The following is a 228,186-nucleotide window of genomic DNA, read 5'->3' as shown; positions in this document are numbered from 1 at the left end:
GCAGATCGTCGAGCGCTACTACGGCGGCCGAGTCGAGACGTCGGCCTTCACGGTCGCCGACACCGCGATCGCAGGGCGTTACGGTGAGGCGCTGATCTCGCTGCGCCATGCTCTCGCTTCCGGCGCCGACCCGGTGCCGCTCGTCGCCGCCATCGCCTCGAAGCTGCGCACCATGGCCCGGGTGGCCGGCAACCGCGAATCCTCCGGGGCGCTCGCCGCGCGCCTCGGGTTGAAGGACTGGCAGGTCGATCGTGCCCGGCGCGACCTCACAGGATGGTCGGAATCCACCCTCGGGATGGCCATCCAGGCCGCCGCGCGGGCGGATGCCGAGGTCAAGGGCGCATCCCGTGATCCCGTCTTCGCCCTCGAGCGCCTCGTCACCGTCATCGCAACCAGGGCGCCCTTCGCGCCCTGACCCGGCGTCGCGCAGACGCCGTCGGCGCCGCGCCGCTTCGCGAGAAGTCACCTCAACGACGAAGGCCCGTCCCCTTGCGGGGACGGGCCTTCGGACGCTTCGCCGAGTTCAGCGAGGAGCGCTGCTCAGAGTGCGGCGACCTGCTGGGCGATGGCCGACTTGCGGTTCGCCGCCTGGTTCTGGTGGATGATGCCCTTGCTCACGGCCTTGTCGAGCTTCTTGGTCGCCGTGCCGAGAGCCTTCTCAGCGGCGGCCTTGTCGCCGGCGGTGATGGCCTCGCGCGTACGACGCACGGCGGTCTTCAGCTCGCTCTTGACGGCCTTGTTGCGCTCGTGCGCCTTCTCGTTGGTCTTGTTGCGCTTGATCTGCGACTTGATGTTCGCCACGTGTCGACGTCTTTCGTTCGGAGTGAATCGGTTGAGTGCCGGGCGTCGGGAGAGGGCCTTCGCGTCGGCGGTCGTGAGGGCAGAACCCACACGCAAGCCAATCAAAGAGTCTACCAGGTCAGGTGCCTGTCCCCAGACAGCGGACGGGCGAGCGAAGAAGCCCCATCGATGATGCATGATCGAGCGTGCGTGTGCTCACCCGAAGCGCGCCACACGTGTGTACGACGAAGGAGTCTGCGTGCCCGAACATCCCTCGCCCGACCTCTCGGCGTTCCCGCCCGGCTTCCGGTGGTCGGCGGCGACGGCAGCCTTCCAGGTCGAAGGCTCGCGTACGGCCGATGGCCGTGGCCGCTCCATCTGGGACGACTTCGTCGACACTGTCGGATCCGTGAGGGACGGCTCGACGGCCGACCCCGGCGCCGACAGCTATCGTCGCTCGTCGGAGGACGTCGCACTGATCAGGGAGCTCGGCGTCGATCGGTATCGATTCTCCATCTCGTGGGTGCGCGTCCAGCCCGTCGCGGGGGCTGCGCCCCTGCAGGCCGGACTCGACTACTACCGGCGACTCGCGGATGATCTCCTGGAGGCAGGAGTCACACCGTTCGCGACGCTGTACCACTGGGATCTCCCGAGCGCCGTGGAGGCGCGGGGTGGCTGGCTCGACCGAGACACGGCGTTCCGCTTCGGCGAGTATGCGGCCATCGTCGCCGAGGCGCTGGGTGACCGCATCCATCACTGGTACACAATCAACGAACCGGTCTCGACGTCGCTCCAGGGCTATGCGGTGGGGGCTCTCGCCCCCGGCCGCCAGCTGCTGTTCGGCTCGCTGCCCACCGTGCACCACCAGCTGCTCGCCCACGGCCTCGCCGTGCAGGCCGTCCGCGCACACGGCGCCGAGGAGGTCGGGATCGTCAACAACCACACGCTCGTCGTGCCCGCCTCGGATTCTGCGGAGGATGCCGGGGCCGCCGCTGTGTACGACCTGCTGCACAATCGCATCTTCGCCGACCCCGTCCTTCAGGGGATCTACCCCGACCTCGAAGCCTTCGGCATTCCGCCGATGCCCGTCCAGGACGGCGACCTTGCGCTGATCTCCGCTCCGACCGACTTCTACGGGATGAACTTCTACAACCCGACGACGATCGGCGCGGCGGCTGCCGAGAGCCCGGTCCCGTTCGAGATCGTGCCCACTCCCGGCGCCCCGTTCACCGGATTCGGTCCCGGGTGGCCGATCGTCCCTGCCGCGCTGACCGAGCTGCTCGTCGACTTCCGGGATCGCTACGGCGATCGGCTCCCTCCTGTCGTGATCGGCGAGAACGGAGCATCGTTCCCTGAGTCCGACCATCCCGACGGGCCGATCGACGACGTGGAGCGCATCTCGTACCTCTCGACGCACATCGACGCCGTCGGTGCTGCGATCCGCGCGGGCGTCGATGTGCGGGAGTACACCGTGTGGTCGCTCCTCGACAACTTCGAGTGGGCCGACGGCTACACCCAGAGGTTCGGGCTCGTGCACGTCGACTTCGACTCGGCGGCGCGCACCCCCAAGGAATCCTTCACGTGGTACCGCTCGCTCATCTCGGAGGCTCGTCGATGAATCGCACATCCGGTCGTGTGGGCGCGTCCTGGTTCGTCCTGTTCACGCTGGCGTGGCTCGCGCTGTGGACCGTCCAGCTCACGCCGCTGCAGCTTCTCATCCCGCTCCAGCTCAACACCCCCGACGACGCCGACGGCTGGGTGTCGGGCGTGGTGTCGTCGGGCCTCGTGCTCGCGGCCGGCGGGGTGGCCGGCGTCATCGCAGGCCCCCTCGCCGGTGGACTGTCCGACCGCACGCGCGGCGCTTTCGGACGCCGCCGCCCCTGGGCGATCACCGGCGTGGCGCTGGCAACCGCGTCGCTCGTCGCGATCGCGTTCGCGGAGGGTCCGTGGGGCGTCGGCCTGGCCTGGATCGGCGTATCGGTGGGCACCGCGGTGGCCTCCGCCGCGTTCACCGCGCTCATCGCCGACCAGCTCAGCACACAGCGGGGGGCCGCCTCGGCAGCCGTCTCTTCCTCGCAGGCCCTCGGCATCATCGTCGGCGTCGGCGTGATCGTGCTGCTGGAACTCGGCACGGTGACGGGCTATCTCGTGCTCGCCGGATTCCTGGCCGTGGTCGGAGTGGGAGCAGCCCTCCTCCTTCCGGACCCGCCCGCACCGGCTCAGTCGGCCGTGGCGCGCGAGCAGCGCGCCCTGTCGGCCCGTCTGGCGGCCCTGCGCGACCGGGACTTCGCCTGGATGCTGGGCGGACGCCTCATCGTCAACATCGGCAACGCACTGGGAACGGGGCTGCTGCTGTTCTTCCTGCTGTACGGCCTGCACCGCGACCCGAGCACGGCCGAGGACGACCTGCTGCTCCTGATCCTCATCTACACCGTGTTCGTCGTGGCATCCTCGGTGGTCTCCGGAGCCGTCTCGGACCGCACCGGCCGTCGGGTGGGGATCGTCGTGTGGTCAGCCGTGGTCCAGGGGGTCGCCGCGGTGTTCATCGCGCTCTTCCCGTCGTACGAGTCCACGATGATCGGGGCCGCCCTCCTCGGTCTGGGCTACGGCGCCTACATGTCGGTCGGACTCGCCCTAGGCACCGACCTGCTGCCATATCCAGAGGACCACGCGCGCGATCTCGGCTTCGTCAACGTCTCGGCCAGCCTCGGGCAGCTGCTCGGGCCGCTGATCGGTGCCGGCCTCGTGGCCGTGGTCGGAGGGTTCTCGCTGATGTTCGTCGTGGGCGGCGCGCTCTCGATCGTGGGCGGGCTCATGACGCTCGCGATCCGCAAGCGGACTCCTGCTCCGTCAGTCGTCTGAGCGCTCGAGGGTCGCGCTCGCCAGATCGAGCATCGCGTTGAAGACACGCGGTCGCATGACCGTGACGTGGTGGGTCGTGCGGGGGACGACGATCAGTTCGGCGTGCTGTGCGACCCGCATGAAGAGACGCTCGTTGATGCGCAGCTGGTCGTACTGGCCGTTGATGAACCAGAGCGGAACGTCGATGCGATGCAGCGCCGCGAGCAGATCGAGCACCGACAGGCTCCGCAGGGCGATGTCCTGCGTGTCCAGGGCGTAGCCGCCCGCGCCGAAGTCGGCTCGTGTCTCATCCGGCAGGATGCGGTCGAGCAGACGGTTCGTCAGCCACATTCCGCGGTCGGGCAGGGCGTCGAACCCGCGCGCCATTGCCCGGTACGCCGTGAGCCCCACGCCGCGCGGAATCGCTGTGCACGATGCGGCGATGAGTCCCGCGACGGGCGGCCGGTCCTCCCGTCCGGTGTACTCGACGCACAGGAGCCCGCCCATCGAATGACCCACGAGCAGAACGGGACCACGGGTCGCAGCATCCCGAACCGCGTCATCGATCGTGGCGAGCGCCGAGTCCAGTGTGAACTCCTCCGCCATGCGACTGCCGTGTCCCGGCAGGTCGAGGGCGTGTACCGGAATGCCGCGCTGGGTCAGGTGCTCAACCTGCGCTCGCCACATGGTGGCAGAGGTGCGGATGCCGTGCACGAGCACCACCTGGACGGTCATGGTGCCAGCGTACGAGGCCCGGGACGCAACGGCGCCGAAGCCGCACGGAAGCCGCAGGGCGCCGCCTTAGGCTGTCGGCATGCCTCGGCTCGCGGATCACATCCTCGGCATGCCCGCCTCGGGTGTCCGGCACATCCTGGAGCAGGCGCTGCGCCTCGAGGACGTGATCATCCTTGCGGTGGGGGAGCCGGGCGAAGCCGCCGCCCCGGCCATCCGCGATGCGGGCGCTCAGGCGTGGCGCGATGGTCTGCTCCGCTACTCGCCGAATGGCGGCATCCCGTCCCTCCGGGAGGCGATCGTCGACAAGCTCGCCGCCGTCAATGACATCCGGGTCGACCGCGAGCAGGTGTGGGTGACGGTCGGCGCCACTCAGGCGCTGCACCAGGCGATGTCGCTCACGCTCGCTCCGGGCGACGAAGTGCTCGTGCCCGACCCGGGCTATACGACGTTCACGATGAACGCGCACATGCTCTCCGCCGTGCCCGTGCCGTATGTGCTGAGTCCCGCGAGGGGATTCGAGCCCGACCTCGCGCAGCTCGAGGCGCTGGTGACCGATCGCACGCGGCTGCTGATCCTGAACTCCCCGTCCAATCCGCTGGGCTCGACGTTCTCGCGAGAGACCATCACCGAGCTTCTCGAGTTCGCAGCGCGGCATGACCTCTGGGTGCTCAGCGACGAGTGCTACGAGGCATTCACCTACGGCATCCCTCACGTCAGTCCGGCGTCGCTCGATCAGGACGACCGCGTCTTCTCGGTGTTCTCGACCTCCAAGACCTACGCCATGACCGGCGCCCGGGTGGGATGGCTCGTGACGCCGAAGGGATTCACCGCAACGATGCTGCGGGTGCAGGAATCGGCGATCTCGTGCGTGGATATGCCGGCGCAGCACGCCGCCGTCGAGGCCATCTCGGGTCCGCAGGATCACGTCCGGACAGCGGCCGCGCATTACCGCCGCAATCTCGATGCCGCGACCGCGCTGCTAGACGAGCGAGGACTCCGCTACCTCACGCCGACGGGCGCCTTCTACCTGTGGATCGACATGTCGCATGCCACCGGGGGAGACGTCGCCGGCTGGGCCGAGCGCTTCCTCCACTCCGAACGGGTCGCCGTCGCGCCCGGCTCGGCCTTCGGACGCACGGGGGAGGGCTGGATCCGCGTGTGCTGCGCCGCGCGGGAGGACGAGCTGCTCGCGGGACTCAGGCGACTCCCGGTTCCTGGCACCCTCGGGGCACAGGTTCGGCTGTGACCCGCCGGTAGACTGGGCCGGATATGTCCCCCCGCGCCCTGAAGCCCCTCGAGCCGTCCGTCACCGCTCCTGAGGCGATCCGCAACTTCTGCATCATCGCCCACATCGACCACGGCAAGTCGACGCTGGCCGACCGCATGCTGCAGATCACCGGCGTCGTGTCCGACCGCGACATGCGCGCCCAGTACCTCGACCGGATGGACATCGAGCGCGAGCGCGGCATCACGATCAAATCGCAGGCGGTCCGGATGCCGTGGGCGGGCGAAGGCCAGACCTACGCGCTCAACATGATCGACACCCCCGGCCACGTGGACTTCACCTACGAGGTGAGCCGCTCGCTCGCCGCGTGCGAAGGCGCGATCCTCCTCGTCGACGCCGCACAGGGCATCGAGGCGCAGACGCTGGCGAACCTCTACCTCGCCCTCGAGAACGACCTGCACATCATCCCGGTGCTCAACAAGATCGACCTTCCGGCGGCCGACCCCGACAAGTTCGCCCTCGAGCTGGCGAACCTCATCGGCGGCGACCCGAACGACGTGCTGCGCGTGAGCGGCAAGACCGGGCAGGGCGTCGAGGAGCTCCTCGATCGCATCGTGCGCGACATCCCGGCACCCCAGGGTGATGCGCATGCCCCGGCCCGGGCCATGATCTTCGACTCGGTCTACGACGCCTACCGCGGTGTCGTGACTTATGTCCGCATGATCGACGGCCATCTCGAACCGCGCGAGCGCATCCAGATGATGTCGACCAAGGCGACGCACGAGCTGCTCGAGATCGGCGTCTCCAGTCCCGAGCCCGTCCCGTCGAAGGGCCTCGGCGTCGGCGAGGTCGGCTACCTGATCACGGGCGTCAAGGATGTGCGGCAGTCCAAGGTCGGCGACACGGTCACCACGCTGCGCAAGCCCGCGACCCAGGCGCTGCCGGGCTACACCGACCCGAAGCCGATGGTCTTCTCGGGCATCTACCCCATCGACGGCAGCGACTATCCGGACCTCCGCGAGGCCCTCGACAAGCTCAAGCTGTCGGATGCCGCGCTGCAGTACGAGCCCGAGACCTCCGTCGCGCTGGGCTTCGGGTTCCGCTGCGGCTTCCTCGGTCTCCTCCACCTCGAGATCATCACCGAGCGGCTCTCGCGCGAGTTCGACCTCGACCTCATCACGACGGCGCCGAGCGTGATCTACGAGGTCATGACCGACACGGGCAAGCAGATCACGGTCACGAACCCGAGCGAGTACCCCGATGGCAAGGTCGCCTCGGTGTCCGAGCCCATGGTGAAGGCGGCGATCCTCACGCCGAAGGACTACACCGGCACGGTCATGGAGCTGTGCCAGACCCGGCGCGGAACGCTGCTCGGCATGGAGTACTTCAGCGAGGAGCGCGTCGAGCTCCGCTACAACATGCCCCTCGGCGAGATCGTCTTCGACTTCTTCGACCAGCTGAAGTCCCGGACGCAGGGGTACGCCAGCCTCGACTACGAGCCGAGCGGCCAGCAGGAGGCGGATCTCGTCAAGGTCGACATCCTGCTCCAGGGCGACAAAGTCGACGCGTTCTCGTCGATCGTCCACCGCGACAAGGCGTACGCGTACGGCACGATGATGACTGAGCGCCTGCGCAAGCTCATCCCTCGTCAGCAGTTCGAGGTTCCCATCCAGGCCGCGATCGGCGCCCGGATCATCGCGCGCGAATCGATCCGCGCGATGCGCAAGGACGTCCTCGCGAAGTGCTACGGCGGTGACATCAGCCGCAAGCGCAAGCTCCTCGAGAAGCAGAAGGAGGGCAAGAAGCGCATGAAGATGGTGGGCCGTGTCGAGGTTCCCCAGGAGGCGTTCATCGCCGCCCTGTCTGGGGATGTCGAGGGCAAGCAGAAGTAGGCTGGAATCCATGCGCCGCGGGACGTTCAAGGACGAGACGGTCGACTACGCCGCCGTCGGGGCGACGCAGGCGCGTGATCTGATGCAGTATCCGCCGGAGCGCAGCATCCCGGCCGAGGAGTCGTGGCGCATCGGGAGCGGCGAGGGGCGCTTCGCGTCCGCGAGCGAGGCGCTGCTGTCCTGGGCGGCGCTGCGCGGCGCGGATCTCACCATCAAGGATGTGCGACCGGCATCGGGTCCGATGTATCTCGGGGTGAGCTTCGATGCCGAGGGCAATCCCGTCGCGCCCAGCCGTTCCGAGACCGAGCAGCGGTTCGACTCGGACGGCACGCCGTACGTTGCGGCAGGCACGACGATCACCGTCGAGGGGCGTGTGCGCGGCCTGAGCGCCGACGGCGAGCTGCGCGTGATCTTCGCGATCGAAGAGCCGCGGCGGGTGGGCTTCGCGCTCGGCACCGTGGACGGCTCGAAGGTGAGCGGCGAGGAGTCGTTCATGCTCGACTGGAACGACAGCGACGAGGTGTGGTTCACCGTGCGCGCCTTCGATCGGCCCGTCGCGCTGCTGTACCGGATGCTGCCGGCCCTCACGCGCCGCCGCCGCCGCGAGCTGTTCACGCGCTACCTGCGGGCGATCTCGCCCCTGTACACGACCCCCGCCTGATGGGCTCCGCGCTTCCGCTCGGCGATCCTGCGCCGGCGGATGGGGCACTTCCGGCGGATGCCCCGATCGATCCCGCCACGCCGTTCGGCGTGTACCTGCACGTGCCCTTCTGCCGGGTGCGCTGCGGCTATTGCGACTTCAACACGTACACCTCCAGCGAGCTGCGGGGTTCCCGCCAGGACGAGTACGCCGACACGCTGCTGCACGAGGTAGGTCTCGCGGCCGGAGTCCTCGCGCAGGCCGGCGGCGTGCGGCCGGCGAGCACCGTCTTCTTCGGCGGGGGGACGCCCACCCTGCTTCCTCCCGGCGATCTCGGACGCATGCTCGACGGCGTCCGGACCGCCTTCGGCATCGCCGACGGTGCCGAGATCACGGTCGAGGCCAATCCAGACACCGTGACGGATGCTGTCGCCGCCGAGCTCGCCGCGTCCGGCGTCACCCGGCTCTCGCTCGGCATGCAGTCGGCGGTTCCCCACGTCCTCGCGGCACTCGACCGCACGCACGACCCGGTGAACGTCGCCTCCGCCGTGGCATCGGCGCGACGCGCCGGCCTGGGCGTGAGCCTCGACCTCATCTACGGCGCTCCGGGCGAGTCTCTCGACGATTGGCGGCAGTCGGTCGAGACCGCGGTCGCGCTCGCACCCGACCATGTCTCGGCATACGCCTTGATCATCGAGGACGGCACGAAGCTCGCGCGCCAGATCCGACGCGGCGAAGTGGCCTCGCCGGACGACGACCTGCAGGCCGACATGTACGAGCTCGCCGACGATCTGCTCGCGGCAGACGGCTACGAGTGGTACGAGATCTCCAATTGGGCGCGCGGCGATCAGCACCGCTCACGTCACAACCTCGCCTACTGGCTCGGCTATGACTGGTGGGGCTTCGGACCCGGGGCGCACAGCCACGTGGCCGGCGTGCGGTTCTGGAACGTCAAGCACCCTGCGGCCTATGCCCAGCGGCTGGCGGGCGGTGAATCTCCGGCAGCCGGAAGAGAGCGACCGGATGCCGCAGCACGCACCCTCGAGAACGTGCTGCTGCGCTCGCGCATCCGCGAGGGGCTGCCGATCGACGAGGTGCCGGGGGAGGCGCGACAGGGTGTCGCCGCCCTCATCGCGGACGGTCTCATCGACGGCACCGCAGCCGTCCGCGGGCGCATCGTCCTGACGAGGCGGGGACGACTGCTCGCCGACGCGGTCGTGCGTGCGCTCACGGACTGAACCGCCCTGCGGGCGCGTCCGGGATCGCGGCGCGCCCATCCGCTAGAATTGGCACTCGGCTCGGGCGAGTGCCAGTGGAGCGATGACGGCGTGAGGAGGGCAGATGGTCACCGATCGAGGACTCGAAGTTCTCCGGGCCATCGTGCAGGACTACGTCGACACCCACGAGCCCGTCGGCAGCAAGTCGATCGTCGAGCGCCATTCCTTCGGGGTGTCCGCCGCGACCATCCGCAATGACATGGCCCTCCTCGAGGACGAGGAGCTGATCGCCGCCCCGCACACGTCGTCCGGCCGCATCCCCACCGACAAGGGCTACCGCGTCTTCGTCGACCACCTCGCGGCGATCCGGCCCCTGACTCCGGCTCAGCGTCACGCGATCTCGTCGTTCCTCGACGGGCCGGCAGATCTGGACGATCTGCTCGTGCGCACCGTGCGGGGGCTGACGCAGCTGACCGGGCAGGTCGCGATCGTCCAGTACCCGTCGTTCGCACGAGCGAGCGTGTCGCACGTCGAACTGGTCTCCCTCGAGGGAGGCCGTCTGATCGTGATCCTCGTCACTGACACGGGCCGGGTCTCGCAGCGCCTCGTCGCCTCGCGCCTCGAACTCGACGAAGCCGCGATGACGCGCGCGCGCACCGTCGTCGCCGACCTCATCGTGGGACGCTCCGTGCGTGAGGGCGCGCAGCGGGTCGACGAGTTCCTCGCGGCGGCCACGGACGAGCCGGGCGCCGCCGCCACCGCGGTCGCGATCGTCCGCATCGTCGCGGAGGAGCTCGAGGAGTTCCGTCAGGACCGCCTGGTGATGGCAGGCGCGGCGAACCTCGCACGACGGGAGTCGGACTTCAGGGGGAGCATCTACCCCCTCCTCGAGGCCATCGAAGAGCAGGTGACGCTCCTGAGGCTCATGAGTGAGATGGTCGCCGACGAGCATGGCCTGGCGACGAGCATCGGACGCGAGAACGAGCCCTTCGGCCTCGGCGAGGCATCGGTTGTCGCCAGCGACTACGACGCGACCGGCGCCCAGGCGCGCGTGGGACTCCTCGGCCCCACGCGGATGGACTACCCGAGCAATCTCGCAGCGGTGCGGGCAGTGGCCCGCTACCTCAGCCGGATGCTCGACGACGACGAGAACGCCCGCTGAGGCGTACGACACGATCCGCGCGCGCGCGGCGGGAAGGCGATTGTGGCTGACCACTACGAGGTCCTCGGGGTTTCGCGAGAGGCGACTCTCGATGAGATCAAGAAGGCGTACCGCAAGCTGGCGCGGGAGCTCCACCCGGACGTCAACCCCGGTGCGGATGCGTCCGAGCGCTTCAAGCTCGTGACGCACGCCTATGACGTCCTGAGCGACCCCGAGCAGCGGGCGCGCTACGACATGGGCGGGAATGACTCGCCGTTCGGCGGCGGCGGCCAGAACTTCAGCGGCTTCGGCGACATCTTCGAGACGTTCTTCGGCGCGGGGGCGGGCGGCAGGCCCGGACGCCCCCGGTCCCGCCGCGAGCGGGGCCAGGACGCGCTTGTGCGGGTCACGCTCGAACTCGGCGACGTCATCTTCGGCGCGCACCGCGAACTGGACGTCGACACCGCGGTCCTCTGTGAGACCTGCAAGGGGTCGTGCTGCCAGCCCGGCACTGCCCCGGTGACCTGCGAGATCTGCCACGGGTCGGGCAACATCCAGCGCCAGGTGCGGAGTCTTCTCGGCAACGTCGTGACGAGCCAGCCGTGCAACGTCTGCCAGGGCTACGGCACGACCATCCCCTACCCGTGCGCGACGTGCCAGGGTCAGGGTCGTGTCCGCGCCCGCCGTACTGTATCGATCGACATCCCGGCGGGCGTCGAGACGGGCCTCCGTCTGCAGCTCCCCGGCTCGGGCGAGGTGGGCCCCGCGGGCGGCCCGAACGGCGATCTCTACATCGAGGTCAATGTCCAGGCACACGAGGTGTTCAGCCGCGACGGCGACGACATCCTCGCGACGCTCGAGGTCTCGATGCCCGACGCGATCCTGGGGACCACGGCGAAGATCGAGGGGCTCGACGGCCCCGTTGAGCTCGAGATCCGCCCCGGCGTGCAGGCGGGCGACATCCTGACCATCAAGGGCCGTGGCATCACCCCGCTGCGGGGCACTCAGCGCGGCGACCTCCGTGTCGGCGTGCACGTCGTGACTCCGACGAGGCTCGACCACAAGGAGCGCGCCCTCATCGAGGACTTCGCGCGGCGCACCAAGCCGCCGGCACCGCGTCTCGCCGAGTTCCACCAGGGCCTGTTCGCCAAGCTCCGCGATCGCTTCCGGAACGCGTGACGGATGCCGCTGCACTTCCTCGTCGAGCAGCCGGACGCGGCGGCGATCAGTCGCGAGCCCCCTGGGTCCGGGGAGGCGGCAGAAGCGGCGCTCCGCTCCACGATCGCTGAGGCCGCAGTCGGCGACGAGGTCGTGCTGGGCGGTGCCGAGGCCCACCATGCTGCGGTCGTCCGACGCGTGCGCGTCGGCGAGGAGGTCACCGTCGGCGACGGGCGCGGAGTCTGGCTCACCGGGCAGTGCGAAGCGGTGTCGCCGAAGCAGGTCGTCGTCCGCGTGACTGCGCGAGCCGATGTGCCGCGGCCTTCGCCGCGCATCGCGCTCGTCCAGGCGCTCGCCAAGGGCGACCGCGACGAGCTCGCCGTGCAGTCGGCGACCGAGCTCGGAATCGACGAGATCGTGCCTTGGCAGCCGTCGCGCAGCGTCTCGCGCTGGGACGCCAAAGCCGAGAAGGGTCGCGCCCGGTGGGCGACGATCGCGCGTGAAGCGGCGAAGCAGGCGCACCGCGCGTGGCTGCCCGAGGTGTCGGCCCTCACGACCACGGCGGGCCTGGCCGCCAGAGCTGCGGCATCCCGTCTCCTGATCCTCGAGCCCACGGCCACGCAGACCCTGGCGAGTCTCGATCTCGACCGCGAAGACGAGCGCGACATCGTGCTCGTCGTCGGACCCGAGGGCGGTTTCGCGGCCGACGAGCTCGAGCTCCTCGAGCAGTCGGGCGCCCTGCTCGTCCGGCTGGGTGACACGGTGCTGCGCACCTCGACCGCGGGCCCCGCGGCGATCGCGGTGGTCAGCGCGATCCTCGGCCGCTGGTGAACCCTCGCTTGTAGACTGAAAACATGAGCGAACCGTCGATCTTCTCGCGCATCCTCGCGAAGGAGATCCCGTCCGAGATCATTGCCGAGACCGAGAACGCGTTCGCCATCCGCGACATCCACCCGCAGGCGCCCGTCCACTTCCTGGTGATCCCCAAGACCGAGGACTACCGCAACGTGGTCGAGCTCGCGGCGGGCGACCCCGCGCTCCTCTCCGAGCTCGTCGGCCTCGCGAACTCGCTTGCCAGCGAGCACGCCGACGGCGACTTCCGCCTCATCTTCAACACCGGGCCGCACGCCGGTCAGACGGTGTTCCACGTCCACGCGCATGTCCTCGCCGGAGGACTGGAGGAGAAGACACTCGGTGCCTGACGATACGCCCACGGTCGAGCGCTTCTATGCGGACGGCGTCGCGATGGTCCAGCTGCTCGGGCCGCAGGACCGCCTCCTGCGTGTGGTCGAGCGGGAGCACCCCGACGTCGACGTGCACGTGCGCGGCAATGAGATCACCCTGACAGGGGGTGCCTCGGCGGTTGCGGCCGCGAAGATCCTGGTGGACGAGCTGCTCGCCATGACGAAGGCCGGCCACGACCTGGGGCCGGCGGACGTGTCGTCGTCCAACCGCATTCTGCAGACCGAGGGCGGTCCGCGGCCGTCCGAAGTGCTCGGCGAGGCGATCCTGTCGTCCCGTGGCAAGGTGATCCGTCCGAAGACCCTGGGTCAGAAGGCCTACGTCGACGCCATCGACGAGAACACGATCGTGTTCGGCATCGGGCCGGCCGGCACCGGCAAGACCTACCTCGCGATGGCGAAGGCCGTGCAGGCGCTGCAGCGCAAAGAGGTCAGCCGGATCATCCTCACCCGCCCCGCCGTCGAAGCCGGCGAGCGTCTGGGGTTCCTTCCCGGCACGCTCAACGACAAGATCGACCCGTATCTGCGGCCGCTCTACGACGCGCTGAACGAGATGATGGACCCTGAGCTCGTGCCCAAGCTCATGGCCTCCGGCACGATCGAGGTCGCGCCGCTGGCGTACATGCGCGGCCGCACGCTGAACGATTCGTTCGTCGTGCTCGACGAAGCGCAGAACACCACACCCGAGCAGATGAAGATGTTCCTCACTCGCCTGGGCTTCGGCACCCGCATGGTGGTCACCGGCGACATCACCCAGGTCGATCTTCCGCAGGGGGCGTCCGGGCTTCGGCTGGTCACTCGGGTCCTCAGCGAGATCGACGACATCCATTTCTCCTATCTCACGAGCGCCGACGTCGTCCGCCACACCCTGGTGGGCCGCATCGTCGACGCGTACACCGAGTACGACGAGCGCCGTCTCGCCGCCCGCCGCGAGCGGGACGAGGCATCCGAGTTCGCCAACCGCGCGGAGCGACGCACGTCGACGCGCGCCGCCGGTCCCCGCGACCATCTCCCCAAGCGAGGCCGCACATGACGATCGAGATCAACAACGAGTCCGGCATCCCGGTCGATGAGACGGTGCTGCTGCGTCTGACCGAGCACAACCTCGCCGAACTGCACGTCAGCCCCGATGCCGACGTGGCGATCGTGCTGGTCGACGAGGGGGCCATGGAGGCGCTGCACGTCCAGTGGATGGACGAGCCCGGGCCCACAGACGTGCTGAGCTTCCCCATGGATGAGCTCCGGCCCGGCACCGACGAGGCCCCCACCCCCGCGGGTCTGCTCGGCGACATCGTGCTGTGCCCTCAGGTCGCCGAGACGCAGGCGGTCACCGCCAAGCACTCGACGATGGACGAGCTCATCCTGCTCACCACGCACGGCCTGCTGCACCTTCTCGGCTTCGATCACGCCGAGCCGGAGGAGGAGCGCGAGATGTTCGGCCTGCAGAAGGACCTCATCGTGGGGTTCCAGCATGCCGAACGTCGACGCAGCCGCGCATGACGCCTGTCCTGCTTCTGCTGGCGTCGGTCGTTCTCGTCGCGTTCGGCGGTCTCATGGCCGCGCTCGATGCCGCGCTCGGCGTCATCTCCCGGCAGGGTCTCGTCGAGCTCGCCCAGGCGGGCCGGAGCGCGAGTGCGCTCCGCCGGATCGCCGACGACCCCGACGCCCACTCCAACGCGGTCGTCTTCATGCGCATCCTCGCCGAGACGACCGCCGCCGTCCTGGTGACCGTCGCGCTCACGCTGCTGTTCGACAGCATCTGGTGGGCCATGCTCGCCGCCGCCGTCATCATGACGGGCATCTCCTTCGTGCTCGTGGGTGCGAGTCCGCGTTCATGGGGGCGACAGCATTCGAAGCAGCTCCTGAGCGTCGCGGCGCCCGTGGTCCGCGGCGTCCGGATCCTCCTCGGCCCGCTCGCGCACGCGCTCGTCGCACTCGGCAACCGCGTGACGCCCGGGGTCGCCCGAGGCGCGTCCTTCGCGTCCGAAGAGCAGCTCCTCGACATGGTCGACGAGGCCGCCTCTCAGGACCTGATCGAAGAGGACGACCGCGAGCTCATCCACTCCGTGTTCGAGTTCACCGACACGATCGTGCGGGAGGTGATGGTCCCGCGCACCGACATGGTGACGGTGGATGCCGGCGCCTCGACGCGCGAGGCGATGCGGGTGTTCCTCGACAAAGGGATCTCGCGCGTGCCGATCGTGGACGACGACGTCGACGACGTGGTCGGGATGCTGTACCTCAAGGACCTGGTCCAGTTCGGATTCCGCGATGAGGCGGGGTGGCGGGACGCCCCGGTCTCGCGCATCTCGCGCCGAGCGGTCTTCGTGCCCGAGTCGATGAAGGCAGAATCGCTGCTGCAGCAGATGAAGCGCGACGCCGTCCACGTGTGTCTCGTCATCGACGAGTACGGCGGCGTAGCGGGCCTCGTGACCCTCGAGGACCTCATCGAGGAGCTCGTGGGCGAGATCGCCGACGAATACGACCCGCGCTCGGAGGAGGCGGTCGAGCTCGAGCCCGGCCGCTACCGTGTGAGCGCGAGGCTGGGGCTGGATGAGGTGGGCGACCTCTTCGGTCTGGAACTCGATGATGAGGACGTGGACTCCATCGGCGGGCTGCTCGGCAAGGTCCTGGGCCGCGTCCCCCAGCCCGGTGCGACGGCCGAATTCGGCGGCCTGCTCCTGACCGGCGGTGCGTCGCGGGGCCGCGGGCGGGGCCTCGCCTCCGTGTTCGTCGAGCGCGTCGAAGCCTCGGTGCCGGCGGAGGACGCCCCCTCCGGTCGCCCGAGAACCGGTGAGATCCGCGTCGCGCATCCGCGCACCGAGCCCATTGCGATCACGCCGTCACCCGGTGAGACCGCCAAGGTGAAGACGTCGAAGTCCAAGAAGGAGCGAAATGGCTGACGAGACGATTGCAGGCGACACCGCCCAGGCGGCGGAGGGACGATCAGGCTTCGTCACGTTCGTCGGGCGCCCCAACGTCGGGAAGTCGACGCTCACGAATGCGCTGGTCGGCGAGAAGGTCGCCATCACGAGCGACAAGCCCCAGACCACTCGACGGGCCATTCGCGGGATCCTGAATCGCCCGGCGGGTCAGCTCGTCATCGTGGACACGCCGGGACTCCACAAGCCGCGCACGCTGCTCGGCGAACGTCTCAACCATCTGGTCGAGCAGGTGCTGGGCGATGTCGACGTGATCGGGTTCCTCGTCCCCGCAAACGAGAAGGTCGGCCCCGGTGACCGGCGGATCGCGGAGTCGCTGTCGGGCTATCCCCGGGCGAAGAAGGTGGCGATCGTGACGAAGACGGATGCCGCGACCCGTGAGCAGATCACCGAGCGTCTCCTGGAGGTCGACAGCCTTCGCGAGGACTGGTCCGCGGTGATCCCGCTCTCGGCACTGACCCACGAGCAGCTCGACGTCCTGACCGACGAGCTTCTTCCGCTCATGCCCGAAGGGCCTCCCCTCTACGCTGCCGGTGTGGTCACGGACGAGGCGATCGATGACCGCATCGCCGAGATCATCCGCGAAGCGGCCCTCGACGGTGTGCGGGATGAGCTGCCCCACTCGATCGCCGTCATGGTGCAGGAGATCCGCAAGCGGGAGGACTCCGAACTCATCGACGTGTTCGCCGACATCGTCGTCGAGCGCGACAGCCAGAAGGCCATCATCATCGGCCGCAAGGGATCTCGCCTGCGTGACGTGGGCGCGAAGGCGCGGGCGGACATCGAACCGCTGATCGGGTCGCGCGTGTACCTCTCGCTGCACGTCCGGGTCGCCAAGGAGTGGCAGCGCGACCCCAAGCAGCTGGGTCGCCTCGGGTTCTGACGTTGGGGTCGCGCCGCGGATCCATGACACATCGCGATCGCTGCTCGCGACCGGTGACCGCCTCGCCCACTTCGCATCCCTCCCACCGCGCCTTCCGCGGCGAGACTTGAGTCCTGGGCACAAGAACCAAGGGTCAACGCCGCAGGACGGCATCCTGAAGTCGCGTCTTCGAGCTCGTTACAGGTCGCCATCGCAGTGTCGCGTCGCACCAACCGGGTGCGCGCACCTCGGGCACTCCGCGGTTCATCCGGATCTTCCAGCCGACGAAGTCGATGAATCGATGGTGGAACCAGCAGAGCAGCACTCCGTTGTCGGTGTGGGTCGGCCCACCCTTGACATGCTCGAGAACGTGGTGGATCTCGCACCATCCGGCAGGGATGCCGCATCCGGGGACGATGCAGCCGCCGTCTCGCAGGGCGATTGCGCGCCGCTGGTGGCGGTTGAACACGCGCTCCTCGGTGCCGATCCGCAGGATGCGCCCGTTGTCGCCGAGTGTGACGCGCTGGATGACGCCGGCACACCCGACGTGCAGGGCCGCCGCCATTCCGAGCGGCATGTCGCAGCCCTGCGCGTGGGCGTACCCCCTGCCACTCTTGAGATCCTCATCACGCACCGATACGACGAGGGTCGGTGCGGCGCCGCCGATCGTCGGAAGCAGACCACTGGATGCCGCGACCGACAGAGCGCTCGCGAGGGCATCGTGCGCCTTCTGCGCTCGGGTGCGCGTGTCGATCGGGATGACTCCCTCGTCGGGGTCGCTGCGCTCAGCGAACGGGTCGACGAAACCGACACCCTTGCCATGCGGGTTCTCGTGCGCATCGATGATCTGCTGCCATTGAGCCGCCACCTCCGGCATCAGCATCCCGCGCACCGGCACGCCCCACTCGGTCGGCGCCCGGAACGTCACGCCGCGCTTATGCGCGGTCATTCGGTCACGCGGCTCGGCGCCATCCTGGTCGAGCGCAATCGACCAAGCCTGTGCCTGCAGACGAAGAAGGTCGGCGCACGGTGCGGGAGCGGAATCCGGGCCCTCGCCCCGCGCCTCGGCGCCCAGGGCGGCATCGGCGGTGAGCAGAGCCTCGCGGGAGATTCGCGAACCGGCCGACAGCAGCGGCCCGGCGACGGCGAGCACACCATCCAGGCCGGCAAGGCCGTCGCACATCGCCTGGCGCACGGCCGGCAGTGCCGGCTCGAGCAGCTCGCCGGTGGTGAGCGACACTTGGCGGTGCACAGCACTCGACGCCCGGCGTAGGCGCCCGACCGTCGTTCGAGAGCAGAGCGTCGCGCGCTCGACCAGCTCGATGACATCGTGGCAGCCGAAGCGGCTGGTCATCCGATCGTCTCGATCGCCCGCCGAAGATCGCGTCTCAACCTCGCCGACGGTTTCTACCAGCACGGTGTCCAGCCGTCGCCCGAGGCGCCCCGCAGTCGAGAGCACGTGCACGAGTGTCTGCTCGTCGGCCATCCGCAGCGTGCCCTCGGCCAGAGCCTCGGCGACCACCTCAGCCACCATCGCGTCGAGTGCTTCGAGGCGATCGAGGAGGTCTTGCATACCTCTATTCTGACGAGGGCCACCGACATTGCGGACCTGTTTTAGACCCGGTCAGGAGAACTTTCGGCCACCTTTTTCGCGTACCGTGACGGCTCGTCAATCGATGCTCTTCAGGAAAGCGCATCGACCTTGTCGACCGATACGAGCGGCACGATGGCGCCCGCGGATCCGACGTTCGCCATTCGCGTAGCGCGGCGGCGCGCTCCGTCATTCGCGCAGCGCGCCGGCGCGCGTCAGCCCTCGAGCTCGCTCAGGGCCGGCTTGCTGCCGCACTCAACGCGCTCCTACGCGCGAGGCATTCCACGCCAGCCACGACAGCTCGGGATGCCCGATGTCGTTGTGTGCGCCGGAGGCGCCATCCAGGTGCGAGATGACGCCGCTCGCGTCGATGTTGTACAGGGTTCCGGGCTCGAGGCCCGGGTCGCGCAGCGCGCCCGTCCGGAGGGCGGGCAGCTCGACGGCCCCGGTGACGCCGTGGATGCCGAATGAGCCGATTCCGCCGTACTTGGGCGACTCGTCGTCGCCCAGCAGATACTGCCCCGCGATGCGCACCGCCAGCGGGTAGAACTTGCCCACTGCGTAGTCCCAGGATGAGCGGGTCGCGATGACCGGTCCCGACACGAACGCCGGCGTGACGACGTCCGCGAAGTATCCGCGCCCGCCCCCGATGTCATCCGGAACCTTCTCCGCGTAGGCCCAGAGCGACACGGCGCCCTGAACGAGGAGAAGGGAGTCCACCGGCCGGGGTGGGGGAGTGGCCTTCTTGCCGGGGCCGCGTACCGCACCCGACACGACGATCGTTCCGAAGCTGTGTCCCATGAGGTGCACCCGGACGTCGGCCGCCCCCATGACTGCGCGGACGAGATCGGCTCCCGCCCCCTCTCCGAACTCGCGGGCGTGATTCTTGCCGCTCCAGAACGTGAGTTGCCGAAGCGGCGTCAGCACCGCTTCGCGCAGCCTGCTGAACCAGCCGTCGCCCAGCAGCCCGTCGTCGGCGGCGCCGGTGAGGGACGCTGCGAAGACAGCATCCGGGTCCCAGCCGCCACCGAGCAGTCCTCCGTCGTCGCTGCCCGCACCGAGGCTGCCGACCAGCGCGCGGTAGGCGTCGGCGACGTCGGCCGGAAGCTCGTCCGAGTTGGAGGCCTCGGCATCGACCGGCACCGAGGCGGCGTGAGTGAGGACGGTCCGAAGCGCCTCGCGGGTCTCGGGGTCATCCCCCAGCTGCGCGGCGTACTCCTCGACGGCGTCATCGACAGTGACCCCGTCGCCGGTGGGCTCGTCACCCAGCAGACCGGTGGGCGCATCCTTCAGCTCGCGGTCGCTCCACGCTTTGCTCGGCCAGTGCACGCCGATCACGACCGGCCGCACACCGTCGGCGTCCGTGTCCGGGTCGGCGGCACCGACCCACCGGTCGTACTGCGAGATCGCGTCGGCATGATCGCCCTGCCACCCGTGGCTGAGGATGAAGACATCCGTGACGCCGGGAGCCGAGACCGCCTCCAATGCGGCCTCGCTGGCGATCCCGCCGTCCTCGTCGCGCTGCTCCCGACCCTTCCCGTCGTAGCTGATCAGGTGGTAGGTCTGCGATTTCCCCGCGATGCGGCGAAGTGCCATGTCCATGCTCCTGTCGGTCGTGCTCAGCTGATCGCCGCGGCGAGCGCAGGATCGACACGCGTGTCGGTGTCGCAGTGCACGCCATAGAGCAGTCCGAGCGGGTTGCCATGCTTCTCGAGGAAGTCCTGCCGGAGTCCGAGGACGGCGTCTCCGAGCCGCTCGCCTGCGAAGAACCTGTCGAAGAATGCGATCGCCCATTCGCTCGCGAAGCGCCCGGGGGTCTTGCACTCCGTGCCGATGACGCCCCGGGCGCCCTTCGCGAGGAAATACGGGACGAACCCGTCATAGAACGTCGGGGAGAGGTCGCCCGACTCGCACGCGTTGATGATGACGAGCGGGTGCGTCGGCAGCTGGTCTTCGATGGGCGCATAGACGGCGAGCTGCCCCAGAGAGATCCGCTCCTCGTTGCTCAGCACCAGATACGAGTCGTCGGAGTCCTTGTCGGAGGCGACGGCGTGGCAGTAGAGGTAGAGCACCTTGTCGGTGGCAGACGGCACGAGAGCGCTCTTGACCAGGTCGTTCACGAGGGTTCCCTCGCCGAGCGCGACACCGCGGTGAGACCAGTACGCCCGCTGCGCGCTGATCGGACGCGAGGGCATCTGCGCTTCGATGCCCTCGTTGAACAGCACCCTGACGCTGAGATCGGGAGTGGAGGTGATCGTCGTCGCCGGCGGCATCGCCGAGATCTCGCGCAGGGGAATCTGCTCCACGACGTGGCGCATCCCGATGAAGTCGTGCCAGTCGAGCTTGTCGTCCTCGAACCGGTCGGTGAGATACATCAGCGCCCACGGCACCGGAAATCCGCGGGAGACGACCTGGAGCGTCGTGAAGTCCTCGGCCAGGCTCTCCCGGAGCCAGCGGCCGACCTTCCGGAGCTCCTCAGACGCGAACGAGCCCGCGAAGATCGACTGGTACAGCCGGAATCCGGCGAAGGCGAGCTCCTTGAGCGCAGGCGCGCGAAGCTCGTCGGGGATGTCTATCTCCAGCGCGAACGCCGGCTGCTTGACGATCGCGAGGAGCGCCTCGCGCACGCCCTCGATCCGCGCGGCGAGCTCGTCGTCCGTGATCTGGATGAACACCGGCTGATCGGTGATCCCCTTGACGAAGAGCTCGTAGCCTCCGGTGGCGGGCATGAACTGCATCGAGGCGGTCCGCGGCTCCATCACGAGAGCAGCACCCGCAGGGCGACCGAAATTCGTCGTATCGACGGGTGCCGTCGTCCCGATCTCGAAGGTGAGCTCGAGCCGCTGGAGGAAGTTGCCCTCCACATCGACCAGCACGCTCAGTGTCGAGGGGCCGTCGTGCAGCGGCGTCACGGCGAACAGTGCACGACCCTGAGAGGCGCCGTCGCGCCCGACGCGCAGCTGCTGGGGGAACGGCGGCACGGTGAAGTCGGTGCTGACGAGCTGCACCGTGAGATCGACCCACTCCTGCCGCGCGGCGAAGGCGATGGCGGTGGGCGCGGCGCCGGCGGCTGTCTCCTTCTTCTCACCGAAGAACACCGCGAGGATGTACTCGGTCTGGGCGGCGAGAGCCTCCGGATGGCCCTGGACTTCGGCATTGAGCCAGGTCTGCACCGTCGCGGCCGGCGCTTCACCAGTCTCGGGATCCGTTCGGTCATCGGGAGGCGGCTCGCCCGGAGGCGGGGGTCCCTCAGCGATCGACCCGTCGCTCGGGGGCTCGCCCATCGCGTCGTCGCTCGGCGGCGGCGGTCCCTCAGCCATCGACCCGTCGCTCGGGGGCTCGCCCATGGCGTCGTCGCTCGGCGGCGGCGGTCCCTCAGCGATCGACCCGTCGCCCGGCGGCTCAGCCATCGCGTCGTCGCTCGGGGGCGGCGGAGCCATGGGCGGGAGCGGCGGAGCCATGGGCGGGAGCGGCGACCAGGACTCCGACGGTCCGCCGCCGAGCAGTCCATCGTCCGGTCCCGCGGATTCGGCCATCGTTCCGCCGAGCGCATCCAGCACTTCGCCGATCGCGGTGTCGACCCTCTCGTCGTCGCCCGCTCCGAACCCGAGCAGGCCCGCTTCTGCATCGGCGCGGTAGCGCGCCGCGAGGTCCGCGTCGGCTTCGAATGCAGCGATCACCGCGAACGCACGCTCCGTGAGCGTCGCCGCGGACTGCCACTCGGCGCTCGTCACCACGGCGTCGTACAGGTCGACCACCGACGGGGGGAAGAATTCGACGACGAACGGGCGTCCCCGCGGGTCGAGGAACGTGTTCGCGAGGATGACCGCCTCGAATGCGCGCTCGTCATTGGAACCCATCGCCGCCCACCCATGCGCTCCGTGGCGCCGCTGACCGGCGCTCGTGGCTCAGATTAGACCCCGGCCCCCGACGGCACCAGAGTGCCGCGGCTACTCCAGTGCCCGAAGGGCCGAGCGCACGATCACGGTGTCTGAGCCGAACTCTGCATCCGCGGCATCCTGCAGCGTGCCGTCATCCCACACCATGTCCACCCACAGGTATCCGTTCTCGGCCGAGGAAGACAGGTACTCATCCCCCAGCCGGTCCGGGAGGTCCTCCTGGACCGCGAGAAGGCTCTCCGCGTCACCCTGCCCAGGCTCACCGCCGGTGGGATCGGGGAGGGGCATCGGGTCGTAGAGCGCCAGCATGATGGGCGCCGTGACGGTCACACTTTCACCGTCGTAGGTTCCCTGCACGGCATACGTTCCCCAGCGCACATCGCCCGACGTCTCGCTCCCGTCGATGCCCTCCCACGACCAGCCGACGAGCGGGACTCCCGAGCACTGCGGTGGGTCCGACTCGGCAACCGGCCCGAGGCACAGCTCGGCGTGACCCGCGGCTTCGATGACGGTGCCCTGCCCCACGACCTGCCCGTCCGGAGGCTGCGGGTATGCCTCGCCGAACCGTGCGCCGCCTGTTCCTGCCGACCCGCCGCACGCCGTCAGCAAGATGAGGGATGCCGCCACGACGGGCGCCGCGACGGCTCGACGAATATGCTCCATGCTCTTCACGTGTCGACGGAAGCCTGATCGTCTCGGAGCAGCATCCCGCGACTTACGGGTCCGCAGTGCGCTCTGTCGCCGACCGAGCATCTTGTTCGCGTCGATAAGCGGCTCGCTCGGCGAGAGAGTGCACTGTCCACGCGAAGAGCGGGGCGGCGGCAGCAGCCGTTCGACGGGGGGTTCGCTCGTCACTGCGCCCGGGTGTACCCTGGTTCGCATGCGTGCAGGCTCGCTTCTCCTTCTTAGCTGCCGCGGCGAGTCCTCGATCTAGGGCCTTCCTCGCCGCGGAGCTTGCTGTTCGGCCCGCACCATCCCAGGCGAGAGTAGAAGCGACAGATCATGGACAACACCCAGAAGCCTTCGGGCATGCCGATCCACAAGTATCGGCCGTACCACGAGCAGATCGCGGTCGATCTGCCCGATCGCACGTGGCCGGCGAAGCGGATCACTCAGGCGCCCCGCTGGTGCGCCGTCGATCTGCGCGACGGAAACCAGGCGCTCATCGACCCGATGAGCCCCGAGCGCAAGCGCATCATGTTCGAGCTGCTCGTCGGCATGGGCTACAAGGAGATCGAGGTCGGCTTCCCGAGCGCCAGCCAGACCGACTTCGACTTCGTGCGCCAGCTCATCGAAGAGGGCCTCATCCCGGATGACGTCACGATCCAGGTCCTGACCCAGGCGCGCGAGCACCTCATCGAGCGCACGTACGAGTCGATCGCCGGCGCGAAGCAGGCCATCGTGCACCTCTACAACTCGACGAGCGTGCTGCAGCGCGAGGTCGTCTTCCGCACCGACAAGCAGGGCATCATCGACATCGCGCTCGAGGGCGCGCGTCTGTGCCGCGAGTTCGAGAAGCGCATCCCCGAGACGAAGGTCTTCTACGAGTACTCGCCCGAGAGCTACACGGGCACCGAGCTCGAGTTCGCGCTCGACGTCTGCAACCAGGTCATCGAGGTCTTCGAGCCGACTCCCGAGCGCAAGGTGATCATCAACCTGCCGGCCACGGTGGAGATGGCGACGCCGAACGTCTACGCCGACTCGATCGAGTGGATGAGCCGTCGCCTGGTGCACCGTGAGAACGTCCTCCTCTCGCTGCACCCGCACAACGACCGGGGCACCGCGATCGCCGCCGCGGAGCTCGGGTACATGGCCGGTGCGGACCGGATCGAAGGATGCCTGTTCGGCAACGGCGAGCGCACGGGCAACGTCGATCTCGTGGCACTGGGCATCAACCTGTTCACGCAGGGCATCGATCCTCAGATCGACTTCAGCGACATCGACCAGGTCAAGCGCACGGCCGAGTACTGCAACCAGCTCCCTGTGCCCGAGCGCAGCCCGTGGGCGGGCGACCTCGTCTTCACCGCCTTCAGCGGCTCGCACCAGGACGCCATCAAGAAGGGCCTCGAGGCGATGGACGTGCGCGCGGCGGCCGAGGGCGTCTCCGTCGACGAGCTCGAATGGGCCGTCCCGTACCTCCCCATCGACCCGAAGGACCTCGGTCGCTCGTATGAAGCGGTCATCCGCGTCAACTCGCAGTCCGGCAAGGGCGGCGTGGCGTACCTCCTGAAGACCGATCACGCCCTGGACCTGCCGCGCAGGCTGCAGATCGAGTTCTCCGGAGTCGTTCAGGCGAAGACGGATGCCGAGGGCGGCGAAGTCACGAGCGACCAGATCTGGGCCATCTTCCAGGACGAGTACCTCCCCTCCACCGTCCACGACGAGCGCTGGGGTCGCTTCGAGCTGCTCTCGACCAAGACGCAGAGCGACATGACGGGTGACGTCATGCTTGATGTGACCCTCCGCGACGGCGCCGACAGCATCCAGGAGTCCGGCCATGGAAATGGCCCCGTGGCGGCATTCCTGGAGGTCGTGCGCGCGCATGGCTTCGACGTCACGCTGTACGACTACGTCGAGCACGCGCTGAGTGCCGGCGGCGACGCCCAGGCGGCCGCATACGTCGAGCTGCAGGTCGACGGCGAGCGCCTGTGGGGTGTCGGCATCGACGGTGACATCTCGACAGCCTCGCTCAAGGCGATCGTCTCGGGGGTCAACCGGGCGATCCGCACCCGCCGTCGTTCGGGCGCGCTCGCGGGAGTCTGAGGCGCTCACAGGAGCGCAGACCGAGGGGGTCGGCAGGTGACTGTCAACCCCCTCGGTCTCTCGGCGCCCGGGCGCCTAGCTTCGCCGCATGACAACCTCGGATGCGCTCCAGCGTGCCAAGCGGCCCCGCACGCCCTTCGCGGGCCCCTATGGGCACCCCTTCCACCCGATCGCGGTCACCATTCCGATCGGGTCATGGGCCGCGAGCATCGTCTTCGACATCATCGGCTTCTTCGCCGAGGATCCGACGCCGTATGCCCTCGGAGCCCAGGTGCTCATCGCCATCGGCGTCGTCGGCGCCCTGATCGCCGCCATCTTCGGGTTCATGGACTACCTGGTCATCCCGGCCGGCACGGCCGCCAAGCGCACGGCGGTCACCCATATGAGCATCAACCTGGCCGTGACCGCCCTCTTCGTCGTGAACTGGTTCGTGCGAGCGGCCTCCGACCACGACGACGTCAGCATCATCGGGTTCGTCCTCAGCCTGATCGGCTTCGCGGCACTCGGAGTGTCAGGCTGGCTCGGCGGAAAGCTGGCCTACCACTACGGCGTTCGGGTGGCGGGGGAGTCCACCCAGCGCGAAGGCTTCCGCTGACGGTGTCGGGCTACGGCTTGACGATCGGGATCGCGGTCGTCTCCACCGCCACCTTGTTGCGGTAGAGCGCGCGCTGCTCCGGCAGTGAGATGTCGAAGATCACGGCGAGCAGCCGGATGATCGTCGTCACCACGATGGCGATGGCGGCGGCCAGGATCAGTTCGACGCCGAGTGCATCGAGCGACGCCAGTACGAAGCATCCGGCGGCCGCCGCCACGGCGTACAGCGAGCCGACGTGCATGATCGCGACCGGCAGCCCCATGATCATGTCTCGCAGGATCCCGCCGCCCACCGCCGAGCACACTCCGACGAAGACGGCGGGAACGGGCGGGATGCCGAGCGCCAGCGCCTTGCTCGTCCCGAACGCGCCGAACAGCCCGATGACGAGCGCGTCCAGCCCCACGATCGCGGCGTTGAGGCGCCGGAAGAGGTTCGCGAGCAGCATCCCTATCAGGGCGGCGCCTGTCGCCGTCAGCAGGTACCAGTTGCTCTGCAGGGTGGAAGGGGTGACGTTGAGGAGAAGGTCGCGGATGAGCCCTCCGCCCATGCCCATCACGACGCCGATGATCGCAACGCCCAGCAGATCCAGTCGGCGCTGACCGCGGAATCCTGAGGCGAAAAGGGCGCCCTGCACACCGCCGAGCCCGACGGCGATGAGATCTGCCCACAGCGGGATGACGAAGAGCGGCTCGTTCACACGTCCATTGTGGTGGCACCCCGGGATAATCGAGGTGTGCCCACCTATCGCGACGAAGTCGTGATCCTGCGCACCCACAAGCTGGGTGAAGCCGACAGGATCCTCACGATGCTCAGCCGTCGCCACGGCAAAATCCGCGCGGTGGCCAAAGGGGTGCGGCGCACGTCGTCCCGCTTCGGTGCGCGGCTCGAGCCGTTCATGGTGGCGGACGTGCAGCTCTACCAGGGACGCTCGCTCGACATCGTCCAGCAGGCCGAGTCGCTCGGCTCGTACGGCGCCGACATCGCCGTGCACTACGACCGCTACACCTCGGCGAGCGCGATGGTCGAGACCGCGGACCGGCTGAACGAGGCCGAGGCCACCCCGCAGCAGTACCTCCTCCTCGTCGGGGGCCTGCGCGCGCTCTCGCGCGGCGAGCACGCATCGCGCAGCATCCTGGACTCCTATCTGCTCCGAGCGATGGCACTGTCGGGCTGGGCCCCCGGACTCGGCGAGTGCGCACGGTGCGGCCGGCCCGGACCCCACGACACGTTCGTCGCCCAGCTCGGCGGCATGATCTGCCGGGACTGCGCGCCTGCCGGGGCGGCACGCGTCTCCGCGGACGCGGTCGATCTTCTCCAGTCCCTGATGGAGGGGGAGTGGGATGCTGTCGACGACGCCTCGCCGCGTGCCACGGCCACGGCCTCCGGCCTCATCGCCGCGTACGCGCAATGGCACCTCGAGCGCGGCATCCGCTCGCTCTCGCACGTCGAATCCTCGCCACGGGAGGCTGCTCGGTGACGCCGAAGCCCTACACGCATCGCGACGCGGTGCCCTATCGCCCGATCGACTGGACAGGCATCCATCCGCCGACGTTCCCCCAGGGCTCGGTGCCCGAGCACGTCGCCATCGTGATGGACGGCAACGGCCGGTGGGCGAACAAGCGGGGCCTGACCAGGGTCGAGGGGCACAAGGCGGGCGAGGCGGCCCTGCTCGACGTGGCGGCAGGGGCGATCCAGGCCGGCGTCAAGCACCTCTCGGTGTACGCCTTCTCGACCGAGAACTGGTCGCGTTCTCCCGACGAGGTCCGCTTCCTCATGGGGTTCAACCGCGACGTGCTGCACCGGCGCCGTGATCAGCTCAACGAGTGGGGCGTCCGCGTGCGCTGGGCCGGGCGCAAGCCGCGCCTCTGGGGATCGGTCATCAAGGAGCTTCAGTACGCTGAGCAGCTGACGGCGGGCAATGACGTGCTGACCCTCACGATGTGCGTCAACTACGGCGGCCGGGTCGAACTGGTCGATGCGGTCCGGTCGATCGCCGATGATGTCGCTGCCGGCCGGCTGCGCGCGAGCGCGGTGTCCGAGAAGCTCATCCAGCGGCGGCTCTATGTCCCCGACATGCCGGACGTCGATCTCTTCGTGCGCTCGAGCGGAGAGCAGCGGACCTCCAACTTCCTCCTGTGGGAGTCGGCCTACGCCGAATTCGTCTTCCTCGACACCCTCTGGCCCGATTTCACGCGCGTCGATCTCTGGCGGGCGATCGAGCTCTACCTCGATCGCGATCGCCGCTTCGGAGGCGCCGTGGATGTGCCCGACGCGCCCGGGCTGTGAGCTCACCCTCCGACATCACCCCGGATGTTTCATTGACAGGTGCCTTCGACCGGCGATAGGCATGGTCAGTACCGTCGCCGACGAACCTCGCCAAAAGGTCCAGCCGTCGACTCACCTGGACCGGGGGGTCCTCGACTGCGAGGGGTTTCACTTGCTGCACAAGAAGGACGACGTCAGGGACGAGCTGATGGATGAGGTCTTCTCCTCGGGAGACCTCTCCGTGGCCTTGCCGAAGTATCAGATGCCGCTGAAGGAGCACCTCGCTTCGCACGCCTACCAGGTGGTCATCGACGAGCTGATGCTGGACGGCAACTCGCGCCAGAACCTCGCGACGTTCTGCCAGACATGGGTCGAGCCCGAGGTGCGGGCGATCATGGCCGAGACGCTCGACAAGAACATGGTCGACAAGGACGAGTATCCGCAGACGGCCGAGATCGAGGCACGCTGCGTGCACATCCTCGCGGACCTGTGGAACTCGCCGGACGCCGCGAACACGCTCGGCACGTCGACGACCGGCTCGAGCGAGGCGGCGATGCTCGGCGGCATGGCGCTGCTGTGGAACTGGCGGGCGCGGCGGCGCGAGGCCGGCAAGCCCACCGACAAGCCCAACCTGATCTGCGGACCCGTCCAGGTCTGCTGGCACAAATTCGCCCGGTACTGGGATGTCGAGCTCCGCGAGATCCCGATGGAGGGCGACCGGCTCATCATGACGCCCGAAGAGGTCATCACGCGCGTCGATGAGAACACCATCGGCGTGGTGCCCACCCTCGGTGTGACCTTCACCGGCCAGTACGAGCCGGTGCATGACGTCAGTGACGCGCTCGACAAGCTGCAGGAAGAGACCGGGCTCGACATCCCGATCCACGTCGACGGCGCCAGCGGCGGATTCCTGGCACCCTTCACTGTGCCTGAGCTGGTGTGGGACTTCCGGCTCCCGCGCGTCAAGTCGATCAACACGTCCGGCCACAAATTCGGGCTCGCACCGCTCGGGGTCGGCTGGATCGTGTGGCGGGATGCGGCGGAGCTGCCGGAGGAGCTGATCTTCAACGTGAACTACCTCGGGGGCAACATGCCGACGTTCGCGCTGAACTTCTCACGGCCCGGCGGTCAGATCGTCGCCCAGTACTACAACTTCATCCGGCTCGGTCGCGAGGGGTACCGCAAGGTGCACCAGTCCTGTCATGACACGGCGATGTACCTTGCCGAGGAGATCAAGAAGCTGGGGCACTTCGACATCATCAACGACGGCAGCGCCGCGGTCGGCATCCCCGCCGTGTCCTGGAAGCTCACCGAGGGGGTCGAGCACCCCTTCACGCTGTTCGACCTCGCCGATCGCCTGCGAACGCGCGGCTGGCAGGTGCCCGCCTACACGATGCCGGCGGACCGCCAGGATCTCGCGGTGCAGCGGATCCTCGTCCGCCAGGGCTTCGGCCGAGACGAGGCTGCGCTCCTGATGGACGACTACCGAGCGGCGATCGAGCACTTCGACAGGCACCCGATCGTCAACTCGATGACCGAGGAGGAAGCCGGCAGCTTCCACCACTGAGTCCGTCGGCGCCCGCCTGCCCCGGCCGATACGATCAAATCGATGCCTCGCACTCCGACCTCGGTCTCGCTGCGTCTTCGCCGTGAGGCGTGGGGTTTCGCAGTCGGGTCGGTGTTCTTCGCGGTTGGTGCGGTTCCCGCCTATGCCGATGCGGTGGGACCGGTGTGGGATGCCGCAACCTTCGCGGCCGGCTCGGTCTTCTTCACGCTGGCCGGCTTCATCCAGCTCGCGCTGAGCGGGCGGCGCCCACCCCGCCGCCCTGCGACAACCGGGCAGCTGGCCGACTGGTGGGCTGCCGCCATCCAGTTCATCGGCACCCTCCTCTTCAACGTCAGCACCTTCGCCGTGCTGTTCGGCGCGCGGAGCGGCACCGGAGAGCTCACCACCGGATGGGTGCCGGATGCCTGGGGTTCGGTCTGCTTCCTGGTCGCCAGCGCACTCGCGCTGGTGGCGGCATCCCGTCGTCATGAGCTGTGGGACCGCCACGCCCGCACGTGGCGGGGCACCTGGCTCAACATGGCCGGGTCTGTCGCGTTCGGCGCCGCCGCGGTCGGGGCCTATGTGCTGCCGCTCACCGGCGAGTTCGTCGACGTGCGCTGGGTGAACCTCGGCACGTTCCTGGGCGCGGTGTGCTTCTTCACCGCCGCCCTTCTCTCCCGGCGAGGGATCCCCGGGCCGGAAGCCGCTGCCCCGAGCGCGGAATAGCCAGGCGCCTCGAAGCGGTTGTCCCTGATATGACTGACGCCATAACCATCGACGTCTGGAGCGACATCGCCTGCCCGTGGTGCTACATCGGCAAGCGCAACCTCGAGACCGGCCTCGCAGAGGCATCCCGAGACGAAGACGCCCCCGAAGTGCTCGTGACCTACCACTCGTTCGAGCTGTCTCCCGACACTCCCCTCGACTTCGACGGGGGCGAGGCCGACTATCTCGCGACGCACAAGGGCATCTCCCGCGATCAGGCTCAGCAGATGCTCGACCGCGTCACCGGTGTGGCCGCCGCTGCCGGTCTCGAGTACCGCTTCGACCTGCTCAAGCACACCAACACCGTCAAGGCCCACGAGCTGCTGCACTTCGCGAAGGAGCAGGGCCGCCAGCTCGAGCTCGCCGAGCGGCTGATGTCGGCCTATTTCACCGAGGGCCGCAACCTCGGCATCGAGGACGAGCTGGTGGATCTCGCCGCGGATTCGGGACTGGATCGGGATGCCGCGCGCGACGCTCTGCAGAGCGGGCGCTATCTCTCAGCCGTCCGGGCCGACCAGGCCCAGGCGTCCGCGTACGGCATCAACGGGGTGCCGTTCTTCGTCATCGACGGCAAGTACGGCGTCTCAGGAGCGCAGCCGGCCGAGGCGTTCGCACAGGTCGTGCGCCAGGTGTGGTCCGAGCGCGGCGAAGACGGCGAAGAGGCCGCCTGACGGTCAGGCCGGCAGGTTCCGCTCGATGACCGCGATGATCGCCGGGTCGTCGGGCTTCACGTTCGGGCGGAACCGGTGCAGCTGCCCGTCAGGTGTGAGCACGAACTTCTCGAAGTTCCAGATGACGGGACCGCGCTTGCCCTCGGCATCCCGCGTCTTCTTCAGCGCCTTGTAGAGGGGCGCCGCCTTGCCGCCGTTGACCTTGACCTTGTCGAGCACCGGGAAGCTGACCCCCCACGTCATGGCGCAGTAGTCGAGGATCTCGTCCATCGAACCGGGCTCCTGACCCGCGAACTGGTTGCACGGAAAGCCGAGCACGGTGAATCCGCGTTCGCCGTAGGACTTCTGCAGCTGCTCGAGCTGCTCGTACTGCGGGGTGAGCCCGCACTTCGAGGCGACGTTCACCACGAGCAGCACCTTGTCGCCGTAATCGGCGAGGGTCTGCGGCTGCACATCGGCCGTGAGGAACGGGACGTCGCGCAGAGAGGTCTCGGTCAGCTGTGTCATACCTCAAGGCTAAAGCGCGTTCAGCGAGTGGAAGGCATTCGTCTGGGAGAATGGACGGATGACGACCGCCCTCGCTCCGGCCCGCGCCCTGCGCATCGGGCCCATCGAGCTCGATGCGCCCGTCGTCCTGGCTCCCATGGCGGGCATCACCAACACCGCCTTCCGGAGACTGTGCCGCGAGTACGGCGCGGGTCTGTACGTGAGCGAGATGATCACCTCACGTGCTCTCGTCGAGCGGAACGCCACGACGATGCGCCTCATCACGCACCACGAGTCCGAGACGCTGCGCTCCATTCAGCTGTACGGCGTCGACCCCGCGACGGTCGCCGAGGCCGTGCGCGTGCTGGTGGCCGAGGACCGCGCCGACCACATCGACCTCAACTTCGGCTGCCCGGTGCCCAAGGTCACGCGCAAGGGCGGGGGAGCGGCGCTGCCCTGGAAGCAGGAGCTCTTCCGCGACATCGTGACCCGAGCGGTTCGCGCCGCGGGCGACATCCCCCTCACGATCAAGATGCGCAAGGGCATCGATGTCGACCACCTCACCTATCTCGAGGCCGGGCGCATGGCCGAGGATGCCGGGGTCGCCGCCATCGCGCTCCACGCCCGCACGGCCGCCGAGTTCTACTCCGGACATGCCGACTGGTCGGCGATCGCGAAGCTCAAAGAGACGGTCACCAGAGTCCCGGTCCTCGGCAACGGCGACATCTGGTCGGCCGCCGACGCCGCTCGCATGATGGATGAGACCGGGTGCGACGGCGTCGTCGTCGGGCGCGGCTGCCTCGGCCGGCCCTGGCTCTTCGGCGACCTCGCCCGCGCGCTCGGGGCGCCCGGCGCTGCGACGGGCGAGCCGGTCGATGCCACGCTCGGCTTCGTCGCCGCCGCGTTCCGCCGTCATGCCGAGCTGCTGGTCGAGTTCCTGGAAGACGAGGACCGCGGATGCCGTGACATCCGCAAGCACGTCGCCTGGTACTTCAAGGGGTACCCGGTCGGGGGCGACATCCGTGCTCGCCTGGCCACCGTGTCGAGCCTCGCCGAGATCGACGAGCTCCTGGCGACCCTCGAGCTGGACGCGCCGTACCCGGGCGCCGCTGCCGAGGGCCAGCGCGGACGCGCAGGAACCCCCAAGCGTCCTGCCCTCCCGGACGGCTGGCTGGACTCGCGGCTGCTCGGGGCCGAGGCATCCTGTGCCCTCGCCGAAGCGGAACTCGACCACAGTGGCGGCTGACGCCGCCGTCGGCGTCTCTTCGGGCCGGCCTGCCGGCTATGGGGAGCACGACGCCGAGAGATTCCACAACGAGCAGCACCGCTCGAGGCGCGATGCGTTCGCCCGCGACCGGGCCAGGGTGCTGCACTCGGCAGCTCTGCGGCGGCTCGCGGCCAAGACGCAGGTCCTGAGCCCGGCCAGCCCCGCCGACTTCGCGCGCAACCGCCTCACGCACTCCCTCGAGGTCGCTCAGGTGGGCCGCGAGCTCGCGACGGAGCTTCGCCTCTCGCCGGACGTCGTCGACACGGCCTGCCTCAGCCACGACCTGGGCCACCCGCCCTTCGGCCACAACGGCGAGCGTGCGCTGAACGAATGGGCCGCCGAGATCGGCGGCTTCGAGGGCAACGCGCAGACCCTGCGGATCCTCTCGCGGCTCGAGCCCAAGGTCGTCGACCCGGACGGCGCCAGCTTCGGCCTCAACCTGACTCGCGCGAGCCTCGACGCGACCTGCAAGTACCCCTGGACGGCCGCCCACCCCGTTCCCGACCCCGGCGGACGGCTCAAGTTCGGCGTGTACCCCGAAGACGAGGCGGTGTTCGAGTGGCTGCGCGACGGCGCGCCCCCGCGAGTCCGCTGCATCGAAGCCGAGGTGATGGACCTCTCCGACGACATCGCCTACTCCGTCCACGACTTCGAGGATGCCGTCGTCAACGGCTACATCGACCCCGCGCGCCTGTCGGATGTCCGTGAGCGGGAAGCCCTGCTGACGGCGATCCAGGCCTGGGTCGGATATGACTTCCCGCGCGATGAACTCGACGACGCTCTCTACCGCCTGATGCGGATCCCGGTGTGGATCACGTCGTTCGACGGGTCGCGGGCATCCCACGCGCGATTGAAGAACCTCACCTCCGACCTGATCGGGCGGTTCGCGCGGGCTGCCACGGCAGCGACCCGCGAGCACTACGACGCGCCGGCACTCACGCGGTACCGCGGCCATGTGGTGGTGCCCCGCGTCATCGAGGCCGAGATGGCCGTGCTGAAGGGCACCATCGGCGCCTTCATCGTCTCGGTTGAGGGTCGCAAGGGCCTCTACAAGGAGCAGCGCCGCATCCTGAAGCGCCTTTCGAACGCGCTGTGGGAGCACCCCGAGCACCTCGATCGCCTGCACGCCGAGGACTTCGCCCGAGCGGAGACGGATGCCGCCCGCCGCCGTGTCATCGTCGACCAGGTCGCGAGCCTCACCGATCGCTTCGCCATCTCGTGGCACTCGCGCCTGGTCGGCTCGGTCGACCTCGAGAGCATCGGCATCTGGGTTCCGGGAAGCAAGATCGTCGCCTCCACGGCGTATGCGCTGCCCGAGCCGCTCGAGGGTCTGTGATGGCGGGGCGGATCCTCCAGGCCGACGTCGACGAGGTGAAGTCGCGCACCAACATCGCCGACATCATCGGCGAGCGCGTCGCGCTGAAGACGGCGGGCGTCGGGGCGTTGAAGGGGCTGTGTCCCTTCCACGACGAGCGGAGCCCGAGCTTCAACGTGCGCCCGCAGGCCGGCTTCTACCACTGCTTCGGCTGCGGTGAATCCGGCGACGTCTACTCGTTCCTCCGCAACCTCGATCACCTCTCGTTCACCGAAGCCGTCGAACGGCTTGCCGGCCGGATCGGCTATCCGCTCCACTACGAAGAGGGGGGTTCGCTCCCGGAGACCTCCGGCCGCACGCGGCTGTATGCGGCGAATGCCGCGGCCGCCGAGTACTTCCGCGGTCGTCTCGCGTCTCCTGAGGCCGACATCGCGCGGCGGTTCCTGGGCGAGCGCGGCTTCGACGCCGGTGCCGCCGCGCACTTCGGGGTCGGGTACGCCCCCAAAGGCTGGTCGAACATGCTCGATGCCCTCACCGCACAGGGCTTCTCCACCGACGAACTCAGCTCCGCCGGCCTCGTGTCGCAGGGTCAGCGGGGCGTGTATGACCGCTTCCGCGGCCGTGTCGTCTGGCCGATCCGAGATGTGACGGGCCAGGTGCTGGGCTTCGGCGCGCGACGGCTCTTCGAGGATGACAACGGGCCCAAATACCTCAACACTCCCGAGACGACGGTCTACAAGAAGGCTCAGGTCCTCTACGGCCTCGACCTTGCCAAGCGCGACGTGGCCCGCAGCCACCAGGTGGTGGTGGTCGAGGGATACACCGACGTCATGGCGTGCCATCTCGCCGGAGTGACGACGGCGATCGCCACCTGCGGCACAGCGTTCGGCGGTGACCACATCTCGGTGCTGCGCCGTGTGATGGGCGATGACTCCGCGGCGGGGGAGGTCGTCTTCACCTTCGACCCGGATGCCGCCGGCCAGAAGGCCGCGCTCCGTGCCTTCGCCGACGCCAAGCGCTTCAACGCGCAGACCTATGTCGCCGTGGGACCGGACGGCCTGGATCCGTGCGATCTCCGGCTGACGCGCGGCGACGGCGCCGTGCGCTCGCTCCTCGACACGAAGAGCCCCATGGTGGAGTTCGTCCTCGATCAGCGCATGAAGGGCTTCGGCCTCTCGACTGTCGAAGGGCGGGTCGGCGCGCTTCGGGCGGCAGCCCCCGTGGTCGCCGATCTCCGCGACCCCCTTCTGCAGCCGGAGTACGTCCGCGTCCTCGCGCGCCGTCTGGGGATGGACACCGAAGACGTCCGCCGCGAGGTGGAGCGTGCCGCCCGCGGTGAGCAGTCCTCCCGGTCGAGCGCGTCCGCCTCCGCCGAGCAGCCGGATCCTGAAGCCGCCGTCCGGCTGAGCCTCACCTCGCTTCCGCGCACCGCAGATGTGGCGCTCGAACGTGATGCCCTCATGGGCGTCCTGCAGTTCGGCCATCGCCTCGACCCGGCACTGCGCGCACAGGCGATGGCGCTCCCGTTCCGGCATCCCGCGCTCGATGCCGTGCGGACGGGCGTCGCCGCCGTCGCGGATTTCGACAGGATCGGATGGGCGGCGGATGCTGTCGGCAGCGTCCGCGAGCCGTTCCGCTCGCTGGCAGCCGAGCTCCTGACCGCGGATTTCCCGGCCCAGACCGACGATGTGGCCCTCGCGTCGGCATCCTCGCTCTGTCGCCGGCTCATCCTCCGGGCCCTGGACCGTGAGAAGGCCGAGCTCCTCGGAGCGATCCAGCGGGTGCCCCCGGACTCCGAGGAGGGGCGGCGCATCCGCCTCGGACTGCGCGAGCTCGACCTCCGGCGCGCGGCAGTCACCGACCCCTGAGGGCGCCGCAGTGGCGGAGCGGCGTGCGAGGCGGCAGGATGTCGTCATGCCACATCGTCGTGACGCCGACGTGGCGATCCGTGCATCAGACCTCTCGATCCTCCGTTCTTCACGAGGGGGCGACGTGCGCGTCGTCGATGGCGTCTCCTTCGTCCTGCCGCACGCCGGCACGCTCGCGCTCATGGGCCCGACCGGTGCGGGGAAGTCGAGCCTCGCCGCCCTGCTCTCCGGGTCGGACACGCCGGGTCTGGCCGTGGTCGGAGGAGCGGCGTGGGTGCACGGCATCCCGGTCCGCAATCCGGGCAGGGCGCGACGTGAGCTGACGTATCTCACCGGTTTCCTGGAGCAGCGGGCCGGCGCCAACCTCCCCGCCCGGCTCACGGTCGGCGAGGTGATCGGCGCGCCCATCACGAGCAGGGACCGCCGAGTCAACCAGCGGGCGCTGGCAGTGCGGATCGCCTCACTGCTGGACGAGCTGATGCTGCCCCTCGGTGCGGTGGCGAAGTACCCCTATGAACTGAGCGCCGGCATGCGTCAGCGGGTCGCGCTCGCCCGCACCCTGGTCCTCGAGCCCAAGCTGCTGATCGCTGATGACCCGTTCGCGAATCTCGATGTCGAGGTGCGCCGGGCCGCGCGAGATGCCATCCTCCGACGCCGCGGGCGTGGGATGTCGGCCCTCATCGTGACGAACGAGGCGGAGGTGACCCGGGAGCTCGACGCGGACGTCCTCGTGATGCGTTCCGGGCACGCCGTCGCCTATGGGCGGGGCACGGAGCATCTGCTCTGGACACCCAGTGCGCAGGCCGATGATCGGCTCATCGCGTCGTGAGCACCCCTTGAGCTTTGCTAATATGGTGTGGTTGCCCGCGCGAGAGCGAAGGGTGATCCTCCATAGCTCAATTGGCAGAGCAATCGGCTGTTAACCGATAGGTTCTTGGTTCGAGTCCAAGTGGGGGAGCGAGAAGTCCGCGCATCTACGCGGCTCTCACATTGGGTCCGGGCTTCCACCCCGGGCCCTTCTCTTTTGCGCCGACGGGTGCGGATCGCCGCATCGGCGCCCGCGATCGTCACGCCTCGATGTCGTCGATTCCCGGAGTCCAGGAGCTTCCCGGCCGGCCCCACCCGCGCTTGCGGGCGATCTTCTGCGTGGTCTTCCAGTCGGCATCGCTCAGCCGATCGATGTACAGGATGCCGTCGAGGTGATCGAACTCGTGCTGCATGATCCGCGCCCGCCATCCGCCGACCTCGATCCGCACCGCGGCGCCCTCGAGGTCGACACCGGTCACGAGCACGCGCTCGGATCGGCGCAATGGGAACCGCTCGCCGGGGAACGAGAGGCAGCCTTCCGACTCCTCATCGGGGTCCGGCGCGCCAGGCTCGAGCGGATGCATCCACAGGACGGGATTGATGATCACACCTCGCCACGGCTCGCCGTCGTCGTCCTGATACGAGTAGGTGTAGATCCGCAGTGAGACGCCGACCTGCGGAGCAGCGAGGCCCACTCCGGGCGCCGCGTCCATCGTCTCGAACATGTCGGCGACGAGCGTGCGGATCTCTTCGGTGATCTCGTCGACGTGCGCGGCGGGCGCGTGGAGGGCGGGGTCACCCATGATGCGAATCGGCAGAACGGCCACGCCTTGAGCCTATCGAGGCATCCCGACGGTTAGTGTCGGAGGGTGGTGTGGGCCGGGATGTCGATCGACGAGATGACCAACGAGGTCATCGGATTCTTCCGCGATCCGGCCATCCTCATCGGCATCCCGCTGGCGCTGATGGGCGCGGTGTTCATGTCTTTCGGCGCCCAGTACCAGTACCGCGGTGTCACCAAGGTCGAGCGACTGAGCGGCTCATCGGGCAAGGCCGGGCTCAGCGGCAGCCAGCTCCTCAGCCTGCTGAAGCGGCCGTCCTGGGTCGCGGGCACCGTGATGCTGGGCCTCGCCATCACCTGTCAGCTGAGCGCACTGGCATTCGCCCCCCTCATCATCGTGCAGCCGATCGGGGCGATCTCGCTCGTCATCACCACGCTGCTGAACGCGCGCGTATCCGGGCACAAGCCCACCAAGCAGTCCGGCATCGCCATCGCGGAATGCCTCGGCGGCATCCTCATCTTCGTCACGATCGCCGCGTTCTACGCGACCGAGAACCCGGTCACCCAGCGCGAGACGCTGATCATCCTGTCGCTTCTCGGCGTTGTGCTCCTCATCCTCGCGGGCCTCTGGATCTGGCTCCGCAAGCGCGGTCAGGCCCTCTTCTACATCGTCGCGTCCGGCGTCATCTACGGCTTCGTGGCCACCCTGGCCAAGGTCGTCATCGAACGCATCAAGGCCAACGACTTCGACTGGCTGACGATCCTCTGCATCGTGGCGCTGCTCGCCGCCGTCGCCATCGGCGCCTACTTCGTCCAGACGGCGTACGCAGTGGGTCCTCCCGACCTCGTGATCGCCGGGCTCACGGTCATCGACCCGATCGTCGCGGTCATCATCGGCCTCACGATCCTGCAGGAGGCGGCGAACGCCCCCGTGTGGGCGTTCTTCGGTTTCGCCGTAGCGGGTGCCATCGCCGTCACCGGGGTGATCACGCTCGCCCGGTTCCACCCGCAGCTGGTCGCCGACAGCCTCGAGCTGCCGATCCAGCGCGGGAGCGAGCCGGGTCCTGAGTCGGACGACGCCGCGAACGACTGACCAGCGGGCCTGCGGCACTGGGCGTGATCGCGGAGTCCGCGGACGGTCCTCTGCTTCAGGAAACCGGCGGAACGACGATGACGAGACGCCCGTCCTCGAGGCGGCCACCGTCTCCCGGTGTCGGCGCCGGAGCGGGAAGCTCGATCTGCGCCTCCCACTCGGCGTGCGCGTCCTCGGCCGTCGGGCGCCAGACCGCATCCATGCCGGAGCCGATTCCCCCCGACGTGCCTCTGCCTTCCCGCTGGCGGCGCCGCTGATCACGCTTCAAGACGGGTGCGCACGCGACGAGGATGACGGTCGCCGCGAGTGCGGCGGCCAGCAGAAGGCACGCGAGAAGGTCCATCGGGCGTTCAGCTTACGCGCCGGAGCAGCTCATTCTCCTCGACTGCCTGGAGTGCGAGCACCTTGTACCCCCGGTCTTCGAAGAACACGGTTACGCGGTCGCTCTCTACGTCGACCACGCTCCCGCGCCCCCACTCGACATGATCGACGGCAGTGCCCGTCGGGTAGGGGACAAGCGACTCATCGGGGGCCTCTTCCGGCGTCGCACCGGCACGACACCGGTCGCATCGGCCGCACGCCTGAGGAAGGTCCTCGCCGAAATAGCCGAGGAGCAGGCGCCGGCGGCAGTCCCGTGTCTCGGCGTAGCGCCGCATGATCTCCACGCGCGACTCCTCGATCCGCTCACGCCGTTCCGACGCCTCTTCAGCGGCATCCGCCGCCTCGGTGCTCGTGAGCCTCCCTCGGGCAGCGGCCCCACGGCGGGTGAGGCGGATGGCACCGCCCTCGGCGAGCTGGTTGAGCAGTGCGGTCGCCGTGCGCGGCGAGATGTCGAGAGAGGAGGCGAGCTCCTTCGCTCGCAACGGCGAATCGGACGAGGCGACCGCTTCGTAGGCCGCCACCACGCGATCGCGATCGACAGAGCGCGCGGCGAAGTACTTGCGAAGGCCTAGGTCTTCCGACCGGTAGAAGAGCGTGGCACCTGCCGGCTCGCCGTCCCTGCCCGCACGTCCGACCTCCTGGTAGTAGGCGTCGAGCGAATCCGGGACGGAGGCGTGGACGACGAACCGGACATTCGGCTTGTCGATGCCCATGCCGAACGCATTGGTCGCGACGACGACGTCGAGCTGATCGTCCAGGAACGCGTCGTGCACGCCGGATCGCTCTCGCGCACCCAGTCCGGCGTGGTACGCGGCGGCTCGCAGTCCCCGTGCTCCCAGCTCTGCGGCGTATGTCTCGGCCTCCCGGCGGGTGGCCGTATAGAGCAGCCCCGGACCCGGAAGCTCGACGACGGTATCGAGAACGGCGTCCTGCTTGTCGCGCTCCGAGACCTCGCGCCGCACGGACAGATCGATGTTGGGACGATCCACGCCCCGGACGACGATCGCAGGGTCGACGAGCCGCAGCCGCGCCGAGATCTCATCGCGTACCGGTTCTGCGGCTGTCGCTGTCAGCGCCACCGTGACCGGTCGTCCGAGACGCGCGCGGACGTCGCCCAACCGCAGATAGTCCGGCCGGAAGTCGTGCCCCCAGCTGGCCACGCAGTGCGCCTCGTCGACCGCGAGCAGACCGACGCCCAGGTCGTGAAGTCGGCTGACGATCTCGTCCTTCGCCAGCTGCTCGGGGGCGACGAAGACGAAACGTGCGTCTCCGCTCGCGAGCCGGCTCCACGCCTCGTCGGTCGCCCGCTCGCCGAGAGTCGAGTTGATCGCAACCCCTCCGGGAGCTCCCGCAGCCTCTTCGAGCTGGTTCAGCTGGTCGCGCTGCAGGGCGATCAGAGGCGACACGACGACCGTGATGCCCTCGAGGATGGTTCCGGCCAGCTGGTAGATCGCGGACTTGCCGGCGCCCGTCGGCAGCACGGTGATGACGTCCCGCCCTCTGAGCAGTGCCGACACCGCCTCTTCCTGCCCGTCGCGAAGGCCGCTCCAGCCGAAGACCTCGTGCGCGACCTTCGCGATGGAGGGCATCGATCCCTGTGTCATGACGGTTCCTTTCCGGCGCCGGGATCATCCTTCCAGGACGGAGGGGACGGATGCCGACGATCGACGAGTGCTGTGGAGAGCCGACGTCTGCGCGACGGCCCGCCATGTTCAGACGGTGACGACGGCCGCCGCCAGCTCCGCCGCCAGCTCCCTGGCGAGGAACCCGAGGCCCAGCCGCTCGGTGAGGCGATCGCCGGCGGTCGCATGCGCCCACGCGCCCCAGACCGCCGCCTCGGCCGGTTCCAGTCCTCGTGAGGCGAAGCCCGCGATCGCACCGGCGAGGACGTCGCCGCTCCCGGACGTGCCCAGTCCGGGTCCACCCGCCTCGATCCGCCAGGAGCGACCGTCCGGGTGGACGACGAGCCCGTAGCAGTTGACGACGGCGTCGAAGCGCCGGGCGATCTCGCGCAGATCGGTCAGCGCATCATCCGCGAGATCGCGTCCGAGCAGGATGCCCGCCTCCTCCTTGTTGGGATTGAGGATGAGACCGGCGGGCAGCGCCGAGCGATCGACGTCGGGCAGCACGCCCAGCGCGAAGGCATCCAGCACCAGCAGCGGCGGCTCCGTGTCGGCGACGGCGAGGAGGGTCGCGCGCGTCTCGTCGCCATCGTCGAAGCCGGGACCCACCAGAACCGCGTCGGCCGAGCCCAGGTGCCGGCGCAGGCGACCCTCGAAGGGTTCGGTCGCGTCATCCGGGAGTGCGTAGATGCCCGCCTCGGGAATCGCGATGCCGATCTGCGCGTCGATGGACCCGGGGACGGCCAGGGCCACTCGTCCTGCACCGACCCGCAGCGCCGCTTCGCCGGCGAGGAGTGCGCCGCCGGGGGAGCTGCGGGAGCCGCCGACCACGACTGCCTCGCCACGGGCCTTCTTCGAGTCGCCCGGGTCGGGCAGCCCCCACTCGCGCAGAAGCTCGGCGGTGACGATCTCACTGGGGCTCGACATCGGGGCTCCCTGGATGCGCGGTGACGTCGGCGCCCTCGCGCCGGAGATGATCGACGCTCGAGAACGCGACGAGCTTCCAGCCGTCGCCCTCTCTCACGAGGTGCGTGACGGAGGCGTTCAGGACCGTGTTCGCCGCTGCGAAGTCCAGCAGCTCAGGTTCGGCGAGTCCCAGGAGCAGATACAGGAAGAGCATGACCACGGCATCGTGCGCGACCAGGAGCACGGTGTCGCCGTCGGCCGCCATCGCATCGCCGAGGAACGACCGCAGCCGGAGGGCGACATCCGCCCAGGATTCCCCGCCGGGCGGCCGGTGGTAGAACTTGCCGAGATGATGCCGGCGATCGGTCTCCTCCGGGTGCAGGCGGGCCACGCCCCGCCTCGTGAGCAGGTCCAGGATGCCGAGCTCACGGTCACGCAGGCGCTCGTCGATGGCGACGCGAGTGGATGCCGCGTCGTCGCCGAGCGCAATCTCCAGTGTCTGGCGAGCCCGGAGGTAGGGCGACACCCAGTACAGATCGATCGCCGAGCGCTGCTCCGCGAGCCAATCCGAGAGCGCCCGGGCCTGCTCCTCGCCCGTCGGGGACAAGGGCACATCGGCGTCGCGGATGTCGATCGGGATCGCGTCGAGCTGGTCGACCTCGGCCTGAGTGGCGGCGACATTGCCGATGCTCTCGCCGTGCCGCACCAGGTAGAGCTCATTCACTGGCATGCCGCCAGGCTATGAGCAGCGCGCTCCCCGCGCGCACGGGTTGACACAGCTGGGCATGTTGCTTGTCAGGGCGGGTGGGACTTGTCCCTACCGCCCCTCCACGCACCGCTTCGCGGCGCGCGGAGCCTCTGCGGCAGGGGCCCGCCCACGAGTGCGGTCTCGCCGACACCCGCTTAACGAGCGATCGCGCCGACCTTCGGCCGGCGCGATCGCTCGTAGGGCGGGTGGGACTTGTCCCTACCGCCCCTCCACGCACCGCTTCGCGGCGCGCGGAGCCTCTGTGGCAGGGGCCCGCCCACAAGTGCGCTCTCGCCGACACCCGGCCCTACGAGGCAGCGCCCCCGACCTTCGGCCAGGGGCGCTGCCTCGTAGGGCGGGTGGGACTTGAACCCACGATCGTCGGGTTATGAGCCCGCTGCCTTGACCAGCTTGGCCACCGCCCCTTACGCCAGAAGGCGCCCAACGAGCCTACAACGCGCCCGAATCACATTCTTGTCATTCGGGGGCTGGCTGGGCGATAATGGCCCCAGCACAACTGAACAGCCGAGGCATCCGTTCATAGGTCGTTGGGGAAGACGTACCTGCAGAACGGAGAGACCATGGCGTCATCACAAGCGCGTGGAGTGATCTACATTCACTCGGCGCCACGTGCGTTGTGCCCCCACCTCGAGTGGTCGGTCGGGCGCGCTCTGGGGCGTGCCGTCAGCTTCGACTGGAACGAGCAGCCGATCCTCTCGGGGAGCCGTCGCGCCGAGTTCTACTGGGAGGGCGCTGCCGGAACAGGAGCCGCGCTGGCGACCGCCATGCGCGGCTGGGAGCATCTTCGGTTCGAGGTCAGCGAAGACCCGACACCTCGCAGTGACGGGGGCCGGTGGATGCACACCCCGGGCCTCGGCATCCATTACGCCCAGACCGATACCGCGGGCAACGTCGTCATCGGGGAAGACCGAGTCCGGTACGCGCTCGAGGTGGCCGCCGGCGACCCGGTCGAGCTCCAGCGCGAGCTCGAGGTCGCCCTTGGTGCGGCGTGGGACGAAGAGCTCGAGCCGTTCCGCCACGCCAGCGACGATGCCCCCGTCGTATGGCTCCACAAGGTCGGCTGACCGCAGGCAACTTCACAGCGATTTCCGCCGGTTGCCGATCGGCGGAAGAGGCAGGCGACAAGGCGCTGGTAACGGTGGTCGGAGACGAAATCCCGGAGGCCGAGAACGCGAATCGCCGCCTGACGGCAGACGCCCCCGAACTCCCTTGAACAGGGAGCCGGGGGCGTCTTCGTCCGCGGAGTGCGACGTGCCGCTCAGACCGAGCGGAACGCGACGACCGCGTTGTGGCCGCCGAAGCCGAACGAGTTGCTGATCGCGAGCTGCGGGCCTGCGGCGAGCGGGATCGGCGATCCCGAGATGCGCAGGGGGATGTTCGGGTCCTGGGTCGACAGGTTGATCGTCGGGGCCGCCTGGCGCTCCTTGAGCGCGAGGAGGGTGAAGATCGCCTCGAGCGCGCCTGTGCCGCCGAGAAGATGACCAGTGGAGGCCTTGGTGGCGGAGACCGGGATCTCGTGGATGCGATCGCCGAACACCGAGCGCAGCGCCTTGTATTCGGCGATGTCGCCGGTCGGCGTCGACGTCGCGTGCGCGTTGATGTGGGTCACGTCGTCGGGTGTCGCATCGGCCTGCTCGAGCGCTTGACGCACGGCGCGAGACGCGCCGAGGCCCTCGGGCTCGGGAGCGGTGATGTGGTACGAGTCGGCGGTGACGCCGCCTCCCACGATCTCGCCGTAGATCTTGGCCCCGCGGGCCTTGGCGTGCTCTTCGGTTTCGAGCACGAGACACGCGGCGCCCTCGCCCATGACGAAGCCGTCACGATCGGTGCTGTACGGGCGCGAGGCCGTCTCGGGGGAGTCATTGCGCTTCGAGAGCGCCTGCATCGCGGCGAACGCGGCGATCGCGAGCGGGTGGATGGTCGCTTCGCATCCGCCCGTCAGCACGACATCCGCGCGACCCATGCGAAGGGTCTCGAACGCGTTGACCAGCGCCTCCGTGCTCGAGGCGCACGCCGAAGCGACGGTCCGCGCATACGCACGGGCGTTCAGGTGCATCGAGATCGCCGCGGCAGGGGCATTGGGCATGAGCATGGGGATGCTCATCGGCATGATGCGGCGCGGCCCCTTCTCCTTGAGGGTGTCCCAGCCGTTCAGCGTCGTCTGCAGCCCGCCGATGCCGGTGGCGAAATCGACGGCGAACCGCTCGGGATCGACGTCGGGAACTCCGGCGTCTTCCCACGCCTCTCTCGCCGCGACGAGGGCGAACTGAGCCGACGGGTCGAGCCGATTGGCTACCGGGCGCTCCAGCACAGTGTTGGGCTGAACGACGGCCTCCGCGGCGAAGGTGACGGGAAGCTGGTACTTCTCGACCCAGTCATGCTCGAGGGCGTGGGCGCCCGAAGCGCCCTGCAGCAGGGCCGACCAGGTCTCGGGGGCTGTCCCCCCGATGGGGGTGGTGGCGCCGATGCCTGTCACGACGATGCGCGGTGTGCTCATGTGATGGAGTCCTTGAGTAATGCCGGTGGGGGCTCAGCACCCCCACCGGTGGGGGTTTGGGGCCGAGCCCCAACGGGTGCGGCTCAGGCCTGGTTCGACGTGATGTAGGTGACGGCGTCGCCGACGGTCTTGAGGTTCTTGACCTCGTCGTCCGGGATCGTCACGCCGAACTTCTCCTCCGCGTTGACGACGATCGTCATCATCGAGATGGAGTCGATGTCGAGGTCGTCCGTGAACGACTTCTCGAGGGCGACCTCGTCGGCCGAGATGCCGGTCTCATCGGTGATGAGCTCGGCGAGCCCTGCGAGGACCTCGTCGGTGGTGAATGCCATGGGTTTCTCCTGTTTGTTGGGGGTTCGCCGGCCCGGTGCGGGCCGCTGTTCAGTTTAGGGTCGGGGCCTGCCGGACTAGGGGAGGACGACGACCTGGGCCGCGAAGACGAGTCCTGCGCCGAAGCCGATCTGCAGAGCGAGTCCGCCGCTCAGATCGGGATGCTCCTGGAGCAGGCGGTGCGCCGCGAGCGGGATCGAGGCGGCGGAGGTGTTGCCCGTCGTCTCGATGTCGCGTCCGATGCGGACGGACTCGGGAAGGCCGAGCTGCTTCGCGAACTCGTCGATGATGCGCATGTTCGCCTGATGGGGGATGAAGGCGGCCAGATCGGATGCCTCCACACCGGCGGCCGCCAGCGCCTGTCGTGCGACCTTCACCATCTCCCAGACCGCCCAGCGGAAGACGGTCGGTCCTTCCTGGCGGAGGGTGGGCCACGGGGCGAGGCCGTCCCGGAACTCGGTGAGCGTGTGGTTCATTCCGACGGCCTCGAACTTCGAGCCGTCGGAGCCCCAGACCGTGGGGCCGATGCCCGGCGTCTCGCTCGGCCCCACGACGACAGCGCCCGCGCCGTCGCCGAGGAGGAACGAGATGCTGCGATCGGTGGGGTCGATGATGTCGCTGAGCTTCTCAGCACCGACGACGACGACGTAGTTCGCGATTCCACCCCGGATGAGTGCGTCGGCCTGGGTGACACCGTAGGCGAAGCCTGCGCACGCCGCATTCAGGTCGTAGGCGGCAGCCGGATTCGACCCGACGCGGTCAGCGACGATGGCAGAGACCGAAGGCGACTGCTTGGGGTTGCTGATGGTGGCGACGATGACGGCATCGATGTCGGATGCCGCGACTCCCGAGCGCTCGATGGCCTCGCGTGCGGCATCCGTTGCCAGATCGATCACCGTCGTGTCGGGAACCGCGCGCGCCCGCGTCACGATCCCGGTGCGCTGGCGGATCCACTCGTCGCTCGAGTCGATCGGTCCGATGATGTCGGCGTTGGGGACGGCGACCTCGCCGCGAGCCGCGCCGTAGGCGTAGATGCGGGTGTAGGCCGGGCCGGTGGGCTGCGCGAGCAGAGGGCTCATGCGGACGCTCCGTTCAGAAGCGCAGCTGCGGCTTCGAGATCATCGGGTGTTTTGAGTGCGACGGACGGCACGCCCCGCAGTGCTCGCTTGGCCAGCCCGGTGAGCGTCCCTGCCGGGCTCAGCTCGACGATGCCCGAGACGCCCGCCTCGGAGAACGACGCCATGCAGAGATCCCAGCGCACCGGAGACGCGACCTGGTCGACGAGCAGATCGCGGAACGCTGTTCCTGAAGTCACCGAAGAGCCGTCGCGGTTCGTCCAGACGCGGATCGACGGCTCGTTCGCGGGAACATCGGATGCCGCGACCCGCAGGGCCTCGACAGCGGGGCCCATGAAGCGCGTGTGGAATGCCCCCGCCACCTGCAGCGGGATCACGCGGGTCCCGGCGGGCGGCTCTGCCGAGAGCTGCTGCAGCGCTTCGCGCGCACCCGCGGCAACGAGCTGCCCGCCGCCGTTGTAGTTCGCGGGAGTCAGATCGAGCTCCTGCAGTCGCGTGACGACTGCAGCTTCGTCTCCGCCGATCACGGCGCTCATTCCCGTGTCGGCAGCAGCCGCCGCCTCGGCCATCGCCCGCCCTCGGAGGCCGACCAGTCGAAGGGCGTCCTCTTCGCTCAGGATGCCGGCCGCGGCCGCGGCGGCGAACTCGCCCACGGAGTGCCCGGCCACGCCGGCCACAGCATCCCGCGTCTGCAGTTCGTTCCAGGACAGAAGGCTCGCCGCGACGATCAGCGGCTGAGCCACCTTCGTGTCGCGGATCCGGTCGGCGTCCCACTCGGTCCCGGCGGCGATGAGATCGACACCCGACCAGTCCGAATAGGCGGCGAGGCGCTCGCGCGCACCGTCCCTTTCGAGCCAGGGGGTGAGGAACCCGGGGGACTGGGATCCCTGACCGGGGAAGACCGCAATGATCACTTTTCCATCCTTCCAAGGATTGTCGCGGGTCCTCTGGCGATCAGCGCACAGATATAGCCGAAACGTTTGTCGTTCCTGTACAGCGTCATGCCGACGGGCGACGCGAAGACGCCAGCCGGCGACGGGTCGTATCCGTCCCGATCGATCCGAGCACGAGCGCGGTCTGCAGGATGAGCGCTTCGCGGGGACCGGTGGCATCCCAGCCGATGACCTCCGACACGCGCTTGAGGCGATAGCGCACGGTGTTCGGGTGCACGAAGAGCTCGCGAGCCGTTGCCTCGAGCGAGCGTCCGTTGTCGAGGTAGGCCCACAGCGTCGAGACGAGGTCGGTGCTGTGCGCCTGCAGTGGACGGTAGATCCGATCGACGAGGGTCTGCTTGGCGAGCGGGTCGCCCGCGAGCGCCCGCTCCGGCAGGAGGTCGTCCGCCTCCACCGGCCGCGGGGCGTGGCGCCAGGCGCGGGCGACGGCGAAGCCTGCGAGCGCAGCCCGGGCGCTCTGGCTCGCGTCGACGAGGGCCGGAACGGCGGGGCCGAGCACGAGATGGCCCGTGCCGAAGCCTGGTTCGAGCCGGCGCGCGATCTCGGGGAACGGCAGCTCCGAGGGCAGCTCGTCGCTTCGCGGAGGCAGATCGGCCCGGCCGAGCACGAGCACGAGCCGCGAGCCCTGCACGCCGATGAGCACATCGACGCCCAGCTTTCGCGCCGTGCGGCGGAGCTGGTCGACGTCCAGGAGCGGGGGAGTCGTTCCCACGAGCACCGCGACTTCACCGTGCCCGTGCCACCCGAGGGCCGCGATTCGGCTCGGAAGCTCCTCATCGGCCTCGCCCGACAGGATCGAGTCGACCACGAGCGCCTCGAGGCGCGCATCCCACAGCCCCCGCGTCTCCGCGGCCCTGGCGTAGACATCCGCCGCCGCGAAGGCCACCTCCCGCGAGTAGAGGAGGATCGCCTCCCGGAGATGCTCGCCCTTGTGGGCGATGCGCTCCTCCGTCACCTCGACGGTGACTCGCACGAGCTGGAGCGTCTGCTGCAGGCTCACACTGCGCAGGAGCTCCCGTGGCGCGACCGCGAAGATGTCCGCCGCGATCGCCGGGGTCGACTTCGGGTCGTCGTACCACTGGATGAACGAGGAGATGCCGGCCTGCGCCACCAGACCCACCGCAGACCGCCTCGCCGGGGGCATGTCGGAGTACCACGTGAGCGACTCTTCCAGCCGCTGGATGGTCGCCGAGGCGAGGTCACCCGAGATGCGCCGCAGCCACGCGAGCGTCTCGGTCTTGTCCATGGGGGCGCGGCCTTCGCCGATCAGCTCTCGCCGCCCGCGTTGCCGCTCGTGCCGGCAGTCACATCGTGCAGGCGGTACTTCTCGATCGCCTGAGCGGAGAGGCTCCGGTCGACGACGCCGTCTTCGGCCAGGGCCTGCAGCGTCCGCACCACCACCGACGGTCCGTCGATCTTGAAGAAGCGGCGTGCGGCGGGACGCGTGTCCGAGAAGCCGAAGCCATCGGCGCCGAGCGTCGCGTAGCGGGCCGGGACCCACTGGCGGATCTGGTCCTGGACAGCATGCATCCAGTCGCTCACGGCCACGACCGGTCCTCCGGCATCCCGGAGCTTCTCGGTCACGTACGCGGTGCGCGGCTCGTCGGTGGGATGCAGGAAGTTGTGCTCGTCCGCGGCGAGGCCGTCACGGCGGAGCTCCGACCACGAGGTCACCGACCACACGTCGGCCTGCACGCCCCAGTCGTCGCGGAGCAGCTGCTGGGCTTCACGTGCCCAGAGCACGCCGACACCGGAGGCGAGGATCTGAGCGCGGGGCCCGTCGCCTTCGGCCTTCGAGATGCGGTGGATGCCGCGCACGATGCCATCGACGTCGACGCCTTCCGGCTCGGCCGGCTGCACGAGCGGCTCGTTGTAGACCGTCATGTAGTACATGACGTTGGGGTCGGGGTGGTTGCCGCCGTACATGCGCTCGAGCCCCGAGCGGACGATGTGCGCGATCTCATAGCCATAGGCCGGGTCGTACGAGATGGTTGCGGGGTTCGTCGAGGCGAGGAGCTGGGAGTGCCCGTCGGCGTGCTGCAGGCCCTCACCCGTCAGGGTCGTCCGACCGGCTGTCGCGCCGATGATGAAGCCGCGAGCCATCTGGTCGCCGGCCGCCCACTGGGCGTCACCGGTGCGCTGGAACCCGAACATCGAGTAGAAGACGTAGACCGGGATGAGCGGCTCGCCGTGCGTCGAGTACGAGGTGCCGGTCGCGGTGAACGCCGCGACCGCGCCCGCCTCGTTGATGCCGACGTGGATGATCTGGCCCTGGGGGCTCTCCTTGTAGGCGAGGAGCAGCTCGCGGTCGACCGAGGTGTAGTTCTGCCCGTTCGGGTTGTAGATCTTCGCCGTCGGGAAGTACGCGTCCATCCCGAACGTGCGGGCCTCGTCCGGGATGATCGGCACGATGCGGTGGCCGAAGTCCTTGGCGCGCAGCAGGTCCTTCAGAAGGCGGACGAACGCCATGGTCGTCGCGATCTCCTGCGTTCCCGAGCCCTTCTTGGGCAGGGCGTAGGACTCGTCGCCGGGAAGCGAGATCGGCACGTGGTGCGTGCGGCGCTCCGGAAGGAAGCCGCCGAGCGCACGACGGCGCTCGAGCATGTACTGGATCGTCTCGTCGTTCTGCCCGGGGTTGTAGTACGGGGGTGCGTACGGGTTCTCCTCGAGCTGGGCATCCGTGATCGGCACTCGCATGGAGTCGCGGAAGTGCTTGAGGTCGTCGAGGGTCATCTTCTTCATCTGGTGGGTCGCGTTGCGGCCCTCGAAGTGGTGACCGAGACCGTAGCCCTTGATCGTCTTGGCGAGGATGACCGTCGGCTGGCCCTTGTGCTCGGTCGCCGCCTTGTAGGCCGCGTACACCTTCGTGTAGTCGAGTCCGCCGCGGCGCAGCTTGCCCCAGATGTCGTCATCCGACCAGTCGTCGACCATCGCGGCCGTGCGCTCGTCACGCCGGAAGAAGTGGTCGCGGATGAACTTGCCGTCCTCGGCCCGGTAGGTCTGGAAGTCGCCGTCGGGGGTCGTGTTCATGAGGTGCACGAGCGCGCCCTGGTCGTCCTTCGACAGCAGCTCGTCCCAGCCGCGGCCCCAGACGACCTTGATGACGTTCCAGCCGGCGCCGCGGAAGTAGCTCTCGAGCTCCTGGATGATCTTTCCGTTGCCGCGCACCGGGCCGTCGAGGCGCTGGAGGTTGCAGTTGACGACGAACACGAGGTTGTCCAGGCCCTCGTTCGCGGCCACCTGGAGCTGTCCGCGGCTCTCGACCTCGTCCATCTCGCCGTCGCCGAGGAACGCCCACACCTTGGAGTCCGAGAGGTCTTTGACCCCTCGGTTGGTGAGGTACTTGTTGGTCATCGCCTGGTAGATGGCGTTGATCGGGCCGAGGCCCATGGACACTGTCGGGAACTGCCAGTACTCGGGCATCAGCCGGGGGTGAGGATACGACGGGATGCCGTGGGGCGCCTTCGACTTCTCCTGGCGGAACCCGTCGAGCTGGTCCTCCGAGAGACGTCCCTCGAGGAACGAGCGGGCGTAGATGCCGGGGGAGGCGTGCCCCTGGATGAAGACCTGGTCGCCGCCGCTCGGGTCGTCGAGACCGCGGAAGAAGTGGTTGAAGCCGACTTCGTACAGCGAAGCCGACGAGGCGTACGTCGAGATGTGGCCGCCGACGCCGATGCCTGGGCGCTGTGCGCGGTGAACAGTGAGCGCCGCGTTCCAGCGGATCCAGCGGCGATACCGGCGCTCGAGCTCCTCGTCACCGGGGAACTCGGGCTCGTTCTCGGGCGCGATGGTGTTGATGTAGTCCGTGGTGGGAACCTGCGGGACGTTGAGCTGCAGCTCGTGGGACTTCTGCAGGAGGCTGAGCATGATCTCGCGGCCTCGCCCGGACCCCTTCGCCTGCACGAGCTGCAGGAGGGATTCCTGCCACTCGGAGGTCTCTTCGGGGTCGCTGTCGAGCGGTCCCTGCGAATACGGATCCTGATCGTTGACAGTCACAAGAGACCTTTCGTCATCTGGCAGGTCATGCCAGGAATTCGGCATCGGATGCTGTCTGCTTTGTTCAGCGTGGACAACGCACCGCCGACAAGCCTAGCGAGTCCGCGGGGCATGATCTTCGACAGCGCCGGCCACGGCGGCACGGCGCAGTCCGGCGCCCGACAGTCGGGTGCTTCGCCGGCGTTCGCGAGGAGCCGTCGGCGCTCGTAGACTGGCCCCGAGGGCCTTTAGCTCAGCTGGTAGAGCGCCACGTTTACACCGTGGATGTCGTCGGTTCGATCCCGGCAGGGCCCACTTCGCCTTACCGTCCACGCGTGCTTCAGCTGGGGACGTCCCCGTCGCTGTCGTCACGCTCGTGGGAGACGACGTGCGGCAGCACGAAGTCCTGATAGCCCGGCTGGCCCATTTTGGAATGGCGCCGTGAGTACGTGAAGTAGATCACGAACCCGATCAGGAGCCAGATCAGGAACCGGAGCCAGGTCTCCACGGTGAGGTTGAGCATCAGGTAGATGCAGATCAGCGCGGACAGCCCAGGGACCCAGGGGCTGAACGGCACCGTGAACGACCGCTTGAGATCCGGCCGCTTCCGGCGCAGCACGATCACGCCGACGGATACGAGCACGAACGCGGAGAGGGTGCCGATGTTGACCATCTCCTCCAGGAGCCCGACCGGGGTGAAGCCGGCCACCACGGCCACGATGATCGTGACGATCACCGAGATGAGCCATGGCGTGCGGAACCGCGGGTGCACCTTCGCAAGACCGGCGGGCAGGAGCGCGTCCCGCGACATGGCGAAGATGATGCGCGTGGCACCGATCAGCAGCGTCAGCACGACGGTGGTGAGCCCGGCCACGGCGCCCGCCGAGATGAGCGTCGCCATCCAGTCGGCGCCGTGGAACACGAAGGCGTTCGCGAGAGCCGCCGCGGGGTCGAGTTCCTGGTACGGCACCATCCCCGTGACGACGAGTGCCACCGCGCAGTAGAGCACCGTGCAGATCGCGAGCGACGCCAGGATGCCGATCGGCATGTCGCGCTGGGGGTTCTTCGTCTCCTCCGCCGTTGTCGCGACGACATCGAAGCCGATGTAGGCGAAGAAGACCAGTGCGGCACCCGCGAAGATCCCGCCGACCCCGAAGGCTGTCGGCTCGACGCCCGACAGGAACTGCAGGAGCGGCTGGGTCAGCCCCGACGCCGCTTCGCGGGGCTCGGCGGGTGGGATGAAGGGCGTCCAGTTCGCCGGATCCACGAACAGCAGGCCCGCGACGATGACGAACAGGACGATGAAGATCTTCACCGCGACGAGCACCATGTTGACCCGCAGCGACTCCTTGATGCCGAAGGTCATGAGTCCGCCCAGCACCAGGACGAGCACGATCGCCATGACGTCGACGGTCCCGCCGTATCCGATGGCCTCCGGTATCGGTGCCCCCAGCTGCGCCATGAGGGTCCCGAGGTACGCGCTCCAGCCCTGCGCCACGACGCTGGCGCCGAGGAACATCTCCAGGATCAGATCCCACCCGATGATCCACGCGAAGAGCTCGCCGAGGGATGAGTACGAGAAGGTGTAGGCGGAGCCGGCGACCGGCACTGTCGAGGCGAATTCGGCGTAGCAGAGGGCTGCCAGCGCACACGCGATGGCAGCCACCACGAAGCTGATCACGATCGCGGGTCCGGCCACCTCGTGCGCAGCACGTCCCGTCAGCGTGAAGATGCCGGCGCCGATGACGACGCCGACTCCGAACACCGTGAGGTCGAGCGCGGTCAGCGACTTCTTGAGGCGGAACTCCGGCTCATCCGTGTCGGCGATGGACTGCTCGACCGACTTCGTGCGCAGAACGGACATCTTCACACCTCTCCTGAGATGGGCAGGTCGTTGAATGCTAGTGCGCGGGGTTGCCGCCGTCGACGCCCCGGTAGGTTGGGAGAGTGAACGCCAGCCCTGCAGACCAGCGCCGACTCCTCGAGATCGCCGAGCTGGACGCACGTATCGCTCAGGCCGACCGCGCGCGGAAGAACCCGCCGCAGACGGCACGCGTGCAGGCGCTGCTGGTGCGTCGGCAGGAGCTCTCCCGCGACCTCAGCGCTCGGCAGGGCGCCCGAGACGATCTGCGGATCGAGCTGTCTCGCATCGAGTCGGACGTCGCCGTCGTGGACGCGAGGTCGGCGCGCGACGCGCAGCGTCTCACCTCCTCGTCGAATTCGAAGGAGGCGCAGGGGCTCGAGAGCGAGCTCGCCTCGCTCGCGCGCCGCAAGAGCGACCTCGAGGATGCTGAACTCGAGGTGATGGAGCGCCTCGAGCAGGCGGACGCCGCTGTCACGGAGCAGGAGGCCCTCATCGCCGAGACGAATGAGGAGGGCGGACGCCTGAGCGCAGAGGGCAAGCAGGCGGTGGCGGACGCCACAACGACCTTCGAGCAGGCGTCACGCGACCGTGCTGCCGTGGCCGCCGACATCGCAGCCGACCTCCTGGCCCTCTACGACAGGATCTCGCTCCGCGGTCCGGGGGCAGGACTGCTCCGCCGCAACACGTGCGAAGCGTGCAACATGGTGCTGTCCGGGACCGACCTCCAGGCGATCCGCCAAGCCCCGGACGAAGCGGTCCTGACCTGTCCCGAGTGCGGCGCGATCCTCGTGCGCACGGAGGAGTCCGGGTTGTGACCCGCCGGCCGCTCGGGCCGTGATGTCGCCGACTCGGGCTGCAGGCCCGGGCTGGATCGTCCTCGGCCGCCAGTCCGGTGACGTGTGTGGGATGGTGCTCGACGCCGACGGCGGCGAACTGGAGCGCGTCGTGCTCACCCGAGCGGAAACGCCGGACTGGATCGGCGAGCGCGAAAGAGCCGACGCCCCCCGCTGGGTGTGGAACGATGCGAGCGCGTGGTACCCCGAGCTGCTCGCGAGCGGGGTCCGTATCGCTCGCTGCCATGACCTCCGCCTCTGCCATGCCATCCTGCGAGATTCCGCTCTCGTGTCGACGGCCCCTGACCTTCGCTCCGCGAAGGCGTGGGACGCAGCGTCGGCGCAGGCTGCCGCGCAGGCGAGCACCCTCTTCGATCTCGACGAGGACGGTGCGACGGCAGGGCCGCCCTCATCGCTCGACGAGGCTCTCGCTGAGTTCTCGCGTCAGCGGTCAGCCCTCGCTGACGCACTGGATCCGGGTCGCCTGAGGCTCCTGCTGGCTGCCGAATCCGCCGGCGCGCTCGTCGCCGAGGAGCTGCGCGCGGCAGGTCTGCCGTGGGATGCCGCCACCCACGACGCCATACTCACCGCGACGCTCGGCATCCGCTCCCCTGGTGGAGGGCCGCCCGCGCGTCTTCGCGAGCTCGCCGAAGAGGTGCGCCGGGAGCTGAACGATCCCTCGGCCAGCCTGGACTCGCAGCCCAAGCTGCTCCGGTCACTCCACCGCGCCGGCATCCTCGTCGAATCGACGAGTCGCTGGGAGCTCGCGGAGCAGGATCATCCGGTGATCGCCCCGCTGATCCAATACAAGAAGCTCTCAAGATTGCTGACCGCCAACGGCTGGACGTGGCTGGATGAATGGGTGGCGGACGGCCGCTTCCGTCCGGTGTACATCCCTGGCGGAGTCGTGACAGGGCGATGGGCGTCGTCCGGTGGAGGTGCACTGCAGCTGCCCCGGCAGCTGCGCCCTGCCGTGCGTGCCGACCCCGGATGGACTTTGATCGTCGCCGATGTGGCGCAGCTCGAGCCCCGTGTGCTCGCGGCCATGGCGAGGGACGATCGGCTTGCGGCCGCGGCGAAGGGGCGCGACCTCTACGAAGGCATCGTCGATTCGGGAGCAGTGCCCTCGAGGGCTCAAGCGAAGGTCGCGATCCTCGGTGCCATGTACGGCGCGACGACCGGGGAGAGCGGGCGGCTGGTGCCGCGGCTGCGGCGCGCATATCCGCGTGCGATGGCGCTCGTCGACGATGCCGCCCGAGTCGGAGAGGAAGGCGGCGTCGTCACGACGTGGCTGGGCCGCAGCTCCCCGCCTCCAGCTCCTGAGTGGCGCGACATGCAGCTGCGATCGACGGAAGCCGGGACATCCGGAGCGGACGTCGCCGGCGCCCGGCGATGGGCTCGCGACCGAGGCAGGTTCACCCGCAACTTCATCGTGCAGGGGACGGCAGCGGAATGGGCGCTGGCATGGCTCGCCGACCTCAGGACGCGTCTGGCGGACTTGCCCGAGGTTCTGCCGATGGATGCCGCACCCCGGTCAGGCCCGGTTTTCGGGCAGTCGGCGCACTTGGCCTTCTTCCTGCATGACGAGATCATCGTCCATACGCCACTCCGACTCGTGAACGAGGTCTCCGAAGCGGTCCGGGAGTCGGCTGCCTTCGCCGGGCGTCTGCTGTTCGGCGATTTTCCGCTGGATTTTCCCCTCGATCTCAAAGTCGCTCAGACGGCGGAGAAATAGCGGCGTCATCCCCGACCGGCGCGGACGGCTAAAATCGACACGCGAATGGGTCGGCTGGACGGTCGCGTCGCTGCGGGTGACTGCAGTGCCGAGGAACGTCCGGGCTCCACAGGGCAGGGCGGTGGGTAACACCCACCCGGAGTGATCCGCGAGACAGTGCCACAGAGAACAGACCGCCGCGACTTCGGTCGCGGTAAGGGTGAAACGGCGGTGTAAGAGACCACCGGGGTCGTGGTGACACGACTCGCAAGGTAAACCTCGCCCGGAGCAAGGCCAGACAGAGGATGCTGACGCGGCTCGCCGAGTCCTCGGGTAGGCCGCTGGAGCGGCACGGCAACGTGTCGCCGAGAGAGATGACCGTCCACGGGGCTTCCGCCCCCGGACAGAACCCGGCGTACAGGCCGGCCCATTCGCCCTCTCGGTCAGCCGAGCGCCAGCGCGGCGGCCCCGATGATCCCCGCGTTGTTGCGATGCACCGCGGGCACGATCGGTGTCTGGATGTCGAGCAGCGGCAGGAACTTCGCCGAGTGCTTCGAGACGCCGCCGCCGACGATGAACAGGTCGGGGCTGAACAGGAACTCGACGTAGCGGTAGTACCACTCGAGGCGCTCGGACCATGCCTCCCAGCTCAGGTCTTCGCGCTCCATCGCGGAGTACGCCGCATAGGACTCGGCATCCCCCTTCTCCTTGGCACGCTGGAGGTGGCCCAGCTCGCTGTTGGGCACCAGCACTCCGTCGTAGATCATCGCCGAGCCGATCCCGGTGCCGAGCGTCGTGAGGATCACGAGGCCGCTCTGGTCCTTGGCCGCCCCGTAGCGAAGTTCGGCCACGCCCGCGACATCCGCATCATTGGCGAAGTGGATGCCGCGTCCCAAGCCGTCCTCGAAGAACTTCTCCGCCTCGAACCCGATCCACTTGTCCGAGACGTTCGCGGCTGAAAGCGTCCGGCCGCCCTTGACGATCGCAGGAAACGCCACACCGAGATGCACGTCGTGATCATCCGCCACGCCCAGCGTCTGGAGGACTGCGCGGACAGCGAGCAGCACGTCGGCCGGTTCGGCGCCGGCGGGGGTGGCGACCTTGACGCGGTCGCTCGCCAGGGCTCCCGCTTCCAGATCCACGATGCCCGCTTTGATTCCGGTGCCGCCGATGTCCACACCGACCGCGCGTTTCGCCTTCGCTCCCATGCGCTCAGCCTATCCAGCGCCGGCCGGGCGATCAGTAGGATCGGGAGGGACCGAAGGGGGATCCATGACCGGTGGCAGTGAGAAGTACTGGTACAACCTGACGACGGGAAAGGTCGAGAAGGGCTTCGAGTCTCCCGCGATTGATCGGGCCGGGCCCTTCGAGACCGAGGAAGAGGCCGCCAACGCCCCTCAGGTCCTGCGCGAACGCTCGCGGGCCTGGGCCGAGGATGAGGCGCGCGATGACGCGTGGGGCTCGTCCGCGACGGACGACAACGCCCAATAGGCTGGCCCTGACGGCCGCGAGAGGATCAGATGGACAAGCAGCGTGACTTCGTTCTGCGCACGATCGAGGAACGGGGCGTCAAGTTCGTCCGCCTGTGGTTCACCGACGTCATCGGCACCCTGAAGTCGGTCGCGATCGCGCCCGCCGAGGTCGAAGGCGCGTTCAGCGAGGGGCTGGGCTTCGACGGCTCCGCGATCGAGGGACTGACCCGTTCCTACGAGTCGGACCTTCTGGCGCATCCAGACCCCACGACGTTCCAGATCCTGCCGTGGCGCGGCGAGATCGATCCGACGGCGCGGATGTTCTGCGACATCACCACGCCCGACGAGCAGCCCGCGGTCGCCGATCCGCGCCACGTGCTCAAGCGCGCGCTGGCGAAGGCCGCCGATGCCGGATTCACGTTCTACACGCACCCCGAGATCGAGTTCTATCTGCTCAAGTCGTCGTCGTTCGGCGCCGACGGGCCTGAGCCGGTCGACTCCGCCGGCTACTTCGACAACGTTCCCGGCGGAACGGCCCACGACTTCCGTCGTCGGTCGGTGCGGATGCTGGAAGACCTCGGGATCTCCGTCGAATTCAGCCATCACGAGGGCGGGCCGGGTCAGAACGAGATCGACCTGCGGTACGCCGACGCTCTGGCGACGGCCGACAACATCATGACCTTCCGCACGGTCATCAAAGAGGTCGCCATCGAGCAGGGCGTCTACGCGACGTTCATGCCGAAGCCGATCAGCGGTCAGCCCGGAAGCGGCATGCACACGCACATGTCTCTGTTCGAGGGCGACGTCAACGCGTTCTACGAAGAGGGTGCGCAGTACCAGCTCTCCAAGGTCGGCCGGCAGTTCATCGCGGGTCTCCTCCGGCACGCCAATGAGATCTCGGCCGTCACCAACCAGTTCGTGAACTCCTACAAGCGGCTGTGGGGCGGCGACGAAGCTCCGAGCTTCATCTGCTGGGGTCACAACAATCGCTCGGCCCTCGTCCGGGTGCCTCTCTACAAGCCGAGCAAGGGCCAGTCCTCGCGCGTCGAGTACCGCGCCCTCGACTCCGCGGCGAACCCCTACCTCGCGTATGCGCTCATGCTCGCGGCCGGGCTGAAGGGCATCGAGGAGGAGTACGAGCTCCCGCCCGAGGCCGAAGACAACGTCTGGTCGCTGACCGACGGCGAGCGGCGGGCGCTCGGCTACGCGCCGCTGCCTGCGAGCCTCGACCACGCGCTCGAGTACATGGAGGAGTCCGAGCTCGTCGCCGAAACGCTCGGCGAGCAGGTCTTCAACTACGTGCTCCTCAACAAGCGTACGGAGTGGCAGGAGTACCGCAGCCAGGTGACGCCGTTCGAGCTCAAGAGCAACCTCGAAATGCTCTGACTCCCGTCCGGGACGATGTCGGCTAGCGAACGGTCCACAGCCCTCACGGGGCTGGCACGACTCGGCTTCGGCGACCTTGCTGCGGCAGCCGATCTGCTCGACGAGCTCGAGCAGACCCTCGGCCTCAACCGGGACGCGCTGCTGACAGATGCCGTGGCTTCGGCGGCCGATCCGGACGCCGCGCTCGGCGCGCTCGCACGCATCTCCCGCCGTGACCCTGCCCCCGTACGCGAGCTCCGCGGAGATGCCCGCGGATGGCGCGCGCTGTGGGCGCTGCTGGGGGCTTCCTCGGGCTTCGGCGACTTCTATCTGCGGCATCCCGAAGAGCTCGCCGCCCTCGCGGGCGCCGGAGACGCCCTTCCGGGCACAGAGGAGCTCGTCTCTGGGCTGCTCGACTCCGTGGGCGCACACGGCGGATTCGCCGCCACCGGAGACGAGCAGGCCTGGCTGGCGCTGCGCGTCCGCTACCGCACGATGCTGGCCAGGATCGCCGCCTTCGATCTTCTCGCGGCGAATCCGGTCGACGAGCTCGCCTCGGTGGCAGGGATCCTCGCGGATGCCGCCGGCGCGGCGCTCGAGGCCTCGCTCGCCGTGGCGCGGACGAAGATCTCCGCGGGCTCCGGCGCCCTCCCTCACGATCACGTCGCCCGGACGCGCCTTTCGATCATCGGCATGGGCAAGACCGGGGCTCGCGAGCTCAACTACGTGAGCGACGTGGACGTCATCTTCGTCGCCAGTGCCGACGACGAGCTGCTCGAGCAGGTCGGCGAGAGCCGTGTGGTCGACATCGCCACGAGGCTGGCCGTGCTCACGATGCGGGGGGTCTCCGGAGCCGAGATCGAGCCCGCTCTGTGGGAGGTCGACGCGAACCTTCGACCGGAAGGCAAACAGGGCGCACTCGTGCGCACGCTCGACTCGCACCTGTCCTACTACGACCGTTGGGCGAAGGGCTGGGAGTTCCAGGCGCTTCTCAAGGCCCGTCCGATCGCAGGGGACGTCGAGCTCGGTGCCGCCTACATCGGGGCAGTCCAGCCCAAGGTGTGGACGAGCGCCGCTCGCGAGAACTTCGTGGACAACGTGCAGCGGATGCGCGAGCGGGTGACGGAGCACATCCCGTCCGGTGAGCTCCCGCACCAGCTCAAGCTCGGTCCTGGCGGCATCCGCGACATCGAGTTCACAGTCCAGCTGCTGCAGCTCGTCCATGGCCTCAGCGATGACCGCATCCGACAGCGCGGCACGCTCGAGGCCTTGGACGCGCTGGTCGCGGAGGGATACATCGGGCGATCGGATGCCGCCACCTTCGCACGCGACTACCGCGTGCTGCGCGTGCTGGAGCATCGCGTTCAGCTCCGTCAGCTGCGGCGCACGCACCTGATGCCCTCTCGTCCCGACGAGCTGCGGGTGCTCGCGCGCGCTTCACGCCTGGCCGACACGGGTCAGGGGGTGTGGGAGGTCTGGGAGTCGGTCAAGCGCGAGGTCCGCGACATCCATGTCCGTCTCTTCTATCGACCGCTGCTCTCGGCGGTCGCCGCACTTCCCGCTGAGGAACGCGCACTCTCCACCGAGCAGGCACACGACCGGCTCGCCGCGATCGGCTTCGCCGATCCTGCCGGCGCGCTTCGCCATATCGCCGCGCTCACGACGGGGCTGAGCCGGAAATCCACGATCCAGCGCCATCTCATGCCGGTCATGATCCGGTGGTTCGCCGATGGCGCAGACCCCGATTACGGGCTGCTCGCCTTCCGCCGCATCAGTGAGCGGCTCGGCAACAGTCCTTGGTTCCTCCGGATGCTGCGCGATTCGTCGGCGGCCGCCGAGAGTCTCACGCGCGTGCTGTCGGGCTCGCGCTATGTCGGGGAGCTCATGGAGTGGACGCCCGAGTCGGTCGCCTGGCTCGATGACGATGAGCAGCTCAAACCGCGCTCGGGGGTCGCCCTGCAGCAGGAGGCGCGGGCGATCCAGATGCGCCATGACGGGATCGAAGACGCCATGCGCTCCGTGCGGACCCTGCGTCGCCGTGAGCTGCTGCGCACGGCCATGGCAGCGATCCTCGGGGTGATCTCGGTGGAAGAGCTCGCAGTGTCGCTCACGACGATCACCGAAGTCGCCATCCAGGCGACGCTGCGTGCCGTGCGCCGCGAGGTCGTCCCGCCCGAGGACGCGGGTTTGGATTTCTCCGTCATCGCGATGGGGCGCTTCGGTGGCGGCGAACTGGGATTCGGCTCGGATGCCGACGTCATGTACATCTACCGGCCCAACGGCGTGGATCCCCAGCGCGCCAGCGAGCTCGCGCTGCAGCTCGTGACGGCTCTCCGCCGCCACTCCGAAGACCCGCGCGTGCCGCTCGACTTGGATGCGGATCTTCGGCCTGAGGGACGCAACGGCCCACTTGCCCGTTCCCTGGACGCCTACGTCGCGTACTACCGTCGCTGGTCCCAGTCCTGGGAGGCGCAGGCCCTCTTGCGTGCACGCGGCGTGGCGGGGAGCGTCAAGCTCATTCGCGAGTTCACCGCCCTCGCCGACGAGGTTCGGTATCCGGCATCCGTCGATCCTCAAGCTGTTCGTGAGATCAAGCGGATCAAGGCCCGAGTGGAGAGCGAGCGGCTGCCGCAGGGTGTCGATCCCGCGCGCCACCTGAAGCTGGGGCCCGGCTCGCTCAGTGACGTGGAGTGGCTCGTGCAGCTGCTCCAGCTCGAGCACGCCCACCGCATCCCGGGTCTGCGTACGACATCGACGATGAAGGCGCTGCGGGTCGCCACGGCGGAAGGTCTCATTCCCGAGCCCGCAGCGGACCGCCTCGCGGCATCCTGGAGGCTGGCGAGCCGCCTGAGGTCTGCGAACACCCTGCTGTCCGGGCAGACGAGCGATGTGCTCCCCGTCGACCGGAAGCGGCTCGACGGCATCGGACGCCTCCTCGAGTATCCGCCGCGCTCGGCGAGCCAGGTCGAAGAGGACTATCTCGCCGCGACCCGCCGAGCCCGCCGGCTGTTCGAGCAGCTCTTCTACGGTGATCAGGGCGCGGCGGGCCGCCCGGGCCGAGAACGATGAAAGGGCGCCAGGGCCCGGATGTGACCGCGCCGCGTCCCCACCTCGAGCGACTGACGTCGTTGCGGTTCTTCGCCGCTCTCGCTGTGGTGCTTTGCCACGCGCCCTACGGTCTCGCGCCGTCCGCCGACCTGTCGCCGACCGATGCGATGGGGGCCGCTGGTGTCGGGTTCTCTTCGCGTTGTCGGGCTTCATTCTGACCTGGTCGCACAGGCCGACCGACACCGCGGTGCGGTTCTATCGCAGGCGGTTCGCGCGCGTCTACCCGATGCACTTCACGACGATGCTCCTGTCGATCCCGGTTCTCCTGCTCGTCGGCTGGGGCATCTCGAGGGCCGAGCTGGCGAGCAACGTCTTGCTCGTTCAGGCCTGGGTTCCCGTCCCGGAGATCTTCTTCGGAATGAACTCACCAAGCTGGTCGCTCTCCTGCGAGCTGCTCTTCTACCTGCTGTTCCCGTTCGCGATCCCCCTCCTTCGTCGCCTCGGTGATCGCGGCGCTGGGATCGCGTTCGCTGCCGCGATCGTGCTGAACCTCGTTCTGGCGGCAGCTATCACAGCGCTTGTGTCCAACGAGAGCACGGCTTGGTTCCTCGTCCACATCTTTCCGCCAACGCGTCTCGTCGGGTTTCTCGCCGGCTGCGTTCTTGCGCAGTGGATGCTGTCCGGGCGACGGTTCGGACAGTCGGTCGGGTTATCCGCGGGGCTTCTCTGTCTCGGTTTCGTCGGCGTCTTCTCCATTGATATCGCCACGGGGACTGTGCCGGGCCGAGGCGTCGAGGATGCCGTTCTGCTGCCGCTGATCCTGTTCGTGATCGCGACTGCTGCTCAGGCGGACATCGACAAGAAGGGCGGGGCGCTGCGCTCGCGCCCTCTGCGCCTGCTGGGAGAGTGGTCGTTCGCGCTGTACTTGACCCATTGGCTCCTCGCCCTGCTGTTGAGCAACTTCCTCCCACCGTGGGTGGGTGCGAGCCCGCTCGTCGTCCGTGCAGGTGTGGACCTCGCGTTCGTCGTCGTGGCGATCGTGCTGTCTGCCGGCTTTTACAACGCCGTGGAGCGTCCGGCCGAGCGGCGGTTGCGTGGCGCCCCGCCTCGCCCGGCGATGGCGGAAATCGCCGGCGGTGAAACGAGGACGGCAACTCACTCCGACTCAGCCGAAGTCGTCTGAACCACTCGGCCCTGAGCGGCTCACGCGAGCAGACGAGGGATGCCGTGGGTGGCCCGCCTCGCCGCGCCCACCGACCGCATCAACAGCAGAGCGCCGCCCGCCGATTTCTCGGCGGGCGGCGCTCCTTGGATGGCGCAGATTGCGCGTGCTCGGGTGAGGAGTGAGGCGCAAGCGAGGACTCTTCTGGGACCGTGTCCCGGTTCGAGCCCTTATACCCGCGGGGTACGCGGGTATCCGGGCCTAAACCCCGTAGTACAGCTCGTACTCGAACGGGTGCGGACGCTGCGCGAGCGGCTTGATCTCGTTCTCGACCTTGTAGTCGATCCACGTCTCGATCAGCTCTGCGGTGAAGACGTTGCCCTCGAGGAGGAAGGCGTGGTCGGCCGCGAGGGCGTCGAGCGAGTCCTGCAGCGAGTTCGGCACCTGGGGGATGCCCTTGGCCTCCTCAGGCGGAAGCTCGTACAGGTCCTTGTCGACAGGCTCGTGCGGCTCGATGCGGTTCTTGATCCCGTCGAGGCCGGCCATGAGCTGTGCCGCGAAGGCCAGGTAGGGGTTTCCCGAAGCGTCCGGCGCGCGGAACTCGATGCGCTTGGCCTTGGGGTTGGTGCCCGTGATCGGGATGCGGATGGCCGCGGAGCGGTTGCCGGCCGAGTACACGAGGTTGACCGGCGCCTCGAAGCCCTTCACCAGGCGGTGGTAGCTGTTGAGCGTCGGGTTGGTGAAGGCCAGCACCGCGGGCGCGTGAGCCAGGATGCCGCCGATGTACCAGCGGGCGATGTCGGACAGGCCGCCGTAGCCCTTCTCGTCGTAGAAGAGGGGCTTGCCTTCGCTCCACAGCGACTGGTGGGTGTGCATGCCCGAGCCGTTGTCGCCGAAGAGCGGCTTCGGCATGAACGTGGCGGACTTGCCCCACTGCTCGGCCGTGTTCTTGACGATGTACTTGAACTTCAGGATGTCGTCCGCGGCGTGCACCATCGTGTCGAAGCGGTAGTTGATCTCAGCCTGGCCGCCCGTGCCCACCTCGTGGTGCGCGCGCTCGAGGATGAGTCCTGCCTCGATCAGCTTCAGGCTGATGTCGTCGCGCAGATCGGCCTGCTTGTCGACCGGGGAGACCGGGAAGTAGCCGCCCTTGTAGGGCGTCTTGTTGCCGAGGTTGCCGCCCTCTTCGATGCGGCCCGTGTTCCAGGCGCCTTCTTCGGAGTCGACGGAGTAGAAGCTGGAGTTCTGCTTCACCTCGTAGCGGACGTCGTCGAAGATGTAGAACTCCGCCTCGGGGGCGAAGAACGCGGTGTCGGCGATGCCGGTGGAGGCGAGGTACTTCTCAGCCTTCTTGGCGACCTGACGGGGATCCTTCGAGTAGATCTCGCCGTTGCGCGGGTTGTAGATGTCGAACACCATGATCAGCGTCTTCGCCTCCCGGAACGGGTCGAGGTAGGCCGTCGACACGTCGGGGATGAGCTGCATGTCGGATTCGTGGATGTTGGCGAATCCGCGGATGGAAGAGCCGTCGAACAACTGCCCGATGGTGAAGAACTCCTCGTCGACTGTTGCGGCGGGGATGTTGAAGTGCTGCTGCACGCCAGGAAGATCCGTGAAACGGATGTCGAGGAACTTGACGTCCTCGTCCTTGATGTACTTCAGCACCTCGGAGGAATCATTGAACATCGAGTCTCCAGAGGTAGGGCATCGGGAAGTGCCGCCCATCCACGGCGGCTCATTGCACCGTACCGAGAAGGCATTGCCCGGCAGTGACCGCAATGTTTCCGGCATGTTACGCGACGCTGGATACCCTTGTCCGGTGACCCACACTGGCGAGACCTACCCCGGCGAGCGGCTCGGATTGCCTCGGGAGGGCAGGGGTTCCATCGCCCGGCTGGGTCGGCGAAGCGGTGCGCTCGTGATCGACTACGGCGCCGCGTACCTGATCTCCGGCTTCTGGGGATGGGATCCGCTCGCCATCCTCGCGATCTTCGCCATCATCCAGATCGTGTTCATCCCGACGCTGCAGGGCAGCCCGGGTCACCGCCTCTTCGGGCTTCGCACGGCTCGGGTCGACGGCGCATGGGTCGGCCTGTGGCGCCCCATCGTGCGGTCGCTGCTGCTGGTGTTCGTGATCCCCGCCGTCATCTGGGACGCCGACCAGCGAGGACTTCACGACAAAGCGGCCGGGACGATCCTCGTTCGCTCCTGAGGGTCGCTTCTCAGCTGCAGGCTCACCGGCTCACCGGGCTGCGTGCACCGGCCTTCAGGCGCCGCGTGGCTAGCGAGGGCGCGGAGCGCGGGCCTTCGTGGGATCGACGCCTTTGGGGATCGGAAGCGACGCGAGTGACTGCGACACCGATTCCACCCGCTTGATCACGGCAGACTGCGTCGTGCGGTCGATCTTCTTCGGAAGGGCCTTGATGGTTCCGGCGAGCTTGGCGATCGTGACGTCGCCCTCCCCGTGTCCGACATAGATGACCGTGACGGGGACACCGGATGCGACGCGCTGCACCTTGGAGCGCTCGTCGTTGACGAGGCGGGAAAGGCGGCCGCGCGCGCCTTCGGCGACGATGACGACTCCGCCACGGCCCACGACGCGGTACACGGCGTCCTGGGTCTTGGGGTTCACGCCGACCGGCATCTCGCTCGCCGTCCAGTTGCGGCCCAGCGACGTCGACAGAACGTGTCCGGCGGCGCCCGGCATCCCATCGATCTGGCGGTACATCGCCTTCGTGGAGAGCCGCGTCATCGTGGTGAGGGAGATCAGGATGCCGAGCATGACGCCCGTGACGGCCCACAGCAGAATGCTCCACCACGCCACGGGAGGGATGAGGAAGCCTACGGCGACGCCCACCCCGATCGAGAGGACGAAGATCCCCGCGAGCACCCAGGGGAGCCAGCGGAAGGACTTGTGGGTGAACGTGTAGAGGGTGCGCAGCTGATTGAAGAAGCCAGGACGCTTCTCGGGCGCGCTCGAACGGCCGGACATGACTTCAGCCTACCTTTCGGGGGAACCCTTCGACTGCTCTCCTCCCCAGGGCGACGGGTGGGAGATCTGTCCTCCAAGAATCGATCGGCGTGCTGAGAGGCGGTGGCCGGCGCGGAGACTGTGGCTGTGCCTGACCCTGATCCGCTCCTCGACGCTTACCGGCTCATCCGCCGCGTGGACTCGCCCCTCGAGACACCCTGGCCCGGGACGCTCGCACACCACGACGTCACGGGCACTGTGCTCCTCGTCGAGGTCGACGCACTAGGCGAGAACTGGCCCGGTTGGCTTGCGGACGCCGACGGGCATCTGCTGGCGCCTGCAGACGTCGTGCGCAGATCCGACGGGCATCTCGTCTCTCTGACCCCGTGCACCGAGCGCCTCGAAGAGTTCCTCCGCCGGCGAGAGGAGACGCCGCTGACCGATGGGGAGAGGATCACGCTGGCAGTCAGCATGCTGCGAGGCATGGGGGATGCATCCCGGCTTCCGGACTCGATCGACTCCTCCGGCGAATGGTGGCTGACCGAAGGCGGGAGGCCGGTGTTCGCGCTCACCCGTGAAGGCCGGCCGATCCGGGACGTGACGCACAATGTCCTCGCGGCGCTCGAGGAGCGCGCCGGCCGACGCCTGGGTGGCGTCATCGCCGAGGTGGTCGAGACGACGACGGACTCCGCGCGGCTCAGTCGGAATCACGCGCGGCTCGAGCAGGCGCTGTTCGCGGCCGGCACGCCGGAGCCGCTCGCCACCACCGTGTTCGCTCCGCGCCGGGCGCGGGAGGCGGCCCTGTCTCATCGACCCCCGTCCTTCGAAGAGGTGGCGTACGGCGAGGAAACGCTTGTGGGGCGCCTTGCTCGGCACGTCGATTCCGACCTCGCGGACGCGTTCTCCCAGGTCACGACGGCCCTCTGGCGGCGGTTCCGCGCCGAGCGCCCCCATTCGCGAAAGCGGCCTCTGGCGGTGGCCGGACTGGTGGCGGGGGCTGTCGTGGCGGCGGGCCTCATGTGGCCTGCGGGGGGACCCGCGACCGCCCAGCCTGACCGACCGTCCGCGAGCGCTTCGGCGGACGGCCACGCGTCGAAAGAGCCATCCGCGGGTCAGGCGGCTGCGCCGGCCGATGTGGGGTCGAGAGCCTCCGCCGAGTCAGCGCCCATCGTCGGGTCCGGCTTGGAGCAGGTGCTCGACGACCTCTTGACGGTCCGCGCGAGCTGCGAGGGAGACCCGGCATGCCTCGCCGGGGTTGTCGAGGAGTCGTCGCGGGCATTGTCCCCGGGCCCGCTCGATCTCGCAGCAGGGGACCGGGATATCGTGCTGGTGGACGACTTCGGAGGCGCCGCCGTTCTCCGCGTCACGTCAGTCGCGGATGAGGGCGACGTGCAACTCGTGGTCATCGTGCGCCAGGACGAGAAATGGCTGATCCGCGACGTGCACGACGTCGCGGATCAGCCACAGTGACTCAGATGCCGAGGTTGCCCTCGAACTGCGCGGCTTCGAGGCGAGCCTTCACAGCACCCAGGAACCGGGCGGCGTCCGCGCCGTCGATGATGCGGTGATCGTACGAAAGCGCGAGGTACACATAGGAGCGAACCGAGATCGCGTCCTTGCCGTCGACCGTCACGACGCCCGGGCGCTTGACGACGACACCTGTGCCCAGGATCGCCGACTGCGGCAGGAACACGACCGGCGTGTCGAAGAGCGCGCCGCGCGATCCCGTGTTGGTGAGGGTGAAGGTTCCGCCGGCCAGCTCGTCGGGCTTGAGCTTGTTGTTGCGCGTGCGACCCGCGAGATCTGCGATCTCGTGAGCGATCTGCGCGAGGTTCTTCGAGCCTGCATCCCGCAGCACGGGAGTGAGCAGACCGCGCTCCGTGTCGACCGCGATCGAGAGGTTCTCGCTGGCCGGGTAGACGATCTGACCATCGTCCACCGTCGAGTTCACGATGGGGAAGGCCTGGAGAGCCTCAGCCGCCGCGAGCGCGAAGAAGGGGAGGAACGAGAGCTTGTCGCCGGTCTTGGCGAGGAAGTCATTCTTGACCTTGTCGCGGAAGTTGGCGAGCTTCGTGACGTCGACCTCGATGACGGTCGTCAGCTGCGCGGTGGCCTGCATCGACGCGACGGCACGCTCGGCGAGCACCTTGCGCAGGCGCGACATCGGCTGGGTCGTACCGCGGAGGGGCGAGACCTCGAGCGCGGGAGCAGCAGCGGCGGCCGCTGCCTCAGGCGCGGCCGGAGCGGCGCTCGCCTCGGCCGCCTTGAGGACGTCCTCCTTGCGGATTCGCCCTCCGACGCCGGTTCCGGTCACGCGGTTGAGGTCGACGCCCTGCTGCTGCGCGAGTCGGCGGACGAGCGGGGTCACGTAGGTCGGGCCGTCGGACTCTTCGGCAGCCGGCGCTGCGGGAGCGGCGGGAGCCGGCGCCGGCTGAGCAGGCGCGGGAGCCGCCTCTGCCGGGGGAGCCGCCTGAGGTTCAGCGGGCGCGGGGGCGGGCGCGGGCGGAGCCTCCGCCGCCGGTGCGGGTGCGGCAGGAGCAGGGGCTGCGGCAGGCGCGGGTGCCGGGGCCGGCTCGGCCGCAGCAGGAGCGGCATCGCCGACGCGGGCGAGCGCGGTGCCGACCGCCACGGTCTCGTCCTCCTTCACCAGGATCTCCTGGAGGACGCCGCTGATCGGGGAAGGGATCTCGGTGTCGACCTTGTCGGTCGAGATCTCGAGAAGCGGTTCGTCGGTCTCGACCTGGTCGCCGACCTGCTTGAGCCAGCGCGTGATCGTCCCCTCGGTGACGCTTTCGCCGAGCTCCGGGAGGAGGATCTCTTTGCCGCCGGATGCTGCAGCCGGCGCAGGTGCGGCCGGTTCGGGGGCGGGAGCGGCCTCGGGAGCAGGAGCGGCCTCGGCGGCGGGAGCTGATTCGGCCGGGGCCGGAGCTGCTTCAGCGGCGGGCTCGGCCTCAGCGGCGGCTGGTGCGGGAGCGGCGTCGGGGGCGGACGAGCCGTCGCCGATCTTCGCGAGAATCGCCCCCACCTCGACCGTCTCGTCTTCCTGGACGAGGATCTCCTCGATGACCCCGGTCACGGGGGAGGGGATCTCGGTGTCCACTTTGTCGGTGGAGATCTCCAGAAGTCCTTCGTCCGCCTGAACGGTGTCTCCGACCTTCTTGAGCCAACGGGTGACCGTTCCCTCGGTGACGCTCTCGCCGAGCGCGGGGAGGACCACGGAAGTGCTCATGGGACTGTCTCCTTCAGATGCCGAATATCGTGACTAGCTTAGTGATGCCGTATGAGGGTCGGAGTTCACAGCGCGTGCAGGGGCTTGCCGGCCAGGGCGAGGAACGCCTCGCCCAGCGCTTCGCTCTGCGTCGGATGCGCGTGAAGGAACGGTGCGATGTCCTCGGGATGAGCTTCCCATCCCACGGCCAGCTGCCCTTCCGTGATGAGTTCGCCGACGCGATCGCCGACGAGGTGCACTCCCAGCACCGGTCCGTCCTTGAGCCGGATCACCTTGGCGATGCCCGAGGTTCCGAGGATCTCGCTCTTGCCATTCCCGGCCAGGTTGTACTCATAGGCGACGATCGCTTCGGCGCCATGCGCATCCGCGGCCTGCGGCTCGGTGAGCCCGACCGACGCGACCTCGGGCCGTGAATAGGTGACCTTGGGGATATGCGCGTCGGGGACGGCGACGGGGGAGAGCCCCGAGATCTGCTCGGCGACGAAGATCCCCTGCTGGAAGCCCCGGTGCGCAAGCTGCGGACCCGCGACGATGTCGCCGACGGCCCAGACGCGTTCCACAGATGTGCGGAGCCGTCCGTCTGTCACGACGAAGCCGCGGTCGAGCGCGATGCCCGCCTCCTCGTAGCCGAGCCCCCTGGTCGATGGTCCTCGGCCCACGGCGACCAGCACATAGTCGGACTCGAAGGTCTTGCCATCCTCGAGCGTCACGGTGACGGCATCGGCGGTCTGGGTCACCCCGGAGAAGCGCACGCCGAGTGAGTAGGCGATGCCACGTCGGCGGTAGGCGCGCTCCAGCGCTTTGCTGACAGAGGGGTCCTCAACGGGCACCAGATGGTCGAGCGCCTCCACGATCGTGACCTCGGCGCCGAAGGATCGCCATACGCTCGCGAACTCGACGCCGATGACACCGCCCCCGATCACCGTCACGCGACGGGGGACCTCGCTCAGGTCGAGCGCCTCTTCGCTCGACAGGATGCGGCCGCCGATCTCGAGGCCGGGAAGCGTGCGGCTGTACGAACCCGTGGCGAGGATGACATCCGCCCCCACGTACCGGTCCTGGCCGACCAGCACTGCCCGATCGGCCGCCAGGCGTCCTTCACCCGCGACGACCGTGATGCCGCGCGCCTTGACCAGTCCTTCGAGTCCCCTGAACTTCTTGGCGACGATGCCCTCGCGGTAGGTCCGGACACCGGCCGTGTCGATCCCCTCGAAAGTCGCGCGGACGCCGATCGACTCGGCCTCCCGCGCGCTGTCGGCCACCTCGGCGGCGTGCAGCAGAGCCTTCGTCGGGATGCAGCCCTTATGAAGGCAGGTGCCGCCCACCTTGTCCTTCTCGATGAGCGCCACGGACTTGCCCAGCTCGGCCGCTCGGATGGCCGCGGCGTATCCGCCGCTCCCACCTCCGAGCACGACGACATCGAATGCCTGGTCGGTCATCGGACCGACTCCTTTTCGATGAAGCGGATGAGTGAGCGCACAGTGGCCGCGGTCGGTCCCTTGTCGGTGAACCCGAAGCCGCCGCCCTTGTTCATGCCCACGCCGGCGATGTCGAGGTGGACCCACGGGATTCGCGGCGCGTCGGCCGCGTCCGAGGTGCGTCCGACGAAGTGCTGCAGGAAGAGCCCGGCGAACAGCGATCCGCCGGCGGGGTCGCCGATCTTCGCATTGACGAGATCCGCGATCGGCGAGTCGAGGTCTTCGCGCATGTGGGCGGGGAGGGGGAGCCGCCAGGCGAGCTCGTCGACGTCTTCGGCGGCGGAGAGGTACCGCCCCACCGCGTCGTCCTCGCCCATGACCCCGGCATGCCTGTTGCCGAGCGCGACGGTGATCGCCCCTGTCAGCGTCGCGACATCCACCACCACATCGGGATGCTCGCGGCTCGCAGCGACCAGTCCATCCGCCAGCACAAGTCGGCCCTCGGCGTCCGTGTTGAGGACCTCCACCGTCGAGCCGTCCAGCATCCGCAGCACGTCGCCCGGTCTGGTCGCTCGACCCGAAGGCATGTTCTCGGCCACGCAGAGCCAGGCGCTGACGCGGATCGGGAGGCCGAGCGTCGCCACGGCGCGCAGCACGGCCAGCGCCGTCGCCGCGCCGCACATGTCGTACTTCATGCCCACCATCGAGGCTGGGGGCTTCAGAGAGAGCCCGCCGGTGTCGAACGTAATTCCCTTGCCCACGAGCGCGACATGGCGTGCAGCCCCTTCGGGTGCGTAGTCCAGCCGCACCATGCGGGGCGGACGATCCGAGCCCTGACCCACGCCGAGGATTCCGCCGTAGCCCTCGGCGCGCATCGTCACCTCGTCCAGCACCTCGACGGTGACGGGAAGGTCGGCGACGCTGATGGTCGCACGGTCGGCGAAGTCGGCCGGGCCGAGCCACTCGGCGGGGATCGAGACGAGGTCCTTGACGAGAGCGACAGCGGATGCCGTGGCTGTCACCGCGGCCACCGCGTGCGGCTCCGCGTCTTTCGTTCCGTGGACCCGCACCTTGGACGCCCGCGACTTCGGTCCTTCGGCCTTGTAGCCGTCGAAGCGGTAGCCGCCGAGCGTCGCACCCTCGGCCGCGGCGGACCAGAGGTCCGGGTCGGCGGCAGGTGCGGCCACGGCTACGGTGGCGAAGCCGGTGAGGGTGCGGATGCCCGCGCCCACCGCGTCGCGCAGGGCTGCGGCGCTCGGAGAGGTCCCGGTGCCGACGACAGCGAGCGGAAGGCTCGTGCTTTCCGGCGCGTAGACCCGCTGGAACGACGAGGGAGCGCCGGTGAAGCCCGTGCCCAGGAGCGCATCGCGGAGCCCGGGCCAATCCTCCAGGGTCGGCGCGTCGCCTGCGTCCAGCGGAGGCAGCGCGAGGAGGACGGCATCGGCATCCGTCTCTCGGATCGGATCGGTTCGGTACTCGAGGTCGGGAAACGACATGGGTGCCATCCTAGTTTTCGACCGCCCGACGAGCGGGCAGTCGGGCGACGCGGGTGCGCTGTTCGCTGTCAGCGGGATGCCGTGCTCCCCCGCTCCGGACGCGCCTCGTAGCATGGAACCATGCCGCAATCCGGACCCCTTTACGAGCGCGCCGTCTCGGCACCGCCGGTGCCTTCGGGTTTGCCGCTCGTCATCGCCCTCACCGGGTTCACGGATGCCGGCTCCGCTGTCAGCGGTCTCGTCGACCACCTGCGCGACGAGCTCGACCCGACGCCTCTCGCTGTCTTCTCCAACGACGTGCTGCTCGACTATCGCGCACGACGTCCGGTGATCTCGTTCGATCAGGATCACCTCACCGACTATCGCCCGCCCCGGCTCGAGCTGTCGCTCGCTCATGACTCCGTGGGCCAGCCGTTCCTGATCCTCGCGGGGTACGAACCGGATTTCGCATGGGACGGCTTCGCGGCTGCGGTGCGCGACTTCGCGACCGGCCTCGCAGTCTCGACGGTCACATGGGTGCACGCCATCCCGATGCCCGTGCCGCATACGCGGCCGATCGGCACCACTGTCAGCGGGACGCGCAAGGACCTCACAGAGGCGCATTCGGTGTGGCAGCCCCACACGCAAGTGCCGGCGACTGCTGGTCACCTCCTCGAATACCGGCTGTCCGAGGAGGGGTTCGCCATCGCGGGCTTCGTGCTGCTGGTGCCGCACTACCTCGGAGACACCGAGTACCCCGCTGCGACGCTCGCCGCGCTGGACAGCATCACCGTCGCCACCGGACTGGTCTTCGCCGGCGACGATCTGCGCGAGCAGAACCGCGAATACCTCACCAAGGTGGAGGAGCAGGTCGCCGAGAGCGAGGAGCTTTCGCGGATGCTGCACGGACTCGAGGATCGTTACGACGCCTATATGGCCGGTTCCACCCTTGCGACTCCGATCATCCACACCGGTGATCTCCCGAGCGCGGACGAACTCGCGGCCGAGCTGGAGCGATTCCTCGCGACCCGCCCGCTCGGCGACGACGACAAACGTCCCTGACGGGAATGCCTGACGCATCCGGCTCGTTGTATTGACTGTGTCTTCCGCCATCAGAGCGTGGCGAGTGTGAGACAATAGACAATCTGACCCATTGTCATCGCGGTCCACGAGGTTTTGCTTCGGGGGCTGAGGACTTGACAAGGGTCTTACTAGTGTCCAAAACGACCGGGGGGCATGGAACACGCCCGTCGGTGAAAGGCGAAACGTGACTTCGAGCACCACGAAACCTCGATCCCGAGCAGCGAAGGACACCGAGGTCGAGGCCCCCGCTGAGGAGGCCCCCAAGAAGGCAGCCCCGGCCAAGCGCGCGCCGGCGAAGGCTGCGCCTGCCAAGGCGTCTCGGGCCAAGGCCGCGAAGGCCGCCGCCCCCGACGAGGATGAAGACGAAGTCGAACTCGGCGACGAGGCCGAACTCGTCGACGTCGACGTCGACGACGAGTCGGCGCCCGTGGCCGCCGCCGCGACTGCCAAGGACTCGGCTGAGGTCGTCGCTGACGCCGATGCGGATGGCGCTGACGATGACGACGACGACGAGACGACGAAGCCGTCCTTCAGCGATCCGCTGCCCACCGGTGCGATCGTCATTTCGTCGACCGATGAGGACGACGTCCCCGTCTACTCGACGATGATCACCGGTGCGACCGCCGACCCCGTCAAGGACTACCTGAAGCAGATCGGCAAGGTTCCGCTGCTGAACGCGGCGGAAGAGGTCGAGCTGGCGATGCGGATCGAGGCGGGTCTGTTCGCCGAAGAGAAGCTGTCGCACATGACCGCGGCGGAGAAGTCCAACCAGCTCGGGCTCGATCTGCAGTGGGTCGCGCGTGACGGCCAGCGTGCCAAGTCGCACCTGCTCGGGGCGAACCTTCGCCTGGTCGTTTCGCTCGCCAAGCGCTACACCGGGCGCGGGATGCAGTTCCTGGATCTCATCCAGGAGGGCAACCTCGGCCTCATCCGTGCGGTCGAGAAGTTCGACTACACCAAGGGCTTCAAGTTCTCGACGTATGCGACCTGGTGGATCCGGCAGGCGATCACGCGTGCGATGGCCGACCAGGCCCGCACGATCCGCATCCCCGTCCACATGGTCGAGGTCATCAACAAGCTCGCGCGCGTGCAGCGCCAGATGCTCCAGGACCTGGGTCGCGAACCCACGCCCGAAGAGCTCAGCCGCGAACTCGACATGACCCCTGAGAAGGTCATCGAGGTGCAGAAGTACGGCCGTGAGCCCATCTCGCTGCACACCCCCCTCGGCGAGGACGGCGACAGCGAGTTCGGCGACCTGATCGAAGACACCGAAGCGGTCGTCCCGGCCGATGCCGTGGGCTTCACGATGCTGCAGCGTCAGCTGGAGTCCCTCCTCGACTCGCTCTCCGAGCGCGAGGCGGGTGTCATCCGCATGCGCTTCGGACTCGGCGACGGCCAGCCCAAGACGCTCGACCAGATCGGCGACACCTTCGGCGTGACGCGCGAGCGCATCCGTCAGATCGAGTCGAAGACGATGGCCAAGCTCCGCCACCCGTCGCGTTCGCAGTCGCTGCGGGACTACCTCGAATGACCGGCGAGGCCAACGCCGGCAAGGCGCTGACTGTCGACCTGGAAGGCAGGACCTTCTCACGCATCCCCATCAGGACGCGCGTGGTCATGCCCGGAGACGACCTCGACGCCTTCGTGCGCGAATACGCGGCTGACGTCCTGCGGCCGGGTGACATCCTCTTCGTGACCGAGAAGATCGTCGCGATCACACAGGGTCGCTCCTTCCCGGTGGACTCGATCACGCCGCGCAAGCTCGCCTTCTTCCTCTCGAAGTACGTCGTCAAGACGCCGTACGGCATCGGTCTCGGCATGCCCGAGACGATGGAGATGGCGATCCGCGAGTGCGGCACGCTGCGTATCCTCTTCGCGGCCTCCGTCGCGGCAGTGACGAAGGCGTTCGGGCGCAAGGGCGACTTCTACCGGATCGCCGGCGACAAAGCACGCGCGATCGACGGCCCGACGAGCGGCACCATCCCGCCGTACAACAAGGCCGTCGTGCTCGGACCGGACCGTCCGCGCGACGTGGCGCAGCGCCTTAAGGGGCTCCTCGGGGGCACCGCGGATGTCGCTGTCGTCGACATCAACGACATCGGCGGCAACATCCTGGGCTCGACGCTGACGAAGGACGGCGAGAAGCAGCTCGTCACGATCCTTCGCGACAACCCCCTGGGCCAGGGACATCAGTCGACCCCGCTCGGCGTGGTTCGCGCGAGCTGACAGCTCATTGTGAAAGGCCCGGCTCCCCTCGGGAGGCCGGGCCTTTCAGATGAGCGGCTCGAACCCCCGAGAAGAGGCGGGAGGTCTCGATACGCACGCTCCGCGCGCTACACCACCTTGAGCCGCAGTCGCGTCAACGCGGGCTTCGCTCGCATTGACCCGACCCGGCTCAAAAACCGATCGCCGCGCGATAGCGGGGCTTGTGACCGGTCCGGATGCCGGTCGCGCTCGGCTTGTTCTCGTAGACGCCGGCGGCCCAGTTCCCCTCCACGAGGACGGGACCCGTCGGGGTCACCACGATGTCCCACCCGACGTACTGCACCTGCGGCACGACGCGCGCCACCCGGTCGACGAAGGAGACGACCTCGTCCATCAGCGGCAGCCGAAAATCGGCGATGCGGACACCCGACTCGGGGTGGAACTCATGGATGTTCTCGTGCGAGTCGTAGCCCTTGCCGAGTGCGCGACCGGAATCGTCGAGCATCGTGTAGAAGCCGCCATACGTCATCTGGTCGCTCACGGCGCCGCGCCCGAACTTCTGGGCGACCGCCAGGATGTGGGTCTTCTCTCCGTCGAAGAAGGCCGTCACACGGGTCGTGTTGACCGTTCCCGGACACACCGCGGCGAGGTCGGCGTGCTGCACGATGACCTCCTCGATGAGAAGTTCACCACGTGCGAGAAGGCCGCGATGGAAGTCATCCCAGTCATCGATGTCACTCGCGTGATAGCGATGCACGCCGGTGCCCGCCTGGCCCACGGGCTCCTTGGTCACGATCGTCCCGTGGCGCTCGGCGAACGCGCGCACCTCATCGGCGTTGCCCCCGTCGACGATCATCCAATCCCGGTGCAGGTGATCGCTGAAGACGCGGTTGAACTCGATCTTGTCCTGGAACAGCCCGCGGTAATCAGGGTGGTCGTACTTCTGCGACAGCTGGTTCGAGACGGGGTGGGTCATGTACGTCGCGCGCTCGGAGCTGTTGAGGATCGCGAAGTCGTAATCGATGTAGTCCTGGAAGCCGACATTGCGGAATCCCGCCTGCCAGAGCATGTCTACGACGACCCGTGGGGTCCATCTGCCGTGCTGGTGCGACGCCTCCTTCGCGCGCACCACGACCGATCCGACGTCGATGCGACGGGCGCGTCCAGCGAGGTAGCGAAGGCGCGGCGCGATGCCGAGGCCCTTCCGAGGCATGGGTGCTCCAGGGTAGGCGATGGGGGACCCCGATAGTCTAGGGGGCGTGACTTCGGGCGATCGGATGGCGGATGCCGGTCCCCGGCGCAGCGCCCCGGTCGCGACAGTCAGCCTCGACGCTCTTCGAGCGAACGTCGAGTCGCTGCTGCTCGGCACCGACGGCGAGTTCAGCGTCGCGGACCTGCGGAGGGATGCGTGGGGCCATGGACTCGGCCCCGTCGGTCACGCACTGCGTGACCTGGGAGTCGACGCCTTCATCGCCGACGAGGGCGAGGTCGACGCGATGGAGGGGGAATTCCCCGGGACGGCTGTCAGCAGCATCGGAACGCCGACGCTCGACCCGCACGAGGTGTTCGGCCTTGCCGGTGCAAGCGGAAAGCCCGTCATGCGCCTCACCGGCACTGTGCTGCTCACCAAGGCGCTGCGCGCTGGCGAAGGCGTCTCGTACGGCTACACGCACCGCGCGGACGCAGACACGCGTGTGGCGCTTGTGACGGGCGGGTACGCGCAGGGGGTGGTGCGTGACCTCGGCGATCGCATCTCCGTGGGCATCGCCGGCTCGTTCCATCGGGTCATCGGCCGGGTTGCGATGGATGTGTGCGTGGTCGACATCGGCAACTCAGAGATCCGCCGCGGTGACGACGTCGTCTTCTTCGGCGGGGAGCCGGGTGATCCGACGCTGGGGGAGTGGGCGGTGCACTCCGGTCTCACGGCCGGTGAGCTGGTCACGACGATCGGCCTTCGTGCCCAGCGGAGGTATGCCGGATGACGGCCGTGCGGGTCGATCCCCACGCGCTGCGCGCCAATCTCACCGCGATCCGAGAGCGGATCGCCCCGGCCCGACACATGCTCGTCGTGAAGGACGACGCCTACGGTCACGGCCTGGGGGAGATCGTCAGGATCGCTGCGGCCGAAGGGGTGAGCTGGTTCGGTGCGTTCGACGTCCGGACCGGGATGCTGGTTCGAGCCGAGCTCGGTGCCCACGCGCGGATCTTCGTGTGGATCGTCGCCACGGCGGAGGAGGCCCAGCTCGCCGTCACCTCCGATCTCGACATCGGAGTCGGCGACGCCGCGCTGCTGGAGGATCTCGCGGCCGCCGATGGGCGCGCGCGCGTGCATCTGAAGATTGACACGGGACTTCATCGCAACGGCGTCCGCCCTGAGGACTGGGCAGGGTTCGTCGAGCGGGCCGCGTACCTGGAGAGATCGGGAGCCATCGAGGTCGTCGGAGTGTGGAGCCACATCGCGGAAGCGTCGGACGCGGAGGATGACACGGCGCGGGCCGCGTTCGAGAAGGCGCTGCGGGAGGCCGCGGCGGCCGGACTGCGGCCCGAGCTCCGGCACCTGGCAGCTTCGGCTGCCGGGTTCGCCAGGGCGGAGTTCCGGTACGACCTCGTGCGGATCGGGGCGTTCGCCTACGGCATCCGACCTGCCGGAGGTCCCGGCGAGGTCGAGCTCGGCATCCGTCCCATCTCCAGCCTTGTCGCCGCGGTCTCGGAGGCCGATGAGGATTCGGTCACACTCGACCTCGGCTCAGCCGATGGGCTGCCCTCGACCCTCGCGGGGCGCCTTCGCGTGAGCACGCCGGCGGGACCCCGCGTCGTCCGACGGATCGATCCCTACGCCTGCGTGGTCGACTCGTGGCCTACTGCATCGATCGGCGACGAGGTGGTCGTCTTCGGAGCAGACGCGTCGATGTCCGCGACGGACGCGGCCGAACTGATCGGAACGATCGGCGAGGAGATCGCTCTCCGTGTCTCACCGACGATTCCCCGGCTCTACCGAGGCGTCGAGCGGCCGACGCCTACTCGCTGAGGCGTGCCGTCTCGTCGTGCCAGGACGTGGCGATCGAGCGGAGCTTCTCTTCGTACTTGCGGCCGTGGTGGGCGCAGAAGAGGAGCTCGCTCCCATTGACCTCGGCGGCGATGTAGGCCTGGGCGCCGCACGAGTCGCAGCGGTCGATGGCGGTCAGACGGTATTCGAGGACGTCGGTGGCGGGCGGGGTGGGTGTTGAAAGAGTGTTCATCTCGGTGCCTCCTCGTAAGCGTCTCTCTGCCTGCGTGCTGTGTCCCTATATGCAACCACGCGATTGTTTCGAGAATGCCGCGAACCAGTGACATTTCGCTGAGCGCGTACGCGCGCCCCGTGTGGTCGTGTCCGTGCAGTGACGCGACCGGGTGCGCCGATACCCTTGAGGATTGTGACCTCCGAGTACTCCGCCCATCATCTCCAGGTGCTGGAGGGACTCGAAGCGGTCCGCAAGCGACCCGGCATGTACATCGGGTCCACCGACTCCCGCGGCCTCATGCACTGCCTCTGGGAGATCATCGACAACTCGGTCGACGAGGCCCTCGGCGGCCATGGCACCCGCATCGAGATCATCCTGCACTCCGACGGCAGCGTGGAGGTGCGCGACCGCGCCCGCGGCATCCCCGTCGACATCGAACCGCGCACCGGGCTGAGCGGCGTGGAAGTCGTCTTCACCAAGCTGCACGCCGGCGGCAAGTTCGGCGGCGGATCGTATGCCGCTTCCGGGGGTCTGCACGGCGTCGGTGCATCCGTCGTCAATGCTCTCTCCGAGCGCCTCGAGGTCGAGGTCGATCGCGGCGGCAAGACGTGGGCGATGTCGTTCCATCGAGGCGAGCCCGGTCTGTTCGCCGGCCCGACCCCCGACTCCGTCTTCACGCCGTTCGAGAAGGCGTCCGAGCTGCGTGTGGTCGGAAGGGCCGCGAAGGGCGTGACGGGCACGCGGATCCGCTACTGGGCCGACCCGCAGATCTTCACGAAGGATGCGGCCTTCAACCTCGAAGAGCTCGAGCAGCGCGCGCGGCAGACGGCATTCCTCGTGCCGGGTCTCGAGATCGTCATCAGCGACGAACGCGAAGGCGGCGTCAACGAGACGAGCTTCCGCTTCGACGGCGGAATCTCCGAGTTCGCAGACTTCCTTGCACCCGATGCCGCTGTGACGGACACGTGGCGCCTGACGGGGTCCGGAACATTCCGCGAGACGGTTCCCACGCTCCAGCCGACGGGCGCGATGGTGCCCACCGAGGTCGAGCGCGAGTGCGTCGTCGACGTCGCCGTGCGCTGGGGCACCGGCTACGACACGGTCGGTCGATCCTTCGTCAACATCATCGCCACCCCGAAAGGCGGCACCCACCAGCAGGGGTTCGAACTCGGATTGATGAAGGTCATCCGGGCCCAGGTCGAGCAGAACGCGCGCCGACTGAAGGTCGGCAACGACAAGCTCGAGAAGGACGACATCATGGCCGGGCTCACGGTCGTCCTGAACGTGCGCCTGCCCGAGCCGCAGTTCGAGGGTCAGACCAAAGAGGTCCTGGGCACACCGGCCGTCCGCCAGATCGTCGCCAACGTGGTGAGCCGCGAACTCGCCGCGCGGTTCGCCTCGACCAGACGCGACGACAAGAGCCAGACCGCGCTGGTGCTCGACAAGGTGGTCAGCGAGATGAAGGCGCGCATCTCGGCGCGCACCCACAAGGAGACCCAGCGCCGGAAGAACGCGCTGGAGTCCTCGTCGCTGCCCGCGAAGCTCGCTGATTGCCGCACCACCGACGTGGCGCAGTCCGAGCTGTTCATCGTGGAGGGCGATTCGGCGCTCGGCACTGCGAAGCATGCGCGCAACAGCGAATACCAGGCGCTCCTGCCCATTCGCGGCAAGATCCTCAATGTCCAGAAGGCGTCGATCAGCGACATGCTCGGCAACGCCGAATGCGCGTCGATCCTCCAGGTGGTCGGGGCGGGCTCGGGGCGGTCGTTCGACATCGATCAGGCCCGCTACGGCAAGATCATCCTGATGAGCGACGCCGACGTCGACGGCGCCCATATTCGCACCCTTCTCCTGACGCTCTTCTTCCGCTACATGCGACCGCTCATCGAGCACGGCCGGGTCTATGCGGCTGTGCCGCCCCTTCACCGCGTCGTCGTCATGAACCCCGGCTCGAAGCCCAACGAGACGATCTACACCTACAGCGAGCAGGAGCTCCACGGACTCCTCGGCAAGCTCGGCAAGTCAGGCAAGCGGTGGCAGGAGCCCGTGCAGCGCTACAAGGGCCTGGGCGAGATGGACGCCGAACAGCTCGCCACGACCACGATGGACCGGGTGGGCCGCACTCTGCGACGAGTTCGCCTCGCCGACGCCGAGGCGGCGACGTCGGTCTTCGAGCTCCTCATGGGCAACGAGGTCGCGCCGCGCCGCGAATTCATCGTGAGCTCGAGCGATCGACTGTCGCGCGAGGCCATCGACGCCTGAGCCGAAGCCCGAGGGTCAGCGGATCGGGGCTCCCACAGCCGCGACGACTCCCTCGAGCGGCACACCCGACGCATCGCGCTTGGCCCCGGATGCCGGCAGTGCGCGGGTCGCGCCGTCCGCCGCGACGGCACGGGGATCGGAGCCCACCCAGGCGAGTGTGAGGGCGTCTTCACCGCGAAGGAAGCGCTGCGCCCGCACGCCGCCGGTCGCACGGCCTTTGGCGGGGAACTCGGCGTAGTCGGACACCTTGGCACTGCCGGCATCCGTGCCCGGAAGTGCCTGCGAACTGCCCGCGATCGTGACGACCACTGCTCCGGATGCCTCGCCCTCGACCACTCCGAAGTGGATCACCCGCTCACCCGAAGTGAGCCGGATGCCGGCCATGCCGCCCGCAGAGCGACCCTGCGGCCGCACGGTGTCGGCCGGGAAGCGCAGGAGCTGGGCGTCGCTCGCCACGAAGACGAGCTCCGTGCCATCCGGCGCGGGGGCGGCGCCCACGACCCGGTCGCCGTCCTTCAGCGGGATGACTTCGATGTCGTGCTTGGCGCCGAGCTCGGCTGCCGAGAAGCGCTTGACGATGCCGTGCGTGGTTCCGAGAGCCACGGGGGTGCTGCCGTCGAGTGCGACGAGACCCACGACGTGCTCGCCGGTTGCGAGGCCGAGATACTGGTCCGAGCGCGTGCCCGCCGCCAGCTGCACCGAGTTTCCGGGCACGGAGGGGAGATCCACGGGGGAGAAGCGCACCAGTCGTCCCGCCGAGGTCACAGCCCCGATGTCTCCGCGCGTCGTCGTGTCGACCGCGGAGCGGACGGCATCGTGCTTGGAGCGACGCGTGGGCGGCACCACACCGCCGTTCTGCGCGTCGGCAGACAGCTCGGCGCGCACCATTCGCCCCGTCGCCGAGAGGAAGACCCGGCACGGCGCATCGGCGATCTGCAGGTCGGGTGCCGAGGCCGCCGCGCGCGAACGCGGAGTGACGGGCCCGCCGTTGAGGAGCATGGTGCGGCGAGGGGTGCCGTAGGTCTCGGCCGCGGCATCCAGCTCACGCGCGACCTGATTGCGCAGCAGGACTTCGCTCGCCAGCAGCTCCTCCAGCTCGGCGATCTCGGCGATGAGCTTGTCGCGCTCGGCTTCGAGCTCGATCCGGGAGAACTTCGTCAGTCGGCGAAGGCGAAGCTCGAGGATGTACTCGGCCTGGATCTCCGAGAGGTCGAACACGTCCATCAGGCGCGTGCGCGCCTGTTCGCCGTCGTCCGAGGCGCGGATCACCTGGATGATCTCGTCGATGTCGAGGATCGCGATGAGCAGCCCCTCGACCAGGTGCAGTCGCTCCTTGCGACGTGCCAGGCGGAAGCGGCTCCGCCTGGTCACCACCTCGATGCGGTGGTCCAGGTACACCCGCAGGAGATCGCGCAGTCCGAGCGTCTGGGGCTGCCCCTCGACGAGGGCGACGTTGTTGATGCCGAACGAGTCCTCCAGCGGTGTGAGCCGGTAGAGGTGATCCAGCACCGCCTGGGGGTCGAAGCCCGTCTTGATCCCGATCACGAGCCGCAGGCCATGATGGCGGTCGGTCAGGTCAGTGACGTCGGAGATGCCCTGCAGCTTCTTCGACTGGACGGCATCCTTGATCTTCTCGATGATGCGTTCGGGTCCGACGAGGTAGGGCAGCTCCGTGACGACGAGCCCGGTGCGGCGCGGACCGAGTGGTTCGATCGACACCTTGGCGCGTGTGCGGAAAGTGCCGCGACCGGTCGCATACGCGTCCTTGATGCCGTCGAGGCCGACGATCACTCCGCCCGACGGCAGATCGGGGCCCGGCACGAACTCCATGAGCTCGTCCAGAGTCGCTTCGGGGTTCTCGAGCAGGTGCGTGGCCGCGCCCACCACCTCGATGAGGTTATGGGGCGCCATGTTCGTCGCCATGCCGACCGCGATCCCGGTCGTGCCGTTGACGAGCAGGTTGGGGAATGCCGCCGGCAGCACGGCCGGCTGCTGGAACTGCCCGTCGTAGTTGGGGATGAAGTCCACGACGTCCTCGTCGAGGTTCTCGGTCAGCGCGAGGGCCGCCGGTGCAAGACGAGCCTCGGTGTAGCGGGGCGCTGCGGGTCCGTCGTCGAGGGAGCCGAAGTTGCCGTGACCGTCGACGAGCGGCACGCGCAGGGAGAAGGGCTGGGCGAGACGGACGAGGGCGTCGTAGATCGGAGCGTCGCCATGGGGATGGAGCTTTCCCATGACCTCGCCGACCACGCGGGCGCTCTTGACGTGTCCGCGGTCGGGTCGCAGGCCCATGTCGGCCATCTGGTACAGGATCCGGCGCTGCACCGGCTTGAGACCGTCCCTGGCGTCCGGGAGCGCACGGGAGTAGATGACCGAATACGCGTACTCGAGGAACGAGCCCTGCATCTCGGTGGCGACATCGATGTCTTCGATGCGTCCGTGATCGGCAGGGGAGGAATCGGTGCGGGCTGCGGGCATGACGATCTGGCCTCGGTGAGAAGGGCCGGCATAGGGCATCCGGCGAGGGCTGTCCGCGGGTGTGCGAGACTGGCCCGGATGTCCCTCAGCCTACCGGCGGACCCGGCCCGCGCCCGGAGCCTCACCCGTGTCGTTCCCGAGGTCCTCGCCTCGCTCGAGGGGCGAGGGGAGTGGTTCCCGCCCGTCTCGGGTGCGGTCCTCTTCGTGGTCGACGGACTCGGCGCCCGCAACCTCGGCGCGCGCTCGGGGCATGCCCGCTTCCTCACGGAATCCGGTGCGAAGAAGGACGTGGCCCGCACGGTCTTCCCCTCGACGACCACCGCCGCGCTGACGTCCCTGCTGACAGGGGTGGATCCGGGTCAGCACGGGCTGGTGGGCTACCGAGTGCGGATCCCGGGCACGCATGAGGCCCCGAACCAGCTCAAGGGGTGGGAGACCCACGGGCTCGATCCGCTCTCGTGGCAGCGCGCGCAGCCGATCTTCGAGCGCGAATCGGGCGCGGGACGCCCGTGCTTCGTGGTGTCTCGCGCGAAGTTCGACGGCTCCGGCTTCACCAAGGCGATCATGCGTGGAGCGGACTTCGTCCCCGCCGCCAATGCTGCCGACGGCGCGCAGATCGCGGCGGACCTCGTGGCACAGCATCCCGGAGCCCTCGTGTATCTCTACGCACCCGAGTTGGATGGCATCGCCCATCAGCGCGGCTGGGAGTCGGATGAGTGGGCGCATGCCCTGGAAGCCGTGGACGCTGCGGCTCGATCTCTCGCTTCCGCCCTGCCCGCCGGAGCGGGCGCTCTGGTTACGGCGGACCACGGCATGATCGACGTGCCTCGTCACCGCCAGCTCCTGCTCGGGGAGGGGGACGGCCTCATGGACGGGGTGGCGGTCATCGGCGGCGAGCCGCGGATGCTGCACCTCTATGCCGAGGCGGGGCATCAGGATGCTGTGCTCGAGGCGTGGAGAGCGTCGGAGTCCGCGCGGTCATGGGTGATGTCGCGCGACGAGGCCGTCGATGCCGGGCTCTTCGGCGCGGTCGCTCCGGAGGTGCGCGAGCGGATCGGAGATGTCCTGGTCGCTGCGCGCAGCGGTGTGGCGTACTACGACGATCGAGGTGCCGACAAGGCACCTCAGCGCATGGTCGGCCAGCACGGCTCGCTGACGGACGAAGAGCGAACGGTTCCGCTCATCCGTCTCGGCGCGTTCGCCTGACCAGGCGTTGGGCGACGAGCCCGGGCGTTCGCCTGCCGGGTCGCGTCAGTCCTCGCCGCGTGCTCCGAAGACGATCTCGTCCCACGATGGCATCGACGTGCGCCCCTTGCGGCGACCGGATGCTTCGGCAGCGACCGGACGATCCCGGTCGGCGTCGTAATCCGGTTCGGGTTCGGGAGCAGGGCTCGGGGATTCCTCATAGCCCGGCTCGAGAGCATCGAAGAGCGCGACCGGGCTTGCGCCGCGGGTGGACGAGAACTGCTCGGCGCCGGGAAGCGGCTCTCGCTGGCCACGCCTGCGCCGAAGCGCCTCGAGCAGATCCGCTGTCTCAGGCGTCGTCACGATGGGCTCGTCCGCGCGCTTGATGGCAGCCTGCTGCACAGCCGGCGCCGCCGGCGACGGAACGTCGGGCGACTCGAGATCGGCTTCCGGGGCGGGAAGCCGGCGAGGACCGAAGGCGCCGCTGTCGAAGCGCGAGTCGTCCTTGAGCGGGGTCTGGTCGAGGGCTCGCAGACGCGGGATGAGACCCTCCGGCAGCGACCCCTGGCGGGAGAGCTGGATGGCGTCGGGGTTCAGCGGTGAGAGCGTCGATCGGCGGGGCTCGAAACCCCATCGCGCATCGTGGTCGACCTCATTCGCCGTGAACTCGAGTTTGACGATCCAGCCGTTCGCCTCTTTCCAGCTGGTCCAGCGCTCCCCGCTCGCACCGGCCTCGGCGAGCTTCGCTCGCACGGCTGTTCCGAAGGTGGGGTGCCGGTCGCCCTCGAGGTCGGAGCCGAGCAGGACGGGCACGGCAAGCGCCTGTCCGACGATGTGCTCGCGCTCGGCGAGGACGGGGCCTTCGAAGCGCGCGACGTCTTCCACCCGCGCGTTCAGGAGCTTGGCCACCTCCTCGGCGGACAGGCCCGCGCGAATGTGGGCCTGCACCTCACGAGGGCTGGGACGCGGGGACGTGCGTTCGTCGCCGTCTCGTTCGCGACGCGCACGGCGCACCTCGGCACGCAGCACCTCGTCGATCGCGAGCGAGAAGCGCTCGCCCGACTCGGTCGCCAGAACGAGTCTGTCGTTCTCGGTTCCGATCACCTTGAGCTGTTCCATGCGAACCGCCCTCTCCGATCCAGCCGTGTCCGGCAATGCTCGCACAGTGGACTCGGTCCGGCGGGAATATCCCGGGCGTGCCGCGAGTTTCACGGATGCACACCACGACCACCGCCGGCACCGCATTTGCGATTCGGCCCCAGGTCGTGCAAACTATGGCCGCCCACGAGGGCTTGCGCCCCAAGGATTTTCCGGAAGTAGAGACGTTTACGCATGGCTACCGATTACGACGCCCCCCGCAAGACCGAGGACGACAGCGAGTCGATCGAGGCTCTCAAGGAGCGAGTCCCCGACAAGATGTCGGGCTCGGTTGATGTCGAGGACGCCGACAACCCCTCGGGCTTCGAGCTCCCCGGCGCCGACCTCTCGGATCTCGAGCTCGACGTCGTCGTGCTGCCTCCTCAGGAGGACGAGTTCACCTGTGTCAACTGCTTCCTGGTGAAGCATCGTTCGCAGCTCGACCACGAGACGGCGGACGGCCCTATGTGCGCGGAGTGCTCCGCTTAGCCTGAGCTCGCCGGATCGCCGCGCTCAGGCGGTCCGGCGTCCTCGATGAGAGCACCCATGCGGGTGCCGGATCGTCCGGGTCCTCGACCGGGACGACCACGAGGCCCTCGATCCCGCCGCGGATGACGTGCCAGGCCCGAGGGTCGAGCTGCGGTCCGCGTGCGGCGCGTGCAGCCTCGCCGTCAAGGGGCTCGGGTCGCCCAAGGACGTCGACCGGGATGCGCGCCCGGCCCGCGTGCAGCATCCCGTCCCGAACAGCGATCACCGGCGAACCCGCGATCAGCAGGCCGACGAAGAGCACCCCGACGAGCCCGCCGGCAATGAGCGCGACGGTGGTGTCGATGGGGGCCAGCACCAGGGTCGCCATGGGTGCGACGAGCGCTGCGCTCACCAGGACCCAGAGCGACGGACTGAGGCGCTCATGGAAGGCGCCCCGGGCCGCCGAGGGCGAACCGTCGCCTGCTGACATCTGCATTACCCTCGTTGAGTGACCGAAACAGTGGACGTCCTCATTATCGCGCCCGCCGTTCCGGTCTATGCCCACCCTGGGGATGCCGGAGCCGACCTCACCTCCGCTGAGGCGGTGCGTCTCGAGCCGGGGCAGCGGGCGCTCGTCGGCACAGGCGTGCGGATCGCTCTGCCGGACGGTTTTGCGGCATTCGTCGTTCCACGCAGCGGGCTGGCCACCAAGCACGGCATCACCATCGTCAATTCGCCGGGGACGGTGGATGCCGGCTACCGCGGCGAGATCAAGGTGACCCTCCTCAACACCGACGCCCACCACGCTTTCGACATCGCGCCGGGCGACCGGATCGCCCAGCTCATCGTGATGCCCGTGCCCCGAGCGCGCTTCATCCCGGTCGAGACGCTGCCCGAAAGCATCCGCGGTGAAGGCGGATTCGGGTCTACCGGGTATCAGGCTGGCGCATCGGCGATGCCGACGAGCGGCAGCGAGCCCTCGGGAGGAACCCCCCACGAGGCACAAGACGACAAGGACGGAGTCAGGGCATGACCGACGTCACCCCCTCAGACGACACCCCCGACGAGGCGGAAGAAGCCACGGCCGCACCGCCCTTCGCCGACCGAGCGGAAACGGGCCCCTTCGATGAATCGGAGGCCAATCCCGTTCGTCCGTACATCGACTTGGGCGGCATCAAGATCCTTCCGCGTGAGGGCCTGAATCTGCGTCTCGAGGTTGAGGAGCAGACCAAGCGCATCGTGGCGGTGGGACTCGACTACGCCGGATCCACCTTGCAGGTGCAGCCCTTCGCGGCGCCCCGGTCGACGGGACTGTGGGAGGAGACGCGTGAGCAGATCCGCCAGCAGATCCGCCAGCAGGGCGGACGCGTCGAGGAGCGCGAGGGCCCGCTCGGACCCGAGCTGCTCGCCGAGGTCCCGGTGCTCGCCGGAGCAGACGGCGCCGCGGGCAAGCGCCTGGCGCGTTTCGTCGGCGTCGACGGACCGCGGTGGTTCCTCCGCGGGGTCATCGGCGGATCGGCGACGTCCGACGTCGAGGCCGCTGCCAAGGTGGAGGATCTCTTCCGCTCGATCGTCGTGGTACGGGGCGGAACCCCGATGCCGCCGCGCGACCTCATTCCGCTGAAGATGCCCGCCACCCCGGGCACGGCATGACGGACGACCGCGTCGCAGCCTCTTCGTCGGAGGAGCCCGAGGAGGCCGCCGAGCCGGCCGCGTCCGATCTGCTCGGGGCGGCACTCGGCGGGGCCGCGCGACGCGCCGGGCTCGACCCCGCGTCCGAAGCCAGCACGGGCCACGTCGTCTGGCGTGCCATGGGCGGCTGGCGCGGCATCCTGGAATCCGTCCTGCCGGGGCTCGTCTTCATCATCGCGTGGACGCTCACGGTCGATCCCGAGACGGGACAGGCGAACCTGCCGCTGAGCCTCGGACTCTCGGTCGGGCTGGCGGCGGTCTTCACGATCGTGCGCCTCGTCCAGCGGGGCCCGGCCGGCGCCGCCATCGGCGGCCTCATCGCAACGGGGGCGGCGGCGGCACTCGCCCTGTTCACCGGACGGGGCCAGGACAACTTCCTGTGGGGCTTCGCCACCAACGCCGTGTACGGCACGGCCTTCCTGGTGTCGGCTCTCATCGGCTGGTCCCTGATCGGCCTCGCTGTCGGATTCCTGATGGGCGAGGGCACCGCCTGGCGTCGCGACAAGCGCAAGCGGCGCGCCTTCTTCTGGCTCGCGATCGCGTGGGCCTCGCTGTTCGCGCTGCGGCTCGTCGTGCAGGTGCCGCTCTACTTCTCGGGCGACGTGGCGGCTCTGGGAACGACGAAGCTCATCATGGGCCTGCCCCTGTTTGCCCCCATGGTCGCCGTCACCTGGCTCGCGGTCCGTGCCCTGTATCCGTCATCCACGCGCGGGCGGATCGCATCCCCGGAGTGATACATTTATCTTGACATCAAGATAAATTTCACCGCGCGACTCTTAGGCGATCCTCACTAGCCGATAGGTGCCGCGAGGGGAAAGATAGGGGAGTGCTGGGCTTCGCCCCGCTCCCGCCGCCGACGAAGGAGACACACGTGTCCACGGTTGACAGCTTCGGTGCCAAGAGCACCCTGACGGTCGGCAGCACCGACTACGAGATCTTCCGCATCGACACGGTGCCGGGGTACGAGACGCTGCCGTTCAGCCTCAAGGTGCTGCTCGAGAATCTGCTTCGCACCGAAGACGGCGCGAACGTCACCCGCGAGCAGATCCAGGCTCTCGGATCGTGGGATGCCGCGGCCGAGCCGGACACCGAGATCCAGTTCACGCCCGCCCGCGTGGTGATGCAGGACTTCACCGGTGTTCCCTGCATCGTCGACCTCGCCACGATGCGCGAGGCAGTCGCCGCCCTCGGGGGCGATGCGAAGCGGATCAACCCGCTGTCGCCGGCAGAGATGGTCATCGACCACTCCGTCATCGCCGACCTGTTCGGCACGGAGAACGCGCTGGAGCGCAACGTCGAGATCGAGTACGAGCGCAACGGCGAGCGCTACCAGTTCCTGCGCTGGGGCCAGACCGCTTTCGATGACTTCAAGGTCGTGCCTCCGGGCACCGGCATCGTGCACCAGGTCAACATCGAGCACCTTGCCAAGGTCATCTACGACCGGGTTTCGACAAGCTCAACCAGCGGGGAATCGGTGCTGCGCGCCTACCCCGACACCTGCGTCGGCACCGACTCCCACACGACCATGGTCAACGGTCTCGGCGTGCTCGGCTGGGGCGTCGGCGGCATCGAGGCCGAGGCGGCCATGCTCGGCCAGCCGGTGTCGATGCTCATCCCCAAGGTCGTGGGCTTCAAGCTCTCCGGCGAGATCCCGACGGGCGTCACCGCGACCGACGTCGTGCTGACGATCACCGACATGCTGCGCAAGCACGGTGTGGTCGGCAAGTTCGTCGAGTTCTACGGCGAGGGCGTGGCATCCGTCCCCCTCGCGAACCGCGCCACCATCGGCAACATGAGCCCGGAGTTCGGCTCCACCGCGGCGATGTTCCCGATCGACAGCGTGACCGTCGACTACCTGCGTCTGACCGGCCGCGACGAGCAGCAGCTCGCGCTCGTCGAGGCGTATGCCAAGGAGCAGACGCTCTGGCACGACGCGTCGCGCGAGCCCGTGTTCAGCGAGTACATGGAGCTCGACCTCTCGACGGTAGTCCCGTCGATCGCGGGTCCCAAGCGCCCGCAGGACCGCATCGTGCTCTCGAACGCCAAGCAGCAGTTCGAGAGCGACCTCCTGAACTACGCGGAGATCGACCACGACCTGGTCGATCTCGAGGGCTCCGAGTCGTTCCCGGCGTCCGACCCCCCGGGCAACTCTCCCGAGGAGGAGTACAGCCACCACCAGCATCACCACCACAGCCACGCGCCGGCCACGGCGTCGAAGCCGACCCCGGTGACCCTCGCCGGCGGCGAGCAGTTCGTGCTCGACCATGGCGCCGTCACGATCGCCGCGATCACGTCGTGCACGAACACCTCGAACCCGTCCGTCATGCTCGCGGCCGGTCTCCTGGCCCGCAATGCGGTGAAGAAGGGCCTGAAGGCCAAGCCGTGGGTCAAGACCACCCTCGCGCCCGGCTCGAAGGTCGTCACCGACTACTACGAAAAGGCCGGTCTCACGAAGGACCTCGAGGACCTCGGCTTCTACACGGTGGGCTACGGCTGCACGACGTGCATCGGCAACTCGGGGCCGCTCATCGAAGAAGTCTCGGCGGCCATCAACGAGAACGATCTCGCCGTGACGGCAGTGCTCTCGGGCAACCGCAACTTCGAGGGCCGCATCAACCCCGACGTCAAGATGAACTACCTCGCGAGCCCGCCGCTCGTCATCGCCTACTCGCTGGCCGGTTCGATGAACTTCGACTTCGAGGTCGACGCGCTGGGTACCGACCAGGACGGCAACGACGTCTTCTTGCGCGACATCTGGCCGGACTCGGCCGAGGTGCAGGCCACGATCGACTCGTCGATCAACAAGGAGATGTTCGTGCACCAGTACGCGAGCGTCTTCGAGGGCGACGAGCGCTGGCGGACACTGCCGACGCCGACCGGCGACGTGTTCGAGTGGAACGATGCATCGACATACGTGCGCAAGCCCCCGTACTTCGACGGCATGACGATGGAGCTGACTCCGGTGGCCGACATCTCGGGCGCGCGTGTGCTCGCGACGCTCGGCGACTCCGTGACGACCGACCACATCAGCCCGGCCGGCAACATCAAGGCGGGCACTCCCGCGGCTCAGTACCTCACCGAGCACGGCGTCGCACAGAAGGACTTCAACTCGTACGGCTCGCGTCGCGGCAACCACGAGGTGATGATCCGCGGCACGTTCGCGAACATCCGCCTGAAGAACCTCCTCGTCAGTGCGGTCAACGACGGTGCTGTGGTGGAGGGCGGCTTCACCCGCGACTTCACGCAGGAGGGCGGCCCGCAGTCGTTCATCTACGACGCGAGCCAGAACTATCAGGCTGGCGGCACGCCGCTCGTCATCTTCGGCGGCAAGGAGTACGGCTCAGGCTCGTCTCGCGACTGGGCGGCGAAGGGCACGAGCCTCCTGGGCGTCAAGGCCGTCATCACCGAGAGCTTCGAGCGCATCCACCGGTCCAACCTCATCGGGATGGGCGTCGTGCCGCTGCAGTTCCCTGCCGGATCCAGCTGGAGCTCGCTCGGGCTCGACGGCACCGAGATCGTGTCGATCACGGGCCTCGAGCAGCTGAACGAGGGAGTGACGCCCAAGACGGTCCACGTCACCGCAGCCCCGAGCGAGTTCTCCGCGCCCGGCAAGGAGACGGTTGAGTTCGATGCGGTCGTCCGCATCGACACGCCGGGCGAGGCCGACTACTACCGCAACGGCGGCATCCTCCAGTACGTGCTTCGCTCGCTCGTCTGAGCGATCGCCTGCGTGTCGGGCCCCGCACCTTCTCAGAGGTGCGGGGCCCGACCTTTTGTGCGCTCCGCGCTCGGGAGCGCCCCAGACCGGCCCCGGTAGACTGGCCCGGAGCCTCCGCACTGGGCGGGAGCACGGGACGGAAGCCCCGGCACGGACCTTCGAGGGAGGGCGGATGGTGATTCTTCCGACCATTGCGGGACCCCGAGATCTCGACTCGCTCAGCCTCGAGCAGCTCGACGAACTGGCCGGCGAGGTGCGTGAGTTCCTCATCCAGAACGTGTCCCGCACGGGCGGTCACCTGGGGCCGAATCTCGGGGTGGTCGAGCTGACCATCGCCATCCACCGCACCTTCCACTCGCCGGAAGACCCGATCATCTTCGACACCGGCCATCAGTCGTACGTCCACAAGCTCCTGACGGGTCGTCAGGACTTCTCGGGCTTGCGGACGCGGGGCGGACTCGCCGGGTATCCCCAGCGCTCCGAGAGCCCGCACGACGTTGTGGAATCGTCCCACGCCTCGAGCTCGCTCAGCTGGGCCGACGGCATCTCCCGGGCGCTCACCCGTACGGGCCGCCGGGATCGGCACGTCGTCGCCATCGTCGGCGATGGCGCTCTCACCGGCGGCATGACGTGGGAGGCGCTGAACAACATCTCCGACGACAACAACCGCAACCTCGTCATCGTCGTCAACGACAACGGCCGTTCGTACGCCCCGACGATCGGTGGCATGGCGCGCTATCTCAACCGCGTGCGCACCGCCGAGACGTATGAGAATCTGCGCGGCTCGTCCGAGTCGTTCTTCGGCAAGCTCGGACCGGGCGGACGGGCGATGTACCGCGGACTCCGCGGCGGCACCCATGGCTTCCTCAGCCGCTTCACCAACAACGCCGCCCTCTATTCCAACCTCGACATCAAATACCTCGGACCCGTCGACGGACACGACCTTCCGTCGCTCCTCGAGACCCTCGAGATCGCGAAGTCGTACGGCGCCCCCGTGCTCGTGCACGCGATCACCGAGAAGGGGCGTGGGTACGAGCCGGCGCTCCTGGACGAGGCCGACCAGTTCCATGCCGTCGGGCGCATCGACCCGGTGACCGGCGAGGCCCTCGGCTCCGGCGGCGGCACCTCCTGGACCGATGTCTTCGCGGAGGAGCTCCCTGTCCTGGGCGAAGAGCGGGACGACATCATCGCGATCACCGCCGCGATGCTCCGGCCCACCGGGCTGCTGCCGTTCTCCCAGCGGTTCCCCGACAGGGTCTACGACGTCGGCATCGCCGAGCAGCACGCCGTCGCCTCAGCGGCGGGACTCGCCTATGGCGGACTGCATCCGATCGTGGCGCTGTACGCGACCTTCATGAACCGCGCCTTCGACCAGGTGCTGATGGATGTCGCGCTCCACCGTGCGGGAGTGACCTTCGTGCTCGATCGCGCGGGGGTAACGGGCCCCGATGGTCCGAGCCACCACGGCATCTGGGATCTCGCGATGCTCCAGCTCGTGCCGCACATACGCATCGCCGTTCCCCGTGACGCCGAGCGCCTTCGCGAGGAGCTTCGCGAGGCGGCGGTGGTGGACGACGCCCCCACGGTGATCCGCTTCCCCAAGGGTTCGGTCAGCCCAGACCTGCCCGCGGTGGAGCGCCTGGAAGACGGCGTGGACGTCCTCGTCGAGAGCGACGCCAGAGACGTCCTGCTGATCGGCATCGGACCGATGGCGCACATGGCCGTTGACGTCGCCGCGCGGCTTCGCGCCCAGGGCATCGGGGCGACCGTCGTGGATCCTCGCTGGGTCGTGCCGGTGCAGCCGTCCATCGTGCGGCTCGCAGCATCCCATCGTCTCGTCATCACCATCGAGGACGGCATCCGCGTGGGCGGCATCGGCACGCGGGTGCGCCAGGTTCTCCGCGAATCCGGCGTCGACACCGCTGTCGACGAGCTCGGGGTGCCTGACGAGTTCATCGATCACGCCAGCCGTGAGCAGATCCTCGAAGATGCCGGCCTCACCGCCGCCAAGATCGCCCAGGATGTCGTGGCTCAGGTGCTCGGTACGCGCATTCCGGTCGCGCGCCCTGCCACGAGCGAGCTTCCGACGATCCCGGAGTGGGCCACCCGCAGCGAAGCCTGACCTCAGCCGACCGTGGTGAGCCGGCTGGACAGCACGGCCGACGCCGCGTCCCACGCTCGGTCCTGGCCGCCCCTGGCAGCGGTGGCCATCGCCTGAGACAGGAGATAGCCGTCGGTGAGCGCATCGCCCGTCACGACGACGCTCAGAAGCTCGATGCCGCACTCCCGACGCACATCATCTCTGCACTCCGCCACGATCACGGGGGAGAGCACGTGGTTCGTCGGCAGTGTCGGGCCCTCGAATCGGCGCACGATGTCGCGTAACGCTGCGCCTACGATGTTGCCGGCCCTCTCCTTGACGTCGACGACGTCGAGCTCCAGCACTCTCAGGTCGTGACCGGAGACGAATGGGCGCCAGTCGAACGACGCGTGGACGAGGTGCTGGTGCGCGCTGGCGCCCGTCAGCTGGCGTATGGGCAGATCGGTCGACCGGGCACGCACATCGACCCTCCGGTACCAGTACAGGATCGGAAACGCTCCGTGCGTCCCCGGACGGAGCACCACGACCTCACGTCCCTCGCTGCCGGTCCCGCGCGTGCCTCGCCGGATGATCGGCTTGCCGTTGCGTGTGCGGATCGCGGCCGATCCCTCGTCGATGGTGACGAGGAAGAGCTTCATGAGGGCCGGCAGCACGAGCAGGAGCGTCAGGGCCGCCCCGCTGGTCTTGACGAGGACATTCAGGGCGCTTCCGCTGAACATGCCTGTTATCGCATCGAGCATCCGACCGGCCTTTCCATCGCAACGGACGATGCCAGGATGCCGCGATGTCGGCGCAGGGATGTCACTCGGACGCGGTCCAGCCGCAGATTTCACCGCTCGGTCGGCGATCGTTCGCCTCCCGGTCGTCGGCGCTTTCGTGGAGCGCCGGATCGATCGCGCCGAAACCGACACGGGCCGGCCGCCGAGGCGGCCGGCCCGTCTCTCTGCCGGATGCTTCAGCCGGCGATGCCCCGGATCACCGGGTGGTGGAACGTATCGCCGAAGACACGCTCGGATGCACCCTCACGGTCGAGATATGGCGATGCTCCTCCGTCGATGAAGGGCCAGCCGGCGCCGAGGATGAGGCAGAGGTCGATGTCCTCGACCTCCGGGGCCACGCCCTCGTCGAGCATGATCCTGATCTCGGCGGCTAGGCCGTCCTGGACGCGCCGCAGGATCTCGTCCTCACTGCGCGGCGATGAGCCGACCGCACCCTTGAGCACTCCCGATGCCGCCTTGGACCAGCCCGTCACTCGACCCGACTTGTCCTTCTCGACGACTTCCGGGAGCTCGGCGAGCTTGTGGAAGTTCTCGTTCGCGTAGAACCGGTCGGGGAAGGCATGAGCCATCGTGTCCTGCACGTGGGCGGCCACCTTCCAGCCGACGAGGTCGATGAGCTGGAAGGGGCCCATCGGCAGACCCAGCGGGCCGAACGCCTTCTCGACCGTCAGCAGGGGAGTGCCCTCATAGACGGCCCTCGCCGCCTCGCCCATGACCTTGGCGAGGAGGCGGTTCACCACGAAGCCCGGCGCATCGGCGGTGAGCACGGCATTCTTGCCCAGCCCGCGCGCGACGACGAACGCGGTCGAGAGCGCGGCATCCGTCGTCTGCGGAGTCTTCACGATCTCGATCAGCGGCATCACCGCGACCGGATTGAAGAAGTGGAAGCCGACCAGCCGCTCGGGGTGTGCGAGCTTCGCTCCGATCTCCTCGACGGACAGGGAAGACGTGTTCGTCGCCAGGATCGTGTCGTCGGCGACGATCTGCTCGATCTCGCCGAAGACGGCCTGCTTCACGCCGACCTCTTCGAAGACGGCCTCGATCACGAAATCGCAGTCTGCGTACGCCGTCTTGTCTGTCGTCCCTGTGACCAGGGAGCGGAGCCTGTTCGCGGTGTCGCCGTCGAGCCGGCCCTTCGCCTCGAGCGTGCCGATCTCTTCGTGGATGCGAGCGACCCCCGCCTCGACGCGCGCCTGATCAAGGTCGGTGATCAGCACGGGCACCTGCAGCTTGCGGACGAACAGCAGGGCGAACTGGCTCGCCATGAGGCCCGCGCCGATGATCCCGACCTTCGTGATCTTCTTCGCGAGGTCCTTGTCAGGGGCACCCACCGGTCGCTTCGCGCGCTTCTGCACGAGATCGAATGCATACATGGATGCCGCGAACTGGTCGCCCGTGACGAGCTCGGCCAGCGCCTCGTCCTCGCGGGCGAAGCCCTCCGCCTTCGTGCCGCTCTTCGCCCTGTCAAGCAGCTCCAGCGCCGCGTACGGCGACTTCGGCACGGTGCCGATCTTCGATTCGAGCATGCCGCGCGCCATCTTGATCGCGATCGGCCACTTGGTGAGACGCTCGATCTTGCCGGGCTCGTTCTTGCGGTGCACCTTGACGGACCCGCCGAGCACGCCGTCCGCCCACCGCAGCGAATCCTCCAAGTAGTTCGCCGCGGGGAAGATCGCGTCCATGATCCCGTAGTCGAAGGCCTGCTGAGGCTTCAGCATCCGGTTCTGCTTGAGCGGATTCGAGATGACGACCTCGAGCGCGTTCTCGATGCCGATGAGGTTGGGCAGCAGGTAGGCACCGCCCCAGCCCGGAATGATGCCGAGGAAGACCTCGGGGAGGGCGATGGCGGCAGCCGAGGCATCCACTGTCCGGTAGGTCGAATTGAGCGCGATCTCGAGTCCGCCGCCGAGCGCGAGCCCGTTCACGAAGGCGAAGGACGGCACTCCGAGGTCGGGGAGCTTGCCGAAGACGTGGTGACCGAGCTGCGCGATCAGCCGCGCATTGTCCTTCGACCCGAGCCGGGAGATGTCGGACAGGTCTGCGCCGGCCGCGAGGATGTACTGCTTGCCGGTGATGCCGACGGCCTGGATCTCGCCCGCCGCGGCGCGCGCCTTCAGCGTCTCGAGCGACGCGCCCAGTTCCTTGAGCGTCGTCGGGCCGAGCGTGTTGGGGCGGTTGTGGTCGCGGCCGTTGTCGAGCGTGAGGAGGGCGAGGACCTTTCCCGAAGGGAGGCGGATGTCGCGCACGCGCGAGCGCGTGACGACTTCCCCTTCCGCGAGGGCGGCGAGCGGCGAGAAGTCGATCTCGGAGTACTGATCAGAGGATGGGTTGGTCATTCGTCACTTCCGCTTCTTGCCGTCGTAGTGCGGGTTCTCCCAGATGACCGAGCCGCCCTGGCCGAGTCCCACGCACATGGCTGTGAGGCCGTACCGGACGTCGGGGCGCTCGGCGAACTGGGCCGCGAGCTGGATCATGAGCCGCACTCCAGAGGCTGCGAGCGGGTGCCCGAAGGCGATCGCACCGCCCCACTGGTTGACGCGCGGGTCGTCGTCCGCGATCCCGAAGTGGTCGAGAAGGGAGATGACCTGGATGGCGAAAGCCTCGTTCAGCTCGAAGAGCCCGATGTCATCGATCGTGAGACCGGCCTTCTTGAGCGCCTTCTCCGTGGAGGGGATCGGGCCGATCCCCATGATCTCGGGCTGCACGCCGGCGAAGGCGAACGAGACGAGCTTCATCTTGGGTCGGAGTCCGAGCTGCTTGACAGCGCCGCCACCGGCGAGGAGTGACATCGTCGCACCGTCGGTCAGCGGTGAGGAGGTTCCGGCCGTGACGCGGCCGTGGGGGCGGAAGGGCGTTTTCAGTCCGGCGAGGTCGTCCATCGTCGTCTGCGGACGTCGGCCCTCGTCCTCGGTGGCCAGTCCCCAGGCGCCGTCGGCGTCCTTGATGGCGACCTGGACGAGATCGGGCTGGATCCTGCCTGCGTCGTAGGCGGCCTGGACCTTCTGCTGGCTGCGCATCCCATAGCGGTCGGACCGCTCCTTCGTGAGGTGCGGGAAGCGGTCGAAGATGCGCTCGGCGGTGACGCCCATGTTGAGGGCGCCGGGGTCGACCATGCGCTCGGCGACGAAGCGCGGGTTCGGGTCGGTGTTTGCCCCGATCGGGTGGTGGCCCATGTGCTCGACCCCGCCCGCGAGCGCGACGTCGTACATGCCTACGCCGATCGAGGCTGCCATCGTGGTGACGCTCGTCATGGCGCCCGCGCACATGCGGTCGATCGCGAATCCGGGCACCGACTGCGGGAGTCCGGCGAGGATGGCGACAGAGCGACCGAGCGTCAGGCCCTGATCGCCTGTCTGCGACGTCGCGGCGATCGCGACGTCGTCGATGCGGTCCTTGGGAACATCGGGGTTCCGCTCGATGAGCCCGATCGTCGCCTTGACGGCGAGGTCATCGGCGCGGGTGTTCCAGTACATGCCCTTTTCGCCGGCGCGCCCGAAGGGGGTGCGCACTCCATCGACGAAGAAGACGTCCGAGATCTCGGCCACTCTGCCTCCAAAAGTATGGGAATCATTCCACCCTAGGAAGCGCTTCCGACGGGTCGGAATCGGGTGGGGGAATGCTACGAATCGCCCTCCGGGGCCTCTGCGGCCGTTTGCACGGAATCGACAAAGGCATCGGCGATCGCCTGTGCAGTGTGCGCAATCTGCCACTGCCTTGCACCCAGTTCCGCCAGGGCGCTGCCGATGGATGTGGCGTCGAGGGAGGACGGCGGAGTCCAGGCGACGCGCCTCAGAAGCTCGGGCGTCAGCAGGTTCTCGACCGGCATCTGCAACTCCTCCGCGCACGCTTCCAGGGCAGGCCGCGCGGCCTTGAGGCGCGCGTCCGCGGCCGGATTGCGGTCGGCCCACGCTCGCGGAGGAGGCAGGGTGTCGCCACCGGCACCGCGGTCGGCCGGAAGCTCGGCGGTCGCGCGACCGAGCTCGATCGCACCCCACCACCGGTCGAGCTGCGAGCGGCTCGCTCGGCCCGTGAATTCGCGCACCGCGGCGAGTTCCTGCTTGGACTGCGGATCGGCGAGGACGGCCGCCACCAGAGCGCGGTCGGGGACGAGACGGCCGGGGGAGACGTCGACCTCCTGCGCGTAGTCCTCGCGTGCGACCCAGAGTTCGCGCGCGATGGCGAGGGCACGGCGGCCTCGCACCGTGTGCAGTCCGCTCAGGCGGCGCCATGGCTCTTCGCGGGGAGGCTTGGCCGGCCGATCCAGCACGGCCTGGAACTCCTCCGCGGCGATCTCGGTCTTGCCCTGTGCGTCGAGCTCGGCGGCGAGCACGTCGCGCACGTCGACGAGGTGCTCGACGTCGAGCGCGGCGTACTCGAGCCATGACTGCGGAAGCGGACGGACCGACCAGTCGGATGCCGAGTGCGCCTTGGCGAGGGTGATCCCCAGGGTCTCCTCCACGACAGCACCGAGGCCGACCCGCTCATGGCCGAGCAGTCGCGCTGCGAGCTCGGTGTCGAAGATCGAGGCCGGCGTGAGGTCGAGCTCGCGCAGCGAGGGGAGGTCCTGGCTGGCGGCGTGCAGAACCCACTCCGCTTCGCCGATGGCGGCCTGGAGCGCGCTGAAGTCGCCGATCGCGGGCGGGTCGAAGAGGAAGAACCCCGCACCGCGGCGGAAGACCTGGATGAGGTACGCCCGCTGCGAGTAGCGGAACCCCGAAGCCCGTTCGACGTCGACGGCGACGGGGCCGCTTCCTGAGGCGAGCCGGGAGGCGGCATCCGCGAATTCCGATGAATCGGCGATGACGTGGTACTCAGTCACGCGGTGTCCTTCTGCTGCCGAGGATCGTGATCCCCTCCGAACCGGGGGGCAATCCCGCGAGCATACAGACCAGTTCCGCCCATGCCTGGACATGAGGAGCGAGGGGACCGATCGGCGACCACGATGCACGGAGTTCGATCTGCGCCCCGTCCCCCTCAGCCGCGAGCGATCCGAACCCCTTCGAGAGAGTCTTGGTGGCCGTGCCGGATGCCGCCTGGAACGTGGCACCGTGGGAATGGAGGGCGTCGGTGAGCCAGGACCATGCGACATCGGCGAGGAACGGGTCGACCCCGATGTCGGGCTCGAGCGGCGCCTGGGCGAAGCACACGATCCGCCATGCGCCCTCCCAGCCGGCGGGTTCTTCCGGATCGTGCAGCAGAATCAGGCGCCCGGTGCCGAACGCCGAGTCCTCACCGTCCTCGTCGGGACGCACATCGCCGGCGAGGGCGAGGGATTCAGGTGCCAGGCTCTGCGGCGCCGGGATCTCCCGGACGAGCAGATCGTCGCGGAAGCGGATGCCGCGCACGTCGTCGGCAGCGCGCGCGAACAGCGCGGACACCGCCGGGGGACCATGCTCAGCCACGCCGACAGACTAGAGTGAGGCCTCGATGGTCACTCCCAGGCGCGCCGCATCACGGGACGCTACCCCCGCTCTCATCGCCGGCATTCAGGCGGCGATCGTGACGCTGAGCGTTGCGCTGACGGGCGTGCTGGCACTCATGGGGTTCGTCTCGGTGGTCTTCGCCCGCCGGATCGTGACGCCCGCGAACCGTGTTGCCGACACCAAGATCCTCGGACTGGACACCGCCGCGCAGACCATCACCCTCGGCCGGACAGCCGACACACGGCTGCCGGGTCGCTACGGGCTGTTCACGACGGGCACGGCCTCCTACGTCAAGCTCGGCTCCGTGCTCGCCGAGGACGAGACCTCGGTCAAACGGAAGCTCCTCACCCACATCGGGGCGGACTCGAGCCTTTCGTCGGACGCGGCTTTCAGCGGCTGGTACTACTCCGCCCCTGAAGAGCTGCACCTGCCTTTCACCGCCGAGCTGATCGGCTCGGTGGTGGGTCCGTGCCCCGCGTGGCTCTTCACCCCTCCCGAGCCAAGCGGCACATGGGTCATCCAGGTCCACGGTCGCGGCACGAACCGGACGGAGTGCCTCAGGGCCGTGCCGGTGTTCCACGGTGCCGGGATCACCTCGCTCGTGGTGTCGTATCGCAACGACGGCGAGGCGCCGCGCAGCCGCACCGGCACGTATGGCCTCGGAGCAACCGAGTGGCGCGATATCGACGCGGCGGTGGGATTCGCCCGGCGCCGGGGCGCCCAGCGCGTGATCCTCATGGGATGGTCCATGGGCGCGGCCATCGCTCTCCAGGTCGCGCTCAACTCGGCCCACCGCCACCTGATCGGCGGCCTCATCCTGGAATCGCCCGTCATCGACTGGCGGGTCGTCCTCGACTATCAGACGAAGCTCCTCGGACTCCCGCTGGCGGTCAGCGGGCTGGCGATCGGCGCACTCTCCAAGGAGTGGGCGGCGCCGGTCACCCGGACGGGAGGAGCGATCCCGTTCGACCGCCTGGACATCGTCTCGAGAGCGGACGAGCTGACTCACCCGATCCTGATCCTGCACAGCGACGATGACGGGTTCGTCCCCTCGGATGCGTCATACGATCTCGTGGTGCGACGGCCCGACCTGGTCGAGATGCAGGCCTTCGAGGTGGCTCGCCATGCGAAGCTGTGGAACTACGACCAGGACCGCTGGAGCGACAGCATCCGCTCGTGGATCCAGCGGCACGATCTCAATCCCGCAGCCGCAGCCTCAGATAGCTGAATCCCGCCTCGTCGACGAGCATGCCCGCCACGCGGGCATCCGCCCGCTGGGCGAGTGCGACGAACGGATCCCGCGGCGGCTCGAGCACCGGTGAGATCGTCACGCAGACCTCGTCCACCACCCCCGCAGCGACGAACTGGGTCGCGAGTGCCGGACCTCCTTCGCACACCACGCGAAGCAGTCCTCGCGCATGCAGCGCGGCCAGGATCGTCGGCGGTCGAAGGCGGTCGCCATCGCTCGGGACCGGGACGACCTCGGCGGGAGCGTCTTGCAGCACGCGCCGCACGCTGTCGGCCGCAGACTCCGGGCACAGGACGAGCGCCGGGGGGCGATCCTCGCGTCCTTCGGCGCTGATCCGGCCAGCCAGATCTCCGGATGACGTGACGATCGCAAGCCGCGCGGTCTTCGGGAGCACGTAGCCCTCGGCGCGCACGGTCTCGGCGCCGACGACCACGACATCGGAGTGACGCCTGATGGCGCCCAGCACGTAGCGGTCGGTGCGCGAGGTGATCGTGTTGCTCGTCCCGTCCGCACCGGCGGTCGCGCCGGTGATGGTCGTGATCATGTTCAGCCGCACGAACCGCTCGCCTTCCACGGCATAGCGGCTCGACATCCATGCATCGGTGCCTTCCGCCCCGATGGTCGTCGACGAGAGCGTCCGGGGCACGACCTCGGTGACGACGCCCGCGCCGGACGCGGCAGCGGCGCCCGCGCTCATCATGCGGCCAGCTTCGCCCGCACCTGGCGCTTGGCCCGGAGCAGCATTCCGGTCATGCCTGCGATCCGCAGGGGAGAGACGGCTCGGGTGAGTCCGATCGTCTGGGGGAAGTCGTCCGGGATGCCGAGCACCTCGTCCGGGGTGAGGCCGGTGATGCCCTGCACCAGGATGCTCGCGAACCCTCGCGTGGTCGGCGCTTCACGGGGTGCGGTGGCGTGCATCGCCACGCGGCCGCCGTCATCGATGTCGAGGATGATGTAGACGGGGGACTGGCACTCGGCGACACGCTCCCGCAGCTCCGGGTGATCGTCGTACCGGGACGGCACCTCGGGCAGCTCGTTGGAGTACTCGAGCAGGAGCTGCAGCCGCTCGGGCTCGGCGAGCTCGAGGAACTCGTCGCGGATCTCGGCGAGAGCCTCGGGAAGGGGTGTTCCAGTCATCCGTCACATTCTCCCACGCTCGGGATGCCGGGACCCGGGTCTATCAGCGCGCGGGAAGCTCGCCCGGCTCGGCGCCGGTGGCGATCGGCACGCGGACCGCGCTGCCCCACTCCGTCCACGACCCGTCGTAGTTGCGGACGTTCTGGAAGCCGAGCAGGTGGCGCAGCACGAACCAGGTGTGACTCGAGCGCTCACCGATCCGGCAGTAGGCCACGATGGCGTCGTCGTCCTCGAGCCCCACATCCTGCCGGTAGATCGCGTCCAGCTCGGCGCGACCCTTGAAGCCGCCGTCCTCCGCGACGGCGCGCGCCCACGGCACGCTCTTCGCGGTCGGTATGTGACCGGCGCGCAGTGCCCCTTCTTCGGGGTATGCCGGGGCCGAGGTGCGTGAGCCGTCGTACTCCTCTGGGGAGCGGACGTCGATCAGCGGATTGCCGAAGTGAGCGAGGACGTCCTCCCGGTACGCGCGGAGGGTGGAGTCGTCGCGCTCGACGACGGGATACCGGGTGGGGCTCGGGACAGGCGCCTCCGTGGTGATGGGGCGCCCCTCCGCGATCCACTTGTCGCGTCCGCCATCGAGGAGTCGCACGTCGTCGTGGCCGAAGAGCGAGAAGACCCACAGCGCGTAGGCGGCCCACCAGTTGCTCTTGTCGCCGTAGATCACGATGGTGTCGTCGCGCGAGATGCCCTTGCGGCTGAGCAGCTCCGCGAAGCCCGCGCCGTCGAGGTAATCGCGCACCACCGGGTCGTTCAGCTCGGTGTGCCAATCGACTTTCACAGCACCTGGGATGTGACCCGTCTCGTAGAGGAGGACGTCCTCGTCGGACTCGACCACGACGAGTCCGGGCGTTCCGAGGTGCTCCTCCAGCCAGGCGCCCGTGACGAGGCGCCCGGGCTCGGAGTACTCGGCAAACTTGGGGGACGACGTGTCGATTTCGACGGTCAAGGCGTGCTCCTCGGGTCGGGGTGCTGATGGCGACGGCGTAGGGTTGAACCGCGCCTTCCGACCCTAGATTCCCGCGGCCCGGCGCGCATCGCCACAGTAAGACACCGACATAGGACGACATGACCACGACGGCAGCCGGAATCGTCCATCTGACCGAGCGGCAGCCGCAGGTCACGGGCGCCGAGATGGTGGCCGCGCTCGTGCCTCCGCCGCAGTTCGCCGACGCGACGTTCGAGTCCTACCGCGCGGACGCGGCCTATCCCTCCCAGCAGGAGGCGAAGGACGAGCTGATGACCTTCGCGGGTGTCGGTCAGCCCGCAGCCCGAGGCGGCTTCTTCCGTCGTGCCAAGAAGGGTCCGGAGCCGAAACCCGGTGTCTACCTCGACGGCGGGTTCGGTGTCGGCAAGACGCACCTGCTCGCCTCGATCTATCACGCGATGTCCGTGCGGAGGAAGTACTTCGGCTCGTTCATCGAGTACACGGCGCTCGTCGGGGCGCTCGGCTATCAGAACACCGTGGAGCTCTTTCGCGGAGCCGACCTGATCTGCATCGATGAGTTCGAACTCGACGATCCGGGCGACACCATGGTGATGACCCGCCTGCTCGGAGAGCTGGTCGGCGGCGGCACGCGGATGGCGGCGACCTCGAACACGCCACCCAATGCGCTCGGTGAAGGACGCTTCGCCGCCCAGGACTTCCTTCGCGAGATCCACGCCATGTCGGCGAACTTCCAGACCCTCCGCATCGACGGCACCGACTTCCGCCACCGCGCGCTGGACGGGCACGCCGCCGTGCTGAGCGAGGCGGACTACGAGAGTGCGCTGGCCGCGGCATCCGGGGCTGGAGTGGCGTCGGACGACCCCTTCCCTGCGCTGATCGCGCACCTGGCCCGGGTGCACCCGAGTCGCTACATCCGACTGGTCGAGGGCCTCTCCGTCATCGGGCTGCGCGGGGTCGACCAGTTCGATGACCAATCGGCAGCTCTGCGATTCGTCGCCTTCATCGATCGCGCCTACGATGCGCAGATCCCGATCCGCGCCACCGGGACGTCGCTCGACCTCGTCTTCAGCGAGGAGATGCTCGTCGGCGGATATCGGAAGAAGTACCTCCGCGCGATCTCGCGTCTGGTCGCGCTCACGCTGGACTGAGCGGCATCTCCGCGTCAGCTCTCGGCGCTCCGAAACGTGATGTTTACACAGACACCTGATGCGTAACCGGCAGGAAACAAGCCCCCGAGGTCGCCGGTAACCCGGTCTGGTCACAATGGGCGAACCCGACGCGTTTCCTGCGTCCCTGCAGAGAGGTTCTCCCCGAGATGGATCAAGGCAACACCGCATTCATCCTCATAGCTGCCGCACTCGTTTTGCTCATGACGCCTGGCTTGGCGTTCTTCTACGGCGGACTGGTCAAGGCCAAGAGCGTCATCAGCATGATGATGCTGAGCTTCGGCGCTATGGGACTCATCGGCGTGCTGTGGGTGCTGTACGGCTATGCCGTCGCTTTCCCGACCACGGCCACCGGCACGATTCAGTTCCCCTGGACGATCGACCTCAGTGAGATCGGCCTTGAGAGCCTGCTGACCACGCCCGAGGGCAACGCTTACCCCCCGCTCGCTTTCGTCGCGTTCCAGGCGACGTTCGCGATCATCACCGTCGCGCTCGTGTCGGGTGCGATCGCGGACCGCGCCAAGTTCGGCGCGTGGATGATCTTCGCGGCCGTGTGGGCGACCATCGTCTACTTCCCGGTGGCCAGCTGGGTGTTCAACTTCGGTCTCGCCGACGACGGCAGCTTCTCGTACGGCGGCTGGATCACCTTCGGCATGCAGCAGTGGTTCGGTGTCGGCGCGATCGACTTCGCCGGCGGCACGGCAGTTCACATCAACGCCGGTGCCGCAGCGCTGGCGCTGGCGCTCGTGCTCGGCAAGCGTGTCGGCTTCCAGAAGGGCATCCAGGTTCCTCACAACCCGCCCTTCGTGCTCCTCGGCGCCGGGCTGCTGTGGTTCGGCTGGTTCGGATTCAACGCGGGCTCGGAGCTCGCCGCTGACAACACCGCTGCCGTCGCCTTCGTCAACACCATCGCCGCTCCGGCCGCCGCTCTTCTCGCGTGGCTGCTCGTGGAGAAGATCAAGGACGGCAAGCCCACATCCGTCGGTGCGGCATCCGGTGCTGTTGCGGGCCTCGTGGCCATCACGCCTGCGTGCGCCGCGCTGACCCCGATCTGGGCGATCGTCCTCGGCTTCCTCGCCGGGGCCGTGTGCGCGATCGCGATCGAGCTGAAGTTCAAGTGGGGCTTCGACGACTCGCTCGACGTGGTGGGCATCCACCTCGTCGGCGGTCTGATCGGAACGCTCTTCCTCGGCTTCTTCGCGAACGGCACGGGCCTCATCTACAGCGGCAACCTCACGCAGCTGATGGTCCAGGCGATCGCCGCCTTCTCGGTGCTCATCTACTCGTTCGTGCTCGCCTACGCCATCGGCTGGATCATCCAGAAGACGATCGGCTTCCGCGTCAAGAACGAGGACGAGATCGCCGGCATCGACACCATCGTCCACGGCGAAGAGGGCTACGTCCTCACCGACGCTCGCGGCTGACGATTCAGGCAGCAGAGGGGCGTCGCGCATCGCGCGGCGCCCCTCTCGCGTGCGTCGGCGTCTTCGACGGCTGACCGCGTCGACATAGGGTGGCGACCATGACCACCCGTCCCGGCCTCTTCGCCCGGCTCAAGAGCCTTCTCCGACCCACCGGCGGCCCGTCTGGCAATCCTCCACGGTCCGCGCCTGCTGTGGCCCCGGCGGGCTCCACTGCGACGGTTTCGATCGCGCCGCCTCGTCCGGAGCACCTTCGGATCACGTACGCACCGAGCATGGACGGCGATCCGGATGCCGGTGAGATCGTGTGGACCTGGGTGCCGTACGCCGAGAACGACGGGCGGGGCAAGGATCGCCCTGTCCTGGTGATCGGGCGGAGGGATGAGTCGCATCTCTACGCGGTGCGACTCACGAGCAGATCGCACGACGGAGACCGCGATTTTCTCGCCATCGGCTCGGGCCCGTGGGATGTCCAGCGCCGGCCCTCGTGGGTTGACGTGGATCAGCTCTACTCCGTGCACGAGAGCGGCCTGCGCCGAGAAGCGTGTGCACTCGACCGGGAGCGATTCGGATCGGTGGCCGACGCGCTGCATCGACGGTACGGCTGGACCGTGCAGGAGTGACGCCGGGAGGCGTGGAGTGGGCGATACCGGACTCGAACCGATGACCTCTTCCGTGTGAAGGATAGCCACGGGGTTCGCCGAGGTTCGTGGATGTCCGCTGACGACATCCTGAATCGACTGATTTTCGCCTTCAGACGGCGGCGATGGCCGCGGGTCGCGCTGTCTTTCGGCGGCGTAGCCTCATCGCGGGTTTCTCGACGAGGAACCATGAGGCGATGGCGAGCGGGAGGGTGGCGATTGCAGACAGAACCGCGAACCACAGCACACCGAACGCGGATGCACCGAAGATCAAGAGGGTCTGCTGCAGCGGGAACGCGTAAATATAGACCCCGTACGAGATGTCATTGCGCAGGCGGAGTCGCTCGTGCTTGACGATTGCGCCCGCGGTCAACACGAGATACGCGATGGGCAACGCGGCGACGATCCGATAGTTCGGCATGAACAGCGATCCCGCGAGAATGAGAACAGCGACGATCACCCATAGCGGAGACACGGGAATGCGATCCCGGAACTGATAGATCATCGCCCCGGCAAGGAACATCAGACCGAACCGGGACATGGCCGGAACATTTCCGCCGAGCACGCCGCCTAGGAAGCCGAGAGCATTGGCGATCGCCCCGAGGGTGGCGAGAGCGAACAGCGAGGGAATCACCCAGGGCCGCTTGAGCAGACCGCAGACACCGAGTGCGAGAACGCCGAGGTAGCAGAAGAACTCCCACGCGAGGGTCCACAGCGAGCCATCCCATAAGCCCTGGAACGGCACGCCCAGCGGCGTGCCGGCGATGTCGTACTGGAACATCACCAACGCGGCGTTCTTGAGGACGTAGGTGAGGTTTTCCGCACCCCAGACCCCCTGGGCGAGCGGTGCGATGACAAACGCGGTCACGATCAGGCAGACCCAGAACGCCGGCATGATGCGAAGCACACGCGCCACGAGGTAGCGCATCCAACGCGGATCACGCGTCCATGACAAGACGATCAGAAAGCCGCTGATCGCGAAGAACCCGTCCACGGAGAAGTCCGCCATGAATTGCTGAAGCGGCCAAAAAGTAAACGAGGACCCGCCGAGCGAGACGGAATGCCACACGATCACGCCGGTGGCGAGCAACAGCCGGATCAGGTTCAGCGCATTCAGTCGCGGGTCGAAGACCGCGGCGAATGGACGCCCCAGCCCCACGAGCCCTCGGAAATTCGACGCGGGCCGATCTGAAGTCGCCATCGATGATGAGCGTAACGCCCCCGACCGCTTAGACGAGCACCAACGAGCCGACGCGACAGCAAGGGATGCCCCCCGACCCATCACGGCCTTCCCGAGGTACTGGGCCTTTCACACAGGTGGTCGTAAACGCCTCGCGGGTTGTTCTGGTCTCACCGCACACTGGGGCGTAGGGGGTAGGGGGAGCCCTTGTATCGACTCATGGGTCCTCGCCCCACAAACGACGAAGCCCCCGGAATGCCGGGGGCCTCTCTTGTGGGCGATACCGGACTCGAACCGATGACCTCTTCCGTGTGAAGGAAGCGCGCTACCAACTGCGCCAATCGCCCAAAGCCCCGCGGGGCCGAGTCACGATCTTACCGGATGCACGGGTGGCCCACGAATCGGAGTCCAGACACGCGCGGGCGTCGCTCGGTTTTGCACCTGGGCGACGATCGGATAAAGTCATTGAAGCGCCGGAGAGATCCGGATAACGCGGATGTAGCGCAGTTGGTAGCGCACAACCTTGCCAAGGTTGGGGTCGCGAGTTCGAGTCTCGTCATCCGCTCGAGTGCGAGGATCGCCACACGGGAATCCACCAGGATCCCCGAAAGTCGATCACGACACGTGGGTCAACCACACATGGTGGCGTGGCCGAGCGGCTAGGCACCGGCCTGCAAAGCCGTTTACACGGGTTCGAATCCCGTCGCCACCTCCACTCCCGGTCCCGACCGGCAGCACTAACTCGGGCGATTGGCGCAGCGGTAGCGCGCTTCCCTGACACGGAAGAGGTCACTGGTTCGATCCCAGTATCGCCCACCACGAAACCCCCGGATTTCCGGGGGTTTTCCTTGTTTATGGGCTCGTCTCAAGGGTCCCAGCGGAAACGCGCGCTCCGTGTCTCCACGTCCAGCGGGCACGTCTGCGGCTTCTCACTGTGGTCCGTCGGCGGGCATGGTACCTCAATCAAAACGGCGTGTGTACCGGGAACGGCTTTCCGGGTCCGCGACGTAGTGTCGCTGATCCGATCGGTTCGCGGCGCCCCACGCCGCGGTACCAAACGAAAGGAACAAGACATGTTGCAAAGAAGCAAACTTGCCACCGCCGGTGTCGCAATCGCCCTCTCAGCCGCTCTCGGGGTTCTGCCCGCCGCGGCCGCGAACGCCGCCCAGCCCGCCTCCGCGGCTTCGAGCGTCTCTCAGGCGGTCGCAGCGCCGACCGCCGTGCCCGTCACTGGTACGGACGCCACCGGTGCTGGCTTCGTGGGCCAGATCAGTGATCTCACCGTGCGAACGGTGAATGGGGCTCTCCAGCTCACGGGTTCGATCACCGGTAGCTTGACGAACGCCACAGGGGTGGTCACCCCCGTATCGGACACATTCACTGCGACGATCGCGGACCTGGCGGTCGGTGACGCGTGCGACATTTTGACACTGGATCTCGGACCGCTCCACCTCGACGTTCTCGGCCTGGTGATCGATCTCAACGAGATCAACCTCGACATCACTGCGGTGCCGGGCGCCGGCAACCTGCTCGGCAACCTGCTGTGCGCGGTGGCCGGACTGCTGGACGGCAATGGTCCCCTGCAGGGGATCGGAGCCCTCCTGAACCGCCTGCTGACGGGGCTTGGCCTCTGACAGCGGCAACGCTGACAGCGGCAACGCAACACTGATCTGAGGCCTCCTGACCTGCGAGCCCGATCGGGCCGCGGGCCAGGGGGCCTCGGTCGTTGTGCCGGGCGCCGGCGGTTGGTCGACGGGGCGCCACGGCTGGCGCCGGATACGCTGGCCGTCATGCCGTGTCCCCGCCCTCGCCAAGCGTCCTCGTGAGTGAGCTCGCCGACCCGATCCGTGCCGCACTCGCCGCCCACGCCGACCCGCAGCGCGCACCAGGGCAGCAGGCCTACATGAAGTCGGCGATGCCCTTCTACGGTGTGCCGCTGCCCGAGGTTCGGCGCCTCACGAAGGCAGCGACCGCGGGGGTGACGGATGCCGCGGCATTGCGTTCCACTGCGATCGACCTGTGGGACGAGGCATCCCGACGCGAAGAGCGGTACGCCGCGATGCACCTCCTCGGGTTGCGCCCACTGCGAGGGGATCCGCAGATCATTCCCCTCGTCGAGCACATGGTTCGCACAGGGCGATGGTGGGACATCACGGACGAGCTCGCGCATCGCATGGCCGACGCGCTCGACGCCCGGCCGGGGGAGACCAGTCGACTAGTGAGACGGTGGAGCGTCGACCCGGACATGTGGATCCGGCGGATCGCCATCCTCTCTCAGCTGGGCAGGCGCGACCGTGTCGACCCTGACCTGCTGGCAGCGGCCATCGAGCCGAATCGGGAGGATCCCGAATTCTTCATCCGCAAGGCCATCGGCTGGGCTCTGCGCGAGTACGCGCGGGTCGCACCCGAGTGGGTCCGCGCCTACGTCGCGGGCACTGTCGTGAGCCCGCTCAGCAGGCGCGAGGCTCTCAAGCACCTCTGAGCGGCCACGGGGGTCAGTCGTTGAGCGCGGCGAGGATGCGCGGGAAGACGTCGACATGGGCGCGGCGGCCGATGAAGACGTCGGTGTGCGAATATCCGGGGATGACCGTCAGTGAGTGCCGTCCGGGCTGGTGCCGCTCGAGGTAGTCGAACGTCGCGCGCTGGCTGGCGGGCAGGAACGCCCTGTTGCGGTCGCCGGTCAGGAGGACGAATCGGGCCTCCGTCGCCGGGCGCTGGCCACCCCATCTGCGGGGAAGGTCGGTGTGTGGGCGGACGCTCACGTACTGCCGCGCCCGGTCGCTCATCGCCATCTGCGCGTACCAGCTGAGGGGAATCCTGCCCAGTTCGCCCCCGAGCCAGCGGTGGGTGGCGTCGTCCAGATTCTCGTGCCGCCACAGCGCGGGATGCCCGGCGCCGAGAGCGAAGCTCGCCATGTTGCAGCTCGGATTGCTGCATTCCCCGTGCGCCAATCGCACCGCCGTGCGCGCGACCCAAGGGACACCCCGTTCGGGGCCATCACCCCATGCGACGTCGACATACGGCTCGCCCCGGCCCAGCAGCGGACGGACGAGGTGCAGCTTGACCTTCGCGAAGCGGGGCACCAGCGGGTGAAGCGAGACCCCGTTGGCGACCACCGTGTCGACCTGGGGCACGAGACCGGCGACGACCGCCATGCTGGCCGCCGCCGCGCCCTGGCAGTGGGCCACTAGCTTCACGGTGGCAGAGCCGGTCTGGGCGGCGACGTACTCGACGAGTGCGGGCACATCGAATCGTGCCACGTCGTCGAGCGCCCAGGGCATGGCCGGCAGGTCGATCGATCCGCGCCAGTTGCCCAGCCAGACATCCCACCCCTCATCGATCAGGACATCGACGAGCGACCTGATGGCCGGCGGACGAAAGGACTCCGCACGCATTCCCACACCATGCAGCAGCAGCACCGGGCCTTTCGCAGGCTCGGCTTCACCCCGCACCTGTATGGCCGTGAGTGCGGCCCCGTCGGCTGCCTCGAGGAAGTGAACTGCATCGCGGTGGGTGCGGCGATCAGTCAGGGGCGGCGCGCTCATGTCGGGATCTCGTCATCCGGCGAACCAGGGCCGGCGGGCCGGGAACCCTGGGGCTGCCGTGCGGGCTTCAGATAGGCGTCTTTCACGGATTTAGTGAAGAACGCCCCGAATCGCGCGATCGAGGCGAGAGCCCCTCCGCCTGAGCCCTTGAACGTCGTCATCTGCCGAGCGAAATCCGCCGCCAGGATCCGCAGGATGCCGGCCGCGATCACGTCGCCCGAGCCGTCATCAGCGCCATTCTCGCCGGGAGGGACATGGCCTTTCATAACGGTGATGTACAGAGTGGATGTGTCGCTCCAGACGTCGAGTCCGGGGTCGTCGCGCACCACCTTGAATCCGTACATCGTCAGGGGAATGCCGGCGCGGTCGTGGAACCAGAGCCGGTAGCGCATCTCCATCGAGTTCTCGTCGCCTGCCTGGACGAAGAGGTTGGCCCAGCCTTTCACCACCGGCAGCTGGCCGCCGAGGAGATCGCATTCGATCTCCCCCTCGGCCAGAGCGGTGTGATCCTCCCCTGCGACGAAGCGCTCGACATCCGGGGCGGTGATGGTCAGTGTGAACATGAATCGCTGACTGAGCTGCCGACCGAGAGTCCACCCCTCCATCGGATCGGTCTCGTCCAGGGCGATGTAGCCCTTCATCTTCTCGGTGAACTCCATGCCGCGACCTGCTTGGGGCTCGTCCACGATGACCTCCGGCGTCGATGCGGGTACCGCCCGCGGAACGGTGCGGCGTGGCGGCCGCGGCTTCTCGAGCGCGTGCTCGACCGCGCGGTTGGACATCGCGGCGATGGTGAGCGAGGGATTCGGTCCAACGGGACCCGGGACGGCAGAACCGTCGACGACGAAGAGGCCCGGATGCCCGAAGGCCTCGTTCCAGGCGTCGACCACACCCTCGTGGGGATGCCGCCCCATCGGCGTTCCGCCCAGCGGGTGGACCGTGACGACCCGCTTGGTCCACCAGAGCGGATTGTCTCGGTACGTTCCGCCCAGCGTCTCGGTGATGTCTCTCATCGTCTTTCGCATCGAGTCGAAGTAGGCCGCGCTCGTCGCGGCCGTCCACTCGACATCCACCTCTCCGTCGCGGAGGGTGATGCGTCCGTCGGGCGTGTCTCGGCCCATCCCGAGGAGTGGGAGCGAACTCGATGCCAGACGGCCCTGACCGACGAGCTTGGCCACCTCCGCCGAGATGGTCGACTCGTTCCTGTTGCCGAGGCGATTCCAGATCATCTGCTTCACCACGGACCCGGCCCGCTTCATCGACGACGTGACCTGCGCGGTCTCGATGAGCCAGTTCGCGAAATCCGGGAAGCCCGCTTCCTGCACGTAGTAGCCGCGTCCCGCGCCCTCCTGGTCAGCCCCGTCGGGCTGACGGATGGCGGTGGTGATGACGGGCCCGTACGTCGGGTCGATGATCCGCAGCTGGCCCTGATCCGACGTCGTCTTGGCATTGAAGCAGAACGTGATCAGGTCGCCGTTGCCGCTGAAGCGGCTGCCGAGCGCCTGGCCGAGTGCGGGCAGGCCCACGCGGTTGCGGAGGAGGAGCGCCGTCGTCCCGAACGTTCCCGCGCCGAGGAAGAGCTGGTCGCAGGTGATCGTCACCGGCTCACGGCGGCGCTTGCCGTCGGCCTCGGCATCCGTTCCGTACTGCAGATAGCGCACCTCGTAGCCGCCCCCGTCCAGCGGGGTGACGCCGTACACCTCGGCGAGCGTCCGGATGTCTGCGCCCTTGAAGGCCGCGGCCGACAGGTAGTTGTGATCCAGGGTGTTCTTCGAACCCTCGTTGCAGCCGATGTCGCACTCGCCGCAGAGCCGGCACGTGAGCCGGGTCGCCCCGTGGATGTTGCCGTACGAAGGCTCCTCGATCAGCTGCTTCGGCTGGGCGGTGCCGCCCGGCCGCGAAGCGAACGACACCGCGAGCGGCGGCTCGATCACCTGCAGCCCGAGAGCCTGTGCCGCTTCGCGCAACGCCTTGGATTTCGGGAGATCCGGGTAGGGGTTCGGCGTCGGAGTCATCATCGCCTCGACCGCGTCGTAGTGACGATCGAGGTCGTTGCGCCCGATGGGCCAGTTTTCGTAGCCGCCGCCCGGCAGTGGTGAGTCGTGCACGAACCATCGCTCGTCTTTGCGCAGCAGGACGTTGGCGTAGATCAGCGAGCCGCCGCCGAGCCCCGACGAGACGATCGACTCGATCTTGCGGAACGAGCGGATGTCGAACAGGCCGAACAGCTCGTCCTTCGGCTCCCAGAAGGCGTGGCTCATCTCGTAGGGGTTGCGGGCGAAGCTGCCCGGCGGGTAGCTGCGCCCGCGCTCGAGGACGACAACGGATCGCCCGGCGTCGGCCAGGCGATACGCCGCGACGGAGGCGCCGAACCCCGATCCGACGACGACCGCATCGAGATGCTCAGCGCTGGAAGACACGGGCACCCCCCTGGCGAGTGGCGGCGGAGGGTATATCGGATGCGCGGTGGGGAACGGGGTGAAGCACGTGATTCGTGGAGGACATCGGCGTTGCCTCTCTGAAGGATTCGACGGCGGTGCTCGAGGCGCGTGGCATCGGCGGCCGGCTGTTTCCTCGCTGCCCGCGCCCGGCCCCCCAGGTCCGCGCCTGCCCCTCAAACTAGTGAGCCGCGCCCCCACCGCGCAACGGATACCCGCGACGGCGCCGAAGCTCGTCCCCGGCGATCATCGGCTTCAGGATCGGCGGCGCGAAGACAGGCGAAGTCGGTCGGAATGATGGCCCTCACGGCTTCGGTTTCACTAAGATGCGGGCAGATCCACTGGAACCAGGGCAGATCCGGTTGGGGCACGGGCGTCCTGCGTGAACGGAGCCGGCATTGAGCAGACCATCTGTTTTCGAGCGCGCACTGATCAGCACTTTCGCGCGGGTGAACCGCCGCAAACCATGGCACAGACTGCCCTTCGCTTTCGGCCTGCTCAACCTGATCGCGCTCCGCGATCAGCTGCGGTCCGAGAACCTGACGGACACGCGCACCCCGGGCGATGCCGGACGGACACCCGGCGTCACGCTGGCGACCGCTCCCGACGCCGAGCGTCGGTTCCGGACCGCCGACGGGTCGTACAACGACTTGAGCGACCCGGACATGGGGCGGGCGAGCACCCGATTCGCGCGGAACGTCCCGATCGCCAGCGCGTGGCCGGCCGCAGCCGCCGACCTCGCCGCGCCCAACCCACGGGAGATCAGCCGGCGGCTGATGCGACGCGAGCAGTTCACACCCGCCACGTCGCTCAACCTCATCGCGGCGTCGTGGATCCAGTTCCAGACGCACGACTGGTTCGCCCACGGACGCGAGGAGGAAGCGCACATCGAGATCCCGCTTCCCGAGGGCGACACCTGGTTCGAGAACCCGATGCGGATTCCGCGGACCAAGCAGGACGCGACGCGCGTCGACGGCGACAGGGACCTTCCGCCGACGTACATCAACAGTCAGTCGCACTGGTGGGACGCGTCCGCGATCTACGGAAGCTCTGAGGCCAGGCGCGATGCGGTGCGCAGTCGCATCGACGGAAAGCTCGCGCTGAAGGACGGTCGGCTGCCGCTCGACCCGAAGGCCGGAGTGGCGCTCACCGGATTCAACGAGAACTGGTGGGTGGGGCTCGGGATGCTCCACACGCTGTTCACTCTCGAGCACAACGCGATCTGCGATGCGCTGAAGAAGGACCACCCGCACCTGACAGACGACGAGCTCTTCGGCACGGCGCAGCTCATCACCTCCGCGCTGCTTGCGAAGATCCACACCGTCGAATGGACGCCGGCGATCATTGCGCATCCCGTTCTCAAGGTCGCCATGCGCGCCAACTGGTGGGGGCTCGCGGGTGAAAGGCTGCATCGACGATTCGGACGCCTGGGCCGGAGCGATCTCGTCAGCGGCATCCCCGGCTCCGCCCACGATCACCATGGAGCTCCCTACCAGCTGACCGAGGAGTTCGCCGCGGTCTACCGCCTGCACCCTCTGCTGCCCGATCAGCTCGACGTCCGCTCGCTCGCCGACGACTCGCTGCTGGACACCATGGAGTTCAAGGAGATCATCCTGCTCAATGCGGAGCGCGTGCTGGCCGGACCACAGGAGGTGCAGGATCTCTGGTACTCGTTCGGGGTCCAGCATCCCGGAGCAGTTCAGCTTCACAACTTCCCGAGCTGGATGCAGGATCTGACGCTTCCGGACGGCGTCCGACTCGACCTGGCGGCTCTCGACATCGCGCGTGACCGCGAGCGAGGCGTGCCCCGCTACAACCAGTTCCGCAGGATGCTGCACCTCACGCCGGTATCCACCTTCGACGAGCTGACGGACAACCCGCAGTGGGCGCGAGAGCTCGAGGAGATCTACGGAGACGTCGAGAAGGTGGATCTTCAGGTGGGCATGCACGCAGAGACGCCGCCCCGCGGATTCGGCTTCAGCGACACCGCTTTCCGCGTCTTCATCCTCATGGCGAGCCGGCGGCTGAAGAGCGACCGGTTCCTCACGGACTGCTACACGGAGGAGTACTACACCAAGACGGGATTGGACTGGATCGCCGACAACACGATGAAGTCGGTCCTGCTGCGCCACTTCCCTCAGCTCCACCCGGCCCTCGACGGCGTGTCGAATGCCTTCGCCCCGTGGAACGTCGTCGGCGCGACGCCCGCCGGCGCATCCAGCTCCACCTCGGCTGCGGCATCCGCCGCCGCATAGATCCGACGCACCAGCACTTCTGACAGAGGAGTCCGATGACCACGACAGAAGAGGACCGCGAGGCGCGGTTCGAGGTGATCCGCACCTACTGGAAGGTGCTCATGGCGGGGGACATGGTCGGTTTCCGCGCTCTTCTTGCTCCGGATGCCGTCATCCACTATCCCGGACAGCACTACCTCTCGGGGGACTACAGGACGAACGACGACATCGTCGAGCTGTATACGAAGCTCACGCAGTTCATCAAGGACGGCGTCTTCGTCGGCGAGGTGCTCGACATCATGGCGGGCGAGAAGTACACCGCGGTCTTCATCCGCTATGAGATCCGGATGCCGATCAAGACGATGAAGGGGCGCGCGATCGGTCTCTTCGACCTGCGCGACGGGAAGATCCACGAATACTGGCTCCACGAGTGGAACCAGCACATGATCAACTGGGTCTTCCGCTCGTCGCGGTGGTTCGGGTGGCTCATGCCCCTCCTGCGGAAGAAGAAGTGACGATGTCCACCTCCTCCACCGTGAAGCAGAAGCCCCTCCCGCCCGGTCGCTTCGGGCTGCCATGGCTGGGTGAGACGTTCTCGATCCTTCGCAACAACCACGGCTTCTACAAGGACCGGATACAGAAGTACGGACCGATCTTCAAGACGCGGCTGTTCGGCAACAGCTTCGTCGTCTTCTCGGGTCACGAGGCATTCCACACCTTCGCGACGGACGAGCGGATCGTCCGCGGCGACGCCGACCCGATCTCGGCGGAGCAGATCTTCCTCAACTCGCTGGCTCTCATCGATGGGGTGGAGCACCACGGCCGCAAATCCGTCATGCTCCGAGCCGTCGGCTACCGGTCGGCGATCGCGTCCTATCTGCCCACGATGCAGGGCCTGCTCCAGCGGACCATCGACCCATGGCTCCAGAGCGGGACAGCCCAGGACATGCGGGCCGACCTTCAGCGCTTCGCTGCCCGGCTGACCGGCGCGCTGTACACGGGAGACCTGAGCGAGGAGCATGCCGCAGAACTGGATCATCACCTCGCGAACATGCGCGATGCGTTCATGACCCTGCCGGTCGCCATCCCCGGGACCACGTATGGGAAGGCGATCGCGGGGCGCAAGCGCATGGACGCGATCATCGGCGAGGCTCTCGAGAAGCACAAGGCAGGCGGGTACGACGACATCGTCTCTCGCATGATCGACGCCGCGAACGACACCGACGTGCCCCTCGATGCACTGCGGGGCGACATCCGTCACCTCATCTTCGCGGGGCAGGGCGGGTATTTCGTGCCCCTTACGCTGACGACGATGATCGTCGGTCAGCATCCGGAAGTCATGGAGCGGGCGCGTGCCGAAGTGCTGGCGGTCTCTCCGGACGGCCCGATCACGATGGATCAGATCGACCGGATGGAATACCTCGAGCAGATCTCCAAGGAGGTGCGCCGGTACTTCGCGATGAACTCCGCGACCTTCTTCGGGCGGGTCCAGGAGGACATGGAGGTCGGCGGCTTCCGTATTCCCAAAGGCTGGGGTGCGATGGGCGCCATCCATATCAACATGCGCAATCCCGACGTGTTCCCCGATCCCGACCGCTTCGATCCGGATCGGTTCACCCCGAATCAGGAAGCAGCCCTCCCTCCCGGCAGCTATGTGCCGCACGGGGACGGCCAATCGACGCATCATCGCTGCCCCGGAGAGAACATCGTGACGGTGGCCGTGAAGGTCTACCTGACGCTGCTGCTGCGCAGGGCGGAATGGTCGATCCCGGAACAGGACCTGACGCTGACGAACGAGCTCTTCCCCCTCCCGGCGAGCGGACTCGTCGTGAGATTCCGCGAGCATGCCGACGTCGCCGGCTGACGCCTCCGGGGTGCGCACCTCCGGGGAGCGCGGCATCCGGAAGCTGACCACTCTGACGCGGCTCATGATCTTCGGCGACCGTCAGCCTCTCGCCCGGACGCCGAAGGATGCCGGGATGGACTACGAGGAGGTGGCGTTCGCCGCGACAGACGGCGTGACTCTGAAAGGCTGGTTCGTCCCGGCGGGGCCCGCCCGGGGGCCGGCCGTCATCTTCGTGCACGGATGGCTCTGGAATCGGGTCGGCAATACCGCGGGCCGGGTGCCGTTCGTCGACCGGGACGTCGACTTCCTGCCCGCGACCCAGGCGCTTCATGACGCCGGCTTCCACGTCCTCCTCTTCGACCTGTCGAACCACGGCGAGAGCGGCAGGCGACCGCCGCTGACCATGGGCCGATGGGAAGCACGGGATTTCAACGGCGCCGTTTACTACCTCAGGTCGAGGCGGGACGTCGATCCTGCGCGCATCGGTGCCCTCGGCACGTCGGCGGGTGCGAACACCGTGATGTTCTCGATTCCCGATGGTCCTCCCGTCAAAGCACTCCTCGCGGTGCAGCCGACCCGACTGCCGGTCTTCAATCGACACTTCGCACGGCAGGTGCTCGGACCCCTTGGCCCTGCCGCGGCACGCAGCACGGATCTCGTGTACCTGATCCTGCGGGCCCCGCTGCCGAGTCGTCACAACCCGGCTCTCGCCGCACCGCATCTGCGGGGAACCGTCGTGCAGTACGTCCAGGGCACCGGTGACCCGTGGGGCGAGATGGGGATCGTCGAGGAGTTCTCCGCCCTCACCCCTCACTCGCTGGGCGTGATCCGGTTCCCTTCGTCGGGGCGCTACGAGGGCTACCAGTACGTCAGCAAGGAGGCCGCTGACGTCGCGGGCTTCTTCACCGCCCAGCTGTAGGCGCGTCGGCTCCTGGGCGTCTCAAGACGCGCTGCGTGCGGTTCACGCGTGCCAGAGCCCGTCGTGGGCGGCCTGACGGGTGTACTGCCGCGGGTCGAAGAACCGGTCGTAGTACTCGAGCTCCAAATGCGAGAACTGCAGCCACATGCCGGGCGTGTAGAACGCGTCGACGTGCGCGGGAAACCGCCCATAGGTGTCCCAGATGTAGTTGCAGATCTCCTTGGTGTAGGCGATCTCATCCGGACCGAAGCGCGTGCCCTTCTCGAGGAACGCGTTCGCATCGTCACGGTTCCGGTAGGAGCTCGCGAAGACGTCGGTGTTGCCGTAGGCGGGCCCGTCCGCGCTGTACTTGGACTCCACGACGCGGTCCACGGCTTCATCCATGGAGGAGACGTACGGGGGAGTGAGGCCTTCCAGGATGCCGTCGATTCCGACCGGGTTGGCCTGGGATGCCGGCACGGGCGGCCACTTGCGGTGCTTCTTCGTCGGCTCCTGCAACCGGAATCCCAGCCCGTGCCAGCCCTTCGCCTCATCCTGCTGCCAGATGTACGGCGGGAAGACCGACCCGTGGATCCACCCGCCGAGTCCCATCGACTGGCCGAGCAGCATGAGGTTCTGGAAATAGAAGAAGGACTCGTAATCGGTGCGCATCGCGTGCGCGAACCCGAGCGGCGCCTGGCTGTCCTTGTTGACATAGCCGCTGCGGACCCGGGAGAGCCCTCCGATCGGGTGGTAGGGGATCTTCGGCGTGAGCCCGATGCCACCGCCGATCTTCGCGAACCATTCCACGAAGCCCTTCGGGTGGAAGCTGCGCCAATCGTCGAGGAACAGCGGGCGCATTCCGCCGGGTTCGGTGAGGAGGATCAGGATGGCGTTGATGTACTGCCACGTGCAGTCCACGACCGGGAAGAACAGCGTCGTCCCGGGGGCGTTGGAGGCCTGGTTGTTCCAGCCGAGGTAGTACGGCCACTCCCGGGGGAAGTCGAGACGCTTGTCGGACACGCGGATGATGCACTCGTCGGCCGTCGCGAGCCAATCCGCCTCGGTCCAGTCGCCCCATTTCGGCGGAAGGTCCTTCAGCAGCTCGAGCGCGCGCGCACCCCGCGGAGCGCGCAGGAGGAAGATCCCGTCGTCGTTGATCATGAAGAAATGCGTGGCCTGCGCATTGTCGGCGCTGCTGCCGGTACGCGCCAGGATGTTGAGGAACGGCGTGCCCAGTTCGTTCATTCCGTTCTTCTCCACGAGCGGCCCGTCGTGGGTCGTGATGCCGGTGATTCCGGTCACGCAGGTGACGAGGATCGCCTCCTCGAGCTTGCTGAGAGGGGCAGCGGCGTTGTGGCTCTCATGGCTCAGCGGGCCGGCGTTGACAGAGAAGCCGCGAGGGATCCGCCTCGTTCGCCGATCGGTCAGCGCGCTGAGGAAGGGGTAGCTGCCCAGATCTGCGAGACCCGGATGCTGTTCGTCCGCGGTCGGCTCAGGGGCGGTGGACTCGTCGACGCTGGTCATAACGGGACTCCTCGTGGTGTCAGTTGAAGCGATCGAGCAGTGCGGTGACAGTCGGGTAGACGTCGCGGGCGGCATCCTTGCCCACGAAGCAGTCCATGTGCGAATAGCCGGGGATGATGGTGCGCGAGTAGAGCTCGGGACCATTGGCGTCGCGGAGCCAGTTGTACGTCAGCTCGCTGCCCTCGGGCAGGAAGAGCCGATTGTGCTCGCCGTGGATGAAGGCGATGGGCACCCGCATGTTGGCCGCGCCGTCGAGGTAGTCGTGCTCGCCGTCGAAGCTCACGGCGTGATCCTCGCGGAGGATCTTCGTGATCTGCGTCAGGGTCTTGATGTTCGCGACTCCGAAGGCCTCCTCGAGATGGTCGTGTGTCTCATCGTTGAGATGGTCGTGGTCGTACACCTCGCCGTACATGAACATGACCCGGCGGCAGAACGGGCGGTCACAGGGCTCGTCGCCCGACGGGTAGATCGACAGGGCCTTGTCATAGAGCCGCTCGAACAGCGAGGGATCGTCGTCGAACTCCGTCGTGAGCGAGTCGATTCCCAGCGCGTCCATGACATCGGCGGCGTAGATGCCGGCCCGGAGCTCATTGAGCGCACCCGCACGCGGGTGGAGCGTCAGCTGCGAGGCCACCGATGACCGCACCCCTGGGAGGCCCAGGCTCAGTGCCATGAGCAGGGTCAGCGAGCCCACGCAGTGCGCCATGATCTGCACGTCGTCAGCTCCCGAGACCTCGCGCACCTTTCCGACGGCGGCGGGATAGTCGTACCGCGCGATGTCGTCGAGCGTGAACTGCGTCGAGCCCGACGCAAGCAGGGGGCTCGCGCGATAGTCCAGCACCCAGACGTCGTAGCCGTGCTCGTAGAGGTACTCGGGATAGTTCGTCTCGGTGGTGTCGATCGTGTAGGCGATCGACGAGGTGCCGAACCCCGGCGTCAGGATGACAGGACCCTTCGTCCCTCCCTGGAAGCGCGTGAGCCTGAGCCCGACCCCGTCGGGCGTCGTGAACTCGTGCACCGTGGGATCGCCGCAGCGCAGCGGTCGTCGTACTCGGTCCGGGGTGCTCGTCGTCACGCCCGGAGCGTCATCGCTCATATCGACCCCCGAAAATGGATGCCGTGCCCGGTGTCGCCCCCGCCTGACCCCCGACCCGGCTCGTGCGACGCTTCAGCATATTGGCATCGATGCGCCCGCGTCACGGGAATCCCCGCGACAGGCGACGGTAGACTTCTCGCGTGGCCCCACGCCGGTATTCGCACGCGGCCGTCGCCGCGGCGATCGGCACGCGAACGCTCCAGGCCTGAGCGGGCAGGACGCGCAACGCGGCCGAAGCTGAGCAGACCTCGACCGAACCACACTCTGGAGACTTCCCTTGACTGACGTCGCCCTTCCGTCGGCCGTGTCCTACCCGGCTGACGGCTTCGCCCTCTTCACCGATCGCTCTGTCATCGCCCTCCGTGTCAACGGCGAGCTGCGAGACCTCGCGACGACCGTGCAGTCGACGGATGCCGTCGAGCCGGTGACGATCGACAGCCCCGACGGTCTCAGCATCCTGCGCCATTCGGCGGCGCACGTGCTCGCGCAGGCCGTTCAGCGCATCGACCCCCAGGCGAACCTCGGCATCGGTCCGCCGATCACCGACGGCTTCTACTACGACTTCGGCGTGGCCGAGCCGTTCACACCCGAGAAGCTCAAGGCGATCGAGAAGGAGATGGACCGCATCGTCCGCTCCGGGCAGCGGTTCGTCCGTCGGGTCGTGACGGACGATGAGGCGCGCGAGGAGCTCGCGAACGAGCCGTTCAAGCTCGAGCTCATCGGACTCAAGGGCGGCGCCGCGAAGACCGAGGGCGCCTCGGTCGAAGTCGGCGCGGGCGAGCTCACGATCTACGACAACGTCGATCCGCGCACGGGCGAGACCGTGTGGAAGGACCTCTGCCGCGGACCGCACCTTCCGAGCACCCGCGGGATAGGCAACGGCTGGGCTCTCCAGCGCATTGCGGGCGCATACTGGCGCGGAAGCGAGAAGAACCCTCAGCTGCAGCGCATCTACGGCACGGCGTGGCCGACCAAGGACGAGCTGCGTGCCTATCAGGGACGTCTCGAGGAGGCCGCCAAGCGCGATCACCGCAAGCTCGGGCGGGAGCTCGACCTCTTCTCGTTCCCGGACGAGATCGGATCGGGACTCTCGGTCTGGCACCCCAAGGGCGGCATCGTCCGCGGTGAGATGGAGCAGCACGCCCGTCGTCGTCACATCGAGGGCGGCTACACCTACGTCTACACCCCCCACATCTCGAAGCAGGATCTCTTCCTCCAGTCCAACCACCTCGTGACCTACAAGGAGGGGATGTTCCCGCCCATCCACCTCGATGAGGAGCGGGACGCCGAAGGCGAGATCACCAAGGCGGGGGTCGACTACTACCTCAAGCCGATGAACTGCCCGATGCACATCCTGATCTTCAAGGAGCGCGCGCGCAGCTATCGCGACCTGCCCATGCGTCTTGCGGAGAACGGCACGGTGTACCGCAACGAGCTCTCCGGCGCGCTCCATGGACTCACTCGGGTGCGCGGCTTCACCCAGGACGACTCCCACCTCTTCGTCACGCCCGAGCAGCTCGAGGACGAGGCGACCCGCGTGCTCGAGTTCGTCATCTCGATGCTGCGGGACTTCGGCCTCGATGACTTCGAGCTCGAGCTGTCGATGCGCGATGACGAGAAGGAGAAGTGGATCGGGACGGACGAGTTCTGGGACTACTCCACCAACGCCCTCCGCAACGTCGGCCTCGCGAGCGGGCTGAAGCTCACCGAGGTGCCGGGCGAGGCCGCCTTCTACGGGCCGAAGATCGATCTCAAGACCAAGGACGCACTGGGTCGCACCTGGCAGCTGTCGACCGTCCAGGTCGACCCGAACCTCCCGGAGCGCTTCGAGCTCGAGTACACCGATCGCGATGGACAGAAGAAGCGTCCGATCATGATCCACCGCGCGCTGTTCGGTTCGATCGAGCGGTTCTTCGCGATCCTGCTCGAGCACTACGCCGGGGCGTTCCCGGTGTGGCTCGCACCGGTGCAGGTCATCGGCATCCCGGTGGCGGAGGAGTACGCGGACTACCTCGACGGCGTCGTCGCCACGCTCCGTGCCGCCGGGGTCCGCGCCGACGTCGACCACAGCGACGAGCGCATGCAGAAGAAGATCCGCAACCACACGACCCACAAGGTGCCTCTCCAGCTGATCGCGGGCGAGCAGGACCGCTCGGCGAGCACCGTGTCGTTCCGGTTCCGCGACGGCACCCAGCGCAACGGCATCCCGATCGATGAGGCGGTGGCTCTCGTGCAGCGCGCGATCCAGACCCACGCGCTCGTGAACACCGCGGAGGACCTCGTTTGAGCCGGGACCCGGATGCCTCTGCCGGTGCCGGCGAGGATTCACCGCTGGTCGCGGCGAGCACCCTCGCCGGGGTTCCCGACGAGTTCCAGCGGCTGTGGACGCCGCATCGGATGGCGTACATCCAAGCGGGCCCCGAGCCGCTGCGCGAGGTGTGTCCGTTCTGCGCGGCGCCGGGGATGTCCGACAGCGATGCGCTCATCGTGCACCGTGGGGTGACGGCGTATGTGCTGCTGAACCTCTTCCCGTACAACTCGGGACACCTGCTCGTGTGCCCGTACCGCCACATCGCGACGTACGACGAGGCGACGGCCGAGGAGGTCGCCGAGATCGGCGCCCTCACCCAGCGGGCGATGCGGGTCCTGACGCGAGTGTCGCACTGCGACGGGTTCAACATCGGCATGAACCAGGGGAGCGTCGCCGGCGCGGGGATCGACGCGCACCTGCACCAGCACGTCGTCCCGCGCTGGGCGACCGACGCCAACTTCTTCCCGATCATCGCGAAGACGAAAGCCCTCCCGCAGCTCCTCGGCGACGTCCGGCAGACCGTCGCCGGCGCGTGGGACGCCTGACCTCACGCATCCCGGCGCCCGGCGCACTTGCGTGCGTGGCGGTCGCCCGAGAACAGGCGATCTGCCGAAGGCAGGCAGCATCTCGCCCGAACGGCCTGTCTGGGGGCGATCGCCTGTTGCCGGCGGCAGCTCAGCGGACCTGACGCACCTCGAACTGCATCCGCGGGTGTGCGTAGGCCTCCTGCGACTCGACGAGCTGCAGCTCGCGCTGCCCGGAGTCGAAGGTGTTCTGAAGCAGGTCGAAGACACTCGACGTCGTGCGCGCGAGGGCGAGGGCGGCATCGCCGGTCTCGCGGTAATGCGCGGTGAAGAGCGCGGCCGTGACGTCGCCCGAGCCGTTCGCCTTCATCGGGATCTGCGGCGTTTGGACGATCCATGCACCCTGGTCATCGACCGCGAGCATCTCGATCGTCCCGGCGGGGCGGTCGGGCCGCTCCACGCTCGTGACGAGCACGGTGCGCGGACCTATGGCACGGGCGAGATCGGCCGATGCGAGGGTCGAATCGAGATCCGCAGGCTCCGTGCCGGTGAGGAACCCGAGCTCGAACTGGTTCGGCGTGATGATGTCAGCCTGGGGGACCACGCGCTCGCGCAGGAGGACGGGGATGGCCGGAGCGACGAAGCATCCCGACTTCGCGTTGCCCATCACCGGGTCGCACGAGTAGACGGCCGCCGGGTTCGCCGCCTTCACCCGTGCGACGGCGTCGAGGATCACGTCGCCGATGCCCTCGCTGCCCTGATAGCCCGAGAGCACGACGTCGATGTCGGGGAACGCACCGCGCTCCTCGATCCCCGTGATGACGTCCGCGACGTCGGCCGGCGCGATGAGCGGCCCGCGCCACGCGCCGTACCCCGTGTGGTTGGAGAAGTTCACGGTGTAGACAGGCAGGACGTCGATGCCGATCCGCTGCAGGGGGAAGACGGCGGCGGAGTTCCCGACATGGCCGTAGGCGACAGCCGACTGGATGGAGAGGATCTTCACCCGATCGATCATCCCACCTTGCGGATGGCGCCATCCGCCGCGGCGGCCGCGAGATCCTCGGCGAGCTGCTCGGCATCCTGATCATCCAGGTCATGGACGGTGAGCCGCAGATGCGATGCGGCGTCCTCGTCCCCCAGGATGAACTCGTCGCCGGGCCGAGCCAGCCATCCGCGCCGCATCAGCCGTTCGGTCACGCTGCGCGCGGGGACGGGGACGCGAACCCAGAGGTTGAGTCCGTCGCCGGCCACAGCGGCCAGCCCGTGGGCCGACAGGCGGCGCGCGAAGGCGGCATTGCGCTCGGCGTAGTGGTCGGCGGCGGCGTGGATCTCGGCGAGCACCCCCTGATCGGTCACGAGCGCGTGGGTCAGGCGCTGCAGCAGGTGGCTGACCCACGTCGTGCCGGGTGTCAGGCGCATCGCGAGCCGCTCCGCCGTGCGGGGATCGGATGCCGCGACCGCGAGGCACATGTCGGGCCCGAGGAACTTCGACACCGACCGCACCAGCGCCCATCGTCGATGTTCCGGCCCGATGAGCGAGTGGTAGGGACGGGTGGAGAGCATCGCGAAATGGTCATCCTCGATGACGAGGACGTACGGATGCTCGGCGAGGACGCGGCGCAGCTGCTGTGCGCGACCCGGCGACAGGCTCGCGCCGGTCGGGTTCTGCGCCCGGGGAGTGCAGACGACCGCCCGGACACCCTCGGCGAGCGCGGCCCGCAGACCGTCCACCGTCATGCCCTCTTCGTCGACGGGGATGGGCACGGGCCGGTAGCCGCCGAGCCGCACGGTGTGGATGCTGGCGAGGAAGCACGGGTCCTCGAGGCCCACCGCGTCGTCGCGGGTCAGCGCCTGCGCGAGGAGCCGCTCGATCGCGTCCGATGCGCCGCTTGTGATCGTCAGCCGGAAGGGCAGTGAGGGGTCGAGCGCCTCCCGCATCCATTCCGTCGCCCAGACCTCGAGTTCGGGGTCGATCACCGGCTCCCCATAGAGGACGGGACGGCGCGTGACGTGCGACAGCGCGTCCGAGGGGTCTGGGATGAGATCGGGGTCGGGATTGCCCGTGCCGATGTCGCGAAGGACGCTGTCGCTCGCGTAGCCGTCCTGTGCGACGGCCGCGCGATCCGCGATCCGTGTACCGCCTCGGCCGCGCGAGACGAGGACTCCTGCTCCTGCGAGCTGCCGGTAGGCGGCCACGACGGTGTTGCGATTGATCCCGAGCCGGTCGGCGAGGGACCGCACGGGCGGCAGCGGATCCCCCGCGGAGAGGATGCCGCGGTCAAGGAGGTCGCGGACGCTCTCAGCGATCTCGACAGCCGTGCTCCCGCTGATGTCGTCGATCATCTGGCCCCTGCCACGGTCGAAGTGTACGTGCTGGTACGTGCTATCTTTTGGCCTAGGCCAATCCCGAGGAGTCTATCGATGTCTTCCCCCACGACCGGTTCGTCGCGCGTCAAGCGCGGACTCGCAGAGATGCTGAAGGGCGGCGTCATCATGGACGTCGTGACAGCGGACCAGGCGAAGATCGCCGAGGATGCCGGCGCGGTCGCCGTCATGGCGCTCGAACGAGTGCCCGCCGACATCCGCGCACAGGGCGGCGTGTCGCGCATGAGCGACCCCGACATGATCGACAGCATCATCGAGGCTGTCTCGATTCCCGTGATGGCGAAGGCGCGCATCGGCCACTTCGTCGAGGCGCAGATCCTGCAGGAGCTCGGCGTCGACTACATCGACGAGTCCGAAGTCCTCTCGCCCGCCGACTACGTCAACCACATCGACAAGTGGGGCTTCACGGTTCCCTTCGTCTGCGGTGCCACCAACCTCGGCGAGGCGCTTCGTCGCATCAATGAGGGCGCCGCCATGATCCGCTCGAAGGGCGAGGCCGGCACGGGCGACGTATCCGAGGCCACCAAGCACATCCGCAAGATCACGAGTGAGATCAACGTCCTGAAGTCGATGACGAAGGACGAGCTCTACGTCGCCGCGAAGGAGCTGCAGGCCCCGTACGAGCTGGTGGCCGAGATCGCATCGACCGGCACGCTGCCGGTCGTGCTGTTCGTCGCGGGAGGCGTCGCGACACCCGCGGATGCGGCGATGATGATGCAGATGGGGGCGGACGGCGTCTTCGTCGGCTCCGGCATCTTCAAGTCGGGCAACCCGGCCGAGCGCGCCGCCGCGATCGTCAAGGCCACCACCTTCTACGACGACCCCAAGGTCATCGCCGATGTCTCCCGCGGCCTCGGCGAGGCGATGGTCGGGATCAACGTCTCGGATCTCCCCGCCCCGCACCGCCTTTCCGAGCGTGGCTGGTGATTTCGATGCGCGGGCTTCGCGCGCTACTCAATCCACGGTGAAGGCTCGCGTCGGCATCCTCGCGCTCCAGGGCGACATTCGCGAGCACGCGCACGTCCTTCGAGACCTGGGGGCCGAGGTGTGCCTCGTGCGGCGGGCCTCCGAGCTCGCCACGGTGGACGGGCTCGTCATCCCGGGCGGCGAATCGAGCGTCATCGACAAGCTGTCGCGCACCTTCGGCATGCAGGGACCGATCCGCGAGGCGATCGCGACGGGCATGCCGGTGTACGGCACCTGCGCCGGGATGATCATGCTGGCCGACCGGCTGACGAACCCGATCGCCGGCCAGGAGACCTTCGGCGGGCTCGACGTGGTCGTCGAACGCAACGCCTTCGGCAGCCAGGTCGACTCGTTCGAGACCGACCTCGAGGTGGATGGCTTCGACGATGGACCGGTGCGTGCGACGTTCATCCGCGCGCCGCTCGTCACTGAGGTGGGCGGGCGGGCGACCGCGATCGCGAGGCTTCCCGGCGGGGGAGTGGTCGCCGTCGAGCAGGGCCCGCTCCTTGCCACCGCCTTTCACCCCGAGGTGGCGGGCGAGACGCGGTTCCACAGACGGTTCCTGGACATCGTGCGCGCCGCGGCGCGTTGATTCGACGCCGAGCGGGTTAGATTTCACGCATGGCGATCAACGACTGGTGGCGGGAGCATCCCGAGGAGCGCTATTGGATGATCGCCCCCTCGAGAGGCGTGGTCGGCGACGCCCTCTCGGCTCCGAAGACCGCGCTCGACCGCCGGTTCGAGTGGTCGCACGAGCTCGTCGGGCACACGCAGCCCGGTGACACGATCTTCGTGTGGGATCGAACGCTCGCATCGCCCGGGATCGCCGCATGGGGACGCATCCTCGGCCCGCTCGGCGAAGAGCAGCGCGTCCGGCATGGCGAGTCGCTCCCGCACTGGCGGATGCCCGTGAGCGACACGCTTCGGCTCGCCGCGCCGATCACCATCACGGCCCTCCGACGCATCGGCTCCGACATCGTCGGCGTGCGCGATGACGTCGAGGCGATGACCGATGGGCCCGTCTACTTCCCCTTCATCGGGTCCGCCGAGACGCTGGTGCCGGCGCCGGCGTACCTGACCAAGATCCCGCGCGATCTCGTCGCGCTGCTGTCGTCGCGGTTCGGGTTCGAGTTCGCCCTGTGACATGACGGCCTGGGTCGCACTCCTTCGCGGCGTGAACGTCGGCGGCATCACGATCCGCAGCGCCGACCTGGCGCACGTGTTCCGCGAGCTGGGGTTCGATGCGGTGCGCACGGTGCTCGCCAGTGGCAACGTCACGTTCGAGACGGATGCCGCTCCTGACCACCGCGCAGCACTCAAGAAGCGGATCGAGGAGGCGCTGGGCACCCGATTCGGCTACGACGCCTGGATCCTCCTGATCACGCGCGACGAGCTCGCCCGAGCGATCGAGGGATTCCCCTTCGACGGGACGGATGCCGCGCGCCAGCCGTGGGTCGTCTTCTGCATCGACGACTCGACCCGTGACGAGCTGATCGACGCGGCGGCGTCGCTCGATGCCTCGGTGGACCCCGTCGGGTCTGCACCGGCAGTCGTCTACTGGAACCCTGCGAAGGGTTCGTCGACCGACACCCCGTTCGCGAAGGTGCTCGCCAAGCGGACCTTCAAGCCACGGACCACCAACCGGAACCTGCGCACGCTGATCAAGATCCTCGGCTGACCGGCTCGCGATCCTGACGGTTCCGCGTCGCGGATTAGACTGGTGCGCATGTCCGGCCACTCCAAGTGGGCGACGACCAAGCACAAGAAGGCGATCATCGATTCGCGCCGTGCCAAGTCATTCGCCAAGCTCATCAAGAACATCGAAGTCGCCGCCAAGATGGGCGGCCCCGACCTCGCAGGCAACCCCACGCTCTTCGACGCCATCCAGAAGGCGAAGAAGACGTCGGTCCCCAACGACAACATCGATCGCGCCGTCAAGCGCGGTGCCGGCATCGGCGGCGAGGCGGTCGAGTACTCGTCGATCATGTACGAGGGCTACGGTCCGAACGGCGTCGCCCTCATGATCGAGTGCCTCACCGACAACAAGAACCGTGCTGCGGCCGAGGTGCGCACCGCACTCAGCCGCAACGGGGGCAACCTCGCGGATCCGGGCAGCGTGGCATACAACTTCACGCGCAAGGGCGTCATCGTCGTCTCCGGCGAGGGCACGACCGAGGACGACGTCATGCTGGCCGTGCTCGAGGCGGGCGCCGAAGAGGTCGAGTCCCAGGCTGAGGGCTTCGCGGTCATCACCGAGGCAGCCGACCTCGTGAAGGTGCGGTCGGCGCTGCAGGAGGCCGGCATCGATTACGAATCGGCGGACGTCGAGTTCGTGCCGAACCTCAAGGTCGAGGTCGACGCCGACACGGCGCGCAAGATCTTCCGGCTCATCGACGCGCTCGAAGACAGCGACGACGTGCAGAACGTCTACAGCAACTTCGATCTGACGGCCGACGTGCAGGCCGAACTCGAGAACGACGAGTAGACCGGGGCGCCGGCCCCAGGCGCGCCTGGGCGGGCGCCGCCGTCAGTCCGGTTAGCGTGGGGGAATGCCTCGAGCTCGCGCATCGCTTCGCGTGATGGGGGTGGACCCCGGTTTGACCCGCTGCGGCGTCGGCGTCGTGGATGTCGCCCGGGATCGCTCGGCCGTCCTCGTGCACGTCGGGGTGATCCGGTCCGACCCCGCGATGGCGATCGAGCAACGGCTCGCGGCGATCGCCGCAGGATTGCGCGGCGTTCTCGATGAGCATCGGCCGGATGTCGTCGCAGTGGAGCGCGTGTTCGCCCAGCAGAACCGGAGCACGGTGATGGGCACGGCCCAGGCCAGCGGAGTGGCACTCCTGATCGCGGGTGAGCGCGGCCTGCCGGCGCAGACGCACACGCCTACTGAGGTGAAGGCCGCCATCACCGGCTACGGGTCTGCAGACAAACGGCAGGTGCAGGCGATGGTGGCCCGCATCCTCCGGCTCGACGCGCTGCCCAAGCCCGCGGACGCCGCCGACGCCCTCGCCCTCGCTCTCTGTCACGCCTGGCGGGCCGGGGTCGGCGCAGCGCCGGCGAGCGGGGGAGCACTCACCCCGGCTCAGCGCGCCTGGCAGGATGCCGAGCGGCTCGCGCGTCGCTGACCGCGAGCGTGTCGGTCGAACAAACCTGCGAACGGGTCCCTAGGCTCAGAGGATGATCTCCTCGGTTCGCGGTCGCGTCGTGCACGCTGACGCAGACTCGGTCGTCGTCGAAGTCGGAGGCGTCGGACTCGCGGTCGCGGTCTCGCCGCAAGTCGCGCGCAGCGCACACCTCGGCGACGAGCTCCACCTGCACACGACGCTCATCGTCCGCGAGGACGCGCTCTCGCTCTTCGGCTTCGAGACCCATGACGAGCTGTCCGTCTTCTCGCTGCTGCTCGGCGTCACCGGCGTCGGGCCCAAGTCGGCGCTCGGCGTGCTGTCGACACTCACCGTGGGGCAGATAGCGGATGCTGTCGCGGCCGACGACGACGCGCCGTTCCGGCGAGTGTCGGGGATCGGTCCGAAGACCGCGAAGCTGATCGTCGTGCAGCTTGCCGGCAGGCTCTCGCCCGCCCGCCTCACCCCGAACGGGCATGCCGGCGCTCCGTCCGCAGTGCCCGTGCAGGTGACCCAGGCGCTGGTCGGGCTGGGCTGGTCCGAGCGCATCGCGGCAGAGGCCGTCGCCGCTGTGGCGGACGACGCCACAGCGGCCGACCGCGCGTCCGTGCAGGCGCTCCTGAGACTCACGCTCGCCGTCCTCGGCCCGGCACGCAAGGAGCATGCGGGTGGATGACGTCAGAGACCTGGCCGAACCGGCCGACGAGATCGAGCTCGCGATCGAGGGGGCCCTGAGGCCCACATCCCTTGCGGAGTTCGTGGGCCAGCAGAAGGTCCGCGGGCAGCTCCAGCTGCTGCTCGATGCCGCACGCATCCAGCAGCGCCCGCCCGACCACATCCTGCTGTCAGGCCCTCCCGGCCTCGGCAAGACGACGTTGGCGATGATCGTCGCACACGAGAGCGGCAGGCCCCTGCGGCTGTCCAGCGGCCCCGCGATCCAGCACGCCGGCGACCTCGCCGCTCTGCTTTCCAGCCTGACCCCGGGCGAAGTTCTCTTCATCGACGAGGTGCACCGCATGGCGCGCTCCGCGGAGGAGATGCTGTACCTCGCCATGGAGGACTTCCGCATCGACATCATGGTCGGCAAGGGCGCGGGGGCGACCAGCATCCCGCTCGATCTGGCGCCCTTCACCCTCGTCGGTGCGACGACCCGCTCAGGACTGCTTCCCAACCCGCTTCGCGATCGGTTCGGCTTCACCGCGCACCTCGAGTACTACGAGGTCGATGAGCTGGAGCGCGTCGTCGAGCGGTCCGCGCTCATGCTCGGAGTGGCCCTGCCTCCCGAAGGGCGCGCCGAGATCGCGCGGCGCTCGCGCGGCACGCCTCGCATCGCGAACCGCCTGCTGCGCCGTGTGCGCGACTATCAGGTCGTGCATGGCGAGGGCGGGGACGTGAAGATGTCGATCGTGCGTGCCGCGCTCGACCTCTACGACGTGGACGCGATCGGGCTCGACCGGCTCGACCGGGCCGTCCTCGATGCCGTCGTGCGGCGCTTCGCGGGCGGCCCCGTGGGGCTGAGCACGCTCGCCGTGACCGTCGGGGAGGAGGGCGAGACGATCGAGTCCGTCGTGGAGCCCTACCTCGTCCGGATCGGATTCCTCGGCCGCACTCCGCGAGGCCGCATTGCGACGCGCGCCGCATACGCGCACCTGGGCGCGGCGCATCCCGACGGGGCGCTGAGATTCGATGACTTATAATCGCTGAAGGCTTTCGCCGATTCTCCTTCTCAAAGGCAGCGCCGCCTCGGCGCGCGCCTGACCCGAAAGGTTCCCATTTCCATGGACCTCTTCCTGATCATCCCTCTGGCCGCGCTCCTGGTCTTCATGTTCTGGAGCTCCCGCCGCCGGATGAAGAAGCAGAAGGACGAGCAGGCGGCCAAGGCGCGCCAGACGGTTCCCGGTGCCGAGGTGCTGCTTCAGGGCGGCCTCTACGGCACGATCGTCGAGTACGACCCTGACGACCTCGACAAGCCCGCGATCGTCGAGCTCGCTCCCGGATTCGAGGTCAAGGTGCACAGCCAGGCGATCCTCCGGGTCGTCGACCCCGTGGTCGACTCGGTCACCGAAGACGACTTCATCGACTCCGAAGTGAGCGACGACGAGTACAGCGGCGGCGCCGCGGACGACCTCATCGCGTCGCTCGACGACGACAGGGCCCGCGAGCAGGCCGACGCGACCGCCGACGCCGAGGCCGACAACGGCACGGACCGCAAGCCCAAGGCCTGATCTCCCGCACCTCGCGTCCCCCCAAGAAAGCTGACCCTCGTGGCGACCTCTACTCCCGTTCGGCATGCCTGGCGCGCGCTGATCGGACTTCTCACGATCACTGCGGTGCTGTTCGGCATCAACGCACTCGGCGTGTACGTGTTCAAAGCCAGTTCGTGGACGCCTGAGCTCGCGCTCGACCTCCAGGGCGGGACGCAGATCATCCTCGAGGCGCAGACCGCCGACGGCGCCGACCCGTCGACCGAGCAGATGAACCAGGCTGTCACGATCATCCGTCAGCGCGTGGACGCCTCCGGTGTCGGCGAGGCCGAGGTGACCACCGAGGGCGGCAAGAACATCGTCGTCCAGATCCCGGGCGAGGCCGACGACGAGACGCGGCAGCGCATCGAGGCCTCCGCACAGCTCCAGCTGCGGCCGGTGCTCTATGCGGGCGCTCCGGCGAACACCTTCGTGGGCGAAGACAGCAAAGAGACGCCGTACCCGACGCCGGATCCCGCGCTGCAGGCGACGCCCACCGCGTCCCCGACCAATGCCAGCGACCCCGTGTGGATCACGCCGGCCCTTCAGGCGGAGTTCCTCGCCTACGACTGCGCGGACGAGACCAACGACCCGGCCAGCGAGCCGGTCGAAGAGCCCCTCATCACGTGCTCTGTCGACGGCTCCGTCAAGTACATCCTCGGCCCCGTCGAGCTCGACGGGTCGTCGATCTCGGACGCGACCTTCGGTCTGCAGCAGACGAACGGCGTGTGGGCGGTCAACCTGACGTTCGACGCCGAGGGCACCCAGACGTTCGGCGAGATCAGCCAGCGCCTCTACGGTGCGCAGGCACCCCTGAATCAGTTCGCCTTCGTGCTCGACGGCTATGTGCTCTCGGCGCCGTCCATGCAGGGAGTGATCCTCGACGGCAAGCCGAGCATCACCGGCGACTTCACGCAGGACAGCGCCAAGATCCTGGCTGACCAGCTCAAGTACGGGGCGCTGCCGCTCAGCTTCGAGGTCGTGAGCTCCGACACGATCTCGGCCACGCTCGGCTCGCAGCAGCTCAAGATCGGCCTCATCGCGGGGTTGATCGGCCTCATTCTCGTCGCCGTCTACTCGCTCATCGTCTACCGGGCGCTCGGTTTCGTGATCGTCGCATCGCTGCTCGTCATGGGGGTCCTCACCTACGTCACGATCTGCATCCTCGCGTGGCGCATGGGCTTCCGCCTGTCGCTCGCCGGCGTCGCGGGACTCATCGTGTCGATCGGCTTCACCGCCGACTCGTTCATCGTGTACTTCGAGCGAATACGAGATGAGCTGCGCGACGGAAAGTCGATCACCGGGGCAGTCGAAGACGGCTGGGGTCGCGCCAAGCGGACGATCTACATCTCGAAGTCGATCAACATCCTCGCCGCCGTCGTGCTCTACATCCTGGCCGACGCCACGGTGAAGGGCTTCGCGTTCACGCTCGGTCTCACGACCGTGATCGACGTCGTCATCTTCATCCTCTTCACGCACCCCGTGATGCAGCTGCTCGCCCGCACGAAGTTCTTCGGGTCGGGGCATCCGCTGTCCGGAATGGACCCGGAGGCCCTCGGGGCCGTCTACCGCGGCCGTGCGCAGTTCCGCGCGCCGGCCGCCGCAGTCGGCACGACGGCTGCCGCCCGACGCGCGTCCAAGAGCCGCGGCGAGGCCGAGCGCCGACAGACCATAGCCGAGCGCAAGCGGGCCGAATCCTCGGCGCCCGAGGCCGGCAAGACCAGCACCGCTGTCAAAGACAAACCGGGCACGACGGGCAAGGGGGGAGACGACTGATGCGCTCCATGAGTCAGTTCGGAAACGACCTTTACACCGGGAAGACGTCGTTCCCGTTCGTCGGCCGGCGCAACCTCTGGTTCATCATCGCCGCGGTCCTCGTGATCGGCGCGGCGCTGGTTCCACTCTTCCGTCCGATCCAGTTCTCGATCGAGTTCACCGGCGGTTCGCAGTTCACGGTTTCGGGGGTCTCGAACGCCGATCAGGATGTCGCGACAGACGCGGTGCACACGGTGGTCCCGGACGCCACCACAAAGGTCACGACCATCGGCGATGCGACGATCCGCGTGCAGACCGACCAGATGACCTCCAACGAGACGCGTCTGGTCTCGGTCGCCCTGGCCGAGGCCTACGAAGTGCCGCAGAGTGAGGTCACCTCCTCGTTCATCGGACCCAGCTGGGGTGCCGACGTCACGCGGACCTCCCTGTGGGGTCTCGTGATCTTCCTCATCCTCACCTTCGTGATCCTCGGTCTCTACTTCCGGACCTGGAAGATGTCGGCCGCGGCCATCATCGGCCTCGTCGACGTGCTCGTGATCACGGTGGGCATCTACGCGCTCTTCGGGTTCGAGATCTCTCCGGCGGCGATCATCGGCTTCCTCACGATCCTGTCGTACGCGCTGTATGACACGACCGTCGTGTTCGACAAGATCAGGGAGAACACGAGCGAGGACGGAGAAGTCTCGGGCCGCACGTTCGGAGAGTCGGTGAACCTCGCGGTGAACCAGACGCTGGTCCGCTCGATCAACACGACGGTGGTGGCGGTGCTGCCGACAGGGGCGATCCTCTTCATCGGAGCATTCGCGCTCGGCGCGGAGACTCTGACGGACATCTCGCTGTCGATCTTCATCGGAACCATCGTGGCGGCCTACTCCACGATCTTCGTGGCCGCGCCGCTGTACTCGCTGCTGCGCGAGAACGAGTCGGATATCAAGTCGCGCGACGCGCGTGTGCTGGTCGCGCGGGAGCGCGCAAGCGTCCCGGCCTGACCGAGCCGGCTGGCCGCGGGCGTAGGATTGACCAATCCAGCGGAGGGGAGACCATCGGCATGACCGAGACCGTCCCCTCCACCGCGGCCTCCTCCTCGCAGTCTCCGTCTCTTCGCCGGCTCGTACCTCGGATCTTCTCGCGATCGGCGCGCAGGGACGACGTCGAGCAGCTGCTCCGCACGGTTCGCACGCACCACCCGAAAGGCGATCTCTCGATCGTCGAGCGGGCGTACACCGTCGCCGAGGGCGCGCACTCCGGGCAGGTTCGCCAGAGCGGCGAGCCGTACATCACGCATCCGCTCGCGGTCGCTCAGATCCTGGCCGACCTGGGCCTCGGCCCCCGGGCGATCGCCGCGGCGCTCCTGCACGACACGGTCGAAGACACCGACTACTCCCTCGACCAGCTCACTGCGGACTTCGGCGACGAAGTCTCGATGCTCGTCGACGGAGTGACGAAGCTCGACAAGGTCAAGTACGGCGAGAGCGCTCAGGCTGAGACCGTCCGCAAGATGATCGTGGCGATGAGCCGCGACATACGGGTCCTGCTCATCAAGCTGGCCGACCGGCTGCACAATGCCCGCACCTGGGGGTTCGTGCCGCCGGAGAAGGCGCAGAAGAAGGCGACCGAGACCCTCGAGATCTATGCGCCGCTCGCGCACCGGCTCGGAATCCAGACCGTCAAATCCGAGCTCGAGGACCTGTCGTTCGCCGTGCTGCACCCCAAGCTGTACGCCGAGATCGAGAGCCTCGTCCTCCAGCGGACACCGCAGCGCGAGCAGTACGTGCAGAACGTGATCGATGCGGTGGACGCGGATCTCCGCGAGCTGCGGATCCGCGGTCGTGTGCTCGGCAGGCCCAAGCAGCTGTACTCGGTCTACCAGAAGATGGTGGTCCGCGGCCGCGAGTTCGACGACATCTACGACCTGATCGGCATCCGGGTCCTCGTCTCGAGCGTGCGCGACTGCTACGCCGTCCTCGGGGCGATCCACGCGCGATGGACGCCTCTTCCGGGTCGGTTCAAGGACTACATCGCCACTCCGAAGTTCAATCTGTATCAGTCGCTGCACACCACGGTGATCGGTCCGGGGGGTCGCACGGTCGAGATCCAGATCCGCACGCACGAGATGCACCAGCAGGCTGAGTACGGTGTGGCCGCGCATTGGAAGTACAAAGAGCAGATGGCGGGCGCCAAGCCCGACACTAAGGCCGTCGAGTCCGACATGGCCTGGCTCGCGCACATCTCGGACTGGCAGGCCGAGACCGCCGACCCCGGCGAGTTCCTCGATTCGCTCCGGTTCGAGATCGGCGCCAAAGAGGTCTACGTCTTCACGCCGAAGGGCCGGGTCATCGGCTTGACGGCGGGTGCCACACCGGTCGACTTCGCGTACGCCGTGCACACCGAAGTCGGCCACCGCACGATGGGCGCCAAGGTCAACGGACGGCTCGTGCCGCTGGAGTCCGAGCTGCAGAGCGGCGACGTGGTGGAGGTCTTCACCTCGAAGAACCCGGATGCCGGCCCCAGCCAGGACTGGCTCACCTTCGTCAAGAGCACGCGGGCACGCAGCAAGATCCGGGGCTGGTTCACCAAGGAACGTCGCGAAGAGGCGGTCGAGCAGGGCAAGGAGGCGATCGCGCGCGCGATGCGCCGCCAGAACCTGCCGCTGCAGCGTCTGATGAGCCAGGACTCCTTCACCGAAGTCGCCCAGCAGCTGAAGTACGAAGATGTCTCAGCGCTCTATGCGGCGGTCGGCGAGGGCCACGTCTCGACGCAGTCGGTCATCGAGAAGGTCACGGCACTCGTGGCCGCGAGCGACACCTCGACCGGTCCGATCGATCTGCCCCAGGTCGGACGATCCCGCGCTCCTCGGGGCGGGGATTCGGGCATCCTCGTTCGCGGAGCGCCCGACATCCTCGTCAAGCTGGCCAAGTGCTGCACGCCGGTCCCCGGCGATGAGATCGTCGGCTTCGTCACGCGGGGGAGCGGCGTCTCGGTTCACCGTGGCGACTGCACGAACGTCAAATCGCTCATGCAGGTCTCGGAGCGGCTCATCGACGTCGAGTGGGCTCCGACATCCAAGAGCGTGTTCCTCGTGCAGATCCAGGTGGAGGCACTCGATCGCTCGGGGCTTCTGAGCGACGTCACACGAGTGCTCAGCGAGCACCACGTGAACATCCTCTCGGCGACCGTCTCGACGACGAACGATCGCCTTGCGCTCAGCCGCTTCGTCTTCGAGATGGGCGACACCGTCCACCTCGACCGCGTTCTGAACGCCGTGCGCCGCATCGATGCGGTCTACGACGTGTACCGCGTCACGTCGTCCTGAGACGCACGCGCGGCCAGTTCGACCAGCAGCGCGAGCGCCGCGCGCTTGTGGGGAACGGGCTTGCGCTCCGCGAACCACGTCATCGCCTCACCCGCCAGCCCGGGGGTGGCATCCGACAGTCTGCCCGCGGCTTCGGCGAACCCGGCCTCGGGCACGCGCGCGAGGTCGGCCAGTGTGCGGCGGGGAGTGGTCACGAAGACGCCCCCGACGCGCCAGAGATCATCCGGGGAGATGCTCGGGTCACGGTAGACGATCCGCCGCCCCATGACGTGGTGGAGTCGATGCGCCACAGCTCGCTGCACGGTGTGCCGGGATGGAGGCTCGTCGATCGCACCGAGGATCCAGGCGGCGCTCAGATGAGTGGCAGCGAGCGTGTCGCCCAGGATGGTGTGGAGCGATCCTGCGCGCAGCGCCTGCGTCTCCACGGCGTCCGCAGGAATGTACGCGTCGCCGAGCTCGACGACGTCCCCGTCCAGCCGGGCTGCGGACAGCTCGGCGGGGGACAGTCGGTCACCGGGAAAGTACAGGAACGGCGAAGTCATGACGGCAGTGTGCCGGATGGATCCTCGCCGTCCGCTCGCGTGAGCTCAGACTGTGGACAACCAGAGCGCCGTCGCGTCAGCCGCCGAGTGCTCGGAGCCAGCTCTTGCGCGCCTCGAGGGCTTCCGTCGCCTTTGCGATGGCGGACTTGTCGCCCTTCTTCTGAGCGGCGGCGAGCTCGTCCTCGAGCTTCTGGATCGCATCGCTGAGCTGGCGCGTCATATCGTTCGCGCGCGCCTTCTGCGCGGGATCGTTGCGCTTCCAGTCGGTCTCCTCGCGGGTGCGAAGAGCCTGCTCGACCTTTCGCAGATCGTCGTCGAGGCCCCGCTCGGCTTCGCGGGGGAAGATCCGGCCGATCTCATCCCACCGGCGCTGGATGCTCGTGAGGAGCGTCCGGGCCTTGGCGATGTCGGACTCGTCGGCGACCGTCTTCGCCTCGACGAGAAGCTCTCGCTTGGCCACGATCTTCTCGCGCGACTCCTCGGTCTCGGCGCTCTCGCGCTCGATGCGTGCACCGTAGAGCGCATCGCCGGCCGCCTTGAACCGCGCCCACAGGGCGTCATCGACCTTCTTGCCGGCCCGACCCGCGGTCTTCCACTGGTCGAGAAGCGCACGGTAGGCGACGATGCCGTCTTCGCCCTTGGGGGCAAGGGCCTCGGCCTTCTCGACGAGGGCGGCCTTGCGGTCGCGCACGCCCTTGTGGGCCTCGTCCAGCTCGGCGTAGAACTCGCGACGGTGCTTGTCGACCGTGGCACGGGCATCGCGGAATCGCTTCCAGAGCTGCTGCGACGTGGTCTTGGGCAGTCGGGGACCGTTCTGCTGCTGTGACTGCCACTCGTCGAAGAGGGCGGTGAGCTCTGTCGAGGCCTGCTTCCACTGGACCGATTTGGGGTCACGGGCTGCCAGCGCCTCCGCGCGCTCGACCAGCTGCGTGCGGGCGGTGATCGCCTCGTCGACGGCTTCGCGGGCGGCGGCGGCTTCGGTCTCGGATGCGACGGCGAGCGTCTGGGTCAGCGCGGCGACGCGCGCCTCGAGCGAGGCGAGGTCGCCCACAGCGGCTGCACCGGTGAGCTTGGCCGATACCGTCTTCGACGCCGCCCGGAGGTCAGCGGCCGATGCCCCGCCGCGGCGGTGCCGCACCTCGAGGAGCGACACCTCGCTGGCGAGATCGGCGTACTTGCGCTCGAAGTAGGCGAGCGCCTCTTGCGGAGAGCCGTCGGGGAACTGCCCGACCACGCGCCAGGTGTCGCCTTCGCGGACCGAGACGGTGCCGTCGTCATCGACGCGGCCCCAGGGCTCCACGGCGTGGGCGGAGGCCGTGGCGCGGCCGACGGGGGGCCTGGGTGCGGGCGTCGGCTTGCTGTGGACGTCGCGTCCGCCATCGACGACGGGTGCAGGCTCGGCTTCGCCTTCCGATGCCGGCTCGATCTCAGCCGCGGATGCCTGCTCGGCTTCGGGTGCAGCCTCGGACTCGGGGGTCGGGACGGCATCGGACTCAGGGGTCGGCTCGATCTCGGCTTCGGCTTCTGCTTCGGGTGCAGTCTCGGCCTCGGGCGTCGGCTCGATCTCAGCCTCAGCGGTCGTGTCGGCCTCTAGATCCGCGGCGGCCACGACCTCCAGGTCGGGCTCGACCTCCAGGTCGGGCTCAGCTCCGCCTTCCACCTCAGGGGCAGCCTCGGCTTCGAGATCTGCTGCGGGCTCGGACTCAGCCTCGGGGTCGGCGTCGGGAGTTCTCTCGGCACCGGGAACGACTTCGTCGTCGGTCTCGAGAGCTGGTCCGACGGAGGAGGTCTCGGCCTCGGGAGTCGGCTCGGCCTCGGGGGTGGGCTGCGGAGTGGGGTCTGCTGCGGCAGTCACGATTGCACCTCAATGCGGCTCTCGCCGCCTGCGGGGGATGGACGGACTCAAGCCTAGTACGGGCAGGCGACCTCGCTCAGGGAGCGGCGGGTCAGGACGTGGCGCTGGGACTCGGCGTCGGCTCGAGCGTCGGCGACGGAGTATCGGTGGGGGCCGGCGTATCGGTCGGCGCGGGGGAGTCCGTCGGAGCGGGTGTCACGGTGGGGACGGGCTCGGGAGCACCGGGACCGACCATGAAGTACGCGGCCTGTGCTCCGAGCACACCGATGATGACGGCGCCTCCGATCACGCCGGCGAGGAGATTGTCACGACGGCGTCGGCGAGCCTGGTCGTCATGCAGCTGCTGCCGCGCTTGATACACGCGAGCGCGCTCACGCGCCTCGCGGTCTTTGCCGCTCGTCGCCACGGGACCCCCTTGCTCCCCGGATGCGCCGGGCCGGGTCGATCCTATGCACCGGCGGAAGTCCGGCCAAACGCCGCGGATCCCGTGTCGCGGCCCGCGACTAGCCTTGAGGGGTGACTTCCGCCGCTCCATCTCCACGCGCCGGCGCGTCACGCGGAACCGCCGGGAGCGCGAGCGCGCCCAGCGCCCTCTTCCAGGGACAGACACCCCTGGCGGTTCGGATGCGCCCGATATCGCTCGACGAAGTGGCCGGACAGTCGCATCTTCTGCGGCCCGGGTCGCCTCTGGTGGCTCTCGCAGACCCGGATGCCGCGACCACGGCGACGTCGGTCATCCTGTGGGGTCCGCCCGGTACAGGCAAGACCACGCTCGCCCAGGCCATCGCCCGCTCGTCCGGACGTCGCTTCGTCGAGCTGTCGGCGATCACAGCCGGTGTGCGCGACGTGCGTGAGGTCATGCAGGAGGCGCTGACTCAGCGCGATCTCTACGGACAGTCGACGATCCTCTTCCTCGATGAGATCCACCGCTTCACGAAGGCGCAGCAGGATGCCCTGCTGCCCGGCGTCGAGAACGGCTGGGTCGTGCTGATCGCCGCGACGACAGAGAATCCGTCCTTCTCGGTGATCTCTCCGCTTCTCTCCCGCTCGCTCCTGCTCACGCTCAAGCCACTGACGGACGACGAGCTCGGGATGCTGGTGGATCGTGCCGTCGCAGACGCACGCGGCCTCGCCGGCGCGGTGACCCTCGAGCCGGGCGCGAGAGAAGCGCTGGTGCGCCTGGCATCGGGCGATGCGCGTCGCGCGCTCACCGCACTCGAGGCGGCGGCATCCATCGCGGCAAGCGACGCCGATGACAGCGCCCAGGTGCCGATCGGCGCAGACCAGGTCGTGCAGGCGGTCGACCGTGCCCTGCTGCGCTATGACCGCGACGGCGACGAGCACTACGACGTCATCAGCGCCTTCATCAAGTCGATCCGAGGTTCGGACGTCGATGCCGCGATGCACTACCTCGCGCGCATGATCGAGGCCGGTGAGGACGCCAGGTTCATCGCGCGCCGCCTGATCATCTCGGCGGCCGAAGACATCGGCCTCGCCGACCCGCAGGCGCTGCCGCTCGCGGTGGCTGCCGCCGACGCCGTGCAGCTGATCGGGATGCCGGAGGGGCGGATCCCGCTCGCCGAGGCGACCGCGTACCTTGCCACGACCGCGAAGTCCAACGCCGCGTACGTCGCACTCAACCGAGCGATCGAGGACGTGCGGGCCGGGGGCTTCGGCCGTGTGCCGATCCACTTGCGCGACGCGCACTACGCCGGTGCGAAGCGGCTCGGGCATGGCAAGGGCTACCGGTACCCGCACGACACCGAGATCGGCGTCGTGGCGCAGCAGTATCTGCCCGATGAGCTGCAGGCGAAGCGCTACTACGAGCCGACCAACCATGGTCAGGAGCGCGACGTCCAGGCGCGGCTGGAGAAGATCCGCCGCATCCTCGACGGCACGGCGTGATGAATCCAGCCCTCACCGGGCCGGATGCCTCGCTCTGATAGACTTGACCGGCTCGAAACACAGTTTTCGGGCATCCCCTCTTCTCCTGACGACCTTCTGGCATGCCCCGGCGTGCATTCCGGACAGGGCGAGGAGAGGCGATACGTCCGCGAGCCGTGAAAGACACGGCCGCGTCATCGGAAGGAACACTTCGTGGCAACGAAGTCCCAGGACCGCCGCAAGGTCCGTCTCTCGCGCGCCCTCGGCGTCGCGCTGACCCCCAAGGCAGCCAAGTACCTCGAGAAGCGCCCGTACGCGCCCGGTGAGCACGGCCGCACCAAGCGCAAGCAGGACAGCGACTTCGCCGTGCGTCTGCGCGAGAAGCAGCGCCTGCGCGAGCAGTACGGCATCCGCGAGAAGCAGATGCGCAACACGTTCAACGAGGCGCGCCGCAAGGACGGCCTGACGGGTGAGAACCTCGTCGAGCTGCTCGAGATGCGTCTGGACGCGCTCGTCCTGCGCTCGGGCCTCGCCCGCACCACGGCGCAGGCACGCCAGCTCGTCGTGCACCGCCACATCCTCGTCGACGGCCAGCTCGTCGACCGCCCGTCGTTCCGCGTGAAGCCGGGCCAGCTCATCCACGTCAAGCCCAAGAGCGAGGGCACCGAGCCCTTCCAGGTGGCAGCTGCCGGCGGTCACGCCGACGTCCTGCCCCCGGTTCCCGCTTACCTCGAGGTCGAGCTCGACAAGCTGCAGGCGCGTCTCGTGCGTCGCCCGAAGCGCGCCGAGGTCCCCGTCGTCGGTGACGTCCAGCTCGTGGTGGAGTATTACGCGGCCCGATAGGGCCGCGGGCGGGACGCCGCGCGTCAGCGCCGCGTCCGAATCGAGCACAGCCCGATAAGTTCGGTACCGCACAGGAGGGCGCCGGGGAGACCCGGCGCCCTTCGTCGTCGGTTGTCGAGTTGTGACCGCAAGCGAACGCATCGACACACCGCCTACGATGGGTTGATGCCGCGCCCGCGGCCGAGGAGGGTGAGATGAAGAACGTCCTGTGGTTCCTGGTCGGCGTCATCAGCGGATTCGTCTTCGCCCATTTCGTGAACAAAGACCCGCGAGGCCATGAACTGCTCGGAGAGGTCGACGCCCGGATCGGGGAGTTCGCCGACCGCATGGGCGATGCGTACCGCGAGCAGGAAGCACGGTTCGCGGGCGTGATCGACGCGGCACGAGATGCGGCCGCGGAAGTGGTCGACTCCGCCACCGGGGCGATCGACGTCGCCAAGAGCGCTGCCGGAGATGCCCTCTCGGCAGCCAAGGATGCAGCATCCGGTGTCGTCGAAGCGGCGCAGGATGCGGCATCCGGAGCCGCCGACGCCGCCCAGAACGCCGCCAAGTCCACCGACTGATCCACGCAGGCGCAGTCCCCCGCAGGGCGGGGTGTAGTCGCTTGCCTTCGAGGAACCCACACCTATGAAGACCGCCGAGATCTCTCAGCGCTTTCTCGACTACTTCGAGAAGAACGGGCACACGATCGTGCCCTCCGCATCGCTCGTCACCGATGACCCGGCGCTGCTGTTCACCGTTGCCGGGATGGTGCCCTTCATCCCGTATCTGAGCGGCGACGTCCCGGCGCCCTACTCGCGCGCCGCTGACAACCAGAAGTGCATCCGCACGAACGACATCGAAGAGGTGGGCAAGACCCCCCGGCACGGCACGTTCTTCCAGATGCTCGGCAACTGGTCGTTCGGCGACTACTTCAAGGAAGACGCGATCCGCTTCGCGTGGGGCCTGCTGACGTCTGCGGAGGCGGACGGAGGCCTTGCCTTCGACCCGAAGGACCTCTGGGTCACGGTGTACGAGGAGGACGACGAGGCCTACGCCCTCTGGCAGTCGGTCGCGGGCGTCTCCGAGGACCGCATCCAGCGTCTCGGCAAGGACACCAACTACTGGAGCACCGGACTGCCGGGTCCGGCGGGTCCGTGCTCCGAGATCTTCTTCGACCGTGGACCGGAATACGGGATCGACGGCGGTCCTGCCACCGACGACGACCGCTACGTCGAGATCTGGAATCTCGTCTTCATGCAGTACGAGATCACCAATGTGCGCTCGAAGTACGACTTCGACATCGTGGGGGAGCTTCCCGCCAAGAACATCGACACCGGGATGGGCCTGGAGCGCGTCGCGTTCATCAAGCAGGGCGTCGACAACATGTACGAGACCGATCAGGTCCGTCCTGTGCTCGACCGCGCGGTCGAGTTCTCGGGCCGGCGCTACGGCGCCGATCATGAGGACGACGTCCGCTTCCGGGTCGTGGCCGACCACATCCGTTCGTCGCTCATGCTGCTGTCGGATGGCGTCACCCCCTCCAACGACGGACGGGGCTACATCCTCCGTCGTCTCATGCGCCGCGCCATCCGCTCGATGCGACTTCTCGGTGTCGAGCAGCCGACCTTCCGCGAGCTGTTCACCGTCTCGCGCGACGCGATGAAGGACGCCTACCCCGTGGTGGCGACGGACTGGGAGCGCATCTCCCAGTACGCCCTGGCCGAGGAGGAGACCTTCCTGCGCACGCTGGCGGCGGGATCGACGATCCTGGACGAGTCGCTCTCGCAGACGAAAGCGGCGGGCGGAACGTCGCTCGCCGGCCCCGAGGCCTTCCTGCTCCACGACACCTACGGCTTCCCGATCGACCTGACCCTGGAGATCGCCGAGGAGGCCGGCCTCACCGTGGATCGCGCATCCTTCGACACCCTCATGCAGGAGCAGCGGGCGCGCGCCAAGGCTGACGCACGTGCGCGCAAGCGCCAGCTCGCCGACACCAGCGTCTATCGCGACCTGCGCGCCAAGGGCGAGACCGTCTTCACGGGCTACACCGACCTCGAGACAGAGTCGACGGTGCTCGGCATCCTGCACGACGGAGTGTCGGTCGACCGTGCGAGCGCCGGGCAGATCGTCGAGGTGATCCTCGCCGAGACCGCTCTTTATGCCGAGTCCGGCGGCCAGGTCGCCGACCGCGGCGTGATCACCGGTCCCGGCTTCGAGCTCGAGGTGCTCGATGTCCAGAAGCCGGTCGCCGGTCTCGTGAGCCACACGGTCGAGGTCACGACGGGCGAGGTCGGCGTCGGCCAGCCCGCGACGTCGGTCGTCGACGCCGTCACTCGCCGCGCTGCCCGACAGGCGCACTCGGCGACCCACTTGGTGCACGCGGCCCTTCGCGACACGCTCGGGAGGACGGCGACCCAGGCCGGGTCGCTCAACCGCGCGGGCTACATGCGCTTCGACTTCACGTGGGGCCAGGCGCTGTCGGACCAGACCAAGAGCGAGATCGAAGAGATCGCGAACAATGCGGTCCGCGACAATCTCGAGGTCACCACGCGGGTGCTCGCGCTGGATGATGCCAAGTCGCTCGGCGCCATGGCGCTGTTCGGCGAGAAGTACGGCGATACCGTGCGCATGGTCGACATCGGCGGTCCGTGGTCCCGCGAACTGTGTGCCGGCACGCATGTCTCGACGAGCGCCGAAGTGGGGCTCATCAGCCTCGTGGGCGAATCGTCTGTAGGTGCGTCCAACCGCCGTGTGGAGGCGCTCGTCGGACTCGACGCGTTCCGCTCGCTCGCGGCGGAACGTGCGATCGTGTCTCAGCTGACCTCGTCGCTGAAGGCACCCCGCGATCAGCTCCCCGTTCGCATCGCCGAGCTCCAGGCGAGCCTGAAGGCCGCCGAGAAGAAGATCGCCGCGTTCGAAGCGCGGGCGCTGTCTGATCGCCTCCCGGCTCTCGCCGGTACGGCCCAGCACATCGGTCGCCACCGGGTCGTCGCCGAGTCGGTCGGCTCGGTCGGCTCGGCCGACGACGTCCGCTCGCTGGCGCTCCAGGTGCGCGACCGGCTCGGCGCGGAGGCCGCTGTGATCGCACTCGGTGGAGATGTGGCCGGGCGCACCGTCGTGGTGGTTGCGACGAACGAGGCGGCGCGTGCGGCCGGCGCGAAGGCCGGAGTGCTCGCGAAGGCGGCGGCTGCGGTCCTCGGCGGCGGCGGCGGCGGCCGGGACGACGTGGCGCAGGGCGGCGGTACGGATGCCGCGGCGCTGCCGGCGGCCCTGTCCGCTGTGAAGGACGCGCTCGGAGCAGCGTGACGGGCTTTCGTCGCGGGGTGCGCCTCGGGGTCGATGTGGGGAAGGCCCGCGTCGGAGTCGCCCGGTGCGATCCCGACGGCATGCTGGCGACGCCCGTCGAGACCGTCGCCCGCGGTGACGACTCGATCGCACGATTGATCGTGCTGGCGGATGAGCACTCCGCGGTCGAGTTCGTCGTCGGGCTGCCCATCAGCCTCAGCGGCGGTGACACCCCCTCGACAACGGACGCCCGTGACTTCGCGCGCGCGCTGGCTCAGGCATCCGCATTGCCTGTCCGTCTGGTTGACGAGCGGCTCAGCACGGTGTCGGCGCATTCCGCGCTGCGGGGTTCGGGGAGATCTCAGCGGCAATCTCGTAGCATTGTTGATCAGGTCGCCGCCGTCGTGCTGCTGCAACAGGCTCTCGATGTCGAGAAGAACACCGGGCGACCTCCCGGAATGTCCGTCCCCTCGGACGAGGAGCCTCTCTGACTATGCCCGACTCGACTTCGCGGTCCGACGATCCGTTTGCGGATCTTTTCGGCAAACTGCCCGACCCACGCACGCGTGCCGGCGAGGCGCCAGGGCCGCGGCGGACGCCCCCCGCAGGCCCCGAGTCGGCAGCCGGTGCCCCCGTAGAGGCCGACAGTTCGACGACGCCGCCCGTCTCCGAGCCGTCGTCCGCAGTCCCGACACACACCACGGTCGCTCCCGGGCCCGCCACGGGAGCGCTTCCGCTCTCTCGGCGCGCGGCGCGTGAAGCCATGCAGGGGCGCTCCGGCGAATCGTCGACGGCGCTCCCGCGACCGGCGGACGCGCGCTCGGCAGAGGCTCCACCCGTCGACGCCGCCTCTGCGGCGCCGGCCGCGCGGCAGCCCGCGGCTTCCGCCACCGGCTTCGCCGACGTCGTGGGCGCCTCGGCGTCCGTTCCGCACCCGGCCCGCACCGCCGTGCTGACCGGACCCGTTCCGAACGCCGAGCGCACGGATGCGTCGACGGTGGCGAACCTGGAGGATCTCTTCATGGGCAACCGATCCTCGGACGAGATCGGCGACGTCCCGCCTCGTCCCAACAGGCGCCGTCGCCGGATCGGCGGCTGGATCGCACTCGCGATCGTGCTGATGTTCCTCGGGGGCATCGCGGCAGGCGCCCTGTATGTCTGGAACACGTACGAATCCCAGATCCGCGAGCTGATGGGGTGGGAGGAGCCCAAGGACTACGAGGAAGGGCTGGCCAATGGAGAGGCGATGGTGACGGTGTCGCCCGGCGACACCGGAAGCGTCATCTCGCAGTCGCTGTACGACGCCGGCGTGACCAAGACGCCCGACGCGTTCTACGCCATGCTCGTCGACACAGGCCAGAACCCGATGTTCTATCCGGGCGTCTACACGCTCCAGAAGCAGATGACCTCTGCCGCGGCTCTGAGCGCACTGCAGGATCCCGCGAACAAGGTCGACAACACCGTGGTCATCCCCGAGGGGCTGATCGCTGCGGATGCCCTGCAGAGGATCGCGGACGTGACCGGCATCTCGATCGATGAACTCAACGCCGAGGCCGCGAACTACACCCAGTTCGGTGTTCCCGCCGAGGCACCGAGCATCGAGGGATTCCTCTTCCCGGCGACCTACACCTTCGATCCCGGGGTGACGGCGCACGATGCGATCGCGCGAATGGTGAACGAGACGTTCGCCCGGCTCGACGCCCTCGGCGTGCCCGCAGCAGAACGGCTTCAGGTCCTGACGCTCGCATCGGTGATTCAGAAGGAGTCGGGTCCGGACACGGCCGACATGAACAAGATCGCCCGCGTCTTCCTCAACCGGATCGACCAGGGAATGCCCCTTCAGTCCGATGCCACCGTCGCCTACGGTGCGGGGATCACCGGGACCGTCTGGACGACGGACGAGCAGCGGGAAGACGCGTCCAACATCTACAACACGTACGTCCACACCGGACTCCCGCCCGGCCCGATCAGCAATCCCGGTGAGGACGCGATCGCCGGTGCCCGCAACCCGGCCGACGGTGATTGGCTCTATTTCGTGGCGGTGAACCTCGCGACCGGCGAGACCACCTTCTCCGCGACGTACGAAGAGCATCTGCGCGCTGTGGACCAGCTGCAGGATTGGTGCGCCAAGAGCGAGAATGCCTCGTACTGCCAGTAGGCGGCAGCTGGAGGTATGGGGCGACCCGATCCAGCACAGCCGATCGCCCGCCCTCCATGCCGCGGCGTACGGCGTCCTGGGGTTTCCGTGGTCGTACGGCCGGCGACAGGTCTCGGCTGACATCTTCGACCGCGAGCTCGCGAGCCTCGACGAATCGTTCCGCGGTCTCTCCCTGACGTACCCGCTGAAGACCCGCGCCTTCGCCGCATCCGTCGTCCGCGACCGGCCGGCTCAGCTGACCGGCGCGGTCAACACACTGCTCCTCGACTCGAGCGGACCTCGCGGCTTCAACTCGGATATCGGGGGACTCGTCCGAGCGCTGCGCGAGATGGGGGTCGACGAGGTCGGAGAGGCGCGTATCGTCGGCGCCGGTGCCACGGCGACATCGGCGCTCGTGGCGCTCGGCGAGCTCGGCGCGCGCCGGGTCGAGGTCGTCGCGCGACGCCCCGAGGCCGTGCTGGAGTTCGCGCCCCTCGCCGATGAGCTCGGTGTCGAGGTCGTCGCGGTGCCTCTGACTGCGACGGCTCACGCCCCGGCATCGGTCACGATCGCGACCCTGCCCGGCGACGCGCCGGTGACGGATGCCGTCGCCGACGCCCTCGCGGGCGCCGGAGGCCCGCTCATGGACGTCGTCTACGGCTACTGGCCGACGACGCTGTCTTCGGCGTGGCAGCGAGCCGGGCATCCCGCTGTCTCGGGACTCGGGATGCTGCTGCATCAGGCCCTCCTGCAGGTGCGGATCTTCGCCTCGGGCGACCCGGATGTTCCCGTCGATGACGAGCCCGCCGTCCTCGCCGCGATGCGCCAAGCGATCATGGGAGACTAGATCAATGCTCCGCGTGCTCACGGCCGGCGAATCGCACGGCCCAGAACTCGTCGCCATCATGGAAGGTCTGCCGTCAGGCGTCCCCATCTCGCGCGCCGCCATCCAAGCCGACCTCGCCCGACGGAAGCTCGGCTACGGCCGAGGCTCGCGCATGAAGTTCGAAGAGGACGCCCTCGACATCTCGGGCGGCGTTCGGCACGGGCTCTCGCTCGGCAGCCCCATCGCCCTGCGCATCGGCAACACCGAGTGGCCCAAGTGGGTCGAGGTGATGAGCCCTGACCCTGCCGAGCTCACCGAGAAGTCCCGTGGTCGCGGGGCGGCGCTCACGCGTCCTCGCCCGGGTCATGCAGATCTCGTCGGCATGCAGAAGTACGACTTCGACGAAGCCAGGCCGATTCTCGAGCGGGCCAGTGCCCGCGAGACGGCTGCTCGCGTCGCGCTGGGCGCGATCGCACGCGCGTTCCTGGCCGAACTCGGCATCCGTCTGGTGAGCCACACGCTCTCGATCGGTCCCGTGCGCGTGCCCGAGGACGCCGCGCTTCCGACCCCTGATGACGTCGACGCTCTCGACGCCGATCCGCTGCGGTGCTTCGATGCCGGCACCAGCACGCGCATGGTCGCCGAGGTCGACGACGCCCGCAAGGAGGGTGACACGCTCGGCGGCATCGTCGAGGTGCTCGCCTACGGGCTTCCGCCGGGGCTCGGCTCGCACGTGCACTGGGACCGTCGCCTGGACGGAAAGCTCGCGCAGGCGCTGATGAGCATCCAGGCGATCAAGGGCGTCGAGGTCGGCGACGGCTTCCTCACCACGACGCGGCGCGGCTCGCAGGCGCACGACGAGCTGTTTGCGGCCGACAACGGCATCACCCGATCGAGCGACCGAGCGGGCGGCACCGAAGGAGGCATGTCGACGGGGACCGTGCTCCGCGTGCGCGCCGGCATGAAGCCCATCGCGACCGTGCCGCACGCCCTGCGCACCGTCGACATCGCCACCGGCGACACCGCCGCGGCCCACCACCAGCGCTCGGACGTGTGCGCGGTGCCCGCCGCCGGTGTGGTGGCCGAAGCGATGGTCTCCGTCGTCTTGGCGGACGTCGTGCTGGAGAAGTTCGGCGGCGACAGCATCCGCGAGACCCGCCGCAACCTCGAGAGCTACGTCGCCGCGATCCCCGAGACGCTGCGCACCGCCGACGCGAGCGATCCCCGCCTGCTCGCGCCCGAGCTCTCCTGAGCCTGTGACGGAGAGCATGGCCGAGGCGATCGTCCTCGTCGGCCCGATGGGTGCGGGCAAGACCAGCATCGGACGACGCGTCGCCCGCGAGCTGGGAGTCCCGTTCACCGACACCGACAGTCTCGTCGTGCGGGACCACGGGCCCATCGCCCAGCTGTTCGCCACGCACGGAGAAGCCCGCTTCCGTGCGGCCGAGCGGGCCGCCGTGCAGGAGGCTCTCGCGCGAGGCGGCGTGGTGGCGCTCGGCGGGGGAGCAGTGCTCGACGCCGAAACCCGCCGCGATCTGGCCGAGCAGCGCGTCGTGCTGCTCACGGTCGCGCCGCATGTCGTGCGCGGCCGCATCCACGGCGATTCCCGGCCGCTCCTGGCGGAGGGCGAAGATCCGGTGACCCGGTGGGAGTCGATTCTGGCGTCGCGGAGCGAGCTCTACTCCGAAGTGGCCGATGTCACCTTCGACACCTCGACCGGGCCCCTCTCGCACATCGTGAGCGACATCGTGTCGTGGTCCCGGACCTTCACTGACGACAGCGGGGATCCCGCCGAGGAGAACGCATGACAGACGTCACGTCCATCACGGTCGCCGGCGACCAGCCGTACGAGGTGACGATCGGCCGCGGCATCCTGGATCGAGTTGCGACCGCGGTGCCGGCCGCCGCCCGCAAAGTGCTGATCGTGCACCCGCCGACCCTTGCGGATCAGGCCGCGGCCCTCCGGGAGAACCTCCTCGCCGATGGCACACGGGAGGTGCTCATCGCAGAGATCCCCGATGCCGAGCAGGGCAAGCGGGTCGAGGTGGCCGCGTTCTGCTGGCAGATCCTCGGCCAGGCCGACTTCACGCGCACGGATGCGATCGTCGGCTTCGGCGGCGGCGCCGTGACCGACCTCGCCGGATTCGTGGCGGCCACGTGGCTCCGCGGTGTGGCGGTCATCCAGGTGCCGACGACGGTGCTCGGCATGGTTGACGCCGCGCTGGGCGGCAAGACCGGGATCAACACATCCGAGGGGAAGAACCTCGTCGGGGCGTTCTGGCCGCCCGAGGCGGTCGTCTGCGACCTCGCCCTGCTGGACGGACTGTCCGCGAACGAGCGCACAGCGGGGTTTGCCGAAGTGGTGAAGGCCGGCTTCATCTGGGCGCCCGAGATCCTCGACCTCATCGAGGCCGATCCGGTCGCGGTCGTCGATCCGACGAGCGAGGCTTTCCGTCGCTGCATCGAGCTGGCGATCGGCATGAAGGCGCACGTCGTCGGGCAGGACCTCCGCGAGGCGGGGCTCCGCGAGATCCTGAACTACGGGCACACGCTCGGTCACGCGATCGAGCACTCCGAGCGCTACCGCTGGCGCCACGGCGCTGCGATCTCGGTGGGCATGGTCTTCGCGGCAGAGCTCTCGCGACTGGCGGGCAGGCTCCCGGATGCCGCCGCGCAACGGCATCGCGACATCCTCGAGCTGCTCGGGCTGCCCACGACGTACCGGGCAGGCGCCTGGCCCCAGCTGCTGGCCACGATGCAGCGCGACAAGAAGAGCCGCGCCGGGATGCTGCGCTTCATCGTGCTCGACGACATCGCGCGCCCCACGGTGCTGCAGGCGCCGGATGAGTCGCTCCTTTTCGCCGCGTACCAGGAGATCGCAAGCTGAGCGCGGGAGCCGCCGCGGTCTCGGTGCACCGGATCGGACGCGAGGAGTGGCGTCTCGTGCGCGACCTTCGGATGGAGGCGCTGGCAGACCCGCACGCGGCCATCGCCTTTCTGGAGACGCACGCCGAGGCTGCCGGCCGCGACGAAGGCTTCTGGCGTGACCGGACGCGGAACGCCGCCGAGGGCGGATCCGTCGCGCAGTTCGTCGCCGCGGTCGACGGGGAGGCGATCGGGACAGTCAGCGTCCTCATCCGGGCGACAGGTCAGGCCGACCATCTCGGGAGGATCGTCGACGACCGGCGAGCCTTCGTCGTCGGGGTGTGGGTGCGCCCTGCGCATCGGGGGGCGGGTGCGATCGATGCTCTCCTCGCGGCAGCCGCAGACTTCACCGCCGACCAAGGACTCAGTGAACTGACGCTCGACGTGCATCGCGACAATCACCGCGCCCAGGAGGCCTACCGGCGCGCCGGCTTCGAGCCGACCGGTGAGACGCTGACCGGACCCATCGGGCCGGAGCTCGTCATGGCCCGGCGGCTGCCCTGACGGCCCGCTGATATCGTGCGAGCATGACTCCGCCACGCCGGCTTCTCCTCGTGAACGGCCCCAATCTCAACCTCCTCGGCACACGGGAGCCGGAGATCTACGGGTCTCAGACACTTCAGGATGTGGAAGCGCTGGTCGCATCGACGGCCGCGGCACGAGGCTTCGAGGTGCGCGCGGTGCAGAGCAACCACGAGGGCGTGCTGATCGATGCGATCCACGACGCACGCATCGACTGTGCGGGCATCGTCATCAACCCCGGTGGACTCACGCATACCTCGGTGGTGCTGCGAGACGCGCTTTCGGGCGTCGCCCTGCCGATCGCCGAAGTGCACATCTCCGACGTGATGGCCCGTGAGTCGTTCCGGCACCATTCACACGTGGCGGATGTCGCCATCGTCCATGTCATCGGCGAGGGGGTGTCCGGCTACAGCACCGCCGTGGAGCGACTGATCGACGTGATCACGGGCCAGGCCGAGGGCTGATCAGGGGCAGGGACGCGGCATCCCGTAGAATCGAATGTCGGCCCGCGCGTCGCTCACCTCTCGAGCCGCCCGCGACCGCCCCCTGACTCTCCTCACGAACGGATCTCCTTCAGCCATGGCATCGACCGCAGACATCAGGAACGGCGTCGTCCTCAGCATCGACGGACAGCTGTGGAACGTCATCGAGTTCCAGCACGTGAAGCCCGGCAAGGGCGGCGCCTTCGTCCGCACCAAGCTGAAGAACGTCGTCTCGGGCAAGGTCGTCGACCGCACCTACAACGCCGGTGCGAAGATCGAGATCGAAAACGTCGACCGCCGGGACTTCACCTACCTGTACAACGACGGCGAAGGCTTCGTCTTCATGGATGTCGCCGACTACGACCAGATCACGGTGGGCGCCGCCACTGTCGGTGACGCAGCGAACTTCCTGCTGGAGAACCAGCAGGTGCAGATCGCGCTGAACAACGGCAATCCGCTCTACGTCGAGCTCCCGGCATCCGTCATCCTCGAGATCACCTACACCGAGCCGGGCCTGCAGGGCGACCGCTCGTCGGCCGGCACCAAGTCCGCCACGGTCGAGACCGGCTACGAGATCCAGGTGCCGCTGTTCGTCGAGACCGGCACCAAGGTCAAGGTCGACACCCGCACGGGCGACTACCTCGGCCGCGTGAGCTGAGCGGGACGACTCCCACTCCATGAGCGCTCGTACGAAAGCGCGCAAACGCGCGCTCGACATCCTCTTCCAGGCCGACGTCCGAGGGGACGAGCCGGCGGCGATCCTCGCGGCAGAGGCGAAGCGCGCGGCGAGCGAGCCTTCCCGCGAGGCCTCATGGCTGTACGCACGCGAGATCGTGGACGGCGTGATCGACAATCGCGACGCGATCGACGAGCAGATCACGACCTTCGCGAAGGACTGGTCGCTCGCCCGGATGCCCGCCGTCGACCGCGCTCTCCTGCGCATCGCGGTGTGGGAGGTCCTCTACAACGACGACGTCCCCGCCGGTGTCGCCATCGATGAGGCCGTCGAGCTCGCGAAGGAATTCTCGACCGACGAGTCCGGGTCGTTCCTGAACGGCGTCCTCGCGCGCATCGCCCGCGCCTCCTGAACGCGCGGTCCTGACCCGGGGTGCCTGACCGGTTGAGATCATGGGTGGTGTGAGTCCTCCCTTCGTCGCGGTCGAGCACATCCGCGGCCGGGCAGACGAGGGCTCGTACGCGCGCGGACTGGACTACTTCCAGGCCGGCGCAGTGCGGTCCCTCACGTGGGATCCGGGCGAGGGAGTCCTCCGGTCCGTGGTGGACGGCAGTGCCGCGCATCGGTACCGATGCGTCATCCGCCTCGATCCGCGCCGGATCGATCGCCCGGTGGTCTCGGCATCATGCACCTGCCCGGTGCAGTCGGAGTGCAAGCACCTCGTCGCCACGATGCTCGAGAGCAATCGGCGGGCGCAGCGGGAGGTCGGCACCGCAGTGGAGAGCTCCTGGCGCGCCGTGCTCGACGACCCGAGTCCCGGACCGGTCCGGACGAAGCTCGCTCTCGGCGTCGAACTTCGGCAGCGGGCGCGCCGCTCCCCGTCGGAATGGTCGCCCCTGAGAGCGGAGACGGCCACCCCGCGCGGGCTGGCGAAGTCCGGGCATGGCGTGCAGGTCGGCCTGCGTCCGCTCGAGCGCAGCGCCCGGACCGAGGCGTGGATCAAGGGCGAGGCGTCCTGGGACTCCGTCCGCCGGCCGAGCCACGGCTACGACTCCGCGCAGGCGCGATGGCTCGTCGAACTGCACAGCATCGGTCGCGACCTGACCGTGTTCGGCGGCCTGTCCGACGCCTCGGAGTGGCTCACGCTCGACGACATCGCCTCGAGCCTGCTGTGGCCGCACCTGGCGCGGGCGGCGAGCCTCGGCATCCCGATCATCCCGACGAAGCGGACCCAAGAGGTGTCACTCGCGGCCGAAGCGAGTGCGGCTCTGCGGATCGAACGGACGGGCGACGGACTGCAGCTCACACCGGCCGTGCGGATCGGCGGCGAGCTTCGGGATGCCGCCACTGTGCGAGCGGTCGGCCGGTCCGGCCTTTACTCCTTCAGGGTCGAGCGGGAGCGGATCGTGCTCGTGCTCGCGCCCGCCGTGCTCACCGGGCCCGTTCATGCGCTGCTCTCGGCCGCCGAGCCGCTCACCGTCCCACCTGAGGACGAGCGGGAGTTCATCGCGGAGCAGCTCGTCCGGATCGTTCGGAGGACGCAGGTCGAGGCGATCGGCGTCGCCCTCCCGGAACCGGCGCGTCCGAGGCTCGTCCTGAACGTGGGCTTCGCACCCGGCCATCGCATCGACTTCGACTTCGCGTGGGACTACGACGGCCTCGGTCCGCTGCCGTACCGGGGCGACAGCCTCGATCACGATGCCTCGGTCGAGGACGCCGTCCGCTCTGCGGTGGAGTCGCTGTGGGCGGAGTCGGCACCGATCCCCTTCACGCCGAGCGGGAGTCTCACCGGTCTCGATGCGGCGGCATTCGGCGCCGAGACACTGCCCGCCTTGGAGGCGCTCGAGGACGTCAGGATCGTCTGCCGGGGCACCCGGCCGGACTATCGCGAGCTGTCGGGCGATCCGCGCGTCACCGTCAGCACGGTCGAGACCACCGACCCGGACTGGTTCGACCTCGGCGTGATCGTCACGATCGACGGGAGGACGATCCCGTTCTCGACTCTTTTCACCGCACTGGCGAAGGGCCGCAAGAAGGTTCTGCTCGCGGACGGCGGCTACTTCTCGCTGGGGCATCCCTCCTTGCAGCGGCTCCGCGATCTCATCCAGGAGGCCGCCGAGCTGCGCGAGTGGGAGACCGGTCCACGGATCAGCCGCTATCAGGCGGCGCTGTGGGCGGACTTCGAGGACCTCGCCGACGAGAGCCTGCCCGCGGTGTCGTGGCGTGCGGCGGCAGAAGGACTGCGAGACGTGGAGCGGGTCGAGTCGACTCCTCTTCCGCAGCTGCTTCGGGCCGATCTCCGCCCGTACCAGCGCGAGGGATTCGCTTGGCTCGCGTTCCTGTGGCGGCACCGGCTCGGCGGCGTGCTGGCTGACGACATGGGTCTCGGCAAGACCCTGCAGCTGCTCGCGCTCGTCGCTCACGCGCGTGAGACGGGGGAGCGGCGCCCCTTCCTCGTGATCGCCCCGACCTCGGTCATGTCGACCTGGCAGAGCGAGGCCGCGCGCTTCACGCCCGATCTTCGGGTCGCGGTGGTCGGCGCGACGGCCGCACGGGGACGTTCGACGGCGACGGATGCCGCGGCATCCGCCGACATCGTCGTGACCACCTACACGATCCTCCGGCTCGAAGCGCAGGAGTTCGCATCGATCCGCTGGGCCGGCGTCATCCTGGACGAAGCCCAGTTCGTCAAGAACGCGCAGACCGCGCTGCACGCCGCCGTGAAGCAGCTCACCGCTGACGTCACGTATGCCGTGACGGGAACGCCGCTGGAGAACAGCCTCAGCGAGCTCCAGTCGATCCTGTCGCTTGTGGCACCAGGACTGTTCGCCTCCGCCCGCAGATTCCGTGAGGAGTATGTGCAGCCGATCGAGAAGGGCAAGGTGCCCGAGAACCAGGACGGCGGCGCCTTCCGTGAGGCGCGGCTCGCACGGCTCCGCCGGCGCATCCGCCCGGTCCTGCTGCGCCGGACGAAGGAGCTCGTCGCCCGGGACCTGCCGCCCAAGCAGGAGCAGGAGGTGCGGGTCGAGCTCAGCCCCGCACACCGTGCGGCATACGACATGGCGCTGCAGCGCGAGCGGCAGAAGGTGCTGGGGCTCCTCGACGACCTGGACCGCAACCGCTTCATCGTCTTTCGCTCGCTGACCCTGCTGCGGATGCTCGCCCTCGCACCGGGACTCGTCGACGACGATCATGCGCAGATCGTCCCCAGCAAGCTGGACGCGCTCCTGGAGCACCTGGACGAAGTGGTCGCGGAGGGGCACCGCGTGCTCGTGTTCAGCCAGTTCACCTCGTTCCTCGATCTCGTCGAGGAACGACTGGACGCTCACCGCATCGCCCACGTGCGACTGGACGGGAGCACGCGACGCCGTGGCGAGGTGGTCTCATCGTTCCGGGAGGGCGATGCGCCGGTCTTCCTCATCAGCCTCAAAGCCGGCGGGTTCGGACTGACGCTGACCGAGGCCGACTACGTCTTCCTGCTCGACCCCTGGTGGAACCCGGCTGCCGAATCCCAGGCGGTCGACCGCGCTCACCGCATCGGCCAGCAGCGGAGCGTCATGGTCTACCGGCTCATCTCCGCGGGCACCATCGAAGAGAAGGTGCTGGCGCTCCAGCGGCGAAAGGCGCGGCTTTTCGCGGCAGTCATGGACGACGAGGCGGTCTTCGCGTCCACCCTGACGGCAGATGACATCCGGGGCCTGTTCGAGAGCTGAAGCCCCGGGAGCGGCCGGTCGGCCCGTCCTCGCGGGAGCCCTCGCCTAGACTCGTGTAGTTCGAAACGGGAGGGCTCGCATGCGGATCACTGGCCTCGGCCACGCCGGAATGTTCATCGAGACGGCCGGAGGGAGCATCCTCTGCGACCCGGTCATCGGACCGACGTTCTTCGGCTCCTGGTTCCCGTTCCCCGATAACCGGGGGCTCGACTGGGAGCGCTTCGGCAAGGCCGACTTCCTGTACGTCTCGCACCGCCACCGCGACCACTTCGACCCGGCGCTCATGCACCGCTACGTGCCGAAGGACATCAAGGTCCTGCTTCCGGACTATCCGACAGACGACCTCGAGAGCGATCTGCGCACGCTCGGCTACGACAACATCGTCTATACGCAGGCAGGTGTTCCGCTGCAGTTCGGCGATCTCACGCTCATGGTGACGCCGCTGCGCGCGCCGAGCGACGGCCCGATCGGCGACTCCTCGCTGAGCGTCGACGACGGGACTGCCAGCATCCTGAACCAGAACGACTCGCATCCGCTCGACCTCGAGAAGCTGCTCTCGTTCTCGAAGCCCGAGGCGTACTTCACGCAGGTGTCGGGAGCCATATGGTGGCCGATGGTCTACGACCTGCCGCAGGACGCCAAGCAGAACTTCGCCAAGCTCAAGCGCGACGCCCAGAACAAGCGGGCGATGTACTACATCGAGAAGGTGGATGCCGAGCACGTCTTCCCCATGGCGGGGCCCCCGATGTTCCTCCGCGAAGAGCTGTTCCGCTACAACGGGCAGGGCGTCGAGGGCGACTCGATCTTCACGGATCAGCGCGAGTTCCTGGCGCACATGCGCGACCAGCGGCCCGAGCAGAAGGGGTACGAGTTCCTGCCGGGCACGGTCGTCGAGCTGGAGCACGGCGAGCTGAGGGTCACGCAGACCCTGTACACGGATGCCGAGATCGATCGTGTCTTCGACGACAAGTGGTCGTATCTGGCCGAGCAGCGCGACACCCGACAGGACGAGGTTCGGGCGGAGGAGGCATCCCGCGCGGCCGTCCTGCCGCCCGACGAGATGCTCGCGGCGATCAAGGAGTGGTGGGAGCCGCTGCTGCGCCGTGCACGCACGATCCGCAACGGCGTCGGCGGGAACGTCCGCTTCCGTATCGGAGACCTCGACATGGTCGTGGACTTCCCGAAGGCCAAGGTGCGGGAGTACGCCGGCGAGGAGTGCATCTACTGGTACACGATTCCCGCCGACCTCGTCTCGACCAACATCGCCGACCAGGAGATCGACTGGTCGAACTCGATCTTCCTGTCGATGCAGTTCCAGGTCGGCCGCAGCGGCAAGTTCAACGAGTTCCTGACGACCTTCCTCAAGTGCCTGTCCCGCGACCGCATCGAGTACGTCGAGAACTGGTACGCCGAGCAGACCGACCAGACCGAGGATGCGCAGCTGGGCGAGTGGATGGTGCAGCGCCGCTGTCCGCACCTCCGGGCAGACCTCACGAAGACGGGCAAGATCGAGGACGGCGTCCTCACGTGCTCTCTGCACGACTGGAAGTGGGATCTCGCGAGCGGCAAGTGCCTCACCAGTCAGGGCCACCCGATCCGGGCGTCACAGGTCGACGACGACGCGCTCCGGGCCGCGCCCGCCGCCTGACCCGACCCGCCCCGGCGGCGACGCCCGCTCGGGGGTCGCCGAGACAGGGTTTATCGCCGAGACAGGGCATCCGGCGCACCTGTCTCGGCACGATCCCCCGCCTCGCGGAGAGCTCGCGCGGGTCGGGTAGGGTGGAAGCACCACAAAGCAACCTTTAACCCCGTCCTGTGAGGCGGAGAAGGGAGCGGCGGATGAGCACGCGAACCGTGCTGCACGAGGCCGACATCGCCCGGGCACTGACTCGGATCTCCCACGAGATCCTGGAGTCGAACAAGGGCCCCCACAATCTGGTCATCCTCGGCATCCCCACTCGAGGCGTCGCCCTCGCCCGCCGTGTCGCCGCGCTCGTCGCCGAATTCGGGGGTGAGCCCGTTCCGGTCGGTGCTCTCGACGTCACGATGTACCGCGACGACCTGCACCGCAATCCGACGCGCGCGCCCCAGCGGACCGACATCCCCCCGGGGGGCATCGACGGCAAGACCGTCGTGCTCGTCGATGATGTGCTGTTTTCGGGGCGCAGCATCCGAGCGGCACTCGACGCCCTGCAGGACATCGGACGTCCCGCGGCCGTGCGCCTGGCGGCCCTCGTCGACCGCGGGCACCGCGAGCTGCCCATCCGTCCGGATTTCGTCGGCAAGAACCTGCCCAGCGCACGCGAGGAGCGCGTCAATGTGCGCCTGGCGGAAGTCGACGGCGCCGAGGAGGTGACGATCGAGTCATGAGGCACCTGCTCGACACCAAGACCCTCGCCCGCGAGGAGGCCCTCCGCATCCTCGATGTCGCAGAGGACATGGCAGGCACCCAGCGCCGCGAAGTCAAGAAGCTTCCGACGCTGCGGGGCAAGACGGTCGTGAACCTCTTCTTCGAGGACTCGACCCGCACGCGCATCTCGTTCGAGGCCGCCGCCAAGCGGCTCTCAGCGGACGTCATCAACTTCTCGGCGAAGGGGTCGAGCGTCTCCAAGGGCGAATCCCTGCAGGACACCGCGCAGACCCTTCAGGCGATGGGGGCGGATGCTGTCGTCATCCGCCACGGAGCCTCCGGTGCGCCTCGGACCCTCGCGACGAGCGGATGGATCACGGCCGGTGTCGTCAATGCCGGCGACGGCACCCACGAGCACCCGACCCAGGCCCTGCTGGACGCCTACACGATCCGCAAGCGCACCTTCGGGGACGACAGCCGCGGCCGTGACCTGGACGGGCGCCGCGTCACGATCGTCGGCGACATCCTGCACTCGCGGGTCGCGCGATCGAACGTCTGGCTGCTCCACACCCTGGGCGCAGAGGTCACGCTCGTCGCACCGCCGACGCTCGTGCCGCAGGACGTCTCCGCCTGGCCCGCCCGTGTTCTCTACGACCTGGACGAGGCGATCGAGGAGGGCTGCGACGCGCTCATGATGCTGCGCATCCAGCTCGAGCGCATGAACGCGGCATATTTCCCCACTGAACGGGAGTATTCCCGGCGCTGGGGGCTTGACGCGACGCGGCTCGCCGCCCTCGGCACCGGTAGCATGGTCATGCACCCGGGCCCGATGAACCGTGGCCTGGAGATCTCCGCCGTCGCCGCCGATTCGCCACGCTCCACCGTGCTCGACCAGGTGACCAATGGCGTCTCGGTGCGCATGGCGGTGCTCTACCTGCTGCTTGCGGGCGCGACCGATGAAAGGGGAGAACGGTGACTGAGGTGCTTCTCTTCCGCGGCGCGCGTCTCGAGGGCGGCGAGGCCGCAGACCTGGTGATCGAGGACGGCCTCATCGCCGAGGTCGGTTCGGGGCTGACCCGTGCAGGCGCAACGGTGGTCGACGTCGACGGGCTCATCGCTCTGCCGGGCCTCGTGGACCTGCACACGCACCTGCGCGAACCCGGGTACGAGGCATCCGAGACGATCCTCACCGGCTCCCGCGCTGCTGCGGCCGGAGGCTATACAGCCGTCTTCGCCATGCCGAACACCTCTCCCGTCGCCGACACGGCCGGAGTCGTTGAGCAGGAGCTCGCCCTCGGCGAAGCAGCGGGATACGTGACGGTTCAGCCGATCGGCGCCGTGACCGTGGGGCAGAAGGGCGAGCGACTCGCCGAGCTCGGCGCGATGGCCGACTCGCGCGCCCGCGTCCGGGTCTTCAGCGACGACGGCTTCTGTGTCTGGGATCCGCTGATCATGCGCCGGGCACTCGAGTACGTGAAGGCGTTCGACGGTGTCATCGCCCAGCACGCGCAGGACCCCCGCCTCACCGAGGGCGCGCAGATGAACGAGGGCAGCGTGTCGGCCGAACTCGGCCTGGCGGGCTGGCCCGCGGTCGCGGAGGAGTCGATCATCGCCCGCGACGTCCTGCTGGCTGAGCACGTCGGATCGCGGCTGCATGTCTGCCACCTCTCCACCGCGGGATCGGTCGACATCATCCGCTGGGCCAAGAAGCGGGGCGTCAACGTCACCGCCGAGGTGACCCCGCACCACCTGCTGCTGACCGATGAGCTGGCCCGCGGCTACGACGCGCGGTTCAAGGTCAACCCGCCGCTGCGCCGCGAGGAGGATGTGCACGCCGTGCGCGAGGGCCTCGCCGACGGCACGATCGACATCGTCGCCACCGACCACGCACCGCATCCCGACGAAGCGAAGGCGTGCGAGTGGCAGGCCGCGGCGAACGGGATGGTCGGCCTCGAGAGCGCCCTGCGTGTCGTCCAGCAGGCGATGGTCGACACCGGCCTCATCGTGTGGGCCGACGTCGCGCGGATCATGGCGCGAACGCCCGCGCGCATCGGCCGGCTCGCCGGGCACGGCACGCCGATCAGCGCCGGGCACGCGGCATCCGTCACCTTCTACGACCCGTCGCCCGTGCGCTCATTCTCGACCGACGACCTCGCGGGACGAAGCCTCAATTCGCCCTACCTCGGCCGTGAGCTGCCCGGTGAGGTGCGCTGGACGCTCCACCGCGGCCGGCCCACGGTCGCCGAGGGTCTGGTCCTCGACACGCCGGGGGTGCGGGCATGACCCGCGACGGCGCGGTGCTGACCATGATCAGCCTCGCGGGCGCTCTGCTCTTCTCCCTCGTGTGGGCCTGGCTCCGGCGCACGCGCAGGGACAGCGCAACCACCGCACCCGTGGGGGAGGCGCCGGCCGGAGCCGCCGTACTGGCATCCTTCGGCGTTCTCTACGTCGCCACGACCAAGCACGCAGAGCCGCTGGAGCGCCTCGCCATCAAGGGACTCGCCTTCCGGTCGCGGGCCGATCTGACGCTCACGAGCGCAGGCGTCGCCGTGGACCTGACCGGTCAGCCGCGGCTGTTCCTGGCGCTGGACCGCCTCGAAGCGGCCGAGCAGGCGACCGTCGCGATCGACCGGGTCGTGGAACCCGGCGGCCTCGTGCGCATCGACTGGCGCACTGACGACGGCACCGTCGTCGACTCCTTCTTCCGACCGCAGGATGCCTCGGCCCGCGCCGTGGCCGATGCGATCACCGACCTCCTCACTCCGACCACGACAGGAAACGACGCATGACCTCCCTGTTCCAGGCCGACCCCGCCGTCCTCGTCCTCGAAGACGGCACCCGACACATCGGCCGCGCCTACGGCGCCCACGGCATCACCTTCGGCGAAGTCGTCTTCTCGACCGGCATGACCGGCTACCAGGAGACGCTGACCGACCCGTCATACGCCGGACAGATCGTCCTGCAGACCGCGCCCCACATCGGAAACACCGGCATGAACGGCGAGGACCCCGAGTCCCGCCGCATCTGGGTGTCGGGCTACATCGTGCGCGACCCCTCCCGCGTGGTCTCCAACTGGCGCGCGGACGAGTCGCTCGACGACGCCCTCGTAAGCGACGGCGTGATCGGCATCAGCGGCATCGACACGCGGGCAGTGACGCGCCACATCCGCTCGGCGGGGAGCATGCGCGGCGGGATCTTCTCCGGCGAGGCGGCGGGCATCGACGACGAGGAGCAGCTGCGACTCGTGCTCGAGGCTCCCGCGATGGCCGGCCAGAACCTCTCGGCACAGGTCTCGGTGCAGGCGGCCGAGGTGACCCGTGCGACCGGTGAGCGGATCGGCAACCTCGCCGTGCTCGACCTCGGGGTCAAGCAGGCGACCGTCGACAACCTCGCTGCCCGGGGCTTCGACGTCCACGTGCTGCCGCAGGACGTCTCGATCGACGACATCCGGGCCATCGACCCGGTCGCCGTCTTCTACTCCAACGGCCCCGGCGACCCGGCGGCATCGGACGACCACGTCGAGGTCCTCCGCGGTGTGCTCGACGACGGCCTGCCCTTCTTCGGCATCTGCTTCGGAAACCAGCTGCTCGGACGCGCTCTCGGCCTCGGCACCTACAAGCTGCCCTTCGGTCACCGCGGCATCAACCAGCCCGTCCTCGACAAGTCGACCGGTCGCGTCGAGATCACGGCGCACAACCACGGCTTCGCGGTCGACGCTCCGCTCGACGGCGCCTTCGACAGCCCGAACGGCTACGGCCGCATCGAGGTGAGCCACGTCGGCCTCAACGACCAGGTCGTCGAAGGCCTCCGCGCCCTCGACATCCCTGCGTTCTCGGTGCAGTACCACCCCGAGGCCGCCGCCGGACCCCACGACGCCAACTATCTGTTCGACCGCTTCCGCGACCTCGTCGTCGCGAACCTCGATGCTCGGCAGGGCGGTCGTGTCCCACTTTCGACCGCCGAGGGCGGGTCGAAGCCGCAGAATTCGGGACATGCAGCCGAGGAATCGGGACACGGAGAGAACAACTGATGCCAAAGCGCGAAGACATCAAGAGCGTCCTCGTCATCGGGTCGGGTCCGATCGTCATCGGCCAGGCCTGCGAGTTCGACTATTCGGGCACCCAGGCGTGCCGCGTGCTGCGCGAAGAGGGTGTGCGCGTCATCCTCGTCAACTCCAACCCGGCGACGATCATGACCGACCCGGACTTCGCCGACGCCACCTACATCGAGCCCATCTCCTGGCAGGTGATCGAGACGATCATCGCCAAGGAGCGGCCCGACGCCATCCTCCCGACGCTCGGCGGCCAGACGGCGCTCAACGCCGCGATCGACCTGCACAACAACGGGATCCTCGAGAAGTACGACATCGAGCTCATCGGCGCGAACTTCGAGGCGATCAACAAGGGCGAAGACCGCCAGATCTTCAAGCAGCTCGTGCTGGATGCGGGGGCGGATGTCGCAGCATCCGTCATCTGCCACTCGATGGACGACCTGATCGAGGGTGCCGAGAAGCTCGGCTACCCGCTCGTCGTCCGTCCCTCGTTCACGATGGGAGGCCTCGGCTCGGGCTTCGCGTACGACGAGGCCGACCTCCGCCGCATCGGCGGTGCCGGCCTGCACGACTCGCCGACCAGTGAGGTGCTGCTCGAGGAGTCGATCCTCGGGTGGAAGGAGTACGAGCTCGAGCTCATGCGCGACACGGCCGACAACACCGTGGTCGTCTGCTCGATCGAGAACGTCGATCCCGTCGGCGTGCACACGGGCGACTCGATCACGGTCGCGCCGGCGCTGACGCTCACCGACCGGGAGTACCAGAAGCTCCGCGACATCGGCATCGACATCATCCGCGCCGTCGGCGTCGACACGGGTGGCTGCAACATCCAGTTCGCGGTCGACCCGGCCACCGGCCGGATCATCGTCATCGAGATGAACCCGCGCGTCTCCCGCTCGTCGGCGCTCGCATCGAAGGCGACCGGCTTCCCCATTGCGAAGATCGCGGCCAAGCTCGCCATCGGCTACCGCCTCGACGAGATCCCGAACGACATCACCAAGGTGACACCGGCGAGCTTCGAGCCGACGCTCGACTACGTCGTGGTGAAGGTCCCGCGGTTCAACTTCGAGAAGTTCCCGGCCGCCGACACGACCCTGACGACGACCATGAAGTCGGTCGGCGAGGCCATGGCCATCGGGCGCAACTACGCGACAGCGCTGCAGAAGGCGCTCCGCTCGCTCGAGAAGCGCGGCTCGAGCTTCCACTGGGGCGACGAGCCTCACTCCGTCGACGAGCTCCTCGACGTCGCGCGGACGCCCACCGACGGCCGGATCATCGTGGTCCAGCAGGCGCTGCGCAAGGGAGCCACCGTCGCGCAGGCGTTCGAGGCGACGGCGATCGACCCGTGGTTCCTCGACCAGATCGTCCTCATCAACGAGGTGGCCGAGTTCGTCCGTCAGGCGGGGGAGTTGGATGCCGCGACCCTGCGCGCCGCGAAGGATCACGGCTTCAGCGACGCCCAGATCGCTCAGCTCCGCGGCGACAGCGAAGCGGAGGTGCGCGGGGTCCGCCACGGGCTCGGCATCCGTCCCGTCTTCAAGACGGTCGACACGTGCGCGGGGGAGTTCCCCGCGCTGACGCCGTACCACTACTCGAGCTACGACTTCGAGACCGAGGTCACGCCGTCCGAGCGCACCAAGGTCGTCATCATCGGCTCGGGTCCCAACCGCATCGGGCAGGGGGTGGAGTTCGACTATTCGTGCGTGCACGCGTCCTTCGCGCTGTCCGAAGCGGGCTACGAGACCGTCATGGTCAACTGCAATCCGGAGACCGTCTCCACGGACTACGACACCAGCGACCGCCTGTACTTCGAGCCGCTGACGCTCGAGGACGTCCTCGAGGTGCTCCACGCCGAGGCGCAGTCCGGCGAGATCCTCGGTGTCATCTGCCAGCTCGGCGGCCAGACGCCCCTCGGGCTCGCGAAGGGCATCGAGGACGCCGGGTACCGCATCCTCGGCACGAGCCCGAGTGCGATCGACCTCGCGGAGGAGCGCCAGCTGTTCAGCGAGATCCTCGACACCGCGGGTCTGATCGCTCCCCGGCACGGCACGGCCACGGACGTCGAGGGGGCCGTGGCGGTGGCGGAGGACATCGGGTACCCCGTCCTCGTTCGGCCGAGCTTCGTGCTCGGCGGCCGCGGCATGGAGATCGTGTACGACACCGACAGCCTCCGCGACTACTTCGTCCGCACGGCGGGAGAGGTGATCGTCGAGCCGGGCAAGCCGCTCCTGGTCGACCGGTTCCTCGACGACGCCGTCGAGATCGACGTCGACGCACTCTACGACGGGGACGAGCTGTACATCGGCGGTGTCATGGAGCACCTCGAAGAGGCCGGCATCCACTCCGGCGATTCGAGCTGCACCCTGCCGCCCATCTCGCTCGGGCGCACCGAGATCGACCGGGTCCGCGAGGCCACCAGGGCGATCGCCGAGGGCGTGGGCGTGCGAGGCCTGCTGAACGTCCAGTTCGCCGTGAGTGCCGGCGTGCTCTATGTGATCGAGGCGAACCCGCGGGCGTCGCGCACGGTGCCGTTCGTCTCGAAGGCGCTCGGCATCCCGCTCGCGAAGGCGGCGGCGCGCATCATGACCGGCGCCACGATCGCCGCGTTGAAGGCCGAAGGGCTCCTTCCCGAGATCGACGGATCCCGCGTGCCGCTGGATGCGCCGGTCTCCGTCAAGGAGGCCGTCCTGCCGTTCAAGCGGTTCCGCACGAAGGACGGCCTCATGGTCGACTCGGTCCTCGGGCCCGAGATGCGCTCGACCGGCGAGGTCATGGGCATCGACCGGGACTTCCCGACCGCCTTCGCCAAGAGCCAGCAGGCCGCGTACGGCGGCATGCCGCTCGAGGGGACGGTCTTCATCTCGGTGGCCGACGACGACAAGCGCGCCGTCATCCTGCCGGCCCACCGCCTGCAGGAGCTCGGCTACACGCTCGTCGCGACAGAGGGCACCGCGGAGATCCTCGCGCGCAACGGCATCCGGGTGCGCGTGGTGAGCAAGTACTCCGAGACGCAGGTCTCCGGCGAGCAGAACATCGTGGACCTCATCAACGCCGGTGAGATCGACATGATCGTCAACACCCCGAGCGGAGGCGCTGCGCGCGCGGACGGCTACGAGATCCGCGCGGCGGCGGTCGCCGCCGACAAGGCCCTGTTCACGACGATGGCGGTTCTCGGTGCCGCCGTCAGCGCGCTGCCGGTGCTGCGCGAGGGCTTCGACGTCAAGAGCCTGCAGGAGTACGCCATCGAGCGGGCAGCGCGCCTGTGACGGGGTTCCCGGAGCGGCTGTCCGCCGCCGTCGCCGAGTTCGGGCCGCTGTGCGTCGGCATCGACCCCCACGCGCACCTGCTTCACGAGTGGGGTCTGGATGCCTCCGGCGCGGGTCTGCGTGAGTTCGGGCTGCGAGTGATCGACGCCGCCGCAGGTCGTGTCGGGATCGTCAAGCCTCAGGTCGCCTTCTTCGAGCGCTTCGGCTCGGCCGGGTTCGCGGCGCTGGAGGATGTCATGGCGGCGGGGCGGGCTGCGGGACTCGTCGTCATCGCCGATGCCAAGCGAGGCGACATCGGCTCGACCATGGACGCCTATGCCGAGGCATGGCTCGCCGCGGGGTCGTCCCTCGAGGCGGATGCCGTCACCGTGAGCCCCTACCTCGGCCCCGAGTCGCTTCGGGGAACGCTGACGCTCGCGGTCCGCCACGGCAAGGGCGTGTTCGTCCTCGCCGCGACGAGCAACCCCGAGGCTGCAGCCCTCCAGACCGCCCAGACGACGGATGTCGCGGCCGCCGATGGCGAGACGGTGGCGTCGCGGGTCGCGCGCGACATCTCCTGGGTCAACGGCTCCGCGGCCTTCGAGGGAGGACTGGGTCCGATCGGCCTCGTGATCGGCGCGACCGTGGACCGCATGGAGTTCGGGCTGACCGACGACGTGCTCCGCGGGGCGCCCATTCTCGCGCCCGGGTTCGGAGCACAGGGCGCGGCGCCTGAGGATCTGACCGCACTCTTCGGAGGGGTCGCTGGGAACGTCATCGCCTCCGAGAGCCGAAGCGTCCTCACGGCCGGCCCGGACGGCCTCGTGGCGCGCATCCGGGAGCGCTCCGCGCTGTACCGAGAGGAATCACATGGCTGACGCACAGCACCCTCCCGAAGTCGACCGAGCTGCGGCATCCCGCCGGGCGGTCGAGGCGCGGCGTGCGCGGGCCTCGCTGAAGAAGGACGTGGCGATGCGCGTCATCACGCCCCAGGAGCTCGTGCGACGCGCGTTCGCCGACCCCGCATCGCCGGCCGGCACGATGCGGGTCACGGAGTTCCTGACGAGCATCCCGGCGATCGGTGAGGGCAAGCGCGACCGCATCCTGGAGCAGTTGGGCATCTCGCCGGTCAAGCGCCTCGGCGGGCTGGGCGCACGTCAGCGACGTGCGATCGAGGCCTACCTCGACGAGCGGTGGCCCGAGATCAGGCCCCGCGCCGGACGCAGCCGGCTCGTCGTGCTCGCGGGTCCGACAGCCGTCGGCAAGGGCACCGTCGCGGCACGGATCGCCGAGACGCACCCCGAGATCCACCTCTCGGTGTCGGCGACGACACGCGCACCGCGGCCAGGCGAGACCGACGAGGAGCACTATTACTTCGTCGACGACGCGGAGTTCGACCGTCTCATCGCCTCGGGCGAGCTGCTCGAGTACGCCACGGTGCACAATCGCTTCCGCTACGGGACGCCGAGGAAGCCGATCGAGGGTGCTCTTGCCGAAGGCAGGACCGTGCTGCTCGAGATCGACCTCCAAGGAGCCCGGCAGGTGCGCGCGGCCGAGCCGTCGGCAACTCTCGTGTTCCTCCTGCCTCCCAGCTGGGACGAGCTCGTCCAGCGCCTCGTGGGGCGCGGCACAGAGGAAGCCGAGGAGCGTGCGCGGCGCCTGCGCACCGCGAAGGTCGAGCTCGCCGCGCAGCACGAGTTCGATTTCAGCGTCGTGAACGATGACGTCGACCGCGCCGCCGAAGAGGTCGTCGGCCTCACGCGGTAGACTGTCTGTTTGGGCATGCGTCACGCGGCGTGCGCCGATCGACTTACCACCACATCCGCTTCCAATCAGGAGGTTCCCATGGCCGGATCCAACCAGGGCATCATCGACCCCCCCATCGACAACCTGCTGGGCAAGCTCGACCCCGCCGGCGAGCCGATCTCGAAGTACGGCCTCGTGATCTACGCATCCAAGCGCGCGCGCCAGATCAACGACTACTACTCCGACCTGCACGAGGGAAACCTCTTCGACAACGTGGGCCCGCTGGTCGACTCCACCGTCGAGGACAAGCCGCTCACCATCGCGCTGCACGAGATCAACGAGGACAAGCTCCGCCTCCGCTCCGCCGAGTAACGTCGTTCTGCTGCGCCGCGCGGCTCATGCCGCTGCGGTGTCGGAGTCTGCGTGCATACTGGTGCGGCCCCGCCTCGCCACGACCCTGGAGCCTTCATGACTCAGCTGCGCCTGTTCACCTCGGAGTCCGTGACCGAGGGGCACCCCGACAAGATCTGCGACCAGATCTCGGACAGCATCCTCGATGCGATCATCCGGGAAGATCCGCTGGGTCGTGTCGCGGTCGAGACGCTGGTCACGACCGGGCTCGTCCATGTCGCAGGCGAGGTGTCGACTCGTGCGTACGTCGAGATCCCCGCGATCGTCCGTGACGTGGTCAACCGCATCGGCTACACCTCGAGCGACACCGGCTTCGACGGCGAATCGTGCGGAGTCAGCGTCTCGATCGGCGCGCAGTCGAGCGACATCGCCGCCGGCGTGAACAAGGCGTTCGAGCGTCGGGAAGACGGCTCCGAGGATCCGCACGATCTGCAGGGCGCGGGCGACCAGGGCATCATGTTCGGGTACGCGACCACCGAGACGCCGCAGCTCATGCCGATGGCCATCTGGACGGCGCACCGCATCGCGGAGCGCCTCGCGGAGGCTCGTCGGGACGGTTCGCTCGACTTCCTCCGCCCCGACGGCAAGACCCAGGTCACGCTCGGATACGACGGCGCGACGCCGAAGACGGTCGAGTCGGTCGTGCTGTCCACACAGCACCGCCCCGACATCTCGCAGGAAGAGCTGCAGGCGCGCGTCCGCGCCGCGGTCATCGATCCGGTGCTCGCCCAGACCGGTCTCGATCTGCCGGCGGTCAAGTACTACATCAACCCTGCCGGCCCCTTCGTCACGGGCGGCCCCAAGGGCGATGCCGGGCTGACGGGCCGCAAGATCATCATCGACACGTACGGCGGTGCCTCGCGGCACGGAGGCGGCGCCTTCAGCGGCAAAGACCCGTCGAAGGTCGACCGCTCCGCTGCGTACGCGATGCGGTGGGTCGCGAAGAACGCCGTCGCCGCGGGGCTCGCCGATCGGCTCGAGGTGCAGGTCGCGTACGCGATCGGCAAGGCGAACCCCGTCGGTCTGTATGTCGAATCCTTCGGCACGGGGCACCTGCCGGACGACACCATCACCCGGGCCATCCAGAGCGTCTTCGATCTCCGTCCCAAGGCGATCATCGACCAGCTCGACCTGCTGCGGCCGATCTACGCACGCACGGCGGCGTACGGCCATTTCGGTCGCGAACTGCCCGAGTTCACGTGGGAGCGCACCGACCGCGTCGAGGAGCTCCGCGCGGCCGCCGGACTCTGACGTGGCGGCGCGTCTGCGCGCGGACGACGTGTCGTCGCGCCGCGCTGCCGCGGACGGGGCGCTGTCCCTGCGCGGATTCGAGAACCGGCAGTGAGCCTTCGTCCTGTCGCGCGGGTGCTTCTGGATTCCCCGCTGCCCCAGCTCGACCGGCTGTTCGACTACGCCATTCCGCCGGAGTGGGAACAGGATGCCCAGCCCGGCGTGCGCGTCCGCGTGCCGCTGCGCAGCGCCGGCCGGGTGGTCGACGGCTACCTCGTCGAGCTCGGCGAGCCCGACGAGAGCGACCGCCCGCTGTCGGAGCTGGAATCGGTCGTGTCGCCGGTTCGCGTCCTGCCCGGCCGGCTGTATGCCCTCGCGCGGCGTGTGGCCGATCGGGCGGCGGGGTCGGCGTCCGACATCCTGCGCGTGGTGATCCCCAAGCGGATGGTGCGCGCCGAGAAGGCCTGGATGGCGGCGGCGCCGGCTGAGCCGCCCTCGGTGCCGACGGCCGCTGCGCAGTGGGCGGCGGGGGTGCTGGCCGCCTACCCGGGGCTGGCGGATGGCCTCACCGAAGGCGCCCGCGTCTCTCTCGAAGCTCCGGCGCGCCCGGTTCGCCTCGAGGCGGCGGCCCCCGCCGAGGAAATGTGGGTCGGCGCGTGGGCCGAGCTCCTCGCCGCAGCCGCCGTGTCCACGCTCGCCCAGGGCCGCAGCGCCGTGCTCGTCGTCCCCGATCATCGCGACCAGGCCCAGCTCGAGGAGGCGCTCGCGGGTCGCGTGCCCGATGGGGCCGTCGTGCGGCATGACGCGCGTCAGCCGTCCCCCCTGCGCTATGCCGGCTTCCTGAAGACACTGGCTCCGGTGCCCTGCGTCGTGATCGGCAGCCGGTCGGCCGTGTATGCGCCGGTCCACGACATCGGGCTCATCGCCGTGTGGGACGACGGCGATCCGCTCCTCGGCGAGCCGCTGAGCCCGGGGGTCCACGCGCGCGACGCCGCGCTCGTCCGCCAGGAGCTCGATGGCCCGGCCCTGCTGTTCGCCGGACACACGCGGACGACCGATGTGGAGCGTCTCGTCGCCGTCGGGTGGGTCCGGGATCTTCCGCCCGCACGCCGCGCGAGCCCGAGAGTGGTGCTCAGCGCCACGCGCGAGGGGGAGTCTCGCGGTGCCCGCGTGCCGTCCGCAGCGTTCGCGGCGGCGCGTGAAGCTCTGAGAACCGGTCCGGTCCTGGTGCAGGTCGCGCGGCCGGGGTACGCGCCGGTGCTGCTGTGCGCGGAATGCCGGCGCCCGGCGCGGTGCGCGCACTGCGCCGGGCCGCTGCGGGCATCTCGGGCAGGCGCCGTCCCCGAATGCGGCTGGTGCGGGCGACCGGCCAACGCCTGGACGTGCCCGCACTGCCAATCGACCCGGCTGCGCATGGCCGCGTCGGGCAGTGAGCGGACGGCCGACGAGCTCGGAAGAGCATTCCCCGGGGTCCGGGTCATCGTCGCGGACGGCGATCACCCGGTCCTCCGTGTCGACGGCCGACCGGCCCTCGTCATCGCGACGAGAGGGGCCGAGCCGATCGCCGAGGGCGGCTATCGGGCGGTCATCCTTCTCGACGGCGAACGGATGCTGCTCGCCGAAGACCTGCGCATCGGAGAGTCGTGCCTGCGATGGTGGACGAACGCGGCCGCCCTCGCCGCCCCGGGCGCTCCTGTGCACCTCGTCGGCGTGACCGGCGGCGTCGCCCGGGCCCTCGCCACCTGGACGCCGGCTGCCTACGCCCGCTCCGAACTGGCCGACCGCACCCCCCTCCGGATGCCGCCCGCCGTCCGGGTCGCGGCGCTCGAAGGTCCCCCCAAAGTCGTCGCGGCAGCTCTTGCCGAGCTGCGCGAGAATGTGGCCGATCTCGAACCGGACGGGGTGCTCGGCCCGGTCGCGATCGGCGACGACACGGTCCGTGCGCTCGTCCGCTTCGACTACGCACGGGGCTCGCGGATCACCGAGAGCCTCCGCGCCTCGGTGATCGCCGCGGCGCTCCGGGCCCGCAAAGCCGCCAGGGGAAGAGCCCCCGGCGCGCGCAATACACTCAGAGTGCGGGTCGACGTGCCCGATCTCGACCTGTGAGGATCCCTATGCGCCTCGTCTTCGCGGGGACCCCGGATGCCGCGGTCCCCACCCTCCGGCTGCTCGCCGCATCCGCCCATGACGTCGTCGCCGTCGTCACGCGCACGGACGCGCCTCTCGGACGCAAGCGCGTGCTGACGCCGTCGCCGGTGGCGCAGGCCGCCGCGGAGCTCGGCATCCCGATCATCAAAGCGGACCGCCTCGATGCGGCCGTGACCGACGCGATCCGCGCGCTCGACCCCGACCTGGGCGTCATCGTGGCGTACGGGGGGCTGGTGCGTGAGCCGCTCCTGTCCACGCCCGAGCACGGGTGGATCAATCTGCACTTCTCGCTGCTGCCGCGGTGGCGAGGCGCGGCCCCCGTACAGCGGGCGCTGATCGCAGGTGATGCCGAGACCGGAGCGGCGGTCTTCCAGCTCGTCCCCGAACTCGACGCAGGAGCCGTCTTCGCGCAGCTGAGGATGCCGACGCCCGAAGCGACAGCCGGAGAGCTGCTCGCCGATCTCGCCCAGCGAGGTGCGGACCTGGTCGCCCAGGTGGTGGATGGGATCGCCGCCGGCACGGCCACCTCGTCCGCTCAGGTCGGAGAGATCTCCACCGCACCCAAACTGACCCTCGAAGACGGCCGCATCCGATGGAATGAGCCCCGGGAGGCGGTCCTCGGGAGAATCCGAGGTGTGACGCCCGAGCCGGGGGCGCATACCACCGTCGACGGAGCCCGGCTGAAGCTCCTGGATGTCTCACCCGCCCCGGCGGACGCGCTGAGACTGGCTCCCGGAGAGCTGACGGCGGTGGGCCGCGAGATCCACGCCGGCACCTCATCGCAGCCCATCATCGTGAATCTGGTCCAGCCGGCCGGCAAGGGCGCCATGCGCGCGGCCGACTGGTGGCGCGGCCTTCGCGTCGAAGGGAAGGTCATCGCCTCATGAGCGCAAGCGCACCACGCCGCGTCGCGTACGACGTCCTGCGGGCTGTCTACGAGTCCGACGCGTACGCCAATCTCCTCCTTCCCTCCGCGATCGAGCGTGCTCGACTCTCCACGGCGGATGCCGCCCTCGCGACCGAGCTCACGTACGGCACGCTTCGCCGGTCGGGCACCTACGACGCCGTCATCTCCATCGCCGCCGACCGTCCGATCCACGACATCGATCCGGCCGTCGTGGATGCGCTTCGGCTCGGAACGCACCAGCTGCTCTCGACGCGCGTGGCCTCCCATGCCGCCGTGCACGAATCGGTGGAGCTCGTGCGCGGGTCCGGGCGCGGCGCCACGGGCTTCGTGAACGCCGTCCTGCGGCGTATCTCCCGCGACACTCCGGGCGATTGGATGACGCGCGTCGAGCAGTCGGCGAGGTCCGACGACGAGCGGCTCGGACTCGTGTACTCGCACCCCGTCTGGGTCGTGCGAGCGTTCCGGCGTGCCCTGGCCGCCGAGGGTCGCGCCGATGAGCTCGAGGCGCTCCTGACGGCCGACAACGCGTCGCCGCGAGTCACGATGGTCGCCCTCCCGGGTCTTGCCGAGGTTCCCGCGGATGCCCGGCACACCCCGTACTCGCCGATGGGGTTCCGCCTCGCCGGGGGAGACCCCGAGTCTCTCGTCACGGGCTCGGATGGCCGTGTGCGCGTGCAGGACGAGGGCTCCCAGCTCGCCGCCCTCGCCTTGACGCGTGCTGAGCCGATCCGGCCGGGGGAGCGATGGCTCGACCTCTGCGCCGGCCCTGGCGGAAAGACCGCGGTGCTCGCCGCGGAGGCCCTCGCAGGCGGCGCGCTGCTCGAGGCCAACGAGATCTCTCCGGCGAGGGCCGGCCTCGTGCGTCGCGCCGTCGAGGGCGTTCCCCTTGACGTTCCCGTCTCCGAGATGGACGGGCTGGTCAGGGCCGCCGCAAGTCCTGCGACCTACGACCGCATCCTCGTCGATGCGCCGTGCACGGGCCTGGGTGCGCTCCGCCGGCGCCCCGAGGCCCGCTGGCGCAAGTCGCCGGCCGACGTGCCGTCGCTCACCGAGCTGCAGACCGCGCTGCTCACCGCGGCGATCGTCGCCGTGCGCCCCGGCGGGATCGTCGCGTACGTCACGTGCTCGCCGCACCTCGCCGAGACGGCGGGTGTGGTCGCCGAGGTCCGCCGGGCGTTCGGCGAGAACATCGAGGAGCTCGACGCGCGGGCCGTGATCGCCGGCATCGCCGCGACCGATCCCCGCCTTCCGGAGCAGTCCGACGGGTCCCTCCGTGCACAGCTGTGGCCTCATCGGCACAACACCGATGCGATGTCGATCACCCTCCTGCGACGGGTCTAGCGCGCAGCCAGCTCGTCCGGGTCATCCAGGAAGCGGATGCCGGGCGGCAGCGCCGCCAGCTCCGCTTCGAGCACGCCGATCGCGTGCGGATGGCTGCGGGCGATCTCGCTCGTGTCGACCAGCAGCTCGGCCCCGGCGGGAGACTTCTCCGCGAACTCCCGGAGCAGGGCGAGCAGCCGCTCGGCGCCCGCCAGGCCCAGTTCGCCGCCGATGCGGATGACCCGGCCCGACGGGGTGCTCTCCACCCGCACGGCAGGGTCCGAGATGCTCTCGTGCGGCTCGAGCAGATGCATGCCGAACCGCTCCGAGAGGGTCTGCACGATGGCGCTTCCGCGCACGCTGTTGCCGTGTCCGTCCAGGCGCGGGCTGAACGCCGCGACACCGAACTGCGAGGGCGCGACGGCGAGGACCCCTCCGCTGACGCCGCTCTTCGCCGGCAGCCCGACCCTCAGCATCCATTCCCCCGAGAAGTCGTACATGCCGCAGCCCGCCATGATCGAGATCACGTCGCGCGCGACGCGCTCGCTGACCACTCGGTCGCCGGTGGCGGGATTCATGCCCCCGAACGCGAGCGTCCCGGCCATGACGGCGAGGTCGCGGACGGTCACGAGCACCGAGCACTGGCGGAAGTACGTCTCCACGGTCAGGTCGACGGGCCCGCGGAGCACGCCGTGCGAGCGCAGCAGGTGACCGAGCGCTCTGTTGCGGTCTCCGGTGGTCGATTCCGACCGGTACACGTCCTCGTCGACCCACAGCGATCGACCCGCGAAGGCCGACAGGATCTCGACGACACGGCCGGTGCGCTCGTCGATGTCGGCACCGGGGATGAGCGACGTCGTCGCGATCGCGCCCGCGTTGATCAGCGGATTCGCCGGGCGACCCGTCCCCTTCTCGAGGCTGATCGCGTTGAACGGCTCACCGCTCGGCTCAGTGCCGACGTGCTTCATCACTTCGGTCAGGCCATGCTCGGCCAGCGCAAGCGCGAGCACGAAGGGCTTCGAGATCGACTGGATGGTGAATTCCGCGTCCTCATCGCCGACCGAGCGGATGCGTCCCCGGGGGCCGACGACCGCGAGGGCCAGCAGCTCCGGATCGGCATCCGCGAGTTCCGGGATGTACGAGGCCGGAGCCCCTTCCCGACGAGGTCGGGTCTCGGCGAGCACCTCGTCGAGCAGCGCGGTGATGGGGTCCACGGCTCGACCATAATGGACGGATGCAGCGCGCCGACGTCGAGGACAGCGTCCGGATCAACCCCAGCATCCTCGCCGCCGACTTCGTCAACATGCAGCAGGACCTGGCACGGATCGCGGGCGCGGACTTCGTCCACGTGGACGTCATGGACAATCACTTCGTCCCGAATCTGACGTTCGGCCCGCAGATGGTGGAGCGGATCCAGGCCACCAGTCCCGTGCCGCTCGACGTGCACCTCATGATCGATGACCCCGAGCGCTGGGCACCGGGCTATGCCGAACTGGGCGCGGCGTCCGTGACGTTCCATCTCGAAGCCGCGACCGAGCCGGTCGCCCTGGCGCGCATGCTCCGTGCGATGGGCGCCCGCGCCGGCGTCGCCGTCAAGCCCGCAACCCCCGTCGACAGTCTCTTCGACGTCCTCGACGAGTTCGATCAGATCCTCGTCATGACCGTCGAGCCCGGTTTCGGCGGCCAGTCGTTCATGCCGGAGACGATGCCCAAGCTCCGCCTGCTCGCCGACGAGGCACGCAGGCGCGGCTCCTCGGTGTGGCTGCAGGTCGACGGCGGCATCGGGGAATCGACGATCGCGCAGGCGGCCGAAGCGGGCGCCGACACTTTCGTCGCGGGATCCGCCGTGTTCGGCGCGGCCGATCCCGATGCCGCGATCGCCGCCCTGCGCGGGCTCGCTGCCCACCGCCACTGATCCCGCCCCGAGCGCGCAGCGCTCGCGAGCGACCGCGAGGCGAAGGGTCCGCCCGGCCCGGTAACCTGGACCGGTGAAGACCTTCGACGAGCTGTTCGCCGAGCTCACCGCCAAAGCGGTCGAGCGCCCCGACGGCTCGGGCACCATCGCCCAGCTCGACGCGGGTGTGCACGCGATCGGCAAGAAGATCGTCGAAGAGGCCGCCGAGGTCTGGATGGCGGCCGAGTACGAGTCGACGGATGCCGCGGCCGAAGAGATCTCGCAGCTGCTGTACCACCTGCAGGTGCTCATGATCTCGAAGGGCCTGTCGCTCGCCGACGTCTACCGACATCTCTGAGCGCCGCCCCGACCTCCGCCGCTTACGAACCGAAAGCCCCCGTCATGCTGCGAATCGCTGTGCCCAACAAGGGCTCGCTCGCCGAAACCGCCGCGGAGATGCTCTCCGAGGCCGGCTATGTGGGTCGTCGCGACCCCAAGGACCTGCACGTCATCGACCCGCAGAACGAGGTCGAGTTCTTCTACCTGCGCCCGAAGGACATCGCGACCTACGTCGGGTCGGGCGCCCTGGACGTCGGCATCACCGGTCGCGACCTTCTGCTGGATGCCCGGATGCCCGGCGCGCGGGAGATCGAGGCGCTCGGGTTCGCGGCATCCACCTTCCGCTTCGCCGCCCCTCCCGGACGCTTCGCCGAGGTGGCCGACCTCGAGGGCGTTCGCATCGCGACGTCGTACCCGGGGCTCGTCGACCGCTTCCTGGACGAGCACGACGTCGCAGCGGATCTCGTGCCGCTGGACGGGGCCGTCGAATCGGCCGTCCGTCTCGGTGTGGCGGATGCCATCGCCGACGTCGTCGAGACCGGCACGACCCTCCGCCAGGCCGGGCTCGAGATCTTCGGTCCGGTGATCCTTCAGTCCGAGGCTGTGCTGATCGGCGCTCCCGTGGAGGTCGAGGGCACCGAAACGCTCCTGCGCCGCCTGCGTGGAGTGATGGTCGCGCGCCGGTACGTGCTCATCGACTATGACCTTCCGGCCGACCTCGTCGACGCGGCGGTCGCGCTGGCCCCGGGCATCGAGTCGCCCACCATCTCGCCGCTGCGGGATCCGGCGTGGGTCGCCGTTCGGGTGATGAGCCCGCGCAAGGGGGTCAACCAGGTCATGGACGCCCTGTACGCGATCGGCGCGCGCGCGATCCTGGTGAGCGCGATCCACAACGCGAGGCTCTGATGAGCCTCGTGTGCCGCGTCATCCCGTGTCTTGACGTCGCGGGCGGCCGCGTGGTCAAAGGCATCAATTTCGCGAACCTGCGGGACATGGGCGACCCCGTCGAGCTCGCACGGCTCTACTTCGACCAGGGCGCCGACGAGATCACCTTCCTCGACGTGACGGCCACCGTCGACGAGCGCTCCACCACGTACGACGTCGTGCGCCGCACGGCCGAGGAGGTCTTCATCCCGCTGACGGTCGGCGGTGGCGTGCGCTCGGCCGACGATGTCGCGCGCCTGCTCGCGGTGGGCGCCGACAAGATCGGCGTGAACTCCGCCGCGATCGCCCGCCCGGCCCTCCTCGATGAGATCGCCGACCGGTTCGGGGCCCAGGTGCTCGTGCTGTCGCTCGACGTCAAGCGCGTCTCGACGCCTTCGGAGCACGCGCCCTCCGGCTTCGTCGTCACGACGCACGGCGGCCGGACCGAGACGACCCTCGACGCCCTGGCCTGGGCCCGGGAGGCGATCGAACGCGGAGCCGGCGAGCTCCTCGTCAACTCGATCGACGCGGACGGCACCCGAGAAGGTTTCGACCTCGAGCTCGTCTCGCTCATGCGCGAGATCTCGAGCGTCCCCGTCATCGCCTCCGGCGGCGCGGGTTCGGTCGAGCACTTCCCCCCGGCGATCCGCGCGGGCGCGGACGCCGTGCTGGCGGCATCCGTCTTCCACTCCGGCCAGCTCACGGTCGGCGACGTCAAGTCCGCGCTGGTGTCCGATGGCATCGCCGTGCGCGAGACGGGAGTCCTGTCATGACCGAGGCGCTGGACGCCCGCATCGCTCGCGTCGCCTTCAATGCCGATGGCCTCGTCGCGGCCATCGTCCAGCAGTGGGACACGCTCGAGGTCCTCATGCTCGGATGGATGGATGCCGAGGCGCTGCGCCGCACGCTGACCGAGGGCCGCGTCACGTTCTGGTCGCGCTCGCGCCAGGAGTACTGGCGCAAGGGCGACACCTCCGGCAACATCCAGGTGGTCCGCGGCGCCCGGCTGGACTGCGACGGCGATGCGATCCTCCTGACCGTCGAGCAGGTCGGCCCCGCCTGTCACACCGGGACGCGCACGTGCTTCGACGCCGACGACCTCGATCCCGTGCCCGGCCCGGAGCTATGACGGCCCGCGCGCGTCTCCTGGCCGTCGCCGCCACGGTGCTCGCCGGAGCGCTCGGCATCATCTCGTCGACGCAGACCTGGCTCACCGTGGTGCTGACCGAAGGCGCGGGCGAGGCTCTGCCGGTGCCGGGAGCGGCTGCGATCCCCGTCCTCGCGCCGCTGAGCCTCGCGGTGCTCGCACTGGGAGGCGCGCTGTCGATCGTCGGGCTCGTCCTCCGGTACGTGTTCGGCGCACTCACCGTCGTGATCGCGGTGGTGCTGGGTGTGCTGACCGCGCAGATCGTCCTCGCGCCGCCCATCGCCGCCGTCGCCGCAACAGTCACGACCGCGACCGGGCTCACCGGTGCCGAGGCCGTCGGGGGGATCGTCGCCACCATCGGCCGCACGCCGTGGCCCGCCGTCACCCTCGTCGCGTGGATCGTCCTGCTCGCCGCCGGCCTGTTCACCCTCGCGACCGGCCGCCGCTGGCGGGGGAGCGGCCGGCGGTATGAGGCGGATGCCGCTCCCCGCGGGTCGGCAGCGTCCCCGGCCGCGGCATCCCGACCCCACGACGCGATCGATTCGTGGGACGACCTGTCGCGTGGCGACGACCCCACCGTTCGATAGACTGACCGAGCCCGCGCACTTCGAAGGAGACCCATGAGCCACCCCATCGGCGACCCCGGCCACGGACACTCGCCCGCCGCATGGACGGCCGTTGTGATCATGCTCATCGCGGTGGCCGTCGGCACGTTCTTCTTCTTCCTCGATGTCCCCGTCATGGTGGTCGCGTCGGCGGTCCTGCTCGTCGTCGGACTGCTCGTCGGCTGGGGCATGGCCAAGGCCGGCTACGGCGCCAACGGCCCGAAGTACGTCTCGAAAGAGCACTGACCATGCTCGCCGACCTCACGGCCGGCGCGGTTGAGGATGCCGGGACCCGCGCGCTCGCGCGCCCGACGGCGCTGGTCGAGGCCGCTGCTCTCGCGCAGGCTCCGGCTCGTGACGCCCTCGCCGCCCTGGCCCCGGCCGACCGTGTGAAGATCATCGCCGAGGTGAAGCGCGCGAGTCCCTCGCGCGGCGACCTCGCCGAGATCCCCGACCCCGCCCTGCAGGCGGGGCTCTACGAGCGCGGCGGTGCGTCTGCGATCTCGGTGCTCACCGAGGGACGTCGCTTCAAGGGAAGCCTGGCTGACCTGGAGGCCGTGAAGGGCGCGGTCGCACTGCCGGTCCTCCGCAAGGACTTCATCGCAACCGAGTACCAGGTGCTCGAGGCCCGCGCGTCCGGCGCCGACCTCGTCCTCCTCATCGTCGCGGCGCTCGACCAGGACGTCCTCGCACGCCTGCACGCGCTGACCCTCGAGCTGGGCATGACTCCGCTCGTCGAGACGCACTCGGCCGACGAGGTGTCGCGGGCCGCCGACGTCGGCGCCCGGCTCATCGGCGTGAACGCCCGCGACCTGTCGACCTTCCAGCTCGACCGCGATCTGTTCGGCCGCCTGGCGGGCAGCATCCCGTCCGATGCCGTGAAGATCGCGGAGTCCGCGGTTCTCACCCCTGCGGACGTGGCGCACTATCGCGCGGCGGGAGCGGACGTCGTGCTCATCGGCGAGGCGCTGGTGACCGGCGACCCCGTCGCCACCCTCGGCGCATTCCTGGATGCGGGCGCATCCGATGCGCTGAGCGACCGGAAGGATTCGAAGTGACGCTGCGCGAGGCGACCGGACCGTTCTTCGGCGAGTTCGGCGGCAGGTACATGCCGGAATCCCTCATCGCCGCGATCGACGAGCTCACCGCGGTGTATGAGGATGCCATCGTCGACCCCGCGTTCCGGGACGAATTCGCGAAGCTGCTGAGCTCTTATGCCGGCCGCCCCTCGATCCTGACCGAGGTGCCGCGCTTCGCCGCCCATGCGGGGGGCGCACGCGTCTTCCTCAAGCGGGAGGACCTCAACCACACCGGATCCCACAAGATCAACAACGTGCTCGGGCAGGCGCTTCTCACCAAGCGACTCGGAAAGACACGCGTGATCGCCGAGACCGGTGCGGGCCAGCACGGAGTCGCCACCGCCACCGCGGCTGCGCTGTTCGGCTTCGACTGCACGATCTACATGGGGGAGGTCGACACGGAGCGCCAGGCGCTCAACGTCGCTCGCATGCGGCTCCTCGGCGCCGAGGTCATCCCCGTGAAGACGGGCTCCCGCACGCTGAAGGACGCCATCAACGACGCGTATCGCGACTGGGTCGCGACCGTCGAGACGACGAACTACATCTTCGGCACGGCCGCCGGGCCGCATCCTTTCCCGGCGATGGTCCGCGACTTCCAGAAGATCATCGGCGAAGAGGCTCGAGAGCAGCTGCTCGACGAGATCGGGCGGCTTCCGGATGCCGTCATCGCCTGCGTCGGCGGCGGCTCGAACGCGATCGGCATGTTCGACGCGTTCCTCGATGACGAAGACGTGCGGCTGTACGGAGTCGAGGCGGCCGGGGACGGCGTCGACACTCCTCGTCACGCCGCCTCCATCGAGCGCGGCCGCCCCGGCGTGCTGCACGGCGCCCGCACCTTCGTCCTGCAGGACGAGGACGGGCAGACGATCGAGTCGCACTCGATCTCGGCGGGCCTGGACTACCCGGGCGTCGGGCCGGAGCACGCATGGCTCGCATCGATCGGCCGTGCGGAGTACATACCGGCGACCGACGACGAGGCGATGCAGGCTCTGCGTCTGCTCAGCGAGACCGAGGGGATCATCCCGGCGATCGAGTCGGCGCACGCGCTGGCAGGGGCCCTGCGGCTCGGCCGTGACATGGGTCCGGATGCCGTCCTGGCGATCTGCCTCTCGGGCCGAGGCGACAAGGACATGGACACCGCCGCCCGCTACTTCGACCTGTACGACGCCGAACCCATCGTCGACGTGCCCCCGGCCGATGACGCAGCGACCGGTGAAGGGGTCGAGCTGTGACCTCGCGCGTGGCCGCCGCGATCGACGCCGCCCGCGCCGACGGACGAGGGGTCTTCGTGGGATACCTGCCGCTCGGCTTCCCCGACCTGCAGACCAGCATCGACGCTGCAGTGGCCCTCGCTGAGAACGGCGTGGACATCCTGGAGCTCGGACCGCCGTACTCGGATCCCGTGATGGACGGCGCGATCATCCAGGAGGCGACGCAAGCGGCCCTCGCCGGCGGCTTCCGCATCCGCGACACCTTCGTCGCAGTGCGCGAGATCGCCCGGCGCGTGGACGTCCCGATCCTCGTGATGACGTACTGGAATCCCGTCGCTCAGTACGGGGTCGACCGCTACGCCGATGACCTCCTCGCCGCCGGGGGAGCGGGGCTGATCACGCCGGACATCACGCCCGACGCCGCGGAGGACTGGATCGCCGCCAGCAGCAGGACCGGTCTCGACCGCGTCTTCCTGGCGGCGCCGACCTCCACCGACGAGCGGCTCGAGCTCATCGTGCGCAACTCCACGGGCTTCATCTACACCGTCTCGACGATGGGCATCACGGGGGAGCGAGCAGAGCTCGATGCCGCCGCCCGCACCCTGGTCGGGCGCCTCCGCGAGCACGCCGGCGCGGCACCCGACGGCCGCATCCGCGCCTGCGTCGGGATCGGCATCTCGACGGCCCAGCAGATCTCGGGGGTGCTGGACTACGCAGATGGTGCGATCGTCGGCACCGCTCTGGTGCGCGCGCTTCGAGACGGCGGCCTGGAAGGCCTGGCCGAGACCACGCGGACCCTTGCGGCGGGCGCGGCGCACCCCGCCTAGACTTCTCAAGCCGGCTCCATGCCGGCGATCCCCACTCGAAGGACCAGCATGATCCGCGCCGCAATCGACGTCGTCACCAGCATCCCGAGCCCGCCCGTGAGCTCGTTCACGATCAACGTCTTCACGTGGAACCTGACGATCCACTACTACGCGCTGTGCATCATCGCCGGGATCATCATCGCGACGCTGATGACGAACCGCCGGCTCACCAAGCGCGGAGCCGAGCCGTGGGTGGTCATCGACATCGCGCTGCTCGCCGTTCCGCTCGCGATCATCGGCGCCCGGATCTATCACGTCGCGACCCACCCGGGCTTCTACTTCGGGGAGGGAAGCGACTTCACCGCGGTCTTCCGGATCTGGGAGGGCGGCATCGCGATCTACGGCGCCCTCATCGGCGGCGCGATCGGCGCCTGGCTCGGCTGCCGGTGGACCGGCATCCGGTTCACGACCTTCGCGGACGCACTGGCCCCCGGACTCCTCCTCGCGCAGGCGATCGGCCGGTTCGGCAACTGGTTCAACCAGGAGCTGTTCGGACTGCCGACCGACGTGCCGTGGGGTCTCGAGATCGACAGCGACAACCCGGCCTTCCCGGCCGGTCTCGCGCCCGGCACGCTCTTCCACCCCACTTTCCTCTACGAGGTCATCTGGAACACCCTCGGAGTCGTCGTGCTCCTGTGGGCGGGCCGGCGCTTCGTCCTGCAGTGGGGCCGCCTGTTCGGCCTCTACCTCATCTGGTACAGCGGGGGCCGCATCGTCTGGGAGTCGATCCGCATCGACCCGAGCGAGATCTACTTCGGCCTGCGCACCAACGTCTGGGCCGCGATCTTCGGCGTGCTGCTGGGACTCGTGATCCTGATCGTGCAGAAGCGCCGGCACACGGGGCTCGAGCCGTCACCCTACGTCACAGGCCGCGAGTGGACGCCCGAGGGGCGGGCCACTGATCGCAATGTAGAATCACAGGGAACGAGCGACTACGTCGACGTCAGCGAACCACCCGCCGACGCAGCCGCCGAGGGCACCGCCACAAGCACAGTCGCCGCCAAGTAACCCTTCTGCACGCTCTGTGCAATCCAGCTAGTACCGGGCCGACGTCGTCCCATTGTGAGCATCAAGTGAGGACGGTCGGTATGGCTTCGAGCCCCCGTCAAAACCCTGGTTCGGGCCTTCCCGGCCTTCCGCAGAAGCAGGGGATGTACAACCCTGCCTTCGAGAAGGACGCGTGCGGTCTGGCGATGGTCGCCACGCTCCGCGGCGAACCCGGCCACGACATCATCGCGCTGGCGCTGACGGCGCTGCGCAACCTCGAGCACCGCGGAGCGATCGGGTCGGACGCGGGCACCGGTGACGGCGCAGGAATCCTGACGCAGATGCCGGATGCCTTCCTCCGCGCCGTCGTGGACTTCGAGCTCCCCCCTGTCGGCGAGTACGCGGCCGGCATGGTGTTCCTCCCCGTCGATGACGAGGAGCGCGCGGCGCAGAAGGCCGGAATCGAGCAGATCGCCCTGAGCGAGAACCTCGTGCTGCTCGGCTGGCGCGAGGTTCCGACCGAGGACGAGAACCTGGGCAAGCTGGCACGTGCGGCGCGCCCGGTGTTCGAGCAGGTCTTCGTCTCTCGCCCCGCGGTCGGCGATGCTCCGGCGCTGTCGGGCGTCGAGCTGGACCGCCGGGTATACCGCCTGCGCAAGCGGGCGCGTCGCGAGCTCGACGCCTACTTCGTGTCGCTGTCGAGCCGGACCCTCGGCTACAAGGGCATGGTGACGACGCTCCAGCTCGAGCCGTTCTATCCAGATCTGTCGGACGACCGCTTCATGTCCGAGCTGGCTGTGGTGCACTCGCGCTACTCGACCAACACCTTCCCGTCCTGGCCGCTCGCGCAGCCGCTGCGGATGCTCGCCCACAACGGCGAGATCAACACCGTCAACGGCAACCGGAATTGGATGCGGGCGCGTCAGTCGCAGCTCGAATCGGAGCTGCTGGGCGACATGCGCCCCCTGCTGCCCATCTGCACGAAGGGCGCGAGCGACTCGGCCTCGTTCGACGAGGTCCTCGAGCTGCTGACCCTGACGGGCCGCAGCCTGCCGCATGCCATCATGATGATGGTCCCCGAGGCGTACGAGAAGCAGGTCGACATCGACCCCAAGCTCCGCGCGTTCTACGACTATCACTCCATGCAGATGGAGCCGTGGGACGGTCCCGCGGCCCTCATCTTCACGGATGGAACGCTCGTCGGCGCGACGCTCGACCGCAACGGTCTTCGTCCCGGCCGGTGGACCGAGACGACCGATGGCCTCATCGTCATCGGCAGCGAGACCGGTGTGCTGGACTTCGAGCCCGCGCGCATCAAGCGGCGCGGCCGTCTGCGCCCCGGCCGCATGTTCCTCGTCGACACGGCGCAGCGCCGCATCATCGAGGACGAAGAGATCAAGAAGCAGCTCAGCGAGCTCGAGCCGTGGCAGGAATGGCTCGACGCGGGTCGCGTGCGCCTCTCCGACCTCCCCGAGCGCGAGCACATCGTGCACCCGATCGCCTCGATCACCCGCCGCCAGCGGACCTTCGGCTACACCGAGGAGGAGGTGCGCATCCTGCTGACTCCGATGGGTCAGAACGGTGCGGAGCCTCTCGGCGCCATGGGAAGCGACACACCCGTGGCGGTGCTCAGCGACCGTCCGCGCCTGCTGTTCGACTACTTCACCCAGCAGTTCGCGCAGGTCACGAACCCGCCGCTCGACTCCATCCGCGAAGAGGTGGTGACCTCGCTCTCGCTCGGTCTCGGCCCCGAGCGCAACCTGCTGTCGTCCGGCGCGGACCACACGCGCACCGTGACGCTCGACTTCCCGGTGATCGACAACGACGAGCTCGCGAAGATCCAGCACATCGACACGGCGCTTCCGGGTCGCACTTCTGTCACCATCCGTGGCCTTTACCGGGTCGAAGCCGGTCACAAGGGTATGCAGAAGCGGCTCGCCCAGATGTGCCAGGAGGTCGACCAGGCGATCGAGGACGGCGCCGAGTTCATCGTGCTGAGCGACCGCGACTCCAACAAGGACCTCGCGCCCATCCCGTCGCTCCTCATGCTCGCCGCGGTGCACCATCACCTCATCCGCAACGAGACCCGCATGAAGGTGGGCCTCGTCGTCGAGACAGGCGATGTGCGCGAAGTGCACCATGTCGCGACGCTCATCGGGTACGGGGCATCCGCCGTCAATCCCTACCTTGCGATGGAGACGGTCGAGTACCTCGTCCGGGCGGGATTCATCACCGGCATCGCGCCGGAGAAGGCCGTCAGGAACCTGATCTACGCGCTCGGCAAGGGCGTCCTGAAGATCATGTCCAAGATGGGGATCTCGACCGTGTCGTCGTACGCCGGAGCTCAGGTGTTCGAGGCGATCGGCCTCTCCCAGGACTTCGTCGACAAGTACTTCACGGGCACCGAGACCAAGCTCGGGGGAGTGGGGCTCGACGTCATCGCGTCTGAGAACGCCGCACGTCATGCCTACGCCTACCCCGAAGACGCCGCGGTCCGCGCGCACGAGCGCCTGTGGACGGGCGGGGAGTACCAGTGGCGACGCGACGGCTCGCCGCACCTGTTCAACCCCGACACGGTCTTCCGCCTGCAGCACGCCACGCGCACCCGCCGGTACGACATCTTCCGCGAGTACACGAAGCTCGTCGACGACCAGGCCAGCGAGCTGAAGACCCTCCGCGGGCTCTTCAAGCTGCGCACGGGCACGCGTCCTGCGGTTCCGATCGACGACGTCGAGTCCGTCGCCTCGATCGTGCGGCGCTTCTCCACCGGGGCGATGAGCTACGGCTCCATCTCGAAGGAAGCGCATGAGACGCTCGCCATCGCGATGAACCGGATCGGCGGCAAGTCGAACACCGGCGAGGGCGGGGAGGACGTCGACCGTCTTCTCGATCCCGAGCGGCGGAGCTCGATCAAGCAGGTCGCGTCGGGGCGCTTCGGCGTGACGAGCCTGTACCTGACGCAGTCGGACGACATCCAGATCAAGCTCGCGCAGGGCGCCAAGCCCGGTGAGGGCGGACAGCTGCCGCCTACCAAGGTGTATCCCTGGGTCGCCCGCACCCGGCACGCGACGGCGGGTGTGGGACTCATCTCGCCCCCTCCGCACCACGACATCTACTCCATCGAAGACCTCAAGCAGCTCATCTTCGACTTGAAGCGCGCAAACCCCCAGGCACGCGTGCACGTCAAGCTCGTGAGCCAGTCGGGGATCGGGGCCGTCGCCGCTGGCACCGCGAAGGCGCTGGCCGACGTGATCCTCGTCTCGGGGCACGACGGCGGCACCGGAGCGAGCCCGCTGAACTCGCTCAAGCACGCCGGCACACCGTGGGAGCTCGGCCTCGCCGAGACGCAGCAGACGCTCATGCTCAACGGCATGCGCGACCGCGTGGTCGTCCAGGTGGACGGACAGCTCAAGACCGGCCGAGACGTCATCATCGGCGCGCTGCTGGGCGCCGAGGAATTCGGCTTCGCGACGGCACCGCTCGTCGTCTCGGGCTGCATCATGATGCGCGTGTGCCATCTCGACACCTGCCCCGTCGGCGTTGCGACGCAGAACCCGGTGCTGCGCTCGCGCTTCAACGGCAAGCCCGAGTTCGTCGTGAACTTCATGGAGTTCATCGCCCAGGAGGTGCGCGAATATCTCGCAGAGCTGGGCTTCCGATCGCTCGACGAGGCGATCGGGCACGTGGAGCTCCTCGACATCGACGGAGCCGTGGATCACTGGAAGGCCAGCGGCCTCGACCTGTCGCCGGTGCTCGAGGGTCCCGCGTTCGCGGAGGACGAGCCGCGCCGGCACGGACGCGACCAGGAGCACGAGCTCGAGGACCATTTCGACGTGCAGCTCATCGAGCGCGCGCAGGACGTCATCGCGCACGGCGGCGAGATCGTCATCGACCTGCCGATCCGCAACACGGAGCGGGCCGTCGGCACGATGCTCGGTCATCACGTCACACGGGCGCACGGTCAGAACGGCCTTCCGTCTGGCTCCATCGTGGTGAACCTGACCGGCTCGGCCGGGCAGTCCTTCGGCGCGTTCATGCCGGCCGGCATCACCCTCCGTCTCGAGGGCGACTCGAACGACTACGTCGGCAAGGGTCTCTCCGGCGGCCAGATCGTGGTCCGGCCTCCGCGCGGCGCGACGTTCGCGGCATCCGAGAACGTCATCGCGGGCAACGTGATCGGCTACGGCGCCACCCAGGGCACGATGTTCCTCAGCGGCGTGGTGGGCGAGAGGTTCTTCGTGCGCAACTCCGGGGCGACAGCGGTCGTCGAGGGCGTGGGCGACCACGCGCTCGAGTACATGACCGGCGGCCTCGCCGTCATCCTCGGGAAGACGGGCCGCAACCTCGGCGCCGGCATGTCCGGCGGGATGGCCTACATCCACAAGCTCGATCGGGCACTCGTGAATCGCGAGGCCCTCGCCGCCGGCGAACTCGTGCTCGGCGAGCTCGGGTCCGGCGATGCGGAGATCCTCCGCGACCTGCTGACCCAGCACGTCGCCGAGACCGGCTCCGCTCTCGCGGCATCCCTGCTCGAGGACTTCGAATCGGTCCTCGACGACTTCGTCCGTGTTCTTCCCCGCGACTACGCGGCCGTCCTGCAGACCCGCCAGTCGGCGGTCGCGGAAGGTCTCGACCCCGATGGGGACGTCGTGTGGACACGCATCCTGGAGGTGACGGGTGGCTGACCCGAAAGGCTTTCTGAAGGTCACCGAGCGCGAGCTTCCGCCTCGCCGCCCGGTGCCGGTACGCATCATGGACTGGAAAGAGGTGTACGAACCCGGGGATTCCGCGGTGCTGCGCCGCCAGGCCGGGCGATGCATGGACTGCGGCGTGCCGTTCTGCCACAAGGGATGCCCGCTGGGCAACCTCATCCCGGAGTGGAACGACCTCACGTGGCGCGGCGAGGGCCGTGCTGCCATCGAGCGACTGCACGCCACGAACAACTTCCCGGAGTTCACCGGCCGTCTCTGCCCTGCCCCGTGCGAGAGCGCGTGCGTGCTCGGCATCAACCAGCCCGCCGTCACGATCAAGCAGATCGAGGTCTCGATCATCGACGAGGCGTTCGGCCACGGCTGGGTCGAGCCGGAACCGCCCGGGCGTCTGACGGGCAAGACCGTCGCCGTGGTCGGATCGGGGCCCGCAGGGCTCGCTGCCGCGCAGCAGCTCACGCGTGCCGGTCACACCGTCGCCGTCTTCGAGCGCGACGACCGGATCGGCGGACTGCTGCGCTACGGCATCCCGGACTTCAAGATGGAGAAGCGGCACCTCGAGGCGCGTCTGCGTCAGATGCAGGACGAGGGGACTCGCTTCCGCGCCGGCGTCGCCGTCGGCAAGGACATCTCCTGGAGCGACCTGCGCGCACGCTACGACGCGGTCATCGTGGCAACCGGTGCCACTGTGCCCCGCGAGCTGCCGATTCCCGGGCGCGACCTCGCCGGCGTGCATTTCGCGATGGAGTACCTCGTCGAGTCCAACCACGCGACGGCCGGCGACTCGGTTCCCAACCAGATCTCGGCAGCGGGGAAGCACGTCATCGTGATCGGCGGTGGCGACACCGGCGCGGACTGCATCGGCACGGCACACCGCCAGGGCGCGCTCAGCGTCACGAACCTGGCGATCGGCCGCCGCCCACCCGGCGAGCGTCCGGACCACCAGCCGTGGCCCACGTCGCCGACGCTCTTCGAGGTGCAGTCCGCCCACGAAGAGGGCGGTGAGCGCTCGTACCTCGCGTCGACAGTCGAGTTCCTCGGCAACGGAGCGGGTGAGGTGCGCGCACTGCGCGTCGCCGAGACCGAGTTCGTCGACGGACGCCGTGTTCCCAAGAGCGGCACCGATCGCGAGATCCCCGCAGACCTCGTGCTGATTGCGATGGGCTTCACCGGACCCGAGCGCACGCAGCTCGAGGAGCAGCTCGGCACGCAGTTCACGAGCCGCGGCAACGTCGAGCGGCAGGACGACTTCCACTCGACCGTCCCCGGCGTGTTCGTGGCCGGCGACGCGGGTCGCGGCCAGTCGCTCATCGTCTGGGCCATCGCCGAAGGCCGTGCGGCAGCTGCGCACGCCGACGCGTACCTCATGGGATCCACATCCCTTCCCGCCCCCGTCCGCGCGACCGATGTCGCGATCGGACTTCAGCCCGCGTAGTCTGGCTGAGGTCGATTCCGGCCGATCCCGACTTCCCCCTCCCACGGAGCACATACGGATGAGACGCGCAAAGATCGTCGCAACCCTCGGCCCGGCAACATCGACGTATGAGATGGTCCGCGCGATCATCGATGCAGGCGTCGACGTCGCCCGGTTCAACCTCAGTCACGGCGATTACTCGGTCCACGAGAACAACTTCGCGAACGTTCGCAAGGCGGCTGAGGACGCCGGACGTCCGGTCGCGATCCTCGCGGATCTCCAGGGTCCCAAGATCCGTCTCGGCAAGTTCGCCGACGGCCCGCACGAACTCGCGGTCGGCGACATCTTCAAGATCACCACCGAAGACATCCAGGGCACCAAGGAGATCGTCTCCACGACCTTCAAGGGTCTGCCCGAGGATGTCCGGCCGGGCGACTTCCTGCTGATCGATGACGGCAAGGTGCGCGTCGAGGTCACCGAGGTCGAGGGCAAGGTCGTCACGACGAAGGTCATCGTCGCGGGCCCGGTGTCGAACAACAAGGGCATCAACCTGCCCGGCGTGGCGGTCAACGTGCCGGCGCTCTCCGAGAAGGATGAGGCCGACCTCCGCTGGGCGCTGAACATCGGGGCCGACCTGATCGCACTGTCGTTCGTCCGCAGTGCGAAGGACGTGCAGCGCGTCCACGTCATCATGGCTGAAGAGGGACGGCACATCCCGGTCATCGCGAAGATCGAGAAGCCGCAGGCCGTCGACAACCTCGAAGAGATCATCGACGCGTTCGACGGCATCATGGTCGCCCGCGGCGACCTGGGCGTCGAGCTCCCGCTGGAAGCCGTGCCGATCGTGCAGAAGCGCGCCGTCGAGCTCTGTCGCCGCATGGCCAAGCCGGTCATCGTCGCGACGCAGATGCTCGAGTCGATGATCGACAACCCGGTTCCCACGCGTGCCGAGACGAGCGACGTGGCCAACGCCGTGCTCGATGGTGCGGACGCCGTGATGCTCTCCGGTGAGACGAGCGTCGGGAAGTATCCCGTCGGCGTCGTCGAGACCATGGCCAAGATCGTGAAGTCGACCGAGGAGCACGGTCTCGAGCGCATCCTGCCGCTCACGGCCAAGCCCCGCACCCAGGGCGGCGCCATCACGCTGGCGGCGGTCGAGGTCGCCGACTTCGTGGATGCCAAGTTCCTGTGCATCTTCACCGAGTCCGGTGACACCGCACGCCGGATGTCGCGCATCCGCTCGAAGATCCCGATGCTGGCCTTCACCCCCGAGCCGGCGATCCGTCGCCGCATGTCGCTCACCTGGGGTGTGCAGTCCACGCTTGTCGAGCACGTCGCACACACCGACAAGATGTTCATCCAGGTCGATGACTACCTGCTCGCACACGACCTCGCGAAGGTCGGCGACAAGGTCGTCGTGATCTCGGGATCCCCTCCCGGAATCATCGGGTCGACGAACGACATCCGCGTCCACAAGGTGGGCGACGCCGTGCACGGCGCAGCGCCGATCTATCGTCAGTAGACAATGGTCACCCCCCGCGGGGGAGTCGAAATCGCCCTCAGCCTGGCAATCGCTAGGCTGAGGGCGATCTTGTTGCTATCGAAAGGTGCTGATCTTGTTCTTCTGGTGGTTGCTCTGGGCGTTCTACTTCATCGCCTACCTCTACGTCATCATTTTCGTCATCCGGGATCTCTTCCGCGATGACAGCCTCAACGGCTGGCTCAAGGCGCTGTGGATCATCGCCCTCGTCTTCGTGCCGTTCCTCACGGGCATCGTGTACATCATCGCGAGGGGCAAGGGGATCGCCGAGCGCGAGTACCAGACGCGGGCGATGGTCGGCGAGAACGACGCCTACCGCCCGTCGGCCTCAGTGAGCCCGGCCGAAGACATCGCTCGCGCGAAGGCGCTGCTCGACGCCGGCACCATCTCGCAGGGTGAGTTCGAAGCGCTCAAGAGCAAGGCGCTCGGAAACCAGTACTTCGGCGCATAGCCGGTACGAACAGAAGAAGAGCGGATGCCTCCACCGAGGCATCCGCTCTTCTTTTCGTACCGGTGGTGGGACTCGAACCCACATGCCCTCACGGGCAACCGATTTTGAGTCGGTCGCGTCTGCCATTCCGCCACACCGGCGCACCTGAAATCGACGATACCGCAGCCGTATCGACTGCGACGCTGGCGCGTCTCCGTCGATGGTGGTGGGACTCGTCCCCGCGGCCTCTCCACGCGGCGCTTCGCACCGCGCGGAGCCTCTGGCCGCGTGGGCCCGCCCACATGCCCTCACGGGCAACCGATTTTGAGTCGGTCGCGTCTGCCATTCCGCCACACCGGCGCACCTGAAATCGACGATACCGCAGCCGTATCGACTGCGACGCCGGCGCGTCTCTGCTCCGTTCCGCCACACCAGCGGGCACGGCCGCGTTTGAAGATACCCTAGGATTCAAAGGTGACTGAGCAAGAACAGGCCACTTCGGCATCCACTCCCCGCCGCGTCGTCGTCGCGGAGGATGAGTCGCTGATCCGCCTCGACATCGTTGAAATCCTCCGAGACAACGGGTTCGACGTGGTCGGCGAAGCAGGCGACGGCGAGACGGCCGTGCAACTCGCGACCGAGCTGCGTCCCGACCTCGTCATCATGGATGTCAAGATGCCGCAGCTCGACGGCATCAGCGCCGCTGAGAAGCTCAGCAAGAACCACATCGCGCCGGTCGTCCTGCTCACGGCGTTCAGCCAGAAGGAGCTCGTCGAGCGTGCGAGCGAGGCAGGCGCCCTCGCCTACGTGGTGAAGCCGTTCACCCCGAACGACCTCCTCCCCGCGATCGAGATCGCACTGGCCCGCTACGAGCAGATCATCACGCTCGAGGCTGAGGTCGCCGACATGGTGGAGCGCTTCGAGACCCGCAAGCTCGTCGACCGCGCCAAGGGGCTTCTCAACGAGAAGATGGGCCTGTCCGAGCCCGAGGCCTTCCGCTGGATCCAGAAGGCCTCGATGGATCGCCGACTGACGATGCAGGATGTCGCGAAGGCCATCATCGAGCAGCTCGCTCCCAAAAAGGGCTGACCCGAAGACTTCGAACGGATGCCGCAGCCTCTGGCTGCGGCATCCGTCATTTCCCCTCGCGCGTGACCTCGACGTCGCGGGCGGGCTCACGCCCTACGTCATCATGTACGGCCCCGAGACAGGGATTGTCGCCGAGACAGCGCGTCGTGCGGCCCTGTCTCGGCGAGTCGCCCTGCCTCGGCGCAGTCGGCGGGGCGCGTCGCGGGCGGCGCGTGGCGGGCGGCGACGTCGGAAGTCAGGACAGATCCCGGATCATGTTGGTGATCCGGATCGTCGAGCACCGCCGGCCCTGATCGTCGCTCACGACGATCTCATGCACCGTGAGGCTGCGCCCCAGGTGAATGGGCGTGCACACGCCGGTGACGAGGCCGGAGGTCGCAGAGCGCGTGTGGGTTGCGTTGATGTCGACGCCCACCGCCAGACGGCCGGGGCCTGCGTGGTAGTTCGCGTGCATCGAGCCGAGCGACTCGCCCAGCACGACATAGGCGCCGCCGTGGAAGAGGCCGACGGGCTGGGTGTTGCCTTCGACCGGCATGGTGCCGGCAGCTCGCTCAGGCGTGAATTCGACCCATTCGAACCCCATCTTCTCGGCAAGCGCGCCGATGCCTCGAGATCGGGCCCAGGAAAGGCCATCAGGGGCGGATGCGTCGTCGGACATCGGTCTCCTCGGGGAGTGGGGATCGCCTGCCGCCGCCGCTCTCGGGCGGCGTCCGGGGCTGTCGTAGGCCCCGACTAGGCTGACACGGTGACGGACTCCGCAAAGCCTACCCTCCTCGTCGTGGACGGCCATTCGCTGGCCTATCGCGCGTTCTACGCCCTCCCCGTCGACAACTTCTCGACCAAGGACGGGCAGTACACGAACGGCATCTACGGATTCCTCGCGATGCTCATCAACCTGATCAAGGCTGAGCAGCCCACTCACCTGGCGGTTGCGTTCGACACGTCGAGGCAGTCTTTCCGCACCCGCGAGTATCCCGAATACAAGGCCACGCGGTCCGAGACTCCGAGCGAGTTCAAGGGGCAGATCCCGCTTCTCCAGGACTGCCTGGCGGCGATGAGCATCACGGTTCTCCAGAAGGAGGACTTCGAGGCCGACGACATCCTCGCGACACTCGCCACCCAGGGTGCAGCCGAGGGATTCACCGTGCTGGTGTGCTCGGGCGACCGCGACACGATCCAGCTCGTCGATGACCGCACGACGCTGCTCTACCCCAACGTGCAGGGCGTCTCGCAGCTGAAGCGCTACGACCGCCAGGCCGTGATCGACCGCTACGGCGTTCCCCCCGAGCAGTACCCCGACATTGCGGCGCTCGTCGGCGAGACGAGCGACAACCTCCCCGGCGTGCCCAAGGTGGGCGAGAAGACCGCCGTGAAGTGGCTGACCCAGTACGGCACCCTTGACGCCCTCCTCGACAATGCCGACAAAGTCACCGGCGTGGTGGGCGCGAACTTGCGCGAGCACCTCGAATCGGTGCGGCGCAACCGATCGCTCAACCGCCTGCTGACCGACGTCGAGCTGCCGGTAGGTCCCCATGACCTCGAGGTTCAGCCGATGGATGCCCAGGCCGTGCGCGACATCTTCGCGCGTCTGGAGTTCAAGACGCTGATCCCTCGGGTCGCCGAGCTCGCGGGGATCGAGCAGCAGATGGCCGCCGTCACCTCCGCAGCCGCGGTCCCGATGCCGGTCGCCGTCCAGCCTGGCCCGGCAGACCTGCTCGCCTGGCTGGATGCCGCGAAGGGCGACGTCGCCGTGACACTCGTCCTCGAGGGCGGCCTTCCGCGCCGCGTCGGCTTCGCGACGACGGATGCCGCCGCCGAGGCCGATTGGACGACCGAGGTCTCAACCGCCCTGACCGACTGGCTCGCCTCCGATGCGCCGAAGGTCTTCACCGACGCCAAACCGCAGGTCAAGGCGCTCCATCGGGCGGGGCTGCGCCTCGGCGGGCTGTCGTTCGATGTGCTGCTCGCCGGCTGGCTGCTCCGCCCGAGCTTTCCCGACAAGTCGCTCGCCGACCTCGTCGAGCGCTACCTCGATGAGAAGCTGCCTGAAGCCGACCCCAGCCAGCTGGTGCCCGAAACCGAGGGGGCGACACCCGGCCAGCTCTCGTGGTTCTCTCTCCGCGTCGCGCAGGCCCTCCGCGCCGAGCTGCCCGCATCCGTGGCCGCGGTGCTGACAGACATGGAGCTGCCTACCCTGCAGACACTCGCCGCCATGGAACTGGCGGGCGTCGCCGTCTCGCACGCCAAACTGTCGGACTTCTCTGCCGAGCTCGGCGAGCGAGCCGACGCGATCGCGCAGAGCGCCTTTGCGGCGATCGGCCACGAGGTCAACCTGGGCTCACCCAAGCAGCTGCAGGAGGTGCTCTTCGAGGAGCTCCAGCTGCCGAAGACGCGCAAGACGAAGACCGGCTACTCGACGGACGCCGCTGTGCTCGCCGATCTGCAGGAGTCCCACCCGCACCCGTTCCTCGACCTGCTCCTGCAGCACCGCGAGGCGACCAAGCTGCGTCAGATCATCGAGTCCCTCGACGTGGCGATCGCGCCTGATCACCGCGTCCGCACGACATACCTGCAGACCGGCAGCCAGACTGGCCGCCTGTCGAGCACCGACCCGAACCTGCAGAACATCCCGGTCCGCACCGAAGAGAGCCGGCGCATCCGCTCGGCGTTCGAGGTGGGCGAGGGCTACGAGACGCTTCTCACCGCCGACTACTCGCAGATCGAGATGCGCATCATGGCGCATCTGTCCGAGGATCCGGGGCTCATCGAGGCGTTCAACTCGGGCGAGGACCTGCACCGCTTCGTGGGCGCGCGCGTGTTCGGCGTGGCCCCCGAGGACGTCACCGCTCCCATGCGCACGAAGGTCAAGGCGATGTCGTACGGACTCGTCTACGGGCTCTCGGCCTTCGGGCTCTCCAAGCAGCTGCGCATCGAGCAGTCCGAGGCGAAGCAGCTCATGATGGAGTACTTCGCCCGGTTCGGGGCGGTGCGCGACTACCTCCGCTCCTCGGTGGAGCAGGCTCGCATCGATGGGTACACCGAGACGATCTTCGGCCGTCGGCGGCCTTTCCCCGACCTCGCGAGCCCCAACCGGGTGCTCCGCGAGAACGCCGAGCGCGCCGCTCTCAACGCGCCCATTCAGGGCAGTGCCGCCGACATCATGAAGATCGCCCTCTTCCACATCCACGACGACCTTCTCGCCGAAGGGCTGCGCTCGCGCGTGCTGATGCAGATCCACGACGAACTGGTCGTCGAGGTCGCCGAGGGGGAGTGGGATGCCGCGGAGCGCGTGGTCCGCACCCGCATGGGCGATGCCGCCCGGCTGACCGTGCCCCTCGACGTGCAGATCGGTCGAGGCGCGGACTGGAACGAAGCAGCGCACTGATCGACCCCGTCGATCAGTGCGGCGCTCAGCCATTCGCCGGAACCCCGTCTCGTCATAGGCTCGAGATCATGACTGCTGCTCCCCGCAACTCCACGCCGATCGACCGGATCGCCGATGCCTGGGTCGACACGCTCGCAGAGCTGGATCCCTCGCTCGCGACCTACATCGGCAGGAACGAGCACAACGCCCGGTACGCCGACTTCTCGCCTGAGGGGCAGGAGCGCCTCGCTGAGGCGAGGCGCTCGACACTGGCTGAGCTCGACGCGGCAGCGCCGGCCGACGCCGTGGACGAGGTCACGAAGGAGGACCTCTCGCGCGAACTCCGCCTCGATCTCGAGCTTCACGAGGCGAACTGGCACCTGCGCGACCTCAACGTGATCGCCTCGCCCGCGCAGGACATCCGTGCGGTGTTCGATCTCATGCCGACGGCAACGGTGGACGACTGGTCGGTCGTCTCCGCCCGCTTGAAGGCGCTTCCGGCCGCCATCGAGGGCTATACGGCGACCCTCCGCCAGGGCATCGGGCAGGGGGTGGTGCCCGCCCGCCGTCAGGTGTCCGAGGTCGTCACCCAGATCGGTCGGTACACGAGCGACTCCGGCTTCTTCGCTTCGTTCGCCGCGGACGCGGGACCGGAAGACGGCCAGCTGCCGGCATCCCTCGCCCGTGACATCGCCGATGGTGTCAACGCCGCGCGGGTGGCGTATGACGCACTGGCGACATTCCTCGCGTCCGAACTGGCGCCGGCAGCCGGCGAACAGGATGCCGTGGGTCGCGAACTGTATGCGCTGCAATCCCGGCGCTTCCTCGGGGCGACGATCGACCTCGATGAGACGTACGAGTGGGGCATCGAAGAGCTCTCGCGGATGGTCGCCGAGCAGGAGTCGATCGCGCGCGAGATCAAGCCCGGCGCCGGCGTCGAGGAAGCGGTGGCGTTCCTCGAGCAGGATCCCGCGCGCAAGCTCAAGGGCACCGAGGCGCTGCAGCGATGGATGCAGGAGACGAGTGACAAGGCGGTGGAGGAGCTCGGTCGCACCCACTTCGACATCCCGGAGCCGATCCGGACGCTCGAGTGCATGATCGCGCCGACGAATGAGGGCGGGATCTACTACACCGGCCCCACCGACGACTTCTCGCGGCCGGGCCGGATGTGGTGGTCTGTGCCCGAAGGCGTCGACGAGTTCGACACGTGGCGCGAGCTCACCACCGTGTATCACGAGGGCGTGCCCGGTCACCACCTCCAGATCGCTCAGGCGGTGTACAACCGCGCCGAGCTGAACTCGTGGCGCCGGCTGCTCGCAGGCGGGTCAGGGCACGCCGAGGGCTGGGCCCTCTACGCCGAACGTCTCATGGAGCAGCTCGGCTACCTGGACGATCCCGCCGATCGGCTGGGGATGCTGGACGGTCAGCGCATGCGCGCGGCCAGAGTCGTGCTCGACATCGGCCTCCACCTCTCGAAGCCGAGGCTCGACGCCTCGTCGGGTGCCGCAGCAAGCGGTGGGGGAGTATGGGACTTCGACTATGCGCTGGAGTTCATGCGCCACAACGTGAACATGCCCGATGAGTTCATCCGCTTCGAGGTGAACCGATATGCCGGGTGGCCGGGGCAGGCCCCCGCCTACAAAGTCGGTCAGCGCATCTGGGAGCAGCTGCGCGACGAGGTGGCCGACAGGCAAGGTGCGGACTTCTCGATCAAGGCGTTCCACAAACGTGCGCTGGCGATCGGAGGCGTGGGACTCGACACGCTGCGAACGGCCCTGGTCGGCTGATCCCTCAGTGATCCTCGGGGCTGTCCGAGAGCAGGCGCGTGACCTCATCATCGGTCGTCTGGGTGAAATCCTCGTAGTACTGACCGACAGCCCAGAAGTCCACCTCGCGGTGCAGGCAGATGTACTCGTCCACCTCGAGCGAGTCGGGACGCCATGAATGGGGTGCCACGGGGACGGCGACGACGATCCGAGCGGCTCCGTGGGCGCGTTGCGCCAGACAGGCCGCCCTGGCTGTCGACCCCGTCGCGACACCGTCGTCGATGATGATGGCCGTGCGACCGCTGACGTCGAGTGCCGTCAGCTCGAACGACGTCCTGCGTCTGGCGAGCTCAGCACGTTCGCGCTGCTCGACTGCCGCCAGCTGTACGGGTGTGACCTTCGCGTCGTGCAGCGACACCGGGTCCACGATCCGGACGCCGTCCGCGATCGCTCCCAGGGCGAACTCGTCATGCTGCGGGGCGCCGAGCTTGCGGACCACGGCGACCCCCAGGGGAAGCATGAGGGCTCGCGCCACCGGGGCGGCGACGACCACGCCGCCTCGAGGAATGCCGAGGACAACAGCATCGATGCCACGCAGGTGCGCGAGTTCACCAGCGAGCTCTCGCCCTGCGTGCGTCCGATCCGCGAAGATGGCCACGCTCTCACCCTAGGCGCGGCTCTTGCCGCGCGTGCCTCCAGGCGACTGACGATGGGTCGGGAATGGCACGGCTGCAACCGAGGTTCTATGCAGATGAATGAAAGGATGTGTCATGGCGATCAGCGACCCTGCACAGCTCGAACTGGGTTTGGACACCTTCGGAGACGTCACCCGGGACGACGCCGGTGAGTTTCTGAGCGACGCGGCGACCATCCGCAATGTCGTGGATCAGGCTGTGCTGGCCGATGAGGTGGGGCTCTCGTTCTTCGGAGTGGGGGAGCACCACCGACCGGAGTTCGCCGTGTCGAGCCCCGAAATCGTCCTCGCCGCAGCCGCGGGGCTCACGAAGCAGATCCATCTGGGCACAGCGGTGACGGTGCTCTCGAGCGACGATCCCGTGCGCGTCTACGAGCGATTCGCCACGCTGGACGCCGTCTCGAACGGTCGCGCGGAGGTGATCCTCGGGCGGGGCTCGTTCATCGAGTCCTTCCCGCTCTTCGGCTACGACCTGCGCGACTATGAGCGGCTCTTCGAGGAGAAGCTCGACCTCTTCTCGCAGCTGCTGCTGGAGAAGCCCGTCACGTGGTCGGGCTCCACCCGCGCGTCGCTCGAGAACGCCGATGTCTTCCCCAAGACGGAGCAGGGCATCAAGGCCTGGGTGGGTGTAGGCGGGACGCCGGAGTCCGTCGTCCGAGCGGCGCGATACGGGTACGGCCTGATGCTGGCGATCATCGGCGGGCCGTCTCATCGCTTCCGGATGTTCGTCGACCTCTATCGGCGATCACTGGACTCCTTCGGACGTGCATCGCTTCCGATCGGAGTCCACTCGCCGGGCCACGTCGCCGAGACCGATCAGCAGGCGTGGGATGAGGCGTACGAGGGCTTCGAGTCGATGAACAACACGATCGGGCGCGAGCGCGGATGGCCGGCCTACAACCGGCTGCGCTTCCAGCACGATGTGGGCCCCGACGGTGCGCTCTACGTGGGCTCGCCCGAGACGGTGGCACGCAAGATCGCCGACACCGTTCGGGCGCTCGACCTCGACCGGTTCGATATGAAGTTCTCGACCGGCACGCTGCCGCACGACAAGATGATGCGCTCGATCGAGCTCTACGGCACGAAGGTGCAGCCGCTGGTCCGCGAACTCCTTGCGTAGCATCGTGCGCGGGTCGCCGGAGGGCGGACCGCTCCGTCGGCCGGCGGTCGACGCATAGGCTGTCGGGATGGCATCGGTTCGATTCGTCGCGATCGGCGACTCCTTCACCGAGGGCGTCGGCGACGAGCTCCCCGACGGCCACGTGCGCGGATGGGCCGATCTCGTGGCTCGCGGATGGGCGGATGCGACAGGCGCGCCCGTCGATTACGCCAACCTCGCCATTCGCGGCAAGCTGGTGAGCCCGATCATCGAGCAGCAGCTCGAACCCGCGCTCGCGCTGAAGCCCACGCACCTGTCATTCAACGGCGGCGGCAACGATATGCTCCGCCCGCGCGCTTCAGTGGCGCGGATCGTCGGAGCATTCGACCAGGTGATGCGGCGGTGCGACGAAGAGGGTGTGACGCTCATCCTGCTGTCGGGTGCCAACCCCTCTCCGCAGCTGCCGCTCGGTCGCGTCTTCCAGCGTCGCGGCGATGTTCTCTCCGCAGCGGTGGCGGCCCACCTCACGGACCGGCCCGACATCGTGCGCGCATTCAACTGGCCCGACCGGGAGCTTTCGAGCCCCGGGTACTGGTCGGACGATCGCCTGCACATGAACGCTCGCGGGCATCATCGTGTCGCGGCCCGTGTGCTCACGTCGCTCGGCTTCGAGCCCGATCCCTCCTGGTGGTCCCTGCCCGCCCTGCCCGAGCGAGCGCCCGTGGCGACGACCGCCTACTACCGCGAGCATGTGGGCCCGTGGGTGCGCCGGCGATTGAACGGGACCTCGTCCGGTGACAACCGAGAGCCGAAGTTCGCAGCGTGGACGACGATCGACCCCTCACACGAGTGATGCCTCCGCAACTCATTCCTCCGCGCGGCCGGTGACTGAGTAGACGAGCTCGGCGAACTGTCCCGCCTGCCGCACGGATTCGAGCCTGAGACGATCGGACTCGAGGCGGCGGGGGAGGAGCGGCCTCCCCGATCCGAGCGTGACCGGCGCGACCGAGACCCGCACCTCGTCGAGCAGCCCGGCATCGGCGAACTGGCCGACGACGTCTCCGCCACCCACCACCCAGACGTCCCGTTCACCCGCTGCATCGCGAAGCGCGTCCCAGATCTCGGTGATCGCCCCCGAATGGAATCGCAGCCGCGCGGTGGGAATGGGCGGAAGATCGCGAGTGCTGAGCACCACGGCGAGTCGATCCCCGTACGGCCACTTCTCGGGGTGCGCCAGCATATTCTCGTGCCGCAGCAGCCATTCGTATGTCGTCGAGCCCATGATGAGGGCGCCGATCGTGTCCATGAAGCCGCTGAAGTCGCTCTCAGCAGCGTCCGCTCCCGGCACGACGAAGAGCCACGACAGCGAGTCGACATCGTCTGCGATGTACCCGTCGAGAGTGGTCGCGGTGTTGTAGATGACTCGAGGCATGCCTTCACGATAGGCGCGGCATCCGACATCTTGACGTAGCATTCAACCAAACGGTATAGTACCGATTGGTTGAATACGAAGGGATCCAGATGGACGTGCAGAGCGAGGAGCGGCTCAACCGCACTTTCGCTGCACTCGCGGATCCGACCCGGCGCGAGATCCTGGCGCGCCTCGCGGCCGGCGAAGCGAGCGTGGGAGAGCTGGCAGCTCCCTTCGACATGTCGTTCGCCGCGGTGTCCAAGCATCTGAGGGTGCTGGAGGCGGCGGGACTGGTGACACGCGGGCGCGAGGCGCAGTACCGTCCGGCGCGGCTCGAGGCGCAGCCGCTGGCCGCGGCATCCCGATGGATCAATGACTATGCGCGCTTCTGGAACGACTCACTCGACTCGCTCAGTTCGTACCTCGGCGTCCTGCAGCAGCTGACCACCCCCACCGACAAGACCGGCATGACCAACGACAAGGAGCACTCCCATGACTGACTACTTCACCATCACCCGCGATCTGGCCGCGCCGCGCGAGCTCGTCTTCGACGCCATCACCAAGCCCGAGCACTTCGCCGTCTGGTTCGGCACCGCGGCGATCGACGTGCCGAGCGACACGCTCTCGATGGACGTCCGGCCGGGCGGCGAGTTCCGCGCGGTCATGGTGCTGCCGGACGGCAACAAGATCAACTGGGGCGGGGAGTACGTCGAGGTCGACCCGCCGGCCCGGCTTGCGATGACGCTCAGTGACAACCCGGGGGAGTACGCCGGACTGCCGGTGCTCTTCGACCTGGAAGAGATCGCCACCGGAACGCGCCTGACGATCAGCCAGGACCGCTCGGACTTCGGCGACGAGCAGGTGGCCGCGACGATCGCGGGCTACAACGCGTTCGTCGATGACATGGAGCGTGAGCTTGCTCGGATGCAGAGCGCGTGACTGCACCTTCCGGCCGGTTGTCAACCCCTCCCTGCGCTTCGCGGTGATCTGACAGCATGCGAAGACGGGATGCCTCACCCGACGCATCCGGAAAGGAACCTCGCATGAGCATCGGTGGCGGAATACTCCTCATAGTTGTCGGCGCCATCCTGGCGTTCGCGCTGAACGTGCAGCTGGACTGGGTGAACCTCGCTCTCGTCGGGTACATCCTGATGGGCGCCGGCGTGATCATCACCATCATCGGAATCGTGCTGCTGGCCCGCCGCCGCCGCTCGGACACGGTCACCCGCACAGCGGTGGACCCGACGGGCAACGAGCGCGTGACCCGCCAGTCCACCGTCACGCCGGACGACACCGCCGGGCTCTGACGCCAGGACTCCTCACGTCGAAGGTCGGCGCAGCGGCTTCCAGACCGCGCTGCGCCGGCCTTCGTGTATGTCAGCGCGCCGCGGCCACACCATCAGATCATTGCGTCGATGGCTGCTCGGTGGGGCGTGATTCGTCATCCTCGTCGTCGTCCATTTCGGCGGCGTAGACGGCAAGCGGCGGAACCCCGAGGAAGAGCGCCACGAACTTTCCCCACGGACCCATCGGACGTGTGCTCTCGTCAGGCATTTCGACTCCTCGTGACACCCGTGATGCTTACGCTACGCCTGCCGATTCCATCGCCACAGGCGCTTGTCGGGGGCGGAGGCAGAAAGGCGAGTTGACATAATGTGCATTATCGGCGATTAGCCATGCGCTCAGCGGGACGAGATCTCGGCTGTTCCCTCGAACCGCAGACGAATGCCGCCTGATGCATCCCGCAGGATCACCAGGAGCGTCCGCTCGCAGCCTCGGCAGCGCAGGATGGATCCGGCATCGTCCCGCTCGACGGCGACCTCTGCCAGGTCGCCGTGCTGACCGCAGTGCCGGCACGTGATGCGCAGCGTCGCGGCATCCGTGCTCATGAACTCGGCGAGGATCCCCGCCAGGGCGTTCCCATCGACGTGCTCGACATGCGCGCGCATCAGGCGCCTCCGAATCGCTCGGTCTTGATCCGGCCGGTCGGATGGCCGCGTGCGACGAGAAGATCCGTGACGAACTCCACAAACCTCGTCGGCCCGCACACAAAGACGGTCGGGTCATCGGCGACCGGCAGCACGGCGGCATCCAGTATCTCTGCGGTGACCCTGCCGACCTGGCCCGACCAGCCATTCGGGGCCGATCGGGTGAACGCCCAGGTCACGGCGACTCCCCCGTCCGCGGTGAGTTCTTCCAACTCATCGCGATATATCGCGTCTTCGGCCGTCTTCACGGAGATCAGCAGGCGGAACGGCTGAGATGTCGCCGCGTCGACCCGCGCCCGCGCCATCGCACGGAGCGGCACGACGCCCGAGCCTCCGGCGATGAGCTGAACCGGTGAGGGATCGTCCTGGCGCCACACGAAGTATCCGCCGAGCGGGCCGAGCACCTCCAGCGCGTCACCAGGCGCGACGTCATGCACCAGGTAGGGCGAGACCTCGCCATCCGGCACCTCGTCGACGCCGAGCTCGATCGTGTCGCCCTCTCCTGCGAGGCCGATCGAATACGAGCGGACGGCCTGATAGCCGTCTTCCGCCGTGAGGCGCACGTCGACGTGCTGCCCCGGCAGACTGCCGGGCCAACCCGGTGCCGAAAGCCGGAGGATGCGAGACCTCGGAGTCGCCGCGATCGCTTCGACGACCTGGGCGTCTCGCCAGACGACGCGGCTGGAGGCCTGCGTCGTCACCAGTAGCGCTCCTCGGTCCATGGATCTCCGTGCAGGTGATAGCCGTTCTGCTCCCAGAACCCGGGATCGTCGTGCTCGTGGAGGACGAGTGCCCTGACCCATTTCGCGCTCTTCCAGAAATAGAGGTGGGGCACCAGCAGACGGGCGGGACCACCGTGCTCGGGGTCGAGCGGCTCGCCGTCGAACTCGAAGGCCACCCATGCCTTTCCGCCGAGCAGATCTTCGAGCGGGATGTTGGTGGTGTAGCCGCCGTAGGAGTGCGCCATCGCGTACTCGACGCTCGGGTCGATGCCCTCGAAAAGGGTGTCGAGCGACACACCGCGCCACGAGGTGCCGAGCTTCGTCCACCGCGTCACACAGTGGATGTCGGTGGCGACCTCCTCCTGCGGAAGCGCCATGAATTCCTCCCACGTCCACGACCGGTCCACGCCTTCGCCGGATCGGATCGTGAACCGCCACTCCCCCGGCTCGATTGCGGGAGTGGGGCCGGCCGACAGCACGGGGAAGTCCTCGGTCAGGTACTGTCCTGGCGGAAGGCGCGCGTCTGACTCGCGACGCCGAGCGCCGAAACCGCGGGAGAACACTGCCATGAACGCTCCTCGCACCCGAGCGGGCGACATCCCGCCGACGCCCCCAGGCTAGCGATGCCGCTCCCCCTGCGCGACCTCTGGCCTCGGGGATCGCCGTTCGGGCAGGCCACCGCCGATAGCCTGGGATGGTGACCCCGCACCACGGCAGCCCGTCTCGCGCATGATCGAGGCGCTCACCGGGTTCGCGGTCGTCGGGGTGGCCATCCTGCTCGGCTGGATCATCGGGCGCACCGATCTGCTGGGTGAGCACGCGCGGCCTGTGCTGGCGCGCCTGACGTTCTTCGTGCTCTCACCCTTCCTGCTCTTCGTCGTTCTGGGGCAGGCGGATGTGCGGATGCTCTTCTCCGCGATGCTGCCGGTCTCGGCGATCGCCGCGGTATCGGTCATCGCCGTCTTCGCACTGGTGGCACGGTTCGTCTGGAAGCGGCCGGTCGGCGACATTGTCATCGGAGCGCTCTCGGCAGGTCAGGTCAACTCCAACAACATCGGCATCCCACTGTCGCTCTACCTGCTCGGGTCGGCCGCTTACCCGGCGCCCGTGATCCTCATGCAGCTGCTCGTGTTCACGCCCATCTCGATGACGATCCTCGAGGCGATCACCGCGGGCAAGACGTCGATCTGGCGAGCCCTCGGGCGGACGCTGACGAATCCGATCGTCGTCGGATCGGTGCTCGGCACGATCGTCTCGGTGTCGGGGATCGAACTGCCGCCCGTCGTGCTCCAGCCGGCGCAGCTCATCGCCAACGCCTGCGTTCCCGTCCTGCTGATCTCGTACGGCATCTCGCTGCACGGGCAGCGGGTGCTCGGATCGTCGGGGCGGCGACGCGACATCACACTGGCGACAGTGCTGAAGCTGGTGGTCATGCCGCTCGTCGCCTGGGCGGTCGCAGAGTTCGTGTTCGGGCTGCCGCCCCACGACGTGCTGGTCGTCGTCGTACTCGCAGCGCTGCCGACGGCCCAGAACGTCTTCAACTACTCGCAGCGATACGGCGTGGGCGAGACGATCTCGCGAGACACCGTCTTCCTCACCACGATCGGCTGCGTGCCCATCCTGCTGCTGGCGACGCTGGTCCTCGGCTGACAGCCGCGCGACGCTGAGCGACACAAGGGGGCGGACGCACCGTCGCATTGCAAGGCGACGATGCTCCAGCGCGTTAGGCTAGGCGGGACCTTCCCAGGAAACACTCAGAAAGGGCTCTCATGTCCGGATCAGCTGCCGAGAAATCGGCCATCAACGGCGTACGCACCGCCTTCGGCGTGGGCGGCGTCCTCTCCATCCTCGCCGGTCTCCTCATCCTCTGGCAGCCGCAGGGCTCCGCCGCATTCGTCACCATCGTCATCGCCATCTACGCGATCGTCGGCGGTCTGGTCTACGCGGGCCTCGGCATCTTCTCCAAGGCGAAGGGCGGCTGGGCGCGTCTCGGCCACATCGTCCTCGGCCTCATCTTCATCGCGGGTGGCATCGTCGCGCTGTTCAACCTCCAGCAGGCGACCGCCTGGCTGGCGGTCTTCGTCGGCATCCTCGTCGGTATCCTCTGGATCGTCGAGGGCATCGTCTCGCTCTCGACGCTCGGCGACGCCGCGTCGAAGGGCTGGACGATCTTCTTCGCGATCATCAGCATCATCGCCGGTGTCTACCTCGTGGTCACCCCGCTCCTCGGCGCCGTGGTCCTGTGGTGGCTGCTGGGCATCCTGCTCATCGTGCTGGGTATCATCCAGATCGTCCGCGCCTTCAAGTTCTCGGGACGCGACTTCTGATCGATGCGTGAAGAGGAACGGCCCCGGGTTCGCACCCGGGGCCGTTCCTCTTGGTCGTGGAGCCGGTCACTCGCCGCCGAACGACCCCGTGTCGCCGACGAGGCGGGTGTTGTCAGCGGGGATCGGCTCGACCGCGGCGAGGGCGACCTCGGCAGCGAACTCCGAGACGTTGTAGAGCTTCCCCGCGTCCTCACGTCGGGAGGCGAGGGCGCCCGGATTCGCGCGCTCGAGCAGCGTGGCCGTGATGGTGCCCTCGATCATGTCGCCCGAGACCACGACGAACTCGATGCCGCGCTCGGTGAGCTCCGGGATGCGCTCGCGCAGAGCGTCCTCGCCGGCGCGCTTCGACAGCGCCACGGGCACATACTCGGGCATCGTCGGCGTCGTGCGGATGAAGTGGGCCTGGTGGCTCGTCACGAAGACGACCCGCGATCCTTCTCCGAGCAGGGGAAGCGCCGTCTCGAGGACCCGCACCTGGGCGTCGCGGTTGAGCTGCAGCGCGTAGTCCTCAGCCATGCCGGACTCCATGCCGCCGGACGCGTTCAGGACGAGCACGTCCAGCCGGCCGAACGCCCGCTTCACCTCGTCGAACATCGCCTCCACCGACTCTGCGTCCGTGAGGTCCGCGCCCACGACCAGCGCCTCGACACCCAGTCCGCGCAGCTCGGTGGCGAGCTTCTCGGCACGGGGAGCCTTATTGCGGTAGTTGATGACGACGTTCGCACCCGCCTGCGCGAGGTAGCGCACGGTGTCGGCGCCGATGCCGCGCGACGAGCCGGTGACGAGGGAGGTCTTGCCGACGAGCGTGCCGGGAGAAAGGGGCGTGAGGGGTTCGGACACGTGGTTTCCCAAAGGGTTGCGATGGTGCCGATCAGCGGATGCCGCGGCCGCCGCGCGAAGGCGCGCGGCACGTCATCGACCCTACCAATCGCCCCCGTCGCGTACCCGATCCAGGCGGGTGCACGCGTGATAGGTTCGAGCAAGGAGGCACACCGTGGAGTTCATCCAGACGCTCGAAGATTGGGCATGGATCGGCTGGCTGGTGCTGATCCTCGTATTCCTCGTGGTCGAGATGCTGACCCTCGACTTCACCTTCCTGATGCTGAGCATCGGCAGTGTGGCAGGCCTGGCGTCAGGACTCCTCGGCGCCCCGCTCTGGCTTCAGGTCGTGATCGCCGCGGTCGTGGCGGCGGTGCTCGTGCTGGTCCTCCGGCCGCCCTTGCTGCGCCGGCTGCACCGCGGGGAAGACCCCACGCCCAGCAACATGGCCGCCCTCGTCGGCCTGTCCGGGCGCGTCCTGTCCACCGTCTCGACCGAAGCCGGTCAGGTGAAGCTCGCGAACGGCGACATCTGGACCGCTCGGGCCGAAGCATCCGGTGCCATCGAACCAGGAGTCCCTGTCCGCGTCAGTCGCATCGACGGCGCGACCGCCTACGTCAGGCCCGCTTCAGAGGAGACTGCATGACCCCCGAAGAGATCGTCCCCGCCGCCATCGGGTGGGTCCTCGCGCTCGCGGTCCTGATCTTCGTCTTCGTCGTCATCGTCCGCTCGGTGCGCATCATCCCGCAGGCGAGCGCCGGCGTGGTGGAGCGCCTCGGCCGGTACCACAAGACGCTCACCCCCGGCCTGAACCTGCTGGTCCCGTTCATCGACCGCCTGCGCCCGTTGATCGACATGCGCGAGCAGGTGGTCTCGTTTCCCCCGCAGCCGGTGATCACCGAGGACAACCTGGTCGTCTCGATCGACACCGTCGTCTACTTCCAGGTCACGGATGCCCGCGCTGCGACATACGAGATCGCGAACTACCTCGGCGCGGTCGAGCAGCTCACCACGACGACACTGCGCAACGTGGTCGGCAGCCTCAACCTCGAAGAGGCGCTCACCAGCCGCGACAACATCAACGGGCAGCTGCGCGTCGTCCTCGACGAAGCCACGGGCAAGTGGGGCGTACGGGTCGGCCGCGTCGAGCTGAAGGCGATCGACCCGCCGCACAGCATCCAGGACTCGATGGAGAAGCAGATGCGCGCCGAGCGCGACCGTCGCGCCCTGATCCTCACCGCCGAAGGCACGAAGCAGTCCGCGATCCTCACCGCGGAGGGTCAGCGACAGGCTGAGATCCTCAAGGCCGAGGGTGACAAGCAGGCGGCGGTGCTCAGGGCCCAGGGTGAGGCGGAGGCGATCGAGACCGTCTTCCGCGCGATCCACGTCGGCAATGCAGACCCGAAACTGCTCGCCTACCAGTACCTGCAGACGCTCCCGAAGATCAGCGACAGCCCCTCGAGCAAGCTGTGGATCATCCCGAGCGAGTTCACCGAGGCGCTCAAGGGCGTGAGCGGCGCCTTCGCGGGCTCCCTCGCCGACGCGGCGAAGCGAGCGGATGCCGGCTCCCCCACGTCGGACAACACCACTGGTTCGATCGCCCCGGCGGCTTCTGGCGGTCCTGCTGCTCCTGCTTCGGAGCTGCCCCCGACGGCATGACGCATCCCTGGTTCGCCGGCGTCGCGACTCCTCGAGTACTGGCGCACCGGGGGCTGGTCCCGACAAATGCCGGCCGGCGGCACATCGCGGAGAACTCGCTCGCGGCCATCGCGGCGGCTCACGCTGCCGGCGCCACCTATGTCGAGTCGGACTGCCACCTGACGCGTGACGGCGTCGTCGTCCTGTTCCACGATGAGGATCTTCGACGCGTGACCGGCGACCCGCGCCGCGTCGACGAGGTGATCCTGCGCGACCTCGAGATGCTCATGCGCGACCATGGCGGGCTCATCACGCTCGAGCAGGCGCTGCACTCGTTTCCCGATGTGCGCTTCAACCTCGACGTGAAGGCGGCCGGTGCTGCGCAGGCCGTCGGGCGCCTGGTGGCTCCACACGGGGCGCGGGTGCTGCTGACGAGCTTCTCCGACGATCGACGCCGAGCGGCCCTCCAGGCGGCCGCCCGCACCGGCTCAGGCGTCCGGCCGGCGACCTCTGCAGGGACGGCGACCATCACCCGGCTCCTCGGTGCCGTCTCTGTGCGGTCGCGTCCGCTCGCCCTCCGGGTCCTGGGCGACATCGACGCTGTGCAGGTGCCTGAGCGCCAGGGCAGGCTGCGGATCGTGACCCCCCGCTTCATCGAGTACGCGCACGCCGCGGGCGTCGAAGTGCACGTCTGGACCATCAATGACACCGCCGACATGACCCGCCTCGTCGCGCTCGGTGTGGACGGCATCGTGACCGACAGGGCTGATCTCGCTCTCGCCGTGCTCCGCTAGCGGGATCTCGAGTCCCACGTCCAACGAGACGGAGTCTCACCTGTGCATTGGCCGTGAATGGCTGGCAAACAGCCGTTCTTCGGATGAGATGTCCAGGTCGCTTCGTTAGACCTGAATAGCGACGAGAGGACCCGAAATGGCAGACCGCAGCCTGCGCGGCATTCGACTCGGCGCCCAGAGCCTACAAAGCGAAGAGGGCGTCGTGTTCCATGAACGCGCACATCACACATACACGTGCACGGCTTGTGGACGTGACACCACATTGGCCTTCGCGGCCGACGCAGAGGTTCCCGATTCCTGGGAATGCCGCACCTGCGGCTCCGAAGCGCTCCTGCGCATCGGCGAGGGGACGGCGACCGTCGACCACAGTGGCGACAAGGTTCCGCGTTCCCACTGGGACATGCTGCTCGAGCGGCGTACGCTCCCTGAGCTCGAAGAGCTCCTCGAGGAGCGCCTCGCCTACATCCGCGGACGCCGCGGTGCGGGCGAAGAAGTCAGCGCCGACAAGATGAGCGCCTGACGCGCATCACGCATTCTCTGAGACGCCGGTCCCTTCGGGGGCCGGCGTCTTCGTGTGTGCTGCCGCATCCCGACGCCGGCGTACCGCGACCAGCGCGCCGAACACCGCCAGCGCCAGGAGGCTCCCCCACGCGAGGAGCAGCTTGATCCACGGACCGAGCGTGACGGCGGGCGTCAGCCCCGTTCGAAGAGGGACATCGGACAGCATGTGCCCGGCTTCGTCAGCAGGAAGCCCGTCGATCGTCGACCCGTCGGGGGCGATGACCTGGCTCGTTCCGACCGTGGAGAGGTTGACCACCGAACGACCGGTCTCGACCGCCCGCATGCGGGCGAAGGCCAGCTGCTGGAGATTCTCGTCGGTCCCGCGGAAGTCCGCGTTGTTCGTCTGGAACATGTAGACCTCGGCGCCCTCCCGCGCGCCCTCCCAGATCACGTCGTCGTAGATCACGTCGAAGCAGATGGCGAGGCCCACGCCGACGCCGTCCACGTCGAACATCGGCGACGACGTCCCCGGCGTGTATTCGCGCTGGATGAGGTCGATCAGGTCCGGCGCGAAGTTGCGGTAGAGCCACCGGTCCGGGACGTACTCTCCGAAGGGCACGGGATGCCGCTTGTCGTACGTGTCGACCGGATTGTCGGCGCCCTGCTCCCACAGCAGCGACGAGTTGAAGTACTCATCGCCTCGCTGCGTCACCGCGCTCACGAGCAGTGGAGCGCCGATGCGCGCGCCGAGCGAGTCGAGCACCGCCGCCGTGCCGTCGTTGGTCGTGGGATCCGAGTCGATTCCGCCCTCCGGCCAGAGAAGCACGTCCATGTCTTCGTCCAGGAGCGGCTTGGTCGCCTCCAACTGGGCTCGGAGGATGTCATTCGGCCCGCGGTCGTCGAAATAGCCTGCGGGGCCGTTTCCCTGGACGGCGCCGACTCGGATGCTTCCGGCATCCGTCGTCGAGAACTGCGGCGTCACCACCAGGACGAGGGCGGCGATCAGGGCGGGCAGAGCCGCTCGCCAGTCCCGGAGACGTCGGGCGCGCACGTACTCCATCGCCGCCGCGCAGACGAAGACGAGAAGGAAGGACAGTCCCGAAATGCCGACCCACGACACCGCGTCGGCCAGAGGACTGCTGGACTGCGTGACCCCCAGCCTTCCCCAGGGATAGCCCCCATACGGGAAGGTCCCCAGGATCTCTTCGCGAAGCGCCCACAGCCCCGCCACGACCGCCGGGAGCACGAGCAGACGCCCCCACAGGTCGGGCAGCACGCGGGGCAGCCAGCGGTAGGCGAGGGCGATGGGAATGCTGAAGACGGCGGTGAGCGCCGCCTCGAGCGTGGACAGCGCGATCCACGGCACGGGGCCGAGGTAGCGCGCCGTGAACGACAGGTTCACGAAGAAGAAGGCGGCCCCGAACGCGAAGCCGACGAGCAGTGCAGACCAGCTGCGGCGCCCGACGAGACCGACGAGCGCGAGCGGCACGGCCGCGAAGACCGCCGGCCACCATGCCAGCGCAGGGAACGCCGTCGTCAGCACGAGGCCGCCGGCAGCCGAAGCGACCACCGCAGCCCAGAGCGGAAGGATCGGGCGCACGGGCTCGGGAGGAACGGGAGCGGCGGGCACGAATCGAGCCTAAAGCCCGCAGGGCGGACTGCGTGCCTCGCGGGGCGCGGGGGAAGGTCAGACCGACGAGTATGAGACGATGCCCCGCCGCACGGCGTCCAGCGCCCGGCGAGCAACCGTGCCGACCGCAGGCTCGGCGACCAGCGAGAGCTGATCGAGCAGATCGATGGTCTGCTTCACCCAGCGAACGAAATCCCCGGCTGCCATGTCGGCTTCGAGCAGCACACGGTCCAGGGCCGCGCCGCGCGCCCACGAATGCATCGCCTGGGCGAGGCCTGTCGCGACGGGCTCCGTGCCCGGAAGGCTGTGGTCGCGCTCGAGGTCATCGAGACGCAGCCAGAGATCCTGAGTCTCGGCGAGGGCTGCACGGAACGGCCCACGCGGAAGTCGGTGCTCCCCGGGGTCCGCTTCGTCACGACGCGGCTCGTACACGAGACAGGACGCGAGCGCCGCGAGGGAGGCGGGATCCAGGTCCTTCCAGATGCCTGTGCGCAGGGACTCGGCCACGAGCAGGTCCCGTTCGCCGTAGATGCGACGCATGGTGCGCCCCTCGGCGGTGAGGGTGGTGGTGCCCTCGTCGTCCACCGCGACGTAGTCGAGCTCGCCCAGCACGTCGACGACCCGGTCGAAGATCCGCGCGACGGTGCCGGTGCGGTTATCGATCTGGCGTCGCAAGCCGTCCACCGTGCGCTTGAGGCGCCAGTAGCGCTCAGCCCATCGCGCGTGGTCCTCGCGGTCGGGGCACTGATGACACGGATGCCGCTGCATCCTCTTTCGGAGCGAGGCGATCTGGCGCTGCCGCTGGTCGCGGGTCGCACGCGATGCGTTCGCGTCCTTGCGATTGGTCTTCTCGAGGTCGCTGAGCTCGCGGCGGATCCGGGAGTACTCGGGGAAGTCCCCGCGGTCGCAGGTCATCGCCCGCTCGTACCCCGCCAGCGACTCCTCCTGCTCGCGCACCTGCCGGGCCAAGCCCACCACCGCACGGTCGGCCTGGAACTGGGCGAACGACGATTCGAGGATCTCGCGCGCCCTCCCCCGGCCGAACTGATCGATGAGGTTGACCGCCATGTTGTAGGTGGGGCGGAAGCTCGAGTTGAGCGGATAGGTGCGACGTGAGGCGAGTGCGGCGACCGCCTGCGGATCGAGTCCCTCGGTCCACTGGATCACCGCGTGGCCCTCGACGTCGATTCCTCGGCGACCTGCCCGGCCGGTGATCTGGGTGTACTCCCCGGAGGTGATGGCGACGCGCGCTTCGCCGTTGAACTTCTCGAGCTTCTCGAGGACGACGGTGCGTGCCGGCATGTTGATGCCGAGCGCCAGCGTCTCGGTGGCGAAGACGACCTTCACGAGCTTCCGCTGGAAGAGGTCCTCCACGACCTCCTTGAACGCAGGAAGGAGCCCCGCATGGTGCGCCGCGACGCCGCGCTGGAGGTTGTCGAGCCACTCCCAGTACCCGAGCACCGCGAGGTCCTCGTCGAGCAGCGTGCGGGTGCGATCCTCGACCGTCGCCCGGATCTCCAGGCGCTCCTCATGGGTGGTCAGCCGGATGCCGGACCTGCGGACCTGCTGCACAGCGGCGTCGCACCCCGCGCGGCTGAAGATGAAGAAGATCGCGGGCAGCAGGTTTCCCCGCTCGAGCAGCTCCACGACCTCCGGACGGTCGAGCCTCTCGATCCGCTGCACGTTCGCCGATCGGACGGGCCGGGTGCCGCCCTTGCCGGGGCGTCGACGAGGAGCCTCATGACCTCTCGCTGCGGCGCTGTTCATCGACTGCGCCCGCCGATTGCCCTCGTACGTCGGACCCTTGAACGAGCGGATGCGCATGAGCTCCTGGTTGACCTGGGCCGTGGCTATGCCGGCTCGATCGTCGAAGAGGGGCAGGATGTCGCCTCGCACCAGCACATGCTGCTCGAGCGGTACGGGCCGGATCTCCGAGACGATGACGTCGGTGTCTCCGCGCACCGTGTCCAGCCAATCGCCGAACTCCTCCGCATTGGACACCGTGGCAGAGAGCGACACGAGGCGTACGTCGGACGGAAGGTGGATGATGACTTCCTCCCAGACGGCGCCGCGGAAGCGGTCGGCGAGGTAGTGCACCTCGTCCATCACGACGTACCGGAGGCCGCGCAGCGCCGAGGACCCCGCATAGAGCATGTTGCGCAGCACCTCGGTCGTCATGACGACCACCCGGGCGTTGCCGTTGATGTTCGTGTCACCGGTGAGGAGACCCACATCGTCTGCGCCGTAGATCTCGACGAGCTCGCGGAACTTCTGGTTCGACAGTGCCTTCATGGGGGTCGTGTAGAACGCCTTCGCGGGATGCCCGCCTTCGACTGGCTCGCGCATCGCCAGGTGGATCGCGAACTCGCCCACGATCGTCTTGCCGGCACCCGTGGGGGCGGCCACGAGCACGCTGCGCCCCTCCTCGAGAGACCGGCATCCGGCCAGCTGGAAGGGATCCAGTTCGAAGCGCTGCGATGCCGCGAAGTCGGCGGTGATGGGATGCGCGCGGTCCTCGCGGGCCCGGGAGTACCGCTCGGCCGGACTCGGCTCGATCACGCCTGGGCCCCACCCAGTGCCAGCGACGATTCCCGCTTCGCACGGCGCCGGTCGAAGAGCACCGACAGGCCGGCCGCGAGGAAATAGAGGACAACCATGATGCCCGCGAGAAGGAGCATGGAGGTGATGTCCGCTGCGGGGGTGGCGAGGGCCGCGAAGGCGGTCGCGATGAGGATTGCGACGCGCCAGCCTTTGAGGATCGCACGACCGGACATGATTCCGGCGAGATTCAGCGCGACGAGGAAGACCGGGAGGACGAAGGCGACGCCGATGACGATGAGGAACTTGAAGACGAAGTCGTAGTAGTAGTCGTACCGGTAGAACTGGGCCATCCCGGTCGGCACGAACTGCGCCATCAGCTCGATGACGTGCGGCAGGATCATGAGCCCGACGAAGCATCCGGCGAAGAACAGTGGGATCGCGGCTCCGAGGAACCCCCAGGTGTAGCGGACCTCCTTGCGGGTGAGTCCGGGCATGATGAACGCCCAGATCTGCCACATCCAGATCGGCGCCGAGATGAGGAGCCCGATCGCGAAAGCGATCCGCATCCGCATGTCGAACCCGCCGGTGATCGTGTCGAAGTTCAGCTGGACGAACTCACGCCCCTCTTCCTGGGCGATGTCGCGGATGGGCGTGGTCAGCAGCTCGATGATCGGACCGGTGATGAAGAAGGCGACCACCATGCCGATGACAAGCGCCAGCGCGGCGATCATCAGACGCCGGCGAAGCTCGATCAGATGATGAGCCAGCGACATCCGCTTGTCGCGGGGCGGGCCGGCCGTGGCCACAGCCTAGGGCTTGGGTTCGACGGTGTCCGAGGGCGCCGTCGATGATGCCGTGGCCGAAGTCTCAGCGGCGGGCGAGGATGTCGTCGTAGCGGCACCGTTCGCGTTGGCCTGCTCGTCTTCGTCTTTCATCGCCTTCATCTCACCCTTGAAGACACGCGCGGACTGGCCCACGCTCTTCGCGAGCGCCGGAAGCTTCGCCGCCCCGAACAGGAGCAGGATGACGGCGAGCAGGATGAGAAGGTGCCAGCCGTTCAGGTTGCCGAGCATGATGCACTCTCCGTAAGTCAGGGTGTAGGTGGATCTATCCTAAGCCCGCCGGGTCCGGGGAGTACGGCAGACGGGCGCCCTCACTGGTACTGCGCGAGCCCCGCCGCTGCCCATTCGGCGGCCGCCAGCCGGGCGCCCTCGGGCTCGATGATCTCCAGCACGCCCCCGCGCCGCGTCGCGAGCCGGCGCAGGCTCAGTTCATCAGCCACCCGCATCGTCGCCGTGGAGACACCGTCCTGCGTGTCGATGGATGCCCGGTCCAGGTACTCGCCGAGCAGCGGCGCGACGGACTCGGGGAAGCGCACCCGCACCACGACGTCCTCCCCGTCCTGGAACCAGTCGGGAACGGGTTCGGCCCCGTGAGAGGTCGGGATGCCGGTCAGCCGCATGTCGCTGACCCGATCGAGGTGGAAGGTGCGCATCGCGAGCCGGAGATGGCACCATCCCTGGAGGTACCACTGCCCGTTCGCGATCTGCACCTTCACCGGGTCGACCGTGCGGGTGGTGGGGGCGGCATCCGGTGCCTTGTAGGTGAACGACACGGCGACCCGCTCGCGGAGCGCCTCGGCGACGGCGGTGCGGACCTCGTCGACCGGCTCGGATGCGACGATCACCTCAGGCGGCGTGGCCGACGCCCCCCGCGAAAGCTTCGCGAGGAGGCCGGCGAACAGCGCCGTGTCGCCGACGCCGGGAATGGTCCGCGCGAGCTGAAGCCCGGCGAGCAGAGCCGCGGCCTCGCGCGCCGTCAGCCGCGGCGACCGCTCGAGCCCGACCGAGTTCGTGATCGCGATCACGCCCTGCTCGTCCAGCAGATCCCAGTTGATGTCGAAGAGCTCGTTCGGCATCTGCCAGAAGCCGGCGTCTCCGGGCAGCCCGATGACGGTCAGCTTCTCGACCATCTGCCGCATCTGCTCGGGAGTGACGTCGAACTCGGCGGCGGCCTCGGTGAGCGAGACCTCGCCCTTTCCGATCAGGTAGGGCACGAGCTGGAGCATGATCGCAGCGCGATCCGTGGCGATGAGCGGCCGCCGGGTGTTCACTGGGCACCTCCGTGCAGCGCGAGTGCGGCGCCCAGCCGGGCGATGACCTCGGCCCGCAGCGTCTGGGGCTCCACCACGCGCACCTCGGGTCCGTAGGAAGCCAGCTCACCCGCGAAGACCTGCACATCGACATACGGCACGCGGATGCCCTGCGGCGCCGGCCGGGCACGGCGGCTGAGGCGGAGTGCGGCCTCCGTGCCCGGATTGACCTCGAGAAGGGCGAGCTGCCGCTCGGCGAGCTCCTCCAGCCCCACGAGGGCACGATCCCCTGCTCCGTCGCGCAGCGACGGGTCGAAGCTCTGGCGGGTCACGACGACATCCCCGACGATGCGAGAGAGCAGGAACGTGCGGTCCGCGCCCACGCCGAGGTCGACTCCGAAGACGTGCCAGCGCGCTTCGTACTCGATGAGCGCGAGCGGCTGCACCCGTCGGGTGCGGGGCACGTCGTCGCCCGGCTTGAGATAGGGGAACGTCACGACGTGGCTCTGCTCGATCGCCTGCTGGAGGGTGGCGAACGACGGCTCGCGCAGGCTGATGCGCGGCGAGTAGCCGATGATCGGGTCGTCCACCGCGATGCCGAGGGCGCGGATCTTCCGAAGCCCGCTGCGAGCCTCGGCCGACATCGAGCTTTCGCTCCACACGCCACCGGCGAGGTTCAGCAGGGCGAGCTCGGCCGGGGTGAACTCGATGTCGTCGGGCAGCTCGTACTCGGCCGTCGGAACGCGGTAGCGCGCCTCGCGAAGATCGTCCGGGTCCAGCCGGTCGCCGATCGTCTCGATGGGAACGCCGAGGGCGCGGAGGTTCTCCTTGTCGCGCTCGAACATCTTCTCGAGGGCGTCCTTCTTGGCGCCCGCCTCGCTCTGCTCGCGGTAGCCCGAGACGGACGTGAGAATCGTGTCCTTCGTCAGCCCCTGCTCGGTCGCCATGAGGGCGACCACGAGGTTGACGAGCCGCTCCTCCGGAGGGTTGCGGGGCAGGGCTTTGGCGGGCACTCCCTCATCCTAGGGTCGCCCGGCCGCACGAGACTCAGCCGGTCGGCGCCTGATCCAGCCCGAGAACGTCGATCACGAACACGAGCGTCGACCCTGCAGGGATGCCGGCCTTCTCCGTGTCGCCGTAGCCGAGGTCCGGCGGGATCACGACGAGCAGCTGCGAGCCCACGGTCGCGCCCTTGACGGCCTCGGCGAATCCGGGAACGACGGAGTCCAGCGACAGGGAGGCCGGCTGGCTGTCCCACGAGCTGTCGAACACCTCGTGGTCGGCCCACGTCACGCCGGTGTAGTGGACGCGCACGGGCACATCGCCGGTCACTTCGGGTCCCTCGCCCTTGATCAGCGTCTGGACCACGAGCTTGCTCGGCGCGGAGGCGTCCGGCACGATGATGCCGGGCCGTCCGTCCGGAGCCCGGACGACCGTCGGGAGGCCGAGCGCGTCGTTGTACACCAGCGAGCCCTGCGCGCGAGGAAGGTACACCTTCTGCAGGTCGACGACCGCGACCGCGGATTCGTCCTCGGCGAGTCCCAGACTGGCGGCGGCTTCGGGCTGGATGCCGCCCGGCTCGAGGGCGACCACGACGCGGCTGCCCTCCGTGGCGCACTTGAGGGCCGACTCGAACGCCGGCACCGATTGCGCCCAGGCTGCGGTTGTCGAGACTCGAGACAGATCCCCGTCGTACGACGACGAGTACAAGGCCTCGCCGGTCTCACCGCTGATGACCTGCAGATCCAGCACGAGAGCCTGATTGGATGCGGACAGAGCCGGGCCCGAGCCGACCTCGAGATCTGCGAACGAGGTGCTGTCGACGTGGAAGGGCGTGCGAACGGTGACCTCGGGCGCACTGCCGAAGTCGCCCGAGACCGTCACCAGATCGGTCGCCGCCGTATCGGAGGCTGGACGGGAGCAGTCGTCGTAACCGGCCGGCAGCGAGCAGCCGGCGAGACCGACTGCAGCGAGCCCGAGGACGGCGAGAACAGCGGGGATCTTGCGCACCGGAACAGTCTAGGCGGAAGCGTCCGGCTCACCCGTCCGACCGGCGGCCTCGCGTGCCCCGTCGGCGGCGCGCTGGGCTTCGCGGACGCGCTTGCGCAGGTTCTTGTCGGTGATCTGCCGATCCCCGACCGCACCCGGCGTCCATACTTCGACGTCCTCGTCGCCATAGCTCGTCTTGGACGCACGCCGCTTCTGCTCGGGGGCGATGGCGCCGGGCGCCAGCCGCCGAGCCCAGATGAGGAACCCGGTGTGGGCGACCATGCGGTGATCCGGTCGGACGGCGAGCCCCTCGACATGCCAGCCGCGGACCATCGTCTCGTTCGCTTCGGGCTCGGTGAACAGCCCGGTGCCGCGGATGTACTCGGCGACCCGGCTGAGCTGCGTGGCGGTGGCGACGTAGCAGAGGACGACTCCACCCGGCGCCAGCGCATCGGCCACGACCTCCATGCACTCCCAGGGGGCGAGCATGTCCAGGACGACACGATCGACGGATGCCGGAGCCACGGCGTCCGGCAGCGCTTCGCCGAGGTCCCCGACGACCACCTCCCAGTTCTCGGGCTGCTCACCGAGGAACGTCTCGACGTTGGCGCGCGCGACATCGGCGAAGTCGGAGCGACGCTCGAAGGAGACCAGCCGTCCGTCTCGTCCGATCGCACGGAGCAGCCATAGCGACAGCGCGCCCGAGCCGACGCCCGCCTCGACCACGACGGCTCCGGGGAAGATGTCAGCCTCCGCGAGGATCTGCGCGGCATCCTTCGGATACACGATCGCGGCGCCGCGTGGCATGGACATCACGAAGTCGCGAAGGAGCGGGCGGAGTGCGAGGTACTCGTGGCCGCCGCTGTTGGTGACCACCGAGCCGTCGGGCTGGCCGATCAGCTCGGTGTGCTTGAGGACACCGTGGTGGGTGTGCAGCTCTCCGTCACCCCGCAGAGTGATGGTGTGCAGGCGGCCCTTGGGCCCGGTGAGCTGGACTCGATCCCCGATCCGGAAGGGCCCGCTTGGCCGTGGCGATGTCATCGGACCGACTCCCGTCGCTGGACGTGTGATTGGTGGAACTCCGCGACGTCCAGCGCGGTGCGACCTTCGAGACTGGGCCAGATGACGTGCGCGCCCGCCCCCGCGACGGAGACCATGAGCGGCACGCCGATCACCGATGCGCCGGAGGCGACGGCGGAGCGCAGGCCGTTCGGCGAGTCCTCGATGGCGACGCAGTCCGCCGGGTCGACGCCGAGTGCGGCGCAGGCCTGCAGATACGGGTCGGGGAAGGGCTTGGGGCGGGTGGCATCGTCTCCCGCGATCACGACGTCGAACGCGTCGAAGTCGATGAGGTCGACCACCGAGTCGGCCATCCGCCGCAGCGACATGGTCACGAGGGCCGTCTTGATGCCGGCATCCCGAAGGCTCGTGAGAAGCTCGCGGGCACCGGCCCGGAAGGGGACGCCCTTCGTCGCGAGCTGGTCCATCACGTCGTCCGTGAGGTGGTCGACGATGTCGGTGATCCCCATCCGGACGCCGGCGTTCTGGAAGATGCGGGCGGAGTCCTCGAGGCCCAGGCCCACAAGACCCAGCGCCTGCTCGTGCGACCAGGTGCCGCCGAAGCGCTCCACGAGCGGTGTCTCTGCGGCCATCCAGTACGGCTCGGTGTCGACCAGGGTGCCGTCCATGTCCCAGAGGACAGCGGAGGGAAGGGGCGCATTCACTGGACCATGCTACCGAGGCGCCCTCGGTGGGCCGCCGCGCCGAACTCAGGGCGGCGCCGTGCGGGCCCCGGACGCCTATTCTGGAGGAAACCCCGCAGGGGTGGAGGAGGCTGCGTGGACGGACTGGGACGCCGAGTGCTCGTTGCCGCATTCGACGGCTGGAATGATGCGGGCGAGGCTGCCTCGTCCGCGATCTCCCAGCTGCGCGAGAGCGGCGAGTACAAGCCGGTCTTCTCGATCGATCCCGAGCTGTACTTCGACTACCAGTACACGCGGCCGCAGATCTCCACGGACGGCGACGGGACCCGCGCCCTTCGCTGGCCGGAGGCGACGATCCTTCGTCCCACACGGGCGACCCGCGGCACCCAGCTCTGGCTGCTCACGGGGGTCGAGCCGGCACGCGCCTGGCAGGCGTTCGCCGGCGAGTTCCTGGACGTCGCGCTCCGCGAGGATGTCACCGGCTTCGTCGCCCTCGGCTCGATGATGTCGGACGTTCCTCACACGCGCCCGATCTCGATCTTCTCGGGCAGCGAGAACGAGCAGCTGCGCACGGCGCTCAGCCTGGAGCGGAGCACGTACGAGGGGCCCGTCGGCATCCTGAGCGTGCTGTCCCATGCCGCCGACGCTGCCGGAATCCCCGCAGCAAGCCTCTGGGCGAGTGTTCCGCACTACGTCGCCGGCCACACCCCGTCACCCAAGGCGACCCTCGCGCTCCTCGACCGCCTCGAGGATCTGACCGGCGCCAAGATCGATCGCGGCGACCTGGCCACAGAAGCCGCGGCGTGGGAGGCCTCCATCGACGCGGCGGCGGCAGACGACGAGGAGATGACGGAGTACATCCGCCAGCTCGAGCGCACGCGCGACACGTGGGACTCCCCCGAAGCGTCCGGCGACGCGATCGCGCAGGAGTTCGAGCGATACCTCCGTCGGGGCGGAAGCAACGACGGCCCGACCAAGCCCGGTCGCGACGAGCCTCGCCGCTGACCCCACGTCGTAGAGCCTCGCTCGCGGAACCTCGGGTCGGCGCGAGGAGCCGGCATGCCCGGTCGGCAGCGGCATCCCGGCCCCGACCCGGCACCGCCGATTCAGTAGGGCTGCAGGATGCCCAGGCTCAGCAGGACGATCAGCGCGCCACCCAGGAACAGCCGGTAGATCACGAACGGCAGGAAGCTGTGCTTCGAGATCCAGTTCATGAGGAACGCGATGATGCCGAGCCCCACCAGGAATGCGACGGCGGTCGCGACGGCCGTCTCCCCGAGTGAGTAGACGCTCGGCTCGTCGAGGCTCTTGAAGAGCTGATAGAGGCCGCTGCCGAAGACGGCGGGAATCGCGAGGAGGAAGGCGTAGCGGGCGGCCGCGGCTCTCTCGTAGCCGAGGAACAGGCCCATGGTGATCGTGCCGCCCGAGCGTGAGACGCCCGGGATGAGCGCGAGCGCCTGGGCGAGACCGTAGAGGATGCCGTGAGGCACCGTGAGATCGGTCATCTTGCGGCGCTTCGCACCCACCCAGTCCGCGACGCCGAGCAGGATCCCGAAGACGATGAGTGTGCCCGCGATCAGCCACAGCGAGCGGAACGTCGTCTCGATCTGATCCTGGAAGAGCAGTCCGAGGACCACGATCGGGATGCTGCCGATGATGATCAGCCAGCCGAGCTTCGCATCCGGATCGTTGCGCGGAATCCTGCCGAACAGCGCGCGGAACCAATGCGAGACGATGCGCACGATGTCGCGCCAGAAGAAGAGCACCACGGCTGCCTCCGTGCCCAGCTGCGTGATCGCGGTGAAGGCCGCACCGGGGTCCTGAGCGCCCGGGAGGAACTCGCCGAGGATGCGCAGATGTGCACTCGAGGAGACGGGGAGGAATTCGGTGAGGCCCTGGACGAGGCCCAGGATGATCGCTTCGAGGAGCTGCATCGGCGCCTTTCAGTAGGTGCGGAGGAGGTCGGTGAGGACGGTCTGGCCGAACAGGAGCGCGTCGACGGGCACTCGCTCGTCGACTCCGTGGAACATGCCCGTGAAGTCCAGGTCGGCCGGCAGCCGCAGTGGTGCGAAGCCGTACCCCGCGATGCCGAGAGTCGACAGCGCCTTGTTGTCGGTGCCTCCCCCGAGGAGATACGGAATGACGGGCACGCCGGGGTCGTGACGCCCGAGAGCTGCGACCATCGACTCGACCAGGTCGCCCGCGAAGGGCACCTCCAGACCGATGTCCTGATGGACGATCTGCACGTCGACGTCATCGCCGACGATGGCGCGGATGTCGGCGAGCACGGCGTCCTCAGTGCCGGGCAGAGCGCGGACGTCGATCAGCGCCTCGGCGCGATCGGGGATCACGTTGTGCTTGTAGCCGGCGGTGAGCCCGGTGGGATTCGTCGTGGTGCGCAGAGTCGAGCGGATGAACCCGGATGCCGGGCCGGCCGTGCCGGCGAGGGCGTCCGGGTTGGCAGCATCCCCACCCGTGAGCGACGCGAGTCCGTCCAGCAGTGCTCGAGTCGTGTCGGTGAGACGGACCGGCCACTGGGTGCGCCCGAGCGCCGCCACCGCCTCGGCGAGGCGGGTGACCGCATTGTGGGGATGGAGGCTGCTGCCGTGGCCGGCGCGGCCCCGCGCCACGAGCCGGATCCAGATGAGGGCCTTCTCTCCCACCTGCAGCAGATACGCACGGCGGCCGTCCGCGGCGATCGAGTAGCCGCCGACTTCGCTGATGGCCTCGGAAGCGCCCTCGAACCATTCGGGACGATCGCGGACGACCAGGGCCGAGCCTTCGACGCCGCCGTTCTCCTCATCGGCGAAGAAGGCGAGCACGAGGTCCCGCTCGGGCTGCTCTCCCGCGCGCAGGAGGTCGGCCACCGAGGCGAGGATCATGGCATCCATGTCCTTCATGTCGACGGCGCCCCGGCCCCACAGCATCCCGTCGTGGATCTCCCCGGCGAACGGGTCGACGCTCCAGTCCTCGGCGATCGCGGGAACGACGTCCAGATGTCCGTGCACCACGAGCGCGGGCTTGTCGCGGTTCCGACCGGGTACGCGGGCGACCACGTTCGTGCGGCGCGGGATCGGCTCGTAGAACTGCGGCGCGAGCCCGAGCGACTCGAGGTAGGCACCGACGAACTCGGCGGCCTCGCGCTCTCCCTTGGCCCGGCCGCCACCATAGTTGGTCGTGTCGAAACGGATGAGGTCGCGCGCGATCTGGACGACCTCGGGCAGGTCGTATTCGGGCGAAGGCATGCGGAACAACTTACCGGTCAGAGGTTGCCGCTCTGTTTCGGTCGAGTCACCCGGTGACATGGTCGGTGACGGCAGCGGGATTCGGCCACATCGCCCCTCCACGCGCCGCTGCGCGTCGCGCGGAGCCTCTGCGATGCGGGACCGCCGCGGGCCAGTTCGAAGAGCCAGCTGCCGCCGGAACATGAAAAGAGCCGGTCCTGGCGGACCGGCTCTTTTCATGTTGTGACCCCAGCGGGATTCGAACCCGCGTTACCGCCGTGAGAGGGCGGCGTACTAGGCCGCTATACGATGGGGCCGGAAGACAACCGTTCAATTATGCCATGGGCCTCACACCTGAACCAAATCGAGGCAGGAACGGGATTCTCCCCTTGTCCGGAGCCCCGGCGGGGGCATTGACTCGACGCATGCGAGTCACCAAATTCGAGCACGCTGCGCTCACACTCGAGATCGACGGCGGAAAGCTCGTGATCGATCCCGGGTCGTTCACCCTCCCTCTCAGTGACCTCGGCACGGTCGTCGCCGTGGTGATCACCCACGAGCATCCCGATCACTGGACGCCCGACCACCTCGACCGCATCCTCAGTCACGCCGAAGGGATTCCGATCTACGCTCCGGCCGGCGTCGCGCAGGCGGCGCCCGGCTACGACATCACCGTGGTCTCGCCCGGCGAGTCCGTGAGCGCAGAGCCTTTCGCGCTCGAGTTCTTCGGCGGGAAGCATGCCGTCATCCACGAGTCTCTCCCCGTCGTCGACAACGTCGGGGTGCTCGTCAACGGCCAGTTCTACTATCCGGGCGATTCGTACGCCATCCCCGAGGGAGTGGACGTCAAGCTGCTCGCGGCGCCCATCGGGGCGCCCTGGCTCAAGATCGGCGAAGCGATGGACTTCGTCCTGGCCGTCGCGCCCCAGCAGGCGTTCGGCACCCACGACATGACGCTCTCTGTCATCGGACGAGACATGGCGAGGGCTCGGATCACCTGGGCCGTCGAGCAGGGCGGCGGCGAGTTCCTCGCGCTGGACCCGGGCGACGCAACGGACATCTGATCACAGCCCGCTCATCGGGAGACGACGGATGCCGCGGACCTGAGAGGTCCGCGGCATCCGTCGTCTGGTGGCTACTGTGCGTCGAGATCCGTCTCGAGCAGTGCGGCCAGTTCGTCGAGAGCCTGGTCGGCACCATCGGCGTCGGACTTGAGCGTCACGACGGTTCCGTGGCCGGCACCCAGGCCCATGAGCGAGAGGATGCTCCCCGCGTTCAGGTCGGGGCCGCCCTCCACGGCGATCGTGACAGGGATCTTCTTCTCCTGGACCGCCTGCACGAACAGCTTGGCTGGGCGGGCGTGCAGTCCTGAACTGCTGGCGATGGTGGCTTGGCGTTCTGCCATGAGAGCTCCTTGTCTGAATGCGTGGATGCGAGTCCGATTATGCCGGTATCAGGCCAGGACGGCCACGGGTTCGAACGGCGCCTCCGCAGCCTCGAGCTCCTTGCGACCGACCCAGCGCTTCAGCGCGATCACGACAAGCGCCGTCACGACGGTGCCGGCCACGAGCGCCACGAGGAAGCCCCAGATCGGGTTGATCGCGAACAGAACGAAGATTCCGCCGTGCGGGGCGAGGGAGGTCACACCGAACGCCATGCTGAGACCGCCGGTCACCGCACCGCCTGCCATGCACGCCGGGATGACGCGCAGCGGATCGGCTGCGGCGAACGGGATGGCGCCCTCGCTGATGAACGCCGCACCGAGCAGCCACGCCGCCTTGCCGTTTTCACGCTCGACCGGCGGGAACAGGTTGCGGGCCATCACGGTGGAGGCGAGCGCCATGGCGAGCGGCGGGACCATCCCCGCGCACATCACGGCCGACATGATGAGGTACGGCGTCTGGTTCGCGTCCGAGCCGGCGGCGAGGCCGGCGACCGCGAAGGCGTACGCCACCTTGTTGATCGGCCCGCCCAGGTCGAAGCACATCATGATTCCGAGGATGACCCCCACCACGACGATGAGGCCGGTCGCGGCCAGATCGTTCAGCCACGTGTTCAGCGAAGCCATGAGCGTGGCGATCGGGCGGCCGAGGAACAGGATCAGGATGCCGGACGCGACGATCGAGGCGATCAGCGGGATGATGACCACGGGCATGAGTCCACGCAGCCAGCGCGGCACGTCGAGCTTGGCGAACCAGAGAGCCACGAAACCCGCCATCAGGCCTCCGGCGATGCCGCCGATGAAGCCGGAACTCATCAGCACCGCCACGGCGCCGGCGACGAAGCCCGGCGCGATTCCCGGCCGGTCGGCGATCGCGAAGGCGATGTAGCCGGCGAGAGCGGGTACGAGGAAGTTCATCGAGGTGGCCCCGATCATGAACGCCACCGAGCCGAGGTACTGTCCGAGACCACCCGCCGGAAGATCCCAGAGCGCATTGTTGACGATGACCGTGCTCGCGTCCTCGGTGACGTTGTAGCCGCCGAGAAGGAAGCCGAGCGCGATCAGAAGACCGCCGCCCGCGACGAAGGGGATCATGTAGCTGACGCCTGTCAGCAGGATGCGCTGAATGCGCGCGCCCCAGCCGACGTTGGCGTCGCTCGTTGAAGACGCGGCCGCGGCCGCAGAGGCGGTGACGCGAGCAGACTGCGGGTCGTTGGCGGCGGCGACAGCCTCGTGGATCATCTCGTTCGGCTGTTCGATGCCGCGCTTCACGTTCGACCGCACGACCGGCTTGCCTGAGAACCGCTGCTGTTCGCGCACATCGACGTCGGTCGCGAAGATCACGGCATCGGCCTCGTCGATGACGCTCTGCGGGATCGCCTTGTAGCCGCTCGATCCCTGCGGCTCGACCGTGAGGTCGACGCCGAGCTTCTTACCCTGAGCAGTCAGCGCATCCGCGGCCATGAATGTGTGGGCGATACCCGTGGCACACGCGGTGACCGCGACGATCCGCGCGGGGCGGCCGTCGACGGTCAGACCCGATGCCGCGGATGCGGACGCAGCCGGGACGGCCGCGGCCGCATCCGCGGGGGCGAGCGGAGCCGAGGCATCCCCTTCTCCGATCGCATTGCGCACGATCGCGACGACGTCATCGGGCGTCGAGGCGGCGCGCAGCCCCGACGTGAAGTCGTCCTGCATGAGACTGCGGGCGAGCTTGGACAGCACGGCGAGGTGCGCTTCGGCCGCATTGTCGGGTGCCGCGATGAGGAAGACCAGGTCGGCCGGTCCGTCGGGGGCGCCGAAGTCGACGCCCGGGAGCAGGCGGGCGAAGGCGAGAGAGGGGACGGTGACGGCGGCGCTCTTGGCGTGCGGGATCGCGATGCCGCCGGGGAGTCCCGTCTCATCCTTCTGCTCGCGGGCCCATGCGTCGGCGTACAGCGCCTCAGCGTCGGTGGCGCGGCCCTGCGCGACGACGCGCTGGGCGAGCGCTCGGATGACGGCAGCCTTGTCGCTGCCGAGCCCGACGTCGATGCTGACGAGCTCCGGGGTGATGGTCTGGGACACGATGACCTCCAGGTGGGTGATATGCGGATTCAGGCGAGTGTTCGGATGTGGACATCGCCGACCGGGAGGTCAGCGGGTGACGGCGCTTGCGTTCCCGGGAGGGATGCCGCAGCGGCGCCGTATCGGATCGATCGGCGCAGGCGCTCGTCGGGCGCTGCTCCATCGAGGTCGGCGAGCAGGTAGCCCGCGAGCGAACTGTCGCCGGCACCCACGGTGCTGGCCACGCGGATGCGAGGAGGGATGCCGGCCCATGCGCCGCCGGCCGTGACGAGGACCGCGCCGTGCGCGCCGAGTGTCACGAGCGCAGCTCCGACTCCATTCGGCACGAGGGTGCGCGCGAGGGGCAGGACGGCGGTGGCGAGGTCGTCGCCGGCTTCGAGTGCGACGGACGCGAGCTCGGCGAGCTCTTCGTCGTTGGGCTTGATCAGGTCGGGACGCCCTTCGGCTACCACGGCAGCCAGGGCGGCGCCGGAGGTGTCGACGGCGATGAGCGGACCATCCGTCGTCCATCGGGCACGCACCGCTCGGATGACGTCGACGTAGAAGCCGGTGCCGGCGCCGGGTGGGAGCGACCCGGCCAGAGCGAGCCACCGCGCTCCCGCGCAGGCCTCGACGACGGCGTCGATGATCGCCTGGACGTCGGCGGGAGCCAGCTCGGCCCCGGGGAGATTGAGCTTTGTGGTGACGCCGCTCGGGTCGGTGATCGTGACGTTCGCCCGCGCGTGGCCGGTGATCGCGACGCGCCGGGCGGCGACGGTGGTCGCACGCAGGGCGATGTCGAACGGATCATCGACGGCGAGGGGCAGGACGGCGAGCGATCGGGCGCCGGCCGCGGCGACGACCCGGGCGACATTGATGCCCTTTCCGCCCGCATCCTCGCGAGCGGATGTCGCCGCCTGCACTTCGCCGGGCGCCAGGGGCTCGGCGAGGGTGATCGTGCGGTCGAGTGACGGGTTGGCGGTGAGAGTGACGATCATGCGGTCCAGACCTCCACATCAGCGTCGGCGAGTGCCGCCGCGAGTTCTCCGCCGGGTGCGGCATCCGTCACGAGGATGTCGATGTCGCCCAGCTGTGCGAATCTCACGAACGACTCGACGCCGAACTTGGCCTGATCTGCGACCAGCACCGTCCGCCGCGCCGCCCGGACGATGGCGGCCTTCACCGCGGCCTCGGCGGGATCCGGAGTGCTGAGGCCGAACTCTGCGGTGACGCCGTTCGTGCCGATGAATGCCAGGTCGGGGCGCAGTGAGTCGAGCGCAGTCAGGGTCGCCGGGCCCACGGCGGCCGCGGTCAGGCCGCGCACCTGTCCGCCGAGAACCGTCAGCTCGACATCGCTGAGGAGCGATAGCGTGTGAGCGACAGGCACGGCGTGTGTCACGACGTCAAGCTGTGCGCCGGTCACGGCGACTCGGTCGCCCAGCGCTGCAGCAACCGCGCCCACGGTGGAACCTGCATCGAAGACGACGGCACCGCGGTACCCATCGGTGATGACATCCAGAGCCCGACGCGCGACGCGCTGCTTGGCATCGGCGTTGACCGACATGCGTTCCGCGATGGATGGCTCGGCGATGGCGCCGGAGCGGAGGGGCACCGCTCCCCCGTGCACACGACGCAGTGCCCCGACCTGCTCGAGGGAGTCCAGGTCGCGACGGATCGTCTCTGTGGTGACCCCGAGGTCATCGGCGAGGGCCACGACCGATACGCGGCCGCGCTCGGCGAGGTGCCGGGTGATGTGAGCTTGTCGCTCCGTTGCGTACATGTGGTCCTCATCGTCAAGGTCTTCACACAGTACAACAGATATACAGCTATAACAAGCCATACCAACAGAAACGCAGATTCACACCGGTGAGATGGAGCAGGACCGTTTCAGAGCGCGGCCAACCGGTGAACAAGAAGAAGTGGGGGG

At 68.5% G+C, this 228,186-nt stretch carries 206 protein-coding genes, 9 tRNA genes and 1 other RNA gene (1 of these 216 only partly in view); 139 read left to right on the top strand and 77 right to left on the bottom strand.

The features are described from left to right. On the top strand, nucleotides 1-415 hold the 3' end of the coding sequence (gene holA, locus AC1DP3_RS04765) for a DNA polymerase III subunit delta (RefSeq protein WP_477291771.1). The gene continues 623 nt to the left of window position 1, outside the view; the window shows 415 of its 1,038 coding nt (coding positions 624-1,038); the start codon falls outside the window, past its left edge; it ends in the stop codon at nucleotides 413-415. 125 nt (nucleotides 416-540) lie between these two features. Here the strand turns inward: holA and rpsT are convergent, their stop codons facing one another. Beyond that, nucleotides 541-801 (bottom strand): 30S ribosomal protein S20, encoded by a 261-nt coding sequence (rpsT, locus tag AC1DP3_RS04760; RefSeq protein ID WP_477291769.1) that lies wholly within the window; start codon nucleotides 799-801, stop codon nucleotides 541-543. 238 nt (nucleotides 802-1,039) lie between these two features. Between rpsT and AC1DP3_RS04755 the strand changes: the two genes are divergently transcribed. Both AC1DP3_RS04755 and AC1DP3_RS04750 read left to right on the top strand, forming a co-directional pair. Continuing rightward, nucleotides 1,040-2,398, top strand: coding sequence for a GH1 family beta-glucosidase (locus AC1DP3_RS04755; protein WP_477291767.1), 1,359 nt, complete (start codon nucleotides 1,040-1,042; stop codon nucleotides 2,396-2,398). Beyond that, nucleotides 2,395-3,642 (top strand): MFS transporter, encoded by a 1,248-nt coding sequence (locus AC1DP3_RS04750; RefSeq protein ID WP_477291765.1) that lies wholly within the window; start codon nucleotides 2,395-2,397, stop codon nucleotides 3,640-3,642. The genes AC1DP3_RS04755 and AC1DP3_RS04750 overlap by 4 nt, the downstream gene beginning before the upstream one ends. Here the strand turns inward: AC1DP3_RS04750 and AC1DP3_RS04745 are convergent. Further along, nucleotides 3,631-4,356 carry an alpha/beta fold hydrolase gene (locus AC1DP3_RS04745; protein ID WP_477291763.1) on the bottom strand — a complete coding sequence of 242 codons (726 nt, stop codon included), beginning with the start codon at nucleotides 4,354-4,356 and terminating at the stop codon, nucleotides 3,631-3,633. The two genes, AC1DP3_RS04750 and AC1DP3_RS04745, sit on opposite strands and share 12 nt — an antisense overlap. Nucleotides 4,357-4,435: 79 nt before the next feature. Between AC1DP3_RS04745 and AC1DP3_RS04740 the strand changes: the two genes are divergently transcribed. From AC1DP3_RS04740 to era, 12 genes are all read left to right on the top strand, one after another. Continuing rightward, nucleotides 4,436-5,602 (top strand): pyridoxal phosphate-dependent aminotransferase, encoded by a 1,167-nt coding sequence (locus AC1DP3_RS04740; RefSeq protein WP_477291761.1) that lies wholly within the window; start codon nucleotides 4,436-4,438, stop codon nucleotides 5,600-5,602. 23 nt (nucleotides 5,603-5,625) lie between these two features. Next, complete coding sequence (lepA, locus tag AC1DP3_RS04735) at nucleotides 5,626-7,473, top strand: translation elongation factor 4 (protein ID WP_477291759.1); 1,848 nt, start codon at nucleotides 5,626-5,628, stop codon at nucleotides 7,471-7,473. Between the two features lie 10 nt (nucleotides 7,474-7,483). Beyond that, a complete protein-coding gene (locus AC1DP3_RS04730; protein ID WP_477291757.1) occupies nucleotides 7,484-8,134 on the top strand; it encodes a DUF1990 family protein in 651 nt (216 codons plus the stop codon). After that, nucleotides 8,134-9,351 (top strand): radical SAM family heme chaperone HemW, encoded by a 1,218-nt coding sequence (gene hemW, locus AC1DP3_RS04725; protein WP_477291755.1) that lies wholly within the window; start codon nucleotides 8,134-8,136, stop codon nucleotides 9,349-9,351. Before AC1DP3_RS04730 ends, hemW begins: the two co-directional genes overlap by 1 nt. 103 nt (nucleotides 9,352-9,454) lie before the next feature. After that, a complete protein-coding gene (hrcA, locus tag AC1DP3_RS04720) occupies nucleotides 9,455-10,492 on the top strand; it encodes a heat-inducible transcriptional repressor HrcA (RefSeq protein WP_477291753.1) in 1,038 nt (345 codons plus the stop codon). 42 nt (nucleotides 10,493-10,534) lie between these two features. After that, entirely contained in the window at nucleotides 10,535-11,650 is a 1,116-nt protein-coding gene (gene dnaJ / locus AC1DP3_RS04715) for a molecular chaperone DnaJ (protein WP_477291751.1), read from the top strand. A 3-nt stretch (nucleotides 11,651-11,653) separates the two neighbouring features. Next, entirely contained in the window at nucleotides 11,654-12,460 is an 807-nt protein-coding gene (locus tag AC1DP3_RS04710) for a 16S rRNA (uracil(1498)-N(3))-methyltransferase (RefSeq protein ID WP_477291749.1), read from the top strand. 23 nt (nucleotides 12,461-12,483) lie between these two features. Next, nucleotides 12,484-12,831 (top strand): HIT domain-containing protein, encoded by a 348-nt coding sequence (locus AC1DP3_RS04705; RefSeq protein WP_477291747.1) that lies wholly within the window; start codon nucleotides 12,484-12,486, stop codon nucleotides 12,829-12,831. 43 nt (nucleotides 12,832-12,874) lie between these two features. After that, a complete protein-coding gene (locus tag AC1DP3_RS04700; RefSeq protein ID WP_477291889.1) occupies nucleotides 12,875-13,903 on the top strand; it encodes a PhoH family protein in 1,029 nt (342 codons plus the stop codon). Beyond that, nucleotides 13,900-14,370: an rRNA maturation RNase YbeY gene (gene ybeY, locus AC1DP3_RS04695; protein WP_477291745.1), complete on the top strand. Its 471-nt coding sequence runs from the start codon at nucleotides 13,900-13,902 to the stop codon at nucleotides 14,368-14,370. Before AC1DP3_RS04700 ends, ybeY begins: the two co-directional genes overlap by 4 nt. Further along, the gene (locus tag AC1DP3_RS04690) at nucleotides 14,367-15,773 is read left to right on the top strand and encodes a hemolysin family protein (protein ID WP_477291743.1); all 1,407 of its coding nucleotides are present in this window, start codon (nucleotides 14,367-14,369) and stop codon (nucleotides 15,771-15,773) included. Before ybeY ends, AC1DP3_RS04690 begins: the two co-directional genes overlap by 4 nt. Next, nucleotides 15,766-16,695 (top strand): GTPase Era, encoded by a 930-nt coding sequence (gene era, locus AC1DP3_RS04685; protein WP_477291741.1) that lies wholly within the window; start codon nucleotides 15,766-15,768, stop codon nucleotides 16,693-16,695. Before AC1DP3_RS04690 ends, era begins: the two co-directional genes overlap by 8 nt. Before the next feature lie 133 nt (nucleotides 16,696-16,828). Here era and AC1DP3_RS04680 read toward each other — a convergent pair whose 3' ends face one another. The 4 genes from AC1DP3_RS04680 to AC1DP3_RS04665 all read right to left on the bottom strand — a co-directional run bounded on the left by AC1DP3_RS04680 (nucleotide 16,829) and on the right by AC1DP3_RS04665 (nucleotide 22,827). Further along, the gene (locus AC1DP3_RS04680) at nucleotides 16,829-18,247 is read right to left on the bottom strand and encodes an HNH endonuclease signature motif containing protein (RefSeq protein ID WP_477291739.1); all 1,419 of its coding nucleotides are present in this window, start codon (nucleotides 18,245-18,247) and stop codon (nucleotides 16,829-16,831) included. Between the two features lie 273 nt (nucleotides 18,248-18,520). After that, on the bottom strand, nucleotides 18,521-19,861 hold the full coding sequence (locus AC1DP3_RS04675) for a hypothetical protein (RefSeq protein ID WP_477291737.1): 1,341 nt from the start codon (nucleotides 19,859-19,861) through the stop codon (nucleotides 18,521-18,523). Nucleotides 19,862-19,884: 23 nt separating this feature from the next. Further along, entirely contained in the window at nucleotides 19,885-22,125 is a 2,241-nt protein-coding gene (locus AC1DP3_RS04670; protein WP_477291735.1) for a CHAT domain-containing protein, read from the bottom strand. 90 nt (nucleotides 22,126-22,215) lie between these two features. Beyond that, nucleotides 22,216-22,827, bottom strand: coding sequence for a hypothetical protein (locus tag AC1DP3_RS04665; RefSeq protein WP_477291887.1), 612 nt, complete (start codon nucleotides 22,825-22,827; stop codon nucleotides 22,216-22,218). Between the two features lie 339 nt (nucleotides 22,828-23,166). On the opposite strand from AC1DP3_RS04665, the gene leuA reads away from it, so the two are divergent. Together leuA and AC1DP3_RS04655 are read left to right on the top strand one after the other, a co-directional pair. Continuing rightward, nucleotides 23,167-24,927: a 2-isopropylmalate synthase gene (gene leuA, locus AC1DP3_RS04660; protein ID WP_477291733.1), complete on the top strand. Its 1,761-nt coding sequence runs from the start codon at nucleotides 23,167-23,169 to the stop codon at nucleotides 24,925-24,927. 88 nt (nucleotides 24,928-25,015) lie between these two features. Beyond that, a complete protein-coding gene (locus AC1DP3_RS04655) occupies nucleotides 25,016-25,522 on the top strand; it encodes a DUF2231 domain-containing protein (RefSeq protein ID WP_477291731.1) in 507 nt (168 codons plus the stop codon). 10 nt (nucleotides 25,523-25,532) lie between these two features. On the opposite strand, the gene AC1DP3_RS04650 is transcribed toward AC1DP3_RS04655, so the two are convergent. Further along, the gene (locus tag AC1DP3_RS04650) at nucleotides 25,533-26,219 is read right to left on the bottom strand and encodes a trimeric intracellular cation channel family protein (protein ID WP_477291729.1); all 687 of its coding nucleotides are present in this window, start codon (nucleotides 26,217-26,219) and stop codon (nucleotides 25,533-25,535) included. Nucleotides 26,220-26,255: 36 nt separating this feature from the next. Here AC1DP3_RS04650 and recO point away from each other — a divergent pair, with 36 nt between their 5' ends. From recO to AC1DP3_RS04625, 5 genes are all read left to right on the top strand, one after another. Continuing rightward, complete coding sequence (recO, locus tag AC1DP3_RS04645; protein WP_477291727.1) at nucleotides 26,256-26,999, top strand: DNA repair protein RecO; 744 nt, start codon at nucleotides 26,256-26,258, stop codon at nucleotides 26,997-26,999. Next, on the top strand, nucleotides 26,996-27,808 hold the full coding sequence (locus AC1DP3_RS04640; protein WP_477291725.1) for an isoprenyl transferase: 813 nt from the start codon (nucleotides 26,996-26,998) through the stop codon (nucleotides 27,806-27,808). The genes recO and AC1DP3_RS04640 overlap by 4 nt, the downstream gene beginning before the upstream one ends. A 151-nt stretch (nucleotides 27,809-27,959) precedes the next feature. After that, nucleotides 27,960-29,354 carry a glutamate decarboxylase gene (gad, locus tag AC1DP3_RS04635; protein WP_477291723.1) on the top strand — a complete coding sequence of 465 codons (1,395 nt, stop codon included), beginning with the start codon at nucleotides 27,960-27,962 and terminating at the stop codon, nucleotides 29,352-29,354. A gap of 42 nt (nucleotides 29,355-29,396) precedes the next feature. Next, a complete protein-coding gene (locus AC1DP3_RS04630) occupies nucleotides 29,397-30,059 on the top strand; it encodes a YrhK family protein (RefSeq protein WP_477291721.1) in 663 nt (220 codons plus the stop codon). A gap of 29 nt (nucleotides 30,060-30,088) precedes the next feature. Continuing rightward, entirely contained in the window at nucleotides 30,089-30,769 is a 681-nt protein-coding gene (locus AC1DP3_RS04625) for a DsbA family oxidoreductase (protein ID WP_477291719.1), read from the top strand. Between the two features lie 3 nt (nucleotides 30,770-30,772). Here AC1DP3_RS04625 and AC1DP3_RS04620 read toward each other — a convergent pair whose 3' ends face one another. Further along, nucleotides 30,773-31,267 (bottom strand): glutathione peroxidase, encoded by a 495-nt coding sequence (locus tag AC1DP3_RS04620; RefSeq protein WP_477291885.1) that lies wholly within the window; start codon nucleotides 31,265-31,267, stop codon nucleotides 30,773-30,775. Between the two features lie 67 nt (nucleotides 31,268-31,334). Between AC1DP3_RS04620 and dusB the strand changes: the two genes are divergently transcribed. From dusB to AC1DP3_RS04595, 5 genes are all read left to right on the top strand, one after another. Next, entirely contained in the window at nucleotides 31,335-32,501 is a 1,167-nt protein-coding gene (gene dusB / locus AC1DP3_RS04615; RefSeq protein ID WP_477291717.1) for a tRNA dihydrouridine synthase DusB, read from the top strand. After that, on the top strand, nucleotides 32,491-33,858 hold the full coding sequence (locus AC1DP3_RS04610) for a deoxyguanosinetriphosphate triphosphohydrolase (protein WP_477291715.1): 1,368 nt from the start codon (nucleotides 32,491-32,493) through the stop codon (nucleotides 33,856-33,858). Before dusB ends, AC1DP3_RS04610 begins: the two co-directional genes overlap by 11 nt. Then, complete coding sequence (dnaG, locus tag AC1DP3_RS04605) at nucleotides 33,858-35,705, top strand: DNA primase (protein ID WP_477291713.1); 1,848 nt, start codon at nucleotides 33,858-33,860, stop codon at nucleotides 35,703-35,705. The genes AC1DP3_RS04610 and dnaG overlap by 1 nt, the downstream gene beginning before the upstream one ends. 46 nt (nucleotides 35,706-35,751) lie before the next feature. Continuing rightward, a complete protein-coding gene (locus AC1DP3_RS04600; RefSeq protein WP_477291711.1) occupies nucleotides 35,752-36,534 on the top strand; it encodes an ATP-binding cassette domain-containing protein in 783 nt (260 codons plus the stop codon). 56 nt (nucleotides 36,535-36,590) lie between these two features. Continuing rightward, nucleotides 36,591-36,663: transfer RNA gene (locus tag AC1DP3_RS04595), tRNA-Asn, on the top strand. A gap of 109 nt (nucleotides 36,664-36,772) precedes the next feature. On the opposite strand, the gene def is transcribed toward AC1DP3_RS04595, so the two are convergent. After that, nucleotides 36,773-37,339 (bottom strand): peptide deformylase, encoded by a 567-nt coding sequence (def, locus tag AC1DP3_RS04590; protein ID WP_477291709.1) that lies wholly within the window; start codon nucleotides 37,337-37,339, stop codon nucleotides 36,773-36,775. Nucleotides 37,340-37,381: 42 nt separating this feature from the next. On the opposite strand from def, the gene AC1DP3_RS04585 reads away from it, so the two are divergent. Then, nucleotides 37,382-38,386: a DMT family transporter gene (locus tag AC1DP3_RS04585; protein ID WP_477291707.1), complete on the top strand. Its 1,005-nt coding sequence runs from the start codon at nucleotides 37,382-37,384 to the stop codon at nucleotides 38,384-38,386. Nucleotides 38,387-38,441: 55 nt separating this feature from the next. On the opposite strand, the gene AC1DP3_RS04580 is transcribed toward AC1DP3_RS04585, so the two are convergent. The 5 genes from AC1DP3_RS04580 to AC1DP3_RS04560 all read right to left on the bottom strand — a co-directional run bounded on the left by AC1DP3_RS04580 (nucleotide 38,442) and on the right by AC1DP3_RS04560 (nucleotide 42,468). Continuing rightward, a complete protein-coding gene (locus AC1DP3_RS04580; RefSeq protein ID WP_477291705.1) occupies nucleotides 38,442-38,729 on the bottom strand; it encodes a hypothetical protein in 288 nt (95 codons plus the stop codon). A gap of 7 nt (nucleotides 38,730-38,736) precedes the next feature. Further along, nucleotides 38,737-40,371 carry a RecQ family ATP-dependent DNA helicase gene (locus AC1DP3_RS04575; protein WP_477291703.1) on the bottom strand — a complete coding sequence of 545 codons (1,635 nt, stop codon included), beginning with the start codon at nucleotides 40,369-40,371 and terminating at the stop codon, nucleotides 38,737-38,739. A gap of 108 nt (nucleotides 40,372-40,479) precedes the next feature. Further along, nucleotides 40,480-41,316, bottom strand: a complete 837-nt coding sequence (locus AC1DP3_RS04570) for an ADP-dependent NAD(P)H-hydrate dehydratase (RefSeq protein ID WP_477291701.1) — start codon at nucleotides 41,314-41,316, stop codon at nucleotides 40,480-40,482. Next, nucleotides 41,300-42,025, bottom strand: a complete 726-nt coding sequence (locus AC1DP3_RS04565; protein ID WP_477291699.1) for a histidine phosphatase family protein — start codon at nucleotides 42,023-42,025, stop codon at nucleotides 41,300-41,302. Before AC1DP3_RS04565 ends, AC1DP3_RS04570 begins: the two co-directional genes overlap by 17 nt. Nucleotides 42,026-42,394: 369 nt before the next feature. After that, nucleotides 42,395-42,468 (bottom strand) — tRNA-Ile (locus AC1DP3_RS04560). A gap of 156 nt (nucleotides 42,469-42,624) precedes the next feature. On the opposite strand from AC1DP3_RS04560, the gene AC1DP3_RS04555 reads away from it, so the two are divergent. Further along, complete coding sequence (locus AC1DP3_RS04555) at nucleotides 42,625-43,128, top strand: DUF3145 domain-containing protein (RefSeq protein WP_477291697.1); 504 nt, start codon at nucleotides 42,625-42,627, stop codon at nucleotides 43,126-43,128. A 194-nt stretch (nucleotides 43,129-43,322) separates the two neighbouring features. Here the strand turns inward: AC1DP3_RS04555 and AC1DP3_RS04550 are convergent, their stop codons facing one another. The 6 genes from AC1DP3_RS04550 to aceE all read right to left on the bottom strand — a co-directional run bounded on the left by AC1DP3_RS04550 (nucleotide 43,323) and on the right by aceE (nucleotide 50,916). Then, complete coding sequence (locus tag AC1DP3_RS04550) at nucleotides 43,323-44,561, bottom strand: beta-ketoacyl-[acyl-carrier-protein] synthase family protein (RefSeq protein WP_477291695.1); 1,239 nt, start codon at nucleotides 44,559-44,561, stop codon at nucleotides 43,323-43,325. An 83-nt stretch (nucleotides 44,562-44,644) separates the two neighbouring features. Beyond that, nucleotides 44,645-44,893, bottom strand: coding sequence for an acyl carrier protein (locus tag AC1DP3_RS04545; RefSeq protein WP_019182110.1), 249 nt, complete (start codon nucleotides 44,891-44,893; stop codon nucleotides 44,645-44,647). A 75-nt stretch (nucleotides 44,894-44,968) separates the two neighbouring features. Further along, a complete protein-coding gene (locus tag AC1DP3_RS04540; protein ID WP_477291692.1) occupies nucleotides 44,969-45,970 on the bottom strand; it encodes a beta-ketoacyl-ACP synthase III in 1,002 nt (333 codons plus the stop codon). Continuing rightward, entirely contained in the window at nucleotides 45,967-46,881 is a 915-nt protein-coding gene (locus tag AC1DP3_RS04535) for an ACP S-malonyltransferase (RefSeq protein WP_477291690.1), read from the bottom strand. The genes AC1DP3_RS04540 and AC1DP3_RS04535 overlap by 4 nt, the downstream gene beginning before the upstream one ends. Before the next feature lie 85 nt (nucleotides 46,882-46,966). Beyond that, a complete protein-coding gene (locus tag AC1DP3_RS04530) occupies nucleotides 46,967-48,166 on the bottom strand; it encodes a PucR family transcriptional regulator (protein ID WP_477291688.1) in 1,200 nt (399 codons plus the stop codon). Between the two features lie 20 nt (nucleotides 48,167-48,186). Then, the gene (gene aceE / locus AC1DP3_RS04525; protein WP_477291686.1) at nucleotides 48,187-50,916 is read right to left on the bottom strand and encodes a pyruvate dehydrogenase (acetyl-transferring), homodimeric type; all 2,730 of its coding nucleotides are present in this window, start codon (nucleotides 50,914-50,916) and stop codon (nucleotides 48,187-48,189) included. A gap of 221 nt (nucleotides 50,917-51,137) precedes the next feature. On the opposite strand from aceE, the gene AC1DP3_RS04520 reads away from it, so the two are divergent. After that, nucleotides 51,138-51,210, top strand: a tRNA-Val gene (locus AC1DP3_RS04520). A 25-nt stretch (nucleotides 51,211-51,235) separates the two neighbouring features. On the opposite strand, the gene AC1DP3_RS04515 is transcribed toward AC1DP3_RS04520, so the two are convergent. Beyond that, nucleotides 51,236-52,759 carry an amino acid permease gene (locus tag AC1DP3_RS04515; RefSeq protein ID WP_477291684.1) on the bottom strand — a complete coding sequence of 508 codons (1,524 nt, stop codon included), beginning with the start codon at nucleotides 52,757-52,759 and terminating at the stop codon, nucleotides 51,236-51,238. 83 nt (nucleotides 52,760-52,842) lie between these two features. Here AC1DP3_RS04515 and AC1DP3_RS04510 point away from each other — a divergent pair, with 83 nt between their 5' ends. The 3 genes from AC1DP3_RS04510 to rnpB all read left to right on the top strand — a co-directional run bounded on the left by AC1DP3_RS04510 (nucleotide 52,843) and on the right by rnpB (nucleotide 55,740). Further along, nucleotides 52,843-53,574 carry a zinc ribbon domain-containing protein gene (locus tag AC1DP3_RS04510; protein ID WP_477291682.1) on the top strand — a complete coding sequence of 244 codons (732 nt, stop codon included), beginning with the start codon at nucleotides 52,843-52,845 and terminating at the stop codon, nucleotides 53,572-53,574. A 22-nt stretch (nucleotides 53,575-53,596) separates the two neighbouring features. Continuing rightward, the gene (locus tag AC1DP3_RS04505; RefSeq protein WP_477291883.1) at nucleotides 53,597-55,327 is read left to right on the top strand and encodes a bifunctional 3'-5' exonuclease/DNA polymerase; all 1,731 of its coding nucleotides are present in this window, start codon (nucleotides 53,597-53,599) and stop codon (nucleotides 55,325-55,327) included. 46 nt (nucleotides 55,328-55,373) lie between these two features. Further along, nucleotides 55,374-55,740: RNase P RNA component class A (gene rnpB / locus AC1DP3_RS04500), an RNA gene on the top strand. Nucleotides 55,741-55,749: 9 nt separating this feature from the next. Here the strand turns inward: rnpB and ppgK are convergent. Further along, nucleotides 55,750-56,514: a polyphosphate--glucose phosphotransferase gene (gene ppgK / locus AC1DP3_RS04495; protein WP_477291680.1), complete on the bottom strand. Its 765-nt coding sequence runs from the start codon at nucleotides 56,512-56,514 to the stop codon at nucleotides 55,750-55,752. A gap of 64 nt (nucleotides 56,515-56,578) precedes the next feature. Here ppgK and AC1DP3_RS04490 point away from each other — a divergent pair, with 64 nt between their 5' ends. The 4 genes from AC1DP3_RS04490 (at nucleotide 56,579) to AC1DP3_RS04475 (ending at nucleotide 62,374) form a co-directional block, all read left to right on the top strand. After that, a complete protein-coding gene (locus tag AC1DP3_RS04490; protein ID WP_477291678.1) occupies nucleotides 56,579-56,797 on the top strand; it encodes an SPOR domain-containing protein in 219 nt (72 codons plus the stop codon). A gap of 29 nt (nucleotides 56,798-56,826) precedes the next feature. Beyond that, nucleotides 56,827-58,164: a type I glutamate--ammonia ligase gene (glnA, locus tag AC1DP3_RS04485; protein ID WP_477291676.1), complete on the top strand. Its 1,338-nt coding sequence runs from the start codon at nucleotides 56,827-56,829 to the stop codon at nucleotides 58,162-58,164. Nucleotides 58,165-58,179: 15 nt separating this feature from the next. Further along, nucleotides 58,180-61,212, top strand: a complete 3,033-nt coding sequence (locus AC1DP3_RS04480) for a bifunctional [glutamine synthetase] adenylyltransferase/[glutamine synthetase]-adenylyl-L-tyrosine phosphorylase (protein WP_477291675.1) — start codon at nucleotides 58,180-58,182, stop codon at nucleotides 61,210-61,212. A gap of 178 nt (nucleotides 61,213-61,390) precedes the next feature. Beyond that, the gene (locus AC1DP3_RS04475) at nucleotides 61,391-62,374 is read left to right on the top strand and encodes an acyltransferase family protein (protein WP_477291673.1); all 984 of its coding nucleotides are present in this window, start codon (nucleotides 61,391-61,393) and stop codon (nucleotides 62,372-62,374) included. Between the two features lie 240 nt (nucleotides 62,375-62,614). Here the strand turns inward: AC1DP3_RS04475 and glnA (AC1DP3_RS04470) are convergent, their stop codons facing one another. Continuing rightward, nucleotides 62,615-64,039, bottom strand: coding sequence for a type I glutamate--ammonia ligase (gene glnA / locus AC1DP3_RS04470; protein WP_477291671.1), 1,425 nt, complete (start codon nucleotides 64,037-64,039; stop codon nucleotides 62,615-62,617). A 133-nt stretch (nucleotides 64,040-64,172) separates the two neighbouring features. Here glnA (AC1DP3_RS04470) and AC1DP3_RS04465 point away from each other — a divergent pair, with 133 nt between their 5' ends. Continuing rightward, a complete protein-coding gene (locus AC1DP3_RS04465) occupies nucleotides 64,173-64,565 on the top strand; it encodes an RDD family protein (protein WP_477291669.1) in 393 nt (130 codons plus the stop codon). A 69-nt stretch (nucleotides 64,566-64,634) separates the two neighbouring features. Here the strand turns inward: AC1DP3_RS04465 and AC1DP3_RS04460 are convergent, their stop codons facing one another. Beyond that, on the bottom strand, nucleotides 64,635-65,345 hold the full coding sequence (locus AC1DP3_RS04460) for a DUF4191 family protein (RefSeq protein WP_477291668.1): 711 nt from the start codon (nucleotides 65,343-65,345) through the stop codon (nucleotides 64,635-64,637). 126 nt (nucleotides 65,346-65,471) lie between these two features. Here AC1DP3_RS04460 and AC1DP3_RS04455 point away from each other — a divergent pair, with 126 nt between their 5' ends. Next, entirely contained in the window at nucleotides 65,472-66,794 is a 1,323-nt protein-coding gene (locus tag AC1DP3_RS04455; RefSeq protein WP_477291666.1) for a hypothetical protein, read from the top strand. Nucleotide 66,795: 1 nt separating this feature from the next. Here AC1DP3_RS04455 and sucB read toward each other — a convergent pair whose 3' ends face one another. From sucB to AC1DP3_RS04440, 3 genes are all read right to left on the bottom strand, one after another. Beyond that, a complete protein-coding gene (gene sucB / locus AC1DP3_RS04450) occupies nucleotides 66,796-68,553 on the bottom strand; it encodes a 2-oxoglutarate dehydrogenase, E2 component, dihydrolipoamide succinyltransferase (protein WP_477291664.1) in 1,758 nt (585 codons plus the stop codon). A 65-nt stretch (nucleotides 68,554-68,618) separates the two neighbouring features. Further along, the gene (lpdA, locus tag AC1DP3_RS04445) at nucleotides 68,619-69,992 is read right to left on the bottom strand and encodes a dihydrolipoyl dehydrogenase (RefSeq protein ID WP_477291662.1); all 1,374 of its coding nucleotides are present in this window, start codon (nucleotides 69,990-69,992) and stop codon (nucleotides 68,619-68,621) included. Further along, complete coding sequence (locus AC1DP3_RS04440; RefSeq protein ID WP_477291660.1) at nucleotides 69,989-71,467, bottom strand: leucyl aminopeptidase; 1,479 nt, start codon at nucleotides 71,465-71,467, stop codon at nucleotides 69,989-69,991. Before AC1DP3_RS04440 ends, lpdA begins: the two co-directional genes overlap by 4 nt. Nucleotides 71,468-71,587: 120 nt before the next feature. Between AC1DP3_RS04440 and AC1DP3_RS04435 the strand changes: the two genes are divergently transcribed. The 3 genes from AC1DP3_RS04435 (at nucleotide 71,588) to AC1DP3_RS04425 (ending at nucleotide 74,755) form a co-directional block, all read left to right on the top strand. Next, on the top strand, nucleotides 71,588-72,508 hold the full coding sequence (locus tag AC1DP3_RS04435; protein WP_477291658.1) for a proteasome assembly chaperone family protein: 921 nt from the start codon (nucleotides 71,588-71,590) through the stop codon (nucleotides 72,506-72,508). Between the two features lie 205 nt (nucleotides 72,509-72,713). Further along, nucleotides 72,714-74,060, top strand: a complete 1,347-nt coding sequence (locus tag AC1DP3_RS04430; protein WP_477291656.1) for an RNA polymerase sigma factor — start codon at nucleotides 72,714-72,716, stop codon at nucleotides 74,058-74,060. Then, nucleotides 74,057-74,755 (top strand): coenzyme F420-0:L-glutamate ligase, encoded by a 699-nt coding sequence (locus AC1DP3_RS04425; protein WP_477291654.1) that lies wholly within the window; start codon nucleotides 74,057-74,059, stop codon nucleotides 74,753-74,755. Before AC1DP3_RS04430 ends, AC1DP3_RS04425 begins: the two co-directional genes overlap by 4 nt. 169 nt (nucleotides 74,756-74,924) lie before the next feature. Here AC1DP3_RS04425 and AC1DP3_RS04420 read toward each other — a convergent pair whose 3' ends face one another. Then, on the bottom strand, nucleotides 74,925-75,947 hold the full coding sequence (locus AC1DP3_RS04420) for a sugar-transfer associated ATP-grasp domain-containing protein (RefSeq protein ID WP_477291652.1): 1,023 nt from the start codon (nucleotides 75,945-75,947) through the stop codon (nucleotides 74,925-74,927). A 46-nt stretch (nucleotides 75,948-75,993) separates the two neighbouring features. On the opposite strand from AC1DP3_RS04420, the gene AC1DP3_RS04415 reads away from it, so the two are divergent. After that, nucleotides 75,994-76,716 carry an alanine racemase gene (locus tag AC1DP3_RS04415; protein WP_477291650.1) on the top strand — a complete coding sequence of 241 codons (723 nt, stop codon included), beginning with the start codon at nucleotides 75,994-75,996 and terminating at the stop codon, nucleotides 76,714-76,716. Then, nucleotides 76,713-77,762, top strand: a complete 1,050-nt coding sequence (locus tag AC1DP3_RS04410) for an alanine racemase (RefSeq protein WP_477291648.1) — start codon at nucleotides 76,713-76,715, stop codon at nucleotides 77,760-77,762. The genes AC1DP3_RS04415 and AC1DP3_RS04410 overlap by 4 nt, the downstream gene beginning before the upstream one ends. Here AC1DP3_RS04410 and AC1DP3_RS04405 read toward each other — a convergent pair. Then, the gene (locus AC1DP3_RS04405; RefSeq protein WP_477291646.1) at nucleotides 77,752-77,973 is read right to left on the bottom strand and encodes a DUF7455 domain-containing protein; all 222 of its coding nucleotides are present in this window, start codon (nucleotides 77,971-77,973) and stop codon (nucleotides 77,752-77,754) included. The two genes, AC1DP3_RS04410 and AC1DP3_RS04405, sit on opposite strands and share 11 nt — an antisense overlap. 171 nt (nucleotides 77,974-78,144) lie before the next feature. On the opposite strand from AC1DP3_RS04405, the gene AC1DP3_RS04400 reads away from it, so the two are divergent. Continuing rightward, the gene (locus tag AC1DP3_RS04400) at nucleotides 78,145-80,217 is read left to right on the top strand and encodes a DNA gyrase/topoisomerase IV subunit B (RefSeq protein WP_477291881.1); all 2,073 of its coding nucleotides are present in this window, start codon (nucleotides 78,145-78,147) and stop codon (nucleotides 80,215-80,217) included. 15 nt (nucleotides 80,218-80,232) lie between these two features. Here the strand turns inward: AC1DP3_RS04400 and AC1DP3_RS04395 are convergent, their stop codons facing one another. Then, a complete protein-coding gene (locus AC1DP3_RS04395) occupies nucleotides 80,233-82,692 on the bottom strand; it encodes a DNA gyrase/topoisomerase IV subunit A (RefSeq protein WP_477291644.1) in 2,460 nt (819 codons plus the stop codon). A 78-nt stretch (nucleotides 82,693-82,770) separates the two neighbouring features. On the opposite strand from AC1DP3_RS04395, the gene AC1DP3_RS04390 reads away from it, so the two are divergent. Beyond that, nucleotides 82,771-83,898: an alkaline phosphatase family protein gene (locus tag AC1DP3_RS04390; RefSeq protein WP_477291642.1), complete on the top strand. Its 1,128-nt coding sequence runs from the start codon at nucleotides 82,771-82,773 to the stop codon at nucleotides 83,896-83,898. A gap of 45 nt (nucleotides 83,899-83,943) precedes the next feature. Here AC1DP3_RS04390 and sepH read toward each other — a convergent pair whose 3' ends face one another. Then, nucleotides 83,944-84,996 carry a septation protein SepH gene (gene sepH, locus AC1DP3_RS04385; RefSeq protein WP_477291640.1) on the bottom strand — a complete coding sequence of 351 codons (1,053 nt, stop codon included), beginning with the start codon at nucleotides 84,994-84,996 and terminating at the stop codon, nucleotides 83,944-83,946. Nucleotides 84,997-85,209: 213 nt separating this feature from the next. Between sepH and AC1DP3_RS04380 the strand changes: the two genes are divergently transcribed. Beyond that, complete coding sequence (locus AC1DP3_RS04380; RefSeq protein ID WP_477291638.1) at nucleotides 85,210-85,503, top strand: DUF4193 domain-containing protein; 294 nt, start codon at nucleotides 85,210-85,212, stop codon at nucleotides 85,501-85,503. On the opposite strand, the gene AC1DP3_RS04375 is transcribed toward AC1DP3_RS04380, so the two are convergent. Beyond that, nucleotides 85,478-85,972 carry a DUF3093 domain-containing protein gene (locus AC1DP3_RS04375; protein ID WP_477291636.1) on the bottom strand — a complete coding sequence of 165 codons (495 nt, stop codon included), beginning with the start codon at nucleotides 85,970-85,972 and terminating at the stop codon, nucleotides 85,478-85,480. The two genes, AC1DP3_RS04380 and AC1DP3_RS04375, sit on opposite strands and share 26 nt — an antisense overlap. 18 nt (nucleotides 85,973-85,990) lie before the next feature. Between AC1DP3_RS04375 and dut the strand changes: the two genes are divergently transcribed. From dut to dxs, 5 genes are all read left to right on the top strand, one after another. Continuing rightward, nucleotides 85,991-86,515: a dUTP diphosphatase gene (gene dut / locus AC1DP3_RS04370; protein ID WP_477291634.1), complete on the top strand. Its 525-nt coding sequence runs from the start codon at nucleotides 85,991-85,993 to the stop codon at nucleotides 86,513-86,515. Then, the gene (locus AC1DP3_RS04365; RefSeq protein WP_477291632.1) at nucleotides 86,512-87,135 is read left to right on the top strand and encodes a DUF3710 domain-containing protein; all 624 of its coding nucleotides are present in this window, start codon (nucleotides 86,512-86,514) and stop codon (nucleotides 87,133-87,135) included. Before dut ends, AC1DP3_RS04365 begins: the two co-directional genes overlap by 4 nt. Next, on the top strand, nucleotides 87,132-87,908 hold the full coding sequence (locus AC1DP3_RS04360) for a DUF3159 domain-containing protein (RefSeq protein WP_477291630.1): 777 nt from the start codon (nucleotides 87,132-87,134) through the stop codon (nucleotides 87,906-87,908). Before AC1DP3_RS04365 ends, AC1DP3_RS04360 begins: the two co-directional genes overlap by 4 nt. Before the next feature lie 137 nt (nucleotides 87,909-88,045). Further along, on the top strand, nucleotides 88,046-90,892 hold the full coding sequence (gene acnA / locus AC1DP3_RS04355; protein ID WP_477291628.1) for an aconitate hydratase AcnA: 2,847 nt from the start codon (nucleotides 88,046-88,048) through the stop codon (nucleotides 90,890-90,892). Nucleotides 90,893-91,064: 172 nt separating this feature from the next. Next, nucleotides 91,065-93,014, top strand: coding sequence for a 1-deoxy-D-xylulose-5-phosphate synthase (gene dxs, locus AC1DP3_RS04350; RefSeq protein ID WP_477291626.1), 1,950 nt, complete (start codon nucleotides 91,065-91,067; stop codon nucleotides 93,012-93,014). 2 nt (nucleotides 93,015-93,016) lie between these two features. Here dxs and AC1DP3_RS04345 read toward each other — a convergent pair whose 3' ends face one another. The 5 genes from AC1DP3_RS04345 to AC1DP3_RS04325 all read right to left on the bottom strand — a co-directional run bounded on the left by AC1DP3_RS04345 (nucleotide 93,017) and on the right by AC1DP3_RS04325 (nucleotide 99,174). Beyond that, a complete protein-coding gene (locus tag AC1DP3_RS04345; protein WP_477291624.1) occupies nucleotides 93,017-93,733 on the bottom strand; it encodes an SPFH domain-containing protein in 717 nt (238 codons plus the stop codon). A 215-nt stretch (nucleotides 93,734-93,948) separates the two neighbouring features. Then, entirely contained in the window at nucleotides 93,949-96,108 is a 2,160-nt protein-coding gene (locus tag AC1DP3_RS04340; RefSeq protein ID WP_477291622.1) for a 3-hydroxyacyl-CoA dehydrogenase NAD-binding domain-containing protein, read from the bottom strand. A gap of 3 nt (nucleotides 96,109-96,111) precedes the next feature. Continuing rightward, entirely contained in the window at nucleotides 96,112-97,317 is a 1,206-nt protein-coding gene (locus tag AC1DP3_RS04335) for a thiolase family protein (RefSeq protein ID WP_477291620.1), read from the bottom strand. Between the two features lie 74 nt (nucleotides 97,318-97,391). Next, nucleotides 97,392-98,591, bottom strand: coding sequence for a ribonuclease D (locus tag AC1DP3_RS04330; protein WP_477291618.1), 1,200 nt, complete (start codon nucleotides 98,589-98,591; stop codon nucleotides 97,392-97,394). Then, nucleotides 98,584-99,174, bottom strand: a complete 591-nt coding sequence (locus AC1DP3_RS04325) for a DUF3000 domain-containing protein (protein ID WP_477291616.1) — start codon at nucleotides 99,172-99,174, stop codon at nucleotides 98,584-98,586. Before AC1DP3_RS04325 ends, AC1DP3_RS04330 begins: the two co-directional genes overlap by 8 nt. A 25-nt stretch (nucleotides 99,175-99,199) precedes the next feature. Between AC1DP3_RS04325 and AC1DP3_RS04320 the strand changes: the two genes are divergently transcribed. Continuing rightward, a complete protein-coding gene (locus tag AC1DP3_RS04320; RefSeq protein WP_477291614.1) occupies nucleotides 99,200-100,423 on the top strand; it encodes an alpha/beta hydrolase in 1,224 nt (407 codons plus the stop codon). Here AC1DP3_RS04320 and AC1DP3_RS04315 read toward each other — a convergent pair. The 3 genes from AC1DP3_RS04315 to AC1DP3_RS04305 are packed head-to-tail and all read right to left on the bottom strand — an operon-like array spanning nucleotide 100,392 to nucleotide 102,527. Then, nucleotides 100,392-101,144, bottom strand: coding sequence for a dihydrofolate reductase family protein (locus tag AC1DP3_RS04315; RefSeq protein ID WP_477291612.1), 753 nt, complete (start codon nucleotides 101,142-101,144; stop codon nucleotides 100,392-100,394). The two genes, AC1DP3_RS04320 and AC1DP3_RS04315, sit on opposite strands and share 32 nt — an antisense overlap. Further along, the gene (locus AC1DP3_RS04310; protein ID WP_477291611.1) at nucleotides 101,141-101,581 is read right to left on the bottom strand and encodes a SufE family protein; all 441 of its coding nucleotides are present in this window, start codon (nucleotides 101,579-101,581) and stop codon (nucleotides 101,141-101,143) included. Before AC1DP3_RS04310 ends, AC1DP3_RS04315 begins: the two co-directional genes overlap by 4 nt. Nucleotides 101,582-101,624: 43 nt before the next feature. Further along, nucleotides 101,625-102,527, bottom strand: a complete 903-nt coding sequence (locus AC1DP3_RS04305) for a sulfurtransferase (RefSeq protein ID WP_477291609.1) — start codon at nucleotides 102,525-102,527, stop codon at nucleotides 101,625-101,627. Between the two features lie 119 nt (nucleotides 102,528-102,646). On the opposite strand from AC1DP3_RS04305, the gene zapE reads away from it, so the two are divergent. The 3 genes from zapE to AC1DP3_RS04290 all read left to right on the top strand — a co-directional run bounded on the left by zapE (nucleotide 102,647) and on the right by AC1DP3_RS04290 (nucleotide 105,737). Then, complete coding sequence (gene zapE / locus AC1DP3_RS04300; protein ID WP_477291607.1) at nucleotides 102,647-103,675, top strand: cell division protein ZapE; 1,029 nt, start codon at nucleotides 102,647-102,649, stop codon at nucleotides 103,673-103,675. 167 nt (nucleotides 103,676-103,842) lie between these two features. After that, nucleotides 103,843-105,117, top strand: coding sequence for an ammonium transporter (locus AC1DP3_RS04295; protein WP_477291605.1), 1,275 nt, complete (start codon nucleotides 103,843-103,845; stop codon nucleotides 105,115-105,117). A 98-nt stretch (nucleotides 105,118-105,215) separates the two neighbouring features. Continuing rightward, nucleotides 105,216-105,737 (top strand): type II toxin-antitoxin system PemK/MazF family toxin, encoded by a 522-nt coding sequence (locus AC1DP3_RS04290; protein ID WP_477291603.1) that lies wholly within the window; start codon nucleotides 105,216-105,218, stop codon nucleotides 105,735-105,737. A gap of 130 nt (nucleotides 105,738-105,867) precedes the next feature. Here AC1DP3_RS04290 and AC1DP3_RS04285 read toward each other — a convergent pair whose 3' ends face one another. Together AC1DP3_RS04285 and AC1DP3_RS04280 are read right to left on the bottom strand one after the other, a co-directional pair. Continuing rightward, a complete protein-coding gene (locus tag AC1DP3_RS04285; protein WP_477291601.1) occupies nucleotides 105,868-106,956 on the bottom strand; it encodes an acyltransferase family protein in 1,089 nt (362 codons plus the stop codon). A 253-nt stretch (nucleotides 106,957-107,209) separates the two neighbouring features. Continuing rightward, nucleotides 107,210-107,282 (bottom strand) — tRNA-Val (locus AC1DP3_RS04280). 145 nt (nucleotides 107,283-107,427) lie between these two features. Between AC1DP3_RS04280 and AC1DP3_RS04275 the strand changes: the two genes are divergently transcribed. The 5 genes from AC1DP3_RS04275 (at nucleotide 107,428) to AC1DP3_RS04255 (ending at nucleotide 109,417) form a co-directional block, all read left to right on the top strand. Further along, nucleotides 107,428-107,500 (top strand) — tRNA-Gly (locus AC1DP3_RS04275). A gap of 76 nt (nucleotides 107,501-107,576) precedes the next feature. Beyond that, nucleotides 107,577-107,650, top strand: a tRNA-Cys gene (locus AC1DP3_RS04270). Between the two features lie 29 nt (nucleotides 107,651-107,679). Further along, nucleotides 107,680-107,754 (top strand) — tRNA-Val (locus tag AC1DP3_RS04265). Nucleotides 107,755-108,008: 254 nt separating this feature from the next. Further along, complete coding sequence (locus AC1DP3_RS04260) at nucleotides 108,009-108,569, top strand: ABC transporter substrate-binding protein (RefSeq protein WP_477291599.1); 561 nt, start codon at nucleotides 108,009-108,011, stop codon at nucleotides 108,567-108,569. A gap of 188 nt (nucleotides 108,570-108,757) precedes the next feature. Beyond that, nucleotides 108,758-109,417, top strand: a complete 660-nt coding sequence (locus tag AC1DP3_RS04255; protein WP_477291597.1) for a DNA alkylation repair protein — start codon at nucleotides 108,758-108,760, stop codon at nucleotides 109,415-109,417. Between the two features lie 13 nt (nucleotides 109,418-109,430). On the opposite strand, the gene AC1DP3_RS04250 is transcribed toward AC1DP3_RS04255, so the two are convergent. Beyond that, nucleotides 109,431-110,480 carry an alpha/beta fold hydrolase gene (locus AC1DP3_RS04250; RefSeq protein ID WP_477291595.1) on the bottom strand — a complete coding sequence of 350 codons (1,050 nt, stop codon included), beginning with the start codon at nucleotides 110,478-110,480 and terminating at the stop codon, nucleotides 109,431-109,433. Continuing rightward, entirely contained in the window at nucleotides 110,477-112,900 is a 2,424-nt protein-coding gene (locus tag AC1DP3_RS04245; protein WP_477291593.1) for a GMC oxidoreductase, read from the bottom strand. The genes AC1DP3_RS04250 and AC1DP3_RS04245 overlap by 4 nt, the downstream gene beginning before the upstream one ends. A 416-nt stretch (nucleotides 112,901-113,316) precedes the next feature. Here AC1DP3_RS04245 and AC1DP3_RS04240 point away from each other — a divergent pair, with 416 nt between their 5' ends. Genes AC1DP3_RS04240 through AC1DP3_RS04225 form a run of 4 tightly spaced genes read left to right on the top strand, consistent with a single transcriptional unit; the run spans nucleotide 113,317 to nucleotide 117,917 of the window. Next, complete coding sequence (locus AC1DP3_RS04240) at nucleotides 113,317-115,173, top strand: peroxidase family protein (RefSeq protein WP_477291591.1); 1,857 nt, start codon at nucleotides 113,317-113,319, stop codon at nucleotides 115,171-115,173. A 35-nt stretch (nucleotides 115,174-115,208) separates the two neighbouring features. Next, on the top strand, nucleotides 115,209-115,667 hold the full coding sequence (locus tag AC1DP3_RS04235; RefSeq protein ID WP_477291589.1) for a nuclear transport factor 2 family protein: 459 nt from the start codon (nucleotides 115,209-115,211) through the stop codon (nucleotides 115,665-115,667). A gap of 2 nt (nucleotides 115,668-115,669) precedes the next feature. Continuing rightward, nucleotides 115,670-117,016, top strand: a complete 1,347-nt coding sequence (locus AC1DP3_RS04230) for a cytochrome P450 (protein ID WP_477291587.1) — start codon at nucleotides 115,670-115,672, stop codon at nucleotides 117,014-117,016. Then, a complete protein-coding gene (locus AC1DP3_RS04225; RefSeq protein WP_477291585.1) occupies nucleotides 116,997-117,917 on the top strand; it encodes an alpha/beta hydrolase in 921 nt (306 codons plus the stop codon). The genes AC1DP3_RS04230 and AC1DP3_RS04225 overlap by 20 nt, the downstream gene beginning before the upstream one ends. A 42-nt stretch (nucleotides 117,918-117,959) precedes the next feature. Here AC1DP3_RS04225 and AC1DP3_RS04220 read toward each other — a convergent pair whose 3' ends face one another. After that, nucleotides 117,960-119,423, bottom strand: a complete 1,464-nt coding sequence (locus AC1DP3_RS04220; protein ID WP_477291583.1) for a hypothetical protein — start codon at nucleotides 119,421-119,423, stop codon at nucleotides 117,960-117,962. Nucleotides 119,424-119,442: 19 nt separating this feature from the next. Continuing rightward, on the bottom strand, nucleotides 119,443-120,498 hold the full coding sequence (locus AC1DP3_RS04215; RefSeq protein ID WP_477291581.1) for a hypothetical protein: 1,056 nt from the start codon (nucleotides 120,496-120,498) through the stop codon (nucleotides 119,443-119,445). Nucleotides 120,499-120,796: 298 nt separating this feature from the next. On the opposite strand from AC1DP3_RS04215, the gene thrS reads away from it, so the two are divergent. Both thrS and AC1DP3_RS04205 read left to right on the top strand, forming a co-directional pair. Further along, nucleotides 120,797-122,806: a threonine--tRNA ligase gene (gene thrS / locus AC1DP3_RS04210; RefSeq protein WP_477291579.1), complete on the top strand. Its 2,010-nt coding sequence runs from the start codon at nucleotides 120,797-120,799 to the stop codon at nucleotides 122,804-122,806. Next, nucleotides 122,803-123,375, top strand: coding sequence for an HIT family protein (locus AC1DP3_RS04205; protein ID WP_477291577.1), 573 nt, complete (start codon nucleotides 122,803-122,805; stop codon nucleotides 123,373-123,375). Before thrS ends, AC1DP3_RS04205 begins: the two co-directional genes overlap by 4 nt. A 130-nt stretch (nucleotides 123,376-123,505) precedes the next feature. Here the strand turns inward: AC1DP3_RS04205 and pdxY are convergent, their stop codons facing one another. Further along, complete coding sequence (pdxY, locus tag AC1DP3_RS04200) at nucleotides 123,506-124,357, bottom strand: pyridoxal kinase PdxY (RefSeq protein ID WP_477291575.1); 852 nt, start codon at nucleotides 124,355-124,357, stop codon at nucleotides 123,506-123,508. Between the two features lie 8 nt (nucleotides 124,358-124,365). Then, nucleotides 124,366-125,697, bottom strand: coding sequence for an aminotransferase class I/II-fold pyridoxal phosphate-dependent enzyme (locus tag AC1DP3_RS04195; protein WP_477291573.1), 1,332 nt, complete (start codon nucleotides 125,695-125,697; stop codon nucleotides 124,366-124,368). A 78-nt stretch (nucleotides 125,698-125,775) separates the two neighbouring features. Here AC1DP3_RS04195 and pdxS point away from each other — a divergent pair, with 78 nt between their 5' ends. The 12 genes from pdxS to AC1DP3_RS04135 all read left to right on the top strand — a co-directional run bounded on the left by pdxS (nucleotide 125,776) and on the right by AC1DP3_RS04135 (nucleotide 137,159). Then, nucleotides 125,776-126,666: a pyridoxal 5'-phosphate synthase lyase subunit PdxS gene (gene pdxS / locus AC1DP3_RS04190; RefSeq protein WP_477291571.1), complete on the top strand. Its 891-nt coding sequence runs from the start codon at nucleotides 125,776-125,778 to the stop codon at nucleotides 126,664-126,666. Between the two features lie 37 nt (nucleotides 126,667-126,703). Next, complete coding sequence (pdxT, locus tag AC1DP3_RS04185; RefSeq protein ID WP_477291569.1) at nucleotides 126,704-127,297, top strand: pyridoxal 5'-phosphate synthase glutaminase subunit PdxT; 594 nt, start codon at nucleotides 126,704-126,706, stop codon at nucleotides 127,295-127,297. A gap of 29 nt (nucleotides 127,298-127,326) precedes the next feature. After that, nucleotides 127,327-127,848 carry a hypothetical protein gene (locus tag AC1DP3_RS04180; RefSeq protein WP_477291567.1) on the top strand — a complete coding sequence of 174 codons (522 nt, stop codon included), beginning with the start codon at nucleotides 127,327-127,329 and terminating at the stop codon, nucleotides 127,846-127,848. A 1-nt stretch (nucleotide 127,849) separates the two neighbouring features. Continuing rightward, complete coding sequence (locus tag AC1DP3_RS04175) at nucleotides 127,850-128,383, top strand: DUF1697 domain-containing protein (protein WP_477291565.1); 534 nt, start codon at nucleotides 127,850-127,852, stop codon at nucleotides 128,381-128,383. A 48-nt stretch (nucleotides 128,384-128,431) separates the two neighbouring features. After that, the gene (locus tag AC1DP3_RS04170; protein WP_477291563.1) at nucleotides 128,432-129,190 is read left to right on the top strand and encodes a YebC/PmpR family DNA-binding transcriptional regulator; all 759 of its coding nucleotides are present in this window, start codon (nucleotides 128,432-128,434) and stop codon (nucleotides 129,188-129,190) included. Nucleotides 129,191-129,254: 64 nt separating this feature from the next. Then, nucleotides 129,255-129,830, top strand: coding sequence for a crossover junction endodeoxyribonuclease RuvC (gene ruvC, locus AC1DP3_RS04165; RefSeq protein WP_477291561.1), 576 nt, complete (start codon nucleotides 129,255-129,257; stop codon nucleotides 129,828-129,830). A gap of 52 nt (nucleotides 129,831-129,882) precedes the next feature. Beyond that, nucleotides 129,883-130,503, top strand: a complete 621-nt coding sequence (gene ruvA / locus AC1DP3_RS04160; protein ID WP_477291559.1) for a Holliday junction branch migration protein RuvA — start codon at nucleotides 129,883-129,885, stop codon at nucleotides 130,501-130,503. Further along, nucleotides 130,496-131,524 carry a Holliday junction branch migration DNA helicase RuvB gene (gene ruvB, locus AC1DP3_RS04155; protein ID WP_477291557.1) on the top strand — a complete coding sequence of 343 codons (1,029 nt, stop codon included), beginning with the start codon at nucleotides 130,496-130,498 and terminating at the stop codon, nucleotides 131,522-131,524. Before ruvA ends, ruvB begins: the two co-directional genes overlap by 8 nt. Nucleotides 131,525-131,605: 81 nt before the next feature. After that, nucleotides 131,606-132,052 (top strand): preprotein translocase subunit YajC, encoded by a 447-nt coding sequence (locus AC1DP3_RS04150; protein WP_477291555.1) that lies wholly within the window; start codon nucleotides 131,606-131,608, stop codon nucleotides 132,050-132,052. 39 nt (nucleotides 132,053-132,091) lie between these two features. Beyond that, nucleotides 132,092-133,846 (top strand): protein translocase subunit SecD, encoded by a 1,755-nt coding sequence (gene secD, locus AC1DP3_RS04145; RefSeq protein WP_477291553.1) that lies wholly within the window; start codon nucleotides 132,092-132,094, stop codon nucleotides 133,844-133,846. Further along, the gene (gene secF / locus AC1DP3_RS04140) at nucleotides 133,846-134,835 is read left to right on the top strand and encodes a protein translocase subunit SecF (protein ID WP_477291551.1); all 990 of its coding nucleotides are present in this window, start codon (nucleotides 133,846-133,848) and stop codon (nucleotides 134,833-134,835) included. Before secD ends, secF begins: the two co-directional genes overlap by 1 nt. A 59-nt stretch (nucleotides 134,836-134,894) precedes the next feature. Continuing rightward, nucleotides 134,895-137,159, top strand: a complete 2,265-nt coding sequence (locus AC1DP3_RS04135) for a RelA/SpoT family protein (RefSeq protein WP_477291549.1) — start codon at nucleotides 134,895-134,897, stop codon at nucleotides 137,157-137,159. Here the strand turns inward: AC1DP3_RS04135 and AC1DP3_RS04130 are convergent. The 3 genes from AC1DP3_RS04130 to AC1DP3_RS04120 form a co-directional block, all read right to left on the bottom strand. Next, the gene (locus AC1DP3_RS04130; RefSeq protein ID WP_477291547.1) at nucleotides 137,129-137,701 is read right to left on the bottom strand and encodes a type IV toxin-antitoxin system AbiEi family antitoxin; all 573 of its coding nucleotides are present in this window, start codon (nucleotides 137,699-137,701) and stop codon (nucleotides 137,129-137,131) included. The two genes, AC1DP3_RS04135 and AC1DP3_RS04130, sit on opposite strands and share 31 nt — an antisense overlap. A 76-nt stretch (nucleotides 137,702-137,777) precedes the next feature. Next, nucleotides 137,778-139,001: a DUF349 domain-containing protein gene (locus AC1DP3_RS04125; RefSeq protein ID WP_477291879.1), complete on the bottom strand. Its 1,224-nt coding sequence runs from the start codon at nucleotides 138,999-139,001 to the stop codon at nucleotides 137,778-137,780. A 646-nt stretch (nucleotides 139,002-139,647) separates the two neighbouring features. After that, the gene (locus tag AC1DP3_RS04120; RefSeq protein ID WP_477291545.1) at nucleotides 139,648-139,962 is read right to left on the bottom strand and encodes a dioxygenase; all 315 of its coding nucleotides are present in this window, start codon (nucleotides 139,960-139,962) and stop codon (nucleotides 139,648-139,650) included. A gap of 218 nt (nucleotides 139,963-140,180) precedes the next feature. Between AC1DP3_RS04120 and AC1DP3_RS04115 the strand changes: the two genes are divergently transcribed. From AC1DP3_RS04115 to AC1DP3_RS03975, 29 genes are all read left to right on the top strand, one after another. Further along, a complete protein-coding gene (locus AC1DP3_RS04115) occupies nucleotides 140,181-141,461 on the top strand; it encodes a replication-associated recombination protein A (RefSeq protein ID WP_477291877.1) in 1,281 nt (426 codons plus the stop codon). Between the two features lie 192 nt (nucleotides 141,462-141,653). Beyond that, nucleotides 141,654-142,283 (top strand): 30S ribosomal protein S4, encoded by a 630-nt coding sequence (gene rpsD, locus AC1DP3_RS04110; RefSeq protein WP_477291543.1) that lies wholly within the window; start codon nucleotides 141,654-141,656, stop codon nucleotides 142,281-142,283. Between the two features lie 194 nt (nucleotides 142,284-142,477). Further along, a complete protein-coding gene (locus tag AC1DP3_RS04105; RefSeq protein WP_477291541.1) occupies nucleotides 142,478-142,846 on the top strand; it encodes an ATPase in 369 nt (122 codons plus the stop codon). A 64-nt stretch (nucleotides 142,847-142,910) separates the two neighbouring features. After that, complete coding sequence (alaS, locus tag AC1DP3_RS04100; protein ID WP_477291539.1) at nucleotides 142,911-145,571, top strand: alanine--tRNA ligase; 2,661 nt, start codon at nucleotides 142,911-142,913, stop codon at nucleotides 145,569-145,571. Further along, nucleotides 145,568-146,041, top strand: coding sequence for a Holliday junction resolvase RuvX (gene ruvX, locus AC1DP3_RS04095; RefSeq protein WP_477291537.1), 474 nt, complete (start codon nucleotides 145,568-145,570; stop codon nucleotides 146,039-146,041). Before alaS ends, ruvX begins: the two co-directional genes overlap by 4 nt. A 272-nt stretch (nucleotides 146,042-146,313) precedes the next feature. Then, a complete protein-coding gene (gene mltG, locus AC1DP3_RS04090; RefSeq protein WP_477291535.1) occupies nucleotides 146,314-147,708 on the top strand; it encodes an endolytic transglycosylase MltG in 1,395 nt (464 codons plus the stop codon). Next, the gene (locus AC1DP3_RS04085) at nucleotides 147,689-148,534 is read left to right on the top strand and encodes a shikimate dehydrogenase (protein WP_477291533.1); all 846 of its coding nucleotides are present in this window, start codon (nucleotides 147,689-147,691) and stop codon (nucleotides 148,532-148,534) included. The genes mltG and AC1DP3_RS04085 overlap by 20 nt, the downstream gene beginning before the upstream one ends. 4 nt (nucleotides 148,535-148,538) lie before the next feature. Then, nucleotides 148,539-149,765, top strand: a complete 1,227-nt coding sequence (aroC, locus tag AC1DP3_RS04080) for a chorismate synthase (RefSeq protein ID WP_477291531.1) — start codon at nucleotides 148,539-148,541, stop codon at nucleotides 149,763-149,765. A 16-nt stretch (nucleotides 149,766-149,781) separates the two neighbouring features. Continuing rightward, nucleotides 149,782-150,321 (top strand): shikimate kinase, encoded by a 540-nt coding sequence (locus tag AC1DP3_RS04075; protein ID WP_477291875.1) that lies wholly within the window; start codon nucleotides 149,782-149,784, stop codon nucleotides 150,319-150,321. Next, the gene (gene aroB, locus AC1DP3_RS04070) at nucleotides 150,318-151,400 is read left to right on the top strand and encodes a 3-dehydroquinate synthase (RefSeq protein ID WP_477291529.1); all 1,083 of its coding nucleotides are present in this window, start codon (nucleotides 150,318-150,320) and stop codon (nucleotides 151,398-151,400) included. The genes AC1DP3_RS04075 and aroB overlap by 4 nt, the downstream gene beginning before the upstream one ends. A 56-nt stretch (nucleotides 151,401-151,456) precedes the next feature. Further along, complete coding sequence (locus tag AC1DP3_RS04065; RefSeq protein ID WP_477291527.1) at nucleotides 151,457-151,942, top strand: GNAT family N-acetyltransferase; 486 nt, start codon at nucleotides 151,457-151,459, stop codon at nucleotides 151,940-151,942. Nucleotides 151,943-151,965: 23 nt separating this feature from the next. Then, the gene (gene aroQ / locus AC1DP3_RS04060; protein WP_477291525.1) at nucleotides 151,966-152,424 is read left to right on the top strand and encodes a type II 3-dehydroquinate dehydratase; all 459 of its coding nucleotides are present in this window, start codon (nucleotides 151,966-151,968) and stop codon (nucleotides 152,422-152,424) included. 115 nt (nucleotides 152,425-152,539) lie between these two features. Continuing rightward, the gene (gene efp / locus AC1DP3_RS04055) at nucleotides 152,540-153,100 is read left to right on the top strand and encodes an elongation factor P (protein WP_477291523.1); all 561 of its coding nucleotides are present in this window, start codon (nucleotides 152,540-152,542) and stop codon (nucleotides 153,098-153,100) included. Between the two features lie 19 nt (nucleotides 153,101-153,119). Continuing rightward, a complete protein-coding gene (nusB, locus tag AC1DP3_RS04050) occupies nucleotides 153,120-153,530 on the top strand; it encodes a transcription antitermination factor NusB (RefSeq protein ID WP_477291521.1) in 411 nt (136 codons plus the stop codon). A 40-nt stretch (nucleotides 153,531-153,570) separates the two neighbouring features. Beyond that, nucleotides 153,571-156,831, top strand: a complete 3,261-nt coding sequence (locus tag AC1DP3_RS04045; protein WP_477291519.1) for a DEAD/DEAH box helicase — start codon at nucleotides 153,571-153,573, stop codon at nucleotides 156,829-156,831. 79 nt (nucleotides 156,832-156,910) lie between these two features. Then, complete coding sequence (locus tag AC1DP3_RS04040) at nucleotides 156,911-158,479, top strand: Rieske 2Fe-2S domain-containing protein (RefSeq protein ID WP_477291517.1); 1,569 nt, start codon at nucleotides 156,911-156,913, stop codon at nucleotides 158,477-158,479. Between the two features lie 191 nt (nucleotides 158,480-158,670). Next, nucleotides 158,671-159,201, top strand: a complete 531-nt coding sequence (gene pyrR, locus AC1DP3_RS04035) for a bifunctional pyr operon transcriptional regulator/uracil phosphoribosyltransferase PyrR (RefSeq protein WP_477291516.1) — start codon at nucleotides 158,671-158,673, stop codon at nucleotides 159,199-159,201. Further along, on the top strand, nucleotides 159,198-160,157 hold the full coding sequence (locus AC1DP3_RS04030) for an aspartate carbamoyltransferase catalytic subunit (RefSeq protein ID WP_477291514.1): 960 nt from the start codon (nucleotides 159,198-159,200) through the stop codon (nucleotides 160,155-160,157). Before pyrR ends, AC1DP3_RS04030 begins: the two co-directional genes overlap by 4 nt. Further along, nucleotides 160,154-161,464: a dihydroorotase gene (locus AC1DP3_RS04025; protein ID WP_477291512.1), complete on the top strand. Its 1,311-nt coding sequence runs from the start codon at nucleotides 160,154-160,156 to the stop codon at nucleotides 161,462-161,464. Before AC1DP3_RS04030 ends, AC1DP3_RS04025 begins: the two co-directional genes overlap by 4 nt. Then, nucleotides 161,461-161,970: a PH-like domain-containing protein gene (locus AC1DP3_RS04020; RefSeq protein ID WP_477291510.1), complete on the top strand. Its 510-nt coding sequence runs from the start codon at nucleotides 161,461-161,463 to the stop codon at nucleotides 161,968-161,970. Before AC1DP3_RS04025 ends, AC1DP3_RS04020 begins: the two co-directional genes overlap by 4 nt. Then, on the top strand, nucleotides 161,967-163,211 hold the full coding sequence (carA, locus tag AC1DP3_RS04015; RefSeq protein ID WP_477291508.1) for a glutamine-hydrolyzing carbamoyl-phosphate synthase small subunit: 1,245 nt from the start codon (nucleotides 161,967-161,969) through the stop codon (nucleotides 163,209-163,211). The genes AC1DP3_RS04020 and carA overlap by 4 nt, the downstream gene beginning before the upstream one ends. Beyond that, nucleotides 163,211-166,498 (top strand): carbamoyl-phosphate synthase large subunit, encoded by a 3,288-nt coding sequence (gene carB, locus AC1DP3_RS04010; RefSeq protein ID WP_477291506.1) that lies wholly within the window; start codon nucleotides 163,211-163,213, stop codon nucleotides 166,496-166,498. Before carA ends, carB begins: the two co-directional genes overlap by 1 nt. Next, nucleotides 166,495-167,355, top strand: coding sequence for an orotidine-5'-phosphate decarboxylase (pyrF, locus tag AC1DP3_RS04005; protein ID WP_477291504.1), 861 nt, complete (start codon nucleotides 166,495-166,497; stop codon nucleotides 167,353-167,355). The genes carB and pyrF overlap by 4 nt, the downstream gene beginning before the upstream one ends. Beyond that, nucleotides 167,348-168,244: a guanylate kinase gene (gene gmk / locus AC1DP3_RS04000; RefSeq protein WP_477291502.1), complete on the top strand. Its 897-nt coding sequence runs from the start codon at nucleotides 167,348-167,350 to the stop codon at nucleotides 168,242-168,244. Before pyrF ends, gmk begins: the two co-directional genes overlap by 8 nt. A 78-nt stretch (nucleotides 168,245-168,322) precedes the next feature. Continuing rightward, nucleotides 168,323-168,595: a DNA-directed RNA polymerase subunit omega gene (gene rpoZ / locus AC1DP3_RS03995; protein ID WP_477291500.1), complete on the top strand. Its 273-nt coding sequence runs from the start codon at nucleotides 168,323-168,325 to the stop codon at nucleotides 168,593-168,595. Between the two features lie 96 nt (nucleotides 168,596-168,691). After that, nucleotides 168,692-169,885 (top strand): methionine adenosyltransferase, encoded by a 1,194-nt coding sequence (metK, locus tag AC1DP3_RS03990; RefSeq protein WP_477291498.1) that lies wholly within the window; start codon nucleotides 168,692-168,694, stop codon nucleotides 169,883-169,885. A 90-nt stretch (nucleotides 169,886-169,975) separates the two neighbouring features. Then, complete coding sequence (locus tag AC1DP3_RS03985) at nucleotides 169,976-171,970, top strand: primosomal protein N' family DNA-binding protein (RefSeq protein WP_477291496.1); 1,995 nt, start codon at nucleotides 169,976-169,978, stop codon at nucleotides 171,968-171,970. Nucleotides 171,971-171,978: 8 nt separating this feature from the next. Next, nucleotides 171,979-172,899, top strand: a complete 921-nt coding sequence (gene fmt, locus AC1DP3_RS03980; protein WP_477291494.1) for a methionyl-tRNA formyltransferase — start codon at nucleotides 171,979-171,981, stop codon at nucleotides 172,897-172,899. Next, nucleotides 172,896-174,260, top strand: coding sequence for an RsmB/NOP family class I SAM-dependent RNA methyltransferase (locus AC1DP3_RS03975; RefSeq protein ID WP_477291492.1), 1,365 nt, complete (start codon nucleotides 172,896-172,898; stop codon nucleotides 174,258-174,260). Before fmt ends, AC1DP3_RS03975 begins: the two co-directional genes overlap by 4 nt. Here the strand turns inward: AC1DP3_RS03975 and glsA are convergent. After that, nucleotides 174,257-175,453: a glutaminase A gene (gene glsA / locus AC1DP3_RS03970; RefSeq protein ID WP_477291490.1), complete on the bottom strand. Its 1,197-nt coding sequence runs from the start codon at nucleotides 175,451-175,453 to the stop codon at nucleotides 174,257-174,259. The genes AC1DP3_RS03975 and glsA overlap by 4 nt on opposite strands. A gap of 20 nt (nucleotides 175,454-175,473) precedes the next feature. Between glsA and rpe the strand changes: the two genes are divergently transcribed. The 15 genes from rpe (at nucleotide 175,474) to AC1DP3_RS03895 (ending at nucleotide 191,405) form a co-directional block, all read left to right on the top strand. Continuing rightward, nucleotides 175,474-176,154, top strand: a complete 681-nt coding sequence (rpe, locus tag AC1DP3_RS03965; protein WP_477291488.1) for a ribulose-phosphate 3-epimerase — start codon at nucleotides 175,474-175,476, stop codon at nucleotides 176,152-176,154. A 73-nt stretch (nucleotides 176,155-176,227) separates the two neighbouring features. Next, nucleotides 176,228-176,491 carry a phosphoribosyl-ATP diphosphatase gene (locus AC1DP3_RS03960; protein WP_477291486.1) on the top strand — a complete coding sequence of 88 codons (264 nt, stop codon included), beginning with the start codon at nucleotides 176,228-176,230 and terminating at the stop codon, nucleotides 176,489-176,491. A gap of 44 nt (nucleotides 176,492-176,535) precedes the next feature. Continuing rightward, complete coding sequence (gene hisG, locus AC1DP3_RS03955) at nucleotides 176,536-177,378, top strand: ATP phosphoribosyltransferase (protein WP_477291484.1); 843 nt, start codon at nucleotides 176,536-176,538, stop codon at nucleotides 177,376-177,378. Continuing rightward, nucleotides 177,378-178,169 carry an imidazole glycerol phosphate synthase subunit HisF gene (gene hisF, locus AC1DP3_RS03950; RefSeq protein WP_477291482.1) on the top strand — a complete coding sequence of 264 codons (792 nt, stop codon included), beginning with the start codon at nucleotides 177,378-177,380 and terminating at the stop codon, nucleotides 178,167-178,169. The genes hisG and hisF overlap by 1 nt, the downstream gene beginning before the upstream one ends. Further along, nucleotides 178,166-178,525: a phosphoribosyl-AMP cyclohydrolase gene (hisI, locus tag AC1DP3_RS03945; protein ID WP_477291480.1), complete on the top strand. Its 360-nt coding sequence runs from the start codon at nucleotides 178,166-178,168 to the stop codon at nucleotides 178,523-178,525. The genes hisF and hisI overlap by 4 nt, the downstream gene beginning before the upstream one ends. Next, nucleotides 178,522-179,130, top strand: a complete 609-nt coding sequence (locus AC1DP3_RS03940) for a Trp biosynthesis-associated membrane protein (protein WP_477291478.1) — start codon at nucleotides 178,522-178,524, stop codon at nucleotides 179,128-179,130. The genes hisI and AC1DP3_RS03940 overlap by 4 nt, the downstream gene beginning before the upstream one ends. Nucleotides 179,131-179,163: 33 nt before the next feature. Further along, complete coding sequence (locus tag AC1DP3_RS03935) at nucleotides 179,164-179,394, top strand: DUF6704 family protein (protein WP_477291476.1); 231 nt, start codon at nucleotides 179,164-179,166, stop codon at nucleotides 179,392-179,394. Between the two features lie 2 nt (nucleotides 179,395-179,396). Then, nucleotides 179,397-180,206, top strand: a complete 810-nt coding sequence (gene trpC / locus AC1DP3_RS03930) for an indole-3-glycerol phosphate synthase TrpC (RefSeq protein ID WP_477291475.1) — start codon at nucleotides 179,397-179,399, stop codon at nucleotides 180,204-180,206. Nucleotides 180,207-180,256: 50 nt separating this feature from the next. Beyond that, nucleotides 180,257-181,459, top strand: coding sequence for a tryptophan synthase subunit beta (trpB, locus tag AC1DP3_RS03925; protein ID WP_477291873.1), 1,203 nt, complete (start codon nucleotides 180,257-180,259; stop codon nucleotides 181,457-181,459). Continuing rightward, complete coding sequence (gene trpA, locus AC1DP3_RS03920) at nucleotides 181,456-182,265, top strand: tryptophan synthase subunit alpha (protein WP_477291473.1); 810 nt, start codon at nucleotides 181,456-181,458, stop codon at nucleotides 182,263-182,265. The genes trpB and trpA overlap by 4 nt, the downstream gene beginning before the upstream one ends. A 48-nt stretch (nucleotides 182,266-182,313) precedes the next feature. After that, nucleotides 182,314-183,312 (top strand): prolipoprotein diacylglyceryl transferase, encoded by a 999-nt coding sequence (gene lgt, locus AC1DP3_RS03915; protein ID WP_477291471.1) that lies wholly within the window; start codon nucleotides 182,314-182,316, stop codon nucleotides 183,310-183,312. A gap of 80 nt (nucleotides 183,313-183,392) precedes the next feature. Beyond that, nucleotides 183,393-187,976 (top strand): glutamate synthase large subunit, encoded by a 4,584-nt coding sequence (gene gltB, locus AC1DP3_RS03910; RefSeq protein ID WP_477291469.1) that lies wholly within the window; start codon nucleotides 183,393-183,395, stop codon nucleotides 187,974-187,976. Continuing rightward, nucleotides 187,969-189,435 carry a glutamate synthase subunit beta gene (locus AC1DP3_RS03905; protein ID WP_477291468.1) on the top strand — a complete coding sequence of 489 codons (1,467 nt, stop codon included), beginning with the start codon at nucleotides 187,969-187,971 and terminating at the stop codon, nucleotides 189,433-189,435. The genes gltB and AC1DP3_RS03905 overlap by 8 nt, the downstream gene beginning before the upstream one ends. 58 nt (nucleotides 189,436-189,493) lie before the next feature. Continuing rightward, on the top strand, nucleotides 189,494-190,936 hold the full coding sequence (gene pyk / locus AC1DP3_RS03900) for a pyruvate kinase (RefSeq protein ID WP_477291466.1): 1,443 nt from the start codon (nucleotides 189,494-189,496) through the stop codon (nucleotides 190,934-190,936). 94 nt (nucleotides 190,937-191,030) lie between these two features. Continuing rightward, entirely contained in the window at nucleotides 191,031-191,405 is a 375-nt protein-coding gene (locus tag AC1DP3_RS03895) for an SHOCT domain-containing protein (protein ID WP_477291465.1), read from the top strand. Between the two features lie 57 nt (nucleotides 191,406-191,462). Here AC1DP3_RS03895 and AC1DP3_RS03890 read toward each other — a convergent pair. Beyond that, a tRNA-Leu gene (locus AC1DP3_RS03890) sits at nucleotides 191,463-191,545 on the bottom strand. 313 nt (nucleotides 191,546-191,858) lie between these two features. On the opposite strand from AC1DP3_RS03890, the gene AC1DP3_RS03885 reads away from it, so the two are divergent. Further along, entirely contained in the window at nucleotides 191,859-192,473 is a 615-nt protein-coding gene (locus AC1DP3_RS03885; protein WP_477291463.1) for an ANTAR domain-containing response regulator, read from the top strand. Between the two features lie 235 nt (nucleotides 192,474-192,708). Here the strand turns inward: AC1DP3_RS03885 and AC1DP3_RS03880 are convergent, their stop codons facing one another. Continuing rightward, a complete protein-coding gene (locus AC1DP3_RS03880; protein WP_477291462.1) occupies nucleotides 192,709-193,131 on the bottom strand; it encodes a hotdog fold thioesterase in 423 nt (140 codons plus the stop codon). Between the two features lie 87 nt (nucleotides 193,132-193,218). On the opposite strand from AC1DP3_RS03880, the gene polA reads away from it, so the two are divergent. Together polA and AC1DP3_RS03870 are read left to right on the top strand one after the other, a co-directional pair. Then, nucleotides 193,219-195,858 (top strand): DNA polymerase I, encoded by a 2,640-nt coding sequence (gene polA / locus AC1DP3_RS03875; protein ID WP_477291460.1) that lies wholly within the window; start codon nucleotides 193,219-193,221, stop codon nucleotides 195,856-195,858. A gap of 68 nt (nucleotides 195,859-195,926) precedes the next feature. Next, on the top strand, nucleotides 195,927-197,624 hold the full coding sequence (locus AC1DP3_RS03870) for a DUF885 domain-containing protein (RefSeq protein WP_477291458.1): 1,698 nt from the start codon (nucleotides 195,927-195,929) through the stop codon (nucleotides 197,622-197,624). Between the two features lie 4 nt (nucleotides 197,625-197,628). Here the strand turns inward: AC1DP3_RS03870 and AC1DP3_RS03865 are convergent, their stop codons facing one another. Next, nucleotides 197,629-198,261 carry a phosphoribosyltransferase gene (locus AC1DP3_RS03865; RefSeq protein ID WP_477291456.1) on the bottom strand — a complete coding sequence of 211 codons (633 nt, stop codon included), beginning with the start codon at nucleotides 198,259-198,261 and terminating at the stop codon, nucleotides 197,629-197,631. A 112-nt stretch (nucleotides 198,262-198,373) separates the two neighbouring features. On the opposite strand from AC1DP3_RS03865, the gene AC1DP3_RS03860 reads away from it, so the two are divergent. Together AC1DP3_RS03860 and AC1DP3_RS03855 are read left to right on the top strand one after the other, a co-directional pair. Then, the gene (locus AC1DP3_RS03860; RefSeq protein ID WP_477291454.1) at nucleotides 198,374-199,417 is read left to right on the top strand and encodes an LLM class flavin-dependent oxidoreductase; all 1,044 of its coding nucleotides are present in this window, start codon (nucleotides 198,374-198,376) and stop codon (nucleotides 199,415-199,417) included. A gap of 67 nt (nucleotides 199,418-199,484) precedes the next feature. Further along, nucleotides 199,485-200,249: an SGNH/GDSL hydrolase family protein gene (locus AC1DP3_RS03855; RefSeq protein ID WP_477291452.1), complete on the top strand. Its 765-nt coding sequence runs from the start codon at nucleotides 199,485-199,487 to the stop codon at nucleotides 200,247-200,249. Nucleotides 200,250-200,261: 12 nt separating this feature from the next. Here AC1DP3_RS03855 and AC1DP3_RS03850 read toward each other — a convergent pair whose 3' ends face one another. Further along, on the bottom strand, nucleotides 200,262-200,828 hold the full coding sequence (locus tag AC1DP3_RS03850; RefSeq protein ID WP_477291450.1) for a dihydrofolate reductase family protein: 567 nt from the start codon (nucleotides 200,826-200,828) through the stop codon (nucleotides 200,262-200,264). Nucleotides 200,829-200,917: 89 nt separating this feature from the next. Here AC1DP3_RS03850 and AC1DP3_RS03845 point away from each other — a divergent pair, with 89 nt between their 5' ends. From AC1DP3_RS03845 to AC1DP3_RS03835, 3 genes are all read left to right on the top strand, one after another. Continuing rightward, a complete protein-coding gene (locus AC1DP3_RS03845; RefSeq protein ID WP_477291449.1) occupies nucleotides 200,918-201,307 on the top strand; it encodes an ArsR/SmtB family transcription factor in 390 nt (129 codons plus the stop codon). Further along, the gene (locus AC1DP3_RS03840; protein ID WP_477291447.1) at nucleotides 201,300-201,746 is read left to right on the top strand and encodes an SRPBCC family protein; all 447 of its coding nucleotides are present in this window, start codon (nucleotides 201,300-201,302) and stop codon (nucleotides 201,744-201,746) included. The genes AC1DP3_RS03845 and AC1DP3_RS03840 overlap by 8 nt, the downstream gene beginning before the upstream one ends. Nucleotides 201,747-201,850: 104 nt before the next feature. After that, complete coding sequence (locus AC1DP3_RS03835) at nucleotides 201,851-202,114, top strand: DUF6458 family protein (protein WP_477291445.1); 264 nt, start codon at nucleotides 201,851-201,853, stop codon at nucleotides 202,112-202,114. A gap of 97 nt (nucleotides 202,115-202,211) precedes the next feature. On the opposite strand, the gene AC1DP3_RS03830 is transcribed toward AC1DP3_RS03835, so the two are convergent. From AC1DP3_RS03830 to AC1DP3_RS03815, 4 genes are all read right to left on the bottom strand, one after another. Beyond that, entirely contained in the window at nucleotides 202,212-202,361 is a 150-nt protein-coding gene (locus tag AC1DP3_RS03830; protein WP_477291443.1) for a hypothetical protein, read from the bottom strand. Between the two features lie 128 nt (nucleotides 202,362-202,489). Continuing rightward, nucleotides 202,490-202,756 carry a DUF6510 family protein gene (locus AC1DP3_RS03825; protein ID WP_477291441.1) on the bottom strand — a complete coding sequence of 89 codons (267 nt, stop codon included), beginning with the start codon at nucleotides 202,754-202,756 and terminating at the stop codon, nucleotides 202,490-202,492. Beyond that, on the bottom strand, nucleotides 202,756-203,496 hold the full coding sequence (locus AC1DP3_RS03820; protein ID WP_477291440.1) for a ferredoxin reductase: 741 nt from the start codon (nucleotides 203,494-203,496) through the stop codon (nucleotides 202,756-202,758). The genes AC1DP3_RS03825 and AC1DP3_RS03820 overlap by 1 nt, the downstream gene beginning before the upstream one ends. Next, entirely contained in the window at nucleotides 203,493-204,086 is a 594-nt protein-coding gene (locus AC1DP3_RS03815; RefSeq protein ID WP_477291439.1) for a sulfite oxidase-like oxidoreductase, read from the bottom strand. The genes AC1DP3_RS03820 and AC1DP3_RS03815 overlap by 4 nt, the downstream gene beginning before the upstream one ends. Before the next feature lie 160 nt (nucleotides 204,087-204,246). On the opposite strand from AC1DP3_RS03815, the gene AC1DP3_RS03810 reads away from it, so the two are divergent. Both AC1DP3_RS03810 and AC1DP3_RS03805 read left to right on the top strand, forming a co-directional pair. Continuing rightward, nucleotides 204,247-205,167 (top strand): AEC family transporter, encoded by a 921-nt coding sequence (locus AC1DP3_RS03810; RefSeq protein WP_477291437.1) that lies wholly within the window; start codon nucleotides 204,247-204,249, stop codon nucleotides 205,165-205,167. Between the two features lie 119 nt (nucleotides 205,168-205,286). After that, the gene (locus AC1DP3_RS03805) at nucleotides 205,287-205,844 is read left to right on the top strand and encodes a DUF308 domain-containing protein (protein WP_477291435.1); all 558 of its coding nucleotides are present in this window, start codon (nucleotides 205,287-205,289) and stop codon (nucleotides 205,842-205,844) included. A gap of 66 nt (nucleotides 205,845-205,910) precedes the next feature. Here AC1DP3_RS03805 and AC1DP3_RS03800 read toward each other — a convergent pair whose 3' ends face one another. Further along, nucleotides 205,911-206,684, bottom strand: coding sequence for an SDR family oxidoreductase (locus AC1DP3_RS03800; RefSeq protein ID WP_477291433.1), 774 nt, complete (start codon nucleotides 206,682-206,684; stop codon nucleotides 205,911-205,913). Nucleotides 206,685-206,838: 154 nt separating this feature from the next. Between AC1DP3_RS03800 and AC1DP3_RS03795 the strand changes: the two genes are divergently transcribed. The 4 genes from AC1DP3_RS03795 (at nucleotide 206,839) to AC1DP3_RS03780 (ending at nucleotide 209,615) form a co-directional block, all read left to right on the top strand. Next, a complete protein-coding gene (locus AC1DP3_RS03795) occupies nucleotides 206,839-207,309 on the top strand; it encodes an NfeD family protein (RefSeq protein WP_477291431.1) in 471 nt (156 codons plus the stop codon). Continuing rightward, a complete protein-coding gene (locus AC1DP3_RS03790; RefSeq protein WP_477291429.1) occupies nucleotides 207,306-208,322 on the top strand; it encodes an SPFH domain-containing protein in 1,017 nt (338 codons plus the stop codon). The genes AC1DP3_RS03795 and AC1DP3_RS03790 overlap by 4 nt, the downstream gene beginning before the upstream one ends. Beyond that, nucleotides 208,319-209,095, top strand: a complete 777-nt coding sequence (locus AC1DP3_RS03785; RefSeq protein ID WP_477291427.1) for a glycerophosphodiester phosphodiesterase family protein — start codon at nucleotides 208,319-208,321, stop codon at nucleotides 209,093-209,095. The genes AC1DP3_RS03790 and AC1DP3_RS03785 overlap by 4 nt, the downstream gene beginning before the upstream one ends. Nucleotides 209,096-209,231: 136 nt before the next feature. Continuing rightward, a complete protein-coding gene (locus AC1DP3_RS03780) occupies nucleotides 209,232-209,615 on the top strand; it encodes an RNA polymerase-binding protein RbpA (RefSeq protein ID WP_477291425.1) in 384 nt (127 codons plus the stop codon). A 6-nt stretch (nucleotides 209,616-209,621) separates the two neighbouring features. On the opposite strand, the gene lnt is transcribed toward AC1DP3_RS03780, so the two are convergent. The 9 genes from lnt to AC1DP3_RS03735 all read right to left on the bottom strand — a co-directional run bounded on the left by lnt (nucleotide 209,622) and on the right by AC1DP3_RS03735 (nucleotide 219,572). Beyond that, nucleotides 209,622-211,226 carry an apolipoprotein N-acyltransferase gene (gene lnt / locus AC1DP3_RS03775; RefSeq protein WP_477291424.1) on the bottom strand — a complete coding sequence of 535 codons (1,605 nt, stop codon included), beginning with the start codon at nucleotides 211,224-211,226 and terminating at the stop codon, nucleotides 209,622-209,624. A 57-nt stretch (nucleotides 211,227-211,283) separates the two neighbouring features. Next, nucleotides 211,284-213,785 (bottom strand): DEAD/DEAH box helicase, encoded by a 2,502-nt coding sequence (locus AC1DP3_RS03770; RefSeq protein WP_477291422.1) that lies wholly within the window; start codon nucleotides 213,783-213,785, stop codon nucleotides 211,284-211,286. Continuing rightward, complete coding sequence (tatC, locus tag AC1DP3_RS03765; RefSeq protein ID WP_477291871.1) at nucleotides 213,782-214,540, bottom strand: twin-arginine translocase subunit TatC; 759 nt, start codon at nucleotides 214,538-214,540, stop codon at nucleotides 213,782-213,784. The genes AC1DP3_RS03770 and tatC overlap by 4 nt, the downstream gene beginning before the upstream one ends. 36 nt (nucleotides 214,541-214,576) lie before the next feature. After that, the gene (gene tatA, locus AC1DP3_RS03760; protein WP_477291420.1) at nucleotides 214,577-214,840 is read right to left on the bottom strand and encodes a Sec-independent protein translocase subunit TatA; all 264 of its coding nucleotides are present in this window, start codon (nucleotides 214,838-214,840) and stop codon (nucleotides 214,577-214,579) included. 80 nt (nucleotides 214,841-214,920) lie between these two features. Beyond that, on the bottom strand, nucleotides 214,921-215,880 hold the full coding sequence (locus AC1DP3_RS03755) for a helix-turn-helix transcriptional regulator (RefSeq protein ID WP_477291418.1): 960 nt from the start codon (nucleotides 215,878-215,880) through the stop codon (nucleotides 214,921-214,923). Continuing rightward, a complete protein-coding gene (locus AC1DP3_RS03750; RefSeq protein WP_477291416.1) occupies nucleotides 215,877-216,872 on the bottom strand; it encodes a helix-turn-helix transcriptional regulator in 996 nt (331 codons plus the stop codon). The genes AC1DP3_RS03755 and AC1DP3_RS03750 overlap by 4 nt, the downstream gene beginning before the upstream one ends. Before the next feature lie 34 nt (nucleotides 216,873-216,906). Next, nucleotides 216,907-217,869 carry an FKBP-type peptidyl-prolyl cis-trans isomerase gene (locus tag AC1DP3_RS03745; protein WP_477291414.1) on the bottom strand — a complete coding sequence of 321 codons (963 nt, stop codon included), beginning with the start codon at nucleotides 217,867-217,869 and terminating at the stop codon, nucleotides 216,907-216,909. A gap of 9 nt (nucleotides 217,870-217,878) precedes the next feature. Then, nucleotides 217,879-218,889 carry a tRNA (adenine-N1)-methyltransferase gene (locus AC1DP3_RS03740; protein ID WP_477291412.1) on the bottom strand — a complete coding sequence of 337 codons (1,011 nt, stop codon included), beginning with the start codon at nucleotides 218,887-218,889 and terminating at the stop codon, nucleotides 217,879-217,881. Further along, entirely contained in the window at nucleotides 218,886-219,572 is a 687-nt protein-coding gene (locus AC1DP3_RS03735; protein WP_477291410.1) for an HAD family hydrolase, read from the bottom strand. Before AC1DP3_RS03735 ends, AC1DP3_RS03740 begins: the two co-directional genes overlap by 4 nt. A gap of 114 nt (nucleotides 219,573-219,686) precedes the next feature. Here AC1DP3_RS03735 and AC1DP3_RS03730 point away from each other — a divergent pair, with 114 nt between their 5' ends. Then, complete coding sequence (locus AC1DP3_RS03730; protein WP_477291408.1) at nucleotides 219,687-220,556, top strand: PAC2 family protein; 870 nt, start codon at nucleotides 219,687-219,689, stop codon at nucleotides 220,554-220,556. A gap of 101 nt (nucleotides 220,557-220,657) precedes the next feature. On the opposite strand, the gene AC1DP3_RS03725 is transcribed toward AC1DP3_RS03730, so the two are convergent. From AC1DP3_RS03725 to AC1DP3_RS03715, 3 genes are all read right to left on the bottom strand, one after another. Then, nucleotides 220,658-221,485 (bottom strand): undecaprenyl-diphosphate phosphatase, encoded by an 828-nt coding sequence (locus tag AC1DP3_RS03725; RefSeq protein WP_477291406.1) that lies wholly within the window; start codon nucleotides 221,483-221,485, stop codon nucleotides 220,658-220,660. Between the two features lie 9 nt (nucleotides 221,486-221,494). Further along, nucleotides 221,495-222,796 (bottom strand): M20/M25/M40 family metallo-hydrolase, encoded by a 1,302-nt coding sequence (locus AC1DP3_RS03720; protein ID WP_477291404.1) that lies wholly within the window; start codon nucleotides 222,794-222,796, stop codon nucleotides 221,495-221,497. Between the two features lie 223 nt (nucleotides 222,797-223,019). Continuing rightward, nucleotides 223,020-223,092, bottom strand: a tRNA-Glu gene (locus AC1DP3_RS03715). Nucleotides 223,093-223,200: 108 nt separating this feature from the next. On the opposite strand from AC1DP3_RS03715, the gene AC1DP3_RS03710 reads away from it, so the two are divergent. After that, the gene (locus tag AC1DP3_RS03710) at nucleotides 223,201-223,839 is read left to right on the top strand and encodes an MBL fold metallo-hydrolase (RefSeq protein ID WP_477291402.1); all 639 of its coding nucleotides are present in this window, start codon (nucleotides 223,201-223,203) and stop codon (nucleotides 223,837-223,839) included. Nucleotides 223,840-223,910: 71 nt separating this feature from the next. Here AC1DP3_RS03710 and AC1DP3_RS03705 read toward each other — a convergent pair whose 3' ends face one another. Genes AC1DP3_RS03705 through AC1DP3_RS03690 form a run of 4 tightly spaced genes read right to left on the bottom strand, consistent with a single transcriptional unit; the run spans nucleotide 223,911 to nucleotide 228,039 of the window. Beyond that, nucleotides 223,911-224,180 carry an HPr family phosphocarrier protein gene (locus AC1DP3_RS03705; protein ID WP_477291400.1) on the bottom strand — a complete coding sequence of 90 codons (270 nt, stop codon included), beginning with the start codon at nucleotides 224,178-224,180 and terminating at the stop codon, nucleotides 223,911-223,913. Nucleotides 224,181-224,228: 48 nt separating this feature from the next. Beyond that, entirely contained in the window at nucleotides 224,229-226,280 is a 2,052-nt protein-coding gene (locus AC1DP3_RS03700) for a PTS fructose transporter subunit IIABC (protein WP_477291398.1), read from the bottom strand. Between the two features lie 29 nt (nucleotides 226,281-226,309). Then, nucleotides 226,310-227,257, bottom strand: a complete 948-nt coding sequence (locus AC1DP3_RS03695) for a 1-phosphofructokinase (RefSeq protein WP_477291396.1) — start codon at nucleotides 227,255-227,257, stop codon at nucleotides 226,310-226,312. Beyond that, nucleotides 227,254-228,039: a DeoR/GlpR family DNA-binding transcription regulator gene (locus AC1DP3_RS03690; protein WP_477291394.1), complete on the bottom strand. Its 786-nt coding sequence runs from the start codon at nucleotides 228,037-228,039 to the stop codon at nucleotides 227,254-227,256. Before AC1DP3_RS03690 ends, AC1DP3_RS03695 begins: the two co-directional genes overlap by 4 nt. Nucleotides 228,040-228,186 lie beyond the last annotated feature (147 nt).

The organism is Microbacterium sp. P5_B6, from assembly GCF_056400345.1.
The sequence above is the reverse complement of the archived record's forward strand: the minus strand, read 5'-3'. Positions and strand labels throughout refer to the sequence as shown.

Bases quoted from the DNA above. Each gene is read 5' to 3' on its own strand.
- AC1DP3_RS04750 (WP_477291765.1), top strand. From the start codon at position 2,395: ATGAATCGCACATCCGGTCGTGTGGGCGCGTCCTGGTTCGTCCTGTTC.
- AC1DP3_RS04745 (WP_477291763.1), bottom strand. From the start codon at position 4,356: ATGACCGTCCAGGTGGTGCTCGTGCACGGCATCCGCACCTCTGCCACC.
- AC1DP3_RS04740 (WP_477291761.1), top strand. From the start codon at position 4,436: ATGCCTCGGCTCGCGGATCACATCCTCGGCATGCCCGCCTCGGGTGTC.
- lepA (WP_477291759.1), top strand. From the start codon at position 5,626: ATGTCCCCCCGCGCCCTGAAGCCCCTCGAGCCGTCCGTCACCGCTCCT.
- AC1DP3_RS04730 (WP_477291757.1), top strand. From the start codon at position 7,484: ATGCGCCGCGGGACGTTCAAGGACGAGACGGTCGACTACGCCGCCGTC.
- hemW (WP_477291755.1), top strand. From the start codon at position 8,134: ATGGGCTCCGCGCTTCCGCTCGGCGATCCTGCGCCGGCGGATGGGGCA.
- hrcA (WP_477291753.1), top strand. From the start codon at position 9,455: ATGGTCACCGATCGAGGACTCGAAGTTCTCCGGGCCATCGTGCAGGAC.
- AC1DP3_RS04710 (WP_477291749.1), top strand. From the start codon at position 11,654: ATGCCGCTGCACTTCCTCGTCGAGCAGCCGGACGCGGCGGCGATCAGT.
- AC1DP3_RS04705 (WP_477291747.1), top strand. From the start codon at position 12,484: ATGAGCGAACCGTCGATCTTCTCGCGCATCCTCGCGAAGGAGATCCCG.
- AC1DP3_RS04700 (WP_477291889.1), top strand. From the start codon at position 12,875: ATGGTCCAGCTGCTCGGGCCGCAGGACCGCCTCCTGCGTGTGGTCGAG.
- ybeY (WP_477291745.1), top strand. From the start codon at position 13,900: ATGACGATCGAGATCAACAACGAGTCCGGCATCCCGGTCGATGAGACG.
- AC1DP3_RS04690 (WP_477291743.1), top strand. From the start codon at position 14,367: ATGACGCCTGTCCTGCTTCTGCTGGCGTCGGTCGTTCTCGTCGCGTTC.
- era (WP_477291741.1), top strand. From the start codon at position 15,766: ATGGCTGACGAGACGATTGCAGGCGACACCGCCCAGGCGGCGGAGGGA.
- AC1DP3_RS04680 (WP_477291739.1), bottom strand. From the start codon at position 18,247: ATGCAAGACCTCCTCGATCGCCTCGAAGCACTCGACGCGATGGTGGCT.
- AC1DP3_RS04675 (WP_477291737.1), bottom strand. From the start codon at position 19,861: ATGGCACTTCGCCGCATCGCGGGGAAATCGCAGACCTACCACCTGATC.
- AC1DP3_RS04670 (WP_477291735.1), bottom strand. From the start codon at position 22,125: ATGGGTTCCAATGACGAGCGCGCATTCGAGGCGGTCATCCTCGCGAAC.
- AC1DP3_RS04665 (WP_477291887.1), bottom strand. From the start codon at position 22,827: ATGGAGCATATTCGTCGAGCCGTCGCGGCGCCCGTCGTGGCGGCATCC.
- leuA (WP_477291733.1), top strand. From the start codon at position 23,167: ATGGACAACACCCAGAAGCCTTCGGGCATGCCGATCCACAAGTATCGG.
- AC1DP3_RS04655 (WP_477291731.1), top strand. From the start codon at position 25,016: ATGACAACCTCGGATGCGCTCCAGCGTGCCAAGCGGCCCCGCACGCCC.
- AC1DP3_RS04630 (WP_477291721.1), top strand. From the start codon at position 29,397: ATGCCTCGCACTCCGACCTCGGTCTCGCTGCGTCTTCGCCGTGAGGCG.
- AC1DP3_RS04625 (WP_477291719.1), top strand. From the start codon at position 30,089: ATGACTGACGCCATAACCATCGACGTCTGGAGCGACATCGCCTGCCCG.
- dusB (WP_477291717.1), top strand. From the start codon at position 31,335: ATGACGACCGCCCTCGCTCCGGCCCGCGCCCTGCGCATCGGGCCCATC.
- dnaG (WP_477291713.1), top strand. From the start codon at position 33,858: ATGGCGGGGCGGATCCTCCAGGCCGACGTCGACGAGGTGAAGTCGCGC.
- AC1DP3_RS04600 (WP_477291711.1), top strand. From the start codon at position 35,752: ATGCCACATCGTCGTGACGCCGACGTGGCGATCCGTGCATCAGACCTC.
- AC1DP3_RS04580 (WP_477291705.1), bottom strand. From the start codon at position 38,729: ATGGACCTTCTCGCGTGCCTTCTGCTGGCCGCCGCACTCGCGGCGACC.
- AC1DP3_RS04575 (WP_477291703.1), bottom strand. From the start codon at position 40,371: ATGACACAGGGATCGATGCCCTCCATCGCGAAGGTCGCGCACGAGGTC.
- AC1DP3_RS04570 (WP_477291701.1), bottom strand. From the start codon at position 41,316: ATGTCGAGCCCCAGTGAGATCGTCACCGCCGAGCTTCTGCGCGAGTGG.
- AC1DP3_RS04565 (WP_477291699.1), bottom strand. From the start codon at position 42,025: ATGCCAGTGAATGAGCTCTACCTGGTGCGGCACGGCGAGAGCATCGGC.
- AC1DP3_RS04555 (WP_477291697.1), top strand. From the start codon at position 42,625: ATGGCGTCATCACAAGCGCGTGGAGTGATCTACATTCACTCGGCGCCA.
- AC1DP3_RS04550 (WP_477291695.1), bottom strand. From the start codon at position 44,561: ATGAGCACACCGCGCATCGTCGTGACAGGCATCGGCGCCACCACCCCC.
- AC1DP3_RS04545 (WP_019182110.1), bottom strand. From the start codon at position 44,893: ATGGCATTCACCACCGACGAGGTCCTCGCAGGGCTCGCCGAGCTCATC.
- AC1DP3_RS04540 (WP_477291692.1), bottom strand. From the start codon at position 45,970: ATGAGCCCTCTGCTCGCGCAGCCCACCGGCCCGGCCTACACCCGCATC.
- AC1DP3_RS04530 (WP_477291688.1), bottom strand. From the start codon at position 48,166: ATGGACAAGACCGAGACGCTCGCGTGGCTGCGGCGCATCTCGGGTGAC.
- AC1DP3_RS04515 (WP_477291684.1), bottom strand. From the start codon at position 52,759: ATGTCCGTTCTGCGCACGAAGTCGGTCGAGCAGTCCATCGCCGACACG.
- AC1DP3_RS04505 (WP_477291883.1), top strand. From the start codon at position 53,597: ATGTCGCCGACTCGGGCTGCAGGCCCGGGCTGGATCGTCCTCGGCCGC.
- ppgK (WP_477291680.1), bottom strand. From the start codon at position 56,514: ATGGGAGCGAAGGCGAAACGCGCGGTCGGTGTGGACATCGGCGGCACC.
- AC1DP3_RS04490 (WP_477291678.1), top strand. From the start codon at position 56,579: ATGACCGGTGGCAGTGAGAAGTACTGGTACAACCTGACGACGGGAAAG.
- glnA (WP_477291676.1), top strand. From the start codon at position 56,827: ATGGACAAGCAGCGTGACTTCGTTCTGCGCACGATCGAGGAACGGGGC.
- AC1DP3_RS04480 (WP_477291675.1), top strand. From the start codon at position 58,180: ATGTCGGCTAGCGAACGGTCCACAGCCCTCACGGGGCTGGCACGACTC.
- glnA (WP_477291671.1), bottom strand. From the start codon at position 64,039: ATGTTCAATGATTCCTCCGAGGTGCTGAAGTACATCAAGGACGAGGAC.
- AC1DP3_RS04460 (WP_477291668.1), bottom strand. From the start codon at position 65,345: ATGTCCGGCCGTTCGAGCGCGCCCGAGAAGCGTCCTGGCTTCTTCAAT.
- sucB (WP_477291664.1), bottom strand. From the start codon at position 68,553: ATGAGCACTTCCGTGGTCCTCCCCGCGCTCGGCGAGAGCGTCACCGAG.
- lpdA (WP_477291662.1), bottom strand. From the start codon at position 69,992: ATGACCGACCAGGCATTCGATGTCGTCGTGCTCGGAGGTGGGAGCGGC.
- AC1DP3_RS04440 (WP_477291660.1), bottom strand. From the start codon at position 71,467: ATGTCGTTTCCCGACCTCGAGTACCGAACCGATCCGATCCGAGAGACG.
- AC1DP3_RS04435 (WP_477291658.1), top strand. From the start codon at position 71,588: ATGCCGCAATCCGGACCCCTTTACGAGCGCGCCGTCTCGGCACCGCCG.
- AC1DP3_RS04425 (WP_477291654.1), top strand. From the start codon at position 74,057: ATGACCGGCGAGGCCAACGCCGGCAAGGCGCTGACTGTCGACCTGGAA.
- AC1DP3_RS04420 (WP_477291652.1), bottom strand. From the start codon at position 75,947: ATGCCTCGGAAGGGCCTCGGCATCGCGCCGCGCCTTCGCTACCTCGCT.
- AC1DP3_RS04410 (WP_477291648.1), top strand. From the start codon at position 76,713: ATGACGGCCGTGCGGGTCGATCCCCACGCGCTGCGCGCCAATCTCACC.
- AC1DP3_RS04405 (WP_477291646.1), bottom strand. From the start codon at position 77,973: ATGAACACTCTTTCAACACCCACCCCGCCCGCCACCGACGTCCTCGAA.
- AC1DP3_RS04395 (WP_477291644.1), bottom strand. From the start codon at position 82,692: ATGCCCGCAGCCCGCACCGATTCCTCCCCTGCCGATCACGGACGCATC.
- AC1DP3_RS04390 (WP_477291642.1), top strand. From the start codon at position 82,771: ATGTCCCTCAGCCTACCGGCGGACCCGGCCCGCGCCCGGAGCCTCACC.
- sepH (WP_477291640.1), bottom strand. From the start codon at position 84,996: ATGGAACAGCTCAAGGTGATCGGAACCGAGAACGACAGACTCGTTCTG.
- AC1DP3_RS04380 (WP_477291638.1), top strand. From the start codon at position 85,210: ATGGCTACCGATTACGACGCCCCCCGCAAGACCGAGGACGACAGCGAG.
- AC1DP3_RS04375 (WP_477291636.1), bottom strand. From the start codon at position 85,972: ATGTCAGCAGGCGACGGTTCGCCCTCGGCGGCCCGGGGCGCCTTCCAT.
- AC1DP3_RS04365 (WP_477291632.1), top strand. From the start codon at position 86,512: ATGACCGACGTCACCCCCTCAGACGACACCCCCGACGAGGCGGAAGAA.
- AC1DP3_RS04360 (WP_477291630.1), top strand. From the start codon at position 87,132: ATGACGGACGACCGCGTCGCAGCCTCTTCGTCGGAGGAGCCCGAGGAG.
- dxs (WP_477291626.1), top strand. From the start codon at position 91,065: ATGGTGATTCTTCCGACCATTGCGGGACCCCGAGATCTCGACTCGCTC.
- AC1DP3_RS04345 (WP_477291624.1), bottom strand. From the start codon at position 93,733: ATGCTCGATGCGATAACAGGCATGTTCAGCGGAAGCGCCCTGAATGTC.
- AC1DP3_RS04340 (WP_477291622.1), bottom strand. From the start codon at position 96,108: ATGACCAACCCATCCTCTGATCAGTACTCCGAGATCGACTTCTCGCCG.
- AC1DP3_RS04320 (WP_477291614.1), top strand. From the start codon at position 99,200: ATGGTCACTCCCAGGCGCGCCGCATCACGGGACGCTACCCCCGCTCTC.
- AC1DP3_RS04315 (WP_477291612.1), bottom strand. From the start codon at position 101,144: ATGATGAGCGCGGGCGCCGCTGCCGCGTCCGGCGCGGGCGTCGTCACC.
- AC1DP3_RS04310 (WP_477291611.1), bottom strand. From the start codon at position 101,581: ATGACTGGAACACCCCTTCCCGAGGCTCTCGCCGAGATCCGCGACGAG.
- zapE (WP_477291607.1), top strand. From the start codon at position 102,647: ATGACCACGACGGCAGCCGGAATCGTCCATCTGACCGAGCGGCAGCCG.
- AC1DP3_RS04295 (WP_477291605.1), top strand. From the start codon at position 103,843: ATGGATCAAGGCAACACCGCATTCATCCTCATAGCTGCCGCACTCGTT.
- AC1DP3_RS04290 (WP_477291603.1), top strand. From the start codon at position 105,216: ATGACCACCCGTCCCGGCCTCTTCGCCCGGCTCAAGAGCCTTCTCCGA.
- AC1DP3_RS04285 (WP_477291601.1), bottom strand. From the start codon at position 106,956: ATGGCGACTTCAGATCGGCCCGCGTCGAATTTCCGAGGGCTCGTGGGG.
- AC1DP3_RS04260 (WP_477291599.1), top strand. From the start codon at position 108,009: ATGTTGCAAAGAAGCAAACTTGCCACCGCCGGTGTCGCAATCGCCCTC.
- AC1DP3_RS04250 (WP_477291595.1), bottom strand. From the start codon at position 110,480: ATGAGCGCGCCGCCCCTGACTGATCGCCGCACCCACCGCGATGCAGTT.
- AC1DP3_RS04235 (WP_477291589.1), top strand. From the start codon at position 115,209: ATGACCACGACAGAAGAGGACCGCGAGGCGCGGTTCGAGGTGATCCGC.
- AC1DP3_RS04230 (WP_477291587.1), top strand. From the start codon at position 115,670: ATGTCCACCTCCTCCACCGTGAAGCAGAAGCCCCTCCCGCCCGGTCGC.
- AC1DP3_RS04225 (WP_477291585.1), top strand. From the start codon at position 116,997: ATGCCGACGTCGCCGGCTGACGCCTCCGGGGTGCGCACCTCCGGGGAG.
- AC1DP3_RS04220 (WP_477291583.1), bottom strand. From the start codon at position 119,423: ATGACCAGCGTCGACGAGTCCACCGCCCCTGAGCCGACCGCGGACGAA.
- AC1DP3_RS04195 (WP_477291573.1), bottom strand. From the start codon at position 125,697: ATGATCGACGACATCAGCGGGAGCACGGCTGTCGAGATCGCTGAGAGC.
- pdxS (WP_477291571.1), top strand. From the start codon at position 125,776: ATGTCTTCCCCCACGACCGGTTCGTCGCGCGTCAAGCGCGGACTCGCA.
- AC1DP3_RS04180 (WP_477291567.1), top strand. From the start codon at position 127,327: ATGGCGATCAACGACTGGTGGCGGGAGCATCCCGAGGAGCGCTATTGG.
- AC1DP3_RS04175 (WP_477291565.1), top strand. From the start codon at position 127,850: ATGACGGCCTGGGTCGCACTCCTTCGCGGCGTGAACGTCGGCGGCATC.
- AC1DP3_RS04170 (WP_477291563.1), top strand. From the start codon at position 128,432: ATGTCCGGCCACTCCAAGTGGGCGACGACCAAGCACAAGAAGGCGATC.
- ruvC (WP_477291561.1), top strand. From the start codon at position 129,255: ATGCCTCGAGCTCGCGCATCGCTTCGCGTGATGGGGGTGGACCCCGGT.
- ruvA (WP_477291559.1), top strand. From the start codon at position 129,883: ATGATCTCCTCGGTTCGCGGTCGCGTCGTGCACGCTGACGCAGACTCG.
- AC1DP3_RS04150 (WP_477291555.1), top strand. From the start codon at position 131,606: ATGGACCTCTTCCTGATCATCCCTCTGGCCGCGCTCCTGGTCTTCATG.
- secF (WP_477291551.1), top strand. From the start codon at position 133,846: ATGCGCTCCATGAGTCAGTTCGGAAACGACCTTTACACCGGGAAGACG.
- AC1DP3_RS04135 (WP_477291549.1), top strand. From the start codon at position 134,895: ATGACCGAGACCGTCCCCTCCACCGCGGCCTCCTCCTCGCAGTCTCCG.
- AC1DP3_RS04130 (WP_477291547.1), bottom strand. From the start codon at position 137,701: ATGACTTCGCCGTTCCTGTACTTTCCCGGTGACCGACTGTCCCCCGCC.
- AC1DP3_RS04115 (WP_477291877.1), top strand. From the start codon at position 140,181: ATGCGCCCGATATCGCTCGACGAAGTGGCCGGACAGTCGCATCTTCTG.
- AC1DP3_RS04105 (WP_477291541.1), top strand. From the start codon at position 142,478: ATGAAGAACGTCCTGTGGTTCCTGGTCGGCGTCATCAGCGGATTCGTC.
- alaS (WP_477291539.1), top strand. From the start codon at position 142,911: ATGAAGACCGCCGAGATCTCTCAGCGCTTTCTCGACTACTTCGAGAAG.
- mltG (WP_477291535.1), top strand. From the start codon at position 146,314: ATGCAGGGGCGCTCCGGCGAATCGTCGACGGCGCTCCCGCGACCGGCG.
- AC1DP3_RS04085 (WP_477291533.1), top strand. From the start codon at position 147,689: ATGCCTCGTACTGCCAGTAGGCGGCAGCTGGAGGTATGGGGCGACCCG.
- aroC (WP_477291531.1), top strand. From the start codon at position 148,539: ATGCTCCGCGTGCTCACGGCCGGCGAATCGCACGGCCCAGAACTCGTC.
- AC1DP3_RS04075 (WP_477291875.1), top strand. From the start codon at position 149,782: ATGGCCGAGGCGATCGTCCTCGTCGGCCCGATGGGTGCGGGCAAGACC.
- aroB (WP_477291529.1), top strand. From the start codon at position 150,318: ATGACAGACGTCACGTCCATCACGGTCGCCGGCGACCAGCCGTACGAG.
- aroQ (WP_477291525.1), top strand. From the start codon at position 151,966: ATGACTCCGCCACGCCGGCTTCTCCTCGTGAACGGCCCCAATCTCAAC.
- efp (WP_477291523.1), top strand. From the start codon at position 152,540: ATGGCATCGACCGCAGACATCAGGAACGGCGTCGTCCTCAGCATCGAC.
- nusB (WP_477291521.1), top strand. From the start codon at position 153,120: ATGAGCGCTCGTACGAAAGCGCGCAAACGCGCGCTCGACATCCTCTTC.
- AC1DP3_RS04045 (WP_477291519.1), top strand. From the start codon at position 153,571: ATGGGTGGTGTGAGTCCTCCCTTCGTCGCGGTCGAGCACATCCGCGGC.
- AC1DP3_RS04040 (WP_477291517.1), top strand. From the start codon at position 156,911: ATGCGGATCACTGGCCTCGGCCACGCCGGAATGTTCATCGAGACGGCC.
- pyrR (WP_477291516.1), top strand. From the start codon at position 158,671: ATGAGCACGCGAACCGTGCTGCACGAGGCCGACATCGCCCGGGCACTG.
- AC1DP3_RS04030 (WP_477291514.1), top strand. From the start codon at position 159,198: ATGAGGCACCTGCTCGACACCAAGACCCTCGCCCGCGAGGAGGCCCTC.
- AC1DP3_RS04020 (WP_477291510.1), top strand. From the start codon at position 161,461: ATGACCCGCGACGGCGCGGTGCTGACCATGATCAGCCTCGCGGGCGCT.
- carA (WP_477291508.1), top strand. From the start codon at position 161,967: ATGACCTCCCTGTTCCAGGCCGACCCCGCCGTCCTCGTCCTCGAAGAC.
- carB (WP_477291506.1), top strand. From the start codon at position 163,211: ATGCCAAAGCGCGAAGACATCAAGAGCGTCCTCGTCATCGGGTCGGGT.
- gmk (WP_477291502.1), top strand. From the start codon at position 167,348: ATGGCTGACGCACAGCACCCTCCCGAAGTCGACCGAGCTGCGGCATCC.
- rpoZ (WP_477291500.1), top strand. From the start codon at position 168,323: ATGGCCGGATCCAACCAGGGCATCATCGACCCCCCCATCGACAACCTG.
- metK (WP_477291498.1), top strand. From the start codon at position 168,692: ATGACTCAGCTGCGCCTGTTCACCTCGGAGTCCGTGACCGAGGGGCAC.
- fmt (WP_477291494.1), top strand. From the start codon at position 171,979: ATGCGCCTCGTCTTCGCGGGGACCCCGGATGCCGCGGTCCCCACCCTC.
- AC1DP3_RS03975 (WP_477291492.1), top strand. From the start codon at position 172,896: ATGAGCGCAAGCGCACCACGCCGCGTCGCGTACGACGTCCTGCGGGCT.
- rpe (WP_477291488.1), top strand. From the start codon at position 175,474: ATGCAGCGCGCCGACGTCGAGGACAGCGTCCGGATCAACCCCAGCATC.
- hisG (WP_477291484.1), top strand. From the start codon at position 176,536: ATGCTGCGAATCGCTGTGCCCAACAAGGGCTCGCTCGCCGAAACCGCC.
- hisF (WP_477291482.1), top strand. From the start codon at position 177,378: ATGAGCCTCGTGTGCCGCGTCATCCCGTGTCTTGACGTCGCGGGCGGC.
- hisI (WP_477291480.1), top strand. From the start codon at position 178,166: ATGACCGAGGCGCTGGACGCCCGCATCGCTCGCGTCGCCTTCAATGCC.
- AC1DP3_RS03940 (WP_477291478.1), top strand. From the start codon at position 178,522: ATGACGGCCCGCGCGCGTCTCCTGGCCGTCGCCGCCACGGTGCTCGCC.
- AC1DP3_RS03935 (WP_477291476.1), top strand. From the start codon at position 179,164: ATGAGCCACCCCATCGGCGACCCCGGCCACGGACACTCGCCCGCCGCA.
- trpC (WP_477291475.1), top strand. From the start codon at position 179,397: ATGCTCGCCGACCTCACGGCCGGCGCGGTTGAGGATGCCGGGACCCGC.
- trpB (WP_477291873.1), top strand. From the start codon at position 180,257: ATGCCGGAATCCCTCATCGCCGCGATCGACGAGCTCACCGCGGTGTAT.
- lgt (WP_477291471.1), top strand. From the start codon at position 182,314: ATGATCCGCGCCGCAATCGACGTCGTCACCAGCATCCCGAGCCCGCCC.
- gltB (WP_477291469.1), top strand. From the start codon at position 183,393: ATGGCTTCGAGCCCCCGTCAAAACCCTGGTTCGGGCCTTCCCGGCCTT.
- pyk (WP_477291466.1), top strand. From the start codon at position 189,494: ATGAGACGCGCAAAGATCGTCGCAACCCTCGGCCCGGCAACATCGACG.
- AC1DP3_RS03880 (WP_477291462.1), bottom strand. From the start codon at position 193,131: ATGTCCGACGACGCATCCGCCCCTGATGGCCTTTCCTGGGCCCGATCT.
- AC1DP3_RS03870 (WP_477291458.1), top strand. From the start codon at position 195,927: ATGACTGCTGCTCCCCGCAACTCCACGCCGATCGACCGGATCGCCGAT.
- AC1DP3_RS03860 (WP_477291454.1), top strand. From the start codon at position 198,374: ATGGCGATCAGCGACCCTGCACAGCTCGAACTGGGTTTGGACACCTTC.
- AC1DP3_RS03855 (WP_477291452.1), top strand. From the start codon at position 199,485: ATGGCATCGGTTCGATTCGTCGCGATCGGCGACTCCTTCACCGAGGGC.
- AC1DP3_RS03850 (WP_477291450.1), bottom strand. From the start codon at position 200,828: ATGCCTCGAGTCATCTACAACACCGCGACCACTCTCGACGGGTACATC.
- AC1DP3_RS03845 (WP_477291449.1), top strand. From the start codon at position 200,918: ATGGACGTGCAGAGCGAGGAGCGGCTCAACCGCACTTTCGCTGCACTC.
- AC1DP3_RS03840 (WP_477291447.1), top strand. From the start codon at position 201,300: ATGACTGACTACTTCACCATCACCCGCGATCTGGCCGCGCCGCGCGAG.
- AC1DP3_RS03835 (WP_477291445.1), top strand. From the start codon at position 201,851: ATGAGCATCGGTGGCGGAATACTCCTCATAGTTGTCGGCGCCATCCTG.
- AC1DP3_RS03830 (WP_477291443.1), bottom strand. From the start codon at position 202,361: ATGCCTGACGAGAGCACACGTCCGATGGGTCCGTGGGGAAAGTTCGTG.
- AC1DP3_RS03825 (WP_477291441.1), bottom strand. From the start codon at position 202,756: ATGCGCGCGCATGTCGAGCACGTCGATGGGAACGCCCTGGCGGGGATC.
- AC1DP3_RS03815 (WP_477291439.1), bottom strand. From the start codon at position 204,086: ATGGCAGTGTTCTCCCGCGGTTTCGGCGCTCGGCGTCGCGAGTCAGAC.
- AC1DP3_RS03810 (WP_477291437.1), top strand. From the start codon at position 204,247: ATGATCGAGGCGCTCACCGGGTTCGCGGTCGTCGGGGTGGCCATCCTG.
- AC1DP3_RS03805 (WP_477291435.1), top strand. From the start codon at position 205,287: ATGTCCGGATCAGCTGCCGAGAAATCGGCCATCAACGGCGTACGCACC.
- AC1DP3_RS03790 (WP_477291429.1), top strand. From the start codon at position 207,306: ATGACCCCCGAAGAGATCGTCCCCGCCGCCATCGGGTGGGTCCTCGCG.
- AC1DP3_RS03785 (WP_477291427.1), top strand. From the start codon at position 208,319: ATGACGCATCCCTGGTTCGCCGGCGTCGCGACTCCTCGAGTACTGGCG.
- AC1DP3_RS03780 (WP_477291425.1), top strand. From the start codon at position 209,232: ATGGCAGACCGCAGCCTGCGCGGCATTCGACTCGGCGCCCAGAGCCTA.
- tatC (WP_477291871.1), bottom strand. From the start codon at position 214,540: ATGTCGCTGGCTCATCATCTGATCGAGCTTCGCCGGCGTCTGATGATC.
- tatA (WP_477291420.1), bottom strand. From the start codon at position 214,840: ATGCTCGGCAACCTGAACGGCTGGCACCTTCTCATCCTGCTCGCCGTC.
- AC1DP3_RS03740 (WP_477291412.1), bottom strand. From the start codon at position 218,889: ATGACATCGCCACGGCCAAGCGGGCCCTTCCGGATCGGGGATCGAGTC.
- AC1DP3_RS03725 (WP_477291406.1), bottom strand. From the start codon at position 221,485: ATGCAGCTCCTCGAAGCGATCATCCTGGGCCTCGTCCAGGGCCTCACC.
- AC1DP3_RS03720 (WP_477291404.1), bottom strand. From the start codon at position 222,796: ATGCCTTCGCCCGAATACGACCTGCCCGAGGTCGTCCAGATCGCGCGC.
- AC1DP3_RS03710 (WP_477291402.1), top strand. From the start codon at position 223,201: ATGCGAGTCACCAAATTCGAGCACGCTGCGCTCACACTCGAGATCGAC.
- AC1DP3_RS03705 (WP_477291400.1), bottom strand. From the start codon at position 224,180: ATGGCAGAACGCCAAGCCACCATCGCCAGCAGTTCAGGACTGCACGCC.
- AC1DP3_RS03695 (WP_477291396.1), bottom strand. From the start codon at position 227,257: ATGATCGTCACTCTCACCGCCAACCCGTCACTCGACCGCACGATCACC.
- AC1DP3_RS03690 (WP_477291394.1), bottom strand. From the start codon at position 228,039: ATGTACGCAACGGAGCGACAAGCTCACATCACCCGGCACCTCGCCGAG.